This is a genomic window from Cohnella sp. SGD-V74, assembly GCF_003001675.1.
In the GTDB taxonomy this organism is placed as follows: domain Bacteria; phylum Bacillota; class Bacilli; order Paenibacillales; family Paenibacillaceae; genus Cohnella.
Map to the genome: position 1 here is coordinate 1 of NZ_PVYW01000012.1, position 230,686 is coordinate 230,686.

Here is a 230,686-nt window from a genome sequence, read left to right on the forward strand (position 1 = left end):
TCGCTTCGAGTTGCGTTTTCAGGGTGTTCATCACTTGTTGCTGCAACGGCTGAAGGGGCTCGTTCCGCCCAAAAGAAGTAAACACCTGACGGATAAAAAAGTTGGTCGTATTGTACAGGTTTTTGGCGTTCTGACAGGCTTGCTCCAGGTACGCAAACAACTGGTGGCCGGGTTTGATCCACACTTGGTGGGTCCTGTATACTATCGTTAAATCCGACATGACTTCAACCTCACCTCCTTCCAAACACATCTTGCGAATGTATGTTCTTATTTCATTTTAACGCGAATACAGACGGAAGGAAAGCGCATCTCTGAGGGCATGTTCTGGAGGTCGCCGATTCACCTCACCGCTTGCAGAAGCGGGAGTCCTCTCGGCGAGTGCTGATAGATTCGCGCATAATGATATATTAATTTATAGCATAAACGACTTATGAGATAAAGCTTAAGAGGCATACGCAGGTGTCGTTCGGAACGGTCGGAGGTTGGCGTGGGAAGTACCGTGCGGAGTGCAATGGCGGGCAGAAAGGGAGGACGTGAGGAGATAGTACCGTGCGGCGTGCTAAAGGCGGGTAGAAAGGGAGGGAGCGAGGAAATAGTACCGTGCGGCGTGCTAAAGGCGGGTAGAAAGGGAGGGAGCGAGGAAATAGTACCGCGTGGCGTGCTAAAGATGGGCAGAAAGGGAGGGGGAGGAGGATAGTACCGTGCGGCGTGCTAAAGGTGGGGAGACGGTTGGGGAGCGCCACTAGCAGCGCCGCCCAGCCGTGGAGGGGCTGGGTCGACACTCTGCCGCAACGGCGTTAAGCCGATTTGATGCGGGAGAAGAAGCCGGAGATGGCCATCTCGGCGGCTCCCATCATGGCGGAGCGTTCTCCGAGCTCGGCGAAGAGGAGCTGCACTTTGCGCAAGTGGAAGCCGAGCGCGCGCTGGACGACGGTCTGGCGCAGCGAGTTCTCCAGCCAAGGACGGGCCTGGCTCATCCGGTTGCCGATGATGACGGCGTCCGGGTTGAAGACGTTGACGATGTTCGCGATCCCGATGCCCAAATACTCGCCGATGCCGGCGAATAACTCCAGGACGTCCTGCCTTCCGGAGTCCGCCGCGGAGAGCAGCTCTTCGAGATCGCCGAATCCGAGCGAAGACGCCTGCTTCAGCAGCGCTTGTTCCGAAGCGTACAGCTCCCAGCAGCCCCGATTACCGCAGGTGCAGCTTAGGCCGTGAGCTTCGATGGACAGGTGTCCCATTTCTCCGGAATATCCCGCCGAGCCTTTGTACAACGATTTATGCAAAATGAGCCCCGTGCCGATCCCGATGCCGACGCTGACGTAGACGAGATTGGCGATGCTGCGGCCGGCTCCATATTTCTGCTCCCCAAGGGCGCCCGCATTCGCTTCGTTGTCGATGGTGACGTGCAGGCCGAACCGTTCGGACAACATCCGCTGCAGAGGGACGTCCCGCCATTGCAGGTTCGGGGCGAATAATATCGTGCCGTTCTCGTCGACGATGCCGGGCACGCCGACCCCGATGCCGACGATGCCGTACGGACTGGCCGGGGCTTCGGCGATCAGAGCCTCGATGCATCCGCACAGCTGCTCGAATGCCGCTCCCGGCTCCGAATCGCGAAGGGAGGATGTTCTCTCGGCTACAATCTCGCCTCGCATGTCGACGAGCGCGCCCCGAATATAGTTAACGCCCAGATCGATTCCGATCGCATAGCCGGAAGTGGCGACGAATTCGAGCATAACCGGCTTGCGTCCGCCGCTCGACTGGCCCGTTCCGATCTCGCGTACGAGCGATCCGTCGATCAGATCCTGCACTAAGCTGGAGACGGTCGCCTTGTTCAGGCCCGATTGCTCCGAGATTTGCGCGCGGGACAGGGGAGCCCCCCGCAAAATGCACTCCAGCACGATGGCCGTATTGATTCGTTTAATAAGCGCTTGATCGCCCGTTGGTGTCGTCATAGCGGAACAGAGGCTCCTTAGCTTCGAATAATCTGCTGCTTGATTTGTTTATTTGCAGGAGAGCCGGGTCTCGTCCGACTTTCTCTTCTATTATATCATAACAAAACCAATGAAACTTAGTTTATTGAATAGACAAACTAAGTTCGAGGTGATATGCTGAGATCAGATTATAAACTGATACCGCTTTCAAGGAGGCCATTATCCGTTATGAGTAAATTCCCTAATGTTCCCAAGATCCAGTACGAAGGACGCGATTCGAAAAATCCGTTCGCGTTCCGCCACTACAACCCGCAAGAAGTCGTGTTCGGCAAAACGATGGAGGAGCATCTGCGCTTCGCCGTCGCCTACTGGCACACGTTCAACGCCAACGGCAGCGATCCGTTCGGCGCCGGCACGGCGGTTCGGGGCTGGGATTCGCTTGCCCCGCTGGACAAGGCGAAAGCCCGCGTCGAAGCCAATTTCGAACTGTTGGAGAAGCTGAACGTACCGTTCTACGCTTTCCACGACGCGGACATTGCTCCGGAGGGCGCAACGCTGGCAGAGACGAACAAAAACCTGGACGTCATCGTCGCCATGCTGAAAGACTATCAGAAATCGACCGGCAAGAAGCTGCTCTGGAACACGGTCAACCTGTTCACGAACCCTCGGTACGTTCACGGCGCCAGCACGACGAACAACGCGGAAGTGTTCGCGTACGCAGCGGCAACGTTGAAGAAAGGACTCGAAGTCGGCAAAGAGCTCGGAGCCGAGAACTACGTCTTCTGGGGCGGCCGCGAAGGCTACGAATCGCTGCTGAACACGGACATGAAGCTGGAGCTCGACAATCTGGCCCGTTTCCTTCATATGGCGGTAGATTACGCGAAGGAGATCGGCTTCGACGCCCAATTCCTGATCGAGCCCAAGCCGAAGGAGCCGTCCAAGCATCAGTACGATTTCGACGCGGCGACGGCGATCGCGTTCTTGCAAACCTACGGCTTGAAAGACAGCTTCAAGCTGAACATCGAAGCCAACCACGCGACGCTGGCCGGTCATACGTTCGAGCATGAGCTCCGCGTAGCCCGCATTAACGGCATGCTCGGCTCCATCGACGCGAACCAGGGCGACTTGCTGCTCGGCTGGGATACGGACGAATTCCCGACCGATCTCGTCTCCACGTCGCTGGCGATGTACGAGATTTTGAAGAACGACGGCCTGGGCCGCGGCGGCGTCAACTTCGACGCGAAGGTACGCCGTTCGTCCTTCGAGGACGAGGATTTGTTCCTCGCCCACATCGCCGGTATGGACACGTACGCTCGCGGTCTGAAAGCGGCGGCCAAGCTGATCGAGGAGCGCGTGATCGACGACATCGTGGCCAAGCGCTACAGCAGCTTCGGCGAAGGTATCGGCGCCGACATCGTATCCGGCAAAGCAACGCTGAAGTCGCTGGAAGCGTACGCGCTGCAAGCGAAGCCGATCCGCAATGAATCCGCTCGTCTGGAGCAGATCAAAGCGAACCTGAACGACGTCATTTTCGGCGTATAAGAAGGAGACCTCTCCATGAAATATGTCATTGGCGTAGATTTGGGAACGAGCGCGGTCAAGACGCTGCTCGTCGGTCAGGACGGCGTCGTGCACGCCGAAGCGACCCGCGAATATCCGCTCTATCACGATAAAGCCGGGTGGAGCGAGCAGGACCCCGAGGATTGGGTAACGGGGACGACGGCCGCTCTGCGCGAGCTGATTGGCGGCTCCTCCGTAAGCCCGGAAGACGTCGAGGGGATCAGCTTCTCCGGGCAAATGCACGGACTTGTCCTGCTCGACGCGGACGGCAAGCCGGTGCGCAGGGCGATTCTGTGGAACGATACGCGCACGACCGAGCAATGCCGCGAGATTGAGCGGACATTGGGCGACAAGCTGCTGTCCGTTACCCGCAATCCTGCATTGGAAGGTTTCACGCTGCCGAAAATTCTCTGGGTCAAGCAGCATGAGCCGGAATCCTTCGCGAAGGCGGCCGGCTTCCTGCTGCCGAAGGACTATGTGCGGCTGCGCCTTACCGGCGAGAAGCATATGGACTTGTCGGACGCGGCGGGAACGCTGATGCTCGACGTCGCGGGCCGCGACTGGAGCGCGGACGTGCTGGGCGCGTTCGCGGTTCCGGCGGGCTTCTGCCCGCCGCTCGTCGAAGCGGGAGCGCTTGTCGGCGGACTGACCGCCGAAGCGGCGAGCGCGACCGGGCTGCGGCAGGAGACGAAGGTGTTTGCTGGAGGCGCGGACAACGCCTGCGGAGCGATCGGAGCGGGCATTCTGTCGCCCGGCCTGACGCTGTGCAGCATCGGGACGTCGGGCGTTGTCCTGACGTACGAAGAGGATGCTTCCGCCGATTACCGCGGAAAGGTGCACTTCTTCAACCACGGCAAGCCGGACGCCTTCTACGCGATGGGCGTTACGCTCGCCGCGGGCTATTCGCTCAGTTGGTTCCGCAACACGTTCGCCAAGGGCGAGACGTACGACGCGCTGCTGCAGGGCGCTGAGGACGTCCCGGCCGGCTCTAACGGCCTGCTGTTCACGCCTTACATCGTAGGAGAACGGACGCCGCATGCGGACGCGCAAATCCGCGGCAGCTTCGTGGGCGTGGACGGAAGCCATACGCGAACGCATTTCGCTCGGGCGGTCATGGAGGGCATTACGTTCTCGCTGAACGAATCGATCGAGATGTTCCGCGCCGCGGGCAAACAGGTTGACAAAGTCGTCTCGATCGGCGGAGGAGCGAAAAATCCGCTCTGGCTGCAGATGCAGGCCGACATCTTCCAAGCCGATGTGGTCGCGCTCGAGAACGAGCAGGGACCCGGGCTCGGCGCGGCGATGCTGGCCGCGGTCGGCTGCGGTTGGTTCCCGTCGCTCGACGCTTGCGGAGAAACGTTCGTTAAGCACGCTCGCATCTATCGTCCCGACGAGTCGGCCAGCGCCCGCTACCGGCAGCTGTTCGAGATCTACCGCCAAGTATACGGACAGACTGCGGGCATCAACCATGCGCTGTACGCTTTTCGAAACTAGTGTAATCGGATAGAATAAAAGTTAGGGCAAGGGATGCCTCCCTTTCCTTCGAGAGCCTTCGCAATTCCCGGCCGGTAAACGGGAGAAGGCTCTCTTGGCGTTGCCCGGGAAACTTCCGGGCTGCGAAATTCGTATTGTATATATAGCTTGTACATATAAATATACGAACGAACTGAAGCGGAGGAAAACCGTTGGCTACGGACGAGGCGGCGAACATGACGAACGAGACGAACCTAACGAACCTGGCAAATAAGCAGAATATGACGGACAAGGCAGATACGGCGAACGAGGCGGATCTAACGGATAAGGCAACCCGGGAGAATATGGCGGACGAGCCAAACAAGGGGAACGAGGAGAGCGAGCAAGGCAGTCCCTCACTGCTGCGGGCGGTCATTGAAGAGGCGGGCTACGAAGCGGGACATCCGATCGTTCGGAATATCGTTCTCGACGTGCGTTCCGGCGAGAGGGTCGGCTTGATCGGCCCGAACGGCGCGGGCAAGAGCACGCTGATGAAGGGACTGCTCGGCCAGCTGCCCCATTGGCGGGCGCAGGTGTATTGGCGAGGGGAAGAGGAAGGCAATGCCGGCGAAGGTCTCCACTCGGCAATCGCGTATATTCCCGAGCAGCCGATCGTGTACGAGAGGCTGACGCTGTGGGAGCATCTCGTGCTTGCCGCCGCTTCCGCCGGCTTGTCGGAGGACGAGTTGAACGAGCGCGCGGACAAGCTGCTTCGCCGGTTTCGCTTGAGCGGGTTCCGGCATCATTATCCGGTGAAGTTCTCCAAAGGCATGCAGCAGAAAACGATGCTGATCGTCGCCTTCCTGCTGAAGCCCGACTTGTACTTGGTGGACGAGCCGTTCATCGGGCTGGATCCGGGCGCAGTGCTGGAGCTGATCGACGCGCTGGAGGAGGAGAGGAGCCGGGGAGCGGCCGTGCTCATGACGACGCACGTCCTGGATTCGGCGGAAAGAATGTGCGACCGGTTCGTGCTCGTAAGCGACGGAGGAGCGGCTGCATCCGGCACGCTGGAGGAGATCGCGAAGCAGGCGGGCTTCGGCCCGGACGCCCGGTTGTTCGACTGCTTCCATCGACTCGCTTCGCGTGAAGACGAGGTGGAGGCATGACGCCGTCCGACTCGGCAGCGAACCGTCCCGTTCCTTCCCGTTCCGTCGGAAGCTTTACTCCGTCAAGGCTGTTCGCAGCTCGGGCGGCCGCCTTCTGGACGACGATCTGGAAGTGCTGGAGAATCGTGCTGGACTGGACGGTATGTCTCTATATCGTGCTTCCGGGAGCCTTCATCGCCGTCGGCATCTACAGGGATTTCATGCGGGAGCCTCCTCCGGGGCTGGCGGAGTTTCCGCTGTATCCGATCCTGCTGGCGCTCGCCTTGCCGCAGCTTGCGGGGAAGTATCGGACGTTCGCCGAAAGCGGGGACGGCCTGTTCCTTCACCGCAATCCCCAATGGAGACGGAGGTTCGCGAAGATGGGGTTCGCGTACGGCGGGGCGGCAAGATTGCTCGTCACGTCCATTGCCGTCATGACGCTGTCCCCGGTGCTGCTGCCCGTGTTCGGGCTGTCTGCGGGTTCGCTGGGGGCTCTCGTCGTCTATTACACGGCGGCGGGGCTGTTCTGGTCGATGCTGCGCGACCGCGTCGCGCTAAGCTGGAAAGGCTGGCGCAGATGGGCGGCCACCCTGCCTGCCGGCGCGGCATTCGTTCTAGGCGTGCCTGCGCTGGCGGAGAGGGGGGCCGCGAGCCCGGGCGCCGCGTTTCTGTCCGGGGCGGCATTCCTTGCCGCAGCTCTCGTCCTTCTGCTCTGGCGGATGCGCAAGAAGGGAACGCTGCTGCACGAAATCACGGTGGAAAACGAAAGCTACGCGTCTCTCGTAAGCTGGGTCCTGATGGATACGATGGAGAAAAAGCCGCTCCCGAGGCAGCGCAAGCCGATCCTGTTCGCGCGCTCCCAGCCGCTTCTCCCGCACCGGGACAACGTTGCGGACCGGCTGGCGGACAGCTGGATGAAGTCGGTGCTGCGCCGTCCGGACCTGGTGAAGCAGCTCTTCTACACTCTGGGAGTAGGGGCGGCCGCGCTAGCGCTGCCTCCGATCCCTTTCGCGGTCATTGTCTGGCTCGGCTTGCCGTTTCTCGTCGTCGCGACGCTGCGACGTTATTGGACGCAGTGGTTATCCGAGCCGTATCTCACGTTGTTCGTCTGGTCCGACCAGGCGGAGGCCGAGGCTTCCCGCAAAGCGACGGCATGGCTGGCGATGCCGCTGGTTCTGCTGTGGGCGCTTCTGATCGGCGTCCGAATCGGACTGGCGTTCGGCGGCATCGCCTGGATCGCGGTCGCCGCCGTTCCCGCGGCCGGATATTACTGGCTTAGAGCGGCGAACGACATTCTGATCTCGTTCGCGGCGTCGCGCCGCAAAAAGGAATAAGCGGCCCATAATCTGGGATAACCTAACCGGAAGCGACGAGATTACGAACGAGGAGAGGATGAACGCGATGAAACATGCCGCGCTGCTGTTTCAATTTCCGGAGGATTCCCAGGCCAGGCTGGCCGCCGAGACGCTGGACGAGCTGGGCTACGAGCCGCAACTTCACGAAGGGGGAAGGCTGCACATTCACGTGCAGAACGAGGATCTGACTTCGGCCCTGGAGATCGTGCAATGCTATTCGGGCCATCTGCTGGAGCACGCGCCGGCGGAGGCGGTCGTCGTTACCGATTTCGCGTACGGGATGGACGATATCCCGATTCCCGCGCATACGGTAAACGAGGATTGGGTCGACGGTTATCGCCAAAGCGCGGAAGAGAGCGCCAAGGACGATTCGGCCTATCCGACCGACGACGGCTCGTACGACCGCTTCGATGCGACGTAGACTACAAGGAAAATCAAGAGGGGCAAGCGCGCCGGTTTCCCGGCGGATGCTTGCCCCTTCGCTTTTGCCGCATCAGGCTCACTCGGCCGCATGCATCCCCGCCGTATATCCCGTCGAGAAAGCCGCCGTAATGTTGTAGCCGCCCGTGTAGCCGTGGATGTCCAGCACTTCCCCGCAGAAGTACAGCCCCTTCGTCAGCTTCGATTCCATCGTTTTCGGGTCGATCTCCTTCAAGTTGACTCCGCCTCCCGTCACGAAGGCGTCCTCGATCGACAGCGTGCCGTACACCCGGACAGGGAACCGCTTGATCAGTCCGGCAAGACGGCTCCACGCCTGGCGCGGCACGTTGTCGTACGTGACCGTCTCCGCCAGCTCGGCTCCGCGCAGCAGCGGGGGGATCATTTTCTCGGGGAGACAGGCTTTCAGCACGTTCTTGACGGCTTTCTTCGGCTCCAGCTCGGCGAGCTTCAGCGTCTCGCTGTACACCTCGTCGGGACTCTTGTCCGGCATCAGGTCGATCGCGACTTCGACGTTGCCCGTCCCCGACGCCTTGAGCGCTTTGACGACGAACTGGCTGCACCGCAGCGCGATCGGGCCCGACAGGCCGAAATGCGTGAAGATCATGTCCCCGCGGTGTTCGACGACCCGCTTGCCCTTCGCATTCCATACCGACAGAGCGACATCTCTGAGGCTTAACCCTTGAAGCTCCTTGCTCGTAATAAAAGGTTCGTTGGACGTCAGCGGCACCTCCGTCGGGAACAGCTCGGTAATCGTATGCCCCGCCTTCTCCGCCCAAGCGTAGCCGTCTCCAGTAGAGCCTGTCTGCGGCACCGATTTGCCTCCCGACGCGACGATGACGGAGCGGCAGACCAGAGTCTCTCCCGAGCGCAGCCGCACGCCCGCGACTCGTCCGTCCTCGTACAGCACAGTGTCTACGGGAGCGTTCACGCGGATGTCGACGCCCTGCTTGCGCACCTGGCCGATCAGAGTGTCCACGACCGTCTTGGCTCTGTCGGTCACGGGAAACATGCGGCCGTTATCTTCTTCTTTCAGCCGAATGCCCAAATTTTCGAAAAAAGCGATAATGTCCTTGTTGTTGAAATTGGCTAAGGAGCTGTGCAGAAATCGGCCGTTGCCGGGGATGTGCCGGATCAGCTCGTCGAGGTCCTTGTTGTTCGTCACGTTGCATCTTCCGCCGCCGGATATGCCGAGCTTGCGCCCCAGCTTGTCCCCTTTGTCGAGCAGCAGGACGCTCGCGCGCCGCTTGCTCGCGGCGATGGCGGCCATAAGTCCGGCGGAGCCCCCGCCGATGACGATCACGTCGTAGTTCATGTTCGTTCTCCTGACTTGCGTTGATATCCTTCAAGTGTATCATCGGAAATGGCGAACGCAAAATCGGATTTTCATGTCAGGAAAGTTCATAAAATATTGGGGAAATGTTAATATAATTAAATACCTTATATTGTAACCCATGGAGAGATGTGCTTTAATCTAAGTGATTCGTCTAGAAAATCGTCTAGTAAATTGTCTTTACGATTAGTATGGATAAGAATGGATACGAATAGGTAGAGGCCGATCCGTCGCTACGGGAGGTTCGCTGGATGTGGAAAGAATCGTTGCTGCAGATCCTGATTGCATTTCTTCCCGTTTTTATGTTCATGGTCTGGTACGACAAGCCGGAGAGAACCGGCCATTCGCACATTTTCATCGGAATTTGCTGCGGACTGGCCATGCTCTTGAACATGAACTTTACGACAGTGAACAACCACGGAGTCCACTTTGACCTGCGCCACGTTCCGTTTCTGATCGGTTCGATCTATGGCGGCGTCCCGATCGCTTTCGGGCTGCTGGTTTTATATATCGTTACGCGTCTTGGGGAGATCGCTTACCGGTGGGAGTACTTCGTGTTTATCGGTTTCCTGGCGGCTTACATCCCCGTGCTGTTCTCGAAGATACCCGGGTACGGCTCCCGCCATCGCAGAGGAAAGCTTAAGCTTGTCCTCTATTTATGCTTGTTTCTCTCGCTTTTTCAGATGGCCTCTTACCTTGTCGGCATGCCGGGAAGCTTGCTGGACAACCTGCCTGAGATCATGGGCGTGCTGGTCGCCTTCGTATCCGTCTTCGTCGCCGTAACGGTGCTGTGCGCGCATTTCATCGAATTGAGCTTCGAGAGAATTCAACTGCAGCTGCAGCTGCACGACGTGTCGTTGAAATATCGCAAAGAGATGCGCAGGCTGCAGCAATTCATCGACAACTCGCCGCTTATGGTCATGTTTTTCGATAATCAAGGAAAAATTACCCACGTGAACGATATGACGTTGACCCTCGCCGCTCCGCTCGGGAGGAACGATCTGCTGCAGAGGAAGTTCTCGCTGCTTCTTGAACGATTGGACACGAAGCTCGACTACGATCCCGTGGAACGGATTTTGCAGGGCGAAGAGAAGCTGACGGATATTCTCAGGCTGAACGACCGCATGTTCTATACGATCTACTGCTCGATCAAGGACATGCCCTCCCAGGGAACGGACGGGGTGCTGTTCATCGGCCACGACGTCACCGAGCTTCATCGGCTGAAGGACGAGGTCGACAGAATGGAGAGGCTGAGTCTGGTCGGACAGATGGCGGCGAGCATCACGCACGAGATCCGCAATCCGCTGGCGGTGATCCGCGGATTCGTGCAGCTGCTTAACGAGCGCAGCCCGGCGGAGCAGAAAACGTATTTCCGCATCGTACTGGAAGAGCTGGACCGCACGAACGCGATCATCAACGATTTTCTGTCGCTGGCGCAAAACCGCATCGTCGAGAAGGAGCCTTCCAACCTGAACGAGCTGTTGGGCGATCTTCTTCCTCTGATCTGGGCGGACGCCAACATGCGGGGACAGATTATCGATCTGCGAACGGACGACAGTCTGGAGCCGATTCCGATGAACAGCAAAGAGATGAAGCAGCTTGTGCTCAATTTGTCCCGCAACGGCATGGAGGCGATGAACGACAAGGGCGTGCTGAGAATCGAGACGCAGAACCTTGCGGACGCGGTGCAGCTGCGCGTCAGCGACAACGGCGTCGGCATTCCGCCGGAGAAGCTGAATCGGCTGTTCGAGCCGTTCTTCACGACGAAGACGAACGGAACCGGCCTCGGCTTGGCGTTGTGCCTGAGCATCGTGGAGCGTCATCATGGCAAAATCCACGTGGAATCGACGGTCGGCGAAGGAACGACCTTCATCGTCTCGTTCGCGAAGTCCGCGAGCTGAGGCCTGCCTTGAGCGGATAACTGCCGCCGTTTCGGTTACACTACGGAGGAAACGACCAGACAAGGAGGATGTTTCCATGCCCAGAAACGAAGGATCGTCGAAGTCCGGACGGTCGGCCGAAGATCGCAGCAAGAGCAAAACTTCTCCGCTATCCCCCGCCTTCGACAAGAAACTCGACGGTCCCAACCGTCCCTCGACCTGATCATGGGCGGCTACGGGAGGAAGGGCAAGCCCTATGCGGGAGCAACCCCCGCGCCGGGGCGCGACGATCCGGAATTGGACCCGTTCGAGATCGAGTTCCGGCCGGAGTTCCGCCAAGGCAGGGGGCCGAGGGAGCCGTTCGTGAACGAGCACGGCGTCGTGATCGGAGATCACGATTACGAGTCGGAGCAATCCCCCTTGGAACAGTGGAGCGCGGAGACGGACCCGTCCGTCATGGCGGGGGAGCAGTGGGTGCATCCTTACAAGGATATCGGGTTTCTGACCAGCGAGAATCGCGATTTGTTCGAGCGGGGAATCTCGTCGACCAGGCCGTTCTCGCATCCGACACACTCCACCGGTTCGGCCATCGACGCCGACGAGGACGCCGGTTATCCGGTGCCGGAAGTGCTGGACGAGCCCTGAGCCCCGCCCGCTGCGAAGCGCCGATCGAAAGCAGGGTCCGCTTGCAGGCCCAAGAGCTTTGACGGAGCTTGCGGCAGCGCGGTATAATGAAACTCAGCGGAACGTGCATGCCGCCAATTTCTCGTTGGGAAAGAGAGGCGCCTTATTATGTCGATGTCTTTCGAAAGATATATGCTGGATATGATTCAACCGATGCGCGACGACTTGACGCGGATCGGCATTCAGGAGCTGAGAACTCCGGAGGAAGTGGAAGAGAACCTTCCCGGAGCTGCCGGCACGGCGCTTGTCGTCGTGAACTCCGTGTGCGGCTGCGCCGCGGGACAATGCCGTCCTGGAGTCGCCGAAGCGCTGAAGCACGACGCCGTGCCCGATCATCTGTTCACGGTGTTCGCGGGTCAGGACAAGGAAGCGACGGCGAAAGCGCGGGAGTATTTCCTGCCGTACCCGCCATCCTCTCCTTCGATCGCGCTGATGAAAGACGGAGAGCTCGTGCACTTCATCGAGAGACATCAGATCGAGAATCGCAGCGCGGCGGAGATCGCGGCCGATTTGACCGATGCTTTCGACCGTTATTGCCGGTAAGAAAGCCGTTCCCGGAGGCAGAGGCCGCTCGCGCCCGAGCCGCCGGGATATTTTTTGCGATTAAGGAGGTTGGCGTAAGATGACGACGCTTCAGCAAGAGATTATCGAGAAGCTTGGCGTTAAGCCGACGATCGACGTCGACGAAGAGATCAGGCGGAGAGTCCAGTTCTTGAAAGATTACGTCGTGCAGGCCGGAGCGACCGGGCTGTTGATCGCGATCAGCGGCGGAGTGGACAGCGCGGTGGCGGCCGGACTGTGCAAGCTCGCAACGGACGAATTGTCGCGGGAGACGGGCAAGGACTACATAACGCTGGGCGTGTTCCAGCCTTACGGCGAGCAGGAGGACATTCATCACAGCTACGAAGTGGCCGAAGCGTTCAAGCTGACGCACAAAGTCGAGACGAACATCGAGGACGCGGTCGACGAGATCGCGCTGGAAACGGAGCATGCGTTCAAAGCTCTGCAGATCCACCGCCATATGAGCCGGGGAGGCAAGGGGAACGTCAAAGCCCGTACGAGAATGGTCGTGCAGTACGCGCTCGCCTTCGATCTGAACCTGCTCGTCGTAGGCACGGACCACGCTTCCGAGGCGCTTACGGGCTTCTTCACGAAGTGGGGGGACGGCGCCGTCGACATTACCCCGCTCAGCACGCTGAACAAGCGTCAAATCCGGGAGCTGGCCCGCCGCCTCGGCGTGCCCGCCAGCGTCGTCGACAAGGCTCCGACCGCAGGGCTGTGGGAAGGCCAGACCGACGAGGGAGAGCTGGGGGTCACTTACGACGACAACAGCGCCTATCTGGAAGGCAAGGATATCGATCCGCAAGCCAGGGAAAACCTCGAGCAGCGCTACTTGCGCACGCAGCATAAGCGCCAGCCGATTCCGGGGATCTGACCGCTCGGCATGATTGTCGGAATCGGTCTGGATGTCGTGGAGACGGCGCGGATGGCGAACATTCTCGCGGGGCGCAGCGGGTCTAGGTTTATCGACAGGGTGCTGACGCCTGCGGAGCGGAAGGCCTGGGAAGCTCTGCCGCCCCGGCGGGCGTTGGAATACGCCAGCGGCAGGTTCGCCGCCAAGGAAGCGGTCGTGAAGGCGCTGGGATGCGGGATCGGAGCGACGGTGGGATTCCAGGATATCGAGGTGATCGCCGACGAGCTTGGCAAGCCCGTATGCAGGCTGTCTTCCGCCGCGATCGCGCGTCTCGGTTGGGAAGATCCGAATTATCGGCTGCATATCGCGATTACGCACGAACGCGCGCTCGCGGCGGCTACCGCCCTAATCGAAAAGCTATGAGCGACACCAGTCCGGCAGAAATACGCTGCCGGGCTGTTATTTATTGGGTTGGCGATTATGATATGGTAATTTACGCTTCGCGAATCGTGACGTATAATGGAATAATGTTAAGGGGATGAAATTTAATTTTATCCGGATAATGGGGCATTGATGATGAGAACGAATTATATCACGATCATGATGAAGCACTTCGAACAGATGAATCTCGAGGTGGCCGCGGCGGCGGAGACCGTACTGGACGCTTCGGTTCTGAAGGACAAGGACACCGTATACGATTGTCATCGCTTCTTGTTCGTCAGATCTTCGGGCGAAGGCAAGCTGATCGCCCAGAACAAGGAGATTCCGCTGGAGAGCGGCAAGCTGTTTATTTTGTTGGCGGGCATGCCGCATCGCATCGTGCTGGAGCCGGGCGAATCGGCGACGCTGCAATGGTGCCATTTTCGCAGCAGCTACGAGGATCGGGACTTGTACCGGGCGCTGCAGATTCCGTTCCACATCCAGGTGGAGGACGAGACGGCGGTATCGGGCATCTTCGTCTGCCTGTTCGAGGAGCTGGCGCGCAACGGCTTGACCTCCAAGCTTAAGATCAAGGCGGCGATGCTGGAGCTGATCAGCTATTATTTGGACAGCCTTTCGCTGATCGACAACACGGCTCCCACAGACGATCTGCAGAAGATCGATATGGTGCTGAAGTACATCGACGAGCATCTCGCGGACAACATTACGGTCGAGAACATGGCCAAGCAGGTCTACTTGCACCCGAATTATTTTATCGTGTTTTTCAAAGGAATTCTCGGCTATTCGCCGATTCAGTACGTGAATCTCAGACGGATGGAGATCGCCAAGAGCCTGCTTCTGAAGCAGGACAGCAACGTATCCTCGGTCGCCGGGCAAGTCGGCATGCAAATCTATTACTTCTCCAGAATGTTCAAAGCGCATACGGGATTGACGCCAAGCCGCTTCCGCAAGCAGGCGGCGTTCATCGCGGCTTCGTCCGGAGAGGACAGCAACGAGAGGGAAGAGGGGAAATCGCGTTGACGGCAACGGACGACAAACGGTATTTCGGCGAAGGTTTGCTGCGGTGGTATCGCAAGGTGCGGCGCGATCTGCCCTGGCGAAGAAGCCGGGATCCATATCATATTTGGGTGTCCGAAATTATGCTTCAGCAGACACGCGTGGATACGGTCATTCCGTATTTCAACCGGTTCGTGGACCGCTTTCCGACGCTTCGCCATCTGGCCGAGGCGCCTGAGGACGACGTGCTGAAGCATTGGGAAGGATTGGGCTACTACTCCAGAGCGCGCAATCTGCAAGCGGCCGCGCGCGAGGTGGCCGAGCGCTACGGGGGAGAAGTTCCCCGGAGCAAAGCGGAGGTGTCCGCGCTGAAAGGCGTCGGTCCGTATACGACGGGCGCGATTCTCAGCATCGCTTACGATCAGCCGGAACCGGCCGTGGACGGCAACGTGATGAGGGTGCTGTCCCGGTACTTCTGCCTCGAGGACGACATCGCCCGCCCGGCGACGCGGATCGGGATGGAAGGGCTGGCTCAGTCGCTTATTCCGGAAGGGCAGGCCGCCGACTTCAATCAGGCGTTGATGGAACTGGGAGCGATGGTGTGCACGCCGAAATCCCCGTCCTGCCCGGAGTGTCCCGTAGGCGAGCGATGCGAGGGCCGGCTTCAAGGCAAGGAACGGGAGCTCCCGGTGAAGACGAAGGCCAAGAAGGCGAGACCGGTGTTCCGCTGGGCCGCCCTGATCGAGGGGAGCGGGGCGTTCGCCGGCAAGGTGCTCGTCCGGCAGCGGCCCGAGACGGGACTGCTGGCGCAAATGTGGGAGCTTCCGCACATTGAAGTGCCGGACGAGGACGCGTGGATTCGGCCGGAGGAAGGGGCGGCGCTGCTGGAGGCGGCCCTTGCGGAGGACGGCGTCCTTGTGAAGGCGGCGTCCGGCGAGGTCGTCGGGGAGGCGCAGCATATTTTCACCCATCTCGTCTGGAAAATCAAAGTGCTGGGCGCCTCGGCGCTGGAGGAGCAATACGTGGCCGACAGGACCGGCTACCGCTGGGTCGGCCCGGAAGAGTTCGAGAACTACGCGTGGCCGAACGTGTTTCGCAAATTGTTAACGGAATATTTCCTTCTTACTCTGCGACGATAAGCCGGGCTGTTAAGCCAGGCTGCGCAGGGGCTCGCCAAGGCGCGTTATGCGCCTTGGCTTTTTTGCGTTTTGAGCCCGTGCATCCGATGCCCAAACAATTTCTTAACAACTGTACGATTCGGTTAGCGAAAAACATATCTGTCTCATATTCAGTAAGCACAAGATTTAATAATTCCGCCTTACAGTAAAGGAAGATGAGGAACGTATCAGACGCAAGCAAGGAGGCGGCCGTCAGTTATGCAAGCTGACATCATAGATTGAGGAGGCATGAAGTGAAGCTAATACAGTTTTACAGACAGCTTTTCCTGGAGGCGATCAATATGTACGAGCCGGTGTGGGAAGAAGATGCGGTGTCGTTCGGTTACCGTTGGCACAAGCGGAACTACCCTTTGAGAGAGCAATTTCAAATCAGGGACATGGATCCCGAATATCCTGCGCTTATGTATTCGCTGATCTTGCCGGAGGCTTATCTGGAAACGACGATTTACGAGGAAATCAAAAGATACCCTTCCAAATACGAGCTGTCCATCGTGATTCTGAATCGCCAAGTTTGGCTTAACGCGACGCTTCAGACGGACAAGCTCCAGGATTCCCTGATGGGCTTTCTCTACCAGTCGCGCGGAGAGTTAATGAATATATTGGATTGCATCATTCGGCTGCCGGCAGAGACCGAGGTTTAACAACGGATTGCGGTCGTCACCGGCAAAACCCTTAAAGGAGACGTGGCTTGGAACATGAACATTCGAACGAAGCTGTTAACTGGATTCGGAATCGTACTTATTCTTCTCTTGACGGTGGGGGTCGTATCGGTCACCCAGATGTCGTCGTTAAAGGGCTCCATCTCGGAGATTAAGGACGAGTGGATGCCAAGCACGTACAAGCTGTCCCAACTGCGGGGCGATTTTAACGGAATAAGCGGACAGCTGCTGTTAATGAAATTCGAGACGGACGAGAAGACGAGGAGCTCCATGATCGCGGCGGTGAAAGGCTCGATGGACAGCTTCCGCGCGGGAATGCAAGAGTATCAAGCGCTGATTGTCGAGGCGGAAGAGCAGGCGAAGTACGACGATATTCGCGAGAAGACGGAACGATTCTTCGCCACGGTGGAGCAGATGGTCGGCGATGCGGAGCGGGAAGGCGCGAATACGGATCTGACTCTTATCCGGGAAGCGCTGCCGCTCGTGCAGACGATCCGGTCGGACATGAACGAATGGATCGGGTACATCGTGCAAGGATCGGACGAGAAGATCGCGGATACCTTCGAATCGAACCGCGTAGGAACGATAGCCGTCATCGTGCTCGGCTCGCTCGCGCTCGCGCTTGGCGTTGCTCTGTCCCTGTTCCTGTCGTCCAGGCTCGTTCGTTCCATCAAGTCGGTCGTAAACGTCGCCACCCGCGCCGCTCAAGGCGATCTGACGGAACGGGCGGAGTCGCTCACGAAGGACGAGGTCGGCGTTCTGGCAGGCGCTTTCAACGAAATGATGGGGAATTTGCGCTCGCTGATCGGGCATACGCTCGGTTCGGCACAGAGCGTCGCCGCCGCCGCGCAGGAAATTTCGGCGACGACGGAGGAGATCGCCAGAGGCAGTACGGACCAGGCGGAATCGGCCCAGACGATCAACGAGCTCGTACAGGAAATGTCCAGAGCGGTCGCCGCCGTCGCATCGAACGCGAGCTCGGTCGCGGAGTTGTCCGACCGCGCCAGACGCGGGGCGGAGGAAGGCGGGGAAGCGATCGAAGCTTCGCTGCACAGCATGGACAGATTGTCCGAACAGATGCGCCTGCTGGAGCAGGATTCGCAGCAGATCGGCCAGATTATCGAAGTCATCGACGAAATCGCCGAGCAGACGAATCTGCTGGCGTTGAACGCGGCGATCGAGGCGGCCAGGGCCGGCGATCAAGGAAGAGGCTTCGCAGTCGTCGCCGACGAGGTTCGCAAGCTCGCGGAACGGAGCGGGGAAGCGACGAAGCAGATCGCGTCGATCATTATAGGAATGCAGCGGAATACCGACCAAAGCGTCAAAGCGGTGGAAGAGGCGGCCGGATTGTCGGCGGCGACCGGCCGGACGTTCGAGCGCATCGTCGGCATGGTGACGGAGACGGCCGGGCAAGTGTCCGAGATCGCGGCGTCCAGCGAACAGCAAGCCGCCCAGTCCGACGAGGTGCTGCGCGCGGTCGAATTGATCGCGGCGGCCAGCCAGCAGTCCGCGGCCGCGGCGGAAGAAGCGGCGAGCTCGTCGAACTCGCTGGCCCGCCTGTCCGAGAAGTTGAACGAGAACGTGTCGATTTTCAGAGTGTAGGAGAGAGGAACCGCCATGAAAAACTATATCGTCTTGGGCCTGAACGGGGAAAAATACGCGCTGTCGATCTCGGAGATTCAGGAGATCATCAAGGTGCAGCCGATTACGGAGGTGCCGTGCGACAAGCCCTTCGTCAAAGGAGTCATCAACTTGCGCGGCAGAATCGTTCCCGTAATCGGGCTAAGCGCCCGGTTCGGGGCGGAGGAAGCCGAGCAGGGACCCTCCGCGCGCATCGTCATCGTGAGCTCGGAAGCGGACGATATCGGAATAGGTGTGGACAGCGTCGATCAAGTGGCGTCCTTCGACGAGATTCTGCCCCCGGCTGCGGATAATTCCGCGGTCGCGTCGCGCGACTATCTGGCGGGCATCGGCAAGCTGGGCGACCGGCTGGTCAGCATCTTGGATTTGAAAGCCGTGCTAGGCTTAAGAGGGGAGCTGTAATCGGATGGACCACTTCGCTTCGACCTATTTGAGCGTCTTCCTGGACGAGTTGGAAGAGCAGCTGCTGACGCTCGACCACTCCATTCTCGAGCTGGAGAGCGGCGGCAACCAGCATGATACGATTCAGAAAATATTCCGCGCCGCTCATACGTTAAAAGGTTCTTCGGCGGCGATGGGCTTCCATCAGATGAAGGAAGTGACGCACAGGGTGGAGAGCGTATTCGACCTGCTGCGCCAGGAGAGGCTGTCGCTGAGCTCCACTCTCATCAATACGCTGTTCGATTGCATCGACTATCTGAAAGTGCAGCGCGAAGCATTGAGGCAGGGGCGGGCGGAAGAGCAGCCGCACGGGACGCTTCTTATCGCCTTGAACGACTGCTTGTCGGGTCGCCCGGCCGCCACGGCCGGAAAAGAAGAAACCGACGGATTGCCGGAGATGAACGGCTGCGAGGACGCGGAGTCGGGATGGGCCCAGACCGAGTTGGAAGAGATGGCGCGTAAGAGGGAGGAAGGCGTACCGCTCTACCTGGTGTCGGTGACGTTGACGGCAGGAGCGGATATGCCGACGGTGCGGGCCATGCTCGTGCATCGCACGCTCAGCGAGACCGGCGAAGTGATCGCTCTGAAGCCGTCGCTGGCCGACTGGGAGAACGAGGAGCTGCTGCTGTCGGGCCCGATCTCGTACGTAATCGCTTCCGGGCATTCACCCGAAACGATCGGGAGCAACGTGCTGCAGCTGTCGCAAATTAACGACGTTAACGTTCAGTTGATCGAGTCGTTTCCTCAGCCGGGCAGGGTCGGCGGTCGGACGAAGGCCGAAGCTTTGCTGGACGAGCTTGCCGCTCCGGTCGCCGCTTCTGTCGCTGCGTTCGACGCGCCCCCGGTTGCCGCATCGGCTTCCGCTCCGGTCGCATCTGCCCCGTCCGCTGCGCCGGATGCGCTCGCATCCGCTCCGTCCGCATTGCTTGCGTCTGCGCCCGCGGGCAAGCTCGAAGCAAGCGCGGAAGGCAAGGCGTCGATTCAGCAGACGGTTCGCGTAGACGTGAAACGGCTGGAGCATCTGCTTAACCTGGTCGGGGAGCTGATTATCGACAACACCCGGCTGCAGGAGGTGCGCAGGAAGCTGGGCGAGCGCGCCAAGCAGGACCAGGATGTCGCGACGCTGGGAGAAGTGACGGATCATCTGAACCGCGTCATCGCCGAGCTTCAGGAGGGGATGATGAAAACCCGGATGCTGCCGATCGAGCAGCTGTTCAATCGGTTCCCGAGGCTGGTCAGGGATCTGTCGCAGCAGGCAGGCAAGGAGATTCAATTCACGATCGAGGGCAAGGAGACGGAGCTCGACCGGACGCTTATCGAGGAGATCGGCGATCCGCTCATTCATATTTTGCGCAACGCGGCCGACCACGGGATCGAGTCGCCCGACGAGCGCGAGAAGCTCGGCAAGCCGCGCAAAGGACAGCTGCTGCTGCAGGCGAGCCACCAGGAGAACGCGATCGTCATTCGCGTGAAGGACGACGGCCGCGGCATCGATCCGGAGAAGGTCAAGCGCAAAGCGGTTCATAAAGGCTTCATCACCGAGCAGGAAGCGGCAAGGCTGTCGGACAAGGAGCTTATCGCGCTCATTTTCCACTCGGGGATGTCTACCGCGGAGCAAGTGACCGAGCTGTCCGGACGCGGAGTCGGCATGGACATCGTGCGAACGCAGATCGAGAAGCTGAACGGGCTGATCGACATCGACACGACGCTCGGCCAAGGGACGGAGATTACGATCAAGCTGCCGCTGACGCTGGCGATTACGAGGTCGCTGCTCGTCGAGCTGGGCAAACATACCGTCGCGATCCCGCTCGTTCACGTGCTGGAGACGTTCCAATTATCCTCCGCGAACATCCAGAGCGTTCACGGCAAAGAAATCTGCACGGTTAGAGGAGACATTTTCCCGCTTGTCAGGCTGCACGGCAAGCTGCGCACGGAGCCAGCGCGGGCGGGCAAGGGATATGCGGTCATGATCGGGGCGGCGGAGCGGCGCGTATGCCTGTACGTGGACCGGCTCGTGGCCAACCAAGAGATCGTCATGAAGCCGTTGTCCGCTTACTTGGGACAGGTTCCGTACGTCTCGGGGTCTTCGATTCTGGGCAATGGCAGCATTGCTTACATTCTGGACGTGAACGCCGTTGTCCGCGATGCGGGAACGGTGACCGATCCCGGACGGGTCGGCAGGCAAGCGGTCAAATCCGTTCATACGGAGAAAAGGGTTACGTTCATGCTGGGCGAACAGCACTATGCGCTCGACATCGGTCAGGTCAAAGAGATCATCCGCGTGCCCGCCTTGTCGCAAGTGGCGTCGACGGCGCCGGAAATGCTCGGCATGTTCAACCTGAGAGGCTCGCTGCTGCCGGTCGTCGATCTGGCGCAATGTCTCGGCCTCCCTCCGCTGCCGATCGGGGAAGAATCTCGGGTCATCGTCATGAGGGAAGGCGGAAGCGATATCGGGGTGCTCGTGGATTCCGTAACGGAAGTGTTCAATATGCCCGATAGCGAAGTCGAGACGACTCCCGCGGCGATCGCGAGCGTCGCATCGGAATTTATCCGGGGCATCCACAAGCGCGGGGACGAGCTTACGGTGCTGCTGAGAACGGACAAGCTGCTGGCCGCCAGCGGTTTCTGCACCGCGTAATCGAACAATATCGAAGGAGTGCTTGACGAACGGACGGTTTCAAGCCACTCTAGTAAGAGACAACCGACAAGGGGGGAACTGCTTGATTCAAGTCAGCGATTCGAGGCTCAAGCAATTGAAGTACATCGGCATCTCGGAGGAAGATCTGGCGTTATTGAAGTCCAAGGAAGCTCAGTTCGCGGAAATTACGAACCAAGTGGTGGACGAGCTCTACGCGAAAATTACCGAGCAGCCGGAGCTGCTGAGACTGATCAACGGACACAGTACGATCGAGCGGCTTAAGGAGACGCAGCGCTGGTACTTCCAATCGATGACGGCCGGCGAGATCGACGAGTCATTTTTCAGCAAGAGACTGTATATCGGCAAAGTTCATTCGAAGATCGGCTTAACGACGAATTGGTATTTAGGTACTTATATTCTATATTTGGATTTGGCGACGAAGCATCTGAAGCGGGTCGATCCGGAAGATTGGGTCAAGTCGGTTCATTCGCTGAGCAAAATGTTCAACCTCGATTCCCAGATCGTGCTCGAAGCATACGAGGAAGACGAGAAAGCGAAAATCGAGAGGTTGGTGGAATCGCGCCAATATATGCTGACCAAGGTGAGCTCGGTCGTGCAGGAGCTGTCCTCGATGATGGTGCAACTGAGCGCCAGCAGCAATCTCGTCGCGTCGAACGCTTCGCATACGGCGTCCGTTCAGGAAAATTCCCACGCGAAGGTACGGGAGCTGGCGGGCAGCATCGACGAGATCAGCCAGCTTGGAACGACGATGCGGGAGATTTCCGACCAGTCGCATCTCATCGGCCTGAATGCGGCGCTGGAAGCGGCGCGCGCCGGAGAAGCCGGGCTCGGCTTCGAAGTCGTCGCCAACGAAATCCGCAAGCTGGCCATGAGCTCCAAGCAGTCGCTGGTCGCGATCCAGAGCAAGCTGAAGGAAATCCGCTCTTCTCTTGACGAGGTCAAGCACGGCAGCGAAGAGACGGTGCGCTTCTCGCGGGAACAGGCGGCAAGCTCGCAGGAGCTGTCCTCGTTCGTACACATGATCGATACGGTGACGGCGGATTTGAACGGATTGCTGGAAGAGGACGCCGTTCATTAAAAAAAGCGCATGACTCTCCGAAACGGAGGTTCATGCGCTTTTAGCATGTCTAATTACTTCGCGGAATCGTAGCTCGCGCCGACTGCGTTCCAGTCCACGACGTTCCAGAAAGCGGCGATGTAATCCGGGCGCTTGTTCTGATATTTCAGATAGTAAGCGTGCTCCCATACGTCCAGGCCGAGCAGCGGCTTGTCGCCTTCCATGATCGGGCTGTCTTGGTTAGGCAGGCTGTATACTTTCAGCTTGCCGTCTTGGCCGAGCGCGAGCCATGCCCAGCCGGAGCCGAAGCGGGTCGTCGCGGCAGCCGCGAACGTTTCCTTGAATTTATCGAATCCGCCCAGCTCGGCGTCGATCGCCGCGGCCAGAGCGCCGGTCGGTTGTCCGCCGCCGCTTGGGCTGATCGTTGCCCAGAACAGGCTGTGGTTGGCGTGTCCTCCGCCGTTGTTGCGAACAGCGGTGCGGATGCTTTCCGGAACGGCGTTCAGGTCGGAGATCAACTCTTCAACGCTCTTGCTTTCCAGCTCCGGAGCGGATTTCAAAGCGTTGTTCAGGTTCGTTACATAAGTGTTGTGGTGACGGCCGTGATGGATCTCCATCGTCGTTGCGTCGATGTGCGGCTCAAGCGCGTTAGTCGCGTAAGGAAGTGCCGGTAATTCGTGTGCCATGGTCAATTACCTCCTAAAATGGGATTGCGATATGTAGCCTAATCGCTCACAGTCTTTATTATCCAATATCCTCCCGATTAAATCAACATAAATGTATAAAAAGTCTCGAGAAGGACCAAGAGAGGAGTCGACGGCGACCTGCAACCTCTTCATTATGCCCTTTTCGATCTTGATTATTCGCCATAAATGGCGAAAAACAGTCTAATTTGGCGGTTATAAAGAATGAATAGGCGTATATCTCGTTAATTAAGCGTTTTCATCTCGTTATCTAGCAGTTTTACAAAAAAAATTTAGCTTATTTTAAGAAAAGAACTAGAATTTTCGCCAATTTGTCGTAAAATGAAGAGACCGTTAACTGGATGTAAAACTGAATGCTCGGAGGATAAGACAGCATGCAGATTCGTTCTTTCCAATTGTCAGACTACAAGTTGGTCGCGGAGCTTCTGGAAGAGGTATTATCGGAAGAATGCTGCGAAGAGACGATGGGAGCTTTCGCCCGCCAATTGTCCTGGGACAGCGAATTGGTGCTCGTGGCGGAATCGGCCGGAAACATCGTCGGCGTATTGATCGGAACGATTGACCATCACAAGGGGTATGTCTATCGCATTGCGGTTCGGGATCAGTTCAGACGCCAGGGCGTCGGACGGCAGCTTGTTTCTCATATGAGCAACCGGTTCAGGCAGCGCAACGTATTGAAGGTGTTGGTCGCGGAGGACAAGCACAACGAGCTGCTTCGCCCTTTCTACGATTCGCTCGGACTCATGTCTGTCAATACCGTTCAGTTAACACAGCCGCTTGCGATCGTAGCGGGCTGATTCGAGCGGAGGTTCATGGAAAGCATATCTTTAACGCCATTGCTTTTGGCGGGGAGATATGCTTTTCTTATATTACACGCATCGCGCGGGCAGATTCGGAGCTGCTCGATCAACCAGAACCGCAGGGAGGGACGAGCCATGACGGAAAGCGCGGACGGACAATATTCGAAGTGCGTGATCAAGAGCTTTAAGCATGACGGTTCCTTGCATCGGGTATGGCTCGAGAATTGGCAAGTTCCCGCGTGTCGGCTGCATGAGGGGCTGGATCCCCGTAAGGCATGGGTATTGATCAACGAACATACGACGGTTCAGGAATCGAACGGGCGAGAATGGTCGAGCCGCGTTCCCGCCGTCACTTATTTTCTTCCCGAACGCTGGTATAACGTCGTCGCGCTGCTGGAGGAGGTTGGCGTTCGCTACTATTGCAATTTGGCTTCTCCTCCTTACAGGTACGGAGACGTGCTGACTTATATCGATTACGATCTGGATATCGTCGTGCTGCCGGACGGAACGGCGACGGAGCTTGATCGCGACGAGTACGACGCTCACAAAGCTTCTTATCGTTACGGAGCAGCGGTGGAGGAGCGGATAGAGTCGGAGCTGCGGGCGCTCCGCGCGGATATCGGGGCCGGAGCATTTCCGTTCGACGATGCCGCGGCCCGCTTCTATTACGAGCAATGGAAAAAGCAGATGAACGCAGAAGGAGGGGAACGGGCGACATGACGGAAGGAATGGATACGGGAGTTCCCGAAGGAAGAAGCCGCTCGGCTTCCAAGGTTCAGCAAGCTCCCAAAGCGCAGAAGTCCCGCGACCGGGGACCTCTGTTGACCGGATGGCGCAAAGAGCTGTGGGACTGGGCGAAGGCGCTCATCATCGCGGCGGCGATCGTGCTGCTGCTTAAGGCGTTCGTCTTCCAGCTGTCGACGGTGAAGAAAATATCGATGGAGCCGACCCTTCATGAGAACGAATGGCTGTTCGTGAACAAGATCGCCTTGCGTCTCGGAAGTCTGGAGCGCGGAGACGTTGTTATTTTCAAAGATCCGAGCGGGAGCGAGGAAGGCAAGGAATACTTGGTGAAACGGATCATCGGCATTCCCGGGGACCAAGTGGAAGTTCGCGACGGGGAGCTCTATATTAACGGAGAGCTGAAGGTGGAGCCATACACGGATTCGAAGATCGAGGACGGAAACTTCGGTCCGACGACGGTCAGCTCAGGCCACTATTTCGTGATGGGGGATAACCGTCATCGGAACGCCAGCAAGGACAGCAGAGCGTTCAAGGAAGTGTCCGAAGAACTCGTCGAGGGCCGGGCGGACTTGATCGTATGGCCAATCACCCGAATCAAGAAGCTGTGAGCGATTGCGAATGAACAGAGATTATCGTTATTGGAAGCAATTAAAGGAAGAGCTGCTCGAGGCGGCGCCCGGTCTGGGCATCGACAAGCTGGGCGTAACGACTGCGGAGCCATTTCACGAGTTGAAGGAACGGCTGATCCGCCACCGCGAGCGCGGACACGAATCCGGCTTCGAGGAGCCGGATCTCGACTTGAGGACGGATCCTTCGCTGCATATGCCGGAAGCGAAGTCGATTATCGCGATCGCGGTCGCTTATCCGACGAAGCTGAAGAACGCTCCCGTATCGGAGCCGGGACGAAGACGCGGCATTTTGGCGCGTTCCGCGTGGGGCGAAGATTACCATCAGGCGCTCAGGAGGCGGATGGCGAACCTGTCCGAATGGATTCTGGAACGGGTGCCGGACGCCAAGCTGCTGTCGATGGTCGATACCGGAGCGCTGTCGGACCGGGCCGTGGCCGAACGGGCCGGCATCGGCTGGAGCGGCAAAAACTGTTCGGTGCTGTCCCCGAAGCTGGGCTCGTGGATGTACTTGGGCGAAATTATTACCAGTCTGCCGCTGCCTCCCGACAGCTCCTTGCCCGACGATTGCGGCGACTGCACGCTGTGCATCGACGCCTGCCCGACGGGAGCGCTCGTCGGCCCCGGTCAGCTGAACGCCCAGCGCTGCATCTCCTTCATTACCCAAACCAAGGGATTCGTGGACGACGAGATGAAGCTTAAGATCGGCAACCGCTTGTACGGCTGCGATACGTGTCAGATCGTCTGTCCGGTTAATCGCAAAGTCGACATCCGTCATCATCTCGAGCTGCTGCCCGATCCCGAAGTGGTCAAGCCTCTGCTGCGTCCGCTGCTGTCGATGGGCAATCGGGAATTCAAGGAGAAGTTCGGTTCCAGTTCGGCGGCGTGGAGGGGACGCAAGCCGATTCAGCGCAACGCGCTGATCGGATTGGGCAATTTCCGCGATGCGGAGTCGGTGCCGGACATCGTGACCGTCCTGCGCAACGATCCCCGTCCGGAGCTGAGAGAGTCCGCCGCTTGGGCGCTTGGGCGCATCGCTACTCCCGAAGCGCTGGAAGGACTGCGGGAAGCGAGCGAAGGAGAAGAGAGCGTCGAAGTGCTGGGCGCAATCGACAGAGCGCTCGAACAACGGAGCGGCTAATAGATTATTTCCGAGGAAATGAGAGGCATTTCATCCTTTGTGGGTTCATTTCCTCTTCTTTTTTGCCGAAATAGTGAGTAATGCATCAAAGACGAACATCGAGATCGAGGCAGGAGAGAAACCGATATGAAATTAGTCGACATAGAAACGGTAGAACCGGGACAAATATTGGGCAAGACGATTTTTTCCTCGAACGGAGCCGTGCTGCTCTCGACCGGCGTACAGCTTACCGTATATATGATTAGCACCCTTAAACGACTGGGCGTCACGACGATCTATATCGACGATCCGATGTTTCGCGATATTTCGCACGAAGAGCTGTTGTCGGAAGAGACGAAACGGGCCGTCATCCACCAGATGTCGGAAACGTTCGAACAGCTTCGCTCGGGCAAAAACTTCAGTTCGAAGGCGATCGGACAGACGGTCGACGATCTGCTGGAGGACGTAATGAAAAATCAGAACCTCATGATCCAGCTGTCGGATATCCGCACCGCGGACAACGCCATGTTCCTTCATGCGATGAACGTCTGCATGATGGCTTCGCTGGTCGGCCTGAACATGGGGCTCAACATGATTCAACTTAAGGAGCTGGCGGTGGGAGCGCTGCTGCACGATATCGGCAAGCTGGGCGCTCCGGAAGTTCAGGAAGGGCGCATGCACCACGCCTGGCGCGGATTCGACTTGCTGAAGAACAAGCGGGAGTACAGTCTGCTTATCGCGCACGTCGCCTTCCAGCATCACGAGGCGATCGACGGAAGCGGCGCTCCGCGCGGACTTACAGGGGACGACATTCATACGTACGCGAAAATTACGGCGGCGGCCAATCTGTACGACAATCTGATCTATCCGTCCGGCGAGGAAGCTCCGCTGATGCCGCATGAGGCTTGCGAACGCTTGAATGCCTATTCGGGAACGCTGCTGGATCACGAAGTGCTCGTCCACTTCATGCGCATCGTGTCGATCTACCCTAACGGCATATCGGTCAGGCTGTCTACCCGTCAGACGGGCGTTGTCGTCGGACAGCACCGGGGACTGCCGGGAAGGCCCGTCGTCCGCATTATCGACAAGGATGGCGACGATGCGGTCGGCTACAGCGAGATCGATCTGGCGCAGCACCCGACCGTGTTCATCGATTCCGTGCTGTCTTGAGTTCGGGATGGGCGGATGGGCTTGCAAAGGGCTTGCAAGCTATCGTTTGCGCACGTTGTTCGGCCATGCTATCATAGTACAACAGCCCTGCTCAACGCATTGCGGCGTTCGCGGGGCTTTATTTTATGAAATTCGGAGGGTGTATCGGTAAATGTGGTCCTATATTATTCCGATCGTGACGTTAATCGTCGGTTTGATCGTCGGTTTCATCATCGGGGTGTTCTACCTGCGCTCGCAGATGACCAAGATGCAAAGCAATCCCGAAATGCTGCAGAAAATGGCCAAGCAGATGGGATATAACATGAACAGCCAACAGATCGCGAAAGCGCAGCAAATGATGAAAAACCAAAATTCCGGCGGCAAGGCGACCCAGGGCGGAAACCAGAACCGCAACAATCCGAAGTTCCGCAGATAGTAGGGGAGGCGTTGTCATGGCGGGAGCCAAAGATTACTCTAACGCGCAAGTCGGCCAGAACCGCGAGCAGGTCGAATTCCATGTACGGGAAATATTGAAGCTGATCGGCGAAAACGTCGAGCGCGAAGGCTTGCTGGAAACTCCGGCTCGCGTCACGCGGATGTACGAGGAAATTTTCGCCGGCTACGCGGTCGATCCCAGAGACGTACTTGGCGTTACTTTCGACGAGCAGCACGAGGAACTGGTGATCGTCAAGGATATCGTCTATTACAGCCAGTGCGAGCATCATATGGCGCCCTTCTTCGGCAAGGCGCATATCGGCTACATTCCCAGCGGCAAGATCGCGGGTCTGAGCAAGCTCGCAAGGCTTGTCGAAGCGATCTCCAGAAGACTGCAAGTCCAGGAGAGAATTACGTCGCAGATCGCGGACATCTTGGAAGAGGTGCTTAAGCCGCACGGCGTCATGGTCGTCGTCGAAGGCGAGCATCTGTGCATGTGCGCGCGCGGCGTGAAGAAACCCGGCAGCAAGACGGTCACATCCGCGGTTCGCGGGGAATTCCGCAAAAGCCCTGCGCTTCGTTCGGAATTTCTGGAATTGCTCAACAGATAAGAATAGAATACGACGCACTAACGCCTGCGAACGATCGCAGGCGTTTTTTTTCTTGCCGCCAATCCAAGCTCCTTGCATCGATTCGCGAAAATGTCGGGAGCGCGCGGCACGTTCAGGCTGCGGACAACGACAAAAAAAGGTCAAGGCGCGACGACCGGAAGAAACACAAGATTAAACGGCGAGGGCGTGTATGCATACTCCGAAGATAGCAGATGTTGCCGAATTTTCGTTCCATGCAAGGAACTTTTGTGAAGGCGTACCGGAGGTACGTCAAGCAAAAGTGACGCAGCAGGGGGCGAAAAGGCGGTGATAGATGCCTCTGAGCGGGTTTGCATACACGCCCTAGGGAAAAAGCGACAATGGGAGATGAAGGGAGAAAATAGGAGGCAGAATGGATGTTTATTGTTAGACCTTAGCGTATATGGCAAATATAGATTTGAGGGTGGGCTTAGGATTGGGTATGCTGAAATCGATGTCGGACAATTTCTGTTATACGACATTCGAACCAGGTCTTAAGAACCTGTAATTCCCATAATTTATCTGGCGACACTTCAAATATTAGGCTAATTCGCTCAAATCCACAACGCTTCATTTTCCCTTTTCTTCCTTATTAATCCAAACTGAGTTAATATGTCAAAAATTCAGACAAAGTTTCTTCAACAAAATCAGGGGCAGCTTTGTTAATCAATTCGACGGTGTGCAGATAGCGCTGCGTCGTATTGATGTGGGTATGGCCAAGCGTTTCCTGGACCTGCTGCAAGGTCGCTCCTTTAAGCAGCGCCAGCGTCGCGTTCGTATGCCTCAGCCAATGCGGCGTCGGTTTTTTCGAGCGGATGCTTTGTTTTCCCGCGTCGCGGATGATGCGTTCGATCTGCCTGGCCGTGATTGGGAACACTTGTGCCGCCGGATCGCGCGCGGAATCGCGCTTCCCGATCATGCCGCGATAGTTCTGAAAAATAGACCAGAGGCTTGCGGGAACTTTGACGTCTCTGCTCTTGCCTCCCTTTCCGTTCTTAACGTGCAGCCATACGGATTTCCCAAGCGGATCGGAATGGAAGTCCCCCCATTGCACCGCGACTAACTCCGAGACTCGAAGTCCCAACGTAACGAGCGACAGTCCGATCAAGTAATTGCGGAAGCTTTGGCATTGCAGTTGATTCAACAGACTGCCGACCTCTCCCTTGGTCAAATAATGCTTGCGGCTTGTGACGCTCACTTGCGGAAGACGGATAGAGCTCGTCGGATTATAAGGGAGGAGACCGACGTTGGCATCGCTTCCCCATTTATACAATGACTTCAGCGGAGCGATCAGCGCGGCGACGCTTGCGGGAGCAAGTGGTTTATTGCGATAACTGGCGGCTCCGCAAATCAGGCCCAACTTGTAGGCTTCTATTTCTCTCCAGGTGACTTCCCGAAGCGACATATGCGAGACGAAGATTCTGAACGTTTTGATAGCCCTGCTGTAATTGCGAAGCGTATGCGGAGAGTAACCGCATACGGCAAGAAACATTTCAACGATCTGATCGTCGCCGATATTCGTTCCATTGGCGTAAGCGCCGGAACCTTTCATAGAACTTGCAGCCTGCGCCGTCAACGTCGTGGTATTCATGAACTGATCCTCCTCTAGAATGTCGTATAACAGAAATTGTCCGACATCGGCATAGTGGGTAACGTCCAATATATCGGCTAGACATGGCGAACATTGAATCGGGGCAGGTGCATAAAGGTGATAGGAGCCATGAGAGCAGTAGGAGAATTTCCCCATCATTTCGATCATCCCTCTGACATTTCGGAGATGATGAAGTTGTTGCGCTACAAGCACGAGGACACGTACCATCACTGCGTTCGAGTCGCCCTGCTGAGCGAGAAGGCGGCTTCGGCGATGCGGCTGGATCCGGCCAGCGCGCAGAAGCTGGTCAGAGGCTGCTTCATTCATGATCTGGGCAAGCTGCTCGTTCCGAACGCGATTCTGGATTCCGTCAAGCCGCTCACGGAGGAGCAGTGGTCTCTGATCAAACGCCATCCGGAGTACGGAGCGGACATTCTGAGGGATAAGGGAGAGCGGGACGCCGAGCTGATTCGTCTGGTGCTGCACCACCACGAGAGGTGGGACGGCAAAGGCTATCCCTACGGACTTGCCGGGGAACAAATTCCGCTGTTCGCGAGAATCTGTTCGGTCGTCGACGCCTTCGACACGATGATGTCTCCCCGTCCGTATCGTCGCCGCAAGACGTTGGAGGAGGCGACGGAGGAATTGCTGAGGAATGCCGGAACCCAATTCGATTCCGCGATCGTTAACGCTTTTATTCCTTTGGCGGGGGAAGTGACTCCGCTTTATTTTTCTATATATGACAGAGACAAAAGACCATAAGAAGAAAGCCAAAATGGCTCTGTCTGCGCAGGCGGGTTTTCGATTAAGATGTGGGTAAGCGCTTAAATCGCAACTTAATTGGAGGAATTATCGATATGGCAAGCTCGTCCAAAATCCGCATCGGCCTGATCGGCGCAGGCAACATCGGCAACGTTCATCTTCAGGAATTCGGCAAGCTCGGCGAGGAATGCGAGTTCGTCGCCATTACGGACGTCTATCTTCCGCTTGCGGAGCAAAGAGCCAAGCAATACGGAATCCCGGTCGTCTCCCCTTCCCCCGAAGAACTGATTCGCAGGGAGGACGTGGACGCGGTCATCGTCGCCGTTCCCAATCAGGCTCATGCGCCTCTGACGATTCTGGCTCTGGAGAGCGGCAAGCATGTGCTCGTCGAGAAGCCGATGGGACTGGACTCCGCCGCCGCCAAGGATATCGTCCGGGCGCAGAAGCGCACGGGCAAGACCGTGATGGTCGCGCATCAGATGCGTTGGGAACCGCTCGCTCTGAAGGTGAAGGAGCAGGTGGAGCGGGGAGAACTGGGCAACATCTATACGGCCAAGACCGGCTGGTATCGCCGCAAAGGCATTCCGGGTTGGGGAACGTGGTTCACCCAGCATAATCAATCCGGAGGCGGTCCTCTGATCGATATCGGCGTGCACATGCTGGATCTGGCGTTTTTCTTGATGGGCGAGCCCAAGCCGGTATCGGTGTACGGCTCTACTTACGCGGAGTTCGGTCCAAGGAAGAAGGGCATCGGAACTTGGGGCAAACCGGATTGGAACGGAACCTACGACGTAGAGGACTTGGCCACGGCCATCATCAAGATGGACGACGGAACTTCGCTTACGCTGGAGGTCAGCTGGGCGGTTCATATGGACACCGACAGCGCTCCGTTCCTTCATCTGATGGGATCCGACGGAGGCATCGCGCTTCGCGGAGGGGAAGGCAAGTTCCTGACCGAGCGATTCGATCAGACGGTTGACCTGCCGCTCGCCGCGCCGGAGGACGATGAAGGAGCCCGCGTACGCCTAAGCCGTCATTTCCTCGATTGCATCCGCACGGGTGCGCAGCCGTGGACGTCGGCGGAGACGGGACTGCGCAGCAACCTGATCATCGACGCGATCTACGAATCTTCCCGCACAGGCGGCGAAGTGAAGCTCGACTGGAGCCTATAAGCAACGGAAAGCCCTCGGACCGCTACCCGGTTCGAGGGCTTTTTTTCGATCCTATCGGGGAGTGCCGGAACGCAGGGGTTTAAAAAAGGGAGGAATGCCAAAGAATAACACTTACATTTTCAACGAGTCTCATCTTTAGAATGGCGGTGAAAGGCATCATGTTCCTGTTCGGGAGAAGGAAAAGAAGACGATCTTCCGGCGACAACGGGGAATATCCCCGTATACCCGCCGAGAGGCTCAACGACGCTGCCGTCGACGGAGATCTGGAACGCGTCGTCAGGCAAATTCGCGGCGTCCTCGGGGAGAACGACGATTTTACGATCCGCCGGTTTCTAGTATTCGGACGGTATCCCGCGGCGATGTTTTTTTACCCCAATATGATCGACATGACGACGTTGAACTCGGAAATTCTTAAGCCGCTTATGTACGGACCGCCGCATGCGGAACGGCTTCCCGAGAATGGGGAGGAGCTGTGGGACTTTCTTCTGGAATCGACGCTGTATCACAGCGACGTCCGGTCGGAGACGCTCGTGGCGAAAGTCGTCTCCGACCTGCTGCGCGGGCAGACCGCCGTTATTATCGAAGGCGTGGCCCAAGCGCTGCTGCTCGGCACCCGCGCCATCGAAAAGCGCTCCATCGATCAGCCCGCCACCGAGCAAGTTATTCGCGGACCGCGCGAAGGCTTCATCGAATTGCTGTCCACGAACATCTCCTTGATCCGTTATCGGCTCCAAACCCCGGATTTGCGCGTGAAGACGATGGAGGTCGGCCGGAGGTCGCAGTCGAAGGTGGCAATCTGCTACATGCACGGCATTACGAATCCGGAGCTCGTGAAGGAAATTACGAGGCGGCTGGACCTGATCGATGTCGACGCGATTCTGGATTCGGGTTATCTGGAGCAATTCATTGAAGACAACCAGATGTCCCCGTTCCCTCAGGTTCAGTACACCGAAAGGCCGGACAAGGTCGTCGCGAATTTGCTGGAGGGCCGAGTGGCGCTGATCGTGGACGGGTCGCCGCTGGCGCTGGTCGTGCCGACCGTCTTCAGCCAGTTCTATCAGACGGTGGAGGACTACACGGAAAGGTTCCTGATGATGAGCGCCATCCGCTGGGCGAGGCTGATCGCGCTTGTGTTCTCTCTCGTTTTTCCGTCTCTCTACGTGGCGATCATCTCGTTTAATCCCGAACTGATTCCTACGGAGTTCGCGGTGGCCGTGGCGGGGGGCCGGGCGGGCGTTCCTTTTCCGGCCATCGTGGAGGTGCTGGTGATCGAAATCTCGATGGAGGTGCTGAGGGAAGCGACGATTCGCCTGCCGCAGCAGGTCGGCGGGGCGTTATCCATCGTCGGCGTGCTTGTCGTCGGCCAGGCCGCGGTCGCAGCCGGATTCGCCAGCCCGATTACCGTCGTCATCATCGCCCTCACGACGATCGGCTCCTTTGCCACCCCGGCTTACAACGCTGCGCTGGCCCTGCGCCTGCTGCGCTTTCCGCTCATTGTGCTGGCCGGTATATTCGGCCTGTATGGAGTCATGATCGGTCTCATTCTGATCGCCAACCACCTGCTGTCGCTCAAGTCGTTCGGCGTTCCGTACTTAAGCCCGCTCGTTCCCGGCAGCCCGCAGGGAATGAAGGACCTGTTCCTGCGCGGACCTTTCTGGTGGATGAGCACGCGGCCGGACTTCCTGCATCCGAGCGACAAGACCCGCATTAGCGACCGGACGGTCGAAGAGCTGAAGAAGCCTCCCAACAATGTGCTGGAACCCGCGGACATCGAGAACACAAGGAAGAGGTGAGAGGGCATGAAGCAAGCGAAGCGCATTACGACGGTGCAGGTCGCCGCGATTATGACCAGTACGATTATCGGCGTCGGCGTGCTGCCGATTCCGCTGTTCGCCGTGAGGGGAGCGGGGTCGGGCGCTCCGCTCGTCACTTTGCTGGGCGCAGCGGTCGCTTTCGTGGGACTGTTTCTGATTACCCGGCTCGGCATGCGCTTTCCCGACCAGTCGATCGTTCAGTACGGTGAGGTCGTCATCGGCAAGTGGCTGTCCTGGATCGGCAGCATCGGCGTCATCGGCTTCTTCGCGATTCTGACGTCGCTGACGGCGCGGGAGTTCGGAGAGGTGGTCATTACATCGGTATTGACCGAGACGCCGCTGGAGGTGACGGTCATCGTCATGCTGATGCTGGCCGCGATCTCCACCCGCAACGACATTACGACGTTCGCTTATATCCACCTGTTCTATTTTCCGCTGCTGCTCGGACCGGCTCTGCTGATCGTCGCCCTGTCGCTGAAGAACGCCGACTTGATCAATTTGCAGCCGATCTGGGGCAATTCCCATGAGGGCATGCTGGCCAGCGTGCTGACGATCGCTTCGTTGTTCCAGGGTTCGTTCATCGTTACGACGGTCATTCCGGCGATGCGCGAGCCGCGGAAGGCGATGATAGCCAGCGTAGTCGGACTCGTCATTGCGGGCGGCATGTACGTGATGATCGTAGCGGCGACGTTAGGCGTATTCGGCTCGGAGGAGACGAAAAATCTGCTCTGGCCGACGCTGGAGCTGGCCAAGGCGACGTCGCTGCCCGCCAACGTGCTGGAGAGGCTCGATGCCGCTTTTCTGGCGGTGTGGGTGACCGCGGTGTTTACGACGCTGTTTTCCAGCTACTATCTGGCGGTCAAGGAGCTGAGCAAGCTGTTTCGGCTGCAGGACCACAAGCTGTTCTCCTTTTTTCTGCTGCCGGCCGTGTTTTCCATGGCGATGGTGCCCTATAACATTTTACACATGTATGAGATTATCCAGAACGTCGGCCGCATCGGGTTGTTCGTGACGATCGCTTATCCGGGGCTGCTGCTTGTCGTCGCCATTCTTCGGAAGAAGAGAGGGGAGCCGAGTGAGAAGCGGTCGGCGGGTTAAAAGGCTGCTGTTGTCGGCGTTCGCGGCGTCCGTCTTCCTGCTGCTGACGGGCTGTTGGGACCGTCTGGAGATCGAGGAACGGGCCATCGTGCTGGGCGTGTCCGTGGACAACGCGCCGCCGGGAGCGGCCAAGCGCGAGAGCGAGATTTCCCATACGGCCGAGGGATTTCCGGTTCCTGACGTTAACATGATTCGCGTTACCCTGCAGATTGCGCTGCCCGGCAAAATCCCGCTGGGTCCGGGCGAGAGCGGCGGAGGGGGCAAAGGCTCGGAGCAGACGGTGTGGGTCGTCGGCACGGAGGGGCACACGGTCGACGATGCGATCATGAATTTGCAGCAGCAAATCTCGGGCAGACTATTCTTCGGCCATCTGCGCGTCATCGTCGTGTCAGAGGATGTAGCGCGCCTCGGCATGCAAAATATTAACGATTATTTTCACCGCAATCCCGAAGTACGGAGAATGGCCTGGATGATGATCAGCAAAGGAAGCGCGGAGCAGGTGATGCGCGCTTCGCCGGAACTGGAACGGGTGCCTGCGCTATACCTGATGTCGACGATGGACAACGCGGTGAAGCTCGGCAAGTTCCCGGAAAACTATGTCGGCATGTATTGGAGCAATTCGGCCAAGCGAGGTCAGGAAGGCTATCTCCCTTACGTAGAGTTGAAGAAGATGCAAAATATCGAAGTGAAAGGAATGGCGTACTTCAAGGACGACAAGCTGCAAGGAACGACCAAGCCGTTCCAAGTGGCCGCCTATATGTCGATCAAAGGAATGAATCCGGCCGGATACAGAGGAGTGGTCAAAATCGGCGGGGCAGCGGACAGCGTCATGATCTATGCGACGTCGCGCAGATCGACCATCAAGGTCCGGGTGCAGGACGGAGAGCCGATCGTGAACGTGGCGATCTTCACCGAGATCAATCTGGAAGAGAAAATCAACGAGCAGTTTACGATCAACGACTCCGCTTCTTTGGTCCAGATCGAAGAACAGAACAAAAGGTCCCTGCTCCGGGAGACGGAAGCTCTGATCCGGCAAATGCAGGAGAAAGGGTCGGACATCTTCGGGTTCGGCGAATACGTGAGGGCGAAAAAGCCGGGTTATTGGAACGCCCGCATCGGATCGAAGAACAAGTGGCAGAGAGCGTTCAAGGAGCTTCGCGTCGAAGTGGAGGTCAATTCGAAAATACGCAGGGTCGGCATGAAGGCGAAGTAATCGGAAAGGAGGGAAGCGGAAGATGAGAAGCGGCGGTTATACAGGATCGCTCGGATATATTGTCCCGTTGTGCTTGATCACGGGGGCGTTCCTCCTCCGTTGGGAGGTCGTCATGTATCAGAAAACAAAGCAGAAGCGCGAAAAAAAATTCGCAAGGACGCTCGGGTGGATTAACGTGATCGCGGGAATCGGCATGTACGCGGGCAACTGGATCGTAAGCAAGCTGATGTAATCGACGAAGGGCTGTCCCGTAACCTATCAAGCATCTCGATCACCCGAGTTGCCTGACTTAGGGGGATAGCCCTTCGTTTGCGTACAACTGTCAGCTCTTCAATAGGGAGCCCAATTGACCGTGTGGGCCACGGCGAACCGCTCCGCGACGTAAGGCCAGTTGACGACGTTCCACCAGTCTTTGACGTAAGCGGCGCGGTCGTTCTGATGCTTGAGATAATAGGCGTGTTCCCAGACGTCGAGCGGAAGCAACGGAATGACGTCCCATTGGGACAGGTTCTGATGCTTCTCGGCGGTCAGGATTTCGAGCCTGCGGCTGCGAGGGCTCCATACGAGAATGGCCCAGCCGCCTCCTTCGACCTTGCCGGCCGCTTCCGAGAATTGCTTCTTAAACGCGTCGTAGCTGCCGAAGCTGCGGTTGATCTCGTCGAGCAGCGCTCCGGTCGGCTTGCCTCCGCCCCGGGGGGACATGACGTTCCAGAACAGCGTATGCAGGTAATGTCCTGCGCCGTTAAAAGCAAGCTCTCTCTCCCAATGCTTCACCAGATCGAAGTTGCCGGTTCGGCGCGCCTCCTCCAGCTTTTTCTCCGCCGCGTTTAAGCCTTCGACGTAGCTGAGGTGGTGCTTGTCATGGTGAATGCGCATCGTCTTCTCGTCGATGTAGGGCTCCAAGGCGTTGTAGGCGTACGGGAGCGGAGGGAGGGTATGTCCTCCGATCGGCACGGATGGAACGGATGGTTCGGCAGCGGCAGGCGGCGAGACCGAGGCAGGAGCTTGCGACGCGGAAGCGGCGGGGGCCAGGCGGACTTCGTCCGCATTCAGCGCGCCGGACAATCGCAGCTGGTTCAGCCCTTCTTCGCCGAAGTCGAGCTGCCGCTCCAAAAAGGCGAACACGGAATGCGAAGGCTGCGCGTTCCCGACGGCTTCGCTATGCTGGCGAAGCAGCAGCAATTGGCGGCCGAATTCCTTGGATTGCTTTAACGCTTCCCCGAGCAGTTCGGGGCTAAGCGCATTGCGATCGTTCTCGGCGTCCTCGGCGTCTTCCGCCGGTTCGGCGAGCTGCTTGTTCAGCCGCTGCGCGTATTCCCGGGTTTGATCGAAGACGTTCTCCCATTCGCCGAGCCAGCTTACGTAGACGGGCTCCAGCCCGGGCAGGGCGGAGCGGATGGACGCAGCGTTCTCCCGCTCGCGGGCTTTCCAGATCGTGATCTCCTCCGTAAGCCGGAGCGGATCGATTAAACCGTATTCGGATCGGATGATGGGCATGATTCGTCAGCCTCCCCTATTCGCTTGTATCCGAAGCAAGCTTCGTACAAACGTATGCGGGAGGCGTCGGAATCATGCTTGCTTGCGAACGCTTTCCAAAAACGCGGCCGTTCGGGCGACGTATTCTTCCGTGTGCGTGCGGTAGATCATTTCATGTATCGCTCCGGGAACGATCCATAGCCGGGACAGATCGTTCGTCTGCGCTTGGGCGACGTTCTCCGCGATGGAGAACGGGGCTTTGTCGTCGGCCGTGCCGTGGATCAGGAAGATCGGAAAAGCATAATCCGTCGCTTGCGCTTCGGCGGCGGGCACGTCGTCCAGCGCAACTCCCCCCATCAGGGGCAGGAACAGGCGAAGCAGAGAAATCGTCGGATATTGCGGGAGATGGATATAATGATTAATGTTCGCGTAGATGGTGTTCTCGTCGGGCAGGAAGGTGCTGTCCAGAATCATCGCGTCGACCGGCTCGGATTGCAGGGCCGCCTGAAGCGCCGTGCCGGCTCCCATCGAGAAGCCCCAGACGATCAGCTCGTCGCTGCCTTGCGAACGGGCATACTGCAGCGCGCCCCTCAGCTGCTGGGATTCGGAGATCCCGCCGGTCGCGGGAGACGGATTAAGCGGGTTGGCATAGCCGTAGTCGAACATCAGGACGTTATACTGCAAGCCGTTGAGGAAGCCCGCCAGATCGTACATCGGAACCCACGGCTCCTCACGGTTCGTTCCGTACCCGTGGCTCAGCACGACCGTCTTGCGGCTGTCGCCGGCGGGAATCCACCAGCCCTCGACCTGGGAAGCGCCGTCCGCGCTCGCGAAGACGACGTCGGAATAGGCAAGGTTTTTGGCAAGCATCGGGTTCGATCCGATCGATGCGATCGGAGGATAAGAGAAAAGATACGCGGCATAAGCATGGAAAGCGACGAACAATCCCGCCATCAGGCAGGAGAGTGCAACGAATAGATTAAGCGCAATGCGGCTCAGCTTGAATGAGGCCGAGTGAGGATAGGAGGAGACGGGAGTGGAGATAACCGTATCCGATCCCGCGTAAGGAAGTGTCGTCGACAATGAGGTCATGGGGATCGCCTCGCTTTGCACGTTCTGAGATTCTTCTAATTTTAATCGTAGAAAAAGCGGCATTCAGCGTCAATGCGTAACGGAGAGTTGTAAATGAGACGTAATCAAATTGTAATAAAGCGCTTCCAATATTTACGGAAATGCAAGTTTGAGTTATAGTGGATGTAACAGGGTTTCATAGAGTGAAACGGATTAGGAGGGACACTGGCATGGAAGAGGAGAAAAAGACGGTTCGTGCCGTGGAGAGAGCGCTGGATGTGCTGCTTTGTTTCGCCTCGGGCCATGAGTGGGGACTTACCGAAATTGCGGGCAAGGTTGGCCTGCACAAGAGCACGATCCATCGGCTGCTCGCGACTCTGGAGGATAGAGGCTTCGTTACGCGCGATCCTTCGACGGAGAAGTACCGTCTGGGGCTCAGCATTCTCGAATTGTCCGCGCACTTGTCGCGGTCGGACGATCCTTCCGTCATGCTGCTTCCCGAGATGGAGCGACTGAGGGATCAGCTTAACGAGACGATCAGCCTCTACGTCCGGGATAGGACGGAGCGGGTCAGAATACAGGCGGTGCAGAGCATGCAGGCGATTCGCAGAGTCGCGACGGTAGGCGCGCGGCTTCCGCTGTCCGTGGGAGCATCGAGCAAGGTGCTGCTCGCCTTCGCCGATCCCGGCGTGAGAAGCGCGGTGCTGACGGACCCCGCTTGGCCCGCCCAGCTCGAGCGAGAGACGTTCGCGAAGCAGTTGGACGATATTCTCGCCGCCGGTTACGCAACCAGCTTCGAAGAGCGCGAGCCGGGCGCAGCGGCGGTGGCCGCTCCGATCTTTAACCGGTCCGGGAAGCTTGTCGCGGCGCTGTCCGTCTCGGGGCCTTCGAACCGGCTGACGCCGGATCGGATGCACGAGTTCGCTCCCGCCATCGTCGAATCGGCGCATCGCATGGGGACGATGCTGGGGTAATTAAGTTATACATCATGGGAAATCAGTAAGCCGGACAAGTGTATTATTGAGACAGAATAGGGGTATGTATCTCCTGGAGAGCGAAGCGCTTGCCTCATACGATCATGAAATTACCCTGTCACGGGTTAATCGATGTTGCGCTCTGACCTCTCTGCCTCCGACTTATTTGCTGTTGATGCGCTCCTGAACCCGCTTGGGGGCGACGGAGGAGGCCTTGGAGCCGAGCTGGTTCCAGTAAATCTTGTAGTGGGATTTGGCGGCGGATCGCTGTCCGAGCGCCCATTCGACGTCGGCCAGATTGAGATAGGCGACGGTGCGGGAAGGGACGAGCTTGACGACGTTGGCCAGCACCGGCTTCGCTTTCTTGTTTTGCCCGGTCAAGGACAGGAAGTAGCCGTAATCGTTCAGAATGCCGACGTAAGCGCCCAAGGTTAGCCGGAAGTCGGCGTCGAAGGCGTCCGCAAAGCCGACGATATCTTCTTTAATCAGCTTGCCTTCCGCATAATCCCATGTGCCGAAGGCTTCGCTGTATTGCTCAAGGCCGTATTCGAGATAGGCTGCCGCCTTTTTGTTATCTTTGGCCTTATGCGCTTGCAGAGCTTTCTGATGGGCCAACTTAAGCGTCGGAGCGGCCAGCGTATAGCTCTCTTCGTACGCTCCCGGATACATGGGATAGTCGAGCGAAGCGAGTTCGATCAGTCCGTCCAGGTCCTTCGCTTTCAGCAGGTCGGCCTTCTCCATGTAGTAGTTTGCGGTCGGATCGTCGTATTCGTGGCTGACGACGTAGAACCGGTCGCCGGCCCATTCCAGCTCCACTATGGATTCGAAGGCCCGGAACGGCATCTGGGTCCAGACGTAAAGTCGGTTGTCTTCCGTGGAGAAATCCAGCTTGGCGGTGTTCAGGAACATGTCGCCGGTCTCGCTGCTTGCGGCGCGGTCCAGCAGCACGATTTTCGTGGCATCCTCGTTCGTGGCCACCAGTACGAGCTCGATCCATTCGTAATTGTAGATGAAAGAAATAAATTGCCTCGTATAGCCTTTGGGATAATTGCCCAAGTCTACTTCGTAGACATTCTCGGCCGTGACGGCTTCCGCCTCTTCGTCGCTCAGCTCCAGATTGTCCGCCACGAACGGCCATATCCGCTCGTACAGCCTCGTGCCGTCCTTCAGCTCGTTCAGGCTCGCAGGCGCGAAGGAGGCGTTGCCGTCCGCCGCCGCTGCATAAGGAGTCTGCGGGACTCCGGCGAACGCGAACAGGGTCAAGGCTGCGATCAGAAACCATTTTTGCCAGCTTCTCATACGTTACCCCTTTTCTTTTAACTTCCCGTCGGGTTCATCGGGTTTCGGTTCCAGCTTCTTCAGGAATTCCACCGCTTCTTGCAGCGTAGAGACTTTGACGAGCTTCGGCTTCAGCTTCAGCTTGTCGACAGTCTCCTGGGCGAGCGTCCAGTTGGACTCGTTCTGCTCGCTGTAGGGGACGAGGAAATAATCGGCATTCTCCCTGTCCGCCGCCATCAGCTTATAGTTGATGCCTCCGATCAGGCCGACCGTTCCGTCCGCGCTGATCGTCCCCGTGCCCGCGATTCTGTATCCTCGGGTCAAATCCTCTCCGGTCAGTTGGGCGATAATCTCCAGCGTCATCATAAGGCCGGCGGAAGGACCGCCGGTATCCGCGAAGTCGAATTTGACCGGATCGGGGGCAGTGACCTTAAGCACCGTCTCGTTCCTGAAGCCGATGCCGGTGCGGTTGTCCGGCGCCATCGTAATCAGCGGCACGGTCGTTTCGAATTTCTCTTTGCCTCTCGTGCCCGATACTTTGACCTCGTCTCCGGATTTTTTCCCCGTTAAGTAGTCGGAAAGCTCCTTCGCGGAAGGAACGTCTTGGTCGTCCACCTTCGTGATGATATCGCCTTCCTGCAGGCCATGCTCTCTCGCTTTGGATTCCGGCAGCAGCGTAACGACGATGACTCCCTGCGGCTGGACGTCGATCGGTTTGCCCATCGTGGTGTAAGCGGCCAACAACGCGTTCGCTTCGGAGCTGTCCCGCATGTAGGAGAGCAGGTTGCGATAAGCGGTCAGGTTGGTGGCGCCTCCGGTAGCCGTATCCTCGGACTTGACTTCCATGCGAGGGTTGAATCTGGCGTACAGAATCGAGAAAATGTTCGGGTTCGAGTAGGTGGAGACGGTCGTGAACAGAAGCGCGCCTTTCTCCTCGAGCTCGTGGCCGGTCTCGACCCGGGGATGCACGGGCTCCGCGGATCCGGGACCGTACAGCATGTAGGGCCAAGGCTTAATGTACGCATAGAACAACAAAAAAAGGACGGCCAGTAAGATGAGGGCAGTCCGGTATTTTCGTAGCCAAGAGGGTTGCTTGTAGGTGTCCAAACCGGATTCGCCTCCGTAATCTTTCATGTGATCCTATTATACCTTATGTGGGACGCGGGAAACAAAAGCCCGATTGCCTGCCGAAAAAATGGAGTCGTTGGGGAGCAGTCCCGTGGGCGATTGCCCAGGAGCGGAGAGACATGTCGAAATTGGTCATCTGTCGAAGAGAACTTGCGATTAAACCCGCCTTGCAGTCAGCATTCTATAAAAAACAAACAAAATATCCTAAATCATTCCATAACGTCGGAGGCGGAAAATCTTCTATGATCATTAATGTAAGCGATTCCAGTTTGGTGTTGGCGTTCGGAGCAAGAAATGGCCCCAACGCAACGGAGCCAAACAAGGGAGGAGGAGTGCGAGGGACGTACCTGCGACACAGGCTCGGAAATGGGAGGTGAGTGCAACGGAAGCGGCGATAAAATAGTTGTCCGTGAATTCTGTAAAACCCCTTTTTTCGCAATACTACCATTCGTGAGGAGGTTAATGATTTGAAATTTCCCAAAATGAACAAAGCAACCGCTCTGCTCTCGATCGCGGCTATCGCGGCCGGACTGATCGCGGCTCCTGCGCCGCAGGCCGGCGCCGCTCTGCCGCCTTCTGCGGCCAATAATACGATTTTCGGTCCAAACGTGTATGTGTTCGACCCGTCCATGTCCGCCGCCGATATTCAGAACGTTACGGGAGCGGCGTTCGCCTCGCTGGAGTCGAACGAGTTTTCCAGCGATCGGTACGCGTTTTTGTTCAAGCCGGGTTCCTACAACGTGAACTTTAATGTCGGCTATTATACGGCAGTGGCAGGTCTCGGGCAAAATCCGGGCGACGTGAACATCACCGGCGGCCTTAACGTGAACGCAGACTGGGACAACGGCAACGCGACCCGCAACTTCTGGCGGAGCATCGAGAACTTGACGATCACACCGTCCAGCGGAACGACGCAGATCGCGGTCTCGCAGGCCGCGCCTCTGCGCCGGCTGCACGTGCAAGGAGAGCTGCATCTGTTCGACTTCGACGACAACTGGAACGCAGGCTGGGCCAGCGGCGGCTTCCTGGCCGACTCCATCGTCGACGGAGCGATCGTACCGGCCTCGCAGCAGCAGTGGTTCTCCCGCAACAGCCAATGGGGCAACTGGACGAACGGAGTCTGGAATATGGTGTTCGTCGGCAGCGTGAACGCCCCGACAGGCGACTTCCCCGATCCGCCGTACACGGTCGTGGAGAGGACGCCGATTATGCGCGAGAAGCCCTACCTCTATGTGGACAATGCCGGAGCCTACCGCGTATTCGTGCCCGCGTTGACGACGAATACGCAAGGCGTCAGCTGGGCCTCGGGCGCGACGCCGGGTCAGTCGCTGCCGATCGACCAGTTCTATATCGCCCGCTCGGATCAATCGACCGCGGCGACGATCAACGCCGCGCTGGCACAAGGGAAACACGTGCTGTTCACGCCGGGGATTTACCATCTGAGCGAGGCGATCCAGATCAACAATCCGAATACGGTCGTTCTGGGAATCGGCATGCCGACGCTCGTTCCGGATCAAGGCACCGCCGCGATTCAAGTCGCCGACGTCGACGGGGTGAAGCTTGCCGGCCTGACGATCGACGCCGGGCCTGTCAATTCGCCGGTGCTGCTCAAGGTCGGCACAGCGGGCAGCGCCGTATCGCGCGCGGCCAACCCGGTTTCCCTGCACGACATTACGGTTCGGACCGGCGGCGCCATTGCCGGCCGGAACGATGTCGGCGTCGAGATCAACAGCAACGATACGATTGGAGATCACTTCTGGCTGTGGCGGGCCGATCATGGGGCCGGAGCCGCATGGACGACGAACGTGTCCAAGAACGGTCTTGTCGTGAACGGCAACAACGTGACGCTGTACGGTTTGTTTAACGAGCATCATAACGAGTACCAGACGATATGGAACGGCAACAACGGACGCTTGTATTTCTACCAGTCGGAAATTCCGTACGACGTTCCGAACCAGCAGGGCTGGATGAGCCACGGCGGAACGGTGAACGGGTACGCTTCCTACAAGGTGGCGGACACGGTCACGAATCACGAGGCATGGGGTCTCGGCATCTACTCGTACTTCCGCGATGCGCCCGTGAAGCTGAACAGCGCGATCGAGGTGCCTAACCTGCCGGGCATCAAGATTCATCATGCGACGACGATCTGGCTGTCAGGTACGATCGGCAGCGAAATTACCCATATCATTAATAACCTTGGAGGCGCGGTAACCGCCAATTCGCCGGCGGAAGCGATGCGCCAGACGTTGACCGAATTCGTAGGCAACGGCACGGGCGGCGGAGGTACGGCGACCGCTTTTGACCGTACCGGTTGGACGGCTGTCTCTTCTCCGTCGAGCGGGGAGGCGGCTGCCAATCTGTTGGACGGAAGCATGGCTACCCGGTGGACCACCGGCACGGCGATGCAGCCGGGGCAGACGCTGACGGTCGATATGCAAGCGGTCCATCCGATTTCCAAGGTTGTCCTCGATGCGACCGGCAGCAATGACGACTATGCCCGGGGCTACGAGCTGTATGTCTCTACGGACGGCGTTAATTGGGGCACTGCGGTAGCTTCCGGTACAGGAACAGGTCCGGAGCTGACGATTGCGTTCGCGGAACGGAGCGCTCGTTATGTTCGTCTCGTACAGACGGGAACGGCATCGAATTGGTGGTCCGCCCGCGAGCTGAACGTGTTCGGAGGGGGAGGCACGCCGCCTCCAAGCGGAACGACGCTCATCAACCGTGCAGGCTGGACGGCGTCATCGAATCCTTCAAGCGGAGACGTCGCGGCCAATCTGCTGGACGGAAGCATGGCGACAAGATGGAGCACGGGCACGGCGATGGCGCCGGGTCAGGAGATCGTTATCGATATGGCTGCCGCTCGAAGCTTCAGCAAAATCGTAATGGACTCCACCGGCAGCAACGACGACTACGCGCGCGGATACGAAGTGTACGTCTCGAACGACGGCGTCAACTGGTCCGGAGCCGTAGCGAGCGGAAGCGGTTCGGGTCCCGTCGTAACTTCGCAATTCGCCGTCCAGAACGCGCGTTACATCAAGGTGGTACAGACGGGAACAGCTTCAAACTGGTGGTCGATCCGTGAAATCAACGTGTACGTTTAACGGCAAAAAAGAGGTGCAGGGATTGTCTCCCCGCACCTCTTATCCATTTCTATGAAGCTTATTGAGCCATCATCTGGCGCAGCACCGTTTGAAGAATGCCGCTGTTGCGGTAGTAGTCGACGTCGACCATCGAATCCAGACGCACGATGACGTCGAACACGAAAGTCGTTCCGTCTTCGCGAGTCGCGGTGACGCTAACCGTCTGGCCCGGAGTTACGTCGTTGGACAGGCCGGAGATGTCGAACGTCTCGCGGCCGGTGATGCCGAGCGATTTCCAGCTTTGGCCCGCAGGGAACTGCAGCGGAAGAACGCCCATGCCGACGAGGTTGGAGCGGTGAATCCGCTCGAAGCTTTCGGCGATGACGGCTTTGACGCCGAGCAGGAACGTGCCTTTGGCCGCCCAGTCGCGGGAGCTTCCGGTGCCGTACTCTTTGCCTGCGATGACGATCAGGTTCGTGCCGCTGTCCTGATACTTCATCGAAGCGTCATAGATGGACATCACTTCGTCCGTAGGCAGGTAAGTCGTAACGCCGCCTTCCGTGCCCGGAGCGACTTGGTTCCGGATGCGGATGTTGGCGAACGTGCCTCTCATCATCACTTCGTGATGACCGCGGCGGGAGCCGTACGAGTTGAAGTCTTTGCGCTCTACGCCGTGCTCGAGCAAGTATTTGCCCGCAGGGCTGTCGGCTTTGATGTTGCCCGCCGGAGAGATGTGGTCCGTCGTAACGGAATCGCCCATCAGCGCCATGACGCGAGCGGCTTTGACGTCTTGAATGTCGCCGGCTTCCGGAGCGAGGTCCTTGAAGAACGGCGGGTTGGCGATATAAGTGGATTTCTCGTCCCACTCGTACAGTTCGCCTTGAGGAACCGGGATTTGGTTCCATTGCTCGTTCTGCGTAAATACGTTCTTGTATTTAGCGCGGAACATATCCGGGTTGAGCGAAGCGGCAACCGCCTGCTGGATTTCCTCGTTCGTCGGCCAGATGTCTTTCAGGTACACCGGCTTGTTGTCGTTGTCGTAGCCGATCGGCTCCTTCGTCAAGTCGACGTTGACGTTGCCTGCCAGCGCGTAAGCGACGACGAGCGGAGGAGAAGCCAGATAGTTCGCTTTGACTTGCGCGTGAACGCGTCCTTCGAAGTTACGGTTGCCGGATAGAACGGCGGCAACGGTCAAGTCGTTGTCGGCGATCGCGGCGCTGACTTCGTCCGGCAGCGGGCCGGAGTTGCCGATACAGGTCGCGCAGCCGTAGCCTGCGACGTAGAAGCCCAGCTTCTCGAGGTAAGGCAGCAGTCCGGCGTTGGTCAAGTATTCGGTAACGACAAGGGAGCCCGGAGTAAGGGAGCTCTTGACGTATTCAGGCTTCGTCAAGCCGCGCTCGACGGCTTTCTTGGCGACGAGGCCCGCGCCGATCATAACGCTCGGGTTGGATGTGTTCGTACAGCTCGTAATGGCCGCAATGACGACGGCGCCCGTGCTGAGCTCGCTCTTCTTGCCGTTCGGGTGGTTGACGGCCGCTTTCTGCTCGATCTGAGCGTCGGACAGGCCGAAGCCGCCTTTCTCGATCGGCGTGCGGATGCTCTCGTTGAACGATTGCTTCATCGCCGTCAGCTCTACGCGGTCTTGCGGACGCTTAGGTCCGGCCAAGCTCGGCACGATCGTGGACAGGTCGAGCTCCAGCACTTCAGTGAAGACCGGATCCGGCGTGTCGTCTGTGCGGAACATGCCTTGCGCTTTGTAGTAGCTTTCGACGAGCGCGATTTGATCTTCTTCGCGTCCGGTCAGTCTCAGGTAGTTCAGAGTCTCGCTGTCTACCGGGAAGAAGCCGATCGTAGCGCCGTATTCCGGAGCCATGTTCGCGACCGTCGCGCGGTCCGCGAGGCTGATGTTGGACAAGCCGGAGCCGAAGAACTCGACGAACTTGCCGACAACGCCTTTTTTACGAAGAATCTGGGTAACGGTAAGGGCAAGGTCGGTCGCCGTTGCGCCTTCCGCGAGTTTGCCGGTCAGCTTGAAGCCGACGACTTCAGGCATAACGAAGTAGAGCGGCTGGCCGAGCATGCCGGCTTCCGCCTCGATGCCGCCGACGCCCCAGCCCACGATGCCGAGACCGTTGATCATCGTCGTGTGGGAGTCCGTTCCGACGAGCGAGTCCGGATAGACGTCGGTTACGCCGTCTTTCGTTTTCGTAGCGGCAACGGATGCCAGGTACTCCAGGTTGACTTGGTGAACGATCCCCGTCGCCGGAGGAACGGCGCGGAAGTTATCGAACGCCGTTTGCGCCCAGCGAAGGAAGCGGTAGCGTTCCTCGTTGCGCTCGAACTCGACGTCCATGTTGTATTGCAGGGCGTCCGGGCTTCCGAAAGCGTCGACCATGACGGAGTGGTCGATAACGAGATCGACCGGTACGAGCGGGTTGATGCGCTTCGGATCGCCGCCTGCTTGTTTAACGGTTTCGCGCATGGCCGCCAAGTCGACGACTACGGGAACGCCGGTGAAGTCTTGAAGAACGATACGCGCGGGGATAAAAGGAATTTCCTTGTCCTCGCGGCCTTCCGTCCATGTTGCCAGTTGCTTGACGTGCTCTTCCGTGATGCCGCGGCCGTCGAATTGGCGAACCGCCGCTTCGAGCAGCACCTTGATGGAGAACGGAAGCTTGGAGACCGGGCCTGCGCCTTGCTCTTCCAAGGCCGGAAGGCTGAAGTAACGGTAGGATTTGCCGGATGACTGCAGCTGAGCTTGCACTTGATAAGGGATTTTAGACAACTGTGAAACCTCCTTGATTCGAAATCTGTAGGGCAGTCCGTATTTTCGCGCAATCGCGGTTCCAATTGAGAATGAGTTTCATTCTATGAAACGCGATTTCAAAAATACTCTATGAATCCAGTATACCTTGTCGAGGCGGCTCCGTAAAGTCATTTCAGTCCATCTTGAAGCGATTTCACGGAGGAATCCGCAAATGCGCATGTCGTGTGCCTGGAGCGCAGAGAGATGCCCGGACGTTCCCGAATCGAACTTCTATAGAATGCCTCATTTGAGTTCGGGCCATCCGAGGAGAGCCTCGTGACTGAGCCGCGAAACAAGCTGTCGGAAGATGGAAGATGAGCTTGATCGCGAGAGTGTCGTGGACTTGTTTGGTCGGAGACTGGGATGTGGCTGGGCTGGATTAATTCGATGTTCGGGGCGCTGGGCGGCATGGAATGATTTTTTCCGGCATAGGATGAAGTGGCGCAATCTGACGACGGCTTGTCGAGAAATCGGATTCGGAGGTGATCTCCATGCCCGGCGAGAATACGGAGTGGAAGCAGGCTTTGTTCGAATACGTCAACGCGATCAATGAGGCGGCCCTGAGCACGGATTCCCGCAAGCTGCGGGACATTCCGGACAGGGAGCATCGGGAACGGCTGAACGAGCGTGTGCTGCTGGCAGCGCGCAGAGACGCGAGATGGGCGATTCGGACGGCGCGCAGCGAAATGAGGGTAAGAATCGAGCGCTACCAGGCAACGCGCGGCGAGGTCGCCGCCGATCTGTCGATCCATCTCGTGCGCCTGATGGAGCAGCGGAATCAGGTATGGTCGGAGGAACGAGTGGAACGGGAGAGGCTTCGGTTTATACGAGTCGGCAGAGTATGGCGTCTCGAGACGGTACGGCCGCTGCCCGGAGAAAGACCGGGAGAGCTGGCGGCGGAGGAACTGGACGAAGTTCACGATCCCTGGGACGGAGAGAAGAGGACGCCGGTTCCTTCCGCGCCTTTCATGAACCCGAACGCGCTGTACGGCTTCAAGTCGAAGGTGTACGCGGGGGCATATGCGCTGGGAGACGACGGTTGGGGGTACGGAGCCGTCGGACGGGGAGTTCCTTATTTGCGGGAAGAAGCGGTCGCGTACGCCGAGAGATGGTGGAACGAGCCAAATCCCGCTTACGAAAATTTCGAGGTCAACTGCACGAATTACGTCTCCCAGTGTCTCTTTGCAGGGGGCGCGCCGATGAATTATACTGGGAGAAGGTCTTCGGGCTGGTGGTACAAGGGCTACTCCGGCAAGGAAGAATTGTGGAGCTTCAGTTGGGCGGTCGCGGCCGGATTGCAGCAATATTTGGCGACTCCGCGCGCCTCCGGGCTCAGAGCGGAAGCCGTGTACGAGCCGCAGCAGCTTAAGCTGGGCGACGTCATCTGCTACGATTGGGAAGGCAACGGCCGGGTCGGCCACAATACGATCGTCACCGCGTTTACGCCGGACGGCATGCCTCTCGTGAACGCGAACACGGTAAGCAGCCGACACCGTTACTGGGACTACAAGGATTCGTATGCTTGGACGGATAAAACCCGTTATTATTTTTATCACATCGCGGATGAATTTTGACGAACAGAAAAGCCGGGTTTGCGCGGGGAGGCAGGGCTTCCGCTTGGATTGCGGAATTCGCTGAGGGCGCAAACGCCGATAAGCCGGAGGTATTCGAAGCTATGGGGAACAAAATACGCGTCGGACTCGTGTACGGGGGGCGTTCGGGCGAACACCAGGTGTCGCTGCAGACGGCCCTTGCCGTATTGAAGGCGTTCGACTACGACAAGTACGAACTGATTCCTTTTTATATTACGCCTAAAGGCCAGTGGAGATCGGGACCGCTGCTCAGCGCTCCTCCGTCCGCAGTGGCGGAGCTGCAATTTACTCCCGCAGGGGAAGCGTCGGCCGGGAGCGGAGATGCGGGCGGAACGCTTGCATTGCTGCCGGTGCTGCAGGGAATGTCGGAGAAAGTGCTGACGGAGGGTTCGCCGGTCAGCGACGGCAAGGCGATCGACGTGATGCTGCCGTTGCTGCACGGAACATTCGGCGAGGACGGTACGATCCAAGGATTGTTTGAAATGGCTGGCTTGCCCTACGTAGGCGCGGGCGTTCTGGCCTCCTCTGTCGGAATGGACAAGGTCGCGATGAAGACGATGTTCGCGCAAGCGGGACTTCCTCAGGTGGGCTACCGGCATTTGATCCGATTTCAATGGAACAAGGATCGGGAAGCGGTGCTGGCGAACATCGAGGAGCTCGGCTACCCTTGCTTCGTCAAGCCGGCTAACCTCGGGTCCAGCGTGGGCGTGTCCAAAGCGCGCAATCGCGAGGAGTTGGTCGCGGCGATCGAGGAAGCGCTGCGGTTCGACCGCAAGGTGATCGTCGAGGAGTTCGTCGACGCGCGCGAGATCGAAGTGAGCGTGCTCGGCAACGACGACCCGCGGGCTTCGGTACCGGGCGAGATCGTCAGCTCGAACGAATTCTACGATTATAAGGCGAAATATATCGACGGCAAATCGATCATGGTCATCCCTGCGGAAATTCCGCAGGAGACGGCGGACGCGGTGCGCGACATGGCGCTGCGCGCGTTCCGTTCGATCGACGGCTCCGGCCTGTGCCGCGCCGATTTCTTCCTGCGGCGCAGCGACGGCAAGCTGTTCATCAACGAGGTGAACACGCTGCCGGGCTTCACCCCTTACAGCATGTACCCGCAGATGTGGAAAGAGTCGGGCGTCTCCTATCGCGAGTTGCTCGACACGCTGATCCAGCTTGCGCTGGAGCGCTTCGAGGAGCGCCAATCCATCGACTACGGCGGCGGAGAGTAGCAGATTTCGAAGGCAGAGAGTGAGCTTCGAAGGCGGGAATGGGCTCTGGCAGGCAGCGAACGGTCTCGTTCGCTGCCTTTGCTGTGGGTGGGGGAGGGGCGCATAAGCGCGCCGGGCGGCGCTAATGGGCCGGCCTGGTCCGGGACTCACAAGTCGCGCCCTCGACTACCTAGTTTATAGCTTCTAATCCGCTGCTTGCCGCTGGCGGGCTCCAACCAACCTTCCTTTACCAGTTCATCAATCTGTTCGCTTACGAAGGTGCGTTTCTTGCCCAAGCATTCACAGGCCATCGCATTCGTGATCGGAGTAACGGATCGTACGGCCAGGCGGACGATTTCCCGTTGGTAGAGGGGAAGCGCGAGCAAATCTGGTCGTTCCTCTCCATACCATTGTTCCATCATTCGGCGGATATGTTGTTGAGCGGAGAGAGGATCCTCCTTCAGCTTATCGATGGAAAAACGCAAAATGTTCCAATTGGCAAGCTCGACTTCGTTCTGCCGATCCAATCCTCGTGAGAACTTATCGCGGTCGGCGTCGCGAGCATGAGATCCGAAGCTGTCGGCTTCGAGGCATGTTGGCTTGGGAGAACGAATATAGGCAAATCCAAATAATAGTACTTGCCGTCCGGGGCGACAATCTCGTACTCCGGATAGAGGAAATCCAGGTTTTCGACGACTTGCCACCAGGCTTGCTGAAGGAGCAGCTTCTCTCCAAAGCCATGGCGCGTTCTGAGTCTGCGCAGTCGCTCTCCGCGACTTTCGCCAACATGCTTGGCCAGCCAAGCGCTGTATTCCGTTTCAAATCGATCGTTCACGACCATCCGCTCCTCGTCAAAAAAATAACCGCCCCAATCCACGAAGGACTAGAGCGGTGTGTTTCACACGCGTATGGCCCCATTTTAATCCAGTTGGGAGGAAATGTCACGAATAATCGATGTCTGTTATGAAGGATATCTCCGTGTAAGCTCACCCGAAAATAGAACAACCGTAATAATAGGGAGAGCTGATCAGCTCCTTATCCACATGTGGAAAAAGTGCCGCACGCACCGAAACTGCAGAGTTATTTTCAACAAAAGTGGATAACCTGGGGTTTAACTGTGGAGAAATGCCTGAATATTGTGAATAAACCGACTATTACTTGTGGGTAAAGTTGGATGAGTTGCATCGGCGGGAATTATGCACAAGTGGATAACCGGCGCGGCCTCGAAACCCGAATGTGAAGGCTTGACGGTACGCTCGCAAACGCACACCTCTTTTCGGCCGTTCCCTTTCCCTGCATCCCTTCCGGAGGGTATAATGAATGTCAGGAAAAGCGCGAGAGCAGCCGCGAAGCGGAGACAGACGCGCTAACGAGTCAGGAGGCAACGCCATGGGTTTTCAAACGGAGTTCAATTCGGTGTGCAAATTTAAATCCGATCAGGAATTATACGAACTGTTGGAATACGGCCGCGGCAAAATGGTCAAAAAGCAGTTCCGCGTGTTCCCGACAGGGCAGAAAGTCATCGCCTATACGCCCGATAACCAAGCGGTGGCCATCGTGCGCATAGTGGCGTCGATCGCCGAGATCAACTTCCAAGGGGAAGAAGTGACGCAGGTGGAGATGGAGCTAGTTCGCCGTTTGACGGATGAGGAAGCAAGAGTCCAGACGGCGCTCGCACATGAAATGTTCTTCGGAGAGCAATCCTAGAACCCTCAAGCCTATTTCCGGGGGTGTGAACGAGCATGATCGTCCGTTTCGGCTATGTCGCGATGTCCGTGCATCTGGAGAACGCCTCTCCTTCGAGAACGATGACGATGGCGAGCTTCTCCAAGCTGGCGGACCGGGAAGCGGGTCTGCGCAGGCTCGAGAAGATTGCCGAGGAAAATTTGCGCAACACGTTGAGACTGCTGAAGCATAACCGATACTTGGGCGTTCACGTGTACCGGATGACCTCGAAGCTCATTCCGCTGGCCACACACGAGGATTTGCGGGATTGGGATCCGTACCCGGCTCTAACGGCGTCGTTCGCGGAGGTCGGGGATTTTGTGCGCGAGCATGGGATGCGGGTATCTTTTCATCCGGATCATTTTACGGTGTTGAATACACCGCGTCAGGAAGTGTTCGAGAAATCGGTCAACGATCTGGATCATCATGTGCGGATGCTCGAAGCGATGGGGCTGGACGGTCGGGCGCTGAACAATATCCATGTCGGCGGCAGCTATGGAGACAAGGATTCGGCGGGAAAACGGTTCGTCGAGCAATTCCGTCTCATCGAGCCGAGAATCGCCAACCGCGTTACGCTGGAAAACGACGATAAGACGTTCACAGCCGAGGAAACGCTGGCCATCGCCGAGGAAGTCGGAGTGCCGATGGTGCTCGACATTCATCACGATGCGGTGAACCGGGGCAGCGAGACGACCGTGGAGCTGTGGCCGAGAATTGTGCGGACGTGGGAGCGGCTCGAATGGAACGTCGTCCATGGCGCCGATTCCGACCTTAAGCTCCCGCCGAAAATTCACGTTTCCAGCCCCAAGAGCACCTCCGACCCTCGCGGTCACGCCGATTATGTCGAGCCGGAGCATCTGCTTGAGTTTCTGCATGGTATCGCCGGGACAACGCCGGCCCTGGACGTCATGATCGAAGCGAAGAAGAAGGATGACGCGCTGCTGCGGTTGATGGAGCATTTTCGCTCGTTGGAAGCGGATGGGCAGCCTGTTCGCGTGCTTGACGGAGGCACCGTGGAGATCCGGACATAATCCCGCCGCTCAAGCATTCCGCCGGCGCATTTCATTATTGCATTCCCTTTGGAAATAAGGTACGTTGGAAAATGAAGGATGCCTGTCCGTCCGCAAGGCAGCGAAGAGGCGTTCTTACTTGCGAAGAGGGGGATTTCCGCGAAATGAATGGTTTGCTTGAGGGGAAAAATATCGTGGTCATGGGCGTCGCCAACGAGCGCAGCATTGCCTGGGCCATCGCGCAAGCGCTTGCATCGCAAGGAGCCAGACTGATTTTTACATACGAGAACGAGCGGGTGGAGGAACGGGTCAAGAGGCTGTCCGGCACGATCGAGGGCTCGCTGACGCTGCAATGCAACGTGTCTTCCGATGAGGAGATCGAGGGGCTGGCGACGAAGCTGAAGGAAGAGGTCGGCGTCGTCCATGGCCTCGCGCACTGCATCGCCTTCGCGAAGGCGGAAGAGCTGGACGGCTTGTACGTCAACACGTCGCGCGCCGGATTCGCTCTCGCGCACGACGTCAGCGTCTACTCGCTGACCGCGGTGGCGCAGAGACTGTATCCGCTCATGACCGAAGGCGGCAGCGTCGTCACGCTGACTTACCTCGGCGCGGAGCGCACGCTTCAGAACTACAACGTCATGGGCGTCGCGAAAGCGGCTCTGGAGGCGTCGGTGCGTTATCTGGCCAGCGACCTAGGACCGAGCGGCATTCGGGTGAACGCGATCTCGGCAGGTCCGATCCGCACGCTCGCGGCCAAAGGAATCGCCGGCTTCAACACGATTCTGAAGCACGTCGAAGAGAAGGCGCCGCTGCGCCGCAACACGGAAGCCGCAGACGTCGGAGACGCCGCGCTGTTCCTCATGAGCCCGTGGGCGAGAGGAATTACCGGCGAAGTCATTCATGTCGACAATGGGTATAATATCGTAGGCTGAGTTGGCCTCGACCGGGAGAAGAGCTTTTCTCGCTTTTTGGCGAGGAAGGCTCTTTCCTATAAAACTTTGTGGATACGGGGACAATAAGCTATGATAAGGGAAAGTCGGGCGGAAAATAAGGCGGTCCGTAAGCGAACGCCGCAACCGCTCGCTGCCGTTTTCGTATATGATTAGAAGAAGGACAACCTGGTCCTTGCAACCGATTTCGAAGATTAGAGGGATGAATTCATGAACGCCAATCAACCGGAAAGCGTCATCGGCGGCAAGAGCTTCACCGCGGTAGCCGTCAATTGCGCGGCCAAAGCCGGGGAGTGGATCAAAAGCAAGAGCGGAAATATAACCCAACTGGATACGAAATATTCGGCGCAGGATTTGGTCACGGAAGTGGACAAGGGCGCGGAGAGAATGATTCGCAATTTGGTCGCTACCCATTTTCCCGACCATTCTTTCTTAGGGGAAGAAGGTGTGGAGCCGGGTCCGAAAGCGTCGGCCAAGGCGCTGGAGGCGGTAAGCGACGCCGAGTATTTGTGGATCGTCGACCCGGTGGACGGAACGACGAACTATGTGCACGGCTTTCCTTTCTATTCGATTTCCATCGCGCTGGCCCATCGGGGCGAAGTGATCGTCGGAGTCGTCTACGATCCGTCGCGGGACGAGCTGTTCGTCGCCGAACGGGGCAAAGGCGCATACGTGCACGGCCGCAAGATGAGCGTGTCGCAGGAAGAGACGCTGAGCCAAAGCTTGGTCGCGACCGGATTCCCGGCCGATCCGCACGCAGCCTTGCCCGCCAATCTGGCGGACATTCAGGCTATCGCGCCGAAGGTTCGCAATCTGCGCGTGGCGGGCTCGGCGGCGTTGCATCTCGCTTACGTTGCGGCGGGGCGGCTGTCCGGGTTCTGGGAGCACAACCTGAGCGCCTGGGATGTCGCGGCCGGATCTTTGCTCGTCCAAGAAGCGGGCGGACGAATGTCCGACTTCGGCGGCGAGCCCTACCAGCTTGCCGTGCGCAACGTGCTCGCCTCGAACGGCCGCATCCACGACGAGTTGAGTCGGGAACTGACTAGCACATGAGATGAAGCGCATTCGACCATCCTAGTGACGAAGGAGGCGAACGAATTGGAGCGCGAAGAAGCCGAAGAATTGCTGGCCCGCAAGTTGAGCGAGGAGCCGGCGGAGGCGGACGAGGAAGAAGCCGGCGCCAAAGCCGCGAGGCGGCTGCACCCGAAATGGGAAATCCGCATCCAGGCGAACGTCGACCCGATCGTAGAGGAGACGATCGCCTACCGCAATATCGCTCAAGAGGTGGACGGCAGGTACGATGGGGTTAGGACGGACGGCGGCAAGCCGGGCAAAGCAGACGAAGGACATTCCGAGTAATCGGGGTGTCCTTTTTTGATCTTGTCGTACGGTTGCCACCTATAGATGCAACAACCGATCAAGGTGTCCGATAAGCAGCAGGGGGCGACGATTCGCTCTATGACCCATGTTGGCGGGACAAAAGGAAAGGAGGGTTAGATGTCCAGATTGGGAGAGTTGGCCGCGTATAAAACGATCGTTGCGGAACGGTTGATCGGCAATCCGAACGTTTGTAAAGCCGTGTTTTATTCGGACAGCAATTATTTGGCGCAGCCGGACGTGACGAATCCAGAGCAGCTTCTGCACGAGAGCATTTACTTGTATCCGTACAATCCGATCGGCTCGGGGAATGAGAATGAGGTCAGAACTTGGATCACGATCGCGCTGAACGATTTTAACGGCGTTGGCAGTTCGGCTATGAGAGCCGGCTTCCTCACCGTTGGCGTGGTGGCGCACAAGGAATTGCTGCGCACGGATTACGAGCTGTTGAGGACGGATTACATCGCTGCGGAAATCGACGGGATGCTGAGTCGGGAGAGAAGCATCGGAATCGGTCGCCTGCAGTTTGCCGGAATGAATGAAATTGGCCTGGATGCGAGCTATTACGGACTAACCTTGAAGTATCGTCCTGTTGACTTCGGCTAGCGGATCGCGGTGAATGAGAATGGATCATGACATGGAGTTAAAACTGCTTGCCGGCCTTCCCGTAGATTTAGGGAACGGGCTGTTATTCGGCGTTCCCACGCTGCGAACGATCGCGGGCATCGGAAGCAGAAAGTACGATGCATTGATTTCCGTGCTGCTGGTCAACAGGGCATCGCTGGAGGAGCCGGCGGCCAGCCGGGTGACCAACTTCGAGCTGTTTTTGATCAACAGCATGCTGAACGAGGAGTTCTGGCATAAGGCGAAGCAGGGCTTAGAGTTGTTTTTCGGGATGGAACCGACGCTGCGAGAAAGCCCCGACGGGGCTCATCTTTATTTTGGGGACGATCCTGACATGCGACTGGACGACGGCAGCTTTGACTATTTTCAAAGTCTGATCATGTATTCCCATAACATCCAGTTCCAGCGCGAGCAGTTCAGCCCGGGAAACGCCAAAGCCAAAGCGCTGATCGAGAAGCTGCAAAAGGGCAAACAGGAAATCTTAAGCCGCAAAGAGCAAATCTTCGACCTGGTCAGCAAAATCTCGGGAGTCGCCTGGAAGTCGAGCGGCGTTAACATTTTTAACGTCTTCGATCTGACGATTTTCCAATTTTACGATGCGCTGAACAGACTCGAGCAGGTGGATTACTACTTATTTACATTGCAAGGCATTTACTCCGGCCATGTTGATGGTCAGAAAATCAACCTATCCAATATCCATTGGAGCAAAAAATACAAAACTTAAGGAGATTGATGAACTATGGCAACACCTAACCGTTGGGCAATTCGCGATGCAGGCATCGCAACCTTCTATAACCTCGTGACCGGCAAGCCGGTAACTACGCTTCGTACGTTGAAAACTTCCGGCCTCGAAACGACCGGCGAAACGGTATATTCTCGCGGCGGCTTCGGCAATCCGAAATTGGTCGGGTTCTCCGGTAACCGGGAATCCAAGATCAAGCTTCAAGACGCGATTTTCGACAATAAGGCTCTGGCGATGCTGACCGGCAACGTTTTGTCCGAAGGCGTATCCCCGGTTCATGTTATTGAAAATGTCAAAGTCGCTTCGAATGGTGCGGCTCTGGATAAAACACCGGTCGGCTCGCCGATCGGCGTGTTCGAACTGAATCCGGACGGCACTCTGGGCGAGGAGGTCGTCTATACGAGCGGTACTCCGGCTACCGGCGAATATGCGATTTCCGGCAAAAATCTGACCTTCTATGCGGGCGACTTCGCGGACGGCAAGGTACTGTCGGTGTATTACAGCGCAACCTCCGACGCATCCGCCAAGAAGCTGAAGGTAACGTCCGACGCTTTCGGCGGAACGTTCAAGGTCGTTCTGGATTGCCTCGTGCGCGACGAGTTCACGAAGAAGGATTTCGCTGCACAGATTACGATTCCGAACGCCAAGTTCGAGGATGCATTTAACCTGAATCTGGCCGTGGAGGGTGACCCTGCGGTACTCGACCTGAATCTTGAGGCGCTGAAGGACCCTGTGTCGAACGATCTGTGGAGCATGCTGATCTACGATCAGGACGAAGTGATCTAATTCTCATACTCAATACATAAAGGGGGAGACTTGTCTCTCCCTTTATATTTATCTTAAAGCTCATGATACGGCATTGTGGGCTTTAAGATAACATCCAATAACGAGCGGGAGAGGATACCAATATGGCAGCAAAGCAAACGAAATTAACGATGACCGGCATTAACCGGAAGCACGACAAGGAGTTCGGCTCGCTTAAGCGGGTAGATCTGAGCACGGGAGACTACATCGAAATCTACCAACGTTTCAGGAAAACGTCGATCCAGAAGCTGGTGCTGGACTACTTGGATATTCTGAACGCGATGAAGGAAGGCGGCAGGAAGCTCGGCAGCGGAGCGATGGTATTCGTGTACTACATGCTTCTGCTTAAGCACTTCACCACGCTTGGCAGCATCATTCCTGAAGATTTGGGACAGATGATAGGCGTGGGCGAGAAACTGCTTGACTTAGGGGTTATGGAGCAAATCTTGAACGAGTTTCCCCAGCAAGAGTTGGACAAGCTGAATGCGGCCATTCAAGAGGTAAATCGAAATATGCAGGCTCAGCTTGAAACCTGGCCTAACGAAAAAGGCAAGGAGAACGGACAATGAAGATCAAATACGGAGAAATCGAGTTTTATTCGAAGTGGCTGCTGGAGCATCTTACTCTGGCTGGCAAGAAGTCGCGCATGAGGGTTCGATTGATAGAGATTTTGGGAGAGCATCAGGCGAAATTCGAGAAATTCAGAATGGATCTGATCAAGGAGCATGCGAGATTGGATGAGAACGGCGATATCGTTGTCGTTGAGCCGGACGAGAACGGCAGCGGTCAGGCGGACATCATCGATCCCGAAGCCTTTCGCAGCGACCTGCAAGAACTGTTGCTGGAGGAGTTCGTCATTGAAGAGAACGAAACGAATCGGGAGATGCTGCTCGTGCTGAAAGAGTGTGTCGACGAGTGTCCGGAAGCATGGTCGGGTAAAGCCGCGCTGGAGTATGAAGCGGTATGCAGACTGTTCGACGGAATTTACAAGGATGAATAGATTAGCGATGTCTTACAGAGGGAGGGGAGTCGAACTTGGCAAATGGAAACGATTTGAAAGCAACGTTGTCCGTGTCGCTGAATCAGGAGGCGACTATACGGGATATTAATCAGGCGATGAAGAAGCTGGAGAAGCATCCGGCTTTTAAGTCGTTGTCGTTAAAAATCAATCTGGATCAAAAGATGCTCAGTATCTTGACGGACTTGAATAGGGCAAGAGAGGCAATGACGGAGCTCTCCGTACAAACGGAGCTGGCGGCTGCCGGCATGGCGAGCCTGGGCGAGGCGGTCAGAACGTCGGCCATGGCCGCTTATACGGAATGGAACGCCTTGGGAGAGCAGTTGGTGCGGATTCAGGCGCTTGCGGCCGAAGCCAGCGCACGTTCGGCAGAGGCTGTTTCTGGCGAAGCCGCTTCGGGGGGGCTTTCGGGGGCTCTGAGCAATGCGGTTTCCCTAATGGATTCGATGACCATTATAGCTTCATTTAATGAGGGTGTTCTTACGTCTCTAAAAACGAAATTAGCTGCCCTTGCTACTATGTTTACACATGTAGCCGCCTCTCAAGGGGTAGTTAGAGCAAGCACGCAAGTGCTCGCATCCGCATTTATGTCATTAGGAAAGGCGATTCTTCCTCTTGCAATTATAACCGGAATAGTCTGGGGGCTAGGAGAGTTATATAAAGCTTTCTCAGGAACGAATGATAAAACGAAGGCAGCAGAACGGATCAACCTTGATCATGTTAACTCGTTGAAGCAGCAAAGAGATGAGCTGCGGCAAATAGCAAGAGAATATGAAAGCTTGCAGGCCGCACAAAAGGCCGGATACGCTACAATTGAACAAAAACAGAAACTATTATCCATCCAAACGGAACTCGTCAAATCCTACGGCGTAGCGGCAAGCGCAATTAGTGCGGAAGGGGAGGCGTTCGCGAGTTCCAGCGCGATTAAATTGAGAATTGCTGCTTTGACTGAAGAGATTGCTGCCCAGCACAAACTGGATAAGCTGAAGTTAAAGGCCAAAGATAATGAGAGAACGGATACGATTCAGAATACTGAGGAATCGATTAGTAAAGACGAGGCAAAGATCAAAGGGTTTCAACATAAAGCTGTAAGACTCCGCGAAACATTCGAATTTGAAAAGGGACTGGAATCTCCACATAAAACTCTGACAGAAGATGAGCTGAATGACGAACTAAACATAATTGATGGTAGCATCAGCAAATTAATAGAAGGGATTGAAACAAAGAGGAGCAATCTTAAGACAGCTTTATCAGAAACGACGGACATCTTAAGAACGGAATTGGATCTCTATCTTTCTACACTTCAGAGCAGGGGAGCTCAAGTGTCAGATGTACAGAGAGCATTTATGGAGGGACTCATTAATTCGATTGCTCGTAATGGTCAGGATCTCGATTCACAAATCAATAGTATTTTCGAAGCCCATGCGATTTTGCGCGAATCAGGTTTTGAACAGTACTTGAGTGATTTTAATAATGCACAGATGTCAGGCGACGTTCAAGGAATGGAGAATGCTAGAAAGCAGGTCTCGAGTCTCCTAAATGATTTCCACGACGGCATTGCAATTACGGATTCTTTCCGAAATTCAATTCTGGCGTTGTTTGAAAGTGGTAATCCTGTCGCGATGTCATCAGAAGAAACAGCCAAGTTTGTCAGGGATTCGATCAAGTCTTTGTCTTCGCTTGAGAACGCATATCAAAAGCTAAATAAAGGCGAGCAATTATCTGCGGACACGGTTACTGATTTGATTACTCTGTACCCGGAGTTGGCTAAGTATTTGGCTGAGACCAACGATTTTACGTTCCAAAAAGGCCAACTGCTCCAGCAAGTCATGGAGCAAGAACGTGCTAATAAAATTGAAGAGATAAAAAACTCCATTCAAACAACAACAAATCTTCGTAACGAGTTAGAGAACAAACGGCGTCTCAGAGAAGCTTATTATATACAAGTTCGTGGTCTAGACGAGGCTTTGTTAAGAAACGGCACAATAAATGTTATGACTCCGGAAGAGATACAACAGGAAAATCTATATACAGCAGAGATTGAAAAAATGGTAGCATTGTTGGCGTTGCTAAGTCAGGCGAACGCTAGTACTACTACCATAACTACTTCATCCGTTTCGAAGGAGAAGTACAAACCCAATCTTAACTTCTCCAAGGCGCAGCTGGAGGTTGAAAATTACAATCGACTGCTGGAGAAGAATAACGATGAGATCCAGTTGGCCATCGCTCAAGGCGGTTTGTACGATAAACGCCTGGCTAACCGGATCTCTTTGTATTCCGAGCTTACGAAAGCGTTAAACAAGCTGCGCAGCGAACAGGAACAGGAGCGGAACAGCCTAAGAACAAAGCTGACCAAAACCGGACTGGTTGACAGCGACGGAGAAGTCGTCGCCGATGTCGAGAAGCGACTGCTTGCCCTGTCCCGGGTCGGGAGATCCGCCCGGTTGGGTCATAGCGCGGAGGAACTTGAAGATTTCGTAGGACGTTATCTCGAGCTAGCTGGTGAGATCGCCGACACTGCTTCACAGCTTAGAACGGCAACTACGGATTTGGCCGACGCACTCCAGATCGGTCTGGACAAGATTGCAGCGGCTTCGAACCGGAAGCAGGACAAAGCGAAGCATAAGATCGCTCTGCTGGGCGAGATCAATACGGAAGAAGAGAAAAGGCTTCTCGCTCAATATTCCAATGAAATCGTTAAGGCGTTGGCCCAAGAGCTCAAAGGGATAGATGACCAGATTGCAAAGGCCAATGCCGTCATTCAAAACAAGAATAGCAGCAAGCAGGAGAAGGACGCTTACAGCGTTAATCTCGAAGCGTTGAAAAAGTGGAGAAATCAAGTTGAAGAGAACTTGGTTCAAGAGTCCGAGCAGCAGGGGAAATCACAAGCGGAAGCCCTTGTCTCCGGATTCGACAAGACCTTGGAGGAACTCAAATATGCGAAGTCTCTCTTGGGCAACATCGATTCGGAGGAAGAGAGGAAGAAAGCCGCCGAACTCGATCAGCAAATCTATGACACGTTGACCAAAGGCATCGAGAGATACAACCAGGATATTGTAGAACTGGAGCGCAAGCTATCGACCCAGTTGACCGACGAAGAGAGATATCGGGCGCAAGCTAAGCTTGAAGTGCTTAGGGAGTATGTCAAGAATTATACTCTGGAACAAGCTCAGGCAGTCTCCGCTTGGGAGAATTCGGTCAAATCTTCGGCGAAAGACGCTATGTCAGCTTTGGAAGACTTCTATGCCAAGCAGGGCAAAGCGGCGCAGAAAGCGTTAGACGATCAGCTTGACGCTTATAGAGGGTACATCGAGGAACGCAAAAAGCTTCTGAGGCGTGAAAACGAGGCAGAGGATTTCAGCGATAACCGGGCCAAGCTGCAGAAGGAAGAGGCTGAACTGCGAAAGGAAATCGCTGTTCTTTCCTTAGACAATTCCATTGAGGGACAGTACAAGAGAGAGCAGTTGGAGCAGGAACTGGCCGATAAGGTGGAGGAGATCCGCAGGCTTGAACTGGACCGGACCAGAAGCCTGCGGGAGCAGGACTATGACGATCTGCTCAAAAACAAAGAGGACGAGATCAAAGTTGCTAAAGATGCTGCGGATAAAAAGTGGCAGCAGGATCTTGCGGCGGACCAGCACTATTCTGCTCTGAAGCAGGCTGTGCTGGAAGGCAACGTTCAGAACATGCAGAAAACATTGCTCGATTTCTCGAGCAATGTGCAGCTCTATATGAATGCCATCGGAGAGAGCATTGATCGCAACCTTGTTGAGAAGCTGGAGGAGGCTCAGAGGTTTCAAAATCTTGCGAATACGATTGTGGGTATCCCTAATTTGAACGTATCCGCTCCTCCTCCAACATCTCCAAACGCTTCTGTCGGAAGTGGGGCCGGAGCGGTGAAATCCGCCAGGGCATCGGCATGGGAAAAATATTTGGAGAATAAGCAAGAAGCAGAGACGCTGAAAAATTCTGATCCCAGATGGATCGAGCTTAACAAGGACAACAACAAGCTGAGGGAGATATGGGGATTTCAGGATAAGAGTTATGAGCAGTTAAGAAACCTTCCAATCTACCACGAAGGAGGAGAGGTCGGGGTCGAAGGAACGACTACGGCCAAGTGGTGGCAGGGCATGCTGAAATCCGACGAGGTGCTGTCCGTACTTCGGAAGGGAGAAGCGGTCATTAAAGACCCGGGATCGTTCGTTCAGCAGATGATTGCGAGCGTGGCACAGCGTATGAACGCCGGACCGCGTTTTTTGGTGTCGGGAACGGGAGCTTCCGGGCCTGTAACCAACCATTATGAGTACGATATTCGGATCGAGCGATTGGAAGGCGGGGAAGCGGGAGCGAAGGCTCTGTTCAAGCATATCCGGACGCAGTCGCAGCGAGGCAATCGTTTATAAGGAGGTGAATCGACGTTGACTATACGATCGAGCATGTACTTTACGTTTAACGGGCAGAGATCGGACGATTTCGGCATCGTTAACGTCAATATGGAATCTGGTATGCTAAGCGAGTCTTTTGCCGCCGGGAGATCGATCCGCAAGCAGCGGGTCAGAGGAAGGGACCGGGGTTATTTTCAGGAAATCGAGCTGGAGGAATTCAAGTTTACCGTAACGTTCGCTTGGAAAAGCGGATGGGAGAACGAGGACAAGCTCAGGGAAGTGGCCAGATGGCTGCTTTCTCCGAAGTATTACGCGCCGCTGGTGTTTGCAGATCAGCCCGACAAAATCTACTACTGCTTGTGCGTAGACAGCCCCGAATTGATTCACAATTCGTTAAAGCAGGGCTATGTTCGGCTCAATTTTGAGTGCTGCGATGCTTATGCCTATACGCCCGTCTACGAGAGGGTATTCGATCTGTCCAATAACCCCTCCGAAGGTTCGGTCATCGTGCTTGAAAATATCGGAGATGCGGAATGCAAACCGATCGTCTCGATCTATAAAGTCGGCAGCGGCGATGTCACAATTCGAAATCAGTCTAATGGAAATGCGGAAATGACCTTGGTACAGTTGGCCGGCGGGGAGACGGTCGACGTGGATTGCGAGAATCGTCTTATCAAATCCGATCTTCCGCTCACTTACCGGTACGACAATTTAAGAGGAGACTACTTGTCTCTGCCTATTTTCGACAACAGGCTGCTGATTCGAGGGCGCTGCAAGCTCAAGTTCATCTATCAATTCAAGAGGCTTCAATAAAAGGAGGTGAAAATAAACCATGATCCTGGATGCGAACGAATATATTGAACCCGAGCGCCCTCGATTATACGTGGCGACTCCAAATCGGACGATCGTCGGCGAGCTTCCCGAAGCTTACAATATCAAGTTGAACACTAAGCTCGGCAACGTTTCGACATTGAGTTTCTCTCTGCCGTATCGAATCGCTCGCTTGAACAAGCACTTGGATAACCCGAACATCAAGAAGACGAAAAATCGTTACCTGATCAAATACGTATACGGAATCGAAACGGAATGGTTTGTGATCAAATCTCCATCCGACGTAATGGAGGACACGGACCACAAGGATATTCAATGCTTCGGGCTTGCGTACGAACTAGCGGACAAAAATATCCGAAAATACGAAGCGACCAGCAAAAACGCGACGCAAATTTTATCGACCATTTTGGAATCGAGCCTATGGAAGCTTGGGACGGTTGACGCGGACTTCGACGTTATGTACCGCTCCCTGTCGTTGACGGATTCGAGTGCGCTAGATGTCGTGTTCGATGTGGCGGCTACTTTCGGCGCTTTAGTCACCTTCGATTCCGAGCAGCGGAAAATCAACCTGCTTCAATTCGACGAATACGGGATGAACAAGGGGCTGGAGATCGGTTACGGCAGCCTGTTGAAGAGCGCGACCAAGAGCGAGAGCGCTGACGAATTTTTCACTTTATTTAAGGGATTCGGCGCCAATGGGATAGGTATTCAAAGCGTAAATGTCACGGGGAGCAACTATCTGTTGGACGTTTCATATTTTATGTACCCTTTTTCCAGAGACGATCAGGGGAACGTGCTGGCTCACAGCGACTATATGAGCGATGGTTTATGTCATGCTTTGCTGGATTATCGGGAACTGCTCGATTCGAAGCGGGGCATCTATCAGGGATACCTTAGTTCGTTGCAAGCTTTGCAGGCTGCCTTAATGGAGCGTACCAATGAACTGTACGATCTGAAGAACGAGCTGGCGGTCATCGAGGACCAGATTGCTGTAGCTAACTATAACCGGCAAAGTACAGGTGCGCTTGTCGCTCAGAAAAATGCCAAGCTCTCGCAGATTGCAGCCAAAAACAATGAAATTGCCACTGTTGAGACGGGAATGTCTAATGCGAACGTTCAGATTTCCGCACTACAGCAGTCGTTTTCCCTGAGTGGAAATTTGACGGCTGCCCAGCTCGCGGAATTGAATCCGTACATCATCGAAGGCGTGTACGAAAACACGAATATCACCAGTCCCGAGCAGCTGTATGAAGTGCTGACGAAGGAGTTTGACAAGGTCAAGCAGCCGAAGATCATCGTCGAAATCAGTATGGTGAATTTGCTGGAGGTTGTTGAAGAACAGGACAAGTGGGACAAGCTCCGACTTGGAGACGTGCTGACGATTATCAATACTCATATCGGGCTGAACGTGCAGGCGAAAATCATCGAACTCAACTACGATTTCGAATCCGGCGACATCGGCATCGTGATCAGCAACGTTAAGGAGCTGTTGAGCGACGAGGAACGTTTTCTCAAGGAGTTGTACAATTCGCGAACGGCTTCGCAGAGCTTGATCAGCAACAGCGGATCATGGAATCAGGCAGCGGAGGAAGCGTCCGAGGCTCAGCAGATTCTTAACGGCGTATGGGATGCGACGGCAAGAAGCATTCAAGCCTCCGTCGACAATACCGTAACCATTGACCGTAAGGGCGTCATCGTCAGCGATCCGAATACGCCTGACGACATTCTGATTTTGCAGAAAGGGTTGCTGGCTATCAGCCGCAACGGAGGCAACACCTGGTCAACGGCGATTAATGCGAACGGGGTATTTGCTGAACGGCTTGTTGGACAGATTCTGGTCGGGACGAATCTGAGCATCAGCAACAGCAGCGGATCGGTTCAGATCAATGCCAATGGGATGACCGTAACGGATATGAGCCTTAACCTGATCAATTCCACGGTCAAATCCAAAGTGCTGATCAATCCGAACGACGGGTTCAAGGTGCAGAAAAACACCGGAACCACGGGTGCTCCGGTGTGGACGGATCAAATCTCTCTGGACAGCAACGGCAATGCCCTGTTCGGCGGTGTTCTAAGCATTGGCAGTGGCAGCACCGTGGTCAAAGCCGATGGCAGCGCCGGGCTGTGGGTCGGGGCTTCGGCTTTTATCAATGCTCCTTTTCGGGTGGAGTTGAACGGTACGGTGACCGCTAGCAAGTTTAACTTAACCGGCGGAAGCATGAATATCAATAATAGATTTATTGTGGATAGCAGCGGCAATCTTACGGCTTCCGGAAATATTACGGCTAATGCTCTTGTCGCTGGCTCATTTATTCAGGCTCCCACGATTCTTGGAGGAACGATTAATATTGGCAACGGCAAGTTTACAGTAGATAACAGCGGTAACGTTTATGCTAATAACGGAACGTTTGTGTCGGGTTCGTTTTCCGGGAACATCACCTCAAATGCCACTATCGAAGGGGGGACCCTAAGAGGTGCAACAATTGATGGTGGGAATATAAACGTTACTTCCAATGTTTCTGTTGGAAACAACCTACATGTAGGGTCGTATGATGTAGCAAATGGTAAACAAATTTGGTTCCGTACTGGCACAAATATGTCGGTAATTGGTTACGATAATAATAATGCTCAGATATATCTAAGCGCGATGCATGGCGTTAATATTAACGGTGGAAATTTGTATATAAATGATGACATAGTTGCAACTCAAAAATGGGTTCAACAAAATATTGTTGCTAAATGGGGCTAATTATATTTTTCCTTACTTGGAATTTATTTAAGTGTAGTAAGTCTTCTTTTTGTAAAAATTGGAGCAAAAAGTCTTCCGTGTAGTAGGTGCGATCATTTTTGCTATCATAGTAATCGTCAATCTTGTCTTTGGGAATATAGTCGATTCCTTTGTAGGCAATGACTGTATTACCGTCAACTACTCCTCGTGAAGCAAAAGTTTCTTTTGCTTCACGAATATACGTAGCGATTTCTCTCCACTCATACAACACTTTGCCTTCATGTGGAGAGGTTTCAGTAGCGCTACTATTCGTATTTGAATCAGGATTTCCATTGTCGGTAACTGGGCTAGGGGGCTTTGATTCAGTAACAATATTAATATCCTTACCGTTCAACTCAATCTTCCCACCGACAGCTTCGGCAGCTTTTCTTAATGGAAGATAGGTCGTGTTGTTGTAAGAGATCGCGGAAGCGTCTAACTGTTTTCCGTTGACTGAAACTTTAATATCGGGGCGAAGCTTAGCACTAATGGTCTTGATCGCTTCGGCACCGTAAGCGGAACCGGCAGTCGCACAGATAGCTCCCGCTAAGAATACAATTGCATATTTTAACGTTTGTTTCATGTCATTCATCTCCTTGATAAGAGCGTACAACTCTCATTATAGATTAGGTCATAAAAAATGGAAACATTTGTTGAGGAGGAAGTGGTGATTCCAAAGCAATGCCAACGGGATGACTGTAACGGACATGAGTTTTAACCTGATCAACTCCACGGTCAAATCCAAAGTGCTGATCAATCCGAACGACGGGTTCAAGGTGCAGAAAAACACCGGAACGTCGGGTGCTCCGTGTGGTCGGATCAAATCTCCCTGGACAGCAACGGCAATGCCTTGTTCGGTGGTGTTCTCAGCATTAGCAGTGGCAGCACCGTGGTCAAAGCCGATGGCAGCACAGGGCTGTGGGTCGGGGCTTCGGCCTTCTCTAATGCTCCTTTTCGGGTGGATTTGAATGGAAGGATAACCGCGAGCAACGTTGAGCTGAAAGGAGGCTCCATCGGCTGGGGCAACTTCAATGTTAACAGTGCGGGTGTTATCACTGCTACTGGGGCCAGCATTAGCGGTAATATTACCGCTAATGCTTTAACAGTCGGGGCGTTTATTCAGGCACCCAATATTATTGGAGGGACAATAACCGGTAACGAAATTAAAGGTGGAACGATTACTGGAACAACGATTACTGGAACAACGATCTCTTCTACTTCAGTAGTAAATGTTGCTACGGATGTAAATATCGGAAACAATTTATATATTGGCGATGGTCAGAACGTCGATAAATATATTTACTTCAAAGGATCCACAATAGGGGGAGCCAGAATACGATTTTCGCAAAGTACCGATAAACTGATATTGTTTGCACTTAACGGAGTAGAAATTCCAGCAAGAGATCTGACAATTTCGGGAAATCCTGTAGCTACAGAAGAATATGTAAGACAATACGGCTGCTAGATGGGGATGATTACTTTACCAGATAAATGATATGAGGGTACACCATTAAGATCAGTTGAAGGAAGAAACTGTAAAAGAAATTCTCTTGTATAATAGGATTTATCAGTTTCTCTATCATAGTAATAATCCACACCGTCTGTGACGAGATAGGTGTTATTGTTGTAATAAACCAATAGTTTTCCGTTTATCACATCATTCTTCATTCTGGGTCTATCTGTTGAATATAGGTGCGAATAAACTTCATTCCATTGGTGCAATACCTTGCTCTCTAGCGTATTCGTCGTTTCTGCAGACTCAGTCGAACCATTAATGGATTTCGGCTCGGCAACTCTTGATTTAGTCACAATGTTAATATCCTTGCCATTCAACTCAATCTTCCCACCGACGGCCTCAGCAGCTTTTCTTAATGGGAGATAGGTAGAGTTGTTGTAAGAGATTGCGGAAGCGTCTAACGGCGTGCCATTAATCGAAACCTTAATATCGGGACGAAGCTTCGCGCTAATGGTCTTGATCGCTTCAGCTCCGTAAGCGGAACCGGCAGTCGCACAGATAGCTCCCGCTAAGAATACAATTGCATATTTTAACGTTTGTTTCATGTCATTCATCTCCTTGATAAGAGCGTACAACTCTCATTATAGATTAGGTCATAAAAAATGGAAACATTTGAGGAGGAGGAGATTTCAATGCAAAGATGCAGAGCAACGCGAACGGCATGACTCTAAGGGGGATGAGCTTGAATCTGATTACTCCCAATGGCGGGCTCGAAGTATAAAAAATACCGGAACCACGGGCGCTCCGGTGTGGACGGATCCAATCTCCCTGGACAGCAATGGCAATGCCTTGCTCGGCGGTGTTCTCAGCATTGGAAGTGGCAGCACTGTGGTCAAAGCCGATGGCAGCACAGGGCTGTGGGTCGGGGCTTCGGTTTTCGCTAGTGCTCCTTTTCGGATGGATTTGAATGGAAGGATAACCGCGAGCAACGTTGAGCTGAAAGGAGGCTCCATCGGCTGGGGCAACTTCAATGTTAACAGTGCGGTTGTTATCACTGCTACTGGGGCCAATATTAGTGGCAATATTACGATGACAAATGGAAGCATTCAATGGACAAATATCAATAGTGATCTTGTTGCTACAACCGCCGCATCGACAGCCTATAGCGCGCTCGCAATATCATCAGCCATTGCAAATGGCACATATACTGGCGGAACATTTATAAGTGGAAGTCAAATATATTCACCGAATATTTTGGTGGAACAATTGCTATTGGTGTGGAAATAACATATTTAATTAAAGCTGATGAAAATGGTATTTATTTGGGGAGCAGTTCATTTGCCACTGCCCCGTTCAAAGTAAATTTGGCTGGTATGCTTTTTGCAACAGGAGGAACCTTCAAGGGGCCGGTTGAAGGTTTCACTGTTAAGACGAGAAATAGAAATGTTGGTGCTGCTATTGTAATGAGTTCTCGATATGGAGATATTAATATATTTGATGCAAATAACAAAAATATCCTTAGAATGCTGTATCCATCTACAGTCCTTCTGGCGCATTTAAAACTGCAGCTGGTAGATGGGATTTTACAGGAGAGGTTACGGGTACCGTGCGAAGTGGGGCTAATTATTCTGATAATTGGTTTTTAATTGAGATGAAGATTGATTCGTTCACATAAACGTGATTAGAGACTCCATAATAAAACGCAGTGCTATTTGTTGTGTGCCGATCATCTATGTTAATGATCAACTCAGGAAGCCCCTTAAAACCTAATGTTCTTAGTGAGGAGTTGTAGATAAAATCATTCGGCAAATTGTATTTGTTTCTCCCAGTCACTATCGTTATAAAGGTATCTCCGTTTATGATTAGTGCATCACTCCCTTCATAATAGTTTTTGATCACTTGAATATCTGTTTCTTTGTTTTGTTTAAGTTGCTGAGACACTGAAAGAAAGATATCTTTTCTGACATAGGTTATCGTGTCGGTGAAAGCATCGCAGCTATTTTCATATTTTTCTTGAATATGAATAAAGATATCTGTCCCATCAAAAGCAATAGTTTTCTCAACAGGATTATAGATAATAATATTTTTATTGAAACCATATTTTTGTGCGCCTTCTACCAATGTAAGATAATTTCCGTTAGTGATTTCTTTATTATTTGCTGAACTGCTCGGAGAATTAGCTTTATTTTGAGTTTCAGTCACAATATTAATATCCCTGCCATTCAACTGAATCTTCCCACCGACAGCCTCGGCAGCTTTTCTTAATGGAAGATAGGTCGTGTTATTGTAAGAGATCGCGGAAGCATCTAACTGCTTACCATTGACCGAAACCTTAATATCGGGACGAAGCTTAGCACTAATGGTCTTGATCGCCTCGGCACCGTAAGCGGAACCGGCAGTTGCGAATATAGCGCCTGCTAAGAATACAATTGCATATTTTGACGTTTGTTTCATTCCAATCATCTCCTCAATAAAGACTGATGATTTTTATGATAGATGAGAGCGTAAAATATGGAAACCAGTCTTAAGGATTCTATTCAATTAGATGGGAATAATTGTTAGTTTAAAGATCAGGGGATTTTTAATGTGGATAATACCCGATCGATTGCAAAGACGTTATCGTTAGCGATACAAACACTCTAAACGACATTCTAATTACCATTAGGAATAATCATTGAATGCCTTAATGGTACGTACTTCAAAAAGGGGCATGAAATAAGAGTGAGCTTCAACAGAAGTTATTTATCCATTTTCTCGTAAAACTCACTGATCTGCTTCAATAAACTGTCACGTATATACACGTAGTTTTTATCACCTCTGTAGGCATCGCAATTAGGTGTAAAGTGGTCTTGTACCATCACGGTAAATTCAGTGTTTGTAAAAGTAAGGGTATTTGTTTCGGAATTATAGTTTATATCTCTGATGGAGATTCCGTTTTTTTCAGCTCCCTCTCGTAGAATAGAGTAGCCATTCTGCTTTGATGTAATTTTTTCATCAGGATTGCTGCTAGTTGGGAGGGGGATTTGATTAGAAGGGGTATTAGTGACAATATTAATATCCTTACCGTTCAACTCAATCTTCCCACCGACAGCTTCGGCAGCTTTTCTTAATGGAAGATAGGTTGTGTTGTTATAAGAGATCGCAGAAGCATCTAACTGTTTGCCATTGACCGAAACCTTAATATCGGGACGAAGTTTCGCGCTAATGGTCTTGATCGCTTCAGCTCCGTAAGCGGAACCGGCAGTCGCACAGATAGCTCCCGCTAAGAATACAATTGCATATTTTAACGTTTGTTTCATGTCATTCATCTCCTTGATAAGAGCGCACAACTCTCATTATAGATTAGGTCATAAAAAATGGAAACATTTGAGGAGGAGGAGATTTCAATGCAAAGATGCAGAGCAACGCGAACGGCATGACTCTAAGGGGGATGAGCTTGAATCTGATTACTCCCAATGGCGGGCTCGAAGTATAAAAAATACCGGAACCACGGGCGTTCCGGTGTGGACGGATGAAATCTTCTTAGACAGCAACAGCAATGCCTTATTCGGCGGTGTCCGCAGCGTTCAATTGTGGGTTCTTGAAAATACTACGGCAAGATGGGGGTAATTTTCTTGTTTTTGATATTCACATTGTAACTTGCAATTCCGTCCAAATCGGATTGTGACAAAAACTGCAGTAAGAATTCTCTTGTGAAATAAAGCCTATCGTTTTGAGAGTCATAGTAGTAATCCGTATACCGTGTAGCGATATAATCAACACCATTGTAAACCACTGTATTCTGACCGTTCTTTACTGTGACTATCCATATGGGTTTATTAAGACCATTAAATTTATTATATGTTTCGTTGTTTTCATACAAGACCTTACCCTCAATAGGATAGGTTTCTTCCAATTGTTCATTACCAGGTGTTCCTGTAGTCGATCCTGTGGAACTCGTTCCTGTTTCTATTGGACTTGATTTAGTCACAATGTTAATATCCTTGCCATTCAACTCAATCTTCCCACCGACGGCCTCAGCAGCTTTTCTTAATGGGAGATAGGTAGAGTTGTTGTAAGAGATTGCGGAAGCGTCTAACTGCTTACCATTGACCGAAACCTTAATATCGGGACGAAGTTTCGCGCTAATGGTCTTGATCGCTTCAGCTCCGTAAGCGGAACCAGCAGTCGCACAGATAGCGCCTGCTAAGAATACAATTGCATATTTTAACATTTGTTTCATTTCCATCATCTCCTTAATAAAGGCTGATGATTTTTATTATAGATGAGAACGTAAAATATGGAAATCAGCATAAAGAACTCTATCAATTTAGAAGGAGGAGATTTTTGTGGCCATTTTTAACTGTTCTCCTGCGAGCGAGACTACGGTTACGTGGTCTATTTCCGGATTAAGCAATCCATGGCGCACTCAGTATTATCAAGCCGCCTATTTGTCGACGTCATCTGCCCCCAATACTACGACTGCACCGTCGGGAATATTGAATACTCAATTTGCTCCTGGATCTGGAAGTATTCTTTCAACACCGTCTGTATCGACAAGCGGTTTCAATGCCTTCTCGGCAGGGAACACGTATAGGCTGTACGGGACGGTTAGGAATGCAAGCGGGAGTTATACGAATGTCGGTTCCGTAACAGTAACTATGCCATCTGATACTACACCGCCCAGTACAAATGGTTTTTTCTCTATCACTTCTATTACAGAGACAAGTATTACAATATTTGCTGATGGAGCCACAGATACGGGGTCGGGAGTTGCGGGATATAGAGTCTACTATCAGTTGGGATCAACATCGACTCCATCGAATCACCATACGACGATTTATGGAAGAAGCGGCTATGCAACAATATCCGGTCTATCCCCCGGGACATTGTATACAGTCGGAACAAAAGCATTCGATAATGCCGAAAACTATCGAAGTGATTTCACTTATGGCGAGGTTACGACATTGACTGCGGTTCCAACTGCGCCAACCGTTTTAAACCGAATTAATGGTGGCTTTGATATCCAATGGGGTTCAGTGCCTGGTGCGACTGACTATCAACTTGACTTCAAGCAAACTGTGAATCAGGCATGGCAATCCACGACTACGTCCTTAACCTGGACGACTCTTAATCTGGGCCAATGGGGGATTCAGTACGACTTTCGTGTCAGAGCCAGTAAAAATAATCGTTCGACATGGGGGGGATACTCTGGTACGAACAGAGCGACAACAAACCCGAGACCCCCAACGCTTTCGGGCAATTATACGAATGGTACTGCAACTCTTACGGTTTCTGTAGCAAGTGGGAACTTTTCTGTCTTAGTTGTTGACCGATACTTAAGAGCGAATAACGCGCTTGTAGATTCGAAGACGACCAGTCTAAACGGCGGAAGCGTATCATGGACGATTACCAACGGAATACAACAATACTATTTTAGGGCGCAGTCAAGACTCGATGTGAACAACACATCTTTATATAGCATCGGCTCATCGAATACTGTGCAATTTGATCGGCCAGCACCTTTTGAATGGACATATTCAGGACGCAGTTTAAGTCCTCCATTTGTTCTGGTACCCGGCAAGGTGAAAAATCAGAATCTTGGCTTCTATGCCAACGCCGAGGAATGGAACGGGCTGATCCAGAAAGTTCTCGCTTTTCGAACTTACAAAGGAATAGGCGCATTCAGTTATAACTCTGCCGTATCGGGGCAGCAACCGAGAGCGGTACAATTCAATCAAGTTCGAAATGCTATCGCTGCTATGAATACTGTTGGCTTGCCCGGCCCCAAAAATCCTGGGGACACGATCACAGCCAAGGATTTCAACGATATAGTCGCTTGTTTAAATGCAATTCAATAACACACGGGTTGAGGACTCATCAGTTGAGTTCTTTTTTTATTATCCTAAGGAGGGTTTACAATGCCATCATTCGATTATGATTTGAGCACAATTACCAAGTACAGAGCGGGTACGCCAGAAGATCCTTATATTCCAATTACAGAGTCCAGAAAAGTGGATAATAACCACGTTGTTCTTGCTGAAATTCCAGTTCGCTTAAATGGTGTGACTATTACTGATTACTTCGAGTGTAAGGAAATGCCTGAAACCGGATTGCCGTCGGCAGGCTTTATTGTGGATTACAACGAGGGAATCGTCACTTTTGCGCCTGAGCAAGAGGGAAATACGGTAGCGATTACGTATGTGGGCCGCGGAAATCACTTTGTGAGCATTAAGCGGATTTGGACGAAAAGAAATGGCGACGATGTCGTTGAAACTCTGGAGGACGTTATTGAGAAGGGTGAAGTGGCAATTGGTCATTTGGAGGAAATCGATCAAGCTCTGAGCGATGCGCAAGTTGCCATTCAAGCAGCTAACGAAGCCGTTCAAGAAGCCAATGATGTCAGCGACTCTATTCAGCAGGCCGAAAGTATTCGACAGGCAAATGAGTTGGCCCGCGAAGCGCATAAAAATTCTTGGTCTTTCAAGGGGCAATATAATCCTGCCGCATCCTATGAAATCAATAATCAGGTTTATCTTGATGGCTCTGTCTATATTGCGATTCAAAGTTCCGTAAATAAGTTGCCTAATCAGGAGCCTGCCTACTGGAGTCTGTTCGCACAGAAGGGCGATCAAGGTATTCAGGGTGAGAAAGGCGAAAAGGGTGACAAAGGCGACCAAGGTATCCAGGGCGAGAAAGGAGACAAGGGTGATCAGGGAGAGCAAGGTATTCAAGGCGAGAAAGGAGATAAGGGAGACACAGGCGAACAAGGCATTCAAGGGGCGAAAGGAGATAAAGGAGATCGAGGAGAACAGGGTATCCAAGGTGAAAAGGGTGATAAGGGAGACCCTGGGGAACAGGGCGTTCAAGGTTTAACAGGAGAAAAGGGCGACAAAGGAGATAAAGGCGATCAGGGAGAGCAAGGTGTCCAAGGAGAGCAAGGGATTCAAGGGATCCAGGGCATCCAAGGAGAGCAAGGAATTCAAGGAGAAAAGGGAGATCAAGGGGAAAAGGGCGACAAAGGCGAAACAGGAGATAAAGGAGATAAAGGCGACGATGTAAAGTGGAGAGGGGCTTATCAAGCTGCGATAACCTACGCTCCAAGGGACATTGTTGAATTTAACGGTTCTTCCTACATTAACATTCTTGAATCAACGGGCCATGCACCGACAAATACAACGTATTGGGACTTGTTCGCACGTCGTGGAGTAGATGGTGCGGGCAGTTTGTCTGAAGTGCTATCTACTAACAACGATTTAGTCGTTATTAATCCTACTACTAATGCCGATATTTCGATTTCTCCTGTACTTAAAGCTGAATGGAGCGGTAAACAGGATGCCCTGGGGTATACCCCTGAAGATGCTGCCAATAAAAATCAACCCGGAGGTTACGCTGGTCTCGGCAATGACGGGAAAGTTTTGCCTGAACAGTTGCCTGTTATCGAGGATGTCTCTTGGGAGAATCTGAGCGGAAAGCCAACAACGTTATCTGGTTACGGCATTACTGATGCTGTACCTTCAAGTCATATCGGTTCTGGTGGAGATGCCCATGCCCTAGTATCACAATCGGTTGCTGGATTTATTTCTGCCGAAGATAAGACCAAGTTGGATGGAATTGAAGCAGGGGCGAATAACTATGTTCATCCTGAAAGCCATCTTGCATCTATTATTGTTCAAGATTCTGAGAATAGGTTTGTGACTGATGCAGAGAAAGCAGGTTGGGATGCTAAAGAGGATGCACTTGGGTTTGTACCAGAAGATTCAGCTAACAAAGGGGTTCCTAATGGATATGCAAGTTTAGATAGTGGAGGGTTTATCATGCAATCACAAATTCCGTCTATAACTACAGACGCGAATATCATCGGAGATAATGTGGGGCTTGCGAAAGAAGCACAACTTCCGACCACATTGGAAGATAATAACTTGCGAGTACAGGTGATGACAGAAGTCGAGGTAAAAAATGACGCAGGATCTCCATTAGCAGTTACTGGTTCGGTATCGGTTTCGAACCCGATTACTATTGGTGCACCGGTCGCCATTATGGGCGACATTGAGATTAAGAATGAGAATGGGCCACCCCTGAGAGTTACCGAGGTCGGAGTCGGAATGGATACGGTCACTTCAACTATGAATCTGATCACTACTCCTATTCTTTATACGTACGTTCCCAACATTGATAATGGATACTATGACCTTCAGGCTGATCCAAGTAATACTTCAAATGTTCTCATTGGACATAATAGCAGTTCGTGTTTTTTCGCTCTAGTACCCGGACAAGTGTACACGTGGAGAGGATCAAGATTCTACGCACGTATGGCATCAGGGACAGGGAAAATCAATGCGAACATAGTGAGGGTGCTATAATATGATTACCAATAATACGATTCCGCCGCAGGGGAATGCGACCCCCGCTGACGTTGTTGAGGGAAAAACATTTCAGAGTGCAGGAAGTTTCGGGAAAAAGACTGGAACAATGCAAAACTTCAGTAATAGTAGTGAAAGAGTGGACCTAGATAGGGTATTGGGAGAACCCGGAGCCATTGAATTCAATCCGCGAATATGGGACCCGTTCGTATCGAACGGGAGTACCACTTTCAGGGCGGAGGATAGCAACTTTATTCAACAAAATATCAGATCGGGCGTGACAGTATTTGGACTACCGGGACACTATACGGGCGGCGGAGGGGGGACGGCAAAAAAGAAAGTCGTCAATGTGACGCTGCAAAGGGAAGCTTATAGCGAAAATTATTACCGTTATAACTTCTTTTATCAGAATCCAAACATGACAACTTTCTTAGACGCATATCTGAAAATTCAGTGGCCGTTGATTCAAGCTTTTGCTCCGGCCGGACTTGAAGTCGAGACAGTATTGTGTGAATCGATCATACAGATATTGGCGAGTTCTTCCTTGGATCAGATCGAGCCTGAACAAACTAATCTGACGATTCAAGGGCCGGGAGGGGCGATGGATACGTTCACGGTGTATACCGAAACGCAGTACACGCCGCAGCATGGAACCTTCGCCACGAGGATCGATATGTACAAAACCGACACGATATTGGGCGCGTTCTTCAACGAAATTATGGAAGAGGAATTAAATGCGAAACTGTATGTGTATGGCGTATTTAATGAATAAGAAGAAGCGACGTTATCCCTCCATTTTTATTAGCTAATTTGTCAACGTAGACACTGTTTATAAAGAGAGAGCAGATCTTTAATTGCTCTCTCTTTTTTATCTTAAAAAGGTTGGTGCATAGAATGTACGATTTTTCATTTAAGTTTTTGGCAAACAGGGATTGGACGTGGCTCTTTACTCTTTCTGGATTTGGGGGCGCAATTTTCACAGACAGGATCAACAAAGTCGTATTCATCGATACGAGATGAACCAGGGACAGCTTACGGCCGTGCTGGATGAGTGTTTGCTGGCGGACGAGAAATTGGAAATGGACGGGTCCTCACTACGCGACCGCTCCCTTAACAGGACAACTGTGCAGATGTAGGAGCAGTTCCAGGCATAAAGCAGATCCAGGGTCGATTCCAAGCTCCGCCAAAGGTATACTAGAAGCAACAGGACTGTGCGGTATCGAGCTGACTTGGGGAATTCCGGATTCTAATCTTCCGCAAGCCCCGCTGGCTCCCGAGATGCGAAGCAGGAGGAGATGCCTCATGAACGGACTGCTGCGGAGGCTGCGTCAAGGCTATGGCAAGAAGCTGGCCGCCATCCATTTCTGGAACGGTTGGATCGTTGTGCTGCTCTCCCTATCGGGACTGATCCTGCTGGGCGGGTATTGGCGAGGCGTGCTCGGAGAGGGGCGCGTATGGCTCAAGTGGTTCCATGTGATCGTCGGTATTGCGTCGGTTCTGCCGATCGCTTATTATCTGGCGCTCGCGGGCAAGCATTGGAAGCAGCTGAGAGGGAAGCCGTGGCAGAGGTTTAACGTGTACGTCGTGCTCGGATTTTTGTTCGGGTGGCTGCTGTCCGGTGTTCTGCTGTGGCAGTTCAAGCTTGTCGGACCCAGAGTCTCGAACGCGGCTCTCGTCGCCCACGACGCACTGACGTGGATCGGTCTGCCATACATCATCTACCATTCCCTCACACGGGTTAAGTGGTTGAAAGATCCCGCGCGCCGGACGGTGAAGGTGAAGCCGGCGGAAAAAGAGGCTGAGGCCCTTCATCCTGCGGCCCCTCAACCGCTCTATACGCGCAAGGAGTTTATTCGCGGCGCGATCGGCGTCGGTTTGGCCGTCACGGTAGGGCCGTCGTTTCTGAAGTGGATCGGGGACTCGCTCGGCCAGGCAGGGGGCGGCGGGAGTCTGGAACGGCTGATCGAGAAAGACGCCAACCGGCTGCTGCCTCCGCCTCAGCCGCTTCCCGCGTCGTCTCCTCCGGCAGGAGGAGGGGCGAGAGGGAATTTTCGCGTCTATACGGTTACGCCGATTCCCTCGTTCGACAACTCGAACTGGTCGCTTCGTATCGACGGCCTCGTGGACAAACCGATGGAGTGGACTTGGGAGACGTTCGTGAAGCTGAAGAGGTCGGTCCAGGTGAGCGACTTCCACTGCGTGACGGGCTGGTCGGTGTACGATAATACATGGGAAGGCATTCCCGTCAAAACGATGCTTGAGATGACCGGCGTGAAGAAGCAGGCGACGTCCGCGATTTTCTATTCCGGCGACGGCGTCTATACGAGCGGCATTACGCTGGAGCAGTTGGCCAAGGACGATGCCATGATCGCCGTTCTGCACGACGGCAAGCCGATTCCGAGCGATCTGGGCGGTCCGGTCAGACTGATCATGCCGAAGATGTATGCCTACAAGTCGGTGAAGTGGTTGAACCGGATCGAGCTGATCGAGGGAGAGCATATCGGCTACTGGGAACAACGAGGATACGCGAATGAGGCTTGGGTGTAGAGACCGAGGCAACAAATAAACAAGCAAGCCCCCGGGTCAAAGTTCGATTCCGGGGGCTTGCTTGTATCTTATCCGCGAGCCATTTCGCGGAACGATTCTTCCGCGGCCGTTAAGGTTGCGTCAATGTCGGCGTCGGAGTGCGCGGTCGTCAGGAACCAGGCCTCGTACTTGGACGGGGCGAGGTAGACGCCGCGTTCCAGCATGAGCCGGAAGAAGCGGCCGAACCGTTCGCCGTCGGACAATTGCGCCTCCTCGTAGTTCGTGACCGGCCCGGCGCAGAAGTGCGTCGAGAACGCCCCTGCGATCCGGTTAACCGTCAGCGCAACTCCGTGCCTATCCGCCGAAGCTTGCAGCCCGTCGCACAGCCGCGAGGCCTGCGCTTCCATGCGCGCGTAGACGCCCGGCTCGCGCAGCGCCTCCAGGCAGGCCAAGCCCGCCAGCACCGAAGCCGGGTTGCCGGCCATCGTACCCGCCTGGTATGCGGGGCCTAGCGGCGCGATCATCTCCATCAGATCGGCGCGTCCGCCGTAGGCGCCGATCGGCAGGCCTCCGCCGATGATTTTGCCGAGGGCGGTCAGATCCGGCCGGATCGCCTCCTGATCGGCGAACGCCGAGAACGTCTGGGCCGAGCCGTAGTGGAACCGGAACGCGCTGATGACCTCGTCGTAGATGACGAGAGCACCGGCGTCCCGGGCCATCTTGCACAGCCCCTCCAGGAAGCCTGGCTTCGGCATGACCATGCCGAAGTTGCCGACGATCGGCTCGACCATGACCGCGGCCACCTGGTCTCCCCAATGCTCCAGCGCCGCGCGCAGCCCGTCCAGCTCGTTGAACGGCACGGTAATGACCTCGCTCGCGATGCTGGGCGGAATGCCCGCGCTGTCGGGAATGCCGAGCGTCGACGGGCCGGAGCCGGCGGCGACGAGCACCAGATCGGCATGGCCGTGGTAGCAGCCGGCGAACTTGATAATTTTGTTGCGGCCGGTGAACGCCCGAGCGACGCGGATCGTCGTCATGACCGCCTCCGTGCCGGAGTTGACGAAGCGCACCTTGTCCATCGACGGGATCGCGGCCTTCAAAACTTCCGCAAGCCGAATCTCGTGCTCCGTCGCCGTGCCGTAGAGCGTGCCGTTATGCGCCGCCCGGACGATCGCTTCGGTCACCTTGGGGTGAGCATGTCCCGTAATGATCGGACCGAACGCCGCCAAGTAATCGATGTATCGGTTGCCGTCGACATCCCAGAAATAAGCGCCCTCCGCGCGTTCCATGAACACGGGGGCGCCTCCTCCGACGGCTTTGAAAGAACGGGAGGGGCTGTTGACCCCTCCCACGATATGACGCTGAGCTTCCTCGTACAATTGCGCCGAACGTACTCGCTGATTCATTTTTCTCCAACCCTCCACTTGCGAATGAGCTGTCTCATAAGTAAACCGGGGCGTACCGAACAATTATCGATAGGCGAATGGTAATGGGCATCTATTTCCTTGTTCCGTTGAGATCGTCTTAGCCGACCCTCGTCCCCGACGTCCCCCCAAGCCTGCCCCTACAGGCTACTGAGCCGCCGCCGCGCTCGAAGAAGCGCTCGGCTCCGGAGTTTCCGGAACCGTATCGTCCGCAACCAGCACTTCCTGCACGTATTCCTTCAGCTTGTCGCGGTCCCGCACTCCCAGCATGGCCGAGCCGCCCACGTTTTCGTCGAAGACGAGGTCCATTGGAGGAATTTGCGCGGAGCCGGCCTGATGCGAATTGTACCCCAGGCTGGCCAGCTTCAGCATGTCGTTCGAGGACATGTTCGTCTCGATGTACGGAACGACCTCGCTCAGAATGTCCGGCAGCTTGATCAGGTTCCAGCCGTTCTTCAGCTTGGCCGCCACGGCCTTCAGGAACTCGCGCTGGCGCTCGGTCCGGGTGAAGTCGGACAGCTTGTCGTGCCGGAAGCGCACGTACTGGAGAGCCTTCTCGCCGTCCAGATGCTGCTGTCCCTTCTTCAGGTCGATATCGTACCGGTTGCCGTCCGCATTGTCCGTCCACTTCATGTCCTTTTCGACGTAGAAATCGACTCCGCCCAGCGCGTCCACCAGCTTGATGAATCCCTGGAAATCGGCATAAACATAATATTGGATATCCAGTCCCATCAGGTTGCCGATCGTCTTCATCGCCAGATCCGGACCGCCCAGCGTAATAGCCGTATTGGCGCGGTTGTCCTTGTAGCCGGGAATTTCCACGCGGGTGTCGCGCAGCACCGAGAACAGATGGATCTTCTTCGTCACGGGATCGAAGGAAACGACCAGCATCGTATCCGAACGAGCGACCTCGTTGTCTCTCAAGCCGCGATCGTCGCCGCCCATCAGCAGCACGTTGACGCGTTCCGAGCCTTCCCATTCCGGAGGCTGGTACTCCGGTTTCTCTTCGAATTGGCCGAATCGAGACTCTTCCTTCGGCTTCTGAGCCTTATCGATCTCGTTGACGCTTGCCCATACCCACCAGCCGACCGCGCACAAAAAAATAAAAGCCAGCCCCAGTATGGAAAACAGCGTGATCTTCCACTTCTTCTTCATTCCGATAGTCCTCTCAGTTGGCAGTATGTTAAAATTATAAAGTTTCAGTTAAGGCATACGCAAGTTCATGTAAAAATCCTAATGAACTCGACTTGACCACAGGAGGTTCATCATGTTAGCGATAGACGTGCATCAGCTGCGCAAGCAGTTCAAAGTTCAGAAAAACCGCGAAGGTCTCAAAGGGGCGTTCAAGGATCTGTTCAAGCGGGAGCATACCGAAGTGACTGCGGTCAAAGATATCAGCTTCCAGATTCCCCAAGGCGAAATCTGCGGCTATATCGGCGAGAACGGAGCGGGCAAATCGACGACGATCAAGATGCTCACCGGCATTCTCGTGCCAACCTCGGGCAAGCTGCTCGTGAACGGCTTCGTTCCGCACAAAGAGCGGGAGAAGTTCGTGCAGGGCATCGGCGTCGTGTTCGGACAGAGAAGCCAGCTTTGGTGGGACATCGGGGTCATCGAATCGTTCAGGCTGCTGAGAAAAGTGTACCGGGTGGACGAGACGGATTTCCGCAGAAGGCTCGACGAGCTGGTGGAGACGCTGCAACTGCAGGAGCTGCTCAACCGACCGGTCCGCAAGCTGAGCCTGGGGCAGCGGATGCGCTGCGAGCTGGTGGCGGCGCTGCTGCACAATCCTTCGATTCTGTTTCTGGACGAGCCGACGATCGGCCTGGACATCGTCGTCAAGACCGAGATCCGCGAGTTCCTGAAGAGGCTTAACCGCGAGCAGGGGACGACGATTCTGCTGACGACACACGACCTGCAGGACATCGAGGCGTTATGTTCGCGCGTCATTATGCTGGACGACGGACGGATCATCTACGACGGAGGGTTGGAGGAACTGAAGTCCCGTTGGGGCAAAGGGCGCGAGGTGCAGTTTCAGTTCACCGACCCGGTGACGCTGGCGAAGGTGTCCGAGCTGACCGGGGAGCTCGAAGTTCGCTGGTCGCTGGACAACGACTTGACGGCCAAGGTGTGGATTCCCCGTGAGATGAACGTCTCCGAGGTGCTGTCCCGAGTCGTTGGCCGGCTCGACATTAGCGATATCAAAATTTTCGAGACGAATACCGATGAGATCGTGCGCGAGATTTACCAGTCGGGCAGCGCCGAGGCGCCGCGCGACTTGTCGGCCCTGACCCTCGGGGATGACCCCGATGCCTCCGAGAAGGAGCCGGTTCAAGCGGGGGCGGCCAAACCATGATGAGCATGTACTTGGACTTCGTCCGCATCCGGTTTCTGATGATGCTCGCTTACCGGGTCAATTATTACAGCGGCATCGTCATCTACGCGATCAATATCGGGGCTTATTATTTTCTGTGGAAGGCGATTTTCGGCGAGGCGGAGACGCTTCAAGGGTTCACCGTCATCCAGATGTCCACTTACGTGGCCGTATCGTGGATGGCGCGGGCGTTCTATTTCAACAACCTGGACCGGGAAATCTCGAATGAAATCGTCGATGGCAGCGTGGCGATCCAGATTATCCGGCCATACTCCTATTTGCTCGTGAAAATGATGCAGGGCTTCGGCGAAGGGCTGTTCCGCCTGCTGCTGTTCATGATTCCGGGGATGATCGTCGTTTCGTTTATTTTTCCGCTGGAGCTGCCGACCGACCCGATGCAGTGGATCGTTTTCTTCGTGATGATCTGGTTCAGCTTTCTGATCAATACGCAGTTGAACCTGCTGACGGGCCTGGGCGCGTTCTTCTTCGAGAACAATCAGGGCATCATGTCGATGAAAAGAATTATGGTGGACTTGCTGTCCGGCGTCGTCGTTCCGATCGCTTTTTTCCCGGGATGGGCGATATCGATTATGAATTGGCTGCCGTTCCAGGCAATTACGTATTTGCCGGGCTCGGTGTTCACAGGACGCATTCAGGGGGCCGACGTGTGGAACGCGCTGCTCGTGCAGGTCGCGTGGACGGTCGTGCTGATTGTACCGATTCTACTCGTATGGCGCGTGGCGCGGCGACGGTTGTTCGTGCAAGGGGGGTGAGAAAATGAGCCGATTCGCGTTTACATTGGGTTTGTACCGGGATTATCTGGCCAACTATATGAAGACGAAGCTGAGCTATCGCGCCGATTTCTGGATCGAGGTGCTGTCGGATCTGCTGTTTAACGGGCTGAATCTCGTCTTCATCTTCATCGTGTTCATGCATACGCCGTCTCTTGGCGGCTGGAGCGAGGCGGAGGTCGTGTTCGTGTACGGATACTTCATGCTGGCCTCGGGCATCTTCTCGACATTCTTCAGCGCTTGGAATTTCAGCGAGCGGTACATCGTCAAAGGGGAGATGGATCGGGTGCTGACCCGTCCGGCACATTCTCTGACCCAGGTTATGCTGGAAAATATGGATCCGCCCGCCATGTTCGGAGCGCTCGTCGGCCTCGTGATTCTGATTTCTTCGTGGATGACGCTTGGCCTGCCGTTCCATTGGTACGATCCGCTTGTGTTGATCGTCATGGTGCTCGGATCTTGCTTCATCTATATGGGCATCTACACGGCGATGTCGGCGATCTCGTTCTACTCGGACGCGCCGACCGGCATCGGGCCGCTCATCTACAACATTCAGAACTACGGGCGTTACCCAGTGGAAATCTACAACAAGACGATCAAGTTCCTGCTGACGTGGCTGCTTCCGTTCGCGTTCGTCGGCGTGTATCCCGCGTCGTTCTTCCTCGGCCGTCTGGAGGAATGGTGGATGCCTTGGCTGACGCCGGTCGTCGGTCTCGTCTTCCTTTCTCTCGGCGTCGCTTTCTGGAACTATGGCGTGAAAAGATATCGGGGGGCCGGGAGCTGAGGTAAGCATTAAATTCGAAGAGGCTGTCTCTTAAGTCGTCTTGTAGATGACCAAGGGACAGCCTCTATTTTCTGTGTCGATTGAGTCTGCTCCGTGTCCGCGGTGTGGTTTGTTTACTATTTGTTTAGTGGCTTTTTGTATACTCAAGATGAAATTTGTCGAATGGATTCAAAAATCTTGGTTTCGGAAGGAGAATGCCCCATTATACGCTCCATTAAACGTTTGTCAGCCGGAATACTGGCCTTATTGCTGCTATTTATGGAACTGGCTTCGCCAATGCCCGCATCGGCGGATTCGACAGACTCGCCGTATACATGGAACGTCAGGAGTCCATTGCCTGGCGCCAGCAGTTTGATGGATGTCGTTTTTACGAACGGAATATTCATAGCGGTAGGAACCGGCGGTACAATCGTCGCCTCGAGCGACGGAATCGAGTGGCAAACCCGAAGCTCGGGCATCGAGAAATATCTTGCAGCTATCGCGCATTCGGACGATATCTTGGTCGCCGCAGGAGAAGGGGGCACGATTGTTACCTCGGAAGACAGCAGCGTCTGGACAAGCCGGGCTTCCGGGGTCGTCAATAATTTGCGTGCCGTTGCGTATGGGAACAGCCTGTTTGTTGCCGTTGGCGATAGCGGCGCCATTGTCACTTCTCCGGACGGAAAAGCCTGGACGAAGGTTCAGAGCTCGCCGGCGACAAGTCATCTTATGGGAGTGACCTATCATCCGAACGTCGGATTTGTCGCGGTCGGATATCAAGGAACGGTGCTAACCTCGAGCAACGGAAGCGATTGGACGATTCAAAATTCCGGAGTGGCTTCCAACCTCAGCATTACGGATGTCGTCTACGGAGATTCCGGCTTTACGGCGGTCGGTTTAAGCGGCACGATACTGGCCTCTGACGACGGGACAAGCTGGGAAAGCAAGACGTCTCCCCTTGTTCGTCATTATTACGGCGTCAATTCCGTTAACGGTAATCTGGTAATATCGGGAGGGAATGCGACCCTAGTCGGCTCTCAAGACGGAGACAGCTGGATCGACCGGAATATAAGCATTCCGTATAAGAGTCAGATTAGCTTGAGAGCTGCTGCTTACGGCAATGGGATCTATACAGCGGTAGGGGACTGGGGCACGATCATGACCTCTGCGGACGCTGTGAACTGGATACAAAGAAACAAGGGAACGGGCTACGGTCTTAACGATGTGGCTTATCACGACGGAACCTACGTGACTGTAGGGGAGAACGGCGTTATTCTCGCTTCCTCGGACGGGAAGGAGTGGACCTTTCGCTCTTCGGACGTAGGTCAGACCCTTAACGGGGTCGTTTTCGGAGACGGCATCTTTATGGCGGTCGGCTACAGGGGGACTCAGGTCATCTCCTCGGACGGGGAGACTTTCGAGGTTCAGACCATGCAGCTGCCGAATATCGCCAATATCAGCAACGCGAGCGTCCTGGATGTGACATACGGAGACGGCGCCTTTGTCGCTGCGGGAGGCGAACTTGGCGGCAACGACCTGATATTGGTCTCTAACGACAAAGGGGTAAACTGGACGCAGCATTCGTTGGGAGTGGCGAACTACAATCGCGGTGCGGCCTTTGGCAACGATACGTTTATCGTGGTCGGTACTCTTGCCATGGGCGTTTCCAAAGATGGAGGAAGCACCTGGACGAAGCTCGAGTCGATGAAGGACTACTACGACGTCGCCTACGCCAATGGCGTCTTCGTCGCTGTCGGCGGCCAAGGGAAGATCGCCACGTCGACGGACGGTTTAACCTGGCAATTGCGTCCTCAGTCCGCTTCGGTCTATTTTAGGGGCGGCGTCACCTATGCGGACAACACGTTTCTTGCCGTTGGATCGGAGTACGATGTCGTAGGAAATCAGGTCGTCGGGTACAGAGGGCAGGTTGCAACCTCTCCCGACGGCATCAACTGGAAGGTTCGCCCAGCGGGTCTCGACAAGGAGCTGCTGAGAGTTGTCTATGGCGGCAGCGGGTTCGTAGCCGTGGGCAGGAACGGAGCGATCATCCAATCTTCACGGGATGCCTCGCCAGTTGATCTGAGCACGGTCGGCATCGACGTGGCGGCGGGCTTGCTGACGGGAACCACGGCGCTGATGGAGTACAGCCTGGACTCTACGGACGGAACGGACGGGACATGGCTGACTGGATCGACGGGCAGCACGACTGTTGTTTTCGGGCCGGGCCAGGATGTGTACGTGAGGGAAGGGGCTAATCCGTCCAATGTGCGCAAGGTCGGCAGCATTCCCGCGCAGGCTCCTGCCCCGAGCGTTGGGACGGACTTGAGCGGGGGCTTGTCCGCGGCGAAGCTGACGGGCGCGACGACGGCGATGGAGTACAGTCTGGACGGAGGCGCGACTTGGCATGCGGTGACAAGCGGGATTGCCGGCGGCACGGAGACGATCGATGCCGGCGCGTCCGGCGCGGACTTGCGGGTGCGCATCGCCGCGACCGCATCGCTGCCGCCTTCGCTGGCGACGGGCAAGCTGAACTCGCTGACGCTGGCGATTACAAGCCATCCGGCTGACGCGACGGCGTCGCCGGGAGGGAGCGCGACCTTCTCCGTCCAGGCGACGGGAGTGAATTTGACGTATCAGTGGCAGTTCGACGCGCTTGGCAGCGGTACATTCATCAATATGCCGCTGTCCACGAGCTCGTCTCTGACGCTGGTGAATTTGACGGAGCAGCAGAACGGGCAACGGTTCCGGGTTGTCGTGACGGGCGACGGAGGTTCGGTAACGTCGAATGCGGCGACTTTGACGGTAAGCGCGCAGCCGGGCGCTTGGACGCCGCAAACGACCAGGGGGGACGGCGAGGTTCGGCTCGATTGGAGCAGCGTGGCGGGAGCGACGAAATACGGCGTGTACGTGACGAACGTTCCCGGCCAGTACGGCTCCGAGCCGCTGGCGACCGTAACTTCAAGCACGTATACGGTGACGGGGTTGAATAACGGCACGCCATACTACTTCAAGCTTCAAGCAAGCGACGAGACCGACATCCTTGCGGAATCCGCCGAAGTGAAAGCGACGCCTGCGACCGTGCCCGGAGCGCCGACCGGAGTAACGGCCGCTTCCGGCAACGGCCAAGCGACAGTGAGCTTTACGGCCCCGACGGATAACGGGGGCAGTCCGATTACCGGCTACGAAGTGACGGCGATGCCGGGAAACGTGAAGGCAATCGGCTTAAGCAGCCCGATTGCGGTGACGGGTTTGACGAACGGGACGAGCTACACGTTTACGGTGAAAGCGATCAACGCAGTGGACAAGAGCGAATCGTCGGCCGTATCCAACGCTGTGACTCCGATCGCGCCGCCGAGCGGTAATAACGGCGGCAGCGACAACGGAAGCGGATCCCCGTCCCAGCCGGCCGAGACTTCGCCTGCTAAGCCTGAAGGCGTCGAAGTGCTCGTCAACGGCAAGGCGGAAAATGCGGGAACGGTCACGACCGTGGAAACCGGTGGCCGGCGAGTGACGACGGTTGCCGTCGACGAGGACAAGCTGCGAGAGCGTTTAGCAGCGGAGGGGGACCGCGCGGTCATCACCATTCCGGTTAATGCTGACAGCGAGACGGTCGTCGGCGAATTGAACGGACGCATGGTGAAAAACATGGAGGCGCGGCAAGCGGTAGTCGAGATTCGCACGGAGCAAGCTTCCTACACGCTCCCGGCTCTGCAGATCAATATGGACGATCTCGTGAAGCGCTTCGGCGCGAATCCGGAGCTCCAGGACATCAAGATCCGCATTGAGATTGCCGTACCTTCCGCGGGGTTGCTGCAGATCGCTTCAGCTTCGGCTTCCGAACAAGGACTGACGATCCTTGCGCCGCCGCTGGAGTTCAGCGTGAAAGCCGTCTATGGCGGTAAAACGGAAGAAATTACGACATTCAACGCCTATGTTCAGCGCACGGTGGCGCTTCCCGCCGGGGTTGATCCGAACCGGATTACAACCGGAGTAGTCATCGATCCGGACGGCGCGGTGCGCCATGTACCGACGAAAATTATTGTGAGGGGCGGCCAATACTACGCGCAGATCAACAGCTTGACCAACAGCGCCTACTCTGTCGTATGGCATCCGCTGGAGTTCGAGGATGCGGCATCTCACTGGGCGAAGGATGCCATTAACGATATGGGCTCCCGGATGGTCGTGAACGGAACTGGCGAAGGCTTGTTCAGCCCGAATCGCTATATTACCCGTGCGGAGTTTGCGGCGATTCTGATCAGAGGGTTGGGCTTAAAGCCGGACAGCGCTGCAGGGAGGTTCTCCGACGTGAAGACGTCGGACTGGTACAGCGCAGCGATCGGCACGGCTTATGCATACGGATTGCTGAACGGATATGAGGACGGAACCTTCCGTCCGAAGGAGAACATTACTCGGGAGCAGGCGCTGCGCATGCTGTCCAAGGCGATCGCGCTGACGAACCTGCAAGCGGGCGCTTCCGACTTGAGCGCGGAGGAGCGGCTGCAAATCTTCAAGGATGCCGACCGGATTTCCGCCTGGGCCGTCAGCGGCGTTGCTGATAGCGTTAGAGCGGGGCTCGTCTCGGGCAGAGCTTCCGGCGAGCTTGCGCCCAAAGCTTTCATCTCGAGAGCCGAAGTGGCGACTCTGATGCAGAGGCTGCTTCAGAAGTCGGATTTGATTAATCTATAGCTTTCCGGTCCGGCCGTCAGGGAGCCATTCTCCCTGGCGGCTTTTTTGCGTGAACAGAGAAGACTTCGGTGCGTCCGCACAAATTGAACATCTGATCTACGCCGAAAATTTGTTCTTGAAACCCCTTACAACCCGTGATATGATGATTCCAGAACAAAGATTCCACAATGAACAAATGTTCAGAAGGGGAGGGGGCATTGGGCGTTGTGAATGAAGCAAGTCAAGAAAAGAAGAGATTACTGGTCAAGGTCAGCACGATGTATTACATGGACGGGTTGAACCAGCAGGAAATATCGGAGCGCCTCGGCATTTCGCGGCCGCAGATCAGCAGGATGCTCGCCGCCGCCAAGTCGGAGGGGATCGTGCAGATCAGCATCCGCAATCCGTACTCGGAGGAGCAGACGTACGAGAGAGCGATCGCGGAGACGTTCGGCATCCATGACGTCATCGTCGTGCACGTGCCGGGCGGGGATCGTCAGGCGATCGACTTGCATGTCGCCCGATCGGCCGCGGCGTTGCTGGAAAGCGCGATCAAGGACCGCGACGTCGTCGGCATTATGGCCGGTCGCACGATCGCAACCGTCGCCCGCGAAATTCAATTCGTCGGACGCAAGGAAGTGCAGTTCGTGCCGATGATCGGCGGGTTCGGCTCGGACGGAGGAGCTTGGCACGCTAACACGAACGCGAGGGTGTTCGCGGAGCAGTTCAGGGCGCGTCATCTGCTGCTCAATTCTCCGGCCGTCGTCGCTTCGCCTCAAGCCCGCGAACTGTTTTTGAATGAATCGGAAATATCCAACGTGCTGGAAAGCGCCAAAAAAGTATCGCATGCGCTGATCGGGATCGGACAAGTATCCGACCAGGCGACCATCGTCAAATCAGGCTACTTCAGCGACGAGGAGATGAACGGGGTTCGGGCGAAAGGCGCGGTGAGCAACATCTCCACTTCGTTCCTGAACGAAACCGGCGAGCGGGTTCACTATAACGGAGAATCACGCATGATCGGACTGTCTATCGACGAAATCAGAGCGATCCCGAACGTGATTGCCGTCGCGACCGGAGACGATAAAGTCGAAGCGATCGTCGCCGCCCTGCGCGGCAAGTGCATGGACGTGCTCGTCACCGACATGGACACCGCCAAGGGACTGCTCGACTGGCAGAAGAAGCATCCTGTCCGCTAAGCGGACTGGGATGCGGCAATCCATCCATGTTCACCTATACCAAGGGGGAAGTTCACTATGAAAAAAGGATTCTTAATTATGACAGCGCTTCTATTGGCCGTCGCTCTGACGGCTTGCGGAGGCAAATCCGGAGGCAAGGACGGTGCGAAGACGATCTCGATCCTGACGCCGTACCTGTCGTCCGTCACGACGAACGAGATGGTCGAATCGCTTAAGAAGCAGGCCGCTGACAAAGGCTGGAAAGCAAACGTTGTCGACACGAAAGGCGACATGGGCCAGCTGGCCAGCCGGATGGAGGACGTCATCTCCTCCAAGACCGACGCGATCGTGCTCGTCAGCACGGATCCGAACCAGTTGAAGAGCCAGATCCAGCGCGCGAAGGACAAGAGCATTCCGGTATTCGGAGCCGACTCCGGCTACATTGAAGGTATGGTCATGAACGCGACGAGCGACAACAAGGAAATGTCCAAGCTGATCTCCGAGCATCTGTTCCAGACGATCGGGGACGAAGGCAAGCTCGTTATTCTGACTCACCGTCCGCACCCGGGTGTGCTCGCCCGCACGGTGCAGTTGGATGAGCTGCTAAAGGACAAGCCGAATATCTCCAAGGTGACGGAGCAGCAAGTCGAAGTGCCGGGACCGATCGAGAACGCTCGCAAACAGATGGAAAGCCTGCTGCTCTCCAACAAAGCCGAAGGCTCGATTACCGCGGTATGGGCCGGCTGGGACGAAGCGGCCATCGGGGCGGCGCAAGCGATCGAAGCAGTCGGACGCAAGGACATCGTCGTGACCGGCATCGACGGCAACAGCCAGGCGGTCGACATGATCAAGAAGGGCTCTCCGCTCGTCGCCACGGTGAAGCAGAACTTCACGGGCATGACCGAGATCGTCGTCAAGCAGATCGAGCTCGTGTTCGCGGGCCAGCCGGCCGAAGGCACGGAGCTGTACGCCCCGGCCAGCTTAGTTACGAAAGATAATGGCTAATACTAGCGGCAGAGCGGCGAAAGCCGCTTTGCCCAATTCGCAGAGCAAGGAGGGTTCCCATTGACCCTACTGAAAGTCGCAGGACTCGACAAGGTGTTCGGCCAGCACTACGCGCTCACCGACGTCGGCTTCGAGATCGAAGCGGGCGAAGTGCATGCGCTCGTCGGCGAGAACGGGGCGGGCAAATCGACGTTCATCAAAATTATGACCGGAGTGTACGGGCTTGATGCCGGCACGATCGAATGGAAAGGGCGGCGGGTCGACATCCCGGACCCCGGTGCGTCCCGCAAAATCGGCATTAACGTCGTGCACCAGGACCGCCACCTCGTTCCTTCTTTTACCGGCTACGAAAATCTGTTTGTCGGACTGGAATACCCGACGAACAAGTCGTGCATCGGCGTCAGTTGGAAGCAGATGAAGCGGCGCGCCGAGCAGCTTCGCAGCGACTTCGGCGTTGAGATCGACTTGACCAAGACCGCGGACCGGATGTCTCCTCCCGAGAAGACGATGCTGGAAATCTTGCGCGCGATGATGCTGGAATGCCAGCTTCTCATTCTCGACGAGCCGACGGCCTCGCTGACCGACCAGGAGGCGGAGAAGCTGTTCGCCCTGATCGGCCGGCTGACGGCGCAAGGAACGGCCATTCTGTATGTTTCCCACAGGATGGACGAAATTTTCCGCCTTTCCGATCGGATCACCGTATTCCGCAACGGCCGGCGTGTCGACACGGTTCTCACCGCGGAGACGGGCAAGGACCAACTAATCCGGCTCATGAGCAACGCCGAGGTGAAGAAGGGGCACAAGAGATCGAGAAACCGGTCTTCGGGAGAAAAAGTGCTCGAGCTAAGCGGTCTTTCGACGAAGGACGGCAAGGTGAAGGGGACGAGTCTGAACGTGCGCAAGGGCGAGATCGTCGGCATATTCGGACTGGCAGGAGCCGGACGGACGGAGCTTCTGGAGACGATCTACGGACTCCGGGAGCCGGCGGGCGGCAGCATCTCCGTAGCGGGCAAGACGATCTCCTCCCCTTCTCCAAGGAACTCGCTGGATAACGGCGTCGTTCTGATTCCCGAGGAGCGCAAGCGCGACGCGCTCGTGCTGGGCATGTCGATTCGCGAGAATATGACGCTGCCGGTGCTGAAGCGATTCTCGGGATGGCTGAAGCTTCGCTCACGCAAGGAGCGGGCGACGGTCGGCTCCTGGATGCAGGAGATGAACGTCAAGGCGGCCGGCTCCGAGCAGGCGGTCGGACAGCTCAGCGGCGGCAACCAGCAGAAGGTCGTGTTCGCCAAGGCGCTGCTGTCGGATCCGGTGCTGTTCCTGTGCGACGAGCCGACGCAGGCCGTCGACGTCATGACGCGCGAAGAGATTCACCGCCTGCTCAAGGCGCAGGCAGACAAAGGCTGCGGCGTCCTGTTCGTCTCTTCCGACTTGCAGGAGGTGCTGGATATCGCCGATCGCTTGTACGTCCTGCACGACAGCCGCATCGTAGCCGAATTGGACAACGACGGCGTAACGTCCGAGCAGGTGCTCGGATATTGCTACAGTCACGGAAAAGGAAGTGAACACCATGGTTGAAACGCGTTCCGGCATTTCTTACGTGCGGCTGATTCGCGCTTACGGCACGGTCGCAGCGGGACTACTGATTATTCTGGCATTTTCCGCGTTGAGTCCGGAGTCGTTCATGACGATCGACAACGCGATCAATATTAGCCGTCAGATCTCCTTCCTGGTCATCATCGCCCTGGGAGCTACGCTGGTCATGGCTGTCGGCGAGTTCGACCTGTCGGTCGGCGCGCTCGCCAGCTTCGGCGGCGTGTTCGCCGCGCAGATGGCGGTCGCGGGCTACCCGATCTGGCTGGCGTTCTTGGCCCCGATGGCAGTCGCGTTCGTCATCGGCTTCATTAACGGCTGGATCGTGACGCGCTTTCGCGTCCTCTCCTTCATTACGACGCTGGCGATGGGGACGATCCTCGGAGGGCTTAACTTCCGGCTGACCGGAGGCGCCACCGTATTCGAGAACATTCCGGACGGTTTCCGTTATCTCGGACAGACCGAATGGGCCGGCATTCCGGTGTTATCCTTCATTATGATTCTGGTCGCCGTTCTGTTCTGGTACGTGATGTCCCATATGTCTTTCGGTCGCAAGCTTTACGCGATCGGCGGCAACGAATCCGCTTCCCGCGTGGCGGGCGTTCGCGTCGCCTGGAATAAAAACCTGGCGTTCGCGCTGTGCGGCATGCTGGCCGCCCTGACAGGCATCCTGATGGCTTCCAGGCTGGGGTCCGCGCATCCGACCGGAGGAGACGGCTTATTCTTGTCCGCTTACGCGGCGGCTTTCCTGGGTATGACTTCCTTTAAGGAAGGCGTTCCGAACATCTGGGGCACCTTCGTCGGCGCGGCTATTATCGGCATTTTGGCCAACGGGCTGACGATTCTCCAAGTGCCTACGTTTATGCAGGACGTCATTACGGGATGCATCGTCATCGCGGCCGTTCTAATGCAGAAGCTGGGACGTGGAAATTCATGATTCGGACTCTTAAATTGCACAGCCCATTCAACGTAGAAGCTTATCGCACAGCCAAGGAGAGGGAAGAAGCGCTGCTTCTCGGGTACTTGGTAGCGGGCGACCCGGCAATCGAGGAGTCTTACGAAATGATTCAAGCCAGCGTGCTCGCCGGCATGGACATCATCGAGCTGGGCGTGCCGAGCCCCGATCCGTTTATCGACGGTGAAGTGATCAAGCGCGCGCATAAGCGCGCCTTGGAAGCGGGGGCCGCAGCTTCGGAAGGCTTGCTGGACCTGTGGCGGAGAGTTCGCCGCGACGTGTCCAGGCCGATCTGGGCGATGGGGTACCGCAACGAGCTCGTCGAAGAGGGGCTGTACCGCCGGTTGATCGAAGAGAAGCTGATCGACGCGCTGGTGCTGCCGGATTGCTCGCTGGAGGAGCAGATCCGGATCCAGGAGGAGGTCGGGCCGACCGGGGTCGACGTGATCCGGTTTATCAACAGCGGCATGGACGAGGCGACGATTCGCGAAGTGTGCGACGGGGCGACGATTATCTACGCCCAGTCGTACTCAGGGACGACGGGAGACCCGATGGCGAGCGTTCAAGGATTGGCTGCGCTGTGCGGCCGGATTCGTCCGCATCTGCCGCACGGCCTCGTCGTCGCCGGGTTCGGTCTTCGTTCGCCGGAGTTGGTCGGGCAAGCGATTCGGGGCGGCTTCGACGGAGCGGTCGTCGGCTCCGTTCTCGTCAGCCGCAGCGAGAACAGGGAGAAGGACTATTTATACCGGCTGGTGGCGGAGATGAAACTGGAGACGTTGGGCTCCTCGACAAGGGGATGAGCAGATGAGATACATGGCTTCGTTCGATATCGGCACGACGAACGTAAAGGGCATTTTGGTCACCGACGATGCCGGCATTTTTCTCGAAAAAAACATAGAGCTCAAGGTGATCCGCCACGGAGATTACGTGGAACAGGACCCGGAGCAATGGTACGACGCGGTCAAGCAGATCGCGGCCTCGTGGTTCAAGGTCGGCATCAAGGCCAAGGATATCGGGCTGCTGACGTTCAGCGGGCAGATGCAGGATTGCATTCCGGTCGGAGACGATCTCCGTCCACTGCGCCCGGCCATCCTGTATTCGGACGGACGGGCCGCGGAGCAGTCGGACAGGCTGCTGTCCGAGTTGGGAGAGCGGGACATCCACGAGCGGACGATGAACCATATGGACGGATCGCTGACCTTTCCTAAAATATTGTGGCTGAAGGAACGGGAAGAGGAGACGTTCCGAACGGCCCGCAGCTTCCTGATCAGCTCCAAGGATTATGTCATCGCCCGGTTGACGGGAGCGTGCGTGACCGATCCGACGACCGCCGCGACGACCGGCTGCATGGACGTTCGCGCCCGCAAGTGGGTCGGCGGCTGGCTGGAGCGCTACGGCGTGGACGCCGGGAAGATGCCCGAGATCGCGCCTTCGGACAGCGTAGTCGGGGTCATCACGGCAGAAGGGTCGGCGGAGACGGGGTTCTCCCAGGACACGCCCGTTCTGTGCGGCATCGGCGATGCCGGCGCGGCTACACTGGGAGCGGGCGTGTACGAGGAGGGCGAGGTATACGCCTACGTCGGCACGACCGGATGGGTCGCCGGCGCTTCCTCCGGCTACATTGACGTGGAGAGCGGCGCGTTTAACCTCGCATACGTCGAGGAAGGTCGGCAGATCGCGATCGCCCCGCTGTCCAATGCGGGGAGCGCCCACCAATGGGCGGTAGGCGCGTTCAGTTCCGGAAGCGGGCGTACGGGCGATCTGATGTCCTATCAGATGTTCGATCGCGGCGTGGAGCAGACGGAGCGGGGCAAGGACGACGTACTGTTCCTGCCGTATCTCAACGGCGAACGCTGTCCGGTGCAGGATGCGAACGCCTCCGGCTGCTTTATCGGCCTGAAGCCGACAACGACGCGCGAGCGGATGGGCGCGGCGGTGCTAGAGGGCGTGGCATTTTCGATGCGTCAGGTGCTGGAGCTGGTGACGCCGAAGGACTCCGGCGGCGGCCGGCGCGTGACGCTGATCGGCGGCGGCGCGAAGAGCAAGGCGTGGTGCCGGATCATGGCCGACGTGTTCGGCTGCGAGCTGGCCGTTCCGAAGGACTCGCAATATTTGCCTTCCCTCGGCGCGGCCGCGCTCGGCTTCCGCCATGCGGGCTGGAGCGGGGATTACTCGTCGCTCGGGCAAATTTTCAAAGGCTTGAAGGAAGCGGTCGTGTACGCGCCCGACGAGACGCTGCGCGCTTACTACGACCGCCAATACGAGAAGTACAAGCGAATCTACCCGGCCGTCTCTCCTCTGTTCGCAGAGTGAGGCTCAGCCGCGGATTCAGCCCGGAGCACAGCCGGTCCCGTTCGGGACAGCCGGCTTGGCCCGGGCTGTTTGGCGTGCGGCTCCGCATGTTCCAAGGCTCCGCCTGGGGCGTGGCTCCAAGGCCAGTTCGCGGCCCTGGGTCTCTCGAGACGGCTGTGCCCGTCGCCCAATCCGGCACTCGACAACGTTAACTCGCTCCCGCAGACGCCGTATACTATAATAGAAAGGATAAGATAGTCGCGAAGGAGCCGGAAGCATGACGAAACAAAAGCAGCAAAAGGAGCAGCAACAGCAGCAACAGCCACAAAAACAACAACCAAAACAGCAAAAGCCGAAACAACGGTACGCGCAGCCGAAGCTTGGACAACCCGCCCCGGACTTCGAGCTTTCCGCCACGAACGGTGGCGCGGTCAAGCTGAGCGATTATCGCGGCCGCAAGGTCGTGCTCTATTTTTATCCTAAAGATATGACGACGGCCTGTACGCAGCAGGCTTGCGATTTTCGGGACGCCAGCTCCGAGTACGAGGGCTTGAACGCCGTCGTTCTCGGCATCAGCACGGATGAGCTTAAGAGGCACTACAAGTTTACCGAGAAATACGAACTGCCGTTTCTGCTGCTGGCGGATCCCGACCATCGCGTCTGCGAGCTGTACGGCGTATGGCAGGAGAAACAGCTGTACGGCAGAACCTACATGGGAATCGTGCGTTCCACGTTTCTGATCGACGAAGAGGGCAAGCTGGCGCAGGAATGGCGCAATATTCGGGTCAAGGGACATGTGGATATCGTCAAACAGGCGCTGCTCGAATGAGCGGCGCCTGTCTTTATATGATCAAAGCTGGCAGGCCCGATCCTCGCCAAGATTACGATCGTCGAGTATCCGCTCATCCATCAGCCAGTCTCGAAGAAAGTTGCCGGCAAGCCTCTTTGACCAGAGAGATCATTTCTTCGTCTCTATCGTTCTCAACGCGAAGGAAAGGAATGCTGATGCTTAAGCTGGCTATCATACGATGAGATTGATCGTAGATCGGACCGGCGTAGCATTTGGATCCCGAGTAGGCTTCGCCGTCATCCAAGCTGTATCCGCGGGTGCGGGAAAACTCGAGCTTCTCCAGAAGCTTGTCCATGGAGTCGATCGTATTGTCCGTTATTTTCTCGAAAGGGTAATTCGCGTACATTTCTTGAATCCTCTTGTCGGAGTACTGGGATAGCAGCATTTTGCCTACCGCGGTGAGGTGGGCTTTTTGCGTTTGCCCCGGCTCGACGAAATAACGGATCGGATGTGTCGTCTGCTCGCACGCGATAAAGACGATATCGGTCCCCTCCAGGATAGCAAGGTGAATATTTTCGTTCACCCTTTTAGACAATGCTTTCATGATGGGCTTAGACTGCACAATGAGGGGATCGTTCGCATAGACGCCTACGAATTCATAAAATTTGTTGCCCAGCACGACTTTTCGTTCCTCATTAATCTTGACATACTTACGGTGCAGCATCGTTTGAATAAGCGCATGCAACGAGCTGCCGGCGATTTGAAGACGCTGCCCCAGCTCGTTCGTCGAAAGGCCGTTCGGTTGTTTAAGCAGCTCTTCGAATATATCCAAAACCCGATCGGCAGATTTGACGGGAATAAAGCCGTCTTTGGCGGTTTTGCTCATCTTGGACATTTCCTTTCCATCCGAATTTATGATTGACACAAGTATAGCATAAGCTCATGATAAACTTATTTAAATACATATATATGATTTATAAATTCATGTATATGATTACAAGGGGCGGAATAAGTAATCATGTCGCCGTTATCTACCGTCATCCGAACGTGGCCAAGAAACAGGGGCACGAAGGCCTCCATCGAGCTCGGAAAAACATGGGCCAGAGACATGATCCGGCGGAAACCTGTCAAATACATGCAGGCGCATGGCCGACGATATCGACCCAGGCCGGCGGCATAATCGAAAGCGTCGATACCGTATCCTTCGTGGGCCAAAGCTTGCTGGATCTGGTTGCCGGTCTTTTATTTCTATACGACGCCTGCGGATGTCGTCGGTAGAACGCGGCGGAATTTAACGGTAGCCGCAGAAGAGGGAATGTGTTAGAATCCTTTAAACAGGAGATGATCAGATGAATTCAAAGGTTTCTTTTCGGACCTTAAACCGCACGAAGCTGGTGGATGACGTCGTCGCGCAGCTGCAGAAGAAAATTTCCGGAGGAGAGCTGAAGGAAGGGGATAAAATCCCGACCGAGCCCGAGCTGATGGAGCAGTTCGGCGTGGGCCGATCCACGATTCGCGAAGCGGTGCGCGTGCTCGTGCACGCCGGGCTGCTGGAGAAGAAGCAGGGCTTCGGCACTTATCTGAAACGTACCGCCGTCATTCAGGAGCCGCTGGACAGCAGGCTGCGCAGAGCGGAGATCATGGAAGTGTACGAGGTTCGGCAGATGATGGAGCTGGAGATTGCCAGACTTGCCGCGGGACGCCGGGACGAGGACGATCTCGCCGCGATCAAGGAGCATCTGGACACGCGCAATCTGGCTTTGGCCAACGGAGACATCAAGACGTACATCGAAGCGGATATCCAGTTTCATATCGCGGTAGCCGTCGCCAGCAAAAATGCGGTAGTCATCGATCTGTACAAAACGTTCTCCGTATTCATCCGCGAGACGCTGGCCACGATATTCGCCAACCCCGAAGGGCATAATCCGCAGACGGAGGCGCATATCCAGCTGTATGAAAGCATTCGCGACGGCAATGCGGAGGCGGCCGTAACAAGCGCATCCCGTTATTTGAAGGGAACGCTGGAAGAGTTGTTTGGCGAGACGAACTAATTTCGTCTCGAATTTTGTTCTTAAACATCAGATGATAAGATGTTTAATCTATTTTACCATGTAAGGATGATGCCAACATGAGCTCCGCAACAGCAAGCATCGGGCAGCAAGCCCGGCATATGACCGTATTTTCCGTTTTGTTCATGATCAGCTCCGTGCACTTATTGAATGATGCGATTCAGTCCGTCGTCCCTGCCATGTTTCCGATTTTACACGAGTCGCTTAACTTGTCGTTCTCGCAGATCGGCTTGATCGGTTTTGCGCTGAACGTGACCGCTTCGATTTTGCAGCCGCTGATCGGCCTGTATACCGACACGAAACCGAAGCCGTACTTGCTGCCTATCGGTATTTTGTTCACACTCGCGGGGGTTGTGGGGCTTGCGTTCGCGCCTTCCTTCTTCTATATTATGCTGGCCGTTATTCTGATCGGGATCGGCTCGTCGGTGCTCCATCCGGAATCGTCGCGGGTCGCTTATTTGGCAGCGGGCAGCAGGCGGGGGCTGGCGCAGTCGATTTTTCAAGTCGGCGGCAATATGGGGCAGGCGCTTGCGCCGGTCATGACCGCGCTGATTTTCGTTCCGCTGGGGCAAAAAGGAATCGCTTGGTTCGCGATTGCCGCGATCGTCGCCTTGATTATTCAGACGAAGGTGGCGCACTGGTACAAAGCCAATCTAATCGCTCGTCCGAAGCCTGCCAAGAGAGAAGCGGCCGCCGGTCCTGTCGGGGCAAGAGGGGCGATCGTCGGCGTCTCGCTTATCATTTTGCTTATGCTGCTGTTCTCCAAATTCGTATATGTGGCCAGTATGACGGGCTTCTACTCGTTTTACGCGATCGATCGCTTCGGCATTTCGGTCGATCAGGCGCAGCTGATTTTGTTCGCTCTGCTGTTTGCCGGCATGGCCGGGACGTTTTTCGGCGGTCCGCTGGCCGACCGGCTGGGACGGCGCAACATGATCTGGTTCTCGATCTTGGGCACCGCTCCGTTCTCTCTGCTGCTCCCTTATGTTCACAGCGTGCTCTGGGCGGTCGTATTGTGCGTGTTTATCGGATTTATTTTAATGTCGGGCTTCTCGGTCATCGTCGTCTATGCGCAGGAGCTGCTGCCGAACAAAGTCGGTACGGTCTCGGGACTTGTTTTCGGCGTGTCGTTCGGTCTTGGCGGAGTCGGCTCGGCCGTGCTCGGGAAGGTGGCGGACGTGTCCGGCATCGATCTGGTCATTCAAGTGTGCGCCTATTTGCCGCTGCTCGGTATGCTGGCCGCGTTCCTGCCTACGGACCGCAAGCTCCAGACGCTGTCCGCCGCATCCGATTCGTCGCCGGCGGTTGCCGAAGGATAAACGGATCCGATCGCGAGCGTCGAGCCATCGGCAGCTTCGTGAAGCGAGCCCCTTGTCCTTGACGCTGTCTTAGCCGCAAAGCTATAATAGCTTCAATTGATTGAGAGGGGCTCGGTTTAAACAGTGACTAACAACCAGCATGAAATGATCGTCGTACTCGATTTCGGCGGACAGTACAACCAGCTGATCGCCAGACGCATTCGCGATTTGGGCGTATACAGCGAGTTGCTTCCATTTAATACTCCGGCGGACAAGCTTCGCGAGATGGCTCCGAAGGGGATCGTTTTCTCGGGAGGACCTGCCAGCGTCTATGCGGAAGGGGCGCCTACGGTCGATCCTGCGATTTATGAGCTTGGCGTGCCGATTTTCGGCATCTGCTACGGCATGCAATTGATCACGCACCAGCAGGGCGGGAAGGTCGAGCCGGCGCACAAACGCGAGTACGGAAAATCGGACATCGATTTCGCGGAAGGCTCGGCGCTTGTGCAAGGACTGGAGAGCCGTCAGACAGTATGGATGAGCCACGGGGATCACGTTACGGAGCTGCCGGCCGGCTTCCGCGTCGATGCGAGCACGGAGCATGCTCCGGTTGCGGCGATGAGCAACCCGGATCGCCGAATTTTCGCGGTGCAGTTCCACCCGGAAGTACGCCACTCCGTTCACGGCAACGAAATGATTCGCAACTTCCTGTTCGGCGTCTGCGGTTGCAAGGGCGACTGGACTATGGGCTCCTTCATCGACGATATGATCGCGGAAATCCGCAGGGAAGTCGGGGACAAGAAGGTGCTGTGCGCTCTGTCCGGCGGCGTGGACTCCTCGGTTGTCGCCGTGCTGATCCACAAGGCGATCGAAGATCAACTGACCTGTATGTTCATTGATCACGGTCTGCTGCGCAAAGGCGAAGCGGAGAGCGTCATGGAGACGTTCGTCGGCAAATTCGGCATGAATGTCGTGAAGATCGACGCAAGCGAGCGATTCCTCGGCAATCTGGAGGGCGTAGACGATCCGGAGAAAAAACGCAAAATCATCGGCAACGACTTCATTCGCGTGTTCGAGGAGGAGTCGGCCAAGTTTGACGACTTCACGTTCCTTGCTCAAGGCACGCTGTATACCGACATCGTCGAGAGCGGCACGGCGACGGCGCAGACGATCAAGTCCCACCATAATGTCGGCGGCTTGCCGGAGGATATGAAGTTTAAGCTGATCGAGCCGCTCAAGACGCTGTTCAAGGACGAGGTGCGCAAGGTCGGAGCGGAATGCGGCCTGCCGGAAGCCATCGTCATGCGTCAGCCGTTCCCGGGACCGGGACTGGCGATCCGCGTGCTTGGCGAAGTGACCGAGGATAAGCTGGAAATCGTGCGCGAGTCCGATGCGATTCTGCGCGACGAGATTGCCAAAGCGGGGCTTGACCGCGAGATTTGGCAGTATTTTACGGCTCTGCCGGGTATGAAAAGCGTTGGCGTAATGGGCGACGGACGCACCTACTCTTACACCGTCGGCATTCGCGCGGTGACGTCGATTGACGGCATGACCGCCGACTGGGCGCGCATTCCGTGGGACGTATTGGAGAAAATCTCCGTGCGCATCGTCAACGAGGTTCAGAACGTCAACCGCGTCGTGTACGACATTACGTCCAAGCCTCCCGCTACGATTGAGTGGGAGTAAATTCGTTCGAATAAATTTTGATTGAATCGGTAAATAACCCCTCCGTAAATCGTCTGAATACAATCAGATTGATTTCCGGAGGTTTTTTTGTCCTATTGGCCGCTAAGGGAATATATGAGACCTTGCAAATATCATGACTTTACTGAATACTGGAATCAGAGAATCTGAGGCGATTTCACTTTGAGGGGACGAGGAAGATGAATCAAACTCAAGCGCAAATCGATGAACTGAAGCGGACAACAGAGCAAACAGCGGAAATGACAACGCAGCTCCTTCAAATGAACGGTAAAGCAGTTTCTGCAATCGAGGAATTGCGGCAGGAAATGAAGGATGTAAAGCGGGGCGTGGAAGATCTGCAGCAGGACATGAAGGTTGTAAAGCAGGAAGTAGAGGTTGTGAAGCTGGGGATGAAGGGTATGGGGCTGGAAATAAACGAGATGAAGCAAGAAATGAACGACATGAAGCAAGAAATAAACGATGTGAAGCAGGAAATGAGATCAGGGTTCGAAGCGATCAACGCAAATTTTGAACGGTTGTTCCATGAGATGAACAAAGTAAAAGAAGACTCGGACATTAAAGCGAAAAAGTGGAGATTAGAGGTAATTGAATAAACAGGATTGGAATCCAAAAGAGCCGATGAGCTCTTTATTTTTTGCCTTTTCTGCGATTCCGATGATCGATACAGTTTGCAAAGACTGCCATATTTCATCCAGCGTATGTTTTGTTTTCGTTTTCAATGGAAGATTCGACGTTGTTCGGGCGGAAAAGAATGTAAATCCCGAACATTGCATCCGCTTACCACCGCAAATTATACGTAAATAATCGTTGACAGGGGAGGGCTTTCGACCTAGAATATGGAATGGACAAACAACTGAATAATCTTTTCGTATAATCCCGGGAATCGGCTCGGGAGTCTCTACGAGGTCACCGCAAATGATCTGTCTACGAAAAGGGAAAACAAGCCGGAGGGCGGCGATCGTCCTTTGGAATACTTTTCCCGGTTGTGCGGAACCTAGAAGGGAAGTCTTCTAGGTTTTTTGTATGTTTAGTTTGGTTCCAATTCATTCAAATTTTGAAGGGAGAGTTTATGGAGACATGGAAAGTTTCTTTAAGCTGAAGGAACTGGGAACGAACGTACGCACGGAGATCATGGCAGGGATTACGACCTTCATGACGATGGCTTACATTCTAGTCGTTAACCCAGGCATTTTATCGGGAGCGGGACTGAGCTTCACGTCCGTCTTCCTCGCGACCGCTCTGGCGGCCGGTATTTTCACGATTGCGATGGGCTTGTTCGTCAACTTCCCTGTCGCGCTCGCTCCGGGCATGGGGCTTAACGCCTTCTTCGCGACGACGATCGTGACATCCCAGGCAACGGGAAGTCCGATCACCCCCGAGATGGGTTTGGCGGCAGTATTTATTTCGGGTATTATCTTCTTCATACTTACGGTCACGCAGATCAGGCAAATATTAATCGTGGCCATTCCCGACGCGCTTAAGCATGCGATTACGGTCGGTATCGGCTTGTTCATTGCGATCGTCGGCATGAAAAACAGCGGCCTGATGTCGATCATCACGTTCGAAGACGGCGGCACGCTGCTGACGATGGGACATCTGGAAAATCCGAGCGTATGGCTGACGATTGTCGGTCTCGGCATCATCGGTCTGCTCATGGTGCTGCGCGTCAAAGGCGCGATTCTGATCGGCATGCTGATCATCACGCTGATCGGGGCGATTCCGGGCGTCGGTCTGGTCGACTTCGGCACGCTTAAGGGCGCTAGCTGGGCTCCGGACTTCGGCGAACTGAACTTCTGGCATATGGATTTCACCGATCTGCTGACGACGGGCTTGCTGACGGCGATCGCGACGTTTACTTTCGTTGAGTTGTTCGATACTTTCGGAACTTTGGTCGGTACGGCCAACAGAGCCGGATTTTTCAAAAATAAAGAAGAAGGCAACAAGAAAGTCGGCAAAGCGATGTTCGTGGACTCCATTGCGGTCAGCGGCGGCGCGATGCTCGGCACGAGTACGGTAACGGCCTACGTGGAAAGCTCCGCGGGTATTGCGGAAGGCGGACGTTCCGGTCTCACCGCCGTTACGACGGGCGTATTCTTCCTGCTGGCGCTGTTCCTGCTTCCGATCGCGCTGCTCATTCCGGGGCCGGCAACGAGCGCTGCGCTCATTATCGTCGGCGTACTCATGGTTCAATCGGTTAAGGAAATCGACTTCACGGATCTCGTTATCGGTATCCCGGCGTTCCTGACGATTACGATCATGCCGTTTACTTACAACATCGCGAACGGAATTTCGTTCGGAATCGTTGCTTACGTGCTGCTGGCGTTCGCAGCGAACTTGGCCGGCGACAAGAAGCACAAAATCCACTGGCTCATGTGGGTGCTGTTCTTCATCGTTATCGCGCGCTACGTATTCGTAGGCGGAGAATAATCGCGTTTGTGGGCCGCTCTCGGCTCATGACATAGACTAACCCCGCTTCACTTCCGAACCGACGGAGGTGGGGCGGGGTTTTAACATGTGCAGGTTGAAAAAGGACTCGGAGTGACGCGTATGGTACAATGGGGGAGTTGAGAATCGTTATCATTGGGTGGAGGGCTTAATATGGAGAAGCTGCCGGCTCGCGGACCTTCAGTTAGAGGGGGCGGGATACGATGATCGGATTAAGCTCGGCGCAGCCCTGGACGCCCGACGAATGGGAGGCCGCTCTGACGGTATGGGAGAACGCCTCGATCGCCGTTCTGGATATTCGCCATCGTCTCATAGAGCCGGGTGAAGCCATTCGAGATTACTCGCTTCCGGCCCATGCCCTGATCGTCGCGTTGAACGGTCCGTGCTCTGTATCTCTGGGTCATGACGCTTATTTAATGGAACGCTTCGCCGTGCTCCATGCTCCCAAAGGTATGCCCCTGACGATCGAGCCGATGGAAGGATGGCTGGACTTCTATCTGATCTTATACAAGGCCACGTTAAATTCCGCTTGCCTCCCGGAAAATCGCTCGTTCGACGGCTACAAGCCGCTGCAGCGCCCCTGCGCCATCAACGTGGCCAATCCGCTGCACTACATCCATTGCTGCAGCAGCATGCACGACTGCTGGCAGCGGCCTCACGCCCGCCGCAAGCTGCACGCCTTGACCGGATTTTATCAACTCGTTAGAGAAATCGGCCTCGATCTGGAGCAGGACCGTTTGGCGGCGCTGCCGCCGGACTATGTTCGGATGACCCAGACCTACATGGAGCAAAATTATCATCTGCCTCTGACCGTGCAGGGACTTGCGGAAGCGCTCGGCATCAGCGCGAGCCAATTGAACCGGCTGTTCAAGCAGCGATGCGGCGCGGGACCGCAGGAATATTTGAAGGAGGTGCGCCTGCAGGCGGCCAGACAGTACTTGCAATTGTATCCGGCCAGCCTGAAGGAGGTCGCCCATGCTACCGGCATCTGCGACGAGTTTTATCTCAGCCGTCTGATCAGGAGCCGCTTCGGCATGACCGCCGAGCAGCTCAGGAAGAAATCCACAAACGGCATGCGCGATTTCTTCATGGAGCAAACGGACCAAGCCCCCTATACTGTTACTAGATTCGATAATGAGAATCATTTTCATAACAGAGGGGAAACCATCATGCTGAAAAAACTGCAACACAAGATGCTGCTTACCGCCGCCGTCAGTTTCATGCTCGTCTCGTCCGCCTGTGGATCTGCCAACAATGCCAGCAGCGCCGGTAACGCCGCCCTGGCCAGCCCGGCGGCATCCGGCGCTTCCCATAGTCCGTCCGCCGCGGCTTCCGAAACACCCGATGCCAACGCTACGCGCACGGTGAACACCGAGAAGGGGGAAGTCGAAATTCCGTTCAATCCCAAGCGCATTATCGTGCCGTTCGTTCAAGGGGATTTGATGGCGCTGGGCATCAAACCGGTCGGCACCTCCTTTAACGACGACGCTGTATTCGAAGAGGAGATGGGGGACACTTCGATCGGCATTCCATGGGAGCTGGATCTGGAAGCCGTCATGGCGCTGGAACCGGATTTGATCATCTACGCTAATCCGGATGAGTACGAGAAGCTGAAGCTGATCGCGCCGACGGTCATCATTTCCGATTTGTACAGCATGGAGTCGCTGCAGAGACTGCAGCTGCTGGGCGATCTGGTCAACCGCAAGGACAAGGCCGAGGAGCTGGTGAAGCAATTCAAGGAGAAGGTGGCCGACAGCAAAGCCAAGCTGGAGCAGGCCGGTCTGCTGGAGAATACCGTATCGTTGTTCGAATGGAAGGAAGCCGGCACCGTGAGCGTGTTCGGCAATAAATACGGGCGGGGCGGAGAACTGCTGTACAGTTATTTGGGTATGAAGGCGCCGCAGCGCATTCAGGAAGAAATTATCGATCATCCGGACGATCCGCGATTGTTGGTGCTGTCGATGGAGGTTGTGGCGGAATACCAAGGGGATTTTATTTTCTCCGATGAACTGGTCGTTAATTTGGAAGGCAATCCCGTCTGGGAAAGTCTGACCGCGGTCAAGGAAGGTCGGTTGATCCAGACCAGCAGCGGCATGTTCTGGTTCAACGACATCCTCTCCATGAACGCGCAGCTGGATTTCATTACGACCCGCCTGCTCGAAGCGGCCGGGCGCTGATGGGGAACAGTCTATGACGCAGCCGCAGCATTCGGCCGGACGCTCGCAAGGCGGCCGGCTTTTCCCTTTGTACATGACGGCCGGCGCGCTTATGCTGCTGGCTGCCGCAGCCGCCTCCGTGTCGTTCGGGGCAGCCGATATGAGCCTGGCCACCGCATGGGGCGCCGTATTTGGCTTTAACCCCGACATCAGCGAGCATCAGGTGATCCGGGCGCTTCGGCTTCCGCGAACGTTGGCGGGAATCGTAGTCGGAGCCAGCCTTGCGGTATGCGGGGCGGTGATGCAAGGAACGACCCGCAATCCTCTGGCGGATTCGGGATTGATGGGCATCAGCTCGGGAGCGGCATGCGGCATCGCCGTAAGCCTCGCTCTTGTACCCGGGGGACCGTATCTCACGCAGATGATGTTCTCGTGCATCGGAGCCGCCTTGGCAACGTCCTTGACTTACCTGTTCGCCTCCGCCGGAGGACGCGGCATGACGCCGCAGCGGCTGGTGTTGGCCGGACTGTCGATCTCCATGCTGTTCGGGGCGCTGACGTCGGCGATCGCGATCAAATACCGGATCGGCAAGGAAATGATTCATTGGACGTCCGGTTCCACCGCCAGCATCAGCTGGATCGAACTGGCCGTCGCGATGCCTTTGTTCGCGCTTGGAATCGGGACGGCTCTCGCCATCTCCCGTTCCGTCACTTTGCTCAGCATGGGAGACGACGTCGCTTCCGGGCTCGGCCTGCAGGCGCGGCGCATCCGGCTGATTGCCACGCTGGCCGTCCTGGCACTGACCGGATTGGCCGTCGTCATCGTTGGGCCAATCGGCTTCGTCGGCTTGATCATTCCGCATCTGGCGCGCTTCCTGGTTGGGGCCGATTACCGCTATATCATTCCGATGTCCGCGATTTACGGAGCCGGCTTCCTCGTTCTGGCTGATCTGTTCGGACGGCTGTACAATCGCCCGCACGAGACGCCGCTCGGCTTCATTTTCGCCGTCATCGGTGTACCGTGCTTCCTATATATTGCCCGCAAGATCAGGAGGGAAACGCAATGAAGGTGAAGCAAGCGCGCGGGTGGAGCGTTACGTTGGCATTCGCCGTCCTGTTGTTTCTGCTCGTGCTCGTCAGTCTGAATACCGGCAAGATGAGCCTGAGGCTCGGAGAGATCATGGAGGTTTTCCTGGGGGCAGCAAGCGAGCGCAACGAAACGATCGTCTATCAATTCCGCATGCCCCGCATCGTGCTGGCCGCTCTTGTCGGCTTCGGAATGGGAGGCGCCGGAGTTGTGCTGCAAACCCTGCTTCGCAATGACATGGCCAGCCCCGGCACGCTCGGAATCAGCGCCGGAGCCGGACTGTTCGTCATGCTGGTCATTGCCGGGTTTCAGATAACAGCGCTTCCGAGCCGTTATCTGCTTCCCGTCCTGGCTTTCGTCGGCGGCATCACTTCGGCCGTTCTGATTTTCCTGCTAGCCTACCGCCATCATGCCGAAGTGTCTCCCACCGGGCTGATTCTGACCGGGGTGGCCGTAGGCACCGGCTACGGCGCGTTGACGCTGATGATCACCCTCAAGCTGGACGACAATCAGATGGAATTCGCCCAGCGATGGAACGCGGGCAGCCTGTGGGGGGACGACTGGAACTATATCGGCATTATGCTGCCTCTGGTCGCGGGCATCTGGCTGTATCTGTACAGCCGGTATCGGATTCTGGATCTGTTCGCGCTCGGTCAATTGCTGGCCAAAGGATTGGGCGTGCGCATCCGTTACCAGTTCGTCTCGCTGGCGCTGGCCGCGGTCGCTCTGTCCTCGGTCAGCGTGGCGTTCGGCGGCAGCTTCTTCTTCGTCGGATTGATCGCCCCGCACATTGCGCGCCGGCTGTGCGGAGGCAACCACGCTTGGCTTCTGCCAGCCTCGTCGCTGGCGGGAGCGCTGCTCGTGCTGGCCGCGGATACGCTGGTCCGCTCCTCGATCGCCATCGTCGGCATTCCGACAGGAATCGTCATTACGCTGATCAGCGCGCCTTATTTTTTGTATTTGTTGGCCCGAATAAAATAAATCGCCTGCTGCGGCCTGATCGCCGCAGACGTTTTGAGCAAAACACGAACATTAATAATAATTCTCAATGAAAGCGTTCGTCTTTGTTTGACAGTTCCCCCTGCTCTGGGGTACACTTAGAAGCGTCAAGAAGCGAAATGACTTGCCTGTTACAAGGCAAGACGCCAAGCGCGTATATGTCGGGGATCGGCCCGAACGTCTCTACCCGGAAACCCTAATTTCCGGACTACGCGGCAATCGCAGGCGGCATGAAATAGAAGCGCGGACCAAACGAGGTTCGGGCTTTGTCTTGTCGTCGCTGCGCGTTGTTGCGAAGAACGTAGAGAACGAAGGTCGATTGGGGAATACTGAGGGTATTCCTATCGATCTTTTTTTTCATTTCGGGTGGAAAAAGAACAGAACGCAACCGGGGAAGGGTGGAATCATGTCGTCACTTGTCGGCGTCATCATGGGCAGCACGTCGGATTGGGAAACGATGAAGAAAGCGTGCGAGATTCTTGAGGAGTTGAACATTCCCTACGAGAAAAAAGTCGTCTCCGCGCATCGGACGCCGGACTTGATGTTCGAATATGCGGAATCCGCGGTATCCCGCGGCTTGAAAGTGATTATCGCCGGCGCCGGAGGCGCCGCTCATCTGCCGGGCATGGTCGCAGCGAAGACCGTCCTGCCCGTTATCGGAGTGCCCGTTCAATCGAAAGCGTTGAACGGGCTGGACTCGTTGCTCTCCATCGTGCAAATGCCGGGAGGCATTCCGGTGGCGACGGTGGCGATCGGCGCGGCAGGCGCGACGAATGCGGGCTTGCTCGCGGCGCAGATTGTCGGCGCGTTCGATCCGGACGTGCAGGCTCGCGTAGCCGCAAGGCGCGATCGCATTACGCGCGACGTGCTGGACAACGCGGAGCTGCCTTCATGAGCGGAGGGGATAACGTGAACAAGCTCGTCAATTTGTTCGACGGAGAGGGCATGGCGTGCGACGAGTTCGGCTGCGCTGTTCCGGAGACGGCGAGCGGGAGCGCCGGCGCGGCCAGCGAAACCCTCGAGCGCGGCAGTACGCTGAAAAGCGACAGTGTGGCCGGAGTGCCGGTCTCGTCCAAGCGGCAGATTGTGCCGGGATCGACGATCGGCGTCCTTGGCGGCGGCCAACTCGGCCGGATGCTGGCGCATGCCGGCGGCCGTCTCGGCTACCGGTTCGTGACGCTCGATCCGACGCCGGACAGCCCTTGCGGGCAGACGGCGGAGCAGATTACGGCGGCGTACGACGACCGGGGAGCGGCGCGGGAATTGGCGCAGCGCTCGGACGTCATCACGTACGAGTTCGAGAACGTGGACGCCGGAGTCGCCGAGATGCTGGAGCGCGAATCGTACGTGCCGCAGGGCAGCAAGCTGCTGTATACGACGCAGCATCGGCTGCGCGAGAAGCGGGCGGTCGAGGCGGCGGGGGCGCAGGTGGCGCCTTATGCCGAGATCGAGAGCCTGGACGGCTTGCGGGAAGCGGCCGAAAGGCTCGGACTTCCGGCGGTGCTGAAGACGGCTACCGGCGGCTATGACGGCAAAGGCCAATGGGTGCTGCGGGGCGAGGAAGAGCTGGCTCCGGCTTGGGAAGAGGCGGCGCGGAGCGGTACGCAGCTCGTGCTGGAGAAATTTATCGTATTCGACAAGGAAATTTCCGTGATCGCGGCGAGAAGCCCTTCGGGAGAAGTGAAGACGTTCCCGCCCGCGGAAAACATCCACGTTCATAATATATTGCATCTATCGATCGTTCCGGCGAGAATTTCGGAGCAGGTTCGTTCCGAGGCCGAGAAGCTGGCCGTGTCGATCGCCGAGACGCTGGGCGTCGTCGGATTGATCGCCGTCGAGATGTTCCTAACGGCGGACGGCAAGCTGTACGTCAACGAGCTGGCGCCAAGGCCGCACAATTCCGGGCATTACACGATGGAAGCGTGCCGTACGTCGCAGTTCGAGCAGCACGTCCGGGCGATCTGCGATCTGCCGCTCGGGGACCCGTCGCTGCTGACGCCGGTCGTCATGGCGAACATTCTCGGCGAGCATATGGAGCCGCTTCTGGCCTGGATGGGCGAGAAGGACCCGATTGCCGAGAAGCTGGGCGTAGAGGTCAAAGTTCATCTATACGGCAAAGCGGAAGCGAAACACAAGCGCAAGATGGGTCACCTGAACGTGCTCGCCCCGAACGTAGAGGCGGCGTTGGAATGGATATCCCAATCGAACATATGGAGGGTTTAATCACACATGTTAGAACGTTATAGCCGTCCCGAGATGCGGGCGATCTGGACCGAACAGAACAAGTTCCAAGCCTGGCTGGAAGTAGAATTGTGCGCGTGCGAGGCATGGGCCGAGCTCGGACACATTCCGCGCGAAGACACGGTGGAGCTGCGCAAAAACGCGAAGTTCGACATCGACCGTATTTACGAGATCGAGCTGGAAACCCGCCACGATGTTATCGCCTTTACCCGCGCGGTATCCGAGAGTCTGGGAGCGGAGCGCAAATGGGTGCACTACGGCTTGACCTCGACGGACGTCGTCGATACGGCGATAGGCTACCTGCTCCGTCAGGCGAACGAGATTTTGCGCAAAGATATCGAGAACTTCATCGCCATCCTTCGCGAACAGGCGATTAAATATAAGAACACGCCAATGATGGGCCGGACGCACGGCGTTCATGCGGAGCCGACGACGTTCGGGCTGAAGCTGGCGCTGTGGCACGAGGAAATGAAGCGCAATCTGGAGCGGTTCGAGCATGCGGCGGATGGCGTTCAATTCGGCAAAATGTCCGGAGCGGTCGGCACTTACGCCAACATCGATCCTTTCGTCGAGCAGTTCGTCTGCGACAAGCTCGGCATCAAGGCGGCTCCGATCTCGACGCAGACGCTTCAGCGCGACCGCCATGCGGAATACATGGCGGCGCTGGCGCTGATCGCGACGTCGATCGACAAGTTCGCGACGGAAATCCGCGGCTTGCAGAAGAGCGAGTTCCGCGAAGTCGAGGAGCCGTTCGGCAAAGGCCAGAAAGGCTCGTCCGCGATGCCGCACAAGCGCAACCCGATCGGCTGCGAGAACATGAGCGGCCTGTCCCGCGTCATTCGCGGCCATATGCTGACCGCCTATGAGAACGTGCCGCTGTGGCACGAACGTGACATCTCGCATTCCTCGGCGGAGCGCGTTATTCTGCCGGACGCGACGATGTTGCTGAACTACATGCTGAATCGCTTCGGCAACATCGTGAAGAACTTGACCGTATTCCCGGAAAATATGAAGCGCAACATGTCCCGCACGTACAACGTGCCGTTCTCCGGACGCGTCATGACGAAGCTGATCGACAAGGGCTTCGCCCGCGAGCAGGCGTACGACACTGTGCAGCCGCGCGCGATGCAGGCATGGGAGGAGCAGCGCGATTTCCGCGACATCGTGGCGGCGACGAAGGAGATTACCGACGTGCTGTCCGCGGAGGAAATTGCCGACTGCTTCGATCCGACGTGGCATCTGAAGCATGTGGAGACGATTTTCGACCGGTTAGGGTTGAAATAATACGCGCGCTTGCAGGCGCCGCTAGGAGGCAGCAATGACTACCCAAGCTTTGGCTACGGCCGAAGGGCTCGTGAACGCCCCGCTCATTCACAAGGGCAAAGTCCGGGAGCTGTACGATCTCGGCGAGCACTTATTAATTGTAGTAACGGATCGCATCTCGGCGTTCGACTATGTGCTGGACCCTCCGGTTCCCGGAAAAGGCAGCGTCCTGAACGGGCTGAGCGCGCATTGGTTCGAGCAGACCGCGAGCTTTCAGCCGAACCATGTCGTTCATACGGACGTGGCGCTGCTGGGCGACATCGTGAAGGAGCCGGAGAAGCTGGCCGGACGCATCATGGTCAGCCGCAAGGCGAAGCGCGTCGATATCGAGTGCGTCGTGCGCGGCTATATTACGGGCGGCGGATGGCGGCAGTATCAATCTTCGGGCGAAGTCAACGGGATTAAGCTGCCCGAAGGGCTGCACAAGAACTCGAAGCTGGAGCAGCCGATCTTCACGCCTGCTGGCAAAAACGACGTCGGCCACGACGAGGACATCCCGTTCGAGGAGATGGCTCGCCGCGTCGGCCAGGAGCTGTCGGAAGCGCTGCGCGAGCGCAGCCTCAAGCTGTACGAGTTCGGCCGTGACTATTGCGCCGCGCGGGGCATCATCCTCGCCGACTGCAAGTTTGAGTTCGGCCTGATCGACGGGGAGATCATCCTCATCGACGAGCTGTTCACGCCGGACTCCTCGCGCTTCTGGGCGGAGGAGAACTACAAGCTCGACGTCGAGATCGACAGCATGGACAAGGAGCCGGTGCGCGCCTATCTGGCCGGATCGGATTGGGACAAGAACAGCCCGCCGCCATCGCTGCCCGCCGAAGTCGTCGAGGCGACGACGGCTCGCTACCGCGACATCGCCCTCAGGCTTACGGAATAGGCGCTTGCGCAAGGCGTCGAACGGTACTGGAAGGCGACTGAGTCGGGTTAGAGCGCACGCAAGGCGTCGAACGGTACTGGAAGGCGACTGAGTCGGGTTAGAGCGAGCGCAAGGCGTCGAACGGTGCTGCAAGGCGACTGAGCCGGGTTAGAGCGAGCAAAAGTGGTCGGACGGCGCTGCAAGACGACTGAGCCGGGTTAGAGCGAGCGCAAGGCGTCGAACGGTGCTGCAAGGCGACTGAGTCGGGTTAGAGCGCACGCAAGGCGTCGAACGGCGCTGCAAGGCGACTGAGTCGGGTTAGAGCGAGCGCAAGGCGGCCAATGACTTGATCGCACCTGGTACCGGCGAGCACCTACGTAACACCAAGGGGATCTCACTGACCGCACTCGCAGCAAGATTACCTTTTTCACAAGCCAAACGTCTTTATAGATCAACATCCACACCAACTATAACTCAGGAGGAACCTCCCCATGAAAGCAAAGGTTTACGTGACGATCAAGCAGAACGTGCTCGACCCGCAAGGGAACGCGGTGCAGGGCGCGCTGCATACGCTCGGATTCAATGAAGTCGGCAAGGTGAGAATCGGCAAATACCTCGAACTGGATCTGGACACGAACGATCGCGCGCAAGCGGAGGAAAAGCTGAAAGTCATGTGCGAGAAGCTGCTGGCGAACACGGTCGTCGAAGACTATCGTTTCGAATTGGAGGGCTGAGGCGCTCATGAAATTCGCTGTTCTTGTTTTTCCGGGTTCCAACTGCGATATCGACTGTTACAAAGCGGTAGAAGACACGGTCGGCGAGCAAGTCGATTACGTGTTCCACACGGCGACCGATCTGTCCGCGTATGACGCGATTCTCGTTCCGGGCGGTTTCTCCTATGGGGACTATCTGCGCTGCGGAGCCATCGCGCAATTCGCGCCGGTCATGGCCGAAGTGAAGAAAGCTGCCGAAGAGGGCAAGTTCATTCTCGGCATCTGCAACGGGTTCCAGATCCTGACGGAAGCGGGTCTCCTGCCGGGAGCGCTCATTCGCAACAACTCGCTGAAATTCCGCTGCCACCAAGTCGGCCTCACGGTCGAGAACGCCAAGACGGGCTTTACCAACGATTTTGCGCAAGGCGAAGTCATTACGATTCCGATTGCCCATGGCGAAGGCAGCTACTATGTGGACGACGAGACGCTGGCGGCGCTGAAAGCGAACGACCAGATCGTGTTCCGCTACGCGGGCGAAAACCCGAACGGCTCCGTCGACAATATCGCCGGCGTGTGCAACGAAGCGGGCAATGTCGTAGGCATGATGCCTCACCCGGAGCGCGCGGTCAAAGAAATTCTCGGCTCCGCCGACGGCGCACGGATGTTTACGTCAGTACTTAACGCTTGGAGGGAACGCAATGGCGCAGCAAGTATCCGCTAAGGAACCAACTGTCGAGCAAATCGCGGAGCAGAAAATATATAAGCAATTCGGCGTTTCGGACAAGGAGTACGAGCTGATCTGCGACTTTATGGGACGCCAGCCGAACTATACGGAAATCGGCGTGTTCAGCGTGATGTGGTCGGAGCACTGCGCTTATAAGAACTCGAAGCCGTTGTTGAAGCGGTTCCCGATTACCGGACCTCGCGTCCTGATGGGACCGGGCGAAGGCGCGGGCATCGTCGACATCGGCGACAACCAGGCGGTCGTGTTCAAAATCGAATCGCACAATCATCCGTCCGCGGTTGAGCCTTATCAAGGCGCGGCTACGGGCGTGGGCGGCATTATTCGAGATATTTTCTCGATGGGGGCTCGTCCGGTGGCGCTGTTGAACTCTTTGCGGTTCGGTCGGTTGGAGAACGAGCGCGTGCGTTACTTGTTCGAGCACGTTGTCAGCGGCATCGCGGGTTACGGCAACTGTATCGGCATCCCGACGGTCGCAGGCGAGATCATGTTCGACGAAGCGTACGAAGGCAATCCGCTCGTCAACGCGATGTGCGTAGGGCTGATCGATCACGATAAAATCCAACGCGGCGTAGCCAAAGGCATCGGCAATCCGGTGTTCTACGTCGGACCGGCGACGGGCCGCGACGGCATCCACGGGGCGACTTTCGCATCCGAGGATCTCACGGCGGAGTCCGAAGCGAAGCGTTCGGCGGTACAGGTCGGCGATCCGTTCATGGAAAAGCTGGTTATGGAAGCGACTCTGGAACTGATCGACTCCGGCATCGTGCTGGGCATTCAGGACATGGGCGCGGCCGGTCTGACTTGCTCCAGCGCGGAGATGGCGAGCAAGGCGGGCAACGGCATGGAATTGTACCTGGACGAAGTGCCGCAGCGCGAAGAAGGCATGACGGCGTACGAGATGATGCTGTCCGAGTCGCAGGAGCGGATGCTGTTCGTCTGCGAGCCTCAGCACGAGGAGCAGGCTAAGGCGATTTTTGCCCGTTGGGGATTGCACTGCGCGAAGGTCGGCAAGGTGTCCGACGACGGCCGTCTGAAGCTGTTCCACAAAGGCGAGCTGGTCGGCGACATGCCGGTCAAGGCGCTCGTAGACGACTGTCCGATCTATGAGAAGCCTTCCGCCGTGCCGGAGTATTATTTGAAGAACGGTTCCGTGGATACGAACCGTTACGAGCAAGTGCTGGATTTGAATGACGCTTTGCTGAAGGTGCTCGGTTCGCCGTCGCTGGCCAGCAAAGAGTGGGTATATAATCAGTACGACTACATGGTGCGCACGGAAACGGCGGTTCGTCCGGGTTCGGACGCGGCGGTCGTCACCATTCGCGGCACGCGCAAAGGGCTCGCAATGACGACGGACTGCAACGGCCGTTACGTGTACCTCGATCCCGAAGTCGGCGGACGCATTGCGGTGGCTGAGGCTGGTCGGAATATCGTTTGCTCAGGGGCAGAGCCGCTGGCGATTACGGACAACCTGAACTTCGGAAGCCCGGAGAAACCGGAAATTTTCTGGCAGATGGAGAAGGCGGTCGACGGTATGGCGGAAGCTTGCCGGTTCCTGGATACGCCGGTTATCGGGGGCAACGTGTCGTTGTACAACGAAAATACGCGCGGAGCGATCTATCCGACGCCGGTCGTCGGCATGGTCGGACTCGTGCATGACGTCGATCATATTACGACGCAAGAGTTCAAGGCGGAAGGCGACGTGATCTTCCTGCTCGGCGAGACGAAGGCGGAGATCGGCGGCAGCGAATTCCAATATGCCGTTCACGGCGTAACGGAAGGCCGTCCTCCGGAGCTGGATCTGGCGGTGGAGAAGCTGCTGCAGCAGACGGTGTTAGGGGCTATTCAAGACGGTCTGGTCGCTTCGGCGCACGACTTGTCCGAAGGCGGACTGGCCGCTGCTCTGGCGGAAGCGGGCTTCGGACGCGGCTTGGGCGCGGACGTTGTGTTCGAGACGAATCTTCGTCCGGACCTGGCTTTGTTCAGCGAATCTCAATCGCGGATTGTGGTGACGGTCAAGCCGGAAGTAGAGATGAAATTCGCGCTTCAAGTGACGAAAGCGGGCGTGCCTCTTCAGCGTCTGGGAACGGTTGGCGGCGATCGTTTGAAGGTGAGCGTTGGCGGACACGACGCGATCGACGCTTCCGTAGCGGAGCTGCGCGCGGCTTGGTCGCAGGCGATTCCTAACCATATGAGCGGTAAGAAAGCATGACATCTAGCGTTGCGAACGGAGGGACAGAAGTGACGCGGCTCTGGACCGGGGATTATTACAACGAGGGCAACAGCAGCAAGGAATCCATTTTCGACAAGGTGCGGGAGGAGTGCGGCGTGTTCGGGGTGTATGGTCATCCCGACGCGGCCAACTTGTCCTATTACGGTCTGCACGCGCTGCAGCATCGCGGCGAGGAAAGCTGCGGCATCTGCGCGTCGGATGAAGGCACGTTCCATTACCACCGGGGCATGGGGCTCGTCAAGGAAGTGTTCGACCGCGACCGGATGGAGTCGCTGAAAGGCAATCAAGCGATCGGTCACGTGCGCTATTCCACTTCCGGCTCCAGCCATCTGGGGAACGCGCAGCCTCTCGTGTTCAAGTATCGCGGCGGCGATCTGGCCGTCTGCACGAACGGCAACCTGGTCAACGAGCCGATCATCCGCAAGGAGCTGGAGGAATCGGGCTCTATCTTCCAGACGACGAGCGACACGGAAGTCATTGCGCATCTGATCGCGCGTTCTTCCAAGGATCTGGTTGAAGCGGTCAAGGACGCTTTCCTGCGTCTCATCGGGGGCTACGCGTTCCTGATCCAGACGAAGGATTACCTGATCGCGGCGTGCGATCCGCACGGCCTTCGTCCTATGGTAATGGGGCGGCTCGGAGAAGCTTATATTTTTGCTTCGGAGTCGTGCGCTCTGGAGACGATCGGCGCGGAGTACGCGCGCGACGTTCAGCCGGGCGAGCTGCTTGTGCTGAGCAAGGATGGGCTGCGCGAGGAGCGTTTCGCGCCGATGGAGCGCCGGGCGATCTGTTCGATGGAATACATCTACTTCGCGCGTCCGGACAGCGACATCTACGGGGCGAACCTGCATTCTTCTCGGAAACGGATGGGCCAGATTCTGGCGCAGGAATCGTTCGTGGACGCGGACATCGTGACCGGGGTGCCGGATTCGAGCATCTCGGCGGCGATCGGTTACGCGGAGCAGACGGGCATTCCTTACGAGCTGGGGCTGATCAAAAACAAATATACCGGACGGACGTTTATCCAGCCTTCCCAGGAGCTTCGTGAGAAGGGCGTCAAGATGAAGCTGTCCGCCGTCCGCAAAGTCGTCGAAGGCAAACGCGTCGTCATGATCGACGACTCGATCGTGCGCGGCACGACGTCGCTGCGGATCGTGAACATGCTTCGCGAAGCCGGCGCGCTCGAGGTGCATGTGCGGATTACTTCGCCGCCATTCATGAACCCTTGCTACTACGGCATCGATACGCCGAATCCGGGCGATCTGATCGCCTCCAGCAAGTCGGTCGAGGAGATTCGGCGGGCGATTAACGCGGACTCCCTGTACTTCCTGACGGAGAAAGGGCTGCGCGACGCCGTCGGCATCCACCCGGACGAGTACAACAACGGGCTTTGCATGGCTTGCTTTAATAATGATTACCCGACTCCGGTCCGTTTTGAGGACGCTAAGCTGACTTCTTGCAGCTGCGATTGAGGAATAAGCGCGCTGGGCGGGCTTAATTGGCCCGTCGGGAGCGGGGATTCCGGAATAAGCGCGCCACGCGAGCTTAATCGCCCCGCCGGATCCGCGGCAAACTAAATAAGCACGTCCCGCGAGCTTACGGGGCGCACGATATACCCGAGTTTACAAGTATAAAAGGAGCTGAAATCATTGTCCGAGGCGTACAAACAGGCCGGAGTCGATATCGCGGCCGGCAACGAAGCGGTCGAACGGATGAAGAAGCACGTCAAGCGGACGTTCCGCCCGGAAGTGTTAACCGGTCTTGGCGGGTTCGGCGGCTTGTTCGGCCTGAACAAAGACAAGTATGAGGAGCCGGTGCTCGTCAGCGGTACGGACGGCGTCGGCACGAAGCTGAAGCTGGCGTTTGCGATGGACAAGCACGATACGATCGGCATTGACGCGGTGGCTATGTGCGTTAACGACGTCATCGTGACCGGAGCCGAGCCGCTGTTTTTCCTCGACTATCTCGCTTGCGACAAAGTCATTCCCGAGAAGATCGAAGCGATCGTCAAAGGCATCGCCGACGGCTGCGAGCAAGCGGGCTGCGCGTTGATCGGCGGAGAGACGGCCGAGATGCCGGGGATGTACTCCGAAGGCGAGTATGACATCGCCGGCTTTACGGTCGGTATCGTGGATCGTCCGAAAGCGATCGACGGCTCGACGATTCAAGCCGGGGACGCGGTCATCGGGTTCGCGTCGAGCGGCATTCATTCGAACGGCTTCTCGCTCGTTCGTCGTTTGCTGCTGGAGCAAAAAGGCTATTCGCTCACAGACAAGCCAGCCGAGCTTGAAGGCCGTACGCTGGGCGATGTGCTGATCGAGCCTACTCGCATCTACGTCAAGCAAATTCTGAAGCTGCTCGAATCGGTCTCCGTCAAGGGTATGGCTCATATTACGGGCGGAGGCTTCATCGAGAACATTCCGCGTGTGCTGCCGGAAGGCGTCAACGTCGACATCAACCGCGGCTCGTGGCCGGTGCTTCCGATTTTCGGCCTGCTGCAGCAATCCGGCAACATCACCGATCGCGACATGTATACGACGTTCAACATGGGCATCGGCATGGTGCTGGTCGTGCCTGCGGATCAAGCCGAGCAGGCGCTGGAAATCGCGAAGGCGAACGGCGAGCAAGCTTATCGCATCGGAACGGTGACAGAAGGCTCCAAAATCGTGACGTTCGAAGGCGCTGAGCTGCCATGACGGCTGGTCGCGACTCGGCAGCGGACAAGGCGAAGCCCGCAAGTTCGCAGCCATCGCCGACGATTCTGCCGAATTCGGCTCAACAACCGGCCGCTTCGACACCGCAGCGCCAGGCTCTGCAGCCCCTGAAAATCGCGGTGTTCGCGTCCGGAAGCGGGAGTAATTTTCAGGCGCTCGTCGAGGCGATCCGGGAGCAAGCGATACCCGCGGAATTGTCGCTGCTCGTGTGCGACAAGCCGGCGGCGAGAGTTGTGCAGCGGGCGGAAGCGCTGGGCGTGCCAAGCTTCCTGTTCGATCCGAAAGCATACGCTTCGAGGGAAGCTTACGAAGAAGAAATCGTCGGACGCCTCCGTGAGGAAGGCGTGGAGTTGATCGTGCTGGCCGGCTACATGAGGCTGATTACCGCGACGCTGGTCGAGCCGTACTATGGGCGGATGATCAACATTCACCCGGCGTTGCTGCCGTCCTTCCCGGGCGTGCGTGCGATTCGTCAGGCGCTGGAGTACGGAGTCAAGCAGACGGGCGTTACCGTGCACTTCGTAGACGGCGGAATGGATTCCGGACCGATTATCGCGCAGCGGACCCTCGAGGTTCGTGACGACGATACGGAGGATTCGTTGGCCGAGCGCGTGCATGCGGTCGAGCATGAATTGCTGCCGCAAACCGTGCGTTGGATCGCGGAAGGCCGAGTGACGTTGAACGATCGGAAAGTGACTATCCGTCTCGGCGATTAACGCCGGACGACGAGCCGAAACAGGAAAGGACGAAAATTATTCATGAGCGAGATCCACGAAATTGCTTTACGCTACGGCATGAACCCGCATCAGAAGGAAGCGAAGCTGTTCAGCGCAGACGGCAAGCCGTTGCCGCTGACCGTGCTGAACGGCGACCCGGGCTTCATCAATCTGCTCGACGCGCTGAATGCGTTCCAGCTCGTGCGCGAGCTTCGCCAGGCGACCGGTCTTCCGGCTGCGGCTTCCTTCAAGCACGTCAGCCCTGCGGGCGCGGCCGTCTATTCGCCGCTGTCCCCGGAACTGGCGAAAGCTTATTTCGTCGAGGCCGAAGGGTTGTCGCAGCTGGCGACCGCATACGCCCGCGCGCGCGGAGCCGACCGCATGTCCTCCTTCGGAGACGCAGCAGCGCTGAGCGACGTCGTGGACGCATCGACGGCAACGCTGCTCAAGCGCGAGGTGTCCGATCTGGTTGTGGCGCCGGGTTATACGCCTGAGGCGCTCGACATTTTGAAGCAGAAGAAGGGCGGCAAGTACCTCATTCTGCAGATCGATCCGGAATACGTGCCGGACCCGGTCGAGACCCGTACGTTGTTCGGTCTGAAGCTCCAGCAGGAACGCAACAGCGCCGTGCCGGACGCTTCCGTGTTCGACCTTGCGAATGTCATCACTGCGAACAAGGAGATCCCGGACAGCGCCAAGCGCGACATGCTCGTGGCGCTCATCACGCTCAAATATACACAGTCCAATTCCATCTGCTACACGCTGGACGGCCAGACGATCGGCATCGGCGCAGGCCAGCAATCGCGTATTCACTGTACGCGCCTTGCCGGCGATAAGGCGGACCGCTGGTATCTCCGGCAGCATCCGGCCGCGCTGAACATGAAGTTCCGCGAAGGCTTGGCTCGCGCGGAGCAGAACAACGCCATCGACTTGTGGCTTGAGGACGAGGTAACTCCAATCGAGCAAGCGGCATGGGAAAGCTGCTTCGAGGTCGTGCCGGCCCGTCTGACGCGCGAAGAGAAGCGCGAATGGCTGAACGGCCTGAAGGGCGTTTCCTACGGTTCCGACGCCTTCCTTCCGTTCCGCGACAACCTCGACCGGGCCAGCCGCAGCGGCGTGAAATACGTCATTCAAGCCGGCAAGTCGCTGCGCGACGAAGAAGTGGTGCAAGCCGCGAACGACTATAATATGGTTATGGTCTATTCCGGCGTACGCCTGTTCCATCACTAATAGCGGAAGTTCAAAAAGTCCGATTTTGATCACGAAGCTGACTTTCTGAACTCCCATTCGAACGTATACACGAAGACGAAAGGGGCGGCAACCATGTCCGCAAAATGGCAGGAGCTGGCGGATCGCACCGTCCAGCAGTTGAAGACGAACGCTTACCCGGGCCGCGGAATCGTGATCGGCCTTACGCCGGACGCTTCGCGGTACGTGCAGGTTTACTGGATTATGGGCAGGAGCGAGAACAGCCGCAATCGCATTTTCGTGCCGGAGGAGAACGGGTTTCTGCGCACGGAAGCGCGCGATCCGGCCAAGCTGTCCGATCCGTCGCTCATTATCTATTATCCGCTTCGTCATGAGGGCGGCGCTCATATCGTGACGAACGGCGACCAGACCGATACGATCTGGGAATCCCTGCGAAGCGGCGGCAGCTTCGAGCAGGCGCTGGCGCAGCGCACTTACGAGCCGGACCCGCCGAATTTTACGCCTCGCATCTCGGGCATCGTCGATCTGAACGACAAGCAGAATGCTTATAAGCTGTCGATCCTCAAGTCGAACGAGAACGACGAGTCCCAGACGAAGCGTCAATTTTTCCACTATGAAAAAGCGATCGCAGGATACGGACACTTCATCTCGACGTACGTAGGGGACGGCAATCCGCTGCCTTCTTTCGCCGGCGAGCCTCAACTCGCTCCGCTGTTCGACGACGAACAGGAGACGGCGCAGTTCTACTGGAATCTGCTCAACGACGACAACAAAATTTCCTTGCTCGTGAAAACGATCCGCATCTCCGACGGCGAAGTTTCCTTGAAGGTCGTCAACAAGGATTCCGAAGGAGGGGTGTAAGGTGCGCATTCTGGTTATCGGACGCGGCGGACGCGAGCACGCGATCGTCTGGGCGCTCAAGAAGAGCCCCAAAGTCGAGAAAATCTTCTGCGCTCCCGGCAACGCCGGAATCGCCGGGCTGGCGGAGAACGTGGACATCGGAGAGATGGAATTCGCCCGTCTCGTCGGCTTCGCCAAAGAGCAGTCGATCGACCTCGTCGTCGTCGGTCCGGACGATCCGCTGGCGGCGGGTATCGTGGACGAGTTCGAGGCGGCTTCGATTCCGGTGTACGGTCCCCGCAAAAACGCGGCGGAAATCGAAGGCAGCAAAATTTTCATGAAAAATCTGCTGCGCAAATACGACATCCCGACCGCGAAATACGAGACGTTCACCGACTACGAGTCGGCTAAAGCTTATCTGGCTCAGCAGCCGGTGCCGATCGTCATCAAGGCGGACGGGCTGGCCGCAGGAAAAGGCGTAACGGTATGCTTCACGCGCGAGGAAGCGGACAAGGCGCTGGAGGAGACGATGGTGAGCAAGTCGTTCGGCGCGGCCGGCGACAAGGTTGTCATCGAGGAATTCCTCGAAGGTCAGGAAATGTCCATACTTGCGTTCGTGGACGGCAATACGGTGCGGGCGATGTCGCCTGCGCAGGACCATAAGCAGGTATTCGATAACGACAAAGGGCCGAACACCGGCGGCATGGGCACGTATTCTCCGCTTCCGCACATCGACCAGGCGATTATCGAGGATGCGATCGAGAACATCGTCAAACCGACGGCGCGTGCGATGGTATCGGAAGGACGTCCGTTCCGCGGCGTTCTGTTTGCGGGACTCATGATTACGAAGGACGGTCCGAAAACGATCGAATTCAACGCCCGTTTCGGCGATCCGGAGACGCAGGTCGTTCTTCCTCGTCTGGAAACGGACCTGCTGGACATTTTCCTGGCGTCGATCGACGGCACGTTGGCGGATATTGACATGCGTTGGAGCGATGAGGCGGCGGTGTGCGTCGTGCTTGCGTCGGGCGGCTACCCGGGCTCATACCCGAAAGGCTTCCCGATTGACGGTCTGGACAGCGTAAACGTTCCCGGAGCTCTCGTCTTCCATGCGGGAACGGCGCTGAAGGACGGACGGGTCGTCACCAATGGCGGACGCGTGCTCGGCGTCGTCGGACGCGGCGCGGGCATCGCCGAAGCGCGGGCCAACGCATATGCGGCAGCGGCCGGCATTACGTTCGAAGGCAAACAAAATCGCACGGACATTGCGGCTAAAGCGCTCGTGTAACGAACCGTGCGCGACACGCGGACATTGCAGCCAAAGCGCTCGTATAGCGCACGGACGAGATGAACAGGCATCTCCGCGGCCCAGGTCACGGCATAACCAACTTGAGCCTCCGGCTCGGGAAGCTTGCGCAAGCGGGCGGACCGGACCGGGGGCTTATTCTTTGTAGAACAGCGATTTGCGATGAGTCAGAACGAAGGCGACCGCATAAATGACGCCGAGGATAAGCAGTACGGTCAAGACGTGGGACGACACCCACCGAAAGAAGCTTTCCATGGCTATACATCTCCCGTGTGAAAAATTGTCCGCCGCTTGAGGGAAGCGACAGGTTACGTTGTAGGATTCCCCCAATCCCGCGGAATAATGAGACTTTCTCAGGGACGGTCCGAACTATGGCTCCCTTCGCGGGGGACATGGTAATATAAGAGCACACCACGAATTCGACGCACGGTTCCTTAGGTCGCCAAGACGAAAAAGGGAAGGGCGAATATTCCTATGGCCAAAGGCTTCATTACGAGCATCGAACGGTTTAAGCCGCATACTTTTCAGGCCGAGCAAGGAGAAGGCCTGTTCATGTCCCATTCGCACGAATACGACGAGTTGACCCTGATTTTGGGCGGGGGAGGCTACTACAGCTCTTACGAACAAAATATCAAAGTGTCGGCGGGAGATCTGATCCTGATTCCTTCCGGCCTGCATCACGGTTTCGTCTGCACCGAGCCGTGGACGGGGCTGTCCGTGCATTTTCTCTATGCCAAAGTTCCGGCTTTCTGCCAATACTTGTTCCTGAGCGCTTACCAGAAGCCGCACCGTCTCTGGAGCGCACATCTGGACGAAGGGGACAGCCAGTGGGCGGAGATGAGCCTGACCCGACTGGAGAGGGAGTGGCACTCCGAGGAACGGGGCGACTATTCCTACGATCTGATGAGGATCGCTTTCGAGACGGTGCTGCTGCTGTTCCATCGCAATGCAACCGTCACCCCCGACACCGAGGCGCACGGGGACAAGCGGATCGTTCAAGAGGTGCTGAAGGAGATTCACAGAAACTACAATACGCCGATCACGATTCATGATATCGCCGCTCGCCATTACTTGTCGGAGAGCATTCTGCGTAAAAAGTTTTCGGAAGCGGTAGGCGTCTCCCCCAAGCAGTACGTCATCAACCTGCGGATTGAGGAAGCCAAGAGACTGCTGAGCCAGACAAGCAAAGCGATCGAGTTCATTTCGTCGGAGGTTGGCTTTACGAGCTCCAGCCGTTTTTACGAGCAGTTCGTCAAATCGGTCGGGGTTACTCCGCTCGAGTGGCGAAAACAAAATCAGCAGTCCGCCAGACCGTTAACGTCCGCCACCCCGCCCAACTCGCCCCGTTAACGGTCTGCGAGGCCGTCCGACCGTTCCGCCCATCCACCAATCGCCCGTACTTGCTGAACGCGAAGCGTTTTCGACCGACGAAATCGCTGAGGTTACGCTCCTTTTTGCGAAATATATAAAGCGTTTTCACAATTGTTCGTCCCCGGCGCGCTCCTATAATTAAAGGTGAAGGCAGATCCAAACCAAAAGGGAGTGTCTAGAAGATGAGACTCGGAAAGGGTAAAAGTTTGCTTGCCGTTACGGCGTCGTTGACGCTGCTCGCGGGGTTGACCGCTTGCGGCGGAAACAGCGGAAAGGAGTCCTCAGCCAGTCCGGACGGCACGGGGAAAAACGCGGCGGAGAGCAGCGCTTCCGGAAGCCAAGCGCCCGCGGGGGAATCGGTCAAGATCAAGTTCGCGGGCTGGGGCGATCCGTCGGAGAAGGAAGTGTTCACGAAGCTGATTAAGGACTTCGAGCAGAAAAACCCGACGATCAAGGTGGAGTACCTGCACATTCCGGCAGACTACGTCGGCAAGATGAACACGATTTTGGCGGGAGGGGATGCGCCCGATGTGTTCTACGTCCCGGACGGCGATTTCGGCCGTTGGGTGAGCCAGGGCTTGCTTCATCCGATCCAGGAGTTCGTCGACGCCAGCTCGCTCGATACGGGGGACATGTGGGAGTCCGGCCTCCTCAGGTACCGTTACGACGGGGCAGTGAACGGGCAAGGTCCGCTCTACGCGCTGCCCAAGGATATCGGTCCGACCGTCCTGTACTACAACAAAGATCTTTTCACCAAGATGAACGTGCCGTTCCCGAGCGCCGATACGCCGATGACCTTCGAGCAGCTGCTGGATACGGCGAAGAAGCTGACCGTCGAAGAGAACGGCAAAGTCAAGCAGTACGGCATGGGACCAATCTGGTGGGAAGGCTTCGTATTCGGCAACGGCGGCGCGTTCCTCACCGACGATCGGCGGGAATTCGTCGGCAACGGCGAGGCGTCGGTCTCGGCATTGCAGTTCGCGGCAGATCTGGCGAACGTGCATAAAGTCGTGCCGAACGCGGCGGCTCTGAAGGACATGAACGACAGCCAGATGTTCCAGACGGGCAGACTGGCGATGATGATTACCGGCCGTTGGATGGTGCCCGAGTTCCGCAAGCTCGGCTTCGATTGGGACGTTGCGCCGCTGCCGGTCAACAAATGGGCGGGCTGGAGTGGTTCGGTCGGGATCGGCATCTACGGCAAAACGAAGCACCTCGAGGCGGCCTACAAGCTGGTGGAATATTTGGGCGGACCGGAAGGCCAGAAGGAGCAGTCCTTGATGGGCTTCGCGATTCCGAGCTTCAAATCGATGGCCGCCACGGACGTCTTCCTGCAGCCGGGTCAGAAGCCCGAGCATGCGGAGGTGTTCATCAAAGCGGCGGAAAATCAAGTGCCGGGTCCGTGGACAAACCTGCCGAACGCCAAATGGTTCGACATGCTGTCCCAAGGGCTGGCCCCGATGTGGGACGGCAAAAAATCGGCCGCGGACGTCCTGAACGAGCTGAAGCCGAAGATCGACGCGGCGATCAAGGAAGGCAATCCGGCGGTATTCAAGTAAAGGGGATGACGGGCGGGGGAGCTCATCGGGAGACTCCTGTCTCCTGTACGCTTAGGGGATTCGCGAGTGAGTTCCTACGCCCGATCCCGAACGACGGAGGGGAATTATGAAGCGCAAGGAATACGCATGGGCCTACTTGTTCATCTCCGCTCCGATTCTGGGCTTTCTGTTGTTCGCGTTCATTCCGCTGAGCTATTCCGTCTACGTCAGCTTCACGGAGTACAGCGGCTATCAGGCGCCCGTCTTTACGGGAACGGCGAACTACGTCAAGCTCGCCATGGACGACGAGCTGTTCTGGAAAACCCTGTTCAATACGTTCTATTCGGCGCTGAGCATTCCGATCGGCATGGCCGTGGCGCTCGGAATCGCGATGGCGCTTAATCAGAAGGTGCGCGGCATCCGCTTCTTCCGCACGATGTTCTTCCTGCCGACGATCAGCTCGGTCATCGCGTTGACGCTGCTGTGGAAATGGATTTTCAACGACAGCTACGGCTTGCTGAACTACTTGCTCGAGCTGGTCGGCGTTCAAGGCCCCGCGTGGCTGAGCAGCGAGACGTGGGCGATGCCGGCGATGATCATCCAGGGCGTATGGGCGGGACTCGGCATCAACATGGTGCTCTACCTGGCCGCTCTGCAAGGCGTTCCGAAGAGCTTCCACGAGGCGGCGGAGATCGACGGGGCCAGCCGTTGGCAGAGATTCGTCCGGATTACCATTCCGTGCATTTCGCCGACGACGCTCTACATTTTGATTACCTCGACGATTACGGCTTTGCAGGACTTCCCGCGCTTCCAGATCATGACGGAGGGCGGACCGAATTACTCGACGACAACCATCGTCTACTATTTGTTCCAGAACGCGTTCCGCTATATGAGCATGGGCTACGCTTCGGCTATGGCTTGGGCGCTCGGTCTGTTGATTCTGGCGATTACGCTGCTGAATTTCTGGTTGTCCAGACGTTGGGTGCACTACGATTAAGGGGGGAACGCGCATGTCGAATGCCGCAATCGCAAGGAGCGCCAGGCAGAGGAGAAAGAGAGCGGGCGAGCAGGTCCGCCAAGCCTTCGCTTACTTGTTCCTGACGGCGGGATCGCTCGTGATGGCCATTCCCTTCCTATGGATGCTGTCGACGTCGCTGAAGGAGCAAGGACGCGAGTTCGAAATGCCTCCCAAGTGGATACCTGAGGTTTTCGAATGGCAGAACTACGTTTTCGTATTGACGGAAGCCGATATTTTGAAAGGATTTCTGAACACGCTGCTCGTCATCTCGCTGCCTTGCCTGGTCGGTTTGTTTACGAGCGCGCTGGCGGCCAACGCATTTGCGAGGATGGATTTTCCGGCGAAAAACGTCCTGTTCACGCTGCTGCTGGCCACGATGATGATCCCGGGCGTCGTCACGATGATTCCGACGTTTATTTTGTTCAAGCACATCGGCTGGATCGACAGCTGGCTGCCGCTGATGGTGCCGGGAATGTTCGGCGCGGCTGCGGCGGTGTTTCTGCTGAGGCAGTTTTTCATGACCATTCCGAAGGAGCTGGAGGAAGCGGCCAAGGTGGACGGGATGAATCCGCTCCATATTTTCCTCCGGATCATGCTGCCATTGTCCAAACCCGCCGTCATCACGCAAGGGCTGCTCGGCTTCCTGGCCGGCTACAACGATTTTCTCGGGCCGCTCATCTACATCAACACTCCCGAGAAGTTCACGCTGCAGCTCGTACTGGCATCGTTCCAGGGCTTCTACACTTCGCAATGGACGTACATTATGGCCGGCTCGGTGCTGGCGCTGATTCCGTCGCTGCTGCTGTTCTTTTTCGCGCAAAGATACTTCGTCGAGGGCATTACCTTGACCGGAATGAAGGGGTAAAAAGGAGAGAACGAACCGATGAACGCAACCTTCCGCAATCCGATCGTCGAGAAGGCGGCCGACCCTTGGCTGCTCAAGCATAGCGACGGTTATTACTACTTCATGTCCACGCAGTTCGGCTGCCTGGAAATTACGAAATCCGCCTCGATGACGGGGATCGCCGCCGGCCTTAAGAAGAAGGTGTGGATTCCCGAGGAGAACGGCCCTTACAGTCACAACCTGTGGGCTCCGGAGCTGCACCGGCTGGAAGACAGGTGGTACATCTACTACACGGCCAACGACGGAGGCGGGGACGAGTCCAGGAGAATCTGCGTGTTGGAAAATGGGGCCGCCGACCCGACAGAAGGGGAATGGAGCTGGAAAGGAACGCTCGAGACGCCTCTGGCCGGGTTGGACGGGACGGTCATGGAACTGGGGGGACGCTTGTACTTCCTGTATGCCGGATACGGACATTACCCCGACTACGGCTCGGCCATTTTCATCGTCCGCATGGCGAATCCGTGGACGCTGGATCTTGACGGGGGGCACGTGCTGCTCTCCGCTCCGACGCTGGAATGGGAGAAGCAGGGCGGGATGGCGATCAACGAGGGACCTGTTATTTTACGCAGGAACGGCTTTATATTTCTCGTCTATTCGGCCAGCACGACCTGGTCCGAGGATTACTCCCTGGGCATGCTGACGATGAAGGAAGGCTCCGATCCGATGGAAGCCGCTTCGTGGGTCAAGTCTCCCGTTCCGGTGTTTCGCAAGAGTGCGGAAAACGGCGTATACGCCACCGGACATAACAGCTTTACCCTATCGCCCGACGGAACCGAGGATTGGATCGTATATCACGCGTTGCCCGCTCCGGGAGCCGATACGGGGCTTCGCAGCACCCGGGTGCAGAAGTTCGGATGGAGACCGGACGGTACGCCGGACTTCGGGGCGCCGCTGAGCGATTCGCACGACATCGCGCTTCCCGCGGGCGAGAGGATATGAATTGGCGTTAAAAAGGAAGGAACTTCGCAATCCCGCATTCATCCTGCCGAGGAGGAAGAGAAAATGAGAAGTTTCCGAAGAGCTCTGCTTGTTGTTTTAACGCTGGTGCTGTCGTCGTCGCTGTTTGCGGGCATGTCCGTGCAGGCGGCCTCGACCGGCTGGGTTGTCTACAGCAGCGCGACCGAAACCGAACCGTATTACGCGAGGGCGGTCAAGCTGGGCAATGGCGATATTCTCTCCACGTTCACCAGAAGATTTCCCGGCAATACGGGCTGGGTCGGCATGCAGCCGTTCCCGTTCTACCGCAGCACCGACAACGGCCGAACGTGGTCGCTGCTCAGCCAGATCGATCCGAACGCTTACGGGCTGAACCGGGACCAGCAGGGGATGACGACGCTATACGTGCTGCCGCAGCAGGTCGGGGCATACCCCGCGGGCACGCTGCTGTTCGCTTCGACGGATTGGGACAACACCTCGGCTTATACGATCCATATTTGGCGAAGCACGGACAACGGAGCGACGTGGCAGCTTCACGGCCAGCTGGCGCCGAGAGGGACGGCGGGCACGAAGCGCACCTGGGAGCCGGAGTTCGCGATCACCTCCGATGGCCGTCTGATCTGCTACTACTCGGACGAGAGGCAGCCGGGCTACAACCAGGCGCTTGCGCAGGAGATTTCCAGCGACGGCGGACTGACCTGGGGGAACTACAGCCTGACCGTCGGAAGCGCCACGAACTGGGATTGGCGTCCGGGCATGCCTCGGGTGGTTAAGGCTAAGAACGGGACGTACTTTATGTTTTTCGAGATGCTGGGGGCGGCGCCGAACTTCGCCGTCCGGTTTAAGACTTCGACCGACGGCATTAACTGGGGAAGTCCGACCGATCTCGGCAACGTCGTCGGCACGGGCATCTATCGCGCCTCGCAGACGCCAGAGATCGCGTACGTGGACGACGGCAGTCCGAACGGCAGGTTCTACGTGCGCGGCATGACCGACGTCGTGCCGACCGCCAACAAAATGTTCACCAGCTCCGATTACGGCGCGACCTGGTCGCTGGTCGACGCGCCGCTGACCGTCAAGGGAAGCAACCAGAATACGCCCGCCGCCTGGAGCGGGACGCTGCTGCCGCTCGACCATTCGCTGCTGCTGGAGATCAACACGGTCAAGGTCGGCAGCCGCAACGAGATTCGGGCGAACGTCGCGCAGATGAACGGTGACTCTTCCATCGTATCGGGCGGCACATACAAGCTGATCAACCAGAACAATAGCCTGGTGCTGGACAATGCGGGAGGCGGCGCACCGGCCGGCACGGAGGTGATCCAGTGGAACGATCTGGGGCTCAACACCCAATGGTGGGTGACGGATTACAGGAGCAACGGCTTTTTCCGGGTCATGAACGTGAATACCGGTCTTGTGCTCGACGATCCGAACGGGGCGACGGCTCCGGGGACGAAGGTCATTTTGTGGACGGACAATTATCTGGATACGCAGCGCTGGAAGTTCTCTTATAAAGGCAACGGCTATTATACGAGCATGAACGAGCACAGCGGACTGATGCTGGACAACGCGGGCGGAGGGGCTCCGGCCGGAACGAAGGTCATCCAATGGACGGCAAACGGGCTGGACACGCAGAATTGGAAGCTGCAGCGGGTCGACGTCGAAACGCCGGTAAATCAGCTTCAGAGCTACAATATCGGCAATTTCGTTCGCGTCGACGCGGGGCGCGGCAAGATCGACGGGGGCCAATACGCGCCGGAGTCGCAGTGGCGGCTCGTGCCGGGGCTGGCCGATCCTTCCGCGGTGTCGATCGAGTCGGTGACGTATCCGGGCCACTATTTGCGTCATCGCGACGGGCAAGTATGGCTCGATCCGTACGCCAACACGGCGCTGTACATGAACGACGCCACCTGGCGCTTGCAGACGGGATTCAGCAGTGGATGGGCGGCCTCGTTCGAATCGTACAACATTTCGGGCGCCTACTTGAGACATCGAAGCGGAGCGCTGGAAATCTCGTCGATTACGACGGCGCTCGACCAGGCAGACGCCACTTTCTATGTGAAGTAAAAATCGTTAGCGGGATATGCGGAAAGAGCCAGGGCGGTTTCTTGGCTCTTTTTGCTGTGCGTCTGGGGTGCTGGGAGTAGCGTTCTTGAGTAGCGTGGAGCGGGGCGAACTGGCAAGCGTGATGAGAGGCAGCGAGACGAACGTGAGGAGAGACGTGAGGGCCAAGAAAGTGCCTCGAAGACTTTCTCCCGCATGTGTGCCGGTGCCTCCGAGGCCAAGAGAGTGCCTCGAACACTCGCCCCCGCTCGAGAGCCGACGTCTCCGAGGCCAAGAAAGTGCCTCGAACACTCGCCCCCGCTCGAGAGCCGACGTCTCCGAGGCCAAGAAAGTGCCTTGAACACTCGCCCCCGCTCGAGATCCGACGCCTTCGAGGCCAAGAAAGTGCCTCGAAGACTCGCCTCCGTACACGAGCCGATACCTCCGAGGCCAAGAAAGTGCCTCGAAGACTCGCCTCCGTACACGAGCCGCTACCTCCGAGCCAAGAAAGTGCCTCGAACACTCGCCTCCGTACATGAGCCGACACATCCGAGGCCAAGAAAGTGCCTTGGAGAGTGCGGAAGGACGATGGTGCGTTGGAGTTCGATGATGCAGCAAGGATGATGGTGCGTTGGAGTTCGGTGATGCGGCGGGGTATGATGGTGTGGATGCCGAAAAAGTGACTTAAAATTGGTTCGCTGCGGAATCGTCTAAGTTGGCGGGATGCTGGGGAAGCCGGGAGGTGATGAGAGTGGCGCGACTATGGGCATAACGATCGAACTCGAACAAGGAGGCTAAGATTAGGGTTGACAGAAGGCAAGGGAGATGATACTTTTAATTCATACTATTTTAATCGGAATATATGGGAATGGGGTTTGACTTATGGAAAAACCGATCACGATCTACCACGACAATCTCGCCTTAACGGCTACGATACATTACCCGGCCCAGGACGGAGCATGCCCGGAGAAGAAAATGCCGCTCGTCGTCATCTGCCACGGCTTCATTGGCAACCGGATCGGCGTGGATCGGCTGTTCCTGCTGGCCAGCCGGCTGCTCGCCAAGAGAGGATTTCTCGTTATCCGTTTCGACTTTGCCGGCTGCGGCGAAAGCGAAGGCGTATATGGCGAGCACAGCCTCGACTCGATGATCGCCCAAACTCGCTCCGTGCTGGACTACGGCCTAAGCCTCGACTGCGTGGACCCGCTCAGAGTGACGCTGCTCGGGCACAGCCTCGGAGGGGCCGTCGCCCTGCTGACGGGCACGAGGGACCGTCGCGTGAAATCGCTGGCGCTGTGGTCGCCTGTCGCTTATCCGTTCAACGACATCGTGAAAATCGTGGGACGCTCCGTATACGACGAGACGATCAAGAAAGGCCAGGCGGATTATCTCGGCTATAAGCTGAAGCCGGAGTTTTTCGAATCGCTGCAGCAGCATCAGCCGTTCCAGGAAGCGTCGAAATTCCACGGCGACGTATTCATCGCGCACGGAACATCGGACGACGTCATTCCGGCCGACTACAGCTTCCTGCTGGAGAAGACGTTCTGGCTGCGCGGCGAGGGCCGCTGCGACAAGAACATTCTTTTCCAAGCGGATCATACGTACTCCCAGGGCGTGCATAAAAACGAGCTGTACCAATCCACGTTGGAGTGGCTGGCGAGTCATGAAAAACGGCAGCAGGATTGGCAGCATTGGAGTATCTAAGCGGAAGAGCGGACACACCAGCGCGCCAAAGAGAATACGGTTATAGGATGAGAGGAGTCGATAGGATGAGCGCGCTCTATCCGATCTACGTCAACTATCCGATAACCCCGAAGCCGCGGTTCGGCGGCAACAAGGCGGCGCACGGTCCGCTCTACAACATGATAGCCGGCAATCGGTCTCATTACGAGGCCGATTTGCGGGCTTTTGCGCGTTATGCCGGACAACTGGCAGCCATTCCTTACGAGCGGGACGCCGTCGATCCGATCCAGCCTTCCTGGAATAACGACTGGTTCAGCGGCCTGGACGCGCTCGCGCTGTACGGAATCGTGGCGAGCCGCCGCCCGAAGCGCTACTACGAGATCGGCTCCGGCAATTCCACGATGTTCGCCAGAAGAGCCGCCTCGGATCACGGGCTGGCTGCGGAGATCGTATCGATCGATCCGTTTCCCCGAGCGGAGATCGACGAGATTTGCGACCGGATCGTGCGCAAGCCGCTGGAGGATACCGATTTATCGCTGTTCGAGGAACTGGAGGCGGGGGACGTTCTGTTCGTGGACAGCAGCCACTACGTGTTCCAGAACTCGGACGCCAATATCGCCTTTCTGGAGATTATGCCGCGGCTGAGGTCCGGCGTGCTTATTCATTTTCACGATATTTTCCTGCCGGACGATTATCCGGAGAGCTGGTCTCGGCGCTATTATAACGAGCAGTACATGCTGGCCGCGTATTTACTGGCACAGAAGCCGGGAGATCCCGCTTATGAGGTGACGTTTCCGAGTCATTTCGTCTCACAGGACCCGGCGCTGGCCGCTATAGCGCAGACAGTTCTCGGAGCGATCGGGCCGCAAGGCGTCCCTTGCCAAGGGGGCTCCTTCTGGCTGAGCAAACGATAGCGGGCGTCGGGGGGCGTTGCCAACTCCACCGCCGTGCCGCATGGACTGTGCGCGTCCTTGCCCCCGATCACGGCTTCGAACCCCATCGCCTGTCACACCTATGCAAGCTGCCGCATCCCCACAGCGGCCTTTCTTTCGTTTGACGTTGAGAATCATTATCAATTACAATGGGGACAACGGAATACGGACATGGAAAATGGAAGGAGCGGGAGGATGGACTGGCAATTCCAAACCGGCATGTGGCGGAAGGCTTATATTCAACTGATCGATGTCCGATTGCTGGCGCTCAGGCCGGGGGAGGCGTCGGCCGACTACCGTCTGCCCTGCAACGCGTTCGTACTGACGGCCGAAGGGCGGGCAAACTTCATCCTGGACGGGGACGTTCATCCGGCTCAGCAGATCAGTTTGCTGCTGCATGGCGTCAAAGGGCAGCGGCTGCGCCTTGCGCAAGTACAAGCCCCGGTGTCCTACTATATGATCTTGTACCGGGCGAGACACGTGCTCTCTTACCGAGGCTCGGTCGCGGGCTCGAAGCCGCTGGCGACGATCGGAGATGAGCCTTACGCCTTTCTTCCGTCAAAACCCGCAATGCTGCTGGAGAAGGCGGATCGCATGCTCATGGAGTGGGCGAAGAACGAACCGGCCGCGCAAATCTATGCCAAGGGGCTGCTGTACCAGTTCGTTGCCGAGCTGCTGGAGCAGTGGGACGACGGACGAAGACAGGAACGAACGGATCGCATCGCGAGGCAGATGATTCGCTACCTTCACGAGCGCTATGCCGAATCCGTCGGGCTTGAGGAACTGTCGGCCCGATTTCATTACAGCAGCCGTTATCTGTCCAAGCTGTTCAAGCGCGAGACGGGCATTGGCATTATCGAATATTTGATTCGCTACCGGATGCAGACGGCGATGAAGCTGCTGGAGCATAGCGGGTTGTCGATCCGCGAAGTTGCGGCGTCCGTCGGATATGCGGATCTGTTCTACTTTACGCGCCTGTTCACGAAGCATGCGGGCGTATTCCCGAATCGATACAGGCATCGCCGGAGGAGTGCAATCGGCGAAGCAGGCGTGCATGATGCAAAAAGCAGGACGGGAATGTCCATTGAAAGCGAACTGACCCCGATCTATAGTAATCAGTGGAGTGATAATCATTCTCACAAACTATCGGGGGAGAGAACGAAAATGATTCACAGAGACAGACCGGCGAAAGCCGTTTCGTTATTGCTGATTTTGACATTGGTGTTGGCCGCGTGCGGAGGAGCGAAGGGAACGGCAGTCCCGTCAAGCTCGCCTTCAAGCTCGCCGCAGGCTTCGCCGTCCGCCGTCGTATCGACGAACGAGGCGCAAAGCTCTCTGGCTGCGGAACAAGCGTTTCCGCGCACTTACGTAGACGGCACGGGCAAGGAAGTGACGATCGAACGCAAGCCGGAGCGAGTGGCGGTGGGTCATTTTGCCGAGATGGAATATTTCTTCGCTTTGGGCGTTCCGCCGATTGCGTCTCCGCTTGCCGAAGAAATTCTGAAGGATTTCGAGGTGACGCTGGGAGATAACGCGAAGGAGGCCGAGGTTGCCGATCTTGGCGACGTCATGGCGTTGAACATGGAGAAGCTGGTCGAGCTGAACCCCGATCTGATCATCGGGAGCGTCGGACTTCACGAGGAAGTCTACGACCAGCTCAATAAGATCGCTCCGGTCATTATGCTGGATCTGACGGGAGCCTGGAACGAGAACCTGATGGAGTATGCCTCCATTATCGGACAAGAGGAGAAAGCGGAGGAGTACATCGAGGAGTTGACCGTGCAGATTAGGGAGGCCAACGAGAAGCTGAAGCCGCTCCGCGAAGAGACGGTCGGATTTTTCCGCTTGCCGGGCAAAGATCAGTTCGGCGCGATCGGCAAGTCGTACTACTCCTATTTCTTCGACGAGAACAACGGTCTCGGCCTGCGCGCGCCCGAAGGCTATCCGGACAAGTGGGAAGTTCTCTCGCTGGAAGCTTTGTCGCAGATGAATCCGGATCATCTCGTCATTCTGGACGGGGCTTCGACATACGACGAGAATATAGCCGCACTGGCGCAATCGGACGTATGGAAAGGGCTGAAGGCGGTCAAGGCCGGCAACGTGCATTTCCTGGACGTCGCGGCGGCGACGAACGGCCCGTATGCGGTGAAGTATGCGGTTAAAAAGCTGCAAGACAGCTTGATCAAAGGGTAAGCGCGATGAGACGAAACGGAATCGACAGAGAAGCGAATCTGAGCCGTCTGTTCGCAACGCTCCATGAAGCCGGGAAGTTCAACGGCAGCGTCCTGGTCGCCGACGAGAACGCCGTGATCTACGAAGGCATATGGGGAGTCGCGGACCGAGCGACGGGCAGGCCGATAACCGCGGAGACGATGTTCAACTCGGCATCCGTCTCCAAGACGTTCACTTCCGCAGCCGTGCTGCTGCTGAAGGAGAGGGGACTGCTGACGCTGGACGACGATATCGGGCGCTGGTTTCCGGAGCTGCCCTACCGCGGCGTAACCGTGCGTCACCTGCTCGGGCATACGTCCGGAATCCCGAATTACATTCGGCCGGTCCGAACCGGGCTGCTGGACGGCTGCTGGAGCAGAGAGAAGCGGGCAACCAACCGGGAGATGGTCGAGCGGATCGTCGGCCTGTACCCGCAGGCGGAATTCGCGCCCGGAGAACGCAACGAATACAGCAATACCGCATATCTGCTGCTGGCCAGTCTGACGGAGCGGACGGCGGATTGCCCGTGGGCGGACTACTTGGAGGACAACCTCTTCAAGCCGCTCGGTCTGAACCGCACGGCGGAAAATCACGATGCGGACAGGGCGGTGAAACTGCCCGACTATGCGGTCGGATATTACCGTGAAGAAGATGGACGGTACGTACCGCCTCATCGCTTGCCGGATATGGAGTTCTGCTTTTACCTCGACGAGCTTCAAGGGGACGGCAACGTGCATACGACGACTCGCGACCTCCTGCGCTGGGACCGCGCGCTCCGTTCGGGCGAGCTGCTGCCCGCAAGCGCGCTGGAGGAAGCCTATGCGCCGGTGGTCACCCGCGCGGAGGGCGTCGCTGGCAACGGTCTGGGCTGGTTCGTCCGCGACGTCCCGGGCCGGGGCCGACTGGTCGAGCACTCCGGTTATTGGCCCGGCTACAGCGCGGAATTCCGCCGCTACCTGGACGGCGGTCTGACGATCGTCCTGCTGTGCAATGAAGAGTACGAGGGAAGCTACAAGGAGCGCGAACGCTTCATGGCCGAGATCGAGAGCATCGCGTTCGGGGAAGCGTGACGGCCAAGTTAATTTGATCCCCGAAAAAGTTAGCCGCTTATCTGTCGCATCCGTCCCAAGACCGCTAAACTAGAGGTTATGAGACAGGATGGAGAGGGACAGCGATGCTTCTGAGATGGTGGAACGGTCTAAGCTACCAGACCAAGTTGTTGTGCGCGATTTATATGCTATGCGTCATCCCCACGGCCAGCGTGGGGTTGATTGCGTATCGGCAGTCGGCGGATTCTCTGGAAAAAAGGGTTAACGAGGATCTGCAGGTCATTATCGGCCAATTCAACAATACGCTGGAGAAGCAGGTACAGGATTTCGAACGCTACAGCATGCTCCCCTATTCCACGGAAGAGATTTTCGAGATCATCGCCTCGCCGTTCTCGCCAAGAGATCAGTGGGGCTATCGGGAGTTAATCAACCAGCAGCGCCTCATTCAGCTCATCACCACCTACCCCTCCGTAAACTCCATGATCGAAGGGATGCTGTTCTACGGCACGAACGGCAGCATCTACGGCTACCGGACGAGCGGGGACAAATCCATCAACCCGGATTACAAGCCATACGAAGAAATGTGGTACAAGCAGGCCATCGACAGGGAAGGCGGCTTGGTCATCTCCGGCCTTCGCGACGAAGCCCAATTCAACGGTGCGCCATTCAAGACGATCACGATCGCGCGGCAGCTGATCGACCGGGATTTCCAGCCTGCCGCGGTCGTGGCCGTCGATATTAAGCCGGCGTTCATCCAGAAGACAGTCCGCTCTCTCAGCTTCAAGAACGTTCACGTTACCGTGGCCGCTCCCGACGGCTACGTCTACTCCTCGGAACCGGAAATTACCGAGAAGCTGTTGGAGTTCCGCTCGTCGCAGGCCGGCGGAGGAGAGAAGGCCGGCGGAGTGTCCAAATACGCAAGCGTGCGCAGCGTCGCCGCGGGAGGCTCGGAATCCGCGAACGCCTTCCGCCTGCAGTCGACGGTGGGCGGCAACCACCGTTCCTGGAACGGCGTGGAGAAATTCAACGATTACACCGGCTGGACGACCTATTTGCTGGTCGACCGCGAGGAGCTGCTTCAGGAAAGCGCGGCGATTAAAAAATGGACACTGCTCGTCGTCTTGTTTATTTTTATCGGAGCGGCAGGGGTGTCCTGGCTGCTGGCCAAAGGCTTGTCCAAGCCGATCCGCAGCCTGATGCGGTCGATGAGCAAGGTGGAGATGGGCAATTTCGAATCGACCGTCGCCCTTCCTTACGAGAGAAGGGACGAGATCGGCCAGCTGCAATTCCGGTACAACCGGATGGTGACGCATCTGGACGAGCTGGTCAATTCGATCGAGGAGTCGGAGAAGCAGAAGAGGAATGCGGAGCTGTACGCGCTTCGCGCCCGCATCAATCCCCATTTTCTGTACAATACGATTAACTCGATCCGCATGCTGGCGATGATTCAGCAATCGGACCATATCGCCAGACTGCTGCAATCGCTCAGCAAGCTGCTGCATTCCAATATGAAGATGGTCAAGGATCTCGTCAGCCTCGGGGACGAACTGGAGCTGCTCAAGGAGTATACGCTGCTGATGGAGCTTCGCTATACGAATCGATTCGTCGTAAAATGGAACGTGTCCGAAGCGGCGCTGAAAGCCCAGGTGCCGGTCATGCTGCTCCAGCCGCTGCTGGAAAACGCGATCTTCCACGGACCGCGCAGTATGGAACGGCAGCTTCGCATCGAGGTATCGGCGGAGATCGCGGAAGAGAGCCGCACGCTGCGCATCGTCGTCGAGGACGACGGCCAAGGTATCGACGAGGCCAAGGTGAAGGAATTGAACGACCCGGCCGCCGACGGAGAAGAGAGTATCGGGGTCCGCAACGTTCGGGAACGGATCAGGCTCAGATACGGGGCGGCTTACGGTCTGACGATCGAAAGCGCGCCCGGCGAAGGGACGAAGGCGATTCTGCTTCTCCCGTACCAACCGAGGGGGGAGAACGGCGATGTGGAACATGCTGGTCGTTGAGGACGAATCGATCGTCCGGATCGGACTGCGCTATTTGGTCGACTGGGAGAGCTGCGGCGTCGTCTGGAAGGCGGAGGCGTCCAACGGCGAGGAAGCTTGGAGAATCATCGAGGAAGAGGACATTCATATCGTCATGACCGACATTCGCATGCCGGTGATGGACGGTATTCAGCTGACGAAGAAAATCAAGGAACGCGGCGGCGAGATTCAGGTCGTCGTGATCAGCAGCTACGACGATTTCCCCTACGTCCAGGAAGCGTTGCGGCTGGGCGTCACAGATTACTTGCACAAGCCCACGATGGACAAGGAAGAGATCGTCGACATGCTGAAGAAGGTGCTGGGCAATCTGGAACGGACGCAAGGATCTTCCACGGCTTTCTCCGCTACGACGGAGAAAGAGAAGAACGAGTTTCTGCAAGCTCTGTTCTCCGGCGCGGGAGACGACGGCAGGTTGGAGCAGCAGTATGCCGCGTTCGGTCTGCCCGACTTGACGGAAGGCGTCCGGCCGGTCGGCATCCGCCTGTCTTCCGGCGGGAGGGAAGAGGAGCCGCAGCAGGGAGGCTCGCGTTTCGTTGCCGCCCGTTACTTTATCGAGAAGTACGTGTCGCACGATTGGGGAGGCGCGGTCGCGGTCGGCGAGCGGGACGAACTGCTGTGGCTGGCGCCGGCGCGGGCGCGCGCAGGAGACCGGACATGGAACGAATACTTGGCGGAGCTGAAGAAGAACCTGGCCAATCTGCTCAACGTTGCGCTGGTTTTCTCCGGCGGCTCGCTGGCGAACGATATTTCCGGGCTGAGAAAAGCGTACGAGGAACTGCAGCGGGAATTCGGGGAATCGGAAGGGCAGGTCGGTCAGGCGGTCCGCATGGCGATGGACTACGTCGATCTGCATTTCTGCGAGGACGTATCCCTGTCTTCCTGCGCCGAGTTTGCCCACGTCAGTCCCGCTCACCTCAGCCGGATTTTTCTCAAGGAGACCGGGGTTAACTTCAGCGATTACGTCATTCGCAAAAAGATGGAGCGGGCCAAGGAGCTGCTGCGTCAGACGAATCTGAGAATTTACGAGGTTGCGGAGAAGGTCGGCTACGCCCATTCGCACTATTTCAGCAAGCTGTTCAAGGAATACGTCGGGCAATCCCCGATCGATTATCGCAACGGCAACTGATCCGGTCGATCAAAAAGGTGTACGATTTCACAAGAATCGTACATTTTTTTATGGACGAGCCCGAAAGTGGGCAAAACATAGCGTCAATATCTCATAAACCGTTCATGGCAGGGGAGTCGGACGGCTCCTATAATGAACGTTGTAAGCCGTTTCATAGATCAAAGGGAGGTTTTGAAATGAAGCATTCTCGCTTATCCGCATTACTGCTTCTCCTATTGTCCGTCTCTCTTATCGTCTCCGCATGCGGCGGCGGGAACAAGAATACCGACTCTCCCGCAACCGGAAGCTCCGATGCTGCCCCGTCGAAAGCGGCAGCGGACAAAGAAACGGTCACCTTGAAAATCTCCAGCTGGAATCCGATCAGCCAGAAGGTGATCGAGAAGTTCGAAGAACAATATCCGTACATCACCGTAGAACCGGATCAGATCGCCGATCAGTATCGCGAAGTCATCCGGACGCGCATCATCTCCAAAGCGGACATGGATATCGTCTGGATGTTCCCGAACCAGATGAGGGAATACGTGGACCAAGGCGTGCTGATGGACATGTCGGGCGAGGCCTGGAAAGGCAACTATCTCGAATCCGCGGTTCAATTGGGCACCGTGGAAGGCAAAACCTACGGAGTTCCGTACAACTACTATGCCGTTGTCATTTTCTATAATCGCGGCGTGTTCAACGACCTTGGGCTGAACGTGCCGACGACGTGGGAAGAGCTGCTCGACGTCAGCGAGAAAATCAAGGCAAGCGGACTCGCGCCGTTCGTGACGGGAGGCAAGGACGCTTGGGCGACCCAGTTCATGTCCAGCGGCAACTTCGGCGCCTATCAGAACAAGGACCCTCTAGTGTTCGAGAAGCTGGCTTCCGGAGAGAAGAAGTGGACCGATCCGGAGTTCGCGGACTTCTTCGGACCTCTGAGCGAGCTGGTGGATAAAGGCTATTTCCTCGAAAATTCGGTCGGACTGGGCAACGCCCAAGTCGTGCAGGTGTTCAAGGAAGGGAAGGCCGCGATGTATCCGATGGGAAGCTGGGCGCTGGACGAATTCCCTGCGGACTTCAAGGAGTTCGAGGTGGGCGCGTTCCCGATCCCGCTTAACAAGGCCGGGGAGCCGCTCGTCGTCAACCTGATCTCGGACAATATTTTCACCGGCATCTCCTGGAGCAAGCATCCCGAAGAAGTGAAGCTGTTCATGGACTTCATCGCCCAGCCCGATACCGCCAAGCTGTGGTCCGAGGATACGAAATCGGCGGTCACCGTCGTCGGGGGCACTTCGCCGACATACCACTCCATTGCGGAAGAATTGACGAAGAGCATCGAGTCGAACGTCTCGACGATTTTCCCGAGCTTGACGCCTTCGATGGAGCCGGCGTATTTCCCGATGCTGCAGCAAATTCTGCTGAAGCAGAAGCCGGACCTGGCCAAGCTGATGGAAGAAATGCAGAAGGCACAGGAGAAGGACTACAAGTAATCCGCCGCGCAGGCGCGAACGGATAGCTCCGACCCGGGGAAGAGGCCCGGGTCTTTGCTTCTTCGCGGGCTTGCATCGCATATACGGGAGGGACCTATGAGAATTCTCAATCTGAAAACCTTTCTTCTGTTCCTGGCTCCCGCATTGCTGCTTTATTCGCTGTTCTATGCGGGTCCGATCATCAGCGGTCTATATTACGGCTTCACCGACTGGAAGGGCATTTCGTTCAGCGCGAACTGGATCGGCCTCGACAATTTCAAGAACGTATTCTCCGATCCGCTGTTCGCCACCGCGCTGCGCAACATGTTCATTCTGGCCGTCGTCGTCATTGCCGTCCAGCACGCGATCTCCATCTTCCTGGCCGTCCTGCTCGACCAGAAGCTGCGGGGCGTCGTCTGGATGCGCGCGGTCATTTTCTACCCGGCCATTCTGAACACGGTCGTCATCGGCTATATCTGGAGCTACATGTACTCGCCGTTCGTGGGCTTCCTGCCCAAATTTTTCGAGTCGCTCGGCCTGGATACGCTGGCGAACATCGACTGGCTGGGCCGGCCGGATACGGCGATCTACGCCATCTCCTTCGTCATTATCTGGCAGTACACCGGGTACTCGATGATGATCTACATGGCGGGACTGCAAGGCATCTCTTCAGATATTTACGAGTCGGCCAGCATTGACGGGGCCAACGCCCGGCAGAAGTTTTTCAAGATCACGCTGCCGCTGCTCGTGCCGGCCATTACGGTTAATACGGTGCTGTCGGTCATCGGGAACATGAAGCAGTTCGAGCATATTTGGGTCATGACGCAGGGCGGTCCGGCCAACTCGACGCAGGTGTTCGGGACGCTGATCTACCAATTCGCGTTCAAGACGTCCCAACCGGGCTACGGAACGGCGATGGCCATTCTGCTGTCCATTCTCATCATGCTGGTGACGGTCTCGATCATCCGGGTGCTGGGCAGATGGGAGGTCAAGCAATGAGGGCGGCCAAAGTTTCTTCGTACGGCATCGTCGCGGTCTGTTTGGCCGTCATTCTTGTCCCATTGTTCGTGCTGGCGACGGTATCGCTGCAAAATGCGTCGGGCACGCTGAATCCGCTCGCCTTGCCGGAGACGTACCATTGGAGCAACTATCCGAAGGCGATCGAGGTCGGGCGTCTTGTCCTGTACTTCACGAACAGCGTAACCGTGCTGGCCGTCTCCTTGTCGGCCACGCTCGTATGCTCCATTCTGGCCGGGTATGCGCTGCGGCACGGCAGAGCCTGGAAGGCCGATTGGTATTTCTCCTACTTTCTTCTCGGCATGATTCTGCCCGGGTTCGCCGGAACGATCCAATCCTTCCTGCTGCTTCGGGAGCTGTCGCTGCTCAACACGCATCTGGGTCTCTCGATCATTCAAGTGGCCGGAGGGATGGCGCTGCCGATCTTCCTGTATTTCCAGTTTTTCAAGACCGTGCCGCTGGAGATCGAGGAGGCGGCGATGATCGACGGCTGCTCGCCGATACGGATCTTCTGGCAGGTCGTTGTACCGCTGACGCTGCCGGTAACCTCGACCTGCATTATCGTCATCGCGATCAACTCGTGGAACGATTTCTTCGGTCCGCTCGTCTACTTGTCGTCCCCGGACAGCCGGACGCTGCCGATCGGGCTCATGTTCTTCAAGACGCAGTATTCGGCCAACTGGCCGCAATTGTTCGCCGCTTCCGCGCTGGTCGCCATGCCGATTACATTGCTGTATATGTTCGTGCAAAGGTTTATTATTAAAGGACTGGTCGGCGGGGCGGTCAAAGGCTGATCGCTCCGAATCCGATCCGCACAAACGGAAGGGAGCGCGGGGAGATGAAACTCGGAATAAGCACGTATTGTCTGGTCGATAAGCTGCGAGACGGGGAGATGACCGTCCTCGATGTCTTGGAATGGGCGAAGGAACATCGCTGCGAACATGTGGAGCTCGTGCCCTACGGATATTCGCTGGTCGACGACGGGGAGCTTGCGGAGCGCGTTCGCCGCAAGGCCGAACAGCTCGGCCTTGAGCTGTCCAACTACGCGCTGCCCGCCAACTTCGCGCACGATGCGGACGAAGATTTTCATGCCGAGGTCGAGCGCTTGAAGAGCCATGTCGACTTGCTTGCGGCGATGGGCATCCGCTCGATGCGGCATGACGTTGTGTTGTTCACGATTCCGCAAGAGGAAGCCGGCATCGCGCATTTCGAGAGAAATCTGCCTCGCATCGTCGAGGGCAGCCGGCTCATCGCCGATTACGCCGCCGAATGCGGCATCGCGACGAATATCGAGAACCACGGCTGGGGCGTGCAGCACAGCGATCGCGTCCAGCGGGTAATCGCCGAGGTGAATCGCCAGAATTTCCGCACCGTGCTGGACATCGGCAACTTCCTGTGCGTCGACGAGCCGCCGCTCATCGGCGTCGCCAAAAATTTGCCCTTGGCTTCGATCGTTCATGTGAAGGATTTCTACTATCGTCCGGCCGATCAGGACCCCGGGGAAGGCAAATGGTTCCGTACCTCGAACGGTAACTTCCTGCGTGGGGCGATATTCGGTCAGGGAGACTTGCCGGTAAGAAGCTTGCTGAAGCTGATCAAACGTTCGGGTTATGACGGTTATGTGACGCTGGAGTTCGAGGGGATGGAGGAGAGCCGGCAAGGAACCGCCATCGGCTTGGACAACGTTCGCAGGCTGTGGGACGAGGTTTAAGCCGGCTTGCATTTCCGATTGAATCGCTATCCCGGTTCACAGTTGCGAATAAAAGCGCGAAGAAGATCGGAATTTCGCTCTTTTTCCCGGAGTGCTCTATATGGTTTAATGGTAGAGTACATACATGCGAAAGGGAGAATGAGCATGACGCAACGAATGCGAATCGCGATGCAGCTCGCGCTGGCTGCCGCGATCGTAGGGTTGACCGCCTGCGGCGGAAACAAGGAGGCGGAAGCTCCTCCGGTTGAGACTTCGTCGCCGTCCGCAAGCGCTTCCGCTTCCCCGAGCGAGTCCCCTTCGCCGCCCGCGGCGGCTTTCCTGGCCCCTCTGACCGGGATGCCGGCGGAGCAGGAAGTGACGAGCCGGCCGTTCTCGGTCATGATCAACAACCTCGCGCCGGCTCGGCCCCAATCGGGCATGACGCAGGCGGACGTCGTATGGGAGCTGCTTGCCGAAGGCGGCATTACGCGGTTCGTCGCCGTGTTCCAGAGCAAGGAGTTCACCGATCCGATCGGACCGATCCGCAGCATTCGCCCTTATTACATTCAGGTCGGCGAGTTCTACGGCGGCGTGCTCGTTCACGCGGGAGCCAGCAACGACGGCTTCGCCATCTTGCAGAAGCAGAAGAAGGAGCATCTGGACGAGATCACGAACGCGGGAGCCTATTTCTACCGGGACAAGACCCGCAAAGCGCCGCACAATGTCTACTCGACGCTCGAGAAGCTGCGCGAAGGCTCGGAGAAGCGGAAGTACGCGGCAACGGCGAACGTGCCGGTGCTGACGTATAGCGACAGCTCCCCGGCACTTGCGACGGCGGTGAGCGCCGCGAATATCGACATCAAGTTCATGCTGTCGAGCTACAAGGTTTCCTATGCCTACGACAGCGTCAAAGGGCTGTATTACCGCTCGATCAACGATCAGCCGCACATCGACAAGAACAACGACGAACAGCTGTCTGCGGCGAATCTGGTCGTTCTGTCCGCCAAGCACGACATCAAGGACGACGTAGGCAGGTTGGTCGTCGATCTGGACAAGGGCGGGGAAGCGATTCTGTTCCAGCAAGGCAAAGCGATCTCCTGCAGCTGGGAGCGCAAGGAAGGCGACGTGATCCGGCTGATGAAGGACGGTCAGGAGCTGCCCTTCGTACCGGGAGTAACCTATTACCACGTCGTGCCTACCTCCAATCCTATGGAGAAGCTGGTCACGTACCAATAAGCGTCGGCTGAAAAGCAAGCCGGAGCCGTCCCGCATCGGGGGCGGCTCTTTGCTGTGCCGCGTGATCGAGGAGCAGCGGCGCGAACGGTCGACTGCGCAGGAAGCCGCCTTCATACGGATTTTCGACAGCGGCGGCAGGAATACTTCGGCGGTTTGGAACCAATGATAAGACCCTGGTCCCCCGATTTCGCCACTAATCCGTAATAAAAAATCGAAAAGAGTCGAAAGTAAGCTGTACCATGCCTGTCCGGCATGTGATAAAATAATTAGGTTAACGCACCGTTATCGCAATATTAACGGAGTGTAAATTTTAGCCAGGTACATACATGGGAAAGAAGGGCTATCCGTGTTTCGGAAAAAGGACATTTTTTTTAAGACGTTGGAGGAAATGTCGGACATTATCGTAGAGACTGTCGACCACTTCGCCAGCGCCGTCAATGGAGACTTGCCTGACGTTACCGCATTCGCGCGGGAGATGAAGGAGTACGAGCATAAGGGGGACAAGTGCACGCACATTATCCTCACTGAGCTTAACAAAACCTTCATTACGCCGATCGAGCGGGAAGATATCATGGAGCTGATCAAAAAGCTGGACGACGTGCTCGACGGCATCGAAGCGTGCGCTTCGCGGTTCGAGATGTACCAGATTACGAAAGCCGACCCTTACATCCGGAAGTTCGGCGAATGCCTGAGACGGAGCGCGCAAGAAATCAAATCGGCGATCTACCTGCTTAGCCAGAAGAAACTGCTTGCGATGCAGCCGCATTGCGTCAACCTCAACGAGTTGGAGAACGAAGGCGACGATCTGATGCGCCAAGGGATCAAAAACCTGTTCGTGAACGCGACTGATCCGATCGAGCTCATCAAGCACAAGGAAATTTACGAGCGGCTGGAACAGACGACCGATTCGTGCGAGGATGTCGCGAATACGCTGCAATCCATCATTATGCGCAATTCTTGATCGGCGCAAGCGGGGACGGAATAGAATATCATGGATTATACACTGCTGATAGTTATCATTATCGTCGTGCTGGCTCTGGGCTTCGACTTCATCAACGGATTTCACGATACCGCCAACGCGATCGCGACGTCCGTGTCGACCCGCGCGTTGACGCCGAGACGGGCGATTATTCTCGCATCCGTCATGAACTTGATCGGGGCCTTAAGCTTCACGGGGGTCGCCAAGACGATCGGGGGCAAGATCACCGACCCGTTCAAGCTGGAGCACGGGCTGACGGTGGTCATCGCCACTCTGGTCGCGGCCATTGCCTGGAACCTCATTACTTGGTGGTTCGGCATTCCCTCTTCCTCATCCCATGCGCTGATCGGAGCGCTGGCCGGAGCGGCGGTCGCGTCCGAGGGCTGGAGCGGCATCAACTACTCGGGCTTCTCGTCCATTCTGCAAGGACTCGTCTTGTCTCCTTTTATCGCTTTCGGACTCGGCTTCCTGATCATGTTCCTGCTGAAGCACATATTCGCCAATTCCAGTCCTCATCACGTGAATAAAGTTTTTCGGGGCGGACAAGTGATTACGGCGGCGTTCCAGGCGTTCACGCACGGAACGAACGACGCGCAGAAGGCGATGGGCATCATTACGATGGCGCTTGTGGCCGCGAACATTCAGTCCGATCTGGAAATCGCGCTCTGGGTTAAGCTGTCCGCGGCTCTGGCGATGGCGCTCGGAACGTCTATGGGCGGGTGGAAGATCATCAAGACGATGGGAACGAAGATTTTCAAGATCGGACCGATCAACGGCTTCTCGGCCGACTTGGCTTCGGCCTCCGTTATTCTGGGCGCGACGCTGACCCACTTCCCGGTAAGCACGACTCACGCGATCACTTCATCGATTCTGGGCGTCGGCTCGGCGAAAAAGTTTTCCAGCGTCAAATGGAGCATGGCCGGGCGCATCGTAATGACGTGGCTGATTACGATTCCGATCGTCTCCGTCCTGGCAGCGCTCACCTATTACGTGCTCGCATTGTTCATGCATTAGACCTGCATTGTCGGAAAAATAGGCGTGGGATCACCCAAACCTGAACGCCCGAGATTGCTACAATAAAGTAAAGACGCTGCCATCTCTGTCCAGTCAGGAGGACTCTCCATGCTTGCGTATACGGAACAGGCAAAACCGACTATCGAATTGCTGAAGGAATTTCTCGAGGGCAATCCGTCTTTCGAGGGAGAGAAGTTGGTCTTCTCCGGAGTCGGCGACCGCGACGTGTATAATATATGCGCTCCGTTCCTGGATCAAGGAGAGCCGGTCATCGCCGGGCGCGTGGAGGATCGCGACAAGGAGTCGTCCGAGGTGATGTTCTTCGTCGAACGCCAAGGCCGCTGGGTTCCCCGCAACGGGGCTCCCGTCTTCGCGCTCCAGGACCCGTTCGTCACGTTCGTGGGCGACGAGCTGGTGTTCGGAGGCGTCGAGGTGTACTTCGACGGGGACGATCCGCACTACGTGACTTCTTGGCGCACCGTATTTTACCGGGGCTATTCCATCAGCGGGCTTGTTCCTTTCGCCAAGGGGCCCCTGACGATGAAGGACATTCGTCTGATCGAGCGGGATAACGGACGCATCGGCGTGTTCACCCGTCCGATGATGGTCGACGGCGCTCGCGCATTGATCGGTTATACCGAGATCGCGACGCTGGACGACTTGACGGAAGAGGCGATCAACGAGGCGCATCTGCTTCGCCGGCAGTTTCTGCCGGACGAATGGGGCGGAGCGAACGAAGCTCATCGGCTGAAAGGCGGGCTGATCGGCGTGCTCGGGCATATCGCCTGGATGGAGGAGTTCAACATCCGGCACTATTACCCGATGGTGTTCGCGTACAACCCGGACAATCATCGCTATACGCCGATCAAGCTGATCGCGACGAGGGCGATGTTCCCGGACGGCCCGGCCAAACGCCCCGACCTGCAGGACGTCATCTTCAGCGGAGGGCTTGTCAGGCACGGCGATGGAACCGCTTCTCTCTACACCGGGGTTAGCGACGCCGAGGCGCACGTCATTCGCATTCCGGACCCGTTCCTGGAATATGAGAGCTAACAAGAAGAAGAGGCTAATCCCGGGCTGCCGACAACCGGGGAATAGCCTCTTTTTGAACGATTCAGCAAGTATCAAATTTGCTGTCCCTTCTGAATCGTCGGCGACAAAACGCCTTCATCGTCCAGAGTACGCTGAAGGCGTCTATCTGCGCTTGGTCGGCCGGCGCTTGCGCGTTCTCCTCCGCGGAGGGGGGCGCCGCCTCGTCCGCCGGCGCGACGAGCCGCTCTTGGCGTTGGCTGTCACGGCCGTGCCGCCTTTGCCGAGGAACAGCTTAAGCATCGGCGTCACCTGCTGCATCGTGGACATGAATTTCTGAACCTTCCCCATCGTCGAGATGACCCCTTCGATGCCGCCCATGCGATCGAACATCGTTTTCAGATCGCCAAGGTTGGAGAGGTTGAAGGGGAGGGCGCTTTTCGTCGCGGGGGCGGCCGCCGCCTGAACGGGGAGCACCGCTTCATCTATAACGGCGGGAGGGCCGGAGAACCCTCCTCCGATGCCGGGGAAATCGTTCTGTCCGAAATCCGGAGTCCAGCTTTGCAGAGAGGGAGCTTGCGGATCGGTCATAGGATCACACCCTTTCTTCAACATAGACTATGCCGGGCTGGAGCCTTCGGAATGGACGAATGCCCGCGCCCAGTTACATTTTACCTCTGTAATGCGTGAATACGGTGATGCTTGAACTGTAAGCGGCTACGCAGTACAATGGAACCAAGCGAGATCGATGCGCTGCGCTTGTCGACAGGCGCGCTGCGGCCGTCGTCCAAGCCCATCGGATCGAGGAAAGGATGCGTGCGCATGCAACTGAAGAAGCTGAACGATAAATCGATAGATCAACTGTTCGAGGCGATTCTCACGCTGAAGAGCGTCGAGGAGTGCTACGTCTTTTTTGACGATCTGTGCACGGTGAACGAGATTCAATCGCTGTCTCAGAGACTCGAAGTGGCGCGCATGCTGGGCAAAGGCAATACATACAACCAGATCGAGACGGAGACGGGCGCGAGCACGGCGACGATCTCTCGCGTGAAGCGCTGCTTGAACTACGGCAACGACGGATATAAGCTGGCGCTGGAGCGTCTGGGGCGCTTCGGCAACGACGGACTTCCGGGGAACGGGAACTGACAGCCCTGATCAAAATAAGCGAATGTCGGCGGAGTGACTCGAAAGACTCAGGAGTATGCGTACTTAATCAAATCCAATTATGACAGTTTGCTCGTAATCGGCTCATAAAAAATGCGACACCATCCGGGAAGCTCCGGAGCAGGTGTCGCATTTTTCACAAGTCGCGCAATGCTGCTGCATAGGTGTAACTGATCGGCTTGCCGTCCAAAGTTTCACGCCAAGCAAGTTCTTCATGAGAATAATCACTAATGCGTCGCGATCCGTAATCAGCAAATCGTTCTTGCACTTCTTCCAAAATCCTCAGTTCATCCGGATCAAACATAGTGGAGTCAAAGCTGTGGACGGCTTTAATCGTCAAAAGCGTCCAGCCTTCGTCGTTTAATCTTTCATCAATGTCAATCATACCCATGTGCTTCAAATGAGCCAAAGTCATATCATGTTCTGCTGGTACAGGCCCAAACTGAGCCCGTGTGTAAGCTGCGCCACTGATCGATACGATCTGGCGCTTGAATCGAATGAAATCTGCATACCATAGAAGCTTCATAAGCTTGGTTTTTGCTACCCCGCGGGCCGTGTAAAATAAAATCATATGCACGAATTTATCCAAATTAAATAACGAAAACCCCGTCATTTCGGTTCCTTCAAATGGTTTATGAATGGACTCAATGATTCCCCCGTCGTCCTGCTCCTCCTCTGGTTGCCATTTTTCCAAAACAGTCTCCAACTGCTTCTGTTCCCTCGGGGTTAGTTTACTCTTGTTCAGTTGGTGATAATTCAGGATGGACTGTGGGTTCAACTGCAGTTGCCTATAGATCTCCAGGTGTTTCTCGCTTGGCAAGTCACCGGCTTCATGCCGACTGATGCTTGCAGATCCAATACCCAAAATTTTGGCAAAAGGCCTGATACCGATTCCGTATTGAGCACGAACCGCAGCGATCTGCGCTCCTGTCATCCCGTATTGAACAGCATAGGCATTAGAAACTTGTTTCAAAGCAGCATCATCCAGCTCTTCATCGTAAACGCGTTGCCCGCACTCGGAACAAATCGCCATTCTCTGCTGAATCAAAATCTGCTTCCCCCGAAATGTAAACCGAACTGCTTTTTCCACCTCTGTCGTAGGTTGTTCGTTTTCGCAGTGATCGCAATACCTCATAGGATTTTTCCCCCTGGTATTTCAGAAGTTGTAAGATCAATCAATGAAATTGTATAGAACAATAAGAGAAGTTGGGGAATAAAGATGTCCGATTCTCTTATGTACAAATTATCGATCTGGATGGAAGGAAATACATACGCAACCACGTTCGTCAATTTTAAGCTTTATGTATGCCGTGATTCCGTTGTACTCTCGCTTGAAGAACCACACTAGCCTAGTAGAATCCTTATGATCGGGTTCTGGCGATTTCCACATATCACTTGCCTTAATCTTTAGAAGTTCTCTCCACGCTTGCTGAATCCCGTTGATACCAAGATCCAGTAAATCTTGCTCAAATCCCTCTCGAGGGATAAATCGCCGTTTCATTTTTGCAATACAAATTTTTGCTTCGGTTAGAAAACTTTCAACATCCTGGCTCAAGGAATCTCGCCTCCCAGAACCATTATATCATAAGTATACTCAAAAATGTTATCTTTGATAACACTTTTTTGGTGTGATATTGATTTTACGTTTGCCTATTAGGGATGTTGTGGGAGAAAATAGGTAGCCTTCACCGTAAAATCATGTTGCTAGCTCAATAATTGGTAAGTTATGCTAAGGTTGGCTTCGGCCAATCCTGCGCAGGCACATCGGGGGATATCTATGCGCTTCTGGCAGTCCGTACGCTTCAAGATCGTCGTCGGCTTTTTTCTGGTGCTGCTGCCCATCGTCGCCTTCGTTATCTACAACAATCTGTATGCGATCCGCGTCGTGAAGGAGCAGATCTCGTCGCACTACAACATTTTGTTGGCCGAATACGTGCGCAACAACGACAAGAGCATGCTCGACTACTACCATTACTTGATCAATCTGGAGCGGGAGCAGGAGATTCAGGCTCTGCCGCTGCTGGAGACGTCCAGCGACGAATATACGCTGTCCAAAACCCGCTTGCGCGAGAAGCTGGCGATCGACTCGATCTTCTACAGCTCGCTGATCGATACGTTCTTCGTCTACTCGGATAAGTCCGGCGAGCTCGTCTACGCGACGCAGTACGTCTACAATTCGCTGGATAAGCTGGACGTGCTGTCGGCCTGGGCGAAGGAGAACGTGCCGAAGGGTATTCCCGACCGGGAGCGCCGCTGGGACCTGACGAGAATCGCCGGGCAGACGTTCCTGATGAAGACGCACGATCTCGGCTTCAAGACGATCTCTGGCGCGCTGATCCAGGCGGAAGCGCTGCAGAGCGTCATGAACAACTTCGACGTGGGGCAGGATGGGGCGACCTTTTTGCTTGATGCCGATGGACGCGTTCTCACGGAAACCGAATACGCGCCGCTGAAGGACGATGCGTTCATGGCCAAGCTGAGAGATTTGAACGGAGTGAAGACAGGGCTCGACTACAACGGAGAATCCTACATCGTGCTGACCCAGCCGTCCCAATACGCCGATATTCGCTACACGCTGATGATGAAAGAATCTTATATTCTGAAAAATCTTCCCTTTTTCCAAAAGGTGCTCAACTTCTGGATGCCGCTGTCGCTGGCGGTCATCTTGTCGATCTATCTGCTGTTCCTGCAGCGGGTCATGTTCCAGCCGTTCGTCCGCCTGATCCGCGGCATGCGCAAGCTGGGACAGGGGCAATTCGACACCCGCCTGCCGGCGCTCGCGGACAGCAGCGAATTCAGCTTCCTGTCGGGAACGTTCAACAAGATGGCCGAGCAGATCGAGAGTCTGAAGATCGACGTCTACGAGGAGCAGCTTCGGCTGCAGCGGGCGGAGTACAAACATCTGCAAATCCAGATCAATCCGCATTTCTACATGAACAGCTTGAATATCATCTACAATCTGGCCGCGCTGAAGGATTTCAAGACGGTGCAGAAGCTGTCGCTGCACTTGGCCGATTATTTCCGCTTCCTGATGCTCGGGCATCGGACCGTCGTCCGGCTGGAGGATGAAATCCGCCATATTGAGCACTATCTCGAGATCCAGAAAATCCGCTACGTCAACAAGCTGGAATACGCGATCGACGTTTCCCAAGAGTACATGAGTTGGGAGATTTCACCGCTGATGCTTCAGCCTTTCATCGAGAACAGCGTCATTCACGGGTTGAACAAGCGCGTGCAGGACGGCACTCCGTTCCGGATCTCCATTCGCTGCGAGGACGATGCCGACGAGCCCGGGAAGTACGCGCTGCTCTCGATCGAAGACAACGGTCCGGGCTTCCCGGATGCGATGCTCGCGGAATTGAACGCTTCCGCCTATGTCGCGCGGTCGGCGGCCAATCATCTGGGCATCTGGAACGTTCTGCGGCGATTCAAGATGCTGTACGGGGGCAAGGGCGATATTGTATTCCGCAACGGAGAAAAGGGAGGAGCCTGCGTGCTGGTGAAGCTGCCGAGAGAAAGGGACCGTTCGTTCGAGATCGAGGAGAACGCCGCCGCGGCGAAGGAGGAGAAGTCCGATGCTGACGATGCTGGTCGTTGACGACGAGCTGTACGCTTTGATGGGCATTACGCAAGGGATCGACTGGAGCGATCTGCCGATCGGCACGATTCTCGAAGCGGAGAGCGTCGCCGAGGCGAAAAGCCATATCGAGCGGCAAGCAGTAGATTTGCTGATCTCCGACATCGAGATGCCGGGAGCGAACGGGCTGGAGCTGCTCCGCTATATTCGCGAAGCGAGCCCGCAGACGCTGACCGTGTTCCTGACGGGGCACGCCCGGTTCGAGTACGCGCAGGAGGCGCTGCATATGGGCTGCTTCGACTACGTGCTGAAGCCGATCGACCACGACGTGCTCAAGGGCATCGTCGCGCGTGCGATTGAGGAGGCGAAGCGCCGCCGGGAGCAGGCGGACTTCGAGAAGAAGCTGGACGACTACCGCCGCCAGTGGGTCAGCCAGCTGCCGATTCTGGTCGACCGGTTCTGGCGCGAGCTGCTGGAAGGGCGGTTCGGCTTGGCGCCGGAGAGGCTCGATCGGGAGTTCGCGCAGCTGGACATTCCGCTCACCGCGGAGAAGGGGCGGGTGCTGCCGATTCTGCTCAGCGTGGAGCAGTGGGACGTCGAGCTGGATTCCCGGGACGAGAGCATTATGGAATACGCGCTGCGCAAGGCGGCAGCGGAGACGATTCTCGGAGAGCGCGCCGGCACCGTCGTGCAGGACCCCGGAGAGTTCAGCCTGGGCCTGCTGTATTTGAGCGAATCCGACGCTCCGGACCGGCAGGCGCTGCTGCGGCGCTGCGGGCAGTTCGTGCAGGCTTGCCATGATTATTTTCATTGCCGGGTGTCCTGCTATCTGGGCAGTCCGATTCGTCTGGCCGAGCTGCCGGCCGCCGTGGAGCGGCTGCTGCAGCTCGAACGCGCCAACGTCACCGCTTCGCAGACCGTTATCGACGCGACCGTCGGGTGCGAGGAAGCCCAGGGAGGGCAGCCGGTCGCGCTGCCTTCCTTCCTGGAGTGGGGCATTCTGCTCGACAATGGACGTCTGGATGAATTGATTCGCGCGATCGAAGCGGCGACCGATCAATTCGGAAGGGAAGCAGCCGGGAGGGAGACGCTGGAGCTGTTCCGGCACGGCTTGCTGCACTTGCTCTATCAAGCCGCCTTCCGGGCGGGCGTATCGGTGTACGAGATGCTGGACCCGTCGGATCTGGCCGACTCCCAGGCGGTGCGATCGCCGCAAGCGCTGAAGACGTGGGCGGTCCGACTCGTTCGCAAATGCGCGGAGGCGCTGCAGGACAGAACGAGAGATTCGTCGGCCATCGTGGCGAAGGTGCAGTCGTTCATTCAGGACAATCTGCAGAAGGAACTGAACCGAGACGACATCGCCCGATCGGTGTTCCGCAATCCGGCGTATGTGTCCCGGCTGTTCCGCAAGGAGACCGGGCTGTCCCTGACCGACTACATTGCGCAGTGCCGGATCGAGCGGGCCAAGCGGCTGCTGGCGGAGACGAACGACAAGATCAGCCATATCGCGGAGGATCTAAGCTATGTCCACTTCTCCTACTTCGCGAAGCTGTTCAAGAAGATGACGGGGCTGTCTCCGCAGGAATACCGCAAGAAGCATCAGATCATGCGTTGAAGCATGCGTTGAAATCATCCGTTGAACGCATCCCCGCGTTCGTCCGACGGGCGGCCTTTGGCAGGCCGAGGCCGGGCGAAGCGGGGATGTTTTGTTATGCGCAGGGGATCAAGGAAAAGGTTTTCTGCACGAAAAGTCACAAAAGTGCTATGTAGGTCATGCCAGTAGATAGATGGGGACGGAGGCGCGCGATAAAATGAGGACACAGACAAAGATTGCCAATAAGCATAAAGGATTGTGATAGGAATGGAGCAAGCATCCGCATCCGCAGCCGCGCAGACGGTGAAGCGCCCGATCTTCCGCGCGAAGCCGGCCAAGTCGAAGCAGGGGCATTTTCGCCGGTTCGGCGCCTTCTACATCATGATGGCCCCGTCGATTATCTTCCTGCTGATCAACAACTATATTCCGATGGTCGGCTCGCTCATCGCCTTCAAGAACATCAAGTTCGCGCCCGGAGAGACGTTGTTCGAGAGCTTCCTGCGCAGCCCTTGGGTCGGCATGTTCAACTTCGAGTTTCTGTTCAAGACGTCCGACGCCTGGCTCATTACGAGGAACACGGTGCTGTACAACGCGACGTTTATCGTCCTGAACACCGTGATCGGAATCGCGTTTGCGATCATGTTCAACTCAATGCGCAACCGGATGCTGGCCAAGTTCCATCAGACGACGATGTTCCTGCCTTTTTTTCTCTCGATGGTTATCGTCAGCTATCTCGTCTACGCCTTCCTGAACAACGAGCTGGGGCTGATGAACAAGGTGATCCTGCCGCTGTTCGGCGCCAATCCGGTCGAGTGGTACAGCGATCCGAAATGGTGGCCGCTCATCCTGCCGCTCGTCAACACCTGGAAGGGAATCGGCTATTACGCGATCATCTTCATGGCGGCGATCATCGGTATCGACGACGAATATTATGAGGCCGCGACGATCGACGGGGCGTCCAAGTGGAGGCAGATTACGTCGATCACGATTCCGCTGATCCGTCCGGTCATTATCGTTATGGTGCTATTGCAGGTGGGTAGAATTTTCAACGCGGATTTCGGCTTGTTCTGGCAAGTGACCCGCAACGCCGGGGCGATCTACGATACGACTCGGGTTATCGATACGTACGTCTACCAGAGCTTCATCAACGCGGGGGATATCGGAATGTCGTCGGCGGCCGGATTGTATCAGGCGGTAGTCGGATTCGTGCTGGTGTTCACGGCCAACCTGGTCATCCGCAAAATCAGCAAAGACGACGCCTTGTTTTAGAAGCAGAGCGGATTAGGAGGGTCTACCATGTCACAAGCTGCCGGCGTCAAAACGCCCAGCCTGAAGCTGGCCAAGCAAGTTTCGGGCGGCGCGAACTTCGCGATCAACATTTTCTTCTGGATCTATACGTTCCTGTGCGTGTTTCCGCTGATTGTGGTCGTCATCGCCTCGTTCACGGACGAGAATACGATTCTGATTAACGGTTACAGTCTGTTTCCGGAGAAATGGAGCCTTGGAGCCTACGATTTCCTGCTCAAGGATTGGCAGGCGATCGTGAAATCGTACGGATTTTCCATTCTGCTGACCGTGCTCGGCACGCTGATCAGTCTGGCGATGATGGCGCTGTACGCTTTTCCCATCTCGCGCAAGGATTATCCGTACCGTAACTTTTTCTCCTTCTTCATGTTCTTTACGATCTTGTTCAGCGGCGGACTCGTTCCGTTCTACCTCGTCTATACGCAGGGGCTTCATCTTCAGAACACGCTGTTCGTGCTCATGATGCCCTATTTTATAAGCGGATTTTTCGTTCTGCTCATTCGTACCTTCTTCTCCAACTCGATTCCGAAGGAGCTGTACGAATCGGCGAAAATCGACGGCGCGGGGGAGTGGCGAATTTTCTTCACGGTCGTACTGCCGCTGTCCATGCCCGTGCTCGCAACGGTCGGTTTGTTCACGACGCTGAACTATTGGAACGACTGGTTTCTGAGCCTGCTGTTCATTACCGATCCCGAATCGGTCGTCAGCATTCAGTACCGGATGTACAAGACGCTGCTCGATATTCAGTATCTCAGCGCGAACGCTGCGGCGTACTCCGCTCTGGCGGCGAACAATCCGAACTTCACGATGCCGGGCGAGACGGCCCGGATGGCGATGGCCGTCGTCGGAATCGGACCGATTATCTTCGCTTATCCGTTCTTCCAACGTTATTTCGTGGAAGGATTAACGGTCGGCGCTGTCAAAGGTTAGAGTCGGGAAAGGCTTCTACCGGTTTACCGGCCGGTTGAGCATAAATCCATGTTGAAGAAAAGGGAGGCACCACCATGTTCAGAAAGAGCAAATCCTGGACGCTGATGCTCGCGACCGTCATGACGCTGGTCATCGTACTTGCAGGCTGCGGCGGCAACAACAATAATGAAGGCTCCGCGTCGCCGTCCGCTTCCTCTGCGTCGCCTTCGGCCTCGCCGTCCGAATCGGCCGCTTCTCCGTCGGAATCCGCGGCACCGTCCGAAGGAATCGACGTCAGCAAGCTGGATCCGGTCGAATTGTCCTTGTACATCCCGGGAACTCCTCCGAAGGACGAGAAGAAGGTAGAAGAGAAGATCAACGAGTATTTGAAATCGAAGATCAACGCTACGCTGGACATTCGCATGCTCGACTGGGGACAATACGACCAGAAAATGAACCTGTACGTCTCCGGACGCGAAGTGATGGACATCATTTTCACGGCTTCCTGGAACGGTCACGCCACGAACGTGGGCAAAGGCGCTTACCTGCCGCTGAACGAAGGGTTGCTGGATCAATACGGCCAAGGCATCAAGAGCGTCGTCTCCCAGGCGATTCTGGACGGCGCGCAGATCAACGGCAAAAACTACGGCGTCCCGGCGCTGAAAGAGATGGCGGAGCAAGGCGGCATTCTGTACCGTACGGATATCGCCGAAGAGCTCGGCTTGACGGAAAGAATCCAATCGGCGAAATCGCCGGCCGATCTGATTCCGATTCTGGAGGAAGTGAAGGCCAAGAAGCCGGACTGGACGCCGCTGTACGTCAAAGACGGAGAAAACCTCAACTCGCACTATATGAACAAATTCGATTTCTTCGGCGATACGAAGCTGGAAGGCGTCGTGCTGAAGGACGGCACCGATACGACGATCAAACCGGTCATGGAGTATCCGGTCTACAAAGAGTATCTCAACATCGCTCGCGAAATGTTCACGAAGAAGCTGGTGAACGCGGATGCCGCGACGTCCCAGCTGTCGCCTACAGACGCTCTGAAGAAGGGCAACGTGTTCATGGTCGTATCCCCGCTGAAACCGGGTAAAGACGCGGAGATGGCAGGCTCGACGAACTTGCCGGGCAAGATCGGCCAAGTCGGCATTACCTCGATCACGACTTCCACGGGCGAGACGACGGGCTCGATGCTCGCGATCTCCTCGACGTCGAAAAATCCGGAGCGCGCGATGATGTTCATCGACCTGCTCTACACGGATAAATACTTGAACAACCTGATCAACTTCGGGATCGAAGGCGAGCACTTCACGCTGAACGGCGAAGTGATGTCCGACGCTCCGGGCAAACCGAACTACATTGCCGGCGCTTCGACGTGGATGCTCGGCAACCAGTTCCTGAACTATATCTGGGACACGGAATCTACGGACAAATGGGAGCAGTTCCAAAGATTCAACGAAGGCTCGGTCAACTCTCCGGCGCTTGGCTTTACGTTCGATGCGGAGCCGGTCAAGACGCAGGTGGCGGCGCTTAAAAACGTGCAGTCGCAATACGCTCCGGGCCTTGAGACGGGTGCGGTCGATCCGGCGAAGGTCGATGAGTACTACAACAAGCTGAAGCAGAACGGTCTGGACGACGTGATCGCCGAGAAGCAGAAGCAGCTGGACGCTTTCCTGGCTTCCCGCTAAGGCCGTACGAGTCATATTTCTTCAACCGTCAGGGGTTTCCCTGGCGGTTTTTTGTGTGGAACGGGTACGGGGTGCAACTTCTTCGGCGTTTTTGATGTCATAGGAAATAATCGCTGCATTTTCGGAATAACCGTTTGATACGGCCGGTAGTTGCTTATATAGAAGGCAGGAGGTTCGAGGATTGGACCGACTGGAGAAAAAGAGACGAAAGGGAGAGAACGAGATGATTCGACCGACTAATTCGATTAAAATGCTTTCCATTGTCGCCGCGGCTTGCGTGCTTGCGGCTTGTGCGGGAGGCGACGAGCGGCCTGCTTCGCCGTCGTCGTCCTTCGGCAGCGTTGTACCGCCCCAGGGGGGCGGAGGCGGAGGGACTCCTCCGGCAACTGAATCTCCTGCGCCTTCATCTTCGGAGCAGGGGGCTTCGGCGCAGCGTCCGCAAACCGCAAGCTTCGAGCTGCTGACCGGAGAGGGCTATCAGCCTCGGACGGCCGAGCTGCAGCAAGGGAAGGACTTCTCTTTGTACGTGTTCGAGGGGTTTGAATTTGACGAAGCTTCCGGACGGTTGAGCTTGAAGGCTGACGACGAGTATTACGTCGACATCGAGCGGCTGGCGGAGGCCGAGGACTTGAACGCGCTCCGCGCGACCGCGGAGCAGGAGTTTAAGGAGTTCGGCGGCGTCTCCGATCATAGCGGCGAACTGGTTGAGCATCCGCTGGGGAAGGCGGAGTTGTACCTTCAGGCCAGCGGCTCGGCGGGAGTGAGAGACTTCATCGTCTGGGAGTCGGAGGCGGGGGAACGATATCTGTTCCGTCTTTGCAATCCGAAAGGCGAGGAGGCCTCGGCTTTTGCAGGACCGGTATGGGTTTCGTTGTCCACGGTACGGGGAGAATAGAGATAGGGACGCTCGCCGATAACCGATAAGGAGGAAGCTCTCCACGTTGACATTGGCTTGACGTTTCGCTAGCATGAATAGAAAGGCATTGTAACGAGAAAGGGTCAGGTTCTTGGAGAAGAGAGGCATGCTGGTCATCAGCCACGGTTCCAGGGAGCGCGGTTGGATTTCTCTGGTGGATGAGACGATAGACGCCGTCCGCTCGCGGATGGGGACCGAGTTGCAAATAGAAGCTGTTTTCCTCGAGTTGGTGGACGGGCGGCTCATTCAGGACGGGATCGACAAGCTGCTTGCCGAGGGAGTGACGGAAGCGTTGGCGCTTCCGTTGTTCGTCTCTTCCGGCAGCACCCACGTGAACGAGATCGGCTGGGCGCTCGGCGCCTATCCGGAAGCGCGGACGGAGACCGATCTGACGCCCTATGAGCTTGGCGGGCTGCGGCTCGATTACGGGCATCCGATGGGAGAGGCTCCGGAGATCGAGAGCATTGTATCGGACCGATTGAAGAGACTGTCGGAGGAGCCGTCCGAGGAATGTATTCTGCTCATCGGCCATGGCAGCGAAGAAGCCGGATTCCGCGAGAGTTGGGAGCGGGAGTTGTCCGGCATCGCGGAACGGGCGGCGGAGAAGGGCGGCTACCGCTCGTGGGCAACGGCGCTGCTTCTGCCGAATCAGGTGGGGGAGCGAATCGAGGCGATCCGGCGAGACAGGCCTGGCCAACGCATATTGACGGTCGGGCTGTTTCTTAGCGAAGGTTATTTTACGCAGACGGTTATTCCCCGCCATCTGGAGAGTTCGGGCGGGCTTGAAGCATGCCGTTACGACGGCGCGGCTCTGATGCCGCATCCGGATGTCGCCGCTTGGATCGAGCGGCAGGCGCGGGAGTGGCTGGAACGGCGCTAGGGCGGCGAGTGGCGGAGTGGCAGCGATAGGCCAGTAGGCCAGAATCGTACCTATTCGGAATGGAACGGGCTTCGCAATCGAGAGTGATGGCGGAGCGGGCAATCAGGGATAGAGAAATTGAGAGGGGATCCTGTTGGATATCATTCGGGCACGATTAATCTATAATCCGACCTCCGGTCGGGAAGAAGCGAAGCGCAAATTGGGCGCGATTTTGCAGCGTCTGGAGAAGGGCGGCGTAGAGACGTCCTGCCACGCGACGGAAGGCAAGGGAGACGCGGCTCTGGCTGCCCAGGAGGCGGCGGAGCGCGATTTTGACATGATCATTTCCGCGGGTGGGGACGGTACGTTAAATGAGGTCGTGAATGGCTTGTCGGTGTGCAAGAAAAGGCCTTCGCTGGGCATTCTTCCGCTGGGCACAACGAACGATTTTGCGCGCGCGCACGGCATTCCGCGGAAGTGGGAGGACGCGTGCGATCTGATCACGCGCCGCTTCACGAAGCCGGTAGACGTCGGACAGGCGAACGATCGGTATTTCATCAATATCGCCGGCGGCGGTTCGCTGACCGAACTGACCTATGAAGTTCCGAGCAAGCTGAAGACGATGGTCGGACAGCTTGCCTATTATATGAAGGGATTGGAGAAGATTACGCGTCTTCATCCGACTCGTATGCAGATTAGGGCTGAGGGCGTCGGCGAGTTCGACGAGGAATTCATGCTGTTCCTGATCGCCAACAGCAACTCCGTGGCGGGCTTCGACCGCCTGGCTCCGCATGCGAGCACTTGCGACGGCGTATTCGACGTGCTCGCTCTGCGCAAGTGCAACCTGGCGGAGTTTATTCGCCTTGCGACGATCGTGCTTCGCGGGGAAGACATTTTGGACGATCCGCACATCATCCATTTCCAGACGAACCGGGTCGAAGTGGATTCGAGCGACCGGGTGCAGCTTAACGTAGACGGAGAGTTCGGAGGCACGCTTCCTTGCTCGTTTAATCTGCTGCCCGGGCACCTCAACGTCATCATGGACGAGTATGGAGAATCCTCCTACAGCAAGCACGGCGCAGGACGGGCGCTTCAGCTATGAGGAGCGGGGGAAAAGGAAGATTTAGCGGTAAGGATCATAGCAGCAAAAAGCGGAGAGACAGAGACTTCAACGCCAAAGAGCATGGCGCTGGAAACCGTAGTGACAGAGCCGGCGTCGCGCGCGTCGCTCCTTCGTCGCTTGCCGGCGTTCCGGTTCGGGTCGGCGAGCGTGTCGAGAGCGACATCGTCGGATTGACGCATGACGGAGAAGGGGTAGGCCGCGTGGAGGGCTATACCCTTTTTGTTCGTGGCGCGCTGCCCGGGGAGCGGGTGCTGGCGGAGGTGCTGAGCATCGGCAAGTCGTTCGGCCGCGCTCAAATGACGGAACTGTTGGATCGGGGAACAGGAGGGCGAGTCGAACCCCCTTGTCCGATCCACGACTCATGCGGCGGATGCCAGCTTCAGCACTTGGACTACCAGGAGCAGCTCAAGTGGAAGCGACAGCATGTTGTCGATAATTTGCAGCGGATTGGGAAGCTGAGGGTGGCGGGGGATCATTTAGATCGCTCCGCTGTTATCGTGCACCCGACGATCGGAATGGACGAGCCTTGGCGTTACCGGAATAAAGCTCAGGTTCCGATCGGCCATGGCGAAGGCGGGCTGATCGGAGGCTTCTACGAGATGGGAAGCCACGACATCGTCGAGATGGATTCGTGCCTCATTCAACAGGAGGAGAACGAGGAGACGGTACGAGCGGTGAAAGAGGCCGCTCGGATGCTAGGGCTGTCCGCGTATAACCGAACGACGGGACGCGGACTGTTGCGGCATGTCGTTGTACGTCATGCACGGACGACCGGGCAGCGTATGGTCGTTCTCGTCACGAACGGGCGCGATATCCCTCACGCTCAGGAGCTTGTTGGCCTGATCCGGGAGCGAGTTCCCGGCATCGCAAGCATCTGCCAGAACATCCAGACAGCAGAGACTCCGGTCGTCTTTGGCGACGAAACCCGCACGCTGTGGGGCGAGGACGTTATCTACGACGAGATCGATGGCATTCAATTCGCCATCTCGCCTCGCTCATTCTTCCAAGTGAACCCGGAGCAGACGGTTCGATTGTACGGCAAAGCTGTGGAATATGCCGCGTTGACCGGGCAAGAGACCGTCATCGACGCCTACTGCGGCATCGGCACGATCTCTCTTTTCCTCGCCCGTCATGCCGATCGCGTATTCGGCGTCGAGATTGTTCCCGAAGCGATTGAGGATGCTCGCCGGAACGCCGCAATCAACGGGATGAATAATGTCGAGTTTGCCGTCGGCGCATCGGAGGTCGTTATGCCCCGTTGGCAAGCGGAAGGCATCACTCCAGACGTCATTGTTGTTGATCCTCCTCGCAAAGGTTGCGATCCGGTGCTGATTGAGACCATGCTGGAGCTGAAACCTGCCCGCATTGTGTACGTTTCGTGTAATCCCTCGACACTGGCTCGGGACTTGCTGCTGTTGGAGGATGGGGGATATAGGACGGTGGAGGTTCAGCCGGTGGATATGTTTCCTCATACCGTTCACGTAGAATCGGTGGCTTTGTTGGTGAGGGATGGTACAGATCGCTGAGAATGCAGTGGTGGAGCGGGTTTTTGGAGTAGTACAGATGAATTGAAAGTATGAAACAGAAGCGTGAAAAAAGTAGAGCTGACTGATTGTTGACGAAATCAATAGATTAATTGGGGATGCCTAATTCTTGTATCGGGCGTTTTTAATTATTGAGACAGGGGTTTAACTCCCCTCGTCTCCATATGCCAAATCCACAAATACGTAAAGGAGCTTCGCCACTGAAGGCAGGCTCCTTTTTGCATAAAGTTAGATTGCAAAAAGGACTGGTTAAAGCAAACTGTATATTTTAAGTCATAGGTCAAAGTATGTAGCATCCGCACGGATGCTTTCCTTTATTAAGGAGGAACTTCAGGGGTTATTGACGAATTATGTAATTTATTGTAGTAAACAGGCGATAACTACGTGCTAGGAATTCAGCCCTTCTGCTGAGGTTAAATTCACGATAGTTTGCTTTTAAGCTACGGAAGAAATACTGTACATGCAAAAGATATTAGAATGGAAGGCTAGGGTGGATTATGACAAAAAATAATATTACACCAAGTGTATTTATATCATATAGTTGGACGTCTCAAAGTCATGAAAATTGGGTAACAGATCTAGCAAGGAGATTACGCAAGGATGGTGTTTATGCAGTTATTGATAAGTGGCGACTAAAGGCTGGGCATGACAGATTTGCATTTATGGAAGAAATGATCGGCTCTGAAGATATACATAAGGTTTTAGTAATATGTGATAAAGGTTACAAAGACAAAGCTAATCAACGTATCGGTGGAGTTGGGGTTGAGACGCAAGTTATTACAAGTAGTATTTATACAAAAGTTCGGCAGGAGAAGTTTATACCAGTGCTTGCCGAGCGTGGCGAAGATGGCGCGGAATTTATACCTACCTTCATGTCGTCATTGATCTATATTGATTTATCGAATCCTAGTTGCTATGAAACAGGATATAAGCAGTTACTCTACGCAATTTTTGAAACTGCAGAACATGAAGAACCTGAGCTGGGGAATATTCCAGAGTTTATCTTACAAAAGAAAATAGGATTGCAAGAAAACACAGAGTTTTCCGCGGAGAACCAAAACGAGCCAATTGTAGAGTTCTTTGAGCCTGGATTCACGTCTGATGATACAAGCCATAAGCACAGCATTAAAAATGTTAGTTTAACTGCGTTCTTACCTAATAAATATGATTCTGCATCGTGTCTTGTTTCATTTGTTAAAAAAGAAATATCAGGCTGTAAATTTACTCTGCATGGACAAAATCTTATTCAGACCTTCTTTCAAGGTATCGGAACACCTGCAAATGAATGTAAAAGGAGATTTTTGGTTGGTTTTGATGAAAAGACAGCTACATATACTGTTCAGTTCCCGCATAACCGCTTTCATTTGAATAGTGACGAAGTAGAAGAGCTTTGTAAAATAATCGATGACTTTTATCCATATTATTTAAAGTCAATGCGCAACTATCTCCCAGCGAAATCTAACACTATAGCTAATGTAAAAGACCTCCACGATCTCGTACTAGAAATACAAAGTTATTATACTGTCCATCGTAATTTGACTTTAGCTGTTGACGTAAAGAAAGCATACGAAGCATTGAAGTTAGCTTTATTCAGGTCAAAGCTAACCGATGAAGTTTTTGGTTATATCTCATCCAAATTAGTACTAAAAGAATTAACTAAGGATAATATCTGTTTGAAAATTACGGAGCATCAGAATACTCTTTCAATAGGCTATTGTCATAATTGGGAAGTGGATATGATCTTACGATCATTAGTTGTACTTTTACGAGATTGTAGAAGTTTGTTATCTATTGATGAAATTAAAGAGATAGTGGTTTTATTACGAATTTTTGAAGATACGAAGGATCTTTTCGATTCTAATAATGTTACTGCTAATGCATAATGTCCGGAAGTTGACGGCATAAGTTGTCCTGCTGGTGCTGGCCATTCTGTCCGGTTTGATATGAAGAAAAGGGAGAATCATGACAATTCTCCCGAGATGACGCGCTTGATCATATGATCGTCGATGATGCGATGTTTGTTCTGTGCGCCATAGATCAAGCTGTGTGTACATACCTTGTTGATCAACCTTGCGGAGCCGCAGGAGAAACGGTAAATGTCGTCGATTGCGCCATCTGAAAAAATATCATGCTCGGCGCCGGCGTATGCCATGTGACGATGAATATAAGCACCAGTCTGTTCTCGATCAAAATGCGGCAACTTGCATTGCAGGTCGATCCGTTGCCGAATCGCCGCATAGGCTTGCAGCCCGAGTCGATCCCATAGCTCGCTCTGTCCAACCAAGATGAGTGCCATCGGGCTCTGCGCATCCATCTTGAAGTTGAGCAAGAATCGGACTTCCTCGAGCATCTCCCGATCCAGTAAATGCGGCTTCGTCGACGACGACAACCGGTTGCAGCCGATGAATGCCGCGCATGAGCTCGATCTCGCGGCACAGGGCGCTGTTATGACAACGCAAGAATGGAAAGCTTCTTTGCTACGCTAAAGAAAGAAAAGCTGTACAAGATCAAAACTGAACACTACCCGATGGCGCATATCAAATCGATCATCTTCAGAACCATCATGGTCTACTACAACAGGCGGCGGATCTACACCACGAATCCAGGGGGCTGGCCCCCAGCTATTTATCGCGAAAGAATGCTGTCTCAAGCCGCATAGTAATGGGGATTTCTGCAAGAGTGTGTTTTCAAACTGCACTTTTCTTGACAACTCCATTATTCGAAAACAACCCGTATCCTCGGCGCTAACCTGGGCGGGTTATTTTCGTTTTTTCAGATAAGTGAGCAAAGCTAGCGAAAACATGCCGAGCATGATCACTTCTGTCAACGAAAACTAAAGAAAAACAATCCGCCTATGGGAAGCACAAGAGCGAGTATGTCACGTCCTATGTGAGGCTTATCGCTGACGAGTACCTGATGGTTCGGTACTTCTCTCGGTACAGTCCGCAATCTTCGCTCAGTTCGTTTTTTCGTCATAATCCCCTCTTTGATCTGATTCGCCTGTTGTCGTGATGGATGCGCAAAGACTGGAGCAAGCGTTATTTAATCTGGTGTCGAACGCCATGAAGTTTACCCCAAGGGGTTTCTTTCATAATTCTTTTATTCAGCTTTGCTAAACTGAAAGTAATGCTGGTCGAAGATAGATTCTTCTGGTAAATGGGTTTCAAGAGGAGGTGACGGAAATGGCGGAGCAAAAGAAGACGGACGCGACCAAGGAATCCGTGGAAGCGAATGAGGCTCAAGCGATCAAACTGGACGACTTGCCGAAGAAGCTGACCGAAGAAGAAGCGAAGAATGTGGCTGGCGGAAGATTCATCTAACGCAAGAATGGCGCGGGAGCGACTCCCGCGCTTTTATATAGGACCATAAAGGAGTATGCACGATGTCACTCGATCAAGTCGTGGCTCTTCAAATTGATGAACGAAGCTACTCGTTAGCAATCGTGCTGCGTTCCGCCGTCATGCAAGGAAGCTTCGGGGCGATTGACAATTACATTTCGCATGCGCTCGTCACCTCATTCGCGGAAGAAAACGATATTGCGGTTGGCCAGGAAGAGATTCAGGAGGCGGTCAACGACTGGAGAGTCATGAATGGACTTTATCAAGCTTCCGAGGTAGCTGATTGGCTGACGGAGCACGCGTTTTCGATGGCCGATCTTGCCGAATTCGCCCGGATGAAAGCGTTGAAGGAGCGAGTCCGCCAACATGTGACGGCCGGCAAGGTAGAGCGATACTTTACAGAGCATCGGTCCCTTTTCGAGGCGGTTGCTCTCTCGCAGATCGTCGTGAACGAGCGTGGGCTTGCACGCGAGCTGCGGTTCAAGACATTGGAGGGAGAACCATTTTACACGCTGGTCCGCGCCTACTCCATCGACGAGTCATCCAGGTTTGCTGGAGGGTATATCGGCCGCAAGGAGAGGGCTCAGTTGCCGAAGGCGATCGAAGCGCAAGCGTTCGGGGCGTCTCCTGGAACGATAGCCGGCCCCTTCGAAATGGATAAGAAATTTTACGTGATCAAGGTGGAAGAGATGTACCCGGCGGAGTTGAACGGCGACACCAGGGCGAGAATCGAACGAATTCTCTTCGAGGAATGGCTTGCCGCTAGGCGCAAGGAAGCGAACGTGCGCAAGCCGGCGTTGTGGACACAAGATTAGGTTATAGGGGAATCGAAAGCGATGGAGACGAACAGGCATATCGGCCATGTGGAGCAGGTTCCTTTTTTTAGCGTGCTTAGTCTGAACGAGAAGCAAATGCTGTCGAAGCATGCGCGAATGCTTCGGTTCTCGATCGGACAGACGATTCAGGAGAAGGACGACATCCCGCAATATTTGTATTGCATCATCTCGGGAGAGATCCGAATGATCGACGAGCGGCCCGACGGATCGGAGAGCAGCCTCGGTCTGTTGAAGGACGGGGACAGCTTTGGGTGGGAGGGCGACGAAGAGCGGCCGGGTAATCCCGTCATATACAGCGCGGCAGGAAACGCGCTGCTGTTGGCCATTCCGATCGCAACGCTTCGCGAGCTGTTCGCGCATAATCCCGGGCTCAAACAGTTGCTCGCTACCTATATGTCGTCCCGCGCCGTCATGATGTTCCTTAGGCGCACGGCGCTCTTATCCACCGAAGATCATCAGGCGGTTCGGAAGTTCCTGGAACGGATGACCGTGATTCAAGCGGACAAGGGACAATCAATCGTACGCCAGGATGACGTGGGGGATGCGTTCTTTATCGTTCACGCGGGACATTGCGAGGTCGTCAAGGAAGAAGACGGCTCCGTCATCAACCGGCTCATCCCCGGCGACTTCTTCGGGGAGCTGGCTTTGCTTACGGGAGCGAGGCGCAAAGCGACGGTCGTAGCCGCCAGCGCCGCTCAGCTGTTTCGGTTGAGCAAGAACGACTTCGATGCGATGATCGTGGAACACCCGGCTCTGCGGACGGCGATCGAAAGCATTGCTTCCAATTACGTATCCGAATCTTCCAAATATGACGATGACGATGTTATGGGAGAGCTTGCGGTCACTTCCGGCCAAGCGGTCCGATGGGCGGAGGGGGATCGGAAACGTTCCGTTCGATTCCGTCTGCGCAATTATCCGATACGCTTGCAGCAGAACGAGATGGATTGCGGTCCCGCCTGTCTTGCTATGGTCATGGCCTATTACGGTTCGCGAATTCCAATTGGCCGGATTCGGGAGCAAACGGAGATGTCGCGGTCCGGAAGCACGTTATACGGCTTGACGGAGACGGCGGAATCGCTGGGGCTCGCAGCGCAAGGCTTCACAACGCAGCTCGATGCACTCTCCAGGATGAAGCTGCCCGTGATCGCGCATTGGAAGGGCGAACACTTCATCGTCGTATATGAGGTGACGAAAAAGCATGTTATGGTCGGCGACCCCGCGTACGGCTTGGAGAAAAAAAGCAGATCCGATTTCGAGGCGGGGTGGAGCGGGGCGATCTTGACGCTGACCCCGACGGATCGGCTTGCTTCCAATGAGCGAATGCGCAGCCCGGTTTCCCGATTTGTCACCTATGTGACTCCGAATCGCAAAGCGTTGATATCGCTTCTGATCACGTCGCTGCTCGTCCAATTGACCGCGCTTATGATTCCGATTTTTACGCAAGTCATTGTGGATAAGGCGCTCGTCAATGGAGAGGGTGATTTTCTCCGAATATTACTGGTCGGCATGCTTGGATTATCCCTCTGTTATGTTGTCTCCAATTCATTCAGGAATTTCATAGCGGCTCGAATCGCTCTGAAGATAGACATCGGGATGTTGGGTGATTTCTATAAGCACTTGCTAAGCTTACCCTTGTCTTTCTTCTTCGCTCGAACGATCGGTGATCTGACAAGCCGAGTGGGGGAGAATCAGAAAATCCGTAGAATGCTGACGACCGGGGCGGTCCAACTGATGCTTGACTCCCTGACGATCGTCATTTATGGGACGCTCATGTTCGTCTATCATGTGAAGCTGTCGTTTATCGCGTTTGCCATCCTTCCCTGTTATATAGCGCTCGTGCTTCTCTTCTCCCCACTGATGCGCCGGAACAGCCGCAAGCAGTTCGAAGCGGAGGCGGAGTCACAGACGACGATGGTCGAAGCCATCAAGCTGATCTCGACCGTTAAGGCGCTTGCCGCGGAACCTACGATCCGCTGGAAGCTGATGGACAAGCTGCAACTTTCGCTGAAACAGCGAATCAAAGCCATTCAGCTGCTGGTAGCCTCGGAGACGATAGCGGATTTTATCAAGATGATCGGCAACGCCTTAGTGCTATATGGAGGCGCTGTGTTCGTCATGCGCGGTCAACTGACAGTGGGACAATTCGTTGCATTCTTGTCTGTTTACTTTACGGTTACGCAATCGATTACCCAGATGCTGCAGATGCTCAACGATATTATGGAAGTGCGGGTCTCGATGGAGCGGATCGACGACGTATTCAGAGCAATTCCGGAAGAGCTGGAGCCACAGAATATGCGGAGATTGGCGGCGCTGAAAGGCAGCATTCAGTTCGACAACGTCTCGTTTCGCTACAGCAAGGACGGTCCCAACATCTTGCAGCAGATCAATCTAAAGATCGAGCCTGGGCAGACGGTTGCGCTTGTCGGAAGGAGCGGTGCCGGCAAATCTACGTTTGCGAATTTGCTGACCAAGCTGTTTGCTCCTTCGAGCGGGACGATTCGTATCGACGGACACGACATACGGCAGATTCATGCCGCTTCCTTGCGCCGCAAGATCGGAATCGTTCAGCAAGAGAACAGGGTATTCCGCGCCACGATTCAAGACAATATCGCGATCCGCTTCCCGTCCGCTACGCTTGAAGAAGTTGAGGCGGCCGCGAAGCTGGCGGGGGCCTACGATTTTATAGCCGCGTTGCCGCTCGGGTTCAAGACGATGATCGGAGAAGGGGGGTTAAGCCTCTCCGGAGGGCAATTGCAACGAATCGCCATTGCGAGAGCGCTGCTTGGCGAGCCGGGTATTCTGATTTTCGACGAGGCGACCAGCGCGCTGGATTCGGAGTCGGAGCGAATCATTCAGCAGAATATGGATACGATGCTGAAGGGCCGCACCTGCCTGATCATTGCCCACCGTCTAAGTACGGTGCAGAAGGCGGATATGATCGTCGTATTGGATCGCGGAGCTGTTGTGGAGACCGGTTCCCATGCAGAACTGATCGAATCCAAAGGGCTTTATTATTACTTGATCAGCCAGCAGTTGAGTTAAAAGGCGGCAGAAGGAAACACGGACGGCAGACCCGTCGTCTGGCGCCAAAGTCGACAGCAGCCTATGTGCGAGGCGTCTCTGCAGGACGGACATCTCTCATAGGATCATTTTGCAGGCGCAACTGAAGATATTGCAGCTCAAGTTCCGGATTTGCAAGCAGCGACTGAAGTATACTGCACGAGCCAGACAGGAAAAACTCCCCTTACAATAGCAGGTTTTATTATTTCACCTGTCTACTGTAAGGGCAGCATCTCACTTCCCTTGCACCGCTATTTCTACTCTTAAAGTGAGTTCAAGTAATCGTCAATCACTGCCTGGATTTGTTGTTTAGTGGACCCAGCACTTAATGAACCGCCGGAAACACCACCCATACCTCCACCACCGAAGCCCCCGCCTGGATCTCCTCCATATTGCGATTGAAGGTAGATGAGGATACCAGCTATGTTCAAGTCTGTAACTCCGACGAGACCAGCGAGATCAAAAGCTTCTTTGTCAGGTTCAGTTCCATAACCATATGCAAAATAATAATTGATTGCTGTTAAATAAATGGTCTCGGTGACAATCGTTTGAATCTGACTTTTATTTTTGGGTTGCGCTCTTAAAGGGTAATCATAGTCTTGCAATATGCCTTGGATACCGTATAGGTTCTCGGATGTAACCCCCGTAATTCCCGCATCGGAAAAAGTCGTCACAGTAACTTCATCCCAATCACGGCTTTAATGTTACTCTAAGAAAGAGAGTTCAAATATGCTCTTAATCTTTCCCATCCCTCCGATTCTTCGTTCGAGGCAATTCGAAATTGTTGGAAGTTCGCATAACGACACAAATTGTCTTTGTTTTTGTCGTTTTCAATAGTTTTCGAGTCCCGCCTATGGTATTCTCCGTCGTACTCTATGGAACATAGTGGCTGAAGAGATTCCTTCTCATAGATGACAAAGTCCATATGGCTTGTAAAATAATATGATTTTAATGTACCGTCTAACTCAAAATTAATGGATAATACATCTTTGATTGGAACTTTCGGAAATACAATTAACGGCATGCCGCCTAGGTAGATTTGAAGTTTGTTATAAATCATGCGTTCTCCCTGATGCATAAGTGCTTTGCGGCTCTCTTGTCTAATGATACGGTTAAATTCAATCGACAATTCAATAGCAGGACGGTGAAAGCTGTTTGCTTCTATAGAATAAATATAATGACTCAACTTAGTTAAATAACCATGACCGTTATCTATTTCCGCCAGATTTCCAACAAGAATAAAGTAATCCACAGCTCGAGTCAGGGCAACATTAATCAAACGGTAGCTATTTTGAACAAACTCTATTTGGAATGCAGTCGATCCACTTGAAATGACCGTGCTAAATATAATTGCTCGGCATTCCCCACCCTGAAATGTATGAACGGTCCCTATCTTAATGTTCGAATTATGACGGAATGCTTCTATTAATTTATTTTTCTGAGCAGCAAACGGAGTTACGATACCAATCTGAGTGACACCATTTTGTTCCAATTTAGTCACAATCGATTTAACTTCATTTATTTCTTGGCGGTTATAAGTTCCCGACACGAATCCGTATACATTTGTCGAAAATATTCCGTACTGATAAGGCCTTCTTTCTGGCTCTTGACGTATCATGCGCAATCGTCCGCGATAGAAATGTTGATTGCTGAACGAGGCTATAGACGGAATACAGCGATAATGGTAACTAAGCAGGTGCTTTCCGTTTTCACTGTGTAGGCAGGATTGCTCTGCCCTCTCGAATGCTGAGATATTACGAAAACAGTAGGGCACAGGATCGATACCGGGAACATATCTGTCTAATAGTGTTTTACTATAAGACTCTTCCAACGAAGTGATATGACTTAACTGATGAATATCCCCGAAAAAACAAGCCCTTCTAGATGATTGTAATAGAGAAAATACACTTGGAATAGAACATTGTGATGATTCATCTATAATGGCCAAGTCAACTGACGTTCCATACGGAATACAACTACGAGCCGACAAATTACTTATCAATAGAACAGGAAATAACCTCACAAAAGAAGAGAAAGCTGAGGCTGTTGCGCGAATTCTTCCATCCTGATGGAGTTCTTTGAGTAGACCTTCAATATTTATCATTTCTTTTGCATCTAAAAGAATGGATTTTGCATTGCGAAGCCACTGTGTACGAATAATAATGAGATCGACTTTGTTTTTCTCTTTATATAGATTTTTCAAGGTATCAGGCTGTTCGTTTTGATACTTCTGAAGTTGTAAAAATTCATCTTTATATTGTTTAAGACGCTGCTCCAAATTAATTACTTTTACGACTTCTTCACACAGAGCAAGCGAATGTGTTGGCTTCGAAGCATCAATATATTCCCATAATTGTGAGGCATCAATTGAGCGCAAGTACTTCTTTATACGGCGTTTCATATAGGCATCTATCTTTTGGGCAATGAAGGAACGAAACTTACGAAAAATATCATTACCAAATAGTTGTAAAGGTTCGTCAACAAGCTCGCGCAAGCGTGTTTCAAGACGACTACTGGATAAGGCGAGCGCTTCAAAATCACTTTTCATAGTCATCAAGTGATTAAGACGTAAACGATCATTTAGAATTTGAATTAAACTATGTAATTGGTCGACTGTACTCGTTAAATCAATTAATTGTTGTTCAACGTGCTCTAGTTGATTGATTTCCTTCATTAAAATTTCGGATTTTGTTACATAAGAAATGTAACTTTCTTCAGAAGTTGGGTTTCCCATCTCTCGTTGCATTCGTTCAATAGCAGATTGGATTTTTACAACTTCTTTTTTATTGTGTGAGAGGCTCCCTAGACGAACAAAACCAAAAAATTGTTGATCGATTCCTTCCTCTTCTAATTTTTCAACGATATTGTTTACTGCTTGATTGTTTGTGCTGGCGACGACACATGTTTCCTGGCGGTCAATCTGATTTGCTATTAAATTTAAGATTGTCTGAGTTTTCCCTGTACCAGGTGGGCCTTTGATAATGCTCACTGTCTGTTGAATATCTAAAAGTGAAACATTTTGCGGATAATTGCTAGGAACAAAATGCAAAGGTATTCTCTCGGCTGCGTCTTGCCTTGGTAATGAATAGCTATGGTTAAGAAAGCTACTGAGTACTGAACTTGGTTGACGTTTATCCGCGAGAATTGCTTGAATTTCGTTTACAATTAAGTAATTACTTGAACTCTTATTCTCTACTTGGACCATTACGTAATTGGGTATTATACTTTGTTTGTTGTATTCAGTATAATCCAATAATTTCTCAAAATTATGCTCGTCCTGTAAAAAAGCCTTAGGATCAGAAGCGAAATGTTCTTTTAGTTGGTTTATAGCATCGATTGAACGTTTATCAGAAATAGACTTGAACACTTCTTGATGAAATCCGACTTGATCTGCTTTGAAAAAATCAAGATCCGATTGGAAGGTCGAACTATTCCAAAGAAGCAATGGGAACAGAGAAGCCTTGTGTCCCTGTCCCTTTTGCACCAAGGGGTAACCAAACATAATTGTATGTTCATCAATTATTTGATTGCTTATCTTCTCATATCTTTTATGAACATTTTCCACTTCATTTGGATCGACTTGTAACGATTCCAACTCCTGTTGCTTGAGTTGTATCGAATAATAACTTTCGTATTTCAGGCATTCCAAATAATATTGGAGCAAATTTTTAATTAACAAAAGACCCTCCGTATAATAAATAATTGGGATTATGGTACTATTTGTATTATCGGATATTATCACTGAGGAGCTTAGAGAAGAAATAGACGATTATTGGAAAAGTACACGTACTAATTTAATAATCCCATTATAAAAGTCTTTTGAGGAGGTTCAGTATGCCGTATGAATCAGGCGGAAGAGCTGATAAACGTGGAAATAGATTTGAAATTAGATGGGTAATCCATCAGATTCTTAAAGTGTTGGACGAGAGACTAGATTTTATTACTTTGGAAGCTCTTGGGGATGAAGAACGGGGAGTTGATATATGGATTGGAAGAAAGAATGGCATCAGGGAAGCACAACAATGCAAAGGCAGAAATGCAAGTAAGGAGTATTGGGACTACGGTACAGCTAATGCAAGAGGAATTTTTACAAATTGGAAGTTCCAATTAGAAAGAAATGAGTTAAACACAGTTGCATTGGTATCCCCATTAGCTTTTACACTACTGGAGGACCTAGTGGATAGAGCAAAAAATACTAGTAACGTTCCCCAAGATTTTTATCATAACCAGATACTTACTTCAAGCAAGGAACTACAAGATTTCTTCAAAAACTTTTGTAAATCAATGGATATAATATTCGAAGAAGATGCTGATCTTATAAAATGTATTTCTCTTCTGAGAAGAATATCATATCGTCAGTTTCCAGATAGCGAATTAAAAGAAATAGTCTTATCAAAAATAAATTATCTGTTCCTTGGTGATGAGGTAGACATATATGAGGCTTTAGTTACTTGGGTTATAGATGGAGACATTTTAGGAAAACAAATTAACCAAACCGTCGTGTATCAACTACTTAGTGAAAAAGGAATTAGATTAAGAAATCTTGCCATGGATAGTCGAGTTGTTCCAAGACTGAAGGAATTGAATCGAGAATATAGATCAGTATTCATTCCATTAAATAATGAATTAATTGAAAGAACGGAATTTGCCTTGTGTAGAAAAGTAATACAAGAAGGAGAGTCCTTGATTATTCACGGAAAAGCTGGAAGAGGAAAAAGTGGCTGTACAGAGGATATTATCAACTATTGTCTTGAAAGTGGCATACCCTATCTAGCGATTAAACTGGATAAACGCCTTCCAAGTGGAACTGCGGAAAGATGGGGCGAAGATTTAGGATTTCCTAGTTCTATAGTTCATTGTATTCATAGTATATCTAAAACTGAAAATACAGTAATTATTTTGGATCAGTTAGATGCATTGCGTTGGACTCTAGCACATTCTAGAGATGCCTTACTAGTATGCGCTCAAATTATTGATCAAATAGAGAGAGTGAACTTGGAAAGAGAAAATAAAATTTCTGTGATCTTTGTATGTAGGACGTATGACTTGGAAAACGATAATAATATTAAATTGTTGTTTAAACAAGATGAAATGAAAAACGAAAGAATTAAGTGGAATAAAATTCAAGTTAATGAGTTGAATGATGAGACAGTAAAAACTGTTATTGGAAACCGTTATGATGGCCTCACAGGCAAATTGAAAGAAATACTTCGCATACCAAGTAATTTATACATTTGGAGACAGTTGGATACTAGTAAAGAATATAACGAATGTTCGAATGCAAGTCATCTAGTTTTAGAATGGTGGATACAATTAGAACGCAAATGTTTCGAGTATGGTTTGCATGAGAGAGAGCTGAATGAAACTAAGGGGAAAATCATTACTTATTTTTACAAATTAGGTCGATTGTCTATTCCATTAAATTTATTAAGTATCAATAGATCGAGCCTCGAGTTTTTATCTTCAAATGGTTTCCTTGTCATACAAGAGAATAAAATTTCATTTGCTCATCAAACAATATTAGATTGTTTCATAGCCGATCTGATGCTTAAACAATACTATGAAACCGGAAATATATTGGAAGTTATCGGGGACAGGGAAAAACAGACTCCTGGTAGAAGATATCAAGTGCAGATGTTGTTGCAGAATTTAATCGAGATTGATACTGAAGATTTTCTTAATGCGGGTCAAAGAGTGTTAGCATCTGATCAGGTTAGATATAGTGTGAAGTTCGTCTTTTTTGAAGTCTTGAATCAGTTGGATATTTTGGATGAGACTATAATGAACTATATAGTTGAAAATTGTGAACACGTGATCTATGGTCCGCAAATAATCAATAATGTTATATATTCAAAACCTCAATATATTAGATTGCTTCGAGACCACGGAGTGCTAGACCAATGGTTTAAAAACACGGAGAAGAAAAATATCTTATTTAATCTGATAAGAAGCATGTCACCTAATTATGAAAGAGAAGATGTTGCATTTATAGAGAAGTATGCATTCCAAACTCAAGAGGACGATAATAACTTTTCGCGATGTTTTCTACATGATATTAGTGTAGATACCGATGAGATGTTTGAATTGCGAATGAATTTCTATCAAAGTTATCCTCAAATGATAGATAGTTACCTTGATTTTAAGACAATGTTTAAAAATTGTGAAATGAGAGCAATACGATTGTTTGCATGTCTTTTAGAAAACAAACTGAATACACAGTTTGAGACTATATATGAATATGAAGACGAATTTTTGCGAGAGGATTCGGAACTATTAATAGAAAACAGTTTGGAAGTTATCGATTTATTGTTGTCATATATTCCGATTTCAAAAGATGAAATATCGTCTTTGAGCGATTGGTCGGAAAGATACGTTCACCGAAGAAGTCTTGAAAGGACATGCATTCAAATTATTAAAAAAGCGAATGCAGCGTTGATTACGTCAAATCCAGAAAAATTTTGGGAACGATATAGAAAATATATGGGGACAGGAAATGATTTATTTAATGAGATAATACTAGATGGATTATTGAAATTACCCTATTTATACAGTGATGCTGTCATCGAGTACATTTATAGTAATTTTGATAATACCTTATTTGAAAAAACAAGTGGTAACGGAGATGAACTGTTACTTGCCAAACAAGTTCTAGCAAGGCATGGCGAACATTGTTGTAAAGAAGTTTTTAATTTGTTGGAACAGAAAGTGATTATATATATATCACCAGAAGCTAAAGAATTATATCAACGTAGAGTTGAATTTAACCGAAGAAAAGATAACTATTTTGTAACTTGGAGCTTTTGGGGGGACTTACAAAAAGAAGTCTTAGAAGTACTGCCGTATAATCGACTCAGTGAAAATGCTAAAGATTTGCTGTGTGTGTTAAAGCGTAAATTTCTAAATGAACCTACTTTATATAAATATTCAGATGGGCACGGTGGAATTTTAAGTTCTCCTATTGCGGGTAAAAAACTAAGTAATAAAAACTGGATGAATATATTAACTAACGAAAAACCTAGAAAAGAAAATGCTTCCCGTTGGAAAGAAGTTCCGGGGGGATTTGTAGAAAGTTCGATTCATTCATTTTCAAGTAGTTTTAGAAGTGCCGTTTCTGAAGAACCTGAAAGAATGATAAAGCTTATACTTGAGAATGATGATGGGACAATTTTGGACGAATATGTTGATTCGTTAATTAGTGGTGTAGCATTTAGTAAGAACTTAAGTAAGGTTTCAGTGGGATTATTGGAAGCACTGATTCTTAAATACCCATACGATTTTACTTCAAACCGAGCAAGTAACATCTGTATGATTATTGGGGATCATGGAGAAGCGGCATGGTCCCAGAAGATACTGGATGGCCTTAAAGACATTGCAATTAATCATAAAAATCCAGAAAAGGGAAAGCCGAATGTGACCAGTAACGAAGATAAAGAAATGCGCAGCTTTAATATGTTAGAAAGCAACGCATTGAATTGTGTAAGAGGCGGGGCAGCTCAAGCGATAGCTCGTCTTCTATGGAAGGATAACAATCTGTTTGAGCAGTTTAAAGAAACTATCGCTATGTTAGTATTGGATGAAAATCCGGCAGTAAAGTTAGCAAGTTTGTTTGCGCTTTGGCCTTCATACAATATTCATAGAGAATGGGCATCTGAAAGAATTCTTTATCTTTATGAACAAGATTTTCGACTAGCCGGGTTTTATGATTCAAAAAATATGTTGTTTTTGTTGTATCCTCAATATCCTCAACGCATAATAAAAATTATCAGACAATGTTATGTTTCTGATGATAAGGAATTAATTAAAAAGGGAGCACAATGCATATCGGAAATGTTTATTCTTAAAAATGAATTTATAGACGAAATGACAAATACAAATGCTATGAGCAAACTTCAAGCTGAAGAAGTTTTAAATATGGCTCTGTTATATTTTAATAAGGATGAATATAATGCATTAGCTAAAGAAATTATACTGAGATTTAAGCCAAGCTTAGTAAAGTTTGAGATATCCCTTTCGAGACTGTTTTATAGTAATCTAATCAATTTGGAAAGAGATAAAGATTTTTTGATAGAAATAATGAGTTCTGATATAAGTCGCAGAATACTACATGCATTTGTGCGTTATTTGGAAAAGGGATCAAAATCAGTGATTGACTACAAAGATATTATATTAACTATGAGTGGACATTTAATACAAAGTGATTCTATGAAATATGACAATGCATGGGGAATACAAGATGAAATTTCTAAGCTGATAATTGGATTATACGATGAAACATCAGGCGCTACGGGGTCAGAGTTAAAGAGTATAGCGCAAAAATGTTTGGATATCTGGGATTTAATGTTTGAAAAGCAAATAGGGCCAGTTAGGAGGTTAAGTCAAGAGATGATGGAAAGGTAGCTTAGCTTTGTAAGAGGATAAGGGCAAAAGCCTATTCCCGCTATTTTGTGTCTATCAGGCACAATTAAATAAGAGCGAGACGCTGGCTTTCAAAACCGCCGGTCTCACTCTTATTTTCGTTTTCACCCATTCTTCCGCACCTTTTCATATTCACCCTCAACAAGCTTAAAAAAGTCGGATGGTTTGATTTTCAACCCGCTGCAAAGTTCGAAAATTTTCGTGACGGAAGGCTCGTTTCTGCCGACTTCGATCATCGAAATATAAGATCGGTCAACGTCGCATTCATGCGCCAGATCCTCTTGGCTTAAGCCTTGCTTGAGGCGAATCGCTTTTAAGGTTTTTCCGATAATTTGTTTGATAATATTGGACGGATCGCTCAAGGAAAATTACTCCTTTTCTGTCCATTATCAATCTGTTATACTATCGACGACAGATAAAGTATTCAACAAAAAGTAAAATAAAGTAATTATGGATATGTGTGTACCTTTCATTTGAGAAGGGAAGCGAGCCGCCTGACAAATGATCTGATGCACAAATACGAAAAAGAAAAGACAAAGCTAAACGAACTTGGACAGGAATCGCTGGCGAAGGGAATTCCACTTGCTGCGAATGAAACAGTTCTCGCTCAGAGCCGAAAGGTAGACGAGCTACTTACCCGATTTTATGTTCAGAAAATGGGTGAGAGGGAACAAAGGAATCGATAAAGCTTGTTTGCGGGGAGAGATGAGGTCATGGAATTTCCGTCATGGTTCCAGAGCGCAATACAGGAACGGCTTGATGAAGTATCCGCTCGAATCCAGTTCCAACCGGATCTGAGAAAGTACCGCGAAGAGGAGAAGAGCGCTTTCGAGGCGTTGTTCTCCTGTGTAAATATGACTCAATGTCAGGAGTATACGGAATGGGAAGATAAACACCATTACTACAGAGGTCTGGAGAATGAACGGTTATATTTGCAGGGGATGCGCGATGGAGCGAGGCTGGCGATTGCGTTGATGTCTGATCCGTTTGCGGAGCAGGAGGGGGAGGCGAATTCGGCCAAATCAGAATCTGAGCATTAGAAGGAATTTGGACAAGACAAAGTATTGCTGGTAGGCCATTCTTTTGGCACATATATTGGGATGAAAGCTATCGCAAAATCGCCTGACCAGTTTGTTGCTTATGTTATCCTCAGTTTGAGGAGGAAGAGTTATTTGCTGAATGGTTGGAAGAAACATGGAGTCAGCTTAAAGTCTGAGGAGCAGTCGGATCGACTGGAACGATGATGGATGGGGGAAAAACTAAAGGCAAATTGCATGAATGAAACAGCCGATGGCGATTATTTCACCCAAAGGCGATAGGGTGTTTTAGTGAAGCCATGTAGATACATAGGAGGATTACATGTCCTGGAGCAAATTGAAGCAACATCTGGAGAGCTTTCTCTGCCCTGCGTTATATGGAAGGGTCGAATACCGTGCAACCGGCTACCGTTATTTACCTGATAAAGCAGGGATTTGTTATATTGCGGTAGATAAGAAGAACGTACTCAATATGAGTGATCTAACTACGTTAATCAGATGGTATCAGACGGAGTTGGAAATAAAGAATGATCCAGACATCCAAATTCCTATCAGCAATGAAGAAATTAAAGCTGTCAGAAAAGATACCAAAGGGACAGTTCCGGAGGATCGTCTAAAAGTAATCGTAAGAAAAAGAAAAATATCAGAATATGCCAAGAAGCTTTTGTCAGAACAGTCCGCACTGAGCAAATCAAATTTTATCGTTGTAGCCAATAAGTTTTTATCTACTCCTATAGAAGTAAGCCTAGAGAGCAATGATATCTTATTGAATATTCTAGCTTTGGTGGACAGACGAGTTGGAAAAAAGCGAATTTTAAACATGGCCGAGAATATAAAGTCAAAGCATCCAATTGTGCAGTATTTTTATGAGCTGCGGCTTAGTTTGCTATGAAAAATGAATTTACGTTCTGATACCCGACAGCCAGTGAAATATCCTGAATGAGTAAATGTAGCCATGCATACATATTGGTGAAAGATGTAGGCATGGGAGGCTGAGGAATGGACGACAAGAACGCCCGCAATCAGACGAACAAGCAAAGCTGGCAAGGCGCCGCTCCCTCGCAATGGGCAGGCGGCCCGCGACCGGTGCGCTACTCGCAGACGGTAGGAGAGCGCGGCCCGATTCTGGAACAAGATACAGTGCTGCACGAAAAAAACGAAACTTTTATCCATGAGACCATAAGAGAGCGCCCTTTGCATGTGAAGGGCTTCGGAGCCTTCGGTTATTTCGAGACGGTTAACTCGATGGCGGCTTACACGAAGCTCTGTTTCCTGCAGCGTCCGGGCCAGCAAGTGCCCGTTGCCGTCCGATTCTCGCTGGCGGCCAGCAACAGGGGGACGCCGGACACTTCTCGCAATGTGCGCGGCTTCTCGACTAAATTTTATACTGAGCAAGGAATCTTCGATTTAATATGCAACCATCTTCCCGTGTTTACGATTCGGGACCCGATGCGGTTTGTAGAGACGGTCAGCGCTTTTAACCCGTCGCCCGTCAACAACTTGATGGATCCGAATCGGTTCTGGAGCTTCTACGCGCAAAATCCGGAGGCGACACATTTCGTGCTGCAACTGTACTCCGATCTGGGTACGATCAAGAGCTTCCGTCACATTCCGGGTTACAGCGTGAGTACTTATGTTTGGAAGAATGAACAGGGTGTTCGTACTTATGTAAAATACAACTGGGTTCCGCTAGCCGGCGTGCAGTATATCGACAGCCAGGAGGCGGCGCGGCTCGCCTGCGAGAATCCGGATTACGCAGGCAAGGATCTCTATGACACGATTGCTCAAGGAAAGCCGGTCGAATATGGGCTGTATGTACAGCTCATGAATCCGCAGGACGAAGCTACGCTGCCGTTCGATCCGCTGGACGATACGAAGGTGTGGGATATGCGGCAGTACCCGCTGTTGCCGGTCGGTAAGATGGTGCTGAACCGCAATCCCGACAATTATAGAGATCAGGTGGAGAAGTTGGCCTTTTCTCCGTCCAATATGCTGGAGGGCGCCGAGTTTTCATTCGACAGAGTGCTTCAAGGCCGCGCCAATATTTATACGGATTCACAGCGTCATCGGTTGGGACCGGATTTTCGCAGTATCCCGATCAACCATCAGGCGAACTGGAAGCCGTCAGACGAGATAACGAGCGGCACCGGCCGCGATGTGGCAGGACGGCTGGAGCGCACCGCACCTCCCAAAGGAGATGACTTCACACAGCCGGGGCAATTTTACAACTCGCTGACGCCTGATCAGCAGGCGCACTTAGTCCATAACATTGCCTCCGATCTTGGCGCTGCCGTGCCGGAGTTGCAGCGGATTGTGATCGGTTATCTGGCCCAAGCGAACCCGCAGCTGGGGGAACGTGTTGCCCGGCAGATCGGGACCCAAGCCAAGGGATAGCGTCCCGTCCCATCGCCAAAAAAACAGAGAAACCCAGACGTCTCGGAACAAGACGCTGGGTTTCTTGACATTCTGAAAGCAGCTCCGACATATAAAATAACCCGCCTAGGTTAAAGGCCTGCGGGTTATTTTCTCTCTTATTCTTTTGGAGGTTTCCCGCCCAAAATGTTGTGCAGGGAGTCGGATGGCCGTCCGGCTTCTTTTTCTATCCTAATCATAACATGGCTATTTCATTCATGCAATTTCTCTTTCGGCGTTATCTGGCCACTCCCGTCCGGTTGACCGAACACATTTCCAAAGCCCGACTTCGTCATCGGCAGCAGGGGCGGTAAAGGAACGGCTGCGCGATGGTTCAGTAAGATTTATACCTACTCTTGACAGCGGTTTAAAATAGGGGGTATGATCGAAGCATTACCTTCCTCTAAAGACTAGAAATTGACACCGGTGTCTTATGCGGACAGCGGACGATATGTGCCTTCAAGGAGATCCGATAAAAATGGGGCAGAAATATACGATTCGGGACATCGCCAAACTGTCCGGTTTTTCGTTCAAAACGGTTTCACGCGTGATCAATAATGACAAGAACGTCAAGGCCAGCACTCGCGACAAGATTATGCAAGTGATCGCGGAGACGAACTTCAAGCCCAACATATACGCGCAAAATTTGAACAGCAAGATGAACAAGAACGTGCTCGTGTCGATCCGCAAGACGCAGGGGCAGAACACGACGCAATGGTTTGACTACCTGATGTCGTTCATGATCAAGGAAGCGCATGACCGCAACTGCACGCTCATTCAGGAAGTCATCTACGATGACGCGGATTTGCGTAACTCGATGCTGGAGAAGTCGGGCAGTTACATCGATGTGCTGGTGATGTTTTATTTGCAGGAGAACGACAAACGCATCGAAATGGCCGACAAGAGCCGGATCCCGTACATTTCTTTCGAGAAAAATGCGCTTGTTCCGCTCTCGATTTCCAATAACAACAAAGCGGGCACGAAGGCTGCGACAGAGTTTCTGTTCACGAGAGGGCTGTCGTCGATTTGCCTCATGTTGGGCGCAGAGATTGAAGTCAACAGGGAACGAGCCGATGCCATCCAGGAAGTGTACAACCAGCATCGCATACCGCTTGATCGTCTTGAAATTATATATGATATGAACAATTTGGAGACGATTCGCCAGTACGTAGACCAGCGCATTGAGGCACAAAATCTACCTGAAGTGTTCTTCGTCTCCGGCGATGAGAAGGCGATTGCCGTGTACAGCGCCTTGCACGCGCATGGCCTGTCGATTCCGCAGGACGTGTCGGTGATCGGATTCGATAACATCCCGATCTCGCAATATTATTCACCGCCGCTAACGACGATGGGGCAGGACTTTGCGAGGCTGGCACACGAGATGTTCGAAGTGATTGACAAGCTGATCGATGGCGATGAGGATGTCTCGTCGGTACAGATCGATCCGCAACTGATCGTACGGGAAAGCGTACGATAACTCGTTCTTTTCACGGAAACGTGAAGAGACTTAAGCAAAATTGACACCGGTGTCAAAGTGAGCCGGATTCAATACATAATAAGCTGTGAAGGAGCGAAGAAATGACCACAGTGAGGAAGAAACTTGTTGCCATCATCGTGTTGTGTTCGACTGTATTGTTCGGCATCGGCGTGCCTGCCAACGAATTTGGCGGTGCGGCGCCAACGGCTTCTGCGTCTGGAACGTGTACGCCCTATGGACCGTGGGAAGGTTTTCAGTATGATCCGTCACTGCTGATGAAGAAGATGGGGGAGCCTAGCGATCAGGAGCCGATCGCCGGACCGTATCTATCGGCTCACCGCGGCGCATGGGGGACAGACCCTGATCTGCCGCAAGCGGCAGCGGAGAACTCGATCACCGCGATTGACAACGCCGCAGCGCTCAAGTTCGAGATGGTTGAGCTCGACGTGCATCTGGCTAGCGATAAAAAGCTCGTATTAATGCACGATTATACGATGGGGAGAACGACGAATTATCCGTATACGGATGGGAGCCACGCAAACCATTGGGATGTCTTTAATCAGTTGACGCCAGATGGGACCGGTCCGGTTACAAGCGGTACTCCGCCGGTGCTGACGAACTGGAGTGCGATTCAGCCCTATAATAATTTGATTAGTCAGTTGACCTCCACACAGATAACACAAACTTATATGCGCTTATTCGACAAGTCTTTAGGTATTCAAGGATCGATATCTTATGGCGGGGTAAGTGTATATGCCAAGGGGTCATGGTCAGTCACTAATGAAACAGTGCCTACCTTGAAGCAAGCGCTGGAACACATCGGCGACAACTATCCGGGGATGACGGTTGTGCTTGATCTTCGTCACGCGGATGAAGTGGCAGAGGCGATGAACGTAATCGATCAGGTTCAGGATTGTCAAGGTCGTCCGGCAAGAGACTGGGTCATTCTCAAGCCTTTTGTCAATGTATTTCCCCGAGGTTTCGAATCCGCTCTTTATCAGTATGGATATAGAGTATATCAATACAATTGGATTCCGGTTGTTTCCTTCCGGCTTGTTCCGCCTAATCCGCAAGGAGGCCCTTCCGTGATCCCCGATTCTCCGGGTCCGGATATCAGTCAAATCCCTTATGATGCGCTTACTTATTTGAGAGATTATTGGCCGATGGAGAAGTTCCCAACCATCGTCACCTACGAGAACGGTTATAACGGCTCTGGTACCGGCAATCTGAAACCGGCATACGATTGGGCAGACGGACTTGTGAAAAATATGAAGTCGTGGCGGCCGCCCGACATAGACGTTCAACATTCTGTCGTCAATCCGGCCAATGGCAAAACGATTATCGGCTTCAACTGGAAGGACGACGGCATGGGCGCTTACCCGGTGTACAAGGAAGATTCTCAAGGATACGAGAAGGTCCGCGAGAACGCCAGCGTAATCACCGTTGACGATGCAGCCTATGTGCTGAAGATGGAGATCGCCACTCGCGATGCGGCGCAGATGTCTATTTCCAAGCAAATCGATACGACGAAAGCCAAAACCGAAATGCAGTATAAACTGGTCGACTTTAACAGTAAGAGAACGTTGAATCTTGAAGACAACTATTCCGGTTCAGGAAACAAACTTGAGATCTTGAAAGACAACAACGGGCTGGCGCAGACATGGGGGTTGAAACAGGTACCGGGAATACCCTCGAATTATTACATTGTCCATCGCGACAGCGGCAAAGTATTAGAGATGGTTACGGGCTCGAATAAAGTCCAATTGAATAGTTACAAATTTAACTCAGGTGTCGCAAGCCCCTATCTGAATCAGCATTGGAAATTGAAATATAACGATAGCGGAACGTACAATGGCACATACACGCTTGTTAATGCCTCCAATGACTATGCGCTTAATGTCGAGTGGGGCGCAACCGCTGACGGTACGAAAGTGATCGCATGGCAGGAAACCCCGTCTGCTCCGAATGAGAAATGGCATCTAGTGCCGGTGACAACTTTTACGCTTCAGGATCAAAATAGCAAGAAGCTGATTTCCGTTGTAAGTAATAGCACAGCCGAGAATGCCACCGTAGCGATTTGGGACAATTCGAATGCTTCCGGGCAGGAGTGGCGATTCGTCAATCGCGGTGACGGAACCTATGCCGTCGTTAACCCGCACAGTCAGAAGGTGCTCACCGTTAAGGGGGGTGTGCCGTTGCCTCGCGGTACTCCGATCAATATCTATTCGGATTTAAGTCAGAACAATCAGCGATGGCGGCTGTTATATAACAAGGAGGACAATACCTACACGTTAGATAATCCGTTCGACAAGAAAGTATTGAACATTCAAGGCGCCTATTCGTCAAATGGCGCGATTGCAATCACATGGGATACGCAGAGCAACTTCTATAAGAACGAGCGACTGAAGATAGGCCTATGGGGCGCAAGCCAATTTTCAGCGCAGATCGACGTGGGACAGGGGGTAACGGATTATGCCATGGCAGTAAATGATTATTACGATACGGTGATACTCGAAAAGACAACGAACGGCAAGAATGAGTACTGGCTTACTAAGACGAGGAACCTGTTCGATGTCGTTCAAAATCAAGAGAAGGTGGCGTGGGAACTTTACTATCCCGACAGCGGTAAGTTTTTAGGTTCGAACTATTATGCTTATCCAAACTTGGTACCGGAATCATCCGCCTATTTCTTTTACCCTACTCCCTACGGAGTGGAAGACCGCTATTTACTTAAGATCCACCCTAACCAGGGCATGTCATATATACTTGGAGGTACCGGTCCCTTTTCCCCTCTTCTGAGATATTCCGATTACCAGTCATCGAACATTCCGTGGTTCATACGTCCAAGCTTCTACGCCGTGCACTAGGGTGTGTCTTCAAACCCGCTCAGGGGGATCTATCACTGCCTTTTCGCCCCCTGCTGCGTCACTTTTGCTTGACGTACCTCCGGTACGCCTTCACAAAAGTTTCTTGCATGGAACGAAAATTCGGCAATATCTGCTGTCCTCGGAGTATGAAGACACACCCTAATCCGTCCGCAACAATAATCGCCCTCTGCATGGCCTTCTTGGCCATGTGGAGGGTCTCTACCGTAAAGGAATGTGAAGCTATGGATTTGGCCGGACTCTCCTATTTAGATCGTTTACCCGCACACTATCTTGGCGAATACGAATTGCTCTTGCGCATTCTGTGCAGCGCGGTTATCGGATTCCTGATTGGCTTGGATCGAACGCATAAGCACAAGCCGGCAGGCGTTAAGACCTACACCTATGTCACGGCCGCTTCCGCGTTAATCACGATTGTTTCGATCAATAGCGCGGGATTATACAGCACGATGTTCGATAAGACGATGATGGACCCGATGCGATTAGCCGCGCAAGTGGTTACGGGACTTGGATTTATCGGTGCCGGAATCATTCTGAAAGATGGCGCGAAAGTGATCGGACTGACGTCTGCGGCGATGATCTTCTTCGCGGGCGGCGTCGGGATCGGGATCGGCGCCGGATTCTATACGCTCATTCTATTCACAGTCGCCGCAGCGTTCCTGTTCGTTCAAATCGGAGAATGGACGGAGCGCAGAGAAAAGCGCAAGAACTCGAAGTCGATTGCACATGCGGCGGACGATATACAAGAGATGAGTCAAGGGATGTAACGGGGGACGTTGTATAAATAATTGACAGACAGCTTGAGTCGTGCTATATTTTTGACAACGGTGTCAGACACCGTTGTCATTAAATATGAACGAGGAATGGATAAGCGATGATGAAAAATACGATCAGGGAAATTGCTAAGCTTTCGGGATTTTCCATCAAGACCGTATCGCGGGTAATCAACGACGAACCCAATGTTAAGCCAACCACGAAAGATAAAGTTTTGAAGGTGATTTCCGAAACGAACTATAAGCCGAATATATATGCGGCTAACCTGAACAATAAGAAGACCAAAAATGTATTGATCTCCATTCGAAAAACACACGGCCAGCATACCACGAAATGGTTCGATATTCTGATGTCGTATCTGGTCGGCGAAGCCAGCCGCAAGAAATACACCTTGATTCAGGAAGTCATCTATGACGACAGCGATTTGCAAAATTCCATATTGGAAAGATCAGGCGGATATATCGATGTGATCGTGCTGTTTTATTTGACGGATGACGATAAACGGTTTGAAGTCGCCCAGAAAAACAATATCCCCTATTTGGCTTTTGAGAAAACCGACTATGTGCCTCTGACGGTATCCAACAATAACCGGAAGGGAATGCAGGAAGCGGCCCGTTTTTTATTCAGCAGGGGTTTGACTCAAGTTTGTTTGCTGCTCGGCGCCCATATGAACGTCAATCAGGAACGGGCTCGAGCCATGATCGAAGCCTATGAACAGGATCAGGTGTCGCTAGATCAATTGGAGATTGTGTACAACATGAGCACACTGGAGGATATTGATCGATTTGTGGAGGAAAGGATCGAACAGAACCGTCTTCCCCAAGTGTTTTTTGTTTCCGGCGATGAGAAAGCCATTGCCGTCTATCATTCGCTCTATCGTCATGGGTTATCCATTCCGCAGGATGTATCGGTCATTGGCTTTGACAATATCCCGATATCGCAGTACTACACCCCTCCGCTTACAACGGTCGGGCAGGATTTTGAACAGCTGGCGCTCAAGATGTTTGACATCATCGATCAAATCCTTGAGAACAAGGAGGATATTAGATCCGTTGAAGTCGATCCTAAGCTTATTATTCGAGATAGCGTCAAAAAATAAAATGAAAATGCTTCTTGCGCAGAAATGACAACGGTGTCAAAATGGAAGGGAGTTGATGAACGGGAAATGTAACGCAAGGGAAAGTGAATGACTCATAGAGAGAAACAATTCTTACTTTTCGCAGTGGTGGGGCATTAAATTCACATTGAGGAGCGATGACGATGAATAAAGCGGGAAGAGCCAGTCTTGTGATGATCATGGCATTGTTAATAGGGATTCTTGCAGCCTGCAGTCAGACGAAAGAGAACGCCGCCGGCAGCCAGACGCCAGATTCGAATACCCCGTCGGCACAAGCATCGGAAAGCGCAGAAACGCAGAGTCCAACCAAAAAAGAGAAGGTGACCCTGGAATTCTTCTCTAACACATCAGGCGGTACATTAGAAGCCTACCAGCGTATCGTTGACAAGTTCAATCAAGAAAATCCGGACATCTTCGTTGAGCTTACTCCTCAAAGTAAAGATTATGAAGCCTTGATGAACGCCAAGATGGCTACGAATGATTTGCCGGATTTATGGAATACGCACGGCTGGTCGGTGCACAAGTACAGCGAATATTTACGGCCCCTGAATGATCAGCCGTGGGCAAGCAAGCTGGTCAACGAAATCAAGCCGATCGTAACGGATTCGGCCGGGAATGTGTACGTGTTGCCCTTCGACGTGGACATCAGCGGTATGCTGTACAATGTGAAAATATTGCAAGAGCTGAATATCACAGTTCCGGAGACATGGGAACAGTTCCTGGCAGCTTGCGAAGTCATTAAAAATGCGGGTTATACGCCGATTGCGATCGGAGGCAAGGACACAGGCGATGTTGCCGGATTCCTCGGCAGAGTGGCGCCTTCGTTTCTCACTCAGGATGCGAGCGTAGAGTATAAGGATGAATTGAAGGACGGTTCGTTCGACTGGAGCCACTTCGACGAGGTTTCGAAATTCATTCTGCAATTAAGAGACAAAGGGTACTACAACGTCGATTACTTAACGGCAGATAAGCAGGCTGTTTATAAAGGCTTTGCGGAAAATAAAGTCGCCTTCGCGTTTCAAGCCAACAACTCCATATTCCAGGTGCTGCAGCTCAACCCCGATGCCCAGATCTCAATGATGCGCATTCCCGTGAATAACGGCTCTCCTTTCTTGATCAGCGGCGAGAGGGATGCCATCGGCATCTGGAAAGATACGGAGCACGAAGAGGAAGCGCTTAAGTTCTTAACGTATATGTCGCAGCCCGAGAATGTCAGCCAAATTGCCGAGGCTTATTCGATCCCGGCGGCATTGACGGATGTGCAGGTTAACCTGGGAGATTTGGAAGAAGTATTCTCCAAGTTCAGCGATGTACCGGTCACCAACAACTTCGACAGGGAGTACTTGCCTAACGGGATGTGGAACACGCTGAAAGTCGTCGGTCCCGGTCTGCTGTCGGGCGAATTGAATGTCGAGAACGCTTCGCGAGCGATGAAAACCGATTATGACAGACTGCGGGCTTCTGCTCAATAACCGACGCCATCAAGAGAAAGCGCCTGGCATGGAACTTGTCATTCCATGCCAGGCGCTGCATGAAATAGTGGGAGGTTAGTTATGAAGGTTTTCCGGAGAAAGTGGACAAGTGGAAGCCACTTGTACGTCATGTATTTGCCGGCCCTCATACTGTTTGCGGTTTTTGTGTTTTATCCGCTCTTCGAAGGGGTTCAAATCTCGTTAACCAATTGGAATGGATATTCACAGCATTATCAATACGTGGGTTTCGATAACTTCAAGATGTTATTCACCGATCATAAAGTGATCACGGCTTTCCAGAACACTCTCGTATACGGCGTAGGCTCCACTGTGATCCAGAACATCTGGGGGCTCGCTTATGCCTTGCTGCTTAATCAAGTATTTTTCGGGAGGAAATGGGTTAGATCTGCCGTTTACTTGCCGGTTCTGATATCCGGCCTTGTTATGGGGTTCATCTGGTATTTCATCATGCAGTACGATGGAGGGGCTTTGAACGATATCATGCTGCTGTTCGGAATGGAGCGGGTGGACTGGCTGGCGGACGGGTCAAGAGGAGTGAAGATCATTTTATTCGCGACCTCCATGCAATTTGTCGGGCAGGCCATGATTATTTATTTGGCCGGGCTGCAGACGATTCCTAAAACTTATTATGAGGCCGCTGAAATCGACGGAACCGGTGCATGGCGGAAGTTTTTCAACATTACCCTGCCGCTGTTAATGCCGGCCATCATTATAAGCGTAATTTACAAGCTGATAGGGGGCCTGCAGTTGTTCGATCTGATCGTTGCACTGACGGGAGGCGGACCGGGATCGAGCACGCATTCTTTCTCCACCTTAATCAACTCCCTGTACTTCCAAAGCCAGAATGCCGGGTACGCCACGGCGCTCGGTATCGTATTATTCCTGTTTATTCTATGTGTAACGGTAGTCACGCATAAACTTATTAGCAGAAATGAAGTGGAGCACTGATGATGAAAACGAAAACGAGAGGGTTACTGTTACCATTCGCAGGCCTATTGATTATTGTATTTCATCTGGCTCCATTGTATATCACCCTGTCCATCGCGCTGAAGAAAATGACGGACTTGTCTTCGAGATGGACGATTCCTAACTATCTATATTGGCAAAATTTTGTGGACGCCATAAATAGCAGTCATATGCTTAGAGCCTTTACCAATTCCTTCGTGATTACGGTAGGCACTTCATTCCTGATTATCATGATTGGAGCAATGGCGGCTTATCCGCTGGCGAGAGTTAGAACGAAAACAAACAAGTGGATTCTGAACCTGGTGCTCACGGTGATGATGATCCCCACTTTAAGCATCATCGTTCCGCTTTACAAAGTGATGAACGACATGCATGCGATCAATACGTTTTGGGGTGTCATCCTGGTCTTAACTACGCATGGCTTGCCCTTAGCGATATTTACCTATGCGAATTTCATTAGGACGATCCCCCGTGATCTGGATGAAGCGGCTACGGTCGACGGCTGCAACGGGTACAGCGTATTCTTCCGCATCCTTCTCCCCCAATTGAAGCCGGTCACAGCGACCGTATTAATCTTGGCGGGATTAAAGGTTTGGAACGACTTTGAATTTGCGCTGTATTTCTTGCAAAAACCGCAGAAGCAGACGATCACGTTGACGATTGCCAATTTCTTTTCCGAATTTTCCTCGAACATCAATGCGGCGGCAGCCGCGGCTCTGCTTGCTGTACTTCCGGTAACGATTATGTTTATCTTTTTGCAAAAATATTTTATTTCCGGTTTGTCTGACGGCGCAGTGAAATAAGGGTAGGGAGATGCGAGATGAGTGATAAGTATCAGGAGTTTACGGATCGTCTGATTCAGAGCTTTACGAACAACATGAGTCATATTCCGGAGGAATGGACGATATCCGAGCGTTTATCTGAGAAAATAACGATGGACGGGGAGCTTAAACCGTTCTATGGATCGACCAGCGTCATTGCTTTGTCGGAGCAAGATGGCGCCAAGTGCAGGGCGATTCAGAATGAATTATTCGCCAGGCATGCAGATATGTTTGTGAAGCTGCACCCGGAGACCTTTCATTTGACTATCCACGCGTTCAGCAATCCGTATAGTGTTTCTAACGACAATGACGAGATTAAACGGGATATGGAAGCAAACGAAGGCAGCATTAAAGCGGAATTCAGGAAAATAGGCGAGGTTTATAAAGGCAGGACAATCAGAATGAAAGCGTTAGGTGTAAGTACGGGCGGGGGCGATGTCATCAGCATCAAATTTTGCCCGGCTGCGGATCAGGATTATCAGATCATTGGCGATTTATTTGATCGATTTGAAAGGTTGTATCCTCTCAACAAACCCTATATTCCACATGTCTCATTGGGATATTTTAAATTGAAAAAATATGATTCTAGCGAAATCAAGAGTTTGTACGATACGTTAAATTATCTGAATCAGGGGGCAGGGTTCGAAATCGAACTCGAAGTCAATCGGTTCGCTTATCAGCATCATTATCATATGAATGATTTCAGAGATGTGTTCCGTGTGGATTCTGTCGAAGATCAACAAAAGGATTGAGTTCCTAATAGTGACCAGAAAATAACCCGCAGGCCGTCAACCTGGGCGGGTTATTTGCGTTCAAGGTAATATTGCCCCCGTAAAGGATAAGACTGCCTCGTAGGAACTTGATGGCAACCCTCGTATGATAAAATCAGTCCACAATAGATGCTAAGTGTTGTTCCAGGAAAGGATCACAGGGTCGAGAGAGGTAGCGAGAATACGTTGTACGCAAGCAGACGAAGCTCTCTTTGAAACCTGTTGAAAGCGCTAACATTTTGTCGATTGTGGTCGGATACGATTGTACAAGATTGCATAAATGGAAGAGTAGAGAGGGGGGATGCGGAGGCGGGCATAGAAGCGGAAAAGCGGTGTCAGGCCACATAGGAGGGGTTCAGGTGGTCAAAAGCATTAAAGAGTTATGGGAGCTCTTCAAAACCTAAAAACAGGGTACATGGAGGAAATTTAAGAATGATAAAAAGACGGTTATTGGCATCTTTACTTGCGACAGCGATGCTGGTTACTTTGTTTTCTCCGCCTATGACAGGGACAGTCATCGCCGCATGGGGAGATGACGTAAATCTATTGACCGTAAATGCGGGTACGGATGGAAATACGGCGACATCCACCCAAGCGCCGGACGGACAGACAGCGTGGAAGTTGAACACGGGGACCTCCAAGAACGGCGGTCCGTGGGATAATCTTTTCACGCCGAGCGTGGCGCCTCTAAGAGATGTCTCCGCTTATAGAGACGGCTACTTTGCCTTCGAGATGTACATTCCAAATGCCGGCTTCAAAAATATGGAAGGCAACAACTGGCTCGTCATCGTAAGCGACAGTAATCCTGCTGAGGACAAGTTTAACAATGATTCCCGCCTCCAACTGGAGTTAAACGGAGTCGCGAATGCAGCGGCGGGTACATGGGCGACGGTGTATACGAAGTTATCGTCGACAAGTACCGTAGCCGGGAATTTCAATGACGAATGGCTGGACCAAGTCACCAGACTGGCCATGCATCTGCAATGGAATACGAGTGTCCCTAACACCGACGTATTCATCAAAAATCCGCGTTTCCAGAAAAGTACGTTAGGTCTTCCGCTTTCATCGTCAACGGTTCCCGCACTGGATGCAGCAACAAAAACAGTAACCGCCAACGCACCGGCCAGCGGACAAGCCGTGGAATTCGCGATAAGCGAAGACGGGACCGCTCCGGCATCCGGTTGGGTGGATGGGAGTAATAACGGTGGCGTCTATACTTATCAATTTGCCGAACTACCTGCAGTAGACACCTACTATGTATTCGCACGCGCGAAAGCAGACAGCAATTACAGCTTCGTCGGTCCATCTTCAAGAATTACCGTAACGTCTATTGACGAACAAGTGTTGGTAGATGACGCGGCGGCGTCTCTGACCTGGGATACGATTAAAGGCAACAATACTGCGGAGAACGACATAAAATCGCAGCTCAGTCTTCCGACGACAATAGACACGACTACCGTAATCTGGTCTTCGGACAATGCCGCCATAAGCAGCACCGGAAGCATAGACCGTTTATGGAATAGAGAGGCAGACAAGACGGTGGTGCTCACGGCGACAATAACGAAGGGCGAGGCAAGCGCGACAAAAACTTTTACTTTGACAGTGAAAGCCATGCCGGCGGAGGTCAATGCCCGGACTGCGACGTATTTTCCTAATATAGAAGAGGGAACGATCAACACGGTGGCGCCGGACGGCAATAGCGCGGTTAAGTTGGGTCCTGGAAAAATAGGCGCCGGCGCTGAACGAATTTGGAATGCCAACAGCGGCAATCAGAATCTATTAGGTTATGCGAATCAGTATTTTTTTTTTGATATGTATGTTACACATGCGGACCTTCTAAATTTCAACGGCAATAACTGGATCGCCATTGCATCCGGCGGTAACAATCTGGATACGAATTCGCGTCTTAACCTTAATGTGAATGAAATGAGAAACGGACAGGTCAACGAATGGATGACCGTATATGCGCAGCTGTCGACGTCCAATTCTCCGAATGGCTTCAACCCCGTTACGTTGGACACGGTAACGGAAATGAGATTGCAGATGCAATGGGCTTCCGTGCCTGAAGGCGACATCTATATCAAGAACGCTCGTTTTCAGAGTACCGTGGATTCGCCGAAACCCATTCCGGCAGCCGTTGAGACTACCGACAACGTGACGTTATCTTCAGCAGCGCCGACGAACGGTCAGGCTGTGCAGTTCGCGATCAACACGACCGGCAGCGCTCCGGCAGAAGGCGATTGGACGACGGGGACGCTCGATTCGGGCTCGTATGCGGCGACCTTTGCCAAACCCGCAGGCAACACCTACTATACATTCGCGCGCACGGCTCAGAATACACAGTATCCTTTCGCAGGAACGCATACCAGAGTTAAAGTCGAGCATCTTGACGACGATCAAGCCGCAGCGGATGCGGCGGCTCAGCTGACCTGGGACACGATCAAGAATGCGAACGCGAATCCATCCGGAGTCAGAACGGCGTTGACGCTTCCGATAACAGGCGCGAACGATACGGCGATCACATGGTCGGCCGTACCTGCAGGTATCGTAGATACCGCAACCGGCAGCGTAACTCGCGACTCTGATCAAGACAAAGCCGTAACCCTTACGGCGACGATAACCAAGGGTAATGCAACGCCTGTTACTAAAACGTTCAATTTGACCGTAGTCAGCATGGCGAACGAGCTTGCCGGGGTGTTCATTGACTTCAATGATCCCGACACCTATGCTCCAATTGGAGATCCGGCACAAAGACTTCAAGGCAACGGCATAGGAATCAGTCTGAACGGGGACAACAGCTTGGTAGAAAGAGTCACTCAAAGCGGCGTAAGCGCCGTGAAGGTGGGCGACTTTATTTACGTCATTGTAAACGACCCCCGACTTGTACCGGTAAACAAGGTCGAATTGGAAGTGAAATACTGGAGACCGAGCGCGGCCGGCGGGATTTCGCTGCACTATAACACCATCTATCCCGGTAATTTCTCCGGGTACGATGCGTATAGATCGGCGAGCCTTCCGGCGATGGGAAGCGGCAACTCCTGGGTCGCTTCAACAGTCGTGCTCAACGGAGCGAATTTCGCGATAGGCGCGCAAAATCAAGGCGCCCATCTCCGTTTTGCTACAGCCGGAGCCATTATTCAGAGCATACGAATCACCGAAATTCCTCCAACGGATGCAGAAGCGGTACAGCTGGCTTCGGAAGCGCTGACTTGGGACGCGATCAAGGGGACGAATACAAGACAGGATCTGGTTGAAACGGATTTGATTCTTGCCAAGTCGGGGTCGGCGAGTACGAACATTGCTTGGAGCTCTACCGATGAGGCTGTCATCAATAGCGACACCGGCGCAGTAGAGCGTCAAGAAGCCAATACAGCGGTAACCCTCACGGCGACCCTAAGCAAAGGTACGGCAACGCCGATTGTTAAAACCTTTCCTATCGTCGTTCGCGGAACGGGTACCGGAAACGACGAGGATGCGGTAAATCATATGTTGAACAAACTGACATGGGACTTCATTAAAGGCATGAATGCTTCCGAGGCTGACGGCGGTATGGGGAATGTGACGACGAACCTGGTTCTTCCGTCGATGGGCGAGAATATGACGGATATGGCATGGACGACGTCCGACGATACCCTCATCACCGCTGCAGGCATAATCCCGACCAACCGCCCGGACGGCGGCGGTGCCGTAACGCTTACGGCGACGGTAACAAGAGGGCCGGTATCCGCTCCTGTAACCCGGACTAAAACCTTTGCGTTGACGGTTCCGGGCAGATATGACTACGCCAAACACATGAGAACGGCAATCGATCAGGCTCACGACGCGAAGGATTGGGCCATTTCCGACTTTAACGTGCTCGCTTTCGGCGCGAAAACGGAAGCGATGGCAGCAGCGGAGAACTTGGTTCATTTTGATAACAGAGAGGCTTTCCAAGCGGCGATTGACGCGGCTTACAACGATGGCGGCGGCGTAGTTTATATTCCTGCGGGCACCTATGCGTTCCGTACGGAAACGACCGGCACGATCAGCGTGAAAAGCACGACGGGCAATACAACCTACGAATATAAACAAGTTTTGAATTTGCGGGCGGGCGTACAGCTCCGCGGCGAATGGGATAACCCGGATGCGGCCGGTTACGACGGCAAAATCGACGGAACCGTGCTCGCGGTCTATGCCGGGCATAATTCCGCCAATTACGACACCTATGTGGATTCGGACGAGAGAGAGAATCAGACCGGCGGCAAAAAGGTAGCCAACGTGTCCGACCGATTCATCGACATGGAACAAGGCACGGGGGTATCCAACCTTTCCGTATGGTATCCGAATCAGGATATGAATGCCCAGACCGTTGTTGAAAAGAGGAACGAAGACGGTCAGAAAACAGGGGAATTCGAGACGATTAACGGAATTCCGTACCCGTGGACGTTCTATCAGAGAACCGGAAACAGCGCCACGCTGGATAATGTTACGCTTGTCAACGCTTGGGGAGGATTCATCTCCCTGCCGAGCGAAATGCATTACGTCGTGAACAGCAAGATGACGGCTCTCTACAAGGGCATCGTGGTTCACACCTGTACGGACATCGGACGGATCGAGAACGTGAGCATGAATCCGAAATATTGGGCGAATTCCGGGCTTGCCGGCGCCCCGACTCTATCGGCATCGAGAGCATACACAAGAGCGAACGCTACCGGATTCATGATGCACCGTTCGGACTGGGAATACGTATCCGGATTGAATATTTCCGGGTATAAGACGGGAATGTGGATCGGAAGGGAACCGGGCGGCGACGAGGCTCCGAACGCGCAGTTCTACGGATTGAAAATCGAAGACAGTCAAACGGGAGTCTATATCGACAACGTTAACGGATTCGGTCTGCTGATCTCGAATTCGGAATTCGGCGGCGACACCGCGGTCTATTTCAACGAACGTTTCGACACGTCCGTTCAATTCAACGGAGTTGCATTCCAAGGTCCGATTGTAAGCAGCGCCAGAGGCGGCGTTATCTCCTTCGAGGACAGCACGTTCGACGAATATGACGACTACGCGCTGAACTTCCTCAATCGAGGCAACGCGTTGGTCAGTCAGAGCAGCTTCAAACAAGAGGACAAACATGCGCATCTCGGAACGAACTTCGGAACGTTCAAATCGGTCAATTCCGGTCATAACCTTAACCTCGAGAGCGCCAACCTTGCCGCTCACATCGCCAATCTCGAACTTGACGTTAAGGCTGACGGGAATAACACCAAGGTGCAGCTCGTGAATGACGTCGATTATCTGTTCGAACCGATTCCGAAAGACGTCAAAACGGATATAGACGTTCACCCGAGGCCGACATCCAGCGCAGTGCTCAGACTTGACTTCCCGCGCTCGTTAACAAGCAGCGCGCCGACTGTGGATATCTCCGCGAAATTGCAGGAAGCTCTGACCTATATTAAAGCGAATCACGGCGGCGGCACGATTTATTTGCCGGGCGGAAGATATCGGCTGGATCATCCCGTCATCGTTCCCGAAGGCGTCGAGCTCAGAGGAACATGGGACGTACAGCACCATACGCAGGGGGGCGGCACGGCGATCTTCACCACTTACACCGGCGGCGCTCAGGGAGAGAATGGAGCCTCTCTGATTCAGCTCAAGGCTAACGCAGGTGTCAGAGGATTTAACCTTACGCAAGCGAACCTAACCAGCGTCAGCCTCAACAATCCCGACCAAACGCTTAAAACTCCGTTCTTGGTACAGGGACAAGGCGCAGGCGTATATGCCATCAACTTAACGATCCCGATCGGGGATAAAGGCATCGACCTGGCTTCCTATCCAACCGACGGCCACTATGTGGACTATTTAGGCGGTACGCTTTTGAGAGCTGGCATCTGGGTCGGAGGAGGCGCGGAAGGCGGATTTATCCGAAATATGCAATTCAATCCGCATTACGCCTTAAGACTTCCGGGAGGTCAGGGCTATACGGCGCCTTCTGGCGATCTGTACGGATTCGTGCAAAGGTACATGAGCGCGCTCAAATTCGCCGACGTGGAAGACCAGACGATTTTCAACAATTTCGTTTTCGGTTCGGTATACGGCATACACTTCCTGAAGCGGGACTTAGGGAACGGACAATTCGCCTACCCAGGCAAAATGACGATGATCGGTCACGGTTCGGACGGAACCACGTACGCTCTCTATGTGGAAGATGCGGACGAACACACTAAAATCATCGCGATCAACTCGGAATTGGTGAATACGAACATCCCGACGGAGCCCAGCAGAGCGTATGTGAGAATGGGAGATGTCGCGAATACCGCGAAAATCCACCCCGACGCTGAACTTGCCCTGTACAACAGCGCGTTCTGGGGAAGCCCGACCGTAGCGGGAGCGATCGTAAATAACGGTATCGTTCGGTTACAGCAAGCCAACTTCACTCAGCTGCCCAGCAACAATCCAGGCATTGACGTCCAGGGCGGCAAGGCGCATGTGTACACTTCTTACTTCCAGCCGTCCAAGGACGGTCAAAATAACAATGTGTACGCCATGCTGCGCGAGAGCGGCGCGTCGATAGAACTTAGCAACAATTATTACGCATCCGGCTTGAGGAACGGCACCCCGGCCAACAATCCGTACGGAATTTACGGCTCGGATTTGTTGGCGGAACCGTTCGTATTTAACCTAGCCGACAACGGAGATCAACATCAAATCAACTTTAAGTACAATGTCGGAGGGAGAACCTCCGCGCCCGGGACATTGACCGTTGTTTCTCCGGCGGCCTATGCCGAGGATTTCACTCCCGTCCGATTCAACGCGCTGGCGGCAGGCGAATCCGTAACCATAGATTTACCATACTATGTTGCTGGCCTGATCACGTTCGAGCTTGACCTCGAAGACGGAAATGCCTACACCTATACGGCTAAGTATGACGCAGCTTACGCTGAAAAGGCAGGCTCGGCAGGCTCGGAAAATCCGGCTAAGAGCGCCGCGACTCCGGCATTCGTCATGGACACAAGAGATTATATAACGATGGGAACGTGGGACGGTCCGCAAGACCTCAGCGCGGAATCGCGTTTCGCATGGGACGACGACCATTTGTACGCGTACATTGTCGTTAAGGATGACGTGCACTTCAATAACCAGACCGGAGGAAATATATGGAGAGAGGATAATTTGCAGTTAGGCATCGATCTGCGCAATCCTGCGACCAACAGTACGACGCGGAATGAATTGGGATTCACACTTACCAATGCCAACGAAGTGATCGTATTCCCTTGGACTCGTCCTTCGGGGGCCAATGCGCCGACTGCTCCGATCACGGATGTCGCGGCACAGATTACGAGAGATGAAAATACGAAAACGACGATTTACGATCTGAAAATTCCGTTTAATACCGTTCACAGTAATCCTGCATCGGCGTTGGCGAACGAAAGAATCGGAATATCCGTCATGCTCAACGAATCCGACGGCTCGAATGAATCGGACGGCACCAGAACCACTTTCGAAGTCGTAAGCGGACATTTGAAGAATTCGACTTTTTTTACAGATCTATATCTGGTAAGCGCAGGCGGATACAATGAAAGGCTTGAAGCATCGGCAAGGGCTGCGGTTACAAAGGCTCTGACGTCCGAATCGGCCGCCGATATCGCGATGGCTCGCAACTTTGTCGTGATTATGACGGACGGAGAGGTTAAGACGGAACTGCTGAACCTTATCAATGCGATCGCCGTGTCGTATACCGTCACGTTCAAGGATTGGAATGGAACGATCCTGAAGACGGAGACGGTGAGTCATGGAGAGGATGCAACTGCGCCGACGCAGCCTTCGCGGGCAGGGTATACGTTCACGGGGTGGAGCGTCGCATTCACGAACGTGACGTCGGATCTGATCGTTGTAGCGGAGTATGCTGCCTTGCCAGGAAGTTCGAGTAATTCGGGCAATTCAGGACTCGTTACGGTACAGCCATCTACCAAGGTTGATGTAGATAACAGCGGCAACGTAACCGTAAGCTTGACGCCAACGATGAACGACTCGTCCCAAATCGCTCAAACCAACTTGCCCCACAACGAGATTGAAAATGCATTCGGACGGGCAACAGGCGAGTCGAAACGGATTAAAGTGAGTTTAGCGGGCATTGAGAACGCCAAAGGTTACGCATTAGGGCTTCCGACCTCATGGTTCAAGGGAGACTCCGACAGATCGGTCGTTGTAGGAACGCCGTTCGGCTCGGTTGTCGTGTCGAGCGCGATGTTTACCGCAGCTCAATTGCAAGGCGCCGGGCAAACCGTAACCCTCGTTATTCGCCAAGCGGATAAGAGCGGATGGAGTCAACAGCTTATCGATCGGATTGGCAATCATCCGGCATTGGATCTGTCGGTCATGTTCGACGATAAAGCAGCGGCGTGGAGCAATAGTGATGCACCGGTTACTATCCTCGTGCCGTATACGCCGACAGCATCGGAGAAACAAAATACCGATCAGCTTGTTGTCTGGTACGTAGACGGTGAAGGCAACGCAACGCCTGTTCCTAACGGCAGGTATGACAGCACAACGGGGCATATGGCGTTCCGAACTTCGCACTTTAGCCAGTATGCAATCGTATATGCAGCGCCTAAGTTCAGCGACTTGTCGCGCGCAGCTTGGGCAGCCAAGGAAATCGAAGCGTTGGCGGCCAGGGGCGTAGTTGAAGGGACGTCGGCAACGACTTTCGATCCAGGGACTGCAATCGGCAGAGGAGAATTCCTCGCGCAATTGATCAGACTGCTTGAACTGGACGCTGATTTCACGGCCAACTTTGCCGATGTTCCGGCAAGCTCGCCTTATTACGAAGAGCTTGGAATCGGCCGCGCGCTCGGCATTGTGGAAGGCGTTGGCGGGAACAAGTTCTTGCCCGATACGGAAATCAGCAGAGAAGACGTTGCCGTCATCCTTAAGCGTGCGCTTGATCAATGGCACAACAAGCTGCCGCAAGTGTCGTCCAAGTCCATCGACGATTTCAAGGACGGCGTGAAGGCAGCGGCCTATGCAAGAGAAGGCTTAGCCTATCTGCTTGGCATCGGGTTACTCCAAGGAAACAGCGCCAACAGCTTGAATCCGAAGGGCAACCTGACTCGCGCAGAAGCGGCAGTTATCTTGTATCGAATCTACACGCAATCGCACTAAGAAATGCAGAGAAGAAGCCGGGGAGCGCTCCCCGGCTTCTTCTTAGCCTCTTACTAAGTTTTAGAAAAGTAACTTTGAACGAAGGCTTCTATCGTTTGTCGGCGAAAGCGGACTGCGTGGACGTTTTTTTCAACTGTTCGGAATAGAGCGGCATGGGGGGAGGGGCGACTATGTAAAATAAGTCCGATGGCGAGGCTTGGTGAAGTACAGGTTCTTTACAGTCTCTATTTCCGAGCCAACCCGGATCATGTTATTTACCAGCCGAGTGTCCACCGTCATGAAGCTGATCCCGTACAGACTAGCCATCGATATGTTCACTGCATCCGCCGCTCCCAAATGGTTGGTCAAGCTGATCTGTTGGAGCACGCTCTCCTTATCGCCATCCAGAACCAGTAAGACGTCCTCTTGAACCAGATCGCGAACGAAATGCATGATTTGATCGCGAACGGCTTCTTTATCAGGTTGGGAGAAGTTCTCCGACTCGTGAGGATGCGCGATTAAATACTGATTCAACGCCCGCTGTGCTAAATTGACGATCTCGTTGACAATGGTCGGGTTTACGAACAAAAAAAGTACGTCTTCATTACTGAAAACGTAGGTATCGAATAGATTTTTAACTGTGGTGTGATATGCATCAAAAGGATTGAAGTAGGCATATAAAACTCCGGTGTCAATGAGGATGCTTTCCTCCGGCTCGAAACCGCTGAACTCCGGAGCATTGAAGTCAACGATTTTCATACTTCCACCAATCTCTGACCTTGTTCATGTCGACTTTCGTGGGTACACTGCCCATGTACTCTTTAAGAAGCGCCTTTTTCTTTTGCGTCAAGCCGGAATACTTTGTCATATCCAATTTCTTCAGTTTAACGGCTGGCATAGGCTTTTCCTCCCCGTCCATGAAACCCTCTCCTAAACTCAACTTTAGGATCAGTATTCACAGACCGTATTTTTATCATACTCCCCGAATGGATTGCTTTACCAGCATTATAGCATATTTAACTTCAGAAGCATAAGGCTGCCACAAACCTCTCGCCGTAATCAAGATGAAGTGGAAAAGTTCAAGCAGACAATATGCTTGGACTTTTCTTTTTACATAAAATGTAGCTCCGGACGATATACAATCTGTTCAATACACAACACATTACATAATGTAATATATAATTGACATTATGTAATGTTGGATGATATTGTATATGTGAAAGGAGCTGAGTCAGTTTGAAAAACAAAAAAATGAAGATCGCCAGATTAGAAGCCGATGTATCGCAGGAGCAACTAGCCGAGATCGTTGGCGTCACGAGGCAGACTATAAATTTAATCGAGTCGGGCAACTACAATCCAAGCCTTAAGTTATGCATCGCAATATGCAAGGCGCTGGGCAAAACTTTGAATGATCTATTTTGGGAGGAATGAGTATGAACAACGCTAAGATCGTTAAGGAAACCAAGTTGATCATGAACGTTACTTTGATCGCGGGTATCGTCCTTCTGGCGACAGGGATCCTGTTTACGCAAATGGACATCCATCTCATTTCTAACAACAAGGCTCTGATAGCATTGTCGCTTCTGCCGTTAAGCATGGCATTGGTTTATTTCCTGAAGCTGTCGAGTATCAAGAAGTCTCCTCACAAGATGCGATCTATTCTTATTAAAGAGAATGATGAGAGGCTCGTGGCCATTAAGAATGAAGCAGATGCGAAAACGTTTAAGGTTATCCAAGGAGCTTTGTTTTTAACTTATTTCGGCTACACCTTTATCGTTCCGGAGGACATTTTTAAGGGGGCAGGGTGGTGGATTTTAATTATCCTTTTATTGACTTCTCTTTTCTTGCCGGGTATGTTCAGAAGCGCGATCGGTAAAGCCGATTTCAACGGGGATAGCGAACACTAAGAAGAATCGCATTATGTTACAGAATAATTTCTCGAGGGATTGTGATAGGGATATGGTTAAATCAGTCGATCAAGCCTCCTAAAATGAATGTAATCCTAATTTTAGGAGGCATAATAAATGAATTTCAATCCGATTGACATGGATAATTGGAGTAGAAAACCCTACTTTAATCATTATCTAAACAATGTCAGATGTTCGTATAGTATGACAGCAAACATTGACATTACCAATCTTCTGTCTGTAATTAAAAATAAGGGGATTAGCTGTATCCAGCATTAATCCATATGATAGCAGCGGTAGTAAACCGCCACGTTGAATTTCGCACATGTTTTGACTCTGAAGGCAGATTAGGTTATTGGGACAGCTTGGCTCCTAGCTTTACGATTTTCCATGATGATGATAAGACTTTTTCAAGCATCTGGACGTTGTACGATGAACAATTCAGTGAGTTCTACAGCCGCTATCTGGATGATCTGAAAATGTACGGAAGCATTAAACAATTTGCGGCTAAAGCTAACGAACCGCCAAATATCTTCCCGATTTCTAGCATTCCGTGGGTCAGCTTCACAGGCTTTAATCTGAATGTATATAACGAAGGGACCTATTTACTGCCTATCTTTACAATGGGGAAATATTTTGAGCATGACGAGAAAATACTGTTACCCTTGTCAGTACAGTTCCATCATGCCGTTTGTGACGGTTATCACGCTGGCGTTCTGTTTAATGAACTGCAATTACGTGCAAATACCTGTAAGGAATGGTTGTCCATTAATTAACTAGGCAGGGGCGCCTAAGCCTTATTACAGCAACAGCCCTCTACCGCTTTGTTCAGCGGTGAAGGGCTGTTGCTCTGATTTCTCGAACCTTATTTGATGACAGCAAAGATGGCGACGACAATAGCTACAGCTATTACAAATTGAATAATAAAGCTTTTCGAGTTAAATTTCATCGATATCACCTCGTATTTTATTGTTACATTACTTATCAAAACGACGCCTGCCATAGACGATGACTGCAATGGCGAGAGAACCGATTGCCCAGAGCAGCATATTAAGGAGATGCCATTTGATTTCGGTGAAACCGCCATTTTGCTCCAGCCCGATGAGTGCCGCGGAGAAGCTTTCGGTTGGAAGATAGCTGATGATTGTGCTGAAGACAGGGTTATCCAGCGTTGTGCTTATCAGCGACCCGTAGGTAAAAATCACGAGAACCGGAAGGCCCACAATGGAGGTTTCCATAACCGTTCGTGAGATAAGCCCGATAATGGTGCCTAATGAGACGAATATGACTATGGAAAGCACAACCATAATGGTGAAATAGAAGAGCCCCGGAACATGCATTTTGCTTATGAAGATCGAACCGATTACGACCAAAATCGTAATTAGAGACGAGAGGAGGCTCTTGCCGAGTATAATTTCCATTCGTGTAGCCGGAGACAGCAATAAGGCGCGTAAGGTGTTTTTCTCCTTCTCTTCGGCCATCATCGTCGCTTGAACAAAGGCGCCTGTTATAACCAGCGCCAGATTGATTGGCATACCCAGCAGGCTGGCGTCGTCCGAGTCCGAATCGGATAACAGGGCTGCCATTCCTAATGGCAGCAATATCGTGATTAGAATCATATAAGAGTTCTTAAACAGATCCTTTACATCTTTTACAATAATGGCAGATACTCTTTGTACGGAAAATGTCACTGCAAAGACCTCCCTGTAAGTTGAATAAATATTTCTCCCAAAGTGGGTTCATTCGAATGAATCGACATTAACTCCCCTTTGGCGATATATTGGGCAACAGTTTGTGCTCCAGCCTCATCCTGTTTGATTTGAATACGGCTGCCGTTCCGTAGAACGAGGCTAATTGTAGAATCTCCATATTTCACTCGCAGGTTGTGAGGATTGTCCAGCTCTACAATTTTCCCATGATCGAGGAAGGCGAGTCGCTGACAGAGGCTCTCTGCTTCTTGCATGTCATGGGTACTTAAAAAAATGGTTGTACCTGACTCATTCAACTTGCGCAGGCTTTCATGAATTTGTTTTTTGTTGGTGGGGTCTAATGCAGAAGTCGGTTCGTCCAAAAACAAAAGTTCCGGTTTATGCAATAAGGCCCTCACTAAGGTGACTCTTTGCTTCATTCCTTTGGATAGCTTCCTTACTGCGGTTTTCTTGTCTTGAATAAGGTTAACTTCCTCTAACACTTCATCAATGCGCTTTACGTCTACATCATACAGCCTGCAAAAGAGTTCAAGGTTCTCATATACCGTCAGGCGATCGTACAACCCGCTGTTGTCCGTAAGGATGCCGATCCGTTTCAATTGCGAGGGATCGCGCAGCTTGCTTACATCTGTCCCGAACACTTGCACGGAGCCTGCTGTATGCAGAAGTTGTGAAGTCAGAATCTTCACCATTGTGGTTTTGCCGGAACCGCTGGGACCCAGAAATCCGAAAATTTCTCCTCTTCGAACATGGAAGTTAACGCCACTCAGAGCTGTCTTTTTACCAAAAGTTTTGACCATCTGCCTTACCTCAATCTCATGCCTCATCCCGTTAACTCCTTTATCGATTGATCTTGCTTGTGCTAAACGAATTGTATTAAAAATCGCGTAACCGCACAGTATTTACAGGATCAAAGGAGTACACGGGGGGCTGAATACTGCATTTTGGAGGGGGAATGGAGCAGCTGTTCGGTAAAAAAAGGGCACCTTCAGATACCCAAGGTCCCCTTTAACTCCTCATATTTTCCTTTGGAAAGCGGAATAGAGCTTTTCTTGTCATCATCCAATATGAGACTATAACTGTTACGCGTCCATGAGATGACTTCACGCACTTTTTGCAGATTGACGATATAGGAACGATGGCACCGAAAGAACCCAAACGCTTTAAGCTTAATCTCAAGATCGTTTAAGGTGAACACACAAGGGAAATGGGCCCCCTTCACATGAAGCAGGGAGATCCCCTCGCTGCTTTCAATGAAATTGATTTCGGTCGGATCGAACAAGATGATCTTATCGTCCACCTTGGCGGGGATTTTCTCCACCCGGACGGGTCGGACTTCGATTGCTGCTGGAGGAAGCAGGGCAGTTTGGGATGGATGTTCCTCGCCAGGAGCAGTAACGTCCGTTTGAGCATCGGTTCCCGAATCATCGATTACATCTAATTTTTTGAATTCATGCTCGTTCAGTCTATATACCTCATTGGTGATGGTGATGGCATCGACAAGGTAGGATGTCGTGATCAGAATGGCCTTTCCTTCGTTCAGAAGTTCAGTAAGCAACGCTCGAATAATGATTTGGCTTTCGATATCCACGTTCTGCTCGGGTTCTTCCCAGATGAGCAACGCAGGGTTATGTATAATCGTTCTCCCCAGGTGCAATCGTTTTTGTTCGGAGAAGGTTAATGAAGCAATTTGGCTGTTCAGCTTGTCCCCTAATCCGATTCTGTGCAGGACTTCATTGATGGAGAGGGTTGCTTGGTATAGGTTCTTGTAAAAAGAGAGCGAATCCTTCACCGTAAGCCGTTCGTAAAGCCCGTCATTTAGAAGGGATACGCCTATTTTGTGCGCCTCTTTCTTAAAGTTCTGGGGTAAAGACGCGCCATCCATCAGCACATGACCGCCAGATGTCGGAATATCGCCCAGAAGCAGTTGGATTAATAACTGCCCCAGTTCATTGTTGCATTGTATAACGACGCACTGGCCGCTCATAATCTGCAGGTTGATCTCCGGCAATAGCAGAGCATTGCCCTTTCTCTTTATTAAATGATCAATCGTAAGTACCGCCATACATTTCTCCTCGCTATTCGGAAATCACTTCCCATGTGTATAATAGCAGTCAATTTCCCATCAAACAAATTAAATACGCAATTGTGACGCAGAACAGAACGATTGCCGCCACCGTTTGCTTAAAGTCATCCTTGATACGCACATGAGCCCATATAGCTCCGGCCATGGTTAAGGCAAGCCCTATACCGGCAAACATTGCCCAATGAGGGTAGAAGTAACCTGCAGCCAATCCAGCTGCTCCGATAAGCTGCACCGTTCCAGTTACGACACGAAACCACTGCGGCAGTTGCAGCCTCTTGAAGTTATTGACATGCATGGACAATCCGGATACTTTTCCCACGCCTGATATCAGGAAAATCATTATCAGAATCGTTTGTATTGTTGTAGTTGCAATCGACATTGTCATCGTCCTCTCGCTATTGTTGTTTGGGTTTTAGAAATAACGTGCCAATGGCACTTGCTCCAATAATCGTTCCTGCAATTAGAGCAACTGCGAGTTCGGTCGTCGTTAATCTGCTGCCTGAGTAGATTTGATGGAAGAAGAATACGGTGGATGGAAGGGACAAGGTAACGGCCGTTAGTAAGCCGGGAGAATACTCTTTGTATAATAGGGTGGTTACGACATGGAAAAGCGCGTTGATACCGATATGCAGTTGAAATGCCGCTGCTGCTATTACCCAAATGCCGTTATACCCGATTGTGGATGCTTTATAGGACACTAACAGAACCAGCAGAATCATGAACACTTGAATGAGGACATGTTTGTAAGTTGACATGGGGGCGAAGTGCCGCGTGGCCCATTTTGCAAAACCGGGAACTTCTTCAATGGTGTGGATGAGTAAGACGACATAGGGTAACCAAAAAACAAGATGAAGGGCAGGGTCTATCAAGTTTATCTCCTCCGTATGAAAGAATTGTTTGAACGTTTAAACAAATTTGCGCGAAAAAAAATTAGTTTTTCAATAAATAGGTTTCTAATAGCTCGATTAAAGTCAGATAAGCAGCGTCAATATCGAAGTCAGGATCAGCCATCTGCTCAAGAGCCAGGCCATCAATGGTTACATTAATAATCGATGCCAGCGCCTTTTTATTAATGCTTTCTTTTAACGGCAGCATGTTCAACGATTTCAGCACTTGTTGTTTACCTGCCTCAAGGCTTTGCTGAATTTCTTTGCGGCCGGCTTCGCTCCTTAAACCGATTGCGAACAATTCAAAGCGAAGACGATGCCAGTCCGGGTACTGATGCACCATATTTTTAGGAACGGCTAACGCATGGCGTATGAAATTTTCGTTCAACGGGATCTCCGAGATCTTGTTCATTTCTTCAATGTAACGTGCGCTTTCCAAATGAAAAATCTCAAACATCAAATCTTCTTTGCTCGAAAAATAATAATTGATCAGCCCTTGCGATATCCCTGCTTGCTTGGCAATCTCTTTTGTCGAAGCTTTCTCAAACCCTTGCTCAGCCAGCACCTGGTAAGCGGCATCGATAATTTTATTTTTCGTATCTCCAGGGACGTTTTTCATTCTCACACCGCCTTTGTTTGAACGTTTAAACAAATCATATCATGTTAAAATAACAGGTGTCAACGAGCTGTACGACGGATGGACGAATCGCCGACCATGTCCAATGTTGTCCCCGTTGCCGCTGTTCGAGGAATTGCTGCTGGTCGATGTTAAACTCCGGCGGCATGTGATGGGCATCGGATTCTTTGGCCGGTGTCTTGAAGGGACCGAGGTGAGCGCCATACACCTTGTAACCTTGCATGAGGCTGATGTGCTGCAGCGAAGGGGCAATCGGCTCAATCGAATTGACGACGTTAACCAGCATGGCCAGATTAGGCGGAACCAACTCAGCCCACGTTGGCCGATCTTGATAAGCGGCATAGAAGAGATGCGTCACTTCCGTCAGGCTGCCGAGCTTCTTCCGAGTGTCTGCTTCGTCGAGAAGGTCGACGGGAATGTACCGTACTCTACCGGACGACTCGCCTCCGCGTCTCGAAACCCCGATGATGTTCCAATCCGGAAGCTTCGTTAAGTATTCAATCAGATTGCGTCCTATGACGCCGTTAGCACCAATGACAAGAGCCGTTTTACGGTCGGAGGTTTGATTTGGATGACTAAGCATAGACATTCCTTCCTTTCAAAGTTACGTTTTTCATCATTGTGTAACATTGAATAGAAAGAGAATAGTACGCACTTTGAAGTGATATAGTCACTTGAAAGTAATCAAAGACAAGGAAACGGAGCAAGCAGGTAAGCCGCCATTGGATGGAACGCCTCAGTCAAATAACCAAAAAGTAACCCGCTTAGGCTGATGGCCTGCGGGTTATTTTTTGGTTATGTGAGCAATCGGTCCATAACTCGGATTTGCCTAGTGTATGGCCGTTATAAACAGTTTCAAAAGAGCCAAGGCATCCTTGCGCTGCTTTTCGGTGCATTGGTTGAGCGCGGCTATAATCAATTCCGTCTCATCGTACGTTGTAGTGTTGGCGTCTTGGCCTAAAAGCAATTCGTTAGGCGACAGCTTGAGTAGGGTGCAGATACTAAGCATTGTTTCAATGGACATACCGGCTTGGCCGCGTTCAATGTCGGCACAAAATCGAGGTACTCGTCCAATTTGTTCGGCCAGTTGCTCACGAGAAATTTCTAAAGCCTCTCGTTGTTTTCGTATACGTTGACCTACCTTCTTCTTGTCGTATACACTCATTACTCTGCACCTCCTTTAACTAGGGTGTCAGTTTATAGCTCCTATTATGTATGAGTAGAGAGTTGACAGAAATGAGTTTAAAAAGTACTATCTAGGTAGTTTTTAACATACATCATGTGACTTCATGACAGGATAGCTCTTAGAAGTTAGAGCGAAAGGGCGGAGGATGAGCAATTCGTCTTTTAAGGAAGCTAGAGAAAGAGCGGAAAAAGCTGAATAAACTTGGAGAAAAGTCGCTGGAGTATTGCATTCCCTTATCCGAGGATCAGGAAGTTCTGGAACAGAGCCGAAAGGTTGATGAGTTAATGGCTCGTTATCATCGTATGAAAGCCATACAGAAGCAACGAATGCGTTAAAAAGCGGCAGTTGGAGGGAGAAGGGAAAATGGAATTTCCGCTGTGGTGTCAAAGGGCTGTACAAGATAGAGTGGATTGTGTTGCAGCTCGCATAGTACGTCATCCTGATATCTGCAGATTACGCGAAGAAGAAGACAAAGCGTTTCAACAACTGTTTGCTAACATGGATATAGTGAGATTGCCCGAGTTTTCGGAGTGGGAGGATAAGCATCACTGTAAGCACGCATTGATGAATGAACATCTGTACCGACAGGGCTTGCAAGACGGTATGCAACTTGCATTTGCCTTATTAAACATGCTGGATACCGACGAAATGGAGGGGGATCTACATCCGTCCTCCTCTGACAATTTAAAAGGCTCGTAAGGATTAGCTCTACTTAGTCCCGCTTCTGATGCAAGGACTTCCTAAGATCGTCCCGGACGCTTCTATTCCATAGGGCAACGCCTGACCGATGCGCAGCTCTTCCGTTCAAATGTCCCGCTACAGGCGAGGTGAGGAATACAAAGACAATGCCCAGCAGGAGCTTGGCGCTGATATGGTCCAAATACAACATGAAATAAAGAAATACTCCTGCCAGTATAAGCAAGACGCCAAGCGTTGCGCTCTTGGTTGCCGCGTGCGATCTTAGGTAGACATCAGGAAAACGAATGAGTCCGAGCACGCTGATCAGGCCGATCAGCGAACCGAGCACAATCAGGGTTCCTATCAATACTTCAGCTGCCAGATTGATCATCTCCATATTCCATAACCTCCCCTCTTTCTATAAAATGCGCAAATGCCGTCGTCCCGATAAAGGTGAGTATACCGATGACCAGCACGATGTCCAAATAGACTGCCGTTTTCAGCAGGACGCACAGGATGGCGACTATGGAGAGGAGCAAAATCCCTATGGTGTCCAGCGCTGCAATTCGATCCGGTATCGAGGGGCCTTTCAATAGGCGGTACATGCATCCGAGAATCGCGAGCGACAAGAAGGTAAGGGCAATCATCAGAAAATAATCGATCATGATCTTGTCACCTCCATGATGGCTTTTTCAAAAGAATCTTTAAGTTGTTTGGAGAGCTTTTCTGCATCTTGAATATCCATGGCATGAATGTACAACGTCCGATTATCAGCAGATACGTCCAAAGTAAGCGTGCCAGGTGTCAGGCAGATGAGGCAGGAAAGCAGGGTGATTTCCCAATTTGATTTCAATTCCGTGTTGTATTCGATAATACCCGGGCGCATGGTGAATTGAGGCTTTAGAACATGCTTGATGACCTCGAAACTGGACAGGAATAATTCTTTATTAAAAAGCGCAAGCAGCTTAAGAATTTTCCAAACCTTCTGGATATAGAACTCATGAGACCAATAGCGCCGAAATAATCCAATGAGAACAATGCCTAACAAATAACCGATAACAAACTGCAAGTTCGACCATACGCCGTTCAGAAATGTCCATGTGAACGCAATAACTAAATTCAACAGAATTTGCAGCGCCATTTTATCTGCTCCTTAATATGGCATCAATGTAATCCGCAGGCTGAACAAGGATATCCCCTGCCATGGATACCCACCCATATACGTATTCTGAACCGAAGCCTACGCCGATAACCAGCACACTTAATGCAATAGCGGGCATTAGGGACTTGTTGGGAATGACGGGCGGTTGTTCTCTAATCTCGGTTCTCTCTCCCCAAAAGGCACTTGCGAATATACGAATCAGGGAGTAAAGCACAATCAGGCTTGAAGCGAGAGCGACAGCGGACAACCCGTAATATTCTTCTCCCAAGCTTCCTCGAAGCAGAAGGAATTTGCCGGGGAAGCCGCTAAACGGGGGAATACCCGCTATCGCTAATCCGGTTATAAAAAAGAGGCCGCCCATTAACGGGTAACTCCTGATTAGTCCGCCCATCTGTTTCAAGCTGGAGGTTCCAGAAGCCTGTACGATCAGTCCGCCCAGAATAAACAGCAGCGCCTTAGCCAACATATCGTGAATAAGGTAAAACACGACTCCATCCAGCGCATCCTTGGACGAGACAGCCAGACCCATCGCCAGAAAGCCAACGCTGATCACTACGTTGTAATTCATAATGCGCCGAATGTCGTCATACGCCACTGCACCGAACGCCCCGAGCAGCATAGTCGCGATGGCCATCCATTGAAACCAGTTGTGAACATCGATTTGGTCTGTATGAAAGATTAGGGTAAACGTCCGAATCAGAGCATACAGACCCACTTTGGTCAGCAGTGCCGCAAATAACGCTGTAATAGCAGCCGGCGGAGCGCTGTATGATCCCGGCAGCCAGAAAAACAAGAACAAACCGGCTTTTAATGAAAAGACAATCATAAACAGCAGAGCAATCACAGTCAGAATAGTACCTTGACCTGCCTCCGCGATTTTCAGCGACAAGTCGGCCATGTTTAATGTGCCTACTACGCCGTACACGTAAGCGACTGCTGCGACAAACAGCGTTGAGGACAAAATATTGATCAGAATATATTTGAGCGTTTCACGAAGCTGACGCTGGGTGCCCCCCAATACAATTAAGGCATAGGAGGAGATAAGCATAACCTCAAAGCAGACGAACAGATTAAACAAATCGCCAGTCAGGAAAGAACCATTGACGCCGACAAGCAGAAACTGAAAGAAGGGATAATAGTAATGGCGTTCCCTTTCTTCTCTAATTGATCCGAAGGAATAAAGCAAACAGCATGCGGCGACGATCGCGGTCGTGAGAGTCAACAACGCTGCAAACATATCGGCAACAAATGCAATGCCGTAGGGAGGCAGCCAACCTCCCATGTGAAGCACTTGAGCGCCTTCGGAGCGGACCTGCATGACAAGGCAGCATGAGACGACAGCGCCGAGCAGGATTCCAATCATACTGACCCATCGCTGGAGTATGATCCGATTCTTCATAAATAGAAGGATGACGGCTGTGCACAGAGGGATCAGCAACGGAAGAACAAGCAGGTTATTGCTCATCGTCTTGCCCCCTCAGTTGCTCCATATCGTCTGTTCCCAGCTTCTGATAAGCTTTGTAGGCCAAGACAAAGAAGAAGGAGGTCACTCCAAAGCTTATGACGATCGAAGTCAAGATGAGCGCTTGAGGCAAAGGATCGACATAGGCTGCCGCTTTCTCTCCAAGCAATGGAGCAGCCCCTGTTTTCAACCGAGACATCGTTAATAACAACAGGTGAACGCCATGCGTGAGCAGAGAGGTTCCCAGAATGATTCGAAGCAGGCTTCGGGTCAAGATAAGATATACGCCTACCGCGAATAGAACTCCGATGGATAAGGACATATATAGTTCCATCGCTATTTATCCCTCCCGATTTCAAGAATGATCGTCATTGTAATGCCCACTACGGTCATGAAGACGCCAAGATCGAAAAGAACCGCCGTTGCAAGTTCCGTTTCGCCTAGAAGCGGCAGGTTGAAATAGCCATAGGAATGGCTAAGGAATGGAACTTCAAATACGAAAGAGCCGATTCCTGTTAAAATGGCTACGAGCAAGCCGAATGCGGTCAGCTTTTTGAAATCCAGAGGGATAACCTCTCGCATGGTTTGGATGCCGTAGGCCATAGTCAAGAGGATGAGCGAGGCTGCGGTTAGTAGAGCTCCGATGAATCCGCCTCCCGGGTTGTGGTGCCCCGCAAAAAACAGATACAACGCAAGGGTCAATATGATAAATATGACGAATCTGGAGATCATTTGTAAAATAACATTGTTGCTTTTCACTTGCTGAAAGGGCTGCAAACGCGTATCCGGGACCGCAGCATCGCCTGCACGTTCTGCTTGGGCCCCCATACTGAGACGGATCAAGGCGTAGATGCCAAAAGAGGCAATTCCCAAAACGACAATTTCAAGCATCGTGTCGAATCCGCGGAAATCGACAAGAATGACATTGACGACGTTTTTCCCGCCGGCCATCTCGTAGCTGTATTTCAAATAATAGTCGGAAATGGATTCGAATAGTTTGCTGTCGCTGACTTTCAGCGAGATTAGCGTCATGATGATGCCGACGCTTCCCGCTATCACTACGTTGGTCACTCTAAATGAGCGCTTCGTTGCTTCGCGTTTTAACTTGGGCAGGTGGAAGAAACAGAGCAGGAACAACGCAACCGAGACTGTTTCTACGATCATTTGGGTCAGAGCCAAATCCGGCGCCCTGAAAATAACGAAAAACAAGGTGATCATATAACCGGCAGCGCCTGTCAGGATGATGGCTATCATTCTTGATTTGGCAAAAGGAATGGCGAGAACCGCGATAATTAGCACGAGGTTAATCACCATTTCGTATACGGATACCGGTGAAAAACGCGAGAAATCCATGCTCACCGAATCCGTGCGGTATAGTGTCCATCCTAACGAGAGGATGAAGAAAATAAATACATAGATCAAATAGTGCCGGATAGAGCCCGTCATGTAGCGATTCGTTAGTCGGCGAGATCCGTCATGAAGCAATTTAAGACCGCTGTCGTAAGCACGGTTAAGAGAGGTTCCGTTAAATAGCGGTTGATTAAGCGGCCGCAATCTGCGATGAGCGGCATACACGAAACTCCCAACCGCTACGACCCCAATCGTCATAAACAGCTCCGGCGTCCAGCCATGCCATATACGGATGGAAACGTCAAACTTTTCGCCTGAAAGCAGAAGTCCCGGATGAATAGCGGCCATAGCCGGTTCAATGAGCGAATACGACAGCAGGTTTGGAAATAGACCGAATACGACTGCCAATGAAGCGAGTATGACAGGAGAAAGCAGCATTCCCGTGGGGGCTTCGTGAGGCGATTTTTCCAATTTCTCAAATTGAGGACGTCCGCTAAACGTTCTGAGAAGCAAGATCATGCTGTAAGCGAAAGTAAAGACGCTGGCAATCCAAGCCACTACCGGAAAGAGGACTCCTATGGATTGCATATTCATGAAGTCCAGGCTCATTATGGACAACAGCGCGGTATAGAACATCTCTTTACTGAGAAAGCCGTTAAACGGCGGCAGTCCCGCCATGGAAAAGGTCCCGATAAGCGCGATTGAAAACGTAATAGGCATGACAGACAGCAGACCGCCCAGCTTGCGAATATTGCGGGTCCCCGTTTCATGATCCACAATGCCGACAACCATAAACAATGCGCCTTTAAATATAGCGTGGTTGATGAGATGGAAGATGGCGGCCAGCGTCGCTTTTGTATAAAGCAAGCCTCCATGAGCACCGGAGTAGAATGCAGCGGCGGAGCCCATTCCAAGCAAGCTCATGATTAAGCCCAGTTGACTGATCGTCGAGAAAGCGAGCAACGCTTTTAAATCCGTCTGCTTCATCGCGCGATAGGAACCGTACAGCAAGGTTGCGATTCCAACGGCGGATACCAGCCAGAACCAGAGCGCGTTTCCTGCAAATACAGGGCTTAATCGTGCAACCAGGTAGATACCTGCCTTTACCATTGTGGCCGAGTGAAGATAGGCGCTGACAGGCGTGGGAGCTTCCATGGCGTCCGGAAGCCAGATATGAAAAGGAAATTGAGCCGATTTGGTGAAAGCCCCCAGCAAGATGAGCAGCAGGGTCGGAACAAACAAGGAATGCTCCAAGAGCGCATCTGCACCGGCAATGATTTCCCTGACGCTTAATGTGCCGGACATGAGATACAGCAGGATAAAACCGGCTAGCATCGCTAACCCGCCCAATACGGTAATCAGCAGCGATTTGAAAGCGCCGTATTTGGATTTTTCTCTTTTGTGCCAGAACGCAATCAACAAAAAAGAGGAAATGCTGGTCAGTTCCCAAAAACCGTAAAGAACGATTAAATTATCCGACAATACGACACCGAGCATCGCGCCCATAAAGAGCAACAAGTAGGCGTAAAAGGGAAGGAGCGCTTCCTTGGTTTTGTCCAGATAGAAGATGGAATACAGAACAACCAAAGATCCGATCCCGCTTATCAGCAGAGCGAACAATAAGGCCAACCCATCTAACAGCACTGTGAACTGAACGCCTAACGACGGCATCCAGGGAATTGTGCTTTGGAAGGTTTCTCCGGATTGTATGGCAGGCAGCTGCAACAGAAAGTAAACAAACAATACAACGGGAACGGGAAGGACAAGCCAACCCGTATGAAAAGGCTGCCGCAATTTATGCAATACAGCGATCATTGCAGCAACGAAGAGCGGCAAGATAATGGCAACGTGCAGCAGCAACGTTCGTTTCCTCCTCAATGGCAAATGAAAGTCTACACGTATCATTTCCAAAAAAATGCAAAAAGAGCCCGCTGTGGCAGGCTCCTCCGAAAGAAAAGTATCCGATTTTGTTTAACGCTATTCTCAATAGTAGCGTGGGACCAGGCGATTTGTCAAACAGAGAATGGATGCGTGTATTTAGGCAACACTTATTAGCTGAAGAGGTGAACCCTTGTGCTAATAAGAAAAATAGGGATCTGCGCATCGCTTTTCCTTCTACTTGTGTTGCTTGGGGTGTTTCTGTCCAATATCCAGTCGGAACATAAGCGGCTTCAATACATTGAACCAAGAAGCGGGACTACGCTGTATTCTGTATATCAGACCCCGGACGGCAACGGTTATACAGCTCCGTATGTGCCATTCCAACCACGTGAATACGTTCGAATTGCAAAGCGGACGGTTTCGAATCGAAATTAACTGGAGAATTTGTATGTTATATAATATTTTGATCGGTTGCTGTACAGTTTGATTACTACTTTGTTGGAATACATTGCTTTTCTAACCAAGATCGTATCTTACGGGAATAACTGGACGATCGGATGGACCTATATTTCCTATCTGCTGGCTTTTAGTTGCATTGCCACCTATGCCAGATTGCTACGTATATTTATTAACCCTTTGTTGCGTTAATCTAGAGATGTAAATTTACCTTTTGATTTTGAATTCCGGGAGATCGTTTACTTTTTATGTCACACAACTTATAATCGAGTTAAAACTTGATATGGGTATATCTGGAGGAGCCTGCCACCAACGGGCTCTTTTTGTCTTTTTCTGACAATCAATCACAAACGAGGTGCGTAACATGCTAAGGTATTGCTACGATCAAAGCGCTGTACGGATCACAGAATCGCCTAACGAAAACGATATTGAGTTTCACATCCGGATTTTGCTTGAAGAGCCCCTGTACCTGGATGGAATTCAGCTAATCAAGAAGAAATACGAGCGAAACGGAGTGGACACAAAGGTATTATTTTACGCGAACTACGATCGTGAATATCGAGCTATTGTGCACAGGGATCATTATGCGTATTTCATCATTGAACTGATGAAACATCAATTGCTGAGAAGCGTGGAGTGGACGACTTAATTATTTCACTGGCTATAGCACGGTAGGCCAAGGAGGGATGAGCGATGATCCAGGTAAAGGAGCTTAAATACACTTATCCGAGAAAGAAACAGCAGACATTGCGTGGACTCGATTTCGAGATTGGAGCAGGGGAGGTATTCGGATTTCTGGGTCCGTCCGGTGCGGGGAAAAGTACGATTCAAAACATATTGGTCGGCAAATTGCAAAATTACGAAGGCGCTGTACACGTTTTTGGCCAAGAGATGAAAAAGGCAGGTGTCGACTATTATGAGCGCATTGGCGTTTCGTTCGAATTTCCGAATTTTTACGGTCGATTCACCGCATTGGAGAACTTGAATCACTTTCGCTCTTTATATCGAAATCGGGATGCCGAGCCGATGGCATTACTCGAAAGCGTCGGAATGTCGCAAGCGGCTCATACGAAGGTAGAACAGTTTTCAAAAGGGATGAAAATGCGTCTCAACTATTGTCGCGCGGTGCTGAATGACCCGGAGATCCTGTTTTTGGATGAGCCGACTTCCGGACTTGACCCGGTGAATACGGCTATGCTGAAACGTTTGATTCTTCAGCGCAAGGAAGCGGGGACTACGGTATTAATTACAACTCATAATATGCAGGCTGCCGAGGAACTCTGCGACCGGGTAGCCTTTATTGTCGATGGCGAAATCAAACGGATCGATACGCCGCATAATCTGAAACTGCGGGGCGGAGAGCGAAAAGTAAGAGTGGAATATGAGGGCGATCAAGGCCGGTCGAGCGAAGACTTTGCACTGGACGGAATAGGAGACGATGCCCGTTTTTTGGAATTGCTCCGCTATCGTCAAATTATCACCATGCATACTTTGGAAGCTTCCATGGATCAAATTTTTATCGATGTGACGGGGAGAAGCTTGGTATGAGAATGTGGAGGATGTTCCTGTTTGACATACGCTTTCAATGGAAGCATGGCTTTTATCTTATCTATTCGTTGATCTGCATCGTCTATTTCGGAATTTTGTATTTCGTTCATGAGGACTACGTAGAGAAATCATTGATTTTGTTGACTTTCTCCGATCCGAGCGCGCTTGGTCTGCTTTTTGCCGGGGGGATTATTTTGCTTGAACGGGGACAAGGGGTGATGGGCAGCTTGTTCGCAACTCCGGTCAGGATCAGGGAATACGTCTTGGCGAAATGCCTGTCTCTCAGCTGTCTGTCCGTTCTGGCAGCGTATGCGATCCACCTCCCCATTGGAGGATGGCCGGTATCGCCTGTGCATTTTACTATCGGAGTTGCATTAACCTCCTCTTTCTTTACCCTGATTGGTATATGGACCGCTGTTCAATGCCGCTCGATCAACTCGTTCATTCTCTTGACGCAGCTTTATGTGCTTCCCTTTGTTTTGCCGCTTGCCGGATACTTGGATTGGATGCATTCTCCGTTCATGGCTCTGCTGCCTACGCATGGAACGTTGATTTTGCTGGATGGCGCGATCCGGGTTGTGGGGTGGCAGGAAACGATCTATGCCATCCTCAGCCTGGTCTTATGGATAGGGGGATTCGGCTGGCTGACCAATCGGGCTGTGTTGGGGACTGTAAGGAAGCTGGACGGAGGAAAAAGCCATGAATAGATACATGGTTTTATTGAAGCACGATCTGCGCAATATGGCGAGAGATCCGTTGTTATTGTTTATGCTGATAGGTCCGTTGCTTCTGATTCTGGCCGTCCGTACGGGCTCGGCTTATGGAACCGACTTGCTGCAATCGGCTGGTTCATTTGATTTGCTGCGTTATACAGATCTTATAACCGTCTTCATGATGCTGCTTATTCCGATACTAATCGGCACGATGACAGGGTTGTTTATTCTGGATGAGCGGGATGAACAACTGATTGGGCTGTATGCGGTCACGCCAATCAGGAAGCAGGGATACTTCCTATATCGTTTGGCGCTTCCGACTCTTCTCGGTCTGGCGATGTCCACGCTGTTTCTGCTTGCGGGCGGCGTTGCGCAAAGACAGTTTGAAAACATGGGAGTTCTGGGCATGCTTGCTCTGGAAGCACCGATATTCGCCTTGTTTTTAGCAACTGCGGCTGCAAATAAAGTGGAAGGGCTTGCGCTTTCCAAAATCGTCAGCTTGACGTTGATCGGGGCAATCGTCGCTTATTTTGCTCCCGAGCCTTGGCAGCTGTTAGCCGTGGCGCTGCCGACCTATTGGCCTTCTAAGCTCTATCTGGAAGGGGCGTCGGTAGGGGGCGATCTTGCGTGGACCACCGCAGCTCTCGTGACAGGTTTCCTATATCATCTGCTGATTCTATACGTGTTGCTGAGGCGTTTTTTGCAGCGCATTGATTGACTCGACGTTGAAGGAAGACGCCAAGCAGGGAGACATGCTCCCGGGCTTGGCGTCTAGTTTTGTTAATATGAGATTCTATCAGCTATCCTTGCAAGTCGCGTTGCCGGAATCCCGACCATCCGATCGTCGCAAGAGCGACAGCCAGCATCGTTAGAAGCAGCAACGGCGGCCATTCAAATGCAGCGGCGGGCAGTCTCGGAATAGGGTAAAGCGGAGAGAGGCTCATTATCCAGTCCGGCAATTGCAAAATCCCCCCCAGATAGACCGCGAAGAAGGAGTAAACTACGGTAATCCAGCTTAATGCAGCCGCTCTCGGCAGCCAACCCGTCAGTGCGGCGGCCATTCCGACGGCAACCCACAGCGCAGGAATGAAATTTAACCCTGCAACAATCAGAGCGGGCAAATAGGCGGAGTCGTTCATACTTTGGCTTCCCGTGAGCCCCATTCCTAGTCCGGCCATGAACATCAGTACGATGCTGCTTGCAACGGCGAGGAGGAGATAGCTGCCGAGCAAGCGAGAGCGGGAGAGCGCTCCCGACAGGAGCGCATCCACTCGTCCCGCGTTCTCTTCGCTGCGCAGCTTCAGGAAGCTTTGCAGAGCCGGGATCGTTGCCAGGATGGCGGTCACGGTCATGAACATGCCTGCAATATTGTCCGCGAACGAGGCGCTGCCCGCTTCCGGGAGCATTTCACCGATCGTTTCTCCCATGGAGCCCATCATCTCCTCGGCTTCTCCGATGAAGGAACCGTAGGACATACCGAATACTAACATGGCCAGGCTCCAGATGATCAGATTTATCCGTTGAAGACGGAAAGCGAGACCAATCGGCGAAGTCAATGCTTTGGAAGCTTCGCTGCGGCCCCGCCTCGGGCGCATCAGACCGGCTCCGACATCGCGTCTGACGCTTAGCGGATAAGCAATGACGATGAGCAGCGTTGTCAATCCCGCGCTAAGCAGGAGCGGCACCCACTTGTTGTCGACATAAGCGGAAGTCTGCTGAGCCCAGCCGATGGGCGACAACCAGGAGAGGGCATTATTCCCGATATCTCCGACTGCCCGAAGACAGTAGGCAGCCACGAGAACTCCGGCGCTCAGACCGGTCGCTCCGCGCGCATGCTCCATGAACTGAACCAGTACAATGGCGATAGCCGCAAAGACGATGCCGATGGAACCAAGGGCGGCAGCGAACAGAAAGGAGCCTTTCCAGGTAACGGACTCGATCCCCATCGCGCCCATTCCGAGGGCTAGCAGAAGGGCGAAGATGACATTAACGCTGCCGACTAGAAGAAGAGCTGCGGTCGTGTTGGCATGACGTCCCGTAACCGATGCCCTGATCAACTCCATACACCCGGATTCTTCTTCCTTGCGTGTATGACGAACGATGAGCATAATGCTCATCAAAGCAACGGCAATTCCGGCCATGCCAAGCATTTGATGCGAGATCATTGAACCGACAGTATAATTGTCCAGGTAGAAATCGGGACCGGTCAGCGCGATACCGGCGGGATTAACCATCGTCGCCGCCATCGTCTGGCGGGCCGTCTCCGTCGGGTACAGCTGTTCGAAGCTGCTCAGCGTTGCAAGAACGAGCAGAAGGATGCTAACCACCCATACGGGAATCGCGATCCGATCCCGCCGCAGCATAAAACGCAGTAATGCTCCCGTTCCTGCCAATGTCTGCTGCCGATTCATTTCCGGCCACCTCCATGTGCGCCTGCGGCAGCAGCGCCGCTGCCGTAATGGCGCATGAACAGCTCTTCTAAAGTTGGCGGCGTGCTCGTCAACGCCTGGATATCAAAGGTGCTTAATACTTGGAGAACATTCCCCATTTGGGAGCTGTCAACCTGGAACTGCGCTTTATTCCCGATTAATTGAAGGTCATGCACGCCTGCCAAGCGGTCAAGTCCGGAAATGCTCTGCGCGGTCTCCACGACGATAAAGGTTCGGGTCAAATGACGTAACTGGTCAAGGGAACCGGATTCGACAATACTGCCGTCGCGGATGATGGCGACTCGGTCACAGAGCTTCTCGATCTCGGCCAGAATATGGCTGGATAGCAGTACGGTTTTTCCTTGCGCCTTCACTTCCGCTACGCATTTCTGAAAAACAGCCTCCATTAATGGGTCTAATCCGGAAGTCGGTTCATCCAGAATAAACAGCTCGGCTTTGGAGGAAAAAGCGGAAACCAGAGCAACTTTTTGTCTATTCCCTTTTGAATAAGTTCGGCATTTTTTGGTAGGGTCCAAGTCGAACTTCTCTAATAATTCTTGGCGACGCTTACGATCCCAATCCCCGCGCAATCGACCGAAGAGATCAATCGCTTCGCCGCCCGTCAGTGTCGGCCAGAGATTGACGTCTCCGGGGACGTAACTGATCCGGCGATGAAGTTCAACGGCGTTTTTCCAAGGATCTTTGCCGAACACCCGGGCTTCTCCGCTTGTTTTGCGCAGCAGTCCCAACAAAATACGAATCGTTGTGGATTTTCCCGCGCCGTTCGAACCGATGAAACCCAGCACTTCTCCTTCGCGAACTTCAAGATTCAGACTGTTCAATGCCTCGACTTGCCCGTAATGCTTGGTGAGCTTGCTTGCTTCAATAACCGACATTTCTGAACCTCCATTTTTGGTGAAGCAGTCTGTTTTAACGGTCATGCAGCTCGATGAGTTAGCCGATCAAAATATGATCCTCCGCATAACCGATTTTCGAGGAACGTTTCTTCTGCGCTAATGCGAAAGCAAGCGTTAGTGGACCGAGACGACCGACAAACATCGTAAAAGTCACAATGACTTTCCCGGCAGAAGACAATTCGCTCGTTAATCCCATGGAAAGCCCCGTCGTACTGAAAGCGGATGTCGCTTCGAACAGCACTTCCAGAAAATGATCTTCCAGCATGCCTTCGGAAATCGTGAGCAAGAGTGCGATAACCAGTACTGCAGCCAATGAGCTCATCACGACAGCCAACGCCCGCATGACCGTCTCTTCCGTAATTTTGCGTTTGAAAGCATGAATTTGTCCGCCGCCGCGAAAGGTATTCACAGTGGCAAGGATAAGCACGACAAACGTATTGGTCTTGATACCTCCCCCCGTTCCTCCCGAAGCCGCTCCGATAAACATAAGGATGATGATAAAAAATTGTGACGCTGCAAGCATATTGCCGATATCGATCGTGTTAAACCCTGCGCTTCTGGGTGTCGTTCCTTGGAAGAAGGCAGCAAGTACGCGCTCTCCCGCATCCAATTGACCGAAAGTGGCCGGGTTCCAGCTTTCCAGCAAGAAGAGAATAAGGAATCCGGCAGCGGATAGAATCGCTGATGCAAGGAGAACGACTTTGGAGTGAAGGGACAGCTTTCTCCAGGAACGCTTGCGAAAGATATCCACAACAACCATATAGCCCAGTCCACCCGTGATAAAGAGCAGAATAATCGTCAAATTGACGACGGGATCGCCGACAGAGGAAGATAAGCTGTCGGGCCACAAGGCAAACCCCGCATTGTTGAAAGCGGAGACCGAATGAAAAATCGCGTAATAAGCGGCCTGTCCCCATCCCATCTCGGCTTGCCAGCGAATCGTCAGAATTAGAGCAGCGAACGCTTCGAATGCAAAAGCAATAAGCACCATGTAGAGCGACAGTCTGACCAGTCCTTGAGATGAAGTAGAATGAGTCGTTTGCTGGATGATCAGTCGTTGCTTTAAACCGATTCTTTTGCCTAGAATAATGGCTACCATGACGCCGAAGGTCATGAAGCCAAGTCCTCCTACTTGAATCATAATCATAATCACGACTTGCCCGAAGGTGGAAAAGATGCTGCCTGTATCGACTACGACGAGCCCGTTTACACAGATGGCGGAGGTAGCCGTAAACAACGAGTCAAGCAGGCCGATAGATTGGCCTGTTGAGGACGATTGCGGCAAGGTCAGAAGCAGGGCGCCAATCCAGATTAAGCAGAAAAACACAATCAGGATCAGTTGGGGCGGACTCATTTTGTTTTTTAGCCAGTCAACAAGCATTACGACACGCCCGGAAGCGATAGGATACTTCATACGGTTACCGTTTTCGTTCATAGTCCTCCTCCAAATGCCGGATGTCTTCGTTACTGCCGATAATGAGCAGAATATCTCCGGTATAAATTTTGTCGTCCGCTTTGGGAGATACGTTCAGATCGTCACGGGTTTTGATTGCGATAACTGTGCACCCGAACTTGGCACGGATGTTTAATTGCGACAGGGAATAGCCATTCATCGCCGGAGGCGCTTTAATCTCGACCAGATTGTACTCTGGAGACAATTCAATGTAATCGATCAGATTTTCGGAACTGAGCTGATGACCGAGTCTCGCGGCCATATCCCGTTCGGGATAGACGATATGATCGGCACCGATTTTGCTCAGGACATTGCCGTGCATTTCATTTTTGGCTTTGGCTGTTATTTTGGGAATATTTAATTCTTTTAACAACAATGTCGTTAGAATGCTTGACTGGAGATCATCGCCTATAGCGACTATCGCATGCGAGAAATTACGAATGCCCAACTCCTTCAGTGCGGATTCGTCCGTACAATCCACTTGCAGCGCATGGGTAGCGATGGCTGAGATCTCCTGGACAGGCTGTTCGTTTTTGTCCACGGCCAACACTTCATGACCGTTTTGAATCAAGGTTTTTGTCAAACTTGCACCGAATCGGCCAAGTCCGATGACGATAAATTGCTTTTTCACTGCCTTCACTTCCGTTCTTCATAGTCGAATCCTCAATATCGGTAGTTCATTCATTCGCTAAACGGCCACGATATGAAGATCCGTTTCTTCGATGCGGTTAAGCAATTCATTTACGAAAGAACCATGGGTAATTTCCTGCCATCGCGTTTGACCGGATTGGCCGATAATCAATTGTGTAATTTGAAGATGGTTGGCCGTCTCCGCGATGATTTCAGAAGCTTTCCGATTCTCGTTCGATTTCACGATAAATGTCGCCCCCCATTCCTTGCATTTCAGCTTCCATGCCGCCATCATTTGTTTTTGCTCCGTGTCAAGCGCATCCTCTTGCACAGGAATGACGCTTAATACGAAGAGCGGGCAACGAAAAAGTTTGGCCAATTCTCCCCCGCGGCGAATGAGCCGTTCTCCGTTGGGACCGTAGTATACGCAAACCATGAATTTTTCCTTGTTCTCCATAGTCATGGACTCCCTTTGTTGAAGTTTTATTTTTGAAAAACAAAAAAAGCCTGGCCGCAGAGAAATTCTGCTACCAAGCTTTGGGCTTTGCAATCCGTCGCAAAACAAGCCAAAGTTGAAGAGCTTTCTCTCCCAAGCGCTGACGAGGTTAGCTGTCGGATTCGGGTTTGAGAGTACCCGTTCTTTCTTTGCAAGAAAGAATTCACCCCTGAAGCCGATGATCGGCCTCGATGGTTCCCCCGCTCCTCTATGAAGAGGATTAAGCGTCGATCGTATGGAATTGTCGTCCCCTATATTACGCCTGTAAGATTAAAAAGTAAATCCCTTTTTAACTGTAGAAACAAAGGGGATACGAGATGCTCAGCGATCCGTTGCAGCCGTTCAAATCCAGGCAGCATTTCCATTTTAGCTCTTGGCATCTCACATTTCGAAAGATATTGACATTGCACCATTTTAGCCTTATTATAAAATAAAAAAATGTTAGTTAGTGCTAACTATAATCGAAGAATCGAGCTGGGAAGGTAACTATGGAGAATAAGACGACTCTGGACAATAAAGCCAAGTTGATGCATGCGGCGATAGATTTGATGGCTGAAAAGGGCTATAAGGGCGTATCCACGAAGGAGATCGCAGCAGCGGCAGGCGTCAGCGAGATGACCTTGTTCCGTAATTTTGGCAGCAAGATCAACCTGCTGGACAAGGCGGTTGACCGTTATCATTACTCGGTGGAAATGACTCAGGTTTTTAACGAGAAAGTGATCGGGGACTTGCGAACGGACTTGCTCATGATTAGCCAAATGTATCATGAAATGATGGAGCGCAACCGAAAATTGTTCCTCATTGTATTGAGCGATAACGAATTGGCTGAAATCCGCGAAAAGGCGCAGAAGCATCCTCGGAAGCTACTGGAGCTATTGACGAATTATTTTATAGACATGCAGCAGAAAAATAAAATGATTTCAACCGATGCGCAGATGCAAGCGATCACTTTCATGTGGATGAATTACGGGGCATTTGTTTCTCAGCTGTTTGTTAGGTCTGAGATTACGCCAATATCTAAGCAAGACTTTATAAGATCGAGTACCGATTTGTTCGTTAGGGCGCTAAGCCCTTAATTTTTCGAAGTGTAGATAGTGAGCACTAACAAACAATGCGGCAGAGGTGACCATAATGAAGCATCGGAATATGGAATCGCGAAAGCTTGTAGGTCAAACAGCAGATGCAGGTTTCCAAGTTGGTGTCAGGAGGACGTTCCCCATCTCACCGGAAAAGGTATGGTCGTTTCTAACCTCGCCCGAAGGGACAAAATTGTGGCTTGGAAACGTATCGCCTCCTGCATTTAACGAGGGAGAGATCTTTGCATCCGAAGAGGGGATTTCGGGCGAGCTTCGGGTAGTAAAGCCTTTGCGGCAGCTTCGCTTAAAGTGGGGCAGGAAGGATTGGGCGAAGCCGTCCACGCTGCAAATTCGGCTTTTATCCAGTCATCCCGATCGAACAACGATCAGCTTCCATCAAGAGAATTTGGATCATCCGAACACGCGGGAACAAATGAAGCTGCATTGGGAGAACGTTCTGAACAACATTTGGCAGAAAACAAGCACCGTAAACGATGAAGAGGAGATGGATAAGCATGAATAAATTCAGCCATATCGATCTTAGAGTGAACGATTTGGAGAGCACCTTGCCTTTCTATGAAAAGCTTCTTCCTGAGTTAGGTTTTACGCGAACCTTTCACAGCTTGAATTGGAAGGTATTCGCCGCCGAGGGGGAATTGCCTAGCGCCGCTTATTTTGCGATTACGGAGGACCGGGAACATAAGCCGAATCCCAATCTGATTGGTTTCTGGGCGAATGATCAGGCTGAAGTCGATCATATTGCGAAACTGGTCCGGGAAAATGGCGGCACGATCAACGACGGTCCCCGGTTATTCCCGATTAGCCCAACGTATTACGCAGTCTATTTTGAAGATCCTTGCGGAAATAAATATGAATTGGTTCATCGTTTGAATTAGTGTTGGCTAGTAAAGACAAAAGGCAAATTGCATGAATGAAACCGTCATGATAGGATTAGGATAGAAAAAGGAGCCGGATGGCCGTCCGACTCCCCGTACAACATATTTGGATGGGAAACCTCCAAAGAATTAGAGCAAATAACCCGTTCTCTTGGCCGTTAACCTGGGCGGGTTATTTTCGTATACGCAGATAAGTAAGCAATGCCAGCAAAAACATGCCGAGCATGATCACTTCTGTTAATGGTGTTCTTTTGTAATATCAAGAGTTTTTGGCACCAGCATAAACACGACGGTAGCGATAACGATCATAATTATGCCGCCGATCAATCCCGTCGTTACCAATGAATTGTTGAATGCGGAGACCGCTTCTGCGGCAAACCCGGCAATACCCATCTGAGCCGAGACTTCCAGCGCGCCAACAATCGATTCCTTGGCCAATTCCGCTAATGGGCCTGAGATGCCTTGATTAATGAATGAATCAACGTTCAAGTAATTTCGATACAGCTGTGCAGCAATACTGCCTAAAATCGCAATCCCCAATACGCCGCCGAGATCATACATGGACTCCTCGATTGCAGCGGCGTTGCCGGCTTTTTCTTGTGGAGCGCTCAACATAATGATCGCCGAAGCAATGGCTAGCGAACTCGAACCGGCGCCGATCAGAAACAGGGATGCCGCAAGCAGCGGATAGGCCAGCGGTTGTCCGAAAAAGAACATAATAAGGAATCCGACTCCTGCAAGCGCAAGTCCGCTGGACAGAATCGTCCGGGCCCCCATTTGAGCCGCAAGCATCGGAGCAAGCGGAGCAAAGAGCAATGAACCAAGAGCCATGGGAAGAAGGTATACACCCGCCTTGAACGGAGACAACCCTTCGACAACCTGAAGCCACTGGACGACCAGCAATAACATTGCATTCATAGCAAACATGGAGATAAGCGCTGCGATCGTTCCTGCGGTGAATGCGTTATTTTTGAAGAGACGAACGTCAAGCAACGGATCGGAACTTCTCAGACACCGGATTACAAACCCCACTAACAGGATGACGGCAAAAGTTAAAACCATCCAGGAGACGGAATCGCCCAAGCCCTCCTTGGCAAACTCCTTAATACTCCAAACCAAAGCAACCATGCCAGCCATAGATAAAACGGTAGCAAGCATATCCCAACGCGCCGCGTTTGCATTGCGTGCTTCAGGCAATAGGAACACCCCGGCGAGGACAGCCAGTGCGGCAAACGGCACATTAATCAAAAACGTGGCTTGCCAAGCAAAGTATTCGAGCAATGCGCCTCCGACTATAGGCCCGATGATCGCTCCGGCGGCAGACACGGCAGACCACACGGCAAGCGCAGTTGCCCGCTCTTTGGGATTCTGAAAAATCGTCCGAAGCATCGAAAGGGTAGTCGGCATAATCATGGCCCCGGCTGCTCCAAGAAGGGCGCGAAGCGCGATAACCTGTTCCGAGCTGTCAACGAAAGTCACAAGCAGTGAAATCAAACCGAATATGGCAAAACCGGTTAGCAAGACCCGTTTTCGTCCCCACCGATCGGCTAATGCACTCATTGGGATAAGCATACCCGCCAAAATAAGCGAATAAATATCGACAATCCATAGCTGCTGAACCGATGTTGTGCCAAGATCTTTCACAAGGTCAGGCAGTGCCATAATAAGGATGGTCATATCCATCATAACAACGAGCAAACTAACGGATAGCACGACTAGGGCTGTCCAGCGTTGTTTGGGCGACATGGATTCTGCCGAAACAGGAAATGATAATTTGAGCATGGTTCTCCTCCGTTCCATCTGAGCTGCTCGTAATCAGACGCTTCACTCTATAGACCGACCGTACGGTCTATTGAGGATTCTAACATACGTTTTTGCATATTTCCAGTATTATTGTTAGGTCAAGCTCTGACTCGGATATAAACATCGTTCTCTATGAACCCACGGGCGACTTATAGTATACTTGCGATAAATGCGAAGATAGCAGGAGGTGGAGAAGTGAGGGAACGTATGCTTGAGGTGGCGAGAGAGTTATTTGTTAAAAACGGGTATAATTCCACGACCACCGCAGACATTGTCAAACTTTCCGGCAGCAGCAAAGGCACGCTTTATTATCATTTCGAAACCAAAGAAAATCTATTCCTTGAGATTCTTAATATAGAAGAAGATAGATGGCTGCAATTATGGAGAGCAGAAGAAAAGAATTGTTCGAGCAACGCGGAAAAGTTCCATCGATTTAACGAACTATCGGCGATAACCGATGCTTATTATCCGCTGCAAACGGCCATGATCGAGTTTTATTCCAAGGACCACGAATCTAAGCTCGTTCAAGAGAAGATGGATGAGCTGGATCGGCGCTATATTAACCAGTATTACGAAATATTTAGTGCCGGGAACGAGGCCGGGGAATGGGATATCGAGGATGTTGAATCTACGAGTCAAGTTGCAGCCGCCGCAATTACGGGGCTCATTCTATTCACCATTAGAGCGGATACAGGAAAACGAAAAGAGCTGTGTGAACACTTCTCCGTTACTTTTCTGAAAGGCTTACTCAAGAAGTGATTCCTGTTCGAATATTCCGAAGCAAAGGCCCTCTGCCGTGCTATTCAGCGGGGAGGGCTTATTCGTATCGTGTAAGTTGGACAGGGCAATAACGGGACGTTGCAGATTGCGTGCCGAAGAGTATTTGCTCCACGGATTCCGATTCATAACGCTTGTACGGTACGATGCAATCCGGCAACTCGTGATGAATCTTGCGGCATTGCAAGCAACGAAGCCTACGCACGATGAGCAAACGCTGATCTCCAGCCGCAGTCGAGAGTTTACGGTGACGACTGCCGATAACGACAAGCTTTTCACCGCAACACGGACAAGGAACCAC

The 230,686-nt window shown here is 53.6% G+C and carries 193 protein-coding genes, 2 pseudogenes and 3 riboswitches (1 of these 198 cut by a window edge); of the genes and pseudogenes, 147 read left to right on the forward strand and 48 right to left on the reverse strand.

Annotation, left to right across the window (positions count from 1 at the left end):
- On the forward strand, positions 1–211 hold a 211-nt coding region (locus B0G52_RS36220; RefSeq protein WP_233162786.1), incomplete at its 5' end, for a hypothetical protein.
- Positions 212–797: 586 nt separating this feature from the next.
- Here B0G52_RS36220 and B0G52_RS18320 read toward each other — a convergent pair.
- Positions 798–1,958 (reverse strand): ROK family transcriptional regulator, encoded by a 1,161-nt coding sequence (locus B0G52_RS18320; protein ID WP_094046838.1) that lies wholly within the window; start codon positions 1,956–1,958, stop codon positions 798–800.
- A gap of 207 nt (positions 1,959–2,165) precedes the next feature.
- Here B0G52_RS18320 and xylA point away from each other — a divergent pair, with 207 nt between their 5' ends.
- The 5 genes from xylA to B0G52_RS18345 all read left to right on the forward strand — a co-directional run bounded on the left by xylA (position 2,166) and on the right by B0G52_RS18345 (position 7,870).
- Positions 2,166–3,479 carry a xylose isomerase gene (gene xylA, locus B0G52_RS18325; RefSeq protein ID WP_094046839.1) on the forward strand — a complete coding sequence of 438 codons (1,314 nt, stop codon included), beginning with the start codon at positions 2,166–2,168 and terminating at the stop codon, positions 3,477–3,479.
- A 15-nt stretch (positions 3,480–3,494) separates the two neighbouring features.
- Positions 3,495–4,991 (forward strand): xylulokinase, encoded by a 1,497-nt coding sequence (xylB, locus tag B0G52_RS18330; RefSeq protein ID WP_094046840.1) that lies wholly within the window; start codon positions 3,495–3,497, stop codon positions 4,989–4,991.
- 191 nt (positions 4,992–5,182) lie between these two features.
- A complete protein-coding gene (locus tag B0G52_RS18335; protein ID WP_233162787.1) occupies positions 5,183–6,115 on the forward strand; it encodes an ABC transporter ATP-binding protein in 933 nt (310 codons plus the stop codon).
- Positions 6,112–7,428, forward strand: a complete 1,317-nt coding sequence (locus B0G52_RS18340) for an ABC transporter permease (RefSeq protein ID WP_094046841.1) — start codon at positions 6,112–6,114, stop codon at positions 7,426–7,428. Before B0G52_RS18335 ends, B0G52_RS18340 begins: the two co-directional genes overlap by 4 nt.
- Before the next feature lie 58 nt (positions 7,429–7,486).
- Positions 7,487–7,870 carry a hypothetical protein gene (locus B0G52_RS18345; protein ID WP_094046842.1) on the forward strand — a complete coding sequence of 128 codons (384 nt, stop codon included), beginning with the start codon at positions 7,487–7,489 and terminating at the stop codon, positions 7,868–7,870.
- Between the two features lie 78 nt (positions 7,871–7,948).
- On the opposite strand, the gene B0G52_RS18350 is transcribed toward B0G52_RS18345, so the two are convergent.
- Complete coding sequence (locus B0G52_RS18350) at positions 7,949–9,202, reverse strand: BaiN/RdsA family NAD(P)/FAD-dependent oxidoreductase (protein ID WP_094046843.1); 1,254 nt, start codon at positions 9,200–9,202, stop codon at positions 7,949–7,951.
- A gap of 269 nt (positions 9,203–9,471) precedes the next feature.
- Here B0G52_RS18350 and B0G52_RS18355 point away from each other — a divergent pair, with 269 nt between their 5' ends.
- The 13 genes from B0G52_RS18355 to B0G52_RS18410 all read left to right on the forward strand — a co-directional run bounded on the left by B0G52_RS18355 (position 9,472) and on the right by B0G52_RS18410 (position 22,291).
- Positions 9,472–11,121 (forward strand): two-component system sensor histidine kinase NtrB, encoded by a 1,650-nt coding sequence (locus B0G52_RS18355; protein ID WP_094046844.1) that lies wholly within the window; start codon positions 9,472–9,474, stop codon positions 11,119–11,121.
- 76 nt (positions 11,122–11,197) lie between these two features.
- Complete coding sequence (locus B0G52_RS36455; protein ID WP_255407499.1) at positions 11,198–11,323, forward strand: hypothetical protein; 126 nt, start codon at positions 11,198–11,200, stop codon at positions 11,321–11,323.
- 2 nt (positions 11,324–11,325) lie between these two features.
- Positions 11,326–11,745 (forward strand): DUF3905 domain-containing protein, encoded by a 420-nt coding sequence (locus B0G52_RS18360; RefSeq protein WP_094046845.1) that lies wholly within the window; start codon positions 11,326–11,328, stop codon positions 11,743–11,745.
- Positions 11,746–11,892: 147 nt separating this feature from the next.
- On the forward strand, positions 11,893–12,327 hold the full coding sequence (locus B0G52_RS18365; protein ID WP_094046846.1) for a BrxA/BrxB family bacilliredoxin: 435 nt from the start codon (positions 11,893–11,895) through the stop codon (positions 12,325–12,327).
- Between the two features lie 79 nt (positions 12,328–12,406).
- Positions 12,407–13,219 (forward strand): ammonia-dependent NAD(+) synthetase, encoded by an 813-nt coding sequence (gene nadE / locus B0G52_RS18370; protein WP_094046847.1) that lies wholly within the window; start codon positions 12,407–12,409, stop codon positions 13,217–13,219.
- 9 nt (positions 13,220–13,228) lie between these two features.
- On the forward strand, positions 13,229–13,621 hold the full coding sequence (acpS, locus tag B0G52_RS18375) for a holo-ACP synthase (protein ID WP_094046848.1): 393 nt from the start codon (positions 13,229–13,231) through the stop codon (positions 13,619–13,621).
- A gap of 153 nt (positions 13,622–13,774) precedes the next feature.
- On the forward strand, positions 13,775–14,659 hold the full coding sequence (locus tag B0G52_RS18380) for a helix-turn-helix domain-containing protein (RefSeq protein WP_158223770.1): 885 nt from the start codon (positions 13,775–13,777) through the stop codon (positions 14,657–14,659).
- Positions 14,656–15,774: an A/G-specific adenine glycosylase gene (gene mutY / locus B0G52_RS18385; protein WP_094046850.1), complete on the forward strand. Its 1,119-nt coding sequence runs from the start codon at positions 14,656–14,658 to the stop codon at positions 15,772–15,774. Before B0G52_RS18380 ends, mutY begins: the two co-directional genes overlap by 4 nt.
- Before the next feature lie 272 nt (positions 15,775–16,046).
- Positions 16,047–16,454 (forward strand): hypothetical protein, encoded by a 408-nt coding sequence (locus B0G52_RS18390; protein ID WP_094046851.1) that lies wholly within the window; start codon positions 16,047–16,049, stop codon positions 16,452–16,454.
- Between the two features lie 54 nt (positions 16,455–16,508).
- Positions 16,509–18,074 (forward strand): methyl-accepting chemotaxis protein, encoded by a 1,566-nt coding sequence (locus tag B0G52_RS18395; protein ID WP_094046852.1) that lies wholly within the window; start codon positions 16,509–16,511, stop codon positions 18,072–18,074.
- Positions 18,075–18,089: 15 nt separating this feature from the next.
- The gene (locus B0G52_RS18400) at positions 18,090–18,515 is read left to right on the forward strand and encodes a chemotaxis protein CheW (protein ID WP_094046853.1); all 426 of its coding nucleotides are present in this window, start codon (positions 18,090–18,092) and stop codon (positions 18,513–18,515) included.
- A 4-nt stretch (positions 18,516–18,519) separates the two neighbouring features.
- Positions 18,520–21,192 carry a chemotaxis protein CheW gene (locus tag B0G52_RS18405; protein WP_094046854.1) on the forward strand — a complete coding sequence of 891 codons (2,673 nt, stop codon included), beginning with the start codon at positions 18,520–18,522 and terminating at the stop codon, positions 21,190–21,192.
- Between the two features lie 82 nt (positions 21,193–21,274).
- On the forward strand, positions 21,275–22,291 hold the full coding sequence (locus B0G52_RS18410; protein WP_094046855.1) for a globin-coupled sensor protein: 1,017 nt from the start codon (positions 21,275–21,277) through the stop codon (positions 22,289–22,291).
- 53 nt (positions 22,292–22,344) lie between these two features.
- Here B0G52_RS18410 and B0G52_RS18415 read toward each other — a convergent pair whose 3' ends face one another.
- On the reverse strand, positions 22,345–22,956 hold the full coding sequence (locus B0G52_RS18415; protein WP_094046856.1) for a superoxide dismutase: 612 nt from the start codon (positions 22,954–22,956) through the stop codon (positions 22,345–22,347).
- Positions 22,957–23,348: 392 nt separating this feature from the next.
- Here B0G52_RS18415 and B0G52_RS18420 point away from each other — a divergent pair, with 392 nt between their 5' ends.
- The 7 genes from B0G52_RS18420 (at position 23,349) to folE (ending at position 28,459) form a co-directional block, all read left to right on the forward strand.
- Positions 23,349–23,771: a GNAT family N-acetyltransferase gene (locus B0G52_RS18420; RefSeq protein ID WP_094046857.1), complete on the forward strand. Its 423-nt coding sequence runs from the start codon at positions 23,349–23,351 to the stop codon at positions 23,769–23,771.
- A 138-nt stretch (positions 23,772–23,909) separates the two neighbouring features.
- Positions 23,910–24,494 carry a DUF402 domain-containing protein gene (locus B0G52_RS18425; protein WP_094046858.1) on the forward strand — a complete coding sequence of 195 codons (585 nt, stop codon included), beginning with the start codon at positions 23,910–23,912 and terminating at the stop codon, positions 24,492–24,494.
- Entirely contained in the window at positions 24,491–25,126 is a 636-nt protein-coding gene (gene lepB, locus B0G52_RS18430) for a signal peptidase I (protein WP_233162788.1), read from the forward strand. The genes B0G52_RS18425 and lepB overlap by 4 nt, the downstream gene beginning before the upstream one ends.
- A 10-nt stretch (positions 25,127–25,136) precedes the next feature.
- The gene (queG, locus tag B0G52_RS18435) at positions 25,137–26,285 is read left to right on the forward strand and encodes a tRNA epoxyqueuosine(34) reductase QueG (RefSeq protein ID WP_094046859.1); all 1,149 of its coding nucleotides are present in this window, start codon (positions 25,137–25,139) and stop codon (positions 26,283–26,285) included.
- A 126-nt stretch (positions 26,286–26,411) separates the two neighbouring features.
- Positions 26,412–27,434, forward strand: a complete 1,023-nt coding sequence (locus tag B0G52_RS18440; protein WP_094046860.1) for an HD-GYP domain-containing protein — start codon at positions 26,412–26,414, stop codon at positions 27,432–27,434.
- A gap of 151 nt (positions 27,435–27,585) precedes the next feature.
- On the forward strand, positions 27,586–27,849 hold the full coding sequence (locus B0G52_RS18445; RefSeq protein ID WP_094046861.1) for a YneF family protein: 264 nt from the start codon (positions 27,586–27,588) through the stop codon (positions 27,847–27,849).
- Between the two features lie 16 nt (positions 27,850–27,865).
- Positions 27,866–28,459, forward strand: coding sequence for a GTP cyclohydrolase I FolE (gene folE / locus B0G52_RS18450; protein ID WP_094046862.1), 594 nt, complete (start codon positions 27,866–27,868; stop codon positions 28,457–28,459).
- A gap of 625 nt (positions 28,460–29,084) precedes the next feature.
- Here folE and B0G52_RS18460 read toward each other — a convergent pair.
- A complete protein-coding gene (locus tag B0G52_RS18460) occupies positions 29,085–30,068 on the reverse strand; it encodes a tyrosine-type recombinase/integrase (protein ID WP_233162790.1) in 984 nt (327 codons plus the stop codon).
- Positions 30,069–30,197: 129 nt separating this feature from the next.
- On the opposite strand from B0G52_RS18460, the gene B0G52_RS18465 reads away from it, so the two are divergent.
- From B0G52_RS18465 to B0G52_RS36650, 6 genes are all read left to right on the forward strand, one after another.
- Complete coding sequence (locus B0G52_RS18465) at positions 30,198–30,830, forward strand: HD-GYP domain-containing protein (protein ID WP_233162791.1); 633 nt, start codon at positions 30,198–30,200, stop codon at positions 30,828–30,830.
- 95 nt (positions 30,831–30,925) lie between these two features.
- Positions 30,926–32,002: a Gfo/Idh/MocA family protein gene (locus B0G52_RS18470; RefSeq protein ID WP_094046864.1), complete on the forward strand. Its 1,077-nt coding sequence runs from the start codon at positions 30,926–30,928 to the stop codon at positions 32,000–32,002.
- Positions 32,003–32,142: 140 nt separating this feature from the next.
- Positions 32,143–33,795: a spore germination protein gene (locus tag B0G52_RS18475; RefSeq protein WP_233162792.1), complete on the forward strand. Its 1,653-nt coding sequence runs from the start codon at positions 32,143–32,145 to the stop codon at positions 33,793–33,795.
- A 6-nt stretch (positions 33,796–33,801) separates the two neighbouring features.
- The gene (locus tag B0G52_RS18480; protein WP_094046865.1) at positions 33,802–34,914 is read left to right on the forward strand and encodes a GerAB/ArcD/ProY family transporter; all 1,113 of its coding nucleotides are present in this window, start codon (positions 33,802–33,804) and stop codon (positions 34,912–34,914) included.
- A complete protein-coding gene (locus B0G52_RS18485) occupies positions 34,892–36,127 on the forward strand; it encodes a Ger(x)C family spore germination protein (protein ID WP_094046866.1) in 1,236 nt (411 codons plus the stop codon). The genes B0G52_RS18480 and B0G52_RS18485 overlap by 23 nt, the downstream gene beginning before the upstream one ends.
- Positions 36,128–36,149: 22 nt before the next feature.
- Entirely contained in the window at positions 36,150–36,359 is a 210-nt protein-coding gene (locus B0G52_RS36650; RefSeq protein ID WP_094046867.1) for a CLC_0170 family protein, read from the forward strand.
- Between the two features lie 98 nt (positions 36,360–36,457).
- Here B0G52_RS36650 and B0G52_RS18495 read toward each other — a convergent pair whose 3' ends face one another.
- Both B0G52_RS18495 and B0G52_RS18500 read right to left on the reverse strand, forming a co-directional pair.
- A complete protein-coding gene (locus B0G52_RS18495; RefSeq protein ID WP_094046868.1) occupies positions 36,458–37,624 on the reverse strand; it encodes a superoxide dismutase in 1,167 nt (388 codons plus the stop codon).
- 72 nt (positions 37,625–37,696) lie between these two features.
- Complete coding sequence (locus B0G52_RS18500; protein WP_233162794.1) at positions 37,697–38,695, reverse strand: alpha/beta hydrolase; 999 nt, start codon at positions 38,693–38,695, stop codon at positions 37,697–37,699.
- Between the two features lie 209 nt (positions 38,696–38,904).
- Here B0G52_RS18500 and B0G52_RS18505 point away from each other — a divergent pair, with 209 nt between their 5' ends.
- Positions 38,905–39,648, forward strand: a complete 744-nt coding sequence (locus B0G52_RS18505; RefSeq protein ID WP_094046869.1) for an IclR family transcriptional regulator — start codon at positions 38,905–38,907, stop codon at positions 39,646–39,648.
- Positions 39,649–39,810: 162 nt separating this feature from the next.
- Here the strand turns inward: B0G52_RS18505 and B0G52_RS18510 are convergent, their stop codons facing one another.
- Positions 39,811–40,947 (reverse strand): tetratricopeptide repeat protein, encoded by a 1,137-nt coding sequence (locus B0G52_RS18510; protein ID WP_094046870.1) that lies wholly within the window; start codon positions 40,945–40,947, stop codon positions 39,811–39,813.
- A 3-nt stretch (positions 40,948–40,950) separates the two neighbouring features.
- Positions 40,951–42,060, reverse strand: coding sequence for a YlbL family protein (locus tag B0G52_RS18515; RefSeq protein ID WP_094046871.1), 1,110 nt, complete (start codon positions 42,058–42,060; stop codon positions 40,951–40,953).
- Between the two features lie 461 nt (positions 42,061–42,521).
- Between B0G52_RS18515 and B0G52_RS18520 the strand changes: the two genes are divergently transcribed.
- Positions 42,522–45,158 carry a discoidin domain-containing protein gene (locus B0G52_RS18520; RefSeq protein ID WP_369827085.1) on the forward strand — a complete coding sequence of 879 codons (2,637 nt, stop codon included), beginning with the start codon at positions 42,522–42,524 and terminating at the stop codon, positions 45,156–45,158.
- Positions 45,159–45,216: 58 nt separating this feature from the next.
- Here B0G52_RS18520 and acnA read toward each other — a convergent pair whose 3' ends face one another.
- Positions 45,217–47,922, reverse strand: a complete 2,706-nt coding sequence (acnA, locus tag B0G52_RS18525) for an aconitate hydratase AcnA (RefSeq protein WP_094046872.1) — start codon at positions 47,920–47,922, stop codon at positions 45,217–45,219.
- A 512-nt stretch (positions 47,923–48,434) separates the two neighbouring features.
- On the opposite strand from acnA, the gene B0G52_RS18530 reads away from it, so the two are divergent.
- The gene (locus tag B0G52_RS18530; RefSeq protein ID WP_094046873.1) at positions 48,435–49,517 is read left to right on the forward strand and encodes an amidase domain-containing protein; all 1,083 of its coding nucleotides are present in this window, start codon (positions 48,435–48,437) and stop codon (positions 49,515–49,517) included.
- A gap of 101 nt (positions 49,518–49,618) precedes the next feature.
- The gene (locus tag B0G52_RS18535) at positions 49,619–50,761 is read left to right on the forward strand and encodes a D-alanine--D-alanine ligase (RefSeq protein ID WP_094047034.1); all 1,143 of its coding nucleotides are present in this window, start codon (positions 49,619–49,621) and stop codon (positions 50,759–50,761) included.
- A 439-nt stretch (positions 50,762–51,200) separates the two neighbouring features.
- Here B0G52_RS18535 and B0G52_RS18545 read toward each other — a convergent pair whose 3' ends face one another.
- The gene (locus B0G52_RS18545) at positions 51,201–51,575 is read right to left on the reverse strand and encodes a hypothetical protein (RefSeq protein ID WP_143762590.1); all 375 of its coding nucleotides are present in this window, start codon (positions 51,573–51,575) and stop codon (positions 51,201–51,203) included.
- A gap of 554 nt (positions 51,576–52,129) precedes the next feature.
- Between B0G52_RS18545 and B0G52_RS18550 the strand changes: the two genes are divergently transcribed.
- The 13 genes from B0G52_RS18550 to B0G52_RS18610 all read left to right on the forward strand — a co-directional run bounded on the left by B0G52_RS18550 (position 52,130) and on the right by B0G52_RS18610 (position 66,955).
- Positions 52,130–52,447 carry a hypothetical protein gene (locus B0G52_RS18550; RefSeq protein ID WP_094046876.1) on the forward strand — a complete coding sequence of 106 codons (318 nt, stop codon included), beginning with the start codon at positions 52,130–52,132 and terminating at the stop codon, positions 52,445–52,447.
- Positions 52,448–52,482: 35 nt separating this feature from the next.
- Positions 52,483–53,496 carry a UV DNA damage repair endonuclease UvsE gene (gene uvsE, locus B0G52_RS18555; protein WP_094046877.1) on the forward strand — a complete coding sequence of 338 codons (1,014 nt, stop codon included), beginning with the start codon at positions 52,483–52,485 and terminating at the stop codon, positions 53,494–53,496.
- 143 nt (positions 53,497–53,639) lie between these two features.
- Positions 53,640–54,407 carry an enoyl-ACP reductase FabI gene (gene fabI / locus B0G52_RS18560; protein ID WP_094046878.1) on the forward strand — a complete coding sequence of 256 codons (768 nt, stop codon included), beginning with the start codon at positions 53,640–53,642 and terminating at the stop codon, positions 54,405–54,407.
- A 228-nt stretch (positions 54,408–54,635) separates the two neighbouring features.
- Positions 54,636–55,478, forward strand: a complete 843-nt coding sequence (locus tag B0G52_RS18565) for an inositol monophosphatase family protein (RefSeq protein ID WP_094046879.1) — start codon at positions 54,636–54,638, stop codon at positions 55,476–55,478.
- A 45-nt stretch (positions 55,479–55,523) separates the two neighbouring features.
- On the forward strand, positions 55,524–55,784 hold the full coding sequence (locus B0G52_RS18570) for a hypothetical protein (RefSeq protein ID WP_094046880.1): 261 nt from the start codon (positions 55,524–55,526) through the stop codon (positions 55,782–55,784).
- A 138-nt stretch (positions 55,785–55,922) separates the two neighbouring features.
- Positions 55,923–56,408, forward strand: a complete 486-nt coding sequence (locus B0G52_RS18575; protein WP_094046881.1) for a hypothetical protein — start codon at positions 55,923–55,925, stop codon at positions 56,406–56,408.
- A 31-nt stretch (positions 56,409–56,439) separates the two neighbouring features.
- Positions 56,440–57,150 (forward strand): hypothetical protein, encoded by a 711-nt coding sequence (locus B0G52_RS18580; protein WP_094046882.1) that lies wholly within the window; start codon positions 56,440–56,442, stop codon positions 57,148–57,150.
- A gap of 15 nt (positions 57,151–57,165) precedes the next feature.
- Complete coding sequence (locus B0G52_RS18585; protein WP_094046883.1) at positions 57,166–57,954, forward strand: hypothetical protein; 789 nt, start codon at positions 57,166–57,168, stop codon at positions 57,952–57,954.
- 122 nt (positions 57,955–58,076) lie between these two features.
- The gene (locus B0G52_RS18590) at positions 58,077–58,541 is read left to right on the forward strand and encodes a hypothetical protein (RefSeq protein ID WP_094046884.1); all 465 of its coding nucleotides are present in this window, start codon (positions 58,077–58,079) and stop codon (positions 58,539–58,541) included.
- Positions 58,538–58,972: a hypothetical protein gene (locus tag B0G52_RS18595; RefSeq protein ID WP_094046885.1), complete on the forward strand. Its 435-nt coding sequence runs from the start codon at positions 58,538–58,540 to the stop codon at positions 58,970–58,972. Before B0G52_RS18590 ends, B0G52_RS18595 begins: the two co-directional genes overlap by 4 nt.
- Before the next feature lie 35 nt (positions 58,973–59,007).
- Complete coding sequence (locus tag B0G52_RS18600; RefSeq protein ID WP_094046886.1) at positions 59,008–63,393, forward strand: coiled-coil domain-containing protein; 4,386 nt, start codon at positions 59,008–59,010, stop codon at positions 63,391–63,393.
- A 15-nt stretch (positions 63,394–63,408) separates the two neighbouring features.
- Positions 63,409–64,188, forward strand: coding sequence for a distal tail protein Dit (locus tag B0G52_RS18605; protein ID WP_143762591.1), 780 nt, complete (start codon positions 63,409–63,411; stop codon positions 64,186–64,188).
- Positions 64,189–64,207: 19 nt separating this feature from the next.
- Positions 64,208–66,955 (forward strand): phage tail protein, encoded by a 2,748-nt coding sequence (locus tag B0G52_RS18610; RefSeq protein ID WP_094046888.1) that lies wholly within the window; start codon positions 64,208–64,210, stop codon positions 66,953–66,955.
- Here B0G52_RS18610 and B0G52_RS18615 read toward each other — a convergent pair.
- Positions 66,942–67,556, reverse strand: a complete 615-nt coding sequence (locus tag B0G52_RS18615; RefSeq protein WP_094046889.1) for a stalk domain-containing protein — start codon at positions 67,554–67,556, stop codon at positions 66,942–66,944. The two genes, B0G52_RS18610 and B0G52_RS18615, sit on opposite strands and share 14 nt — an antisense overlap.
- A 225-nt stretch (positions 67,557–67,781) precedes the next feature.
- Between B0G52_RS18615 and B0G52_RS35295 the strand changes: the two genes are divergently transcribed.
- Positions 67,782–68,438: a hypothetical protein gene (locus B0G52_RS35295; protein ID WP_143762592.1), complete on the forward strand. Its 657-nt coding sequence runs from the start codon at positions 67,782–67,784 to the stop codon at positions 68,436–68,438.
- Here B0G52_RS35295 and B0G52_RS18620 read toward each other — a convergent pair.
- Positions 68,435–69,034, reverse strand: coding sequence for a hypothetical protein (locus B0G52_RS18620; protein WP_094046890.1), 600 nt, complete (start codon positions 69,032–69,034; stop codon positions 68,435–68,437). The genes B0G52_RS35295 and B0G52_RS18620 overlap by 4 nt on opposite strands.
- A gap of 202 nt (positions 69,035–69,236) precedes the next feature.
- Between B0G52_RS18620 and B0G52_RS35300 the strand changes: the two genes are divergently transcribed.
- Positions 69,237–69,716 carry a hypothetical protein gene (locus tag B0G52_RS35300; RefSeq protein ID WP_143762593.1) on the forward strand — a complete coding sequence of 160 codons (480 nt, stop codon included), beginning with the start codon at positions 69,237–69,239 and terminating at the stop codon, positions 69,714–69,716.
- Positions 69,707–70,075: a hypothetical protein gene (locus B0G52_RS35305; RefSeq protein ID WP_143762594.1), complete on the forward strand. Its 369-nt coding sequence runs from the start codon at positions 69,707–69,709 to the stop codon at positions 70,073–70,075. Before B0G52_RS35300 ends, B0G52_RS35305 begins: the two co-directional genes overlap by 10 nt.
- Here the strand turns inward: B0G52_RS35305 and B0G52_RS18625 are convergent.
- The 3 genes from B0G52_RS18625 to B0G52_RS18635 all read right to left on the reverse strand — a co-directional run bounded on the left by B0G52_RS18625 (position 70,053) and on the right by B0G52_RS18635 (position 72,651).
- A complete protein-coding gene (locus tag B0G52_RS18625; RefSeq protein ID WP_094046891.1) occupies positions 70,053–70,883 on the reverse strand; it encodes a stalk domain-containing protein in 831 nt (276 codons plus the stop codon). The two genes, B0G52_RS35305 and B0G52_RS18625, sit on opposite strands and share 23 nt — an antisense overlap.
- Positions 70,884–71,167: 284 nt before the next feature.
- Entirely contained in the window at positions 71,168–71,728 is a 561-nt protein-coding gene (locus B0G52_RS18630) for a stalk domain-containing protein (RefSeq protein WP_094046892.1), read from the reverse strand.
- A gap of 290 nt (positions 71,729–72,018) precedes the next feature.
- On the reverse strand, positions 72,019–72,651 hold the full coding sequence (locus B0G52_RS18635) for a stalk domain-containing protein (protein ID WP_094046893.1): 633 nt from the start codon (positions 72,649–72,651) through the stop codon (positions 72,019–72,021).
- A gap of 106 nt (positions 72,652–72,757) precedes the next feature.
- On the opposite strand from B0G52_RS18635, the gene B0G52_RS35315 reads away from it, so the two are divergent.
- From B0G52_RS35315 to B0G52_RS18650, 4 genes are all read left to right on the forward strand, one after another.
- Entirely contained in the window at positions 72,758–74,269 is a 1,512-nt protein-coding gene (locus tag B0G52_RS35315) for a fibronectin type III domain-containing protein (protein ID WP_143762596.1), read from the forward strand.
- Positions 74,270–74,329: 60 nt separating this feature from the next.
- Positions 74,330–76,771 (forward strand): collagen-like domain-containing protein, encoded by a 2,442-nt coding sequence (locus B0G52_RS18640; RefSeq protein WP_094046894.1) that lies wholly within the window; start codon positions 74,330–74,332, stop codon positions 76,769–76,771.
- A gap of 1 nt (position 76,772) precedes the next feature.
- Positions 76,773–77,543, forward strand: coding sequence for a hypothetical protein (locus B0G52_RS18645; protein ID WP_094046895.1), 771 nt, complete (start codon positions 76,773–76,775; stop codon positions 77,541–77,543).
- Between the two features lie 530 nt (positions 77,544–78,073).
- The gene (locus tag B0G52_RS18650; RefSeq protein WP_094046896.1) at positions 78,074–79,318 is read left to right on the forward strand and encodes a molybdopterin-dependent oxidoreductase; all 1,245 of its coding nucleotides are present in this window, start codon (positions 78,074–78,076) and stop codon (positions 79,316–79,318) included.
- A gap of 68 nt (positions 79,319–79,386) precedes the next feature.
- Here the strand turns inward: B0G52_RS18650 and B0G52_RS18655 are convergent, their stop codons facing one another.
- Together B0G52_RS18655 and B0G52_RS18660 are read right to left on the reverse strand one after the other, a co-directional pair.
- Positions 79,387–80,703 carry a glutamate-1-semialdehyde 2,1-aminomutase gene (locus B0G52_RS18655; protein WP_094046897.1) on the reverse strand — a complete coding sequence of 439 codons (1,317 nt, stop codon included), beginning with the start codon at positions 80,701–80,703 and terminating at the stop codon, positions 79,387–79,389.
- 165 nt (positions 80,704–80,868) lie between these two features.
- Entirely contained in the window at positions 80,869–81,876 is a 1,008-nt protein-coding gene (locus B0G52_RS18660) for an LCP family protein (RefSeq protein WP_094046898.1), read from the reverse strand.
- 112 nt (positions 81,877–81,988) lie between these two features.
- On the opposite strand from B0G52_RS18660, the gene B0G52_RS18665 reads away from it, so the two are divergent.
- From B0G52_RS18665 to bcp, 11 genes are all read left to right on the forward strand, one after another.
- Positions 81,989–83,077, forward strand: a complete 1,089-nt coding sequence (locus B0G52_RS18665) for an ABC transporter ATP-binding protein (protein WP_094046899.1) — start codon at positions 81,989–81,991, stop codon at positions 83,075–83,077.
- Positions 83,074–83,868 (forward strand): ABC transporter permease, encoded by a 795-nt coding sequence (locus B0G52_RS18670; protein WP_094046900.1) that lies wholly within the window; start codon positions 83,074–83,076, stop codon positions 83,866–83,868. The genes B0G52_RS18665 and B0G52_RS18670 overlap by 4 nt, the downstream gene beginning before the upstream one ends.
- 4 nt (positions 83,869–83,872) lie before the next feature.
- Positions 83,873–84,670 carry an ABC transporter permease gene (locus B0G52_RS18675; protein ID WP_094046901.1) on the forward strand — a complete coding sequence of 266 codons (798 nt, stop codon included), beginning with the start codon at positions 83,873–83,875 and terminating at the stop codon, positions 84,668–84,670.
- A gap of 354 nt (positions 84,671–85,024) precedes the next feature.
- Entirely contained in the window at positions 85,025–89,335 is a 4,311-nt protein-coding gene (locus B0G52_RS18680; protein ID WP_158223771.1) for an S-layer homology domain-containing protein, read from the forward strand.
- Between the two features lie 206 nt (positions 89,336–89,541).
- On the forward strand, positions 89,542–90,513 hold the full coding sequence (locus B0G52_RS18685) for a sugar-binding transcriptional regulator (protein WP_094047035.1): 972 nt from the start codon (positions 89,542–89,544) through the stop codon (positions 90,511–90,513).
- Positions 90,514–90,570: 57 nt separating this feature from the next.
- Positions 90,571–91,497 (forward strand): sugar ABC transporter substrate-binding protein, encoded by a 927-nt coding sequence (locus B0G52_RS18690; protein ID WP_094046903.1) that lies wholly within the window; start codon positions 90,571–90,573, stop codon positions 91,495–91,497.
- Positions 91,498–91,557: 60 nt separating this feature from the next.
- Positions 91,558–93,075 (forward strand): sugar ABC transporter ATP-binding protein, encoded by a 1,518-nt coding sequence (locus B0G52_RS18695; RefSeq protein WP_198960681.1) that lies wholly within the window; start codon positions 91,558–91,560, stop codon positions 93,073–93,075.
- Positions 93,068–94,027 carry an ABC transporter permease gene (locus B0G52_RS18700; RefSeq protein ID WP_094046904.1) on the forward strand — a complete coding sequence of 320 codons (960 nt, stop codon included), beginning with the start codon at positions 93,068–93,070 and terminating at the stop codon, positions 94,025–94,027. The genes B0G52_RS18695 and B0G52_RS18700 overlap by 8 nt, the downstream gene beginning before the upstream one ends.
- Positions 94,024–94,845: a tryptophan synthase subunit alpha gene (gene trpA / locus B0G52_RS18705; RefSeq protein WP_158223772.1), complete on the forward strand. Its 822-nt coding sequence runs from the start codon at positions 94,024–94,026 to the stop codon at positions 94,843–94,845. The genes B0G52_RS18700 and trpA overlap by 4 nt, the downstream gene beginning before the upstream one ends.
- Before the next feature lie 4 nt (positions 94,846–94,849).
- The gene (locus tag B0G52_RS18710; protein WP_094046906.1) at positions 94,850–96,358 is read left to right on the forward strand and encodes a xylulokinase; all 1,509 of its coding nucleotides are present in this window, start codon (positions 94,850–94,852) and stop codon (positions 96,356–96,358) included.
- Between the two features lie 256 nt (positions 96,359–96,614).
- Complete coding sequence (bcp, locus tag B0G52_RS18715; protein WP_094046907.1) at positions 96,615–97,166, forward strand: thioredoxin-dependent thiol peroxidase; 552 nt, start codon at positions 96,615–96,617, stop codon at positions 97,164–97,166.
- Between the two features lie 73 nt (positions 97,167–97,239).
- Here bcp and B0G52_RS18720 read toward each other — a convergent pair whose 3' ends face one another.
- Positions 97,240–98,013, reverse strand: a complete 774-nt coding sequence (locus B0G52_RS18720; RefSeq protein WP_158223773.1) for an IclR family transcriptional regulator — start codon at positions 98,011–98,013, stop codon at positions 97,240–97,242.
- A 463-nt stretch (positions 98,014–98,476) separates the two neighbouring features.
- On the opposite strand from B0G52_RS18720, the gene B0G52_RS18730 reads away from it, so the two are divergent.
- The 41 genes from B0G52_RS18730 (at position 98,477) to B0G52_RS18930 (ending at position 149,070) form a co-directional block, all read left to right on the forward strand.
- Positions 98,477–99,178 carry a FadR/GntR family transcriptional regulator gene (locus B0G52_RS18730; protein ID WP_094046910.1) on the forward strand — a complete coding sequence of 234 codons (702 nt, stop codon included), beginning with the start codon at positions 98,477–98,479 and terminating at the stop codon, positions 99,176–99,178.
- A gap of 77 nt (positions 99,179–99,255) precedes the next feature.
- Positions 99,256–100,515, forward strand: coding sequence for an MFS transporter (locus tag B0G52_RS18735; protein WP_094046911.1), 1,260 nt, complete (start codon positions 99,256–99,258; stop codon positions 100,513–100,515).
- A 144-nt stretch (positions 100,516–100,659) separates the two neighbouring features.
- A complete protein-coding gene (gene guaA, locus B0G52_RS18740) occupies positions 100,660–102,180 on the forward strand; it encodes a glutamine-hydrolyzing GMP synthase (protein WP_094046912.1) in 1,521 nt (506 codons plus the stop codon).
- Positions 102,181–102,377: 197 nt separating this feature from the next.
- Entirely contained in the window at positions 102,378–102,791 is a 414-nt protein-coding gene (locus B0G52_RS18745) for a hypothetical protein (protein ID WP_094046913.1), read from the forward strand.
- A 253-nt stretch (positions 102,792–103,044) separates the two neighbouring features.
- Positions 103,045–103,145: riboswitch (purine riboswitch) on the forward strand.
- 130 nt (positions 103,146–103,275) lie between these two features.
- On the forward strand, positions 103,276–104,625 hold the full coding sequence (locus B0G52_RS18750) for an NCS2 family permease (RefSeq protein ID WP_094046914.1): 1,350 nt from the start codon (positions 103,276–103,278) through the stop codon (positions 104,623–104,625).
- Positions 104,626–104,846: 221 nt separating this feature from the next.
- Positions 104,847–106,820, forward strand: coding sequence for an ABC transporter substrate-binding protein (locus tag B0G52_RS18755; protein ID WP_094046915.1), 1,974 nt, complete (start codon positions 104,847–104,849; stop codon positions 106,818–106,820).
- Positions 106,821–106,833: 13 nt separating this feature from the next.
- The gene (locus B0G52_RS18760) at positions 106,834–107,865 is read left to right on the forward strand and encodes a FecCD family ABC transporter permease (RefSeq protein WP_094046916.1); all 1,032 of its coding nucleotides are present in this window, start codon (positions 106,834–106,836) and stop codon (positions 107,863–107,865) included.
- The gene (locus B0G52_RS18765; protein ID WP_094046917.1) at positions 107,862–108,866 is read left to right on the forward strand and encodes a FecCD family ABC transporter permease; all 1,005 of its coding nucleotides are present in this window, start codon (positions 107,862–107,864) and stop codon (positions 108,864–108,866) included. The genes B0G52_RS18760 and B0G52_RS18765 overlap by 4 nt, the downstream gene beginning before the upstream one ends.
- A gap of 150 nt (positions 108,867–109,016) precedes the next feature.
- A riboswitch (purine riboswitch) is annotated at positions 109,017–109,115 on the forward strand.
- Between the two features lie 175 nt (positions 109,116–109,290).
- On the forward strand, positions 109,291–109,779 hold the full coding sequence (gene purE / locus B0G52_RS18770) for a 5-(carboxyamino)imidazole ribonucleotide mutase (RefSeq protein ID WP_094046918.1): 489 nt from the start codon (positions 109,291–109,293) through the stop codon (positions 109,777–109,779).
- Entirely contained in the window at positions 109,776–111,107 is a 1,332-nt protein-coding gene (purK, locus tag B0G52_RS18775) for a 5-(carboxyamino)imidazole ribonucleotide synthase (protein ID WP_233162796.1), read from the forward strand. Before purE ends, purK begins: the two co-directional genes overlap by 4 nt.
- A gap of 6 nt (positions 111,108–111,113) precedes the next feature.
- The gene (gene purB, locus B0G52_RS18780; protein ID WP_094046919.1) at positions 111,114–112,409 is read left to right on the forward strand and encodes an adenylosuccinate lyase; all 1,296 of its coding nucleotides are present in this window, start codon (positions 111,114–111,116) and stop codon (positions 112,407–112,409) included.
- A gap of 34 nt (positions 112,410–112,443) precedes the next feature.
- Positions 112,444–113,325: a phosphoribosylaminoimidazolesuccinocarboxamide synthase gene (locus tag B0G52_RS18785; RefSeq protein WP_094046920.1), complete on the forward strand. Its 882-nt coding sequence runs from the start codon at positions 112,444–112,446 to the stop codon at positions 113,323–113,325.
- 470 nt (positions 113,326–113,795) lie between these two features.
- On the forward strand, positions 113,796–114,038 hold the full coding sequence (purS, locus tag B0G52_RS18790; RefSeq protein WP_094046921.1) for a phosphoribosylformylglycinamidine synthase subunit PurS: 243 nt from the start codon (positions 113,796–113,798) through the stop codon (positions 114,036–114,038).
- Positions 114,039–114,045: 7 nt separating this feature from the next.
- Positions 114,046–114,738, forward strand: a complete 693-nt coding sequence (gene purQ / locus B0G52_RS18795; protein ID WP_094046922.1) for a phosphoribosylformylglycinamidine synthase subunit PurQ — start codon at positions 114,046–114,048, stop codon at positions 114,736–114,738.
- On the forward strand, positions 114,716–116,971 hold the full coding sequence (purL, locus tag B0G52_RS18800; protein WP_094046923.1) for a phosphoribosylformylglycinamidine synthase subunit PurL: 2,256 nt from the start codon (positions 114,716–114,718) through the stop codon (positions 116,969–116,971). Before purQ ends, purL begins: the two co-directional genes overlap by 23 nt.
- Positions 116,968–118,464, forward strand: a complete 1,497-nt coding sequence (gene purF, locus B0G52_RS18805; protein ID WP_094046924.1) for an amidophosphoribosyltransferase — start codon at positions 116,968–116,970, stop codon at positions 118,462–118,464. The genes purL and purF overlap by 4 nt, the downstream gene beginning before the upstream one ends.
- Positions 118,465–118,641: 177 nt before the next feature.
- Positions 118,642–119,688: a phosphoribosylformylglycinamidine cyclo-ligase gene (gene purM / locus B0G52_RS18810; protein WP_094046925.1), complete on the forward strand. Its 1,047-nt coding sequence runs from the start codon at positions 118,642–118,644 to the stop codon at positions 119,686–119,688.
- A gap of 116 nt (positions 119,689–119,804) precedes the next feature.
- The gene (gene purN / locus B0G52_RS18815; protein ID WP_094047038.1) at positions 119,805–120,422 is read left to right on the forward strand and encodes a phosphoribosylglycinamide formyltransferase; all 618 of its coding nucleotides are present in this window, start codon (positions 119,805–119,807) and stop codon (positions 120,420–120,422) included.
- A gap of 42 nt (positions 120,423–120,464) precedes the next feature.
- Positions 120,465–121,652: a phosphoribosylaminoimidazolecarboxamide formyltransferase gene (locus B0G52_RS18820; protein ID WP_094046926.1), complete on the forward strand. Its 1,188-nt coding sequence runs from the start codon at positions 120,465–120,467 to the stop codon at positions 121,650–121,652.
- Positions 121,653–121,745: 93 nt separating this feature from the next.
- Positions 121,746–122,492 (forward strand): IMP cyclohydrolase, encoded by a 747-nt coding sequence (locus B0G52_RS18825; RefSeq protein ID WP_094046927.1) that lies wholly within the window; start codon positions 121,746–121,748, stop codon positions 122,490–122,492.
- Between the two features lies 1 nt (position 122,493).
- Complete coding sequence (gene purD, locus B0G52_RS18830) at positions 122,494–123,759, forward strand: phosphoribosylamine--glycine ligase (RefSeq protein WP_094046928.1); 1,266 nt, start codon at positions 122,494–122,496, stop codon at positions 123,757–123,759.
- Positions 123,760–124,251: 492 nt separating this feature from the next.
- A complete protein-coding gene (locus tag B0G52_RS18835; RefSeq protein ID WP_094046929.1) occupies positions 124,252–125,127 on the forward strand; it encodes an AraC family transcriptional regulator in 876 nt (291 codons plus the stop codon).
- Positions 125,128–125,330: 203 nt separating this feature from the next.
- Positions 125,331–126,707, forward strand: coding sequence for an ABC transporter substrate-binding protein (locus B0G52_RS18840; RefSeq protein ID WP_094046930.1), 1,377 nt, complete (start codon positions 125,331–125,333; stop codon positions 126,705–126,707).
- Positions 126,708–126,813: 106 nt separating this feature from the next.
- Positions 126,814–127,683, forward strand: a complete 870-nt coding sequence (locus tag B0G52_RS18845) for a carbohydrate ABC transporter permease (protein ID WP_094046931.1) — start codon at positions 126,814–126,816, stop codon at positions 127,681–127,683.
- Between the two features lie 13 nt (positions 127,684–127,696).
- Positions 127,697–128,569: a carbohydrate ABC transporter permease gene (locus tag B0G52_RS18850; RefSeq protein WP_094046932.1), complete on the forward strand. Its 873-nt coding sequence runs from the start codon at positions 127,697–127,699 to the stop codon at positions 128,567–128,569.
- Positions 128,570–128,587: 18 nt separating this feature from the next.
- Positions 128,588–129,547 (forward strand): glycoside hydrolase family 43 protein, encoded by a 960-nt coding sequence (locus B0G52_RS18855; RefSeq protein ID WP_094046933.1) that lies wholly within the window; start codon positions 128,588–128,590, stop codon positions 129,545–129,547.
- Positions 129,548–129,610: 63 nt separating this feature from the next.
- Positions 129,611–131,608, forward strand: coding sequence for an AbfB domain-containing protein (locus tag B0G52_RS18860; RefSeq protein ID WP_094046934.1), 1,998 nt, complete (start codon positions 129,611–129,613; stop codon positions 131,606–131,608).
- A gap of 858 nt (positions 131,609–132,466) precedes the next feature.
- A complete protein-coding gene (locus B0G52_RS18865) occupies positions 132,467–133,288 on the forward strand; it encodes an alpha/beta hydrolase family protein (protein ID WP_094046935.1) in 822 nt (273 codons plus the stop codon).
- Between the two features lie 65 nt (positions 133,289–133,353).
- Positions 133,354–134,181, forward strand: coding sequence for a class I SAM-dependent methyltransferase (locus B0G52_RS18870; protein ID WP_158223774.1), 828 nt, complete (start codon positions 133,354–133,356; stop codon positions 134,179–134,181).
- A 213-nt stretch (positions 134,182–134,394) separates the two neighbouring features.
- The gene (locus tag B0G52_RS18875) at positions 134,395–136,392 is read left to right on the forward strand and encodes an AraC family transcriptional regulator (RefSeq protein WP_158223775.1); all 1,998 of its coding nucleotides are present in this window, start codon (positions 134,395–134,397) and stop codon (positions 136,390–136,392) included.
- Between the two features lie 5 nt (positions 136,393–136,397).
- A complete protein-coding gene (locus B0G52_RS18880; RefSeq protein ID WP_094046938.1) occupies positions 136,398–137,480 on the forward strand; it encodes a serine hydrolase domain-containing protein in 1,083 nt (360 codons plus the stop codon).
- 104 nt (positions 137,481–137,584) lie between these two features.
- Positions 137,585–139,471, forward strand: a complete 1,887-nt coding sequence (locus tag B0G52_RS18885; protein ID WP_094046939.1) for a cache domain-containing sensor histidine kinase — start codon at positions 137,585–137,587, stop codon at positions 139,469–139,471.
- A complete protein-coding gene (locus B0G52_RS18890; RefSeq protein WP_094046940.1) occupies positions 139,449–140,636 on the forward strand; it encodes a response regulator transcription factor in 1,188 nt (395 codons plus the stop codon). The genes B0G52_RS18885 and B0G52_RS18890 overlap by 23 nt, the downstream gene beginning before the upstream one ends.
- Before the next feature lie 176 nt (positions 140,637–140,812).
- The gene (locus tag B0G52_RS18895; RefSeq protein ID WP_094046941.1) at positions 140,813–142,102 is read left to right on the forward strand and encodes an ABC transporter substrate-binding protein; all 1,290 of its coding nucleotides are present in this window, start codon (positions 140,813–140,815) and stop codon (positions 142,100–142,102) included.
- Positions 142,103–142,198: 96 nt separating this feature from the next.
- Positions 142,199–143,080 carry a carbohydrate ABC transporter permease gene (locus tag B0G52_RS18900; RefSeq protein ID WP_094046942.1) on the forward strand — a complete coding sequence of 294 codons (882 nt, stop codon included), beginning with the start codon at positions 142,199–142,201 and terminating at the stop codon, positions 143,078–143,080.
- Positions 143,077–143,892 (forward strand): carbohydrate ABC transporter permease, encoded by an 816-nt coding sequence (locus tag B0G52_RS18905; RefSeq protein WP_094046943.1) that lies wholly within the window; start codon positions 143,077–143,079, stop codon positions 143,890–143,892. Before B0G52_RS18900 ends, B0G52_RS18905 begins: the two co-directional genes overlap by 4 nt.
- A 44-nt stretch (positions 143,893–143,936) precedes the next feature.
- Positions 143,937–144,809 (forward strand): sugar phosphate isomerase/epimerase family protein, encoded by an 873-nt coding sequence (locus tag B0G52_RS18910; RefSeq protein WP_094046944.1) that lies wholly within the window; start codon positions 143,937–143,939, stop codon positions 144,807–144,809.
- A gap of 144 nt (positions 144,810–144,953) precedes the next feature.
- Positions 144,954–146,024: a DUF3048 domain-containing protein gene (locus B0G52_RS18915; RefSeq protein ID WP_233162799.1), complete on the forward strand. Its 1,071-nt coding sequence runs from the start codon at positions 144,954–144,956 to the stop codon at positions 146,022–146,024.
- Between the two features lie 346 nt (positions 146,025–146,370).
- Positions 146,371–146,985 (forward strand): DUF47 domain-containing protein, encoded by a 615-nt coding sequence (locus tag B0G52_RS18920; RefSeq protein ID WP_094046946.1) that lies wholly within the window; start codon positions 146,371–146,373, stop codon positions 146,983–146,985.
- A 30-nt stretch (positions 146,986–147,015) separates the two neighbouring features.
- Complete coding sequence (locus tag B0G52_RS18925) at positions 147,016–148,017, forward strand: inorganic phosphate transporter (RefSeq protein ID WP_094046947.1); 1,002 nt, start codon at positions 147,016–147,018, stop codon at positions 148,015–148,017.
- Between the two features lie 108 nt (positions 148,018–148,125).
- Positions 148,126–149,070, forward strand: coding sequence for a DUF1861 family protein (locus tag B0G52_RS18930; protein WP_094046948.1), 945 nt, complete (start codon positions 148,126–148,128; stop codon positions 149,068–149,070).
- A gap of 141 nt (positions 149,071–149,211) precedes the next feature.
- Here the strand turns inward: B0G52_RS18930 and B0G52_RS18935 are convergent, their stop codons facing one another.
- Positions 149,212–149,637, reverse strand: coding sequence for a hypothetical protein (locus tag B0G52_RS18935; RefSeq protein WP_094046949.1), 426 nt, complete (start codon positions 149,635–149,637; stop codon positions 149,212–149,214).
- Between the two features lie 231 nt (positions 149,638–149,868).
- On the opposite strand from B0G52_RS18935, the gene B0G52_RS18940 reads away from it, so the two are divergent.
- Positions 149,869–150,192, forward strand: coding sequence for a YerC/YecD family TrpR-related protein (locus tag B0G52_RS18940; protein ID WP_094047039.1), 324 nt, complete (start codon positions 149,869–149,871; stop codon positions 150,190–150,192).
- A gap of 154 nt (positions 150,193–150,346) precedes the next feature.
- Here the strand turns inward: B0G52_RS18940 and B0G52_RS18945 are convergent, their stop codons facing one another.
- Together B0G52_RS18945 and B0G52_RS18950 are read right to left on the reverse strand one after the other, a co-directional pair.
- On the reverse strand, positions 150,347–151,345 hold the full coding sequence (locus tag B0G52_RS18945) for a type II TA system antitoxin MqsA family protein (protein ID WP_094046950.1): 999 nt from the start codon (positions 151,343–151,345) through the stop codon (positions 150,347–150,349).
- 108 nt (positions 151,346–151,453) lie between these two features.
- Entirely contained in the window at positions 151,454–151,765 is a 312-nt protein-coding gene (locus B0G52_RS18950) for a type II toxin-antitoxin system MqsR family toxin (RefSeq protein ID WP_094046951.1), read from the reverse strand.
- A 222-nt stretch (positions 151,766–151,987) separates the two neighbouring features.
- Here B0G52_RS18950 and B0G52_RS18955 point away from each other — a divergent pair, with 222 nt between their 5' ends.
- The 10 genes from B0G52_RS18955 to B0G52_RS19000 all read left to right on the forward strand — a co-directional run bounded on the left by B0G52_RS18955 (position 151,988) and on the right by B0G52_RS19000 (position 165,608).
- Positions 151,988–153,808 (forward strand): cache domain-containing sensor histidine kinase, encoded by a 1,821-nt coding sequence (locus tag B0G52_RS18955; RefSeq protein ID WP_158223776.1) that lies wholly within the window; start codon positions 151,988–151,990, stop codon positions 153,806–153,808.
- Entirely contained in the window at positions 153,786–155,402 is a 1,617-nt protein-coding gene (locus B0G52_RS18960; RefSeq protein WP_094046952.1) for a response regulator, read from the forward strand. Before B0G52_RS18955 ends, B0G52_RS18960 begins: the two co-directional genes overlap by 23 nt.
- A gap of 246 nt (positions 155,403–155,648) precedes the next feature.
- The gene (locus B0G52_RS18965) at positions 155,649–156,650 is read left to right on the forward strand and encodes an ABC transporter permease (RefSeq protein WP_094046953.1); all 1,002 of its coding nucleotides are present in this window, start codon (positions 155,649–155,651) and stop codon (positions 156,648–156,650) included.
- Between the two features lie 27 nt (positions 156,651–156,677).
- Entirely contained in the window at positions 156,678–157,616 is a 939-nt protein-coding gene (locus tag B0G52_RS18970; protein WP_094046954.1) for a carbohydrate ABC transporter permease, read from the forward strand.
- Positions 157,617–157,690: 74 nt separating this feature from the next.
- On the forward strand, positions 157,691–159,283 hold the full coding sequence (locus tag B0G52_RS18975) for an ABC transporter substrate-binding protein (protein ID WP_094046955.1): 1,593 nt from the start codon (positions 157,691–157,693) through the stop codon (positions 159,281–159,283).
- Between the two features lie 223 nt (positions 159,284–159,506).
- Positions 159,507–160,178, forward strand: coding sequence for a hypothetical protein (locus tag B0G52_RS18980; protein ID WP_233162801.1), 672 nt, complete (start codon positions 159,507–159,509; stop codon positions 160,176–160,178).
- 127 nt (positions 160,179–160,305) lie between these two features.
- Positions 160,306–161,079 (forward strand): sirohydrochlorin chelatase, encoded by a 774-nt coding sequence (locus B0G52_RS18985; protein ID WP_094046956.1) that lies wholly within the window; start codon positions 160,306–160,308, stop codon positions 161,077–161,079.
- A 133-nt stretch (positions 161,080–161,212) separates the two neighbouring features.
- Positions 161,213–162,160: a diacylglycerol kinase gene (locus tag B0G52_RS18990; RefSeq protein ID WP_094046957.1), complete on the forward strand. Its 948-nt coding sequence runs from the start codon at positions 161,213–161,215 to the stop codon at positions 162,158–162,160.
- Positions 162,157–163,707 carry a 23S rRNA (uracil(1939)-C(5))-methyltransferase RlmD gene (rlmD, locus tag B0G52_RS18995; RefSeq protein ID WP_094046958.1) on the forward strand — a complete coding sequence of 517 codons (1,551 nt, stop codon included), beginning with the start codon at positions 162,157–162,159 and terminating at the stop codon, positions 163,705–163,707. Before B0G52_RS18990 ends, rlmD begins: the two co-directional genes overlap by 4 nt.
- Positions 163,708–164,222: 515 nt before the next feature.
- A complete protein-coding gene (locus B0G52_RS19000) occupies positions 164,223–165,608 on the forward strand; it encodes a toll/interleukin-1 receptor domain-containing protein (RefSeq protein WP_094046959.1) in 1,386 nt (461 codons plus the stop codon).
- 77 nt (positions 165,609–165,685) lie between these two features.
- On the opposite strand, the gene B0G52_RS19005 is transcribed toward B0G52_RS19000, so the two are convergent.
- Positions 165,686–166,054 (reverse strand): ExeA family protein, encoded by a 369-nt coding sequence (locus B0G52_RS19005; RefSeq protein WP_233162803.1) that lies wholly within the window; start codon positions 166,052–166,054, stop codon positions 165,686–165,688.
- 853 nt (positions 166,055–166,907) lie between these two features.
- On the opposite strand from B0G52_RS19005, the gene B0G52_RS35625 reads away from it, so the two are divergent.
- The 3 genes from B0G52_RS35625 (at position 166,908) to B0G52_RS19020 (ending at position 170,941) form a co-directional block, all read left to right on the forward strand.
- Positions 166,908–167,045 carry a hypothetical protein gene (locus B0G52_RS35625; protein WP_158223777.1) on the forward strand — a complete coding sequence of 46 codons (138 nt, stop codon included), beginning with the start codon at positions 166,908–166,910 and terminating at the stop codon, positions 167,043–167,045.
- 62 nt (positions 167,046–167,107) lie between these two features.
- Positions 167,108–167,878 (forward strand): peptidylprolyl isomerase, encoded by a 771-nt coding sequence (locus tag B0G52_RS19015; RefSeq protein ID WP_094046961.1) that lies wholly within the window; start codon positions 167,108–167,110, stop codon positions 167,876–167,878.
- Between the two features lie 21 nt (positions 167,879–167,899).
- Positions 167,900–170,941 (forward strand): peptidase domain-containing ABC transporter, encoded by a 3,042-nt coding sequence (locus B0G52_RS19020; RefSeq protein ID WP_094046962.1) that lies wholly within the window; start codon positions 167,900–167,902, stop codon positions 170,939–170,941.
- 281 nt (positions 170,942–171,222) lie between these two features.
- Here B0G52_RS19020 and B0G52_RS19025 read toward each other — a convergent pair whose 3' ends face one another.
- The gene (locus tag B0G52_RS19025) at positions 171,223–171,633 is read right to left on the reverse strand and encodes a hypothetical protein (protein ID WP_094046963.1); all 411 of its coding nucleotides are present in this window, start codon (positions 171,631–171,633) and stop codon (positions 171,223–171,225) included.
- Between the two features lie 35 nt (positions 171,634–171,668).
- On the reverse strand, positions 171,669–174,638 hold the full coding sequence (locus B0G52_RS19030; RefSeq protein WP_094046964.1) for an AAA domain-containing protein: 2,970 nt from the start codon (positions 174,636–174,638) through the stop codon (positions 171,669–171,671).
- A gap of 155 nt (positions 174,639–174,793) precedes the next feature.
- On the opposite strand from B0G52_RS19030, the gene B0G52_RS19035 reads away from it, so the two are divergent.
- The gene (locus B0G52_RS19035) at positions 174,794–179,356 is read left to right on the forward strand and encodes a hypothetical protein (protein WP_094046965.1); all 4,563 of its coding nucleotides are present in this window, start codon (positions 174,794–174,796) and stop codon (positions 179,354–179,356) included.
- 122 nt (positions 179,357–179,478) lie between these two features.
- Here the strand turns inward: B0G52_RS19035 and B0G52_RS19040 are convergent, their stop codons facing one another.
- Positions 179,479–179,736 carry a helix-turn-helix domain-containing protein gene (locus tag B0G52_RS19040; RefSeq protein ID WP_233162805.1) on the reverse strand — a complete coding sequence of 86 codons (258 nt, stop codon included), beginning with the start codon at positions 179,734–179,736 and terminating at the stop codon, positions 179,479–179,481.
- A gap of 351 nt (positions 179,737–180,087) precedes the next feature.
- Here B0G52_RS19040 and B0G52_RS19045 point away from each other — a divergent pair, with 351 nt between their 5' ends.
- The 12 genes from B0G52_RS19045 to B0G52_RS19105 all read left to right on the forward strand — a co-directional run bounded on the left by B0G52_RS19045 (position 180,088) and on the right by B0G52_RS19105 (position 202,267).
- Positions 180,088–180,414, forward strand: a complete 327-nt coding sequence (locus B0G52_RS19045; protein WP_094046966.1) for a hypothetical protein — start codon at positions 180,088–180,090, stop codon at positions 180,412–180,414.
- Between the two features lie 319 nt (positions 180,415–180,733).
- Entirely contained in the window at positions 180,734–181,303 is a 570-nt protein-coding gene (locus tag B0G52_RS19055; RefSeq protein WP_094046968.1) for an SF0329 family protein, read from the forward strand.
- 107 nt (positions 181,304–181,410) lie between these two features.
- Complete coding sequence (locus B0G52_RS19060) at positions 181,411–182,805, forward strand: catalase (RefSeq protein ID WP_094046969.1); 1,395 nt, start codon at positions 181,411–181,413, stop codon at positions 182,803–182,805.
- Between the two features lie 496 nt (positions 182,806–183,301).
- Positions 183,302–184,300: a LacI family DNA-binding transcriptional regulator gene (locus tag B0G52_RS19065; RefSeq protein ID WP_158223778.1), complete on the forward strand. Its 999-nt coding sequence runs from the start codon at positions 183,302–183,304 to the stop codon at positions 184,298–184,300.
- Positions 184,301–184,401: 101 nt separating this feature from the next.
- On the forward strand, positions 184,402–187,167 hold the full coding sequence (locus B0G52_RS19070) for an RICIN domain-containing protein (protein ID WP_094046971.1): 2,766 nt from the start codon (positions 184,402–184,404) through the stop codon (positions 187,165–187,167).
- A gap of 242 nt (positions 187,168–187,409) precedes the next feature.
- On the forward strand, positions 187,410–187,952 hold the full coding sequence (locus B0G52_RS19075) for an MgtC/SapB family protein (protein WP_094046972.1): 543 nt from the start codon (positions 187,410–187,412) through the stop codon (positions 187,950–187,952).
- 107 nt (positions 187,953–188,059) lie between these two features.
- A complete protein-coding gene (locus tag B0G52_RS19080; protein WP_094046973.1) occupies positions 188,060–189,058 on the forward strand; it encodes a LacI family DNA-binding transcriptional regulator in 999 nt (332 codons plus the stop codon).
- Positions 189,059–189,219: 161 nt separating this feature from the next.
- Positions 189,220–190,548, forward strand: a complete 1,329-nt coding sequence (locus B0G52_RS19085) for an ABC transporter substrate-binding protein (protein WP_158223779.1) — start codon at positions 189,220–189,222, stop codon at positions 190,546–190,548.
- A gap of 81 nt (positions 190,549–190,629) precedes the next feature.
- Positions 190,630–191,517: a carbohydrate ABC transporter permease gene (locus B0G52_RS19090; protein ID WP_094046975.1), complete on the forward strand. Its 888-nt coding sequence runs from the start codon at positions 190,630–190,632 to the stop codon at positions 191,515–191,517.
- 2 nt (positions 191,518–191,519) lie between these two features.
- Complete coding sequence (locus B0G52_RS19095; protein WP_094046976.1) at positions 191,520–192,338, forward strand: carbohydrate ABC transporter permease; 819 nt, start codon at positions 191,520–191,522, stop codon at positions 192,336–192,338.
- A gap of 17 nt (positions 192,339–192,355) precedes the next feature.
- A complete protein-coding gene (locus B0G52_RS19100; RefSeq protein WP_094046977.1) occupies positions 192,356–193,108 on the forward strand; it encodes a hypothetical protein in 753 nt (250 codons plus the stop codon).
- Between the two features lie 564 nt (positions 193,109–193,672).
- Positions 193,673–202,267 carry an immunoglobulin-like domain-containing protein gene (locus tag B0G52_RS19105; RefSeq protein WP_094046978.1) on the forward strand — a complete coding sequence of 2,865 codons (8,595 nt, stop codon included), beginning with the start codon at positions 193,673–193,675 and terminating at the stop codon, positions 202,265–202,267.
- A gap of 168 nt (positions 202,268–202,435) precedes the next feature.
- Here B0G52_RS19105 and B0G52_RS19110 read toward each other — a convergent pair whose 3' ends face one another.
- Both B0G52_RS19110 and B0G52_RS35630 read right to left on the reverse strand, forming a co-directional pair.
- Positions 202,436–203,005, reverse strand: coding sequence for a hypothetical protein (locus tag B0G52_RS19110; RefSeq protein WP_094046979.1), 570 nt, complete (start codon positions 203,003–203,005; stop codon positions 202,436–202,438).
- The gene (locus tag B0G52_RS35630; protein WP_158223780.1) at positions 202,992–203,165 is read right to left on the reverse strand and encodes a hypothetical protein; all 174 of its coding nucleotides are present in this window, start codon (positions 203,163–203,165) and stop codon (positions 202,992–202,994) included. Before B0G52_RS35630 ends, B0G52_RS19110 begins: the two co-directional genes overlap by 14 nt.
- A gap of 317 nt (positions 203,166–203,482) precedes the next feature.
- On the opposite strand from B0G52_RS35630, the gene B0G52_RS19115 reads away from it, so the two are divergent.
- The 3 genes and pseudogenes from B0G52_RS19115 (at position 203,483) to catA (ending at position 204,929) form a co-directional block, all read left to right on the forward strand.
- On the forward strand, positions 203,483–203,677 hold the full coding sequence (locus B0G52_RS19115; protein WP_094046980.1) for a helix-turn-helix transcriptional regulator: 195 nt from the start codon (positions 203,483–203,485) through the stop codon (positions 203,675–203,677).
- A 2-nt stretch (positions 203,678–203,679) separates the two neighbouring features.
- On the forward strand, positions 203,680–204,153 hold the full coding sequence (locus B0G52_RS19120) for a hypothetical protein (RefSeq protein ID WP_094046981.1): 474 nt from the start codon (positions 203,680–203,682) through the stop codon (positions 204,151–204,153).
- 117 nt (positions 204,154–204,270) lie between these two features.
- A pseudogene (gene catA / locus B0G52_RS19125) lies at positions 204,271–204,929 on the forward strand (type A chloramphenicol O-acetyltransferase).
- 201 nt (positions 204,930–205,130) lie between these two features.
- Here the strand turns inward: catA and B0G52_RS19130 are convergent.
- The 8 genes and pseudogenes from B0G52_RS19130 to B0G52_RS19165 all read right to left on the reverse strand — a co-directional run bounded on the left by B0G52_RS19130 (position 205,131) and on the right by B0G52_RS19165 (position 210,637).
- Entirely contained in the window at positions 205,131–205,844 is a 714-nt protein-coding gene (locus tag B0G52_RS19130) for an ABC transporter permease (RefSeq protein WP_094046982.1), read from the reverse strand.
- Positions 205,841–206,689 (reverse strand): ABC transporter ATP-binding protein, encoded by an 849-nt coding sequence (locus B0G52_RS19135; RefSeq protein WP_094046983.1) that lies wholly within the window; start codon positions 206,687–206,689, stop codon positions 205,841–205,843. The genes B0G52_RS19130 and B0G52_RS19135 overlap by 4 nt, the downstream gene beginning before the upstream one ends.
- Positions 206,690–206,850: 161 nt before the next feature.
- Positions 206,851–207,927: a LytTR family transcriptional regulator DNA-binding domain-containing protein gene (locus B0G52_RS19140; RefSeq protein ID WP_094046984.1), complete on the reverse strand. Its 1,077-nt coding sequence runs from the start codon at positions 207,925–207,927 to the stop codon at positions 206,851–206,853.
- 49 nt (positions 207,928–207,976) lie between these two features.
- The gene (locus B0G52_RS19145) at positions 207,977–208,327 is read right to left on the reverse strand and encodes a DoxX family protein (RefSeq protein ID WP_158223781.1); all 351 of its coding nucleotides are present in this window, start codon (positions 208,325–208,327) and stop codon (positions 207,977–207,979) included.
- Positions 208,328–208,343: 16 nt separating this feature from the next.
- A complete protein-coding gene (locus tag B0G52_RS19150; protein WP_158223782.1) occupies positions 208,344–208,817 on the reverse strand; it encodes an HXXEE domain-containing protein in 474 nt (157 codons plus the stop codon).
- A 61-nt stretch (positions 208,818–208,878) separates the two neighbouring features.
- Entirely contained in the window at positions 208,879–209,454 is a 576-nt protein-coding gene (locus B0G52_RS19155; RefSeq protein WP_094046987.1) for a TetR/AcrR family transcriptional regulator, read from the reverse strand.
- Positions 209,455–209,524: 70 nt separating this feature from the next.
- A pseudogene (locus B0G52_RS19160) lies at positions 209,525–210,055 on the reverse strand (NAD-dependent epimerase/dehydratase family protein); the annotation flags it as partial.
- A 246-nt stretch (positions 210,056–210,301) separates the two neighbouring features.
- Positions 210,302–210,637: a helix-turn-helix domain-containing protein gene (locus B0G52_RS19165; protein WP_094046988.1), complete on the reverse strand. Its 336-nt coding sequence runs from the start codon at positions 210,635–210,637 to the stop codon at positions 210,302–210,304.
- Between the two features lie 173 nt (positions 210,638–210,810).
- On the opposite strand from B0G52_RS19165, the gene B0G52_RS19170 reads away from it, so the two are divergent.
- Both B0G52_RS19170 and B0G52_RS36225 read left to right on the forward strand, forming a co-directional pair.
- A complete protein-coding gene (locus B0G52_RS19170) occupies positions 210,811–210,993 on the forward strand; it encodes a Spo0E family sporulation regulatory protein-aspartic acid phosphatase (protein ID WP_094047043.1) in 183 nt (60 codons plus the stop codon).
- A 28-nt stretch (positions 210,994–211,021) separates the two neighbouring features.
- Entirely contained in the window at positions 211,022–211,357 is a 336-nt protein-coding gene (locus B0G52_RS36225) for a hypothetical protein (RefSeq protein ID WP_233162809.1), read from the forward strand.
- Between the two features lie 13 nt (positions 211,358–211,370).
- On the opposite strand, the gene mnhG is transcribed toward B0G52_RS36225, so the two are convergent.
- Genes mnhG through B0G52_RS19205 form a run of 6 tightly spaced genes read right to left on the reverse strand, consistent with a single transcriptional unit; the run spans position 211,371 to position 217,125 of the window.
- Positions 211,371–211,733: a monovalent cation/H(+) antiporter subunit G gene (mnhG, locus tag B0G52_RS19180; RefSeq protein ID WP_094046989.1), complete on the reverse strand. Its 363-nt coding sequence runs from the start codon at positions 211,731–211,733 to the stop codon at positions 211,371–211,373.
- Complete coding sequence (locus B0G52_RS19185) at positions 211,708–212,001, reverse strand: Na(+)/H(+) antiporter subunit F1 (protein ID WP_094046990.1); 294 nt, start codon at positions 211,999–212,001, stop codon at positions 211,708–211,710. Before B0G52_RS19185 ends, mnhG begins: the two co-directional genes overlap by 26 nt.
- Positions 211,998–212,477 carry a Na+/H+ antiporter subunit E gene (locus tag B0G52_RS19190; protein ID WP_094046991.1) on the reverse strand — a complete coding sequence of 160 codons (480 nt, stop codon included), beginning with the start codon at positions 212,475–212,477 and terminating at the stop codon, positions 211,998–212,000. Before B0G52_RS19190 ends, B0G52_RS19185 begins: the two co-directional genes overlap by 4 nt.
- 1 nt (position 212,478) lies before the next feature.
- Positions 212,479–213,963: a Na+/H+ antiporter subunit D gene (locus B0G52_RS19195; RefSeq protein ID WP_094046992.1), complete on the reverse strand. Its 1,485-nt coding sequence runs from the start codon at positions 213,961–213,963 to the stop codon at positions 212,479–212,481.
- Positions 213,953–214,294 carry a Na(+)/H(+) antiporter subunit C gene (locus B0G52_RS19200; RefSeq protein WP_094046993.1) on the reverse strand — a complete coding sequence of 114 codons (342 nt, stop codon included), beginning with the start codon at positions 214,292–214,294 and terminating at the stop codon, positions 213,953–213,955. Before B0G52_RS19200 ends, B0G52_RS19195 begins: the two co-directional genes overlap by 11 nt.
- 2 nt (positions 214,295–214,296) lie before the next feature.
- Positions 214,297–217,125 (reverse strand): Na+/H+ antiporter subunit A, encoded by a 2,829-nt coding sequence (locus tag B0G52_RS19205; RefSeq protein ID WP_233162828.1) that lies wholly within the window; start codon positions 217,123–217,125, stop codon positions 214,297–214,299.
- Positions 217,126–218,340: 1,215 nt separating this feature from the next.
- Between B0G52_RS19205 and B0G52_RS19215 the strand changes: the two genes are divergently transcribed.
- The 3 genes from B0G52_RS19215 to B0G52_RS19225 are packed head-to-tail and all read left to right on the forward strand — an operon-like array spanning position 218,341 to position 220,626.
- Positions 218,341–219,195 carry an ABC transporter ATP-binding protein gene (locus tag B0G52_RS19215; protein WP_094046995.1) on the forward strand — a complete coding sequence of 285 codons (855 nt, stop codon included), beginning with the start codon at positions 218,341–218,343 and terminating at the stop codon, positions 219,193–219,195.
- Between the two features lie 11 nt (positions 219,196–219,206).
- Entirely contained in the window at positions 219,207–219,902 is a 696-nt protein-coding gene (locus B0G52_RS19220) for a fluoroquinolone export ABC transporter permease subunit (RefSeq protein WP_143762598.1), read from the forward strand.
- Positions 219,895–220,626, forward strand: coding sequence for a hypothetical protein (locus B0G52_RS19225; RefSeq protein WP_094046997.1), 732 nt, complete (start codon positions 219,895–219,897; stop codon positions 220,624–220,626). Before B0G52_RS19220 ends, B0G52_RS19225 begins: the two co-directional genes overlap by 8 nt.
- Before the next feature lie 82 nt (positions 220,627–220,708).
- On the opposite strand, the gene B0G52_RS19230 is transcribed toward B0G52_RS19225, so the two are convergent.
- The 5 genes from B0G52_RS19230 to B0G52_RS19250 are packed head-to-tail and all read right to left on the reverse strand — an operon-like array spanning position 220,709 to position 225,800.
- Entirely contained in the window at positions 220,709–222,319 is a 1,611-nt protein-coding gene (locus B0G52_RS19230; protein ID WP_094046998.1) for an ABC transporter permease, read from the reverse strand.
- A complete protein-coding gene (locus B0G52_RS19235; protein WP_094046999.1) occupies positions 222,316–223,233 on the reverse strand; it encodes an ABC transporter ATP-binding protein in 918 nt (305 codons plus the stop codon). The genes B0G52_RS19230 and B0G52_RS19235 overlap by 4 nt, the downstream gene beginning before the upstream one ends.
- A 58-nt stretch (positions 223,234–223,291) precedes the next feature.
- Entirely contained in the window at positions 223,292–224,635 is a 1,344-nt protein-coding gene (locus B0G52_RS19240) for a TrkH family potassium uptake protein (protein WP_369827090.1), read from the reverse strand.
- Between the two features lie 37 nt (positions 224,636–224,672).
- Complete coding sequence (locus B0G52_RS19245; RefSeq protein WP_094047001.1) at positions 224,673–225,338, reverse strand: potassium channel family protein; 666 nt, start codon at positions 225,336–225,338, stop codon at positions 224,673–224,675.
- A gap of 57 nt (positions 225,339–225,395) precedes the next feature.
- Entirely contained in the window at positions 225,396–225,800 is a 405-nt protein-coding gene (locus tag B0G52_RS19250; protein ID WP_369827086.1) for a universal stress protein, read from the reverse strand.
- 116 nt (positions 225,801–225,916) lie between these two features.
- A riboswitch (cyclic di-AMP (ydaO/yuaA leader) is annotated at positions 225,917–226,070 on the reverse strand.
- Between the two features lie 251 nt (positions 226,071–226,321).
- On the opposite strand from B0G52_RS19250, the gene B0G52_RS19255 reads away from it, so the two are divergent.
- From B0G52_RS19255 to B0G52_RS19265, 3 genes are read left to right on the forward strand one after another with little or no spacing between them, the layout of a single operon-like run.
- A complete protein-coding gene (locus B0G52_RS19255; RefSeq protein WP_094047003.1) occupies positions 226,322–226,909 on the forward strand; it encodes a TetR/AcrR family transcriptional regulator in 588 nt (195 codons plus the stop codon).
- A 55-nt stretch (positions 226,910–226,964) separates the two neighbouring features.
- Positions 226,965–227,432 carry an SRPBCC family protein gene (locus tag B0G52_RS19260; protein ID WP_094047004.1) on the forward strand — a complete coding sequence of 156 codons (468 nt, stop codon included), beginning with the start codon at positions 226,965–226,967 and terminating at the stop codon, positions 227,430–227,432.
- On the forward strand, positions 227,425–227,805 hold the full coding sequence (locus tag B0G52_RS19265) for a VOC family protein (RefSeq protein WP_094047005.1): 381 nt from the start codon (positions 227,425–227,427) through the stop codon (positions 227,803–227,805). The genes B0G52_RS19260 and B0G52_RS19265 overlap by 8 nt, the downstream gene beginning before the upstream one ends.
- Before the next feature lie 237 nt (positions 227,806–228,042).
- Here B0G52_RS19265 and B0G52_RS19270 read toward each other — a convergent pair whose 3' ends face one another.
- Positions 228,043–229,587 (reverse strand): MFS transporter, encoded by a 1,545-nt coding sequence (locus B0G52_RS19270; protein WP_233162811.1) that lies wholly within the window; start codon positions 229,585–229,587, stop codon positions 228,043–228,045.
- Between the two features lie 216 nt (positions 229,588–229,803).
- Between B0G52_RS19270 and B0G52_RS19275 the strand changes: the two genes are divergently transcribed.
- Positions 229,804–230,367, forward strand: coding sequence for a TetR/AcrR family transcriptional regulator (locus B0G52_RS19275; RefSeq protein WP_094047006.1), 564 nt, complete (start codon positions 229,804–229,806; stop codon positions 230,365–230,367).
- 58 nt (positions 230,368–230,425) lie between these two features.
- On the opposite strand, the gene B0G52_RS36230 is transcribed toward B0G52_RS19275, so the two are convergent.
- On the reverse strand, positions 230,426–230,686 hold the 3' portion of the coding sequence (locus tag B0G52_RS36230) for a DUF6431 domain-containing protein (protein ID WP_369827091.1). The gene runs 27 nt beyond the window's last position; the window shows 261 of its 288 coding nt (coding positions 28–288); its start codon lies off the right edge, out of view — the gene reads right to left on this strand; the stop codon is at positions 230,426–230,428.

Bases quoted from the DNA above. Each gene is read 5' to 3' on its own strand.
- B0G52_RS18320 (WP_094046838.1), bottom strand. From the start codon at position 1,958: ATGACGACACCAACGGGCGATCAAGCGCTTATTAAACGAATCAATACG.
- xylA (WP_094046839.1), top strand. From the start codon at position 2,166: ATGAGTAAATTCCCTAATGTTCCCAAGATCCAGTACGAAGGACGCGAT.
- xylB (WP_094046840.1), top strand. From the start codon at position 3,495: ATGAAATATGTCATTGGCGTAGATTTGGGAACGAGCGCGGTCAAGACG.
- B0G52_RS18340 (WP_094046841.1), top strand. From the start codon at position 6,112: ATGACGCCGTCCGACTCGGCAGCGAACCGTCCCGTTCCTTCCCGTTCC.
- B0G52_RS18345 (WP_094046842.1), top strand. From the start codon at position 7,487: ATGAACGCGATGAAACATGCCGCGCTGCTGTTTCAATTTCCGGAGGAT.
- B0G52_RS18350 (WP_094046843.1), bottom strand. From the start codon at position 9,202: ATGAACTACGACGTGATCGTCATCGGCGGGGGCTCCGCCGGACTTATG.
- B0G52_RS18355 (WP_094046844.1), top strand. From the start codon at position 9,472: ATGTGGAAAGAATCGTTGCTGCAGATCCTGATTGCATTTCTTCCCGTT.
- B0G52_RS36455 (WP_255407499.1), top strand. From the start codon at position 11,198: ATGCCCAGAAACGAAGGATCGTCGAAGTCCGGACGGTCGGCCGAAGAT.
- B0G52_RS18360 (WP_094046845.1), top strand. From the start codon at position 11,326: ATGGGCGGCTACGGGAGGAAGGGCAAGCCCTATGCGGGAGCAACCCCC.
- B0G52_RS18365 (WP_094046846.1), top strand. From the start codon at position 11,893: ATGTCGATGTCTTTCGAAAGATATATGCTGGATATGATTCAACCGATG.
- nadE (WP_094046847.1), top strand. From the start codon at position 12,407: ATGACGACGCTTCAGCAAGAGATTATCGAGAAGCTTGGCGTTAAGCCG.
- acpS (WP_094046848.1), top strand. From the start codon at position 13,229: ATGATTGTCGGAATCGGTCTGGATGTCGTGGAGACGGCGCGGATGGCG.
- B0G52_RS18380 (WP_158223770.1), top strand. From the start codon at position 13,775: ATGAGAACGAATTATATCACGATCATGATGAAGCACTTCGAACAGATG.
- B0G52_RS18395 (WP_094046852.1), top strand. From the start codon at position 16,509: ATGAACATTCGAACGAAGCTGTTAACTGGATTCGGAATCGTACTTATT.
- B0G52_RS18400 (WP_094046853.1), top strand. From the start codon at position 18,090: ATGAAAAACTATATCGTCTTGGGCCTGAACGGGGAAAAATACGCGCTG.
- B0G52_RS18405 (WP_094046854.1), top strand. From the start codon at position 18,520: ATGGACCACTTCGCTTCGACCTATTTGAGCGTCTTCCTGGACGAGTTG.
- B0G52_RS18415 (WP_094046856.1), bottom strand. From the start codon at position 22,956: ATGGCACACGAATTACCGGCACTTCCTTACGCGACTAACGCGCTTGAG.
- B0G52_RS18420 (WP_094046857.1), top strand. From the start codon at position 23,349: ATGCAGATTCGTTCTTTCCAATTGTCAGACTACAAGTTGGTCGCGGAG.
- B0G52_RS18425 (WP_094046858.1), top strand. From the start codon at position 23,910: ATGACGGAAAGCGCGGACGGACAATATTCGAAGTGCGTGATCAAGAGC.
- lepB (WP_233162788.1), top strand. From the start codon at position 24,491: ATGACGGAAGGAATGGATACGGGAGTTCCCGAAGGAAGAAGCCGCTCG.
- queG (WP_094046859.1), top strand. From the start codon at position 25,137: ATGAACAGAGATTATCGTTATTGGAAGCAATTAAAGGAAGAGCTGCTC.
- B0G52_RS18440 (WP_094046860.1), top strand. From the start codon at position 26,412: ATGAAATTAGTCGACATAGAAACGGTAGAACCGGGACAAATATTGGGC.
- B0G52_RS18445 (WP_094046861.1), top strand. From the start codon at position 27,586: ATGTGGTCCTATATTATTCCGATCGTGACGTTAATCGTCGGTTTGATC.
- folE (WP_094046862.1), top strand. From the start codon at position 27,866: ATGGCGGGAGCCAAAGATTACTCTAACGCGCAAGTCGGCCAGAACCGC.
- B0G52_RS18460 (WP_233162790.1), bottom strand. From the start codon at position 30,068: ATGAATACCACGACGTTGACGGCGCAGGCTGCAAGTTCTATGAAAGGT.
- B0G52_RS18465 (WP_233162791.1), top strand. From the start codon at position 30,198: ATGAGAGCAGTAGGAGAATTTCCCCATCATTTCGATCATCCCTCTGAC.
- B0G52_RS18470 (WP_094046864.1), top strand. From the start codon at position 30,926: ATGGCAAGCTCGTCCAAAATCCGCATCGGCCTGATCGGCGCAGGCAAC.
- B0G52_RS18475 (WP_233162792.1), top strand. From the start codon at position 32,143: ATGGCGGTGAAAGGCATCATGTTCCTGTTCGGGAGAAGGAAAAGAAGA.
- B0G52_RS18480 (WP_094046865.1), top strand. From the start codon at position 33,802: ATGAAGCAAGCGAAGCGCATTACGACGGTGCAGGTCGCCGCGATTATG.
- B0G52_RS36650 (WP_094046867.1), top strand. From the start codon at position 36,150: ATGAGAAGCGGCGGTTATACAGGATCGCTCGGATATATTGTCCCGTTG.
- B0G52_RS18495 (WP_094046868.1), bottom strand. From the start codon at position 37,624: ATGCCCATCATCCGATCCGAATACGGTTTAATCGATCCGCTCCGGCTT.
- B0G52_RS18500 (WP_233162794.1), bottom strand. From the start codon at position 38,695: ATGACCTCATTGTCGACGACACTTCCTTACGCGGGATCGGATACGGTT.
- B0G52_RS18505 (WP_094046869.1), top strand. From the start codon at position 38,905: ATGGAAGAGGAGAAAAAGACGGTTCGTGCCGTGGAGAGAGCGCTGGAT.
- B0G52_RS18510 (WP_094046870.1), bottom strand. From the start codon at position 40,947: ATGAGAAGCTGGCAAAAATGGTTTCTGATCGCAGCCTTGACCCTGTTC.
- B0G52_RS18515 (WP_094046871.1), bottom strand. From the start codon at position 42,060: ATGAAAGATTACGGAGGCGAATCCGGTTTGGACACCTACAAGCAACCC.
- B0G52_RS18530 (WP_094046873.1), top strand. From the start codon at position 48,435: ATGCCCGGCGAGAATACGGAGTGGAAGCAGGCTTTGTTCGAATACGTC.
- B0G52_RS18535 (WP_094047034.1), top strand. From the start codon at position 49,619: ATGGGGAACAAAATACGCGTCGGACTCGTGTACGGGGGGCGTTCGGGC.
- B0G52_RS18550 (WP_094046876.1), top strand. From the start codon at position 52,130: ATGGGTTTTCAAACGGAGTTCAATTCGGTGTGCAAATTTAAATCCGAT.
- uvsE (WP_094046877.1), top strand. From the start codon at position 52,483: ATGATCGTCCGTTTCGGCTATGTCGCGATGTCCGTGCATCTGGAGAAC.
- fabI (WP_094046878.1), top strand. From the start codon at position 53,640: ATGAATGGTTTGCTTGAGGGGAAAAATATCGTGGTCATGGGCGTCGCC.
- B0G52_RS18565 (WP_094046879.1), top strand. From the start codon at position 54,636: ATGAACGCCAATCAACCGGAAAGCGTCATCGGCGGCAAGAGCTTCACC.
- B0G52_RS18575 (WP_094046881.1), top strand. From the start codon at position 55,923: ATGTCCAGATTGGGAGAGTTGGCCGCGTATAAAACGATCGTTGCGGAA.
- B0G52_RS18580 (WP_094046882.1), top strand. From the start codon at position 56,440: ATGGAGTTAAAACTGCTTGCCGGCCTTCCCGTAGATTTAGGGAACGGG.
- B0G52_RS18585 (WP_094046883.1), top strand. From the start codon at position 57,166: ATGGCAACACCTAACCGTTGGGCAATTCGCGATGCAGGCATCGCAACC.
- B0G52_RS18590 (WP_094046884.1), top strand. From the start codon at position 58,077: ATGGCAGCAAAGCAAACGAAATTAACGATGACCGGCATTAACCGGAAG.
- B0G52_RS18595 (WP_094046885.1), top strand. From the start codon at position 58,538: ATGAAGATCAAATACGGAGAAATCGAGTTTTATTCGAAGTGGCTGCTG.
- B0G52_RS18610 (WP_094046888.1), top strand. From the start codon at position 64,208: ATGATCCTGGATGCGAACGAATATATTGAACCCGAGCGCCCTCGATTA.
- B0G52_RS18615 (WP_094046889.1), bottom strand. From the start codon at position 67,556: ATGAAACAAACGTTAAAATATGCAATTGTATTCTTAGCGGGAGCTATC.
- B0G52_RS18620 (WP_094046890.1), bottom strand. From the start codon at position 69,034: ATGAAACAAACGTTAAAATATGCAATTGTATTCTTAGCGGGAGCTATC.
- B0G52_RS18625 (WP_094046891.1), bottom strand. From the start codon at position 70,883: ATGAAACAAACGTCAAAATATGCAATTGTATTCTTAGCAGGCGCTATA.
- B0G52_RS18630 (WP_094046892.1), bottom strand. From the start codon at position 71,728: ATGAAACAAACGTTAAAATATGCAATTGTATTCTTAGCGGGAGCTATC.
- B0G52_RS18635 (WP_094046893.1), bottom strand. From the start codon at position 72,651: ATGAAACAAATGTTAAAATATGCAATTGTATTCTTAGCAGGCGCTATC.
- B0G52_RS18640 (WP_094046894.1), top strand. From the start codon at position 74,330: ATGCCATCATTCGATTATGATTTGAGCACAATTACCAAGTACAGAGCG.
- B0G52_RS18645 (WP_094046895.1), top strand. From the start codon at position 76,773: ATGATTACCAATAATACGATTCCGCCGCAGGGGAATGCGACCCCCGCT.
- B0G52_RS18650 (WP_094046896.1), top strand. From the start codon at position 78,074: ATGAACGGACTGCTGCGGAGGCTGCGTCAAGGCTATGGCAAGAAGCTG.
- B0G52_RS18655 (WP_094046897.1), bottom strand. From the start codon at position 80,703: ATGAATCAGCGAGTACGTTCGGCGCAATTGTACGAGGAAGCTCAGCGT.
- B0G52_RS18660 (WP_094046898.1), bottom strand. From the start codon at position 81,876: ATGAAGAAGAAGTGGAAGATCACGCTGTTTTCCATACTGGGGCTGGCT.
- B0G52_RS18665 (WP_094046899.1), top strand. From the start codon at position 81,989: ATGTTAGCGATAGACGTGCATCAGCTGCGCAAGCAGTTCAAAGTTCAG.
- B0G52_RS18670 (WP_094046900.1), top strand. From the start codon at position 83,074: ATGATGAGCATGTACTTGGACTTCGTCCGCATCCGGTTTCTGATGATG.
- B0G52_RS18675 (WP_094046901.1), top strand. From the start codon at position 83,873: ATGAGCCGATTCGCGTTTACATTGGGTTTGTACCGGGATTATCTGGCC.
- B0G52_RS18680 (WP_158223771.1), top strand. From the start codon at position 85,025: ATGGATGTCGTTTTTACGAACGGAATATTCATAGCGGTAGGAACCGGC.
- B0G52_RS18690 (WP_094046903.1), top strand. From the start codon at position 90,571: ATGAAAAAAGGATTCTTAATTATGACAGCGCTTCTATTGGCCGTCGCT.
- B0G52_RS18700 (WP_094046904.1), top strand. From the start codon at position 93,068: ATGGTTGAAACGCGTTCCGGCATTTCTTACGTGCGGCTGATTCGCGCT.
- trpA (WP_158223772.1), top strand. From the start codon at position 94,024: ATGATTCGGACTCTTAAATTGCACAGCCCATTCAACGTAGAAGCTTAT.
- B0G52_RS18710 (WP_094046906.1), top strand. From the start codon at position 94,850: ATGAGATACATGGCTTCGTTCGATATCGGCACGACGAACGTAAAGGGC.
- bcp (WP_094046907.1), top strand. From the start codon at position 96,615: ATGACGAAACAAAAGCAGCAAAAGGAGCAGCAACAGCAGCAACAGCCA.
- B0G52_RS18720 (WP_158223773.1), bottom strand. From the start codon at position 98,013: ATGAGCAAAACCGCCAAAGACGGCTTTATTCCCGTCAAATCTGCCGAT.
- B0G52_RS18730 (WP_094046910.1), top strand. From the start codon at position 98,477: ATGAATTCAAAGGTTTCTTTTCGGACCTTAAACCGCACGAAGCTGGTG.
- B0G52_RS18735 (WP_094046911.1), top strand. From the start codon at position 99,256: ATGAGCTCCGCAACAGCAAGCATCGGGCAGCAAGCCCGGCATATGACC.
- guaA (WP_094046912.1), top strand. From the start codon at position 100,660: ATGATCGTCGTACTCGATTTCGGCGGACAGTACAACCAGCTGATCGCC.
- B0G52_RS18745 (WP_094046913.1), top strand. From the start codon at position 102,378: ATGAATCAAACTCAAGCGCAAATCGATGAACTGAAGCGGACAACAGAG.
- B0G52_RS18750 (WP_094046914.1), top strand. From the start codon at position 103,276: ATGGAAAGTTTCTTTAAGCTGAAGGAACTGGGAACGAACGTACGCACG.
- B0G52_RS18755 (WP_094046915.1), top strand. From the start codon at position 104,847: ATGATCGGATTAAGCTCGGCGCAGCCCTGGACGCCCGACGAATGGGAG.
- B0G52_RS18760 (WP_094046916.1), top strand. From the start codon at position 106,834: ATGACGCAGCCGCAGCATTCGGCCGGACGCTCGCAAGGCGGCCGGCTT.
- B0G52_RS18765 (WP_094046917.1), top strand. From the start codon at position 107,862: ATGAAGGTGAAGCAAGCGCGCGGGTGGAGCGTTACGTTGGCATTCGCC.
- purE (WP_094046918.1), top strand. From the start codon at position 109,291: ATGTCGTCACTTGTCGGCGTCATCATGGGCAGCACGTCGGATTGGGAA.
- purK (WP_233162796.1), top strand. From the start codon at position 109,776: ATGAGCGGAGGGGATAACGTGAACAAGCTCGTCAATTTGTTCGACGGA.
- purB (WP_094046919.1), top strand. From the start codon at position 111,114: ATGTTAGAACGTTATAGCCGTCCCGAGATGCGGGCGATCTGGACCGAA.
- B0G52_RS18785 (WP_094046920.1), top strand. From the start codon at position 112,444: ATGACTACCCAAGCTTTGGCTACGGCCGAAGGGCTCGTGAACGCCCCG.
- purS (WP_094046921.1), top strand. From the start codon at position 113,796: ATGAAAGCAAAGGTTTACGTGACGATCAAGCAGAACGTGCTCGACCCG.
- purQ (WP_094046922.1), top strand. From the start codon at position 114,046: ATGAAATTCGCTGTTCTTGTTTTTCCGGGTTCCAACTGCGATATCGAC.
- purL (WP_094046923.1), top strand. From the start codon at position 114,716: ATGGCGCAGCAAGTATCCGCTAAGGAACCAACTGTCGAGCAAATCGCG.
- purF (WP_094046924.1), top strand. From the start codon at position 116,968: ATGACATCTAGCGTTGCGAACGGAGGGACAGAAGTGACGCGGCTCTGG.
- B0G52_RS18820 (WP_094046926.1), top strand. From the start codon at position 120,465: ATGAGCGAGATCCACGAAATTGCTTTACGCTACGGCATGAACCCGCAT.
- B0G52_RS18825 (WP_094046927.1), top strand. From the start codon at position 121,746: ATGTCCGCAAAATGGCAGGAGCTGGCGGATCGCACCGTCCAGCAGTTG.
- B0G52_RS18835 (WP_094046929.1), top strand. From the start codon at position 124,252: ATGGCCAAAGGCTTCATTACGAGCATCGAACGGTTTAAGCCGCATACT.
- B0G52_RS18840 (WP_094046930.1), top strand. From the start codon at position 125,331: ATGAGACTCGGAAAGGGTAAAAGTTTGCTTGCCGTTACGGCGTCGTTG.
- B0G52_RS18845 (WP_094046931.1), top strand. From the start codon at position 126,814: ATGAAGCGCAAGGAATACGCATGGGCCTACTTGTTCATCTCCGCTCCG.
- B0G52_RS18850 (WP_094046932.1), top strand. From the start codon at position 127,697: ATGTCGAATGCCGCAATCGCAAGGAGCGCCAGGCAGAGGAGAAAGAGA.
- B0G52_RS18855 (WP_094046933.1), top strand. From the start codon at position 128,588: ATGAACGCAACCTTCCGCAATCCGATCGTCGAGAAGGCGGCCGACCCT.
- B0G52_RS18860 (WP_094046934.1), top strand. From the start codon at position 129,611: ATGAGAAGTTTCCGAAGAGCTCTGCTTGTTGTTTTAACGCTGGTGCTG.
- B0G52_RS18865 (WP_094046935.1), top strand. From the start codon at position 132,467: ATGGAAAAACCGATCACGATCTACCACGACAATCTCGCCTTAACGGCT.
- B0G52_RS18870 (WP_158223774.1), top strand. From the start codon at position 133,354: ATGAGCGCGCTCTATCCGATCTACGTCAACTATCCGATAACCCCGAAG.
- B0G52_RS18875 (WP_158223775.1), top strand. From the start codon at position 134,395: ATGGACTGGCAATTCCAAACCGGCATGTGGCGGAAGGCTTATATTCAA.
- B0G52_RS18880 (WP_094046938.1), top strand. From the start codon at position 136,398: ATGAGACGAAACGGAATCGACAGAGAAGCGAATCTGAGCCGTCTGTTC.
- B0G52_RS18885 (WP_094046939.1), top strand. From the start codon at position 137,585: ATGCTTCTGAGATGGTGGAACGGTCTAAGCTACCAGACCAAGTTGTTG.
- B0G52_RS18890 (WP_094046940.1), top strand. From the start codon at position 139,449: ATGTGGAACATGCTGGTCGTTGAGGACGAATCGATCGTCCGGATCGGA.
- B0G52_RS18895 (WP_094046941.1), top strand. From the start codon at position 140,813: ATGAAGCATTCTCGCTTATCCGCATTACTGCTTCTCCTATTGTCCGTC.
- B0G52_RS18900 (WP_094046942.1), top strand. From the start codon at position 142,199: ATGAGAATTCTCAATCTGAAAACCTTTCTTCTGTTCCTGGCTCCCGCA.
- B0G52_RS18905 (WP_094046943.1), top strand. From the start codon at position 143,077: ATGAGGGCGGCCAAAGTTTCTTCGTACGGCATCGTCGCGGTCTGTTTG.
- B0G52_RS18910 (WP_094046944.1), top strand. From the start codon at position 143,937: ATGAAACTCGGAATAAGCACGTATTGTCTGGTCGATAAGCTGCGAGAC.
- B0G52_RS18915 (WP_233162799.1), top strand. From the start codon at position 144,954: ATGACGCAACGAATGCGAATCGCGATGCAGCTCGCGCTGGCTGCCGCG.
- B0G52_RS18925 (WP_094046947.1), top strand. From the start codon at position 147,016: ATGGATTATACACTGCTGATAGTTATCATTATCGTCGTGCTGGCTCTG.
- B0G52_RS18930 (WP_094046948.1), top strand. From the start codon at position 148,126: ATGCTTGCGTATACGGAACAGGCAAAACCGACTATCGAATTGCTGAAG.
- B0G52_RS18935 (WP_094046949.1), bottom strand. From the start codon at position 149,637: ATGACCGATCCGCAAGCTCCCTCTCTGCAAAGCTGGACTCCGGATTTC.
- B0G52_RS18940 (WP_094047039.1), top strand. From the start codon at position 149,869: ATGCAACTGAAGAAGCTGAACGATAAATCGATAGATCAACTGTTCGAG.
- B0G52_RS18945 (WP_094046950.1), bottom strand. From the start codon at position 151,345: ATGAGGTATTGCGATCACTGCGAAAACGAACAACCTACGACAGAGGTG.
- B0G52_RS18955 (WP_158223776.1), top strand. From the start codon at position 151,988: ATGCGCTTCTGGCAGTCCGTACGCTTCAAGATCGTCGTCGGCTTTTTT.
- B0G52_RS18960 (WP_094046952.1), top strand. From the start codon at position 153,786: ATGCTGACGATGCTGGTCGTTGACGACGAGCTGTACGCTTTGATGGGC.
- B0G52_RS18965 (WP_094046953.1), top strand. From the start codon at position 155,649: ATGGAGCAAGCATCCGCATCCGCAGCCGCGCAGACGGTGAAGCGCCCG.
- B0G52_RS18970 (WP_094046954.1), top strand. From the start codon at position 156,678: ATGTCACAAGCTGCCGGCGTCAAAACGCCCAGCCTGAAGCTGGCCAAG.
- B0G52_RS18975 (WP_094046955.1), top strand. From the start codon at position 157,691: ATGTTCAGAAAGAGCAAATCCTGGACGCTGATGCTCGCGACCGTCATG.
- B0G52_RS18980 (WP_233162801.1), top strand. From the start codon at position 159,507: ATGATTCGACCGACTAATTCGATTAAAATGCTTTCCATTGTCGCCGCG.
- B0G52_RS18985 (WP_094046956.1), top strand. From the start codon at position 160,306: ATGCTGGTCATCAGCCACGGTTCCAGGGAGCGCGGTTGGATTTCTCTG.
- rlmD (WP_094046958.1), top strand. From the start codon at position 162,157: ATGAGGAGCGGGGGAAAAGGAAGATTTAGCGGTAAGGATCATAGCAGC.
- B0G52_RS19000 (WP_094046959.1), top strand. From the start codon at position 164,223: ATGACAAAAAATAATATTACACCAAGTGTATTTATATCATATAGTTGG.
- B0G52_RS35625 (WP_158223777.1), top strand. From the start codon at position 166,908: ATGGCGGAGCAAAAGAAGACGGACGCGACCAAGGAATCCGTGGAAGCG.
- B0G52_RS19015 (WP_094046961.1), top strand. From the start codon at position 167,108: ATGTCACTCGATCAAGTCGTGGCTCTTCAAATTGATGAACGAAGCTAC.
- B0G52_RS19020 (WP_094046962.1), top strand. From the start codon at position 167,900: ATGGAGACGAACAGGCATATCGGCCATGTGGAGCAGGTTCCTTTTTTT.
- B0G52_RS19035 (WP_094046965.1), top strand. From the start codon at position 174,794: ATGCCGTATGAATCAGGCGGAAGAGCTGATAAACGTGGAAATAGATTT.
- B0G52_RS19045 (WP_094046966.1), top strand. From the start codon at position 180,088: ATGGAATTTCCGTCATGGTTCCAGAGCGCAATACAGGAACGGCTTGAT.
- B0G52_RS19055 (WP_094046968.1), top strand. From the start codon at position 180,734: ATGTCCTGGAGCAAATTGAAGCAACATCTGGAGAGCTTTCTCTGCCCT.
- B0G52_RS19060 (WP_094046969.1), top strand. From the start codon at position 181,411: ATGGACGACAAGAACGCCCGCAATCAGACGAACAAGCAAAGCTGGCAA.
- B0G52_RS19065 (WP_158223778.1), top strand. From the start codon at position 183,302: ATGGGGCAGAAATATACGATTCGGGACATCGCCAAACTGTCCGGTTTT.
- B0G52_RS19070 (WP_094046971.1), top strand. From the start codon at position 184,402: ATGACCACAGTGAGGAAGAAACTTGTTGCCATCATCGTGTTGTGTTCG.
- B0G52_RS19075 (WP_094046972.1), top strand. From the start codon at position 187,410: ATGGATTTGGCCGGACTCTCCTATTTAGATCGTTTACCCGCACACTAT.
- B0G52_RS19080 (WP_094046973.1), top strand. From the start codon at position 188,060: ATGATGAAAAATACGATCAGGGAAATTGCTAAGCTTTCGGGATTTTCC.
- B0G52_RS19085 (WP_158223779.1), top strand. From the start codon at position 189,220: ATGAATAAAGCGGGAAGAGCCAGTCTTGTGATGATCATGGCATTGTTA.
- B0G52_RS19090 (WP_094046975.1), top strand. From the start codon at position 190,630: ATGAAGGTTTTCCGGAGAAAGTGGACAAGTGGAAGCCACTTGTACGTC.
- B0G52_RS19095 (WP_094046976.1), top strand. From the start codon at position 191,520: ATGAAAACGAAAACGAGAGGGTTACTGTTACCATTCGCAGGCCTATTG.
- B0G52_RS19100 (WP_094046977.1), top strand. From the start codon at position 192,356: ATGAGTGATAAGTATCAGGAGTTTACGGATCGTCTGATTCAGAGCTTT.
- B0G52_RS19110 (WP_094046979.1), bottom strand. From the start codon at position 203,005: ATGAAAATCGTTGACTTCAATGCTCCGGAGTTCAGCGGTTTCGAGCCG.
- B0G52_RS35630 (WP_158223780.1), bottom strand. From the start codon at position 203,165: ATGGACGGGGAGGAAAAGCCTATGCCAGCCGTTAAACTGAAGAAATTG.
- B0G52_RS19120 (WP_094046981.1), top strand. From the start codon at position 203,680: ATGAACAACGCTAAGATCGTTAAGGAAACCAAGTTGATCATGAACGTT.
- B0G52_RS19135 (WP_094046983.1), bottom strand. From the start codon at position 206,689: ATGAGGCATGAGATTGAGGTAAGGCAGATGGTCAAAACTTTTGGTAAA.
- B0G52_RS19140 (WP_094046984.1), bottom strand. From the start codon at position 207,927: ATGGCGGTACTTACGATTGATCATTTAATAAAGAGAAAGGGCAATGCT.
- B0G52_RS19145 (WP_158223781.1), bottom strand. From the start codon at position 208,327: ATGTCGATTGCAACTACAACAATACAAACGATTCTGATAATGATTTTC.
- B0G52_RS19155 (WP_094046987.1), bottom strand. From the start codon at position 209,454: ATGAAAAACGTCCCTGGAGATACGAAAAATAAAATTATCGATGCCGCT.
- B0G52_RS19165 (WP_094046988.1), bottom strand. From the start codon at position 210,637: ATGAGTGTATACGACAAGAAGAAGGTAGGTCAACGTATACGAAAACAA.
- B0G52_RS36225 (WP_233162809.1), top strand. From the start codon at position 211,022: ATGGAATTTCCGCTGTGGTGTCAAAGGGCTGTACAAGATAGAGTGGAT.
- mnhG (WP_094046989.1), bottom strand. From the start codon at position 211,733: ATGGAGATGATCAATCTGGCAGCTGAAGTATTGATAGGAACCCTGATT.
- B0G52_RS19185 (WP_094046990.1), bottom strand. From the start codon at position 212,001: ATGATCGATTATTTTCTGATGATTGCCCTTACCTTCTTGTCGCTCGCG.
- B0G52_RS19190 (WP_094046991.1), bottom strand. From the start codon at position 212,477: ATGGCGCTGCAAATTCTGTTGAATTTAGTTATTGCGTTCACATGGACA.
- B0G52_RS19195 (WP_094046992.1), bottom strand. From the start codon at position 213,963: ATGAGCAATAACCTGCTTGTTCTTCCGTTGCTGATCCCTCTGTGCACA.
- B0G52_RS19200 (WP_094046993.1), bottom strand. From the start codon at position 214,294: ATGGAACTATATATGTCCTTATCCATCGGAGTTCTATTCGCGGTAGGC.
- B0G52_RS19205 (WP_233162828.1), bottom strand. From the start codon at position 217,125: ATGATCGCTGTATTGCATAAATTGCGGCAGCCTTTTCATACGGGTTGG.
- B0G52_RS19215 (WP_094046995.1), top strand. From the start codon at position 218,341: ATGATCCAGGTAAAGGAGCTTAAATACACTTATCCGAGAAAGAAACAG.
- B0G52_RS19220 (WP_143762598.1), top strand. From the start codon at position 219,207: ATGTTCCTGTTTGACATACGCTTTCAATGGAAGCATGGCTTTTATCTT.
- B0G52_RS19225 (WP_094046997.1), top strand. From the start codon at position 219,895: ATGAATAGATACATGGTTTTATTGAAGCACGATCTGCGCAATATGGCG.
- B0G52_RS19230 (WP_094046998.1), bottom strand. From the start codon at position 222,319: ATGAATCGGCAGCAGACATTGGCAGGAACGGGAGCATTACTGCGTTTT.
- B0G52_RS19235 (WP_094046999.1), bottom strand. From the start codon at position 223,233: ATGTCGGTTATTGAAGCAAGCAAGCTCACCAAGCATTACGGGCAAGTC.
- B0G52_RS19240 (WP_369827090.1), bottom strand. From the start codon at position 224,635: ATGCTTGTTGACTGGCTAAAAAACAAAATGAGTCCGCCCCAACTGATC.
- B0G52_RS19250 (WP_369827086.1), bottom strand. From the start codon at position 225,800: ATGACTATGGAGAACAAGGAAAAATTCATGGTTTGCGTATACTACGGT.
- B0G52_RS19255 (WP_094047003.1), top strand. From the start codon at position 226,322: ATGGAGAATAAGACGACTCTGGACAATAAAGCCAAGTTGATGCATGCG.
- B0G52_RS19260 (WP_094047004.1), top strand. From the start codon at position 226,965: ATGAAGCATCGGAATATGGAATCGCGAAAGCTTGTAGGTCAAACAGCA.
- B0G52_RS19265 (WP_094047005.1), top strand. From the start codon at position 227,425: ATGAATAAATTCAGCCATATCGATCTTAGAGTGAACGATTTGGAGAGC.
- B0G52_RS19270 (WP_233162811.1), bottom strand. From the start codon at position 229,587: ATGCTCAAATTATCATTTCCTGTTTCGGCAGAATCCATGTCGCCCAAA.